Raw genomic sequence first — 196518 nt, forward strand, 5'->3', positions numbered from 1 at the left:
CTCTCGCGAACCATGGTTAGCTTCTGGTCGGTACTACAGCGGCGCCGGTGCTCCTGGCCGAGCAGTTCGCCACCCTTGTCGCGCTGTACTAACATGCCTGTCTACCTAGCCCGTACTAATTGGGGAACAGTGTCCTGTCTCTCGGTGGAGGGCTCGTTCATGCAGTCTTGCTACTCACTCCAACCCAGATCATAAAGATCGCGCTTTATTGCACCAAGCCATTCATTTTTGTAATTGGAGCGGGAGAAATTTAGTGCAGTTTCGGGAGTGAGTGACCATTTGCCCCCTGGAAAGACTGAAGCATTTATTTCATCAAGCCGGCCTTGGCTGTACACCAACAGCGCCTCAACGAAACGAAAGAGTTCAAGTTCGGAAATAGCGAGTCGCTCTCTTGCTAAAAAGGTTTCAACTGAGCTTCTAGCTTTTTCATACAGCGGATCATTGGCGAGTGGTAACTTGACGCTTATCTGAGGCATTGGCGAAGTCGATGCGCTCGCTCGATGTGCAATGTAGGATACGATGTCGAAATCGTACGAGATAGCTTCCAGATCTTCGTAGGGGTGAAGGTGCCTGCGCGTGAAGAAATTTTCTTTGCCCTTGAGTGAGCTATTGCACGTATGGCAACTCGGAACCAAGTTGTACAGCGACAAAGCCAAGTAAGGGTACTCACTCTTCGGATAAAAGTGATCAAGGGTTGGACGCAGCGAACTGGTTTTATGATCCCTATAAATTGTTACAGCCAAACTTTGTTGGCAGTACGGGCACATCCGATAGGATGAAGACATGCAAAGTTGATAGGCGCTCCAAGGTCTACTGCTTTTTGTCGCAAAGCGACCATAGTCAAAAAGCTTTTCGCAAGCGGCATCGAAGTGTTTTCGCTGTGCATCGCTAGCGGTTGACTTGAACGACTCCACATCTTCAATGATTTCTCTGAGCTTAGCCGGTCGCGAGATGGCCAAGCTGGCTCCATGTCTGCCAAGTAGCTTAGCCAACAAGGCACTTTGAGGCGGCAACGCTTGTGCGAGGATCGCTTTCAAGAAAGCTTCATGGGTAGCTTCGACAGAGCTGGACCAAATGTCCGAAATATTAATATGCATATCAGTCCTTGCGCTCCAGCAACCCCAGCTCGACCAATCTTCCTTTTATCTGCCGCCGAATGATGGGATCACCGATCATTTCAATGCATTTGAGCGGGACTGAAATACCATTAGAAACATCGTCCACTATTTTTTTAATTACATTTGCCGCGAAGGTTCCCATTGTGCCGGTCTGGCCAACCTCACGCACCACAGTATCAAGAGGGGCCCCAAAGGCCTCGGAGGGCCTGCGGGGCTTTGTGTCCCCGGCCAAGTCCTCGAACCAGCTGTTCCCATCGAGTATGAAGGTGCACTCCCGTGGAAAGTCCGACATGAGGACTGGCGAGTGAGTGGCGACAATGACCTGGACAGTTTTGAACTTTTGCTTGAGCAGTGCTGCAGTCTTGTCAAGATAGTCTATGTAACGTTGCTGCCACGCCAGGTGAAGGAACGCGTCACCCTCATCAATCATCAGCACCAGATTTGTATAGGGAGCCTCTTTGAGAAGAGCGTTACAAGCTATCTCGATGCTTGAAAACTGATGTATCAAAGCGGCTGCGCCAGAGCTCAGTTCTGTGAGGCTCAGCGTACCAAGCGTACCAAGCTCCAAGGATTTTAATCGCTCATGCTGATCGTCATCAATGTAATAAACATTCTTTTTTAACTGCTCATCCCCCACAATAGCAGCAATTTTCCGAAATTTTTCCAGCGCTTCATCATAGCGTTGCCTAAAGACGGAGAGTTTTTGGGGTAGCTTATGGCTCGTTGAAAACCCGAGGGCGTTCAAGATCTGAAGTTCAGCGGTGCTACCTTGCATACGCCCTTTACGGACATGCTCGTATGCTCGAATTTTCAGTGAAAACTCCGCCCCTACTCTTAATTTCATTTCCTTACCGAAAGCCTGGATGATTTCGGAGCGAAGCCTACTGGCACCGTGAAAAGTCTCCCAATCGATAGAACCGTCGTCGCGCCTAGCTATGTGATCAATTTCTTTATATCTTTTGATAAACGGGGCCGGCCATGTATCGATGACTCCTTTGGAAGGGCTTCCTAACTGCCTCAACAGATCGCCAACTTCAACCTCAGACATCCTTGGTAAATTAAGCACTTTCCGTGCTTCAAGCCCAAACGCGAGCTTTAGCTGATCAATGACTTCTTTATGCTCAGAGGTTAGCGGCTTCTCAGTACTTGAGAGACTGGTTTTAATGGCTCGATATTGATGCCCCTGCTTTGAAATTGGCAGATGATAAGGAGCAGAGGTGTAGTATACGGCGCACGTTGATTTATGAATCTCTTCAGAAACCCAAGTGATACTTGCGGCGCCATTGGCAGGCTTTTTTCCAGATAGTGCCGATACCAATCCCATCATTGCGCGCGTTTTGCCGCTACCGTTGGGGCCTACCAAAAGCGTCATCGAATCAGCAGCAAACAGTGGTTGCTCAGTCGAGCCGATAAGAGGCGACTCTACTAAAGGTATCGAAAAACCGTCATTGTGAAAGGCTGTAATCAAGTGAGTTCCCTTGGCCGAATGATTGATATTGCCTACTAAGAAAGGTCGCTCAGGTCTGAGCATTTTTGCGGGTAAGAATAACTTAGTGATGGTGTTCTGCCCACAAAACAACATTCTGATGCAATCGCAAGCGTTTCGAACAGGCTATGGGCTTCGTTGTTCATGCCCTCAATGTTCAGAGGAGCAGGGAGGCGCCGCGCCCTGGATGACATAGGCACCCCTAGACAGTTCCGCATTTGCCCGGCTGTCGGTGGAGTAGGCCATCACTGGCCTCGGAAACCAGTTCGAATGACCGACTGCGTGCTTCCGCATCGTAAATACGGGCGTCCATAATGATTTCGTCGGCCTGGGTTTTGTCGAAGAACGATCTGATCCATTGACTCCCGTCAGCCTTTGTCTCGGATGTGGTGTAGTGCAAAGCGTCCCGTAGCGTGTGCTTGTCTATGTCGGCTGGAGCAGTCGAGGCTTGCCACCGTACAGCGCGTTCATCCATTAGCGATACGAAATGGCAATAAACTGCACCTCATGCTTGATGTCCTCGAATTGGCATTCAAATGCGCGAGTGGGCAGATGGAGCTCCTGATTATTACCCTGGAGTCGATTGTCGAGCGCATACTGAGCATGTTTGGATGAGCTGAATGCTCGCTTCACGGAGCACGGCGTCGGCTACGCTTTGGTGGAAGACGAAATTATCCGCGTGAATTCCGAAGTCGTGCATACGGAAGTGGTAAAGCCCGGGACTTACGCCCCCTTGGACCGCACGGAAGTGGAAGTCGAAAGCGTGGTTGACGGTGGGCCTTCTCATCTGGAGGATCTGCGGTCAGAAGTGACTGTTAGAGAGAGCAACCATGGATTGGAAGCTAGAACGATGCACCCGCCACCTTTACGTATTGGAGCTGGAGAACGGCAAGTTTTACGTTGGCCAAGCGAAGGATCCTGATCGGCGTATTCGTAAGCATTTCAACGGTAGCGGCTCCGAATGGACACGTCTGCATGCTCCAGTGAAGGAGCTGATGCGCGAGAGCCTGCAAGACGTCGACTACCGAGCTGCGGAGCTAGCAGAGAATGAGCTCGTGCTGAAGCTGATGCGGCAGTATGGATTTCACAACGTCCGCGGAGGGTTCTTTGCAAATACCAGTGTTGAGCATGTTGAGAAAAACCTGGTCAGCCATGGCCACGGTTGTGTTGTGAGTGCCGGCCTGGCCAACCTCGTCGACCCGCCAGTGGTTGAGGCCGTTCATAGGCTATCGACACAGCCCCCGGGTCAATTCCCAGAAGCATCTTCAACGTCTAGGCATGTGCTGAGTGGAGCGGAGTATGGCTTATTCGTTCTCAAGCTAGAGGGCGGGTACTATTTTGTAGGTTATAGCACCAAACCAGATGTCCGAATCAACCGGCACTTCGCAGGGAAGGGCGCAGATTGGACATCGCTGCACAGACCGATTGAGGTGCTTAGCAAACGATCCCTCGGGTTCCTGACCGAGTCACAGGCCGCCACTAAGGCCACGGATGCAACCGTCGCTCTGATGCGATTGTTTGGCTGGGAAAAGGTGCGCGGAGGCATTTGGAGGTCGGTCGACGAGGAGGTGACATTCAAGCAGCTTCGCCTGTCTGACTATACTTTCAATCCGTAGGCGAATGATGAGGTCTTGGAAAGATAGCTCTGATTTGTGCCACTGCGGAGAGAGGCAGTTCAGTGAAAGGCGGTTTGCGGCTGCTCTTTCAGCTCCAATAGGTAAGGAATGAGATTCGCTAATGAGCAGCGCCAGGAGTACAAATGTACTCCAGCGATGACTGAGCCTGTAAATCACTGATCTAGCACCAGTAGCTCAAGGAGACTGCATGTATAAGAACGTCACCTATTCAGTCCGTGAGCTGTTCGACCGAGCTTGGTGTAAGCGAAGGGAGCAGCAGCACTTACCGCCATCCGCACCAACGGATGTCTCTTTGAGCGAGGCGTAGATGATACTATTTTGCAATTATTCCAGCGCGCCGCACAGCATATGATTCATGTGGTGACGAGGTCGCTCAATAATGACCTTCAAACCTCTGCGAAATGGAGTTCGATGTGCCACAAAAAAAGATGATTTATCTTGATTACAATCTCTTCGAGAGCTACCGGCAAGATGATATCCCAGGCTTGCGAGCGGCTGTTGACGCGATCAAAGACAAGTACATCCTGCCTTACAGCCCGGCCCACATGGAAGACCTCGCTTCATCTCTGATGTGGAAGGAGCACAGCGAGGAGGAGCTCAGGATCCTTTTAGATCGTAGTGAGGATCGGCTGCAGAACGTAATCAATATTTCTAAAATGGTTGAGTTACTGCCTGCTCCGGATCATCAGCCAACGTATGTCGACCGAGAACATCCAGGAGAATGCCTAATCCGTGTTCTGAGGCATTTCGATCGTAATGAGTTCCTCGAAGTCCGTGAGCATAATTTGCTCAAAGGAATGAAAGAGAATGATGTGGGCGGTAAGCGTGCCTCGAAAATCTCCAACCTTCCAGTAAGTTTCCTGTCAACCCCTGATTTCGATACTGCGATATTGGAGAGGTATGCTGCAGAGCACGCGCTCCTGTTGAAAAAAAAGGAAGCGGGGCTGGAAAACCTTAAATGGCCAGAGATTTCTAAATCACATGAGGTACTGGAGCACGTGTTTGAGGTGTTGATGAATTATCTGGAGGAGATCAGGTTTAGACCTGAAGACGTTAAACTATCTCGTTCTCGGATGCATGACGTTACTCATTCGATCTATGCGACCAAAGCCGACTATTTCATCACTGGCGATGACCGCTTTTACCACAAGGTAAGAGCCGTCTACGACTATCTAGGCGTGCCGACAAAAGTCTTGTCGAGGGATGAGTTTCTTCAGTTGGGTGGGCTGAGCTTCGAGTAAAGCGGATGAGGCATCTGCACCCGACTCTACCTACCGCACCGGCATCAAAGATTGCAAGCGGGGGAACGTAGGCACCCGGGCCATGCAAGCAATGTCGCTGGCTCCTGGCTCCATAAGGGGCTTAGAAGACACCTTTTTTACCATGGAGCCTCAAATGAGTGTTCTATCCCGCTTCGGAGAATCGGCTCCTTGCGAAATGCAACTGGTGAGCTTTTACCTGAGCCGAGATCGCGTCCTCGCGTTTTTGCGCGGTCAGCGGCTTCCCTCAGAAATCACGATGGCGCTCAGAGGACACGATGTCTTGATGGCTTCGGCCATTCTGTCGAATGAACTTGGCGCCTATGTGATGCAGGCAATTGCTTCGGGTGCTATCAAGTCGCTCGATCAGCTTGAGCGGGACGGCCAGCTTATAGAGGGAGTTCCGTTTATCCATTACGGCCCGGTGTTGGGAAAGGGATTCTCATGGGCCAACAAAACACCGGCTCTCAGTCTCACAGGTAAGCTCGATTACGCGCTGCAGGAGAAGAAACTCGTGATCAACTTCTCCAAGAGTGGGCTCATAAACGACACCGCATTCTCGCGTATGCAAGGTCTGACCAAACTGTTCATTTTTGGGCATGTCACTCGGATCGATGGTTCGTCCATTCATGCAGTACCGTTTGTCATTGGCGACTTGATCACGACAGCGCCGTCGTTCCCGGTTCCGATCTTCTCCACCTTAGAGCTTCGTCCGCAGGACATTCAGCAGTTTGCCAGTATCGATGGATCCTGGATTCCCTCAGCGGCAGAGTACAGGAAGCTTAAGCACGTTCCTGAGCAGACGATCAAGAAACTCATCTGCAATCTGTTGGAAGAGCCCGAGGTGCCCGCTGATTGGGGAGGTGAGGAAAGCGATGTACTATCGGGTAATTTAATCGTCAGAGGCCAGCGCCACTTGGGGGCATTTCTACTGAAAGGGCCAGCTCGATTTCATGAGATGAAACCATCTGACCTGGGTAAGAATGCCGACCAGCTCTACCGACTTTTCAACATTCCCGCTCAGGTGTACGTGATCCAGCATTGCCATAAAATCGGGGCTGCTGTGCGTAAACAGGCAATTGCCCTCGCGTTTATGCAAAACCTCACAGTGCCTTGCCGTGTTTGTTTTATAGATGGCGTCACGACTATACAACTGCTTCACGCCAATGGAATGTGGCCACCGCTTGGCTTTACTCCTGCTCACTGCCATGGCCGTGGGTGAAGCGCCATATCTGACTGCACGCTCAGGGCGTAGCTCATACGCGCTTGAGCGTGTAATCAAGTGGATGGGCTCGACCATGCTGGGCCATTTACGATCGGATTGACATCAGGTGCTGGGTTACTGAACAAATGCTTCGAGCAACCAGCGATGAATCGGGGAGGGCAGCGATCCATTGAGGGCATTTGGCAAATTCTCGATGCCTCCTGGTAACCGCTCGCCATTGCAATGCAATGGCTGGGCGCCGATCTGTGGTAGTGCAAATAGAATTTGAGTTCCCCCTCAAGCCTGGCGGTGCGAAACCTCGACACATCGCATTTTCCAACACACACTGCAGCTACTCACTCACTAGCCAGTAAGCTTTTGCCGAGCCCTGACGTGCGTAGCCTATGCAGAACGCCATCAAATCGCTCATGCGCTCATCAACCATGGTGCGCCGAATGCCAGGTTGAACGCCTACCACCGTGAAGGTAAGAGCCGTTGCAGGTGTTGATCGCAGCAACTCGTAGGTTTCATCCCTGTCCCCACTGACAAAGTACGAAGGAGATGTGTGTCTGCGATGCATGCGATCTTCCATATGATGCAGCAAGGTCGCGACGTTGCAGAAGTAAGCTGACTTTACCAGCTGTCCCGCAACCTCATACACATCACCTACTCGTCCTCCATTGGCTGGCCCTCCTGCACCTTTACAGTGATAGAGGGTGACGTTCACTTCCTGGGCTGCATTGACAGTGACGCAGATGTAGTCGGCGGCCTCACCTGAGCGATGGTCATAATACAAACACCGGAGACCTGGAAGCGTCAGAAGGTATTGCTCCAAGTGCTCCTGCACAGTTGCTTTGCCATCGAGCTCTGCACGTCGATCCAGTGTGCGAGGCTCCTGATTGTTCGGCAGGAACTCTACCTCGATCGCGCAGCCTGTCCAATCGATTGACTCCGCATCACCTGGAGCAAGTGCGAGGGATCTGAGGAGAGGGGCAGCGATTTTGTTTAGCCCTTCAAACGAAGACTTATCTGTTGCATAGAAAATTGGAGGGTGCTCACTAAGCCAGTCGGCCAATGGCATCCAGCCATCCTGGCTAGACTCGATCGTCATTGTGGCATCTGGTTCCAGGCAGCGAATCAGTTGGCCACCCTCAAGACTCAGGCGCATACGGATCTGCCCCTCAGCATGAACGATCGAAAAATCCAAGTGCCCGGCTTGTGGAATGCACTCAAAGGCCTGGATATCCCACTCCACAAGCCTGGAGGTTTGTAGCTCTTGTTCCTGCGTAGTCCTGAAGTGAATACGAGGATTACGAGTGAGACCTTGCCGTGACCAGTTGGCTGCCATCACCGCTTCTGGTAGCTCCCGAAGAGTCGTAGTCGTTCTGACCAAGTCGAGGTGGGTTTGGCTAAACGCAGCATCTCCTACGATGCGCCCATGAAGCGTCTGCACCCAAGCAAAGAAGTCAGGAACGGATAGGCGCTGATTGCTCCAGATTCTAGAGCTGCTACTGGCTCCGATGGTTTCACGCACCTGGCCGTTCATGCCACTCCCGAAGTAGTGACCCTGAGCGTAAGCGCGGCTGTCACCGGCAGTGACCGCGCGCTCGGCTTGAGGGCCAGTCAGGGTTCGGTAAGTTTCGACTTGCGAATTGAAGGTCGTGTTCTGCAAGCCAACAGCAAAAAACCTCATCCCCTCCAGTCCGGCCCTCGCTCGGCTCGTTTCTTCGTAGCTCAATCCTCGGCTGCCGGCACGGCAAACGATATTCATGATGGTCAGGTACAGCTTCTCTGTCCTGAGGGTTGAGCCGATGAAGCAGTAGCTCGATTCAGGAAAATACATCAGCAAGAAGGCCTCGTGCCGAATATCAGTGAGCGTGTTTGAGGTCGACCAGTTCGGAGGAGCTTCATCTGCTGTCAATACGAGAGACAGATTGCCATCTGGCGTTCCCCACTGCTTCACAATCCGAAGCACTCGCCCCACCTTTTCTCCTAGCAAGTCGAAATCCGGCCTGCGACTGCAGTGAAACCCGCGGACGTGCGCGTACAAATTGAAGGACAACGCAGAAACGGATTCATAGTCAGATTCAGTCATCCGACGCACCGGCAAGCTTTCGATGAACTCTTGGGCTTCAACTGCGCCCTGAATCTCAGCAAGCGCGGCATCATCAATCATCTGAGCCAGATCGACTCCTTCTCTGAGCAGAGTCGCGGTCGCTGCACGCACTCTGAATGCTGGTGCAATGAGGGTTGGGCGTCCCGTGGCGTCGTCAATCCTGGCGAACCTGCCGATGAATTGGATTGTGGGCACCAGTGATTTGTGCGGTGCGTGCAACGCGGCGATCTTGAGCTTTGGGAAGTCATAGCCTTCGCCAAACATGTCTACGCAGATGATGGCCTTCAATTCACCAGAAATGAGCTTCGCTTCAATTAAGTCCTGTTGTCGTTTGGTCAGTCGGCTACTTATGGCGGCGACGGAAACGCCCAGTTGCTCGTAGATCGGGACGAGCGCTTGCGCGGAAGATATGGTCGAGGCGCGTATGAAAAGCCTATGATCAAAACCGTTAGCGATATCTTCTTCGAGCTGTGCCACTGCAGTTTGGGCAATTACCTGATCAACATGCTCATCATCAAGCTCGTTAACTATTGGGGCCGCCCGGAAGACGATAGGGTCGAACGCCCCTTCAGATACGGCTCTCATCACAGGGTATCGGTAGACTAGCTTGCCCGGAATAACGCGGTCATCGCGCCTGAAGGGAGTTGCTGTCAAGAATATAAATCGAGCGGTCGAATAGTGATCCAGATACGCTGCCCAGGATTCCGCCGGCGCATGGTGAGCTTCATCGAAAATCACCACGTCAAAGAGGTCGGGGGCAGCGCCCGGGGCAATCATTGGTGAAGAACTGCCGGGGGTTGAGATCACGACGTCAAACTCCCGCAACTGCTCCCAAGCCTCGGGTGTTATCGGCCGCCCCGAATGCAAGTGAGCGGAAGGTAGCGGCCCGTCTTCAGGTAGCGCACCGATGCGCCTGAGTGTTGAAAGGCTGGAAAAATGCGAGTGCACCTGTTTGCGCAGTGCACTTGATGGCTCGACGACGAGGATCCGGGTTGCTCCAAGTAGAAGCGGTAGCGACATCATCAATGATGTCTTTCCATAGCCAGTGGGCAGGCAGATGATCGCGGGATCGTCTTGCACAGAGAAATGGGCCAATGTTGCATGCATTGCGCCAAGCTGGCCCGGCCTAAAGCCGCTATTAGGTGCGTCAGCTTGCTGAAGAAGCTTGAGTGATCCCGCCTGATCTACGAAAAATCCAGCCATTTCGACCGTCCTTGGATATTTATAACCAATCCTAATGTGCGACGGGCTTTAAACAAGTGGCGAGGGTGCAAAGTTCTTTCAGCATCCCCTGGCTTCTGCTTGCTTCAGCAGGCATGGGGAATGAGGTGCTGGGACCCGAGCAACTCACAATAGCCCCTGAGCGCGGCCCGTTCGTTGCAATTAGTATAGGCGTTGCTGCTGCGGTCGCCGGCGCTGCTTATTCCGAAAACGGACTCCCTCATGGCGCTGCCACTCTGGGTTTGATGCGGTGATCAACTAGACAAGCAAGCTCATGCTTCCTCTGTCGAGGGAGTGTTTGTATCGTACGCAGCGTGCCTCGTGCTGCCCCTCAATTTACTGAGCCAGTCTTCGGCTCCATCCATAAGTGGCGTAATCAAGGACCACAATGGCTGCCGCTTCAGAAGCCACCTTGTGGAAAGTGTTGTCCTTGGTCGTGTCCCCGTAATCGCTTATGCCGCGAACGACCAAGACAGGCACGTTCTGCTTGTCACAAGCGTCGAATACTCCGTAAGCCTCCATCTCTGCGACAACAGCTTTGTCGTGAAGGCCTTGGAATCCTTCGAAAAGCTTCGGATCTCGAATCAGTAGTTCGCCGGAAGCAATGGTCGCTGGTGACACCATCAACCTGGCAGCAACTTCGCCTGCTTTGGACTCAGTCGGCATCGCAAAGCCGAGTTTGTCCGCATGCTCTTGCAGGCGAACGGGCAGGGAGGCGGTCGCAAAGTAAGCATTGAGGTCTTGCTGGATGGAAAGCCCAGGTCGCGGCATCTCCGGTCGCGCTGCAACCTTGCCACCGGCGAGAGCTGCCGCACCTTCGTAGTACACGACGCGTTCGGACAAAATGACTTCACCGAGGCTCAGTTTTTTACGGCGGCCCGCTGCAATCCCCATCATCAAAACTTTTTTCGGTTTAAGCTCAGACAGGAGAAGCGTTGTGATGGCGGTTGCATTGACGTTGCCAGCATTACCGAGAGAAGCGATGACGCAAGAAAGTGGGCCGTCAGCTCGTTGAATCGTCACTGGCCAATAGTGGACGCCGTGGGCGGTGAAGCGTGCTGGTACATCTTCGCCAACACCGAAAACTTTTTTTGCAGCTGCCAACTCAATGGCGATGGCCGTGATCACCAGAAGATCCGGAGATCGTGCTGCTTCCCGGGCCTCAATTTCAGCCTGGAACAATCCAACAGAGAGATCTGCGATCTTGTCCACGCCGTAGATAGGCTCCTGTAGGGACATGCTATCCAGACGACCTTTCACTTGCTCGCCGGTAAGAGGGAACATCGTCAGGGGCTCTTTGAAGAAGTTTGCGTGCAGGCCGAGCGCTCCTTGGCCGTCCTCGCTGAATCCACCCAGTTGGAGGTCGAATGGCAGCACGGGACGCTTATCTCTACGCATTTTGCGGGCGCGGTCTGAGACACCCTTGCCGCCACCCAAGGCGATCATCGCTGTTGCGACCTCAACTTGCTCGTCTCCAATGTTCCCTCCGGTGATCACGTCGTCCTCGAGGTAGATGATCTCCGCAAAGTCTTCAGCCGAGAGGCGGCGGATGAGCAGCCGCTGCTCAGGAGTCATCTTCTCCTGCATGGCCGACTTAGACGTCACAATCTTCAATTGGCGGGCAGGGGAGCAACCGGTCAACAGCTTTTCCGCCTCGTACACCACCGTCCAATCGAAAGTCAGCGGGTCACCAGCCTCATTGGTAGGGAGCCCTGCGAGGTAGACAACGAGTCCACCCTGTGCCGCCAAAACGCTTTTGGTCATCGCACGGGTGAAGTCGTGCGCGAGATCGATCGAGGCCTTCTCTGTCTTTTTGGAGATGCTGCCCGCAATCAGAATGAATTCATTTTCAAGCTTTTCCATCGTGACAATTCCGGTAGCTGAGGTGTTAAGTGTTGGCTGATTTTCTAGGTGTTAGTACTGGATGAGGTCTTTGATCTCATCCCTATTCTTCAGGGCCAACTGGATGACCTCGGGCCTCTGAGCGGCTTGGTCTTCATTCAGGTTGAGCTGGAACAGGAGGTACAAGAGAAGTGCTCGGCGACACTCGACATGCATCTCGCCGCCCTCCATCAGGAAGTCGTTCTCAATCAGCTTGCGCTGTGCGGGGGTGAGGCCCGGGTGAGGAGTGAGAACCACATTGACCATTGTGTTCCAGGCATAATCTTCATCAGCCCGATCCCGATCCTGCCCCACATATTTGCAGCGTTTGATACGGGTCAGAGAGAAATCCCGGAAGGCCTTACGCTTGTGGCAGTACGCCCGGACATGCCAGCGGTTACCGTCATGCACCAAGGCATGAGGAGAGAGCATCCGCTCACCGCCTTCAGGGTCTGTCAGGGATTGGTAGAAGACCTCGATAAATCCGGTCTCGCGAATCGCGCGGAGAATTACCCCAACGATGTCCGCATTTAAGCGACGGCCCAGTTTGGGCACAGCTGCGACAGGGGATTGCCAGCCCAAGAAGCTGCCGTAGGGGATCTCTGGCTGAACGGCGACGCGCAGCAGGTCATCCAGGTAGCGCTCAACTGCACTGGAAGGGAAGACTGCTTTGAATGACTCGGTAGCCCTATAGACCCTGGCCCGGGTGTCGTACTCGAGGTTGCTCTCGGCGAGTTTAGCATACTCGGTGATGTCCAGTGACGCCTGAGGCACCGAGATTCCGAAGAAGTCAGTAAGACTGCTGCGGTTGATCTGCCCATCCCACCGTAGTCGATAGTCGATGAATTCCAACCGACGCTCCTGGCCCCAACGTGCTCCATGCCGTCCCTTGCTGGTGGGTTGGTCGTCCGTGGGTTTGGACTCGTTTGTCATGCTCGAACCTCGATAGCGTATAAAAACTAGACTGCATCTAAAAACTATGCGTATAGTAATAATACGCTAGCGAGCTGCGGTTCGCAATTTTCCTTGCCTGATCTTCTAGAGGGTTACGGGTGGTCTGGGGGAGGGGGTTGACCTGCAGCGCGCCGTAAGGGGTGACTCGGGCCAGATTCTCGAGTTGCCGCGCCATCTCATCCGTCGGCATGTGGTGTAGCTGCTGGTAGGGATGCTTTGCGACCAACACAAACATTTCTAGGAGGGGATGGCACATGCCACTCACCAACACTCAGATCAAGTATTACGACAGTAACGTGCTGCGCTTGCCGAAGGACAAGCGGGAGACCTACAACGCCCAGGTCGACCGCCTGATAGCAGCGCTGAAGGACAGCCTGAAGAAGCAGGACAAAATCACTATCAAGAAGGTGGTAAAGGCAGGCTCTTTTGCCAAGCACACCATTCTGCGGCCCAACGCTCAGAACCCCGCCGACGTGGACGTGGTTTTCTACATTAGCGGCGAGAAGGTAGATGAGGAGACCTTCGCAACCCTCAGCCAGAAAATCTACGACGCCCTGATCAAGCTGTATCCGAACAAGTCTGTTGAAGACTTCGAAATCCAGCGTAAGGCAGCGAAGGTCACCTTCGTGGGTACCGGGCTCGAGGTCGATATCGTTCCGGTCATTGAGAACCCGAGCAAGGAAAACTACGGCTGGCAGTTCGATCGTATCGATGGCTCGAAGACTGAGACCTGCGCCCCGTGCCAAGTGAAGTTCGTGAAGGATCGCAAGGATGTAGATCCGGACTTCCGCACCCTCGTACGCCTGGCCAAGCGCTGGCGTACCTGGAAAGAGGTGCCGCTGAAGTCCTTCCACATCGAGCTCATCATGGCTCATGTGCTCGAACTGAAGGGGAAGACCGGCTCGCTGGAGAAGCGTTTCCGTGACTTCCTCCTTTACATCGCTGAGTCGGGTCTCAAGGAAGTCATCAAGTTTCCTGAGAACGGTAATGTCCCCGAGTTCTCCGATACGGTTGTAATCATCGATCCGGTCTGTGACACCAATAATGTCGCGAGCCGCATTACTGAAGATGAGCGCAAAGAGATCGTCCAGCTCGCCGACGAGTCCTGGGAAACCGCCCACTTCGCTTCGGTGGAAGACGACTTCGAGATCTGGAAAGAGCTGTTCGGCAAGGGCTTCAAAGTCGAGGATGCAGCATGACCTACAGCGCTACCCAAACCACGACCTATACCACTACTGACATTGAAGCAGTCGTACGCCGGATCACCGCCGACCTCTTAATGATCGCCTCGAGCAGCGAAGCAGTGACTGAAGCCAAGGCCAAGGAATGGGCCTATGACATCGAGCTGCTGGCCAAGAACGGGTATCTGAAGTTCGCGGATCTCACGCTGTTGAGCAATGGCGTTGAGCAGAAGGCAACCCGGTACTACGTCAACGAGTCCGGCTCCCTAGCCAACCAGCGCCCGGGTGATGCTCGCTGGCCCAAGGTATCCAACCCGCACCTGCGGATCGTTCTGTCCTACAACGACAGTTACACCCAGCAAGCGCGGGAGAACATGTCTGGAAAGCTGAAGATCAACTGGACAACCTCTTACGACGACATCAGCCACTCCCAGCTCACTCAGAGCGGTGGTCGCGAATATTCGAGCAACGGCTACGGCATGGAACGGAAGGACTACACCCGATGAGCAACAACAGCGTATTTGACTCTGCCATTGAATTGCCGGACGCCCAGCTAAATGATCGCGAAAAAGTCTTGCTCGGGTTTACGGGCCGCTACGAGCGCGTACAGAACCAGCTCCAGTTGCTTCTGAACCAAGGGCAACTGTCCGAGTGGAGCAAGGAGCACCATAAAAGCGTGCTCCCAATATGCAATTTGGTTGCCGATCAGTACCCTCTGGTGATCTTCCACGGAGACGTCGGTACCGGGAAGACGGCTACAGCGGAATGCATCGCTAACCGGATTGTGAGCGATTCTCGCGCTGAAGATTCGTTGCTGTACAAGCTGAGTAACCGAGTCCGCGGCTCCGGTAAGGTCGGCGAAATGGGGACGCTCTTGACCCAAGCCTTCGCAGAGGTGATTGAAGCCGCCGGCAAAAAACGCCGGGCGATTCTCATTATCGACGAAGGTGACTCAATTGCAGCTTCTCGCTCGCAAAGCCAGAGCCACCACGAAGATAAGGTTGCAGTGAACACCTTGATCCAAGGCGTGGACGAGCTGCGCAAGTACGGTGGCCGCATTGTTGTAATTCTGTGCACCAACCGCCTTTCGGTGCTGGACGCAGCTCTCCGTCGTCGTGCGGCCATCGTTGAAGAGTTCACGCGCCCTGATGTTGCTGAGCGCAAAGAGCTGTTTAGCATGGATCTGGCAGGCTTGGGGCTTACGGAGAAGCAACTGAATGACTTGGCAAACGTCACAGGCGAGCGTAACGGGCAGCCCGCCTGGACTTACTCTGATATTCGAACGCGCCTGTACCCTACAGCGATGGCCAAAGCCTTCCCTAATCGCCCGCTGAGCTTCAAGGATCTGACCGACTCGATTCTTTCGATGAAGCCATCACCGGTCATGGAAGACAAGTAAGCGGTATATCGGCCGACAATGTCGGAGGAGGGGGTTTTGCCCACACTCACTACCGAGTGGTTCCAGCGGTTGCCATCCATACACCAGCTCGAACGGAGTAGTTATGAAAGCCGAAAAAGAAATCTTCGTCTCGGTCGACATCGAGGCATCGGGCCCTATCCCGGGCAAGTACAGCATGCTGTCGATCGGCGCGTGCCTGACGTCGAATCCGGCTGAGCAGTTCTCATGCTTGCTGAAGCCCATCTCCGAGGAATTTATTCCAGCTGCCCTAGAGGTCACGGGGCTTTCATTGGAGAAACTTCGAGAAGAGGGGCTGGATCCTGCTGAAGCGATGGCACAGTTCAAAGCGTGGGTTGAGTCACTTGCTGGTGTTGATCAGATGGTGGTGTTCGTAGGATTTAATGCTTCCTTCGACTGGAGCTTCGTGAACTACTATTTCCACGAGTACCTTGGTGAAAATCCCTTCGGGATAGCCGCGCTCGACATCAAGTCAATGTACTTCGGAACATCAGATTGCACTTGGAGGTCAACCCGTTCGAGTGAGATTGATAAGGTGGTGAGGCCTGACAATTCTGGCGATCACGATGCTCTGCATGACGCTGTCTATCAAGCAGAATTGTTCAGCCTAATCCGAAAAAAACTGATACGCAGTGAAGGTTAACCCTCCAAGGTATTATTTAAGGATTTCTATGAGCTCTCGTGGCTATCTGGACTTTTTGAAAGACCATCCCGCATACAAGAATCTAAACAAAGATTGGCATGTTGAATTGACCAATTATAACGTTTTTTGGTTTGATCTGCTAATCAACGCTCCGGGAGGCTCTGATTATGAAAGCATCGTGTCAAAGTTTTTGGACGCGTATCGTGAAGAGGTAGAGCAGAACAACGACAAACGTTTTGTATATTTTATCGCTGCACGGGATCGGGTGCGATTCCACACCGCTATAGCCCCTCGTTTGAGTCGATTGAAGAAGGAAATCGTGATCCACTTGGAGGTAGGAGCAGAAAAGAAAATAAAGAAAATTCGGATACCCGCGCGCCCTGAAATTTTCGGAATGAATATTCCGAAACTTCTTGATGACGGGCGGTTCATCCTGCTTCAGTTTCCTGGGATGGAGCATCCAGTGGGAATTAATGTCCACGAATTTCTGATGATGCACTGCATCAACATCGGCGTAGATACAGAAGTTCTCTATGTGGGCTCAACTGATGACCCTGCTCGGCGTCCACTTAAACGAAATCATCGCGGCTATAGCGATTCAATTTATGGAGTAAATACTAACGAGAAAGATGTGTTTGTTTACTATAATTTGTTCAAAGCAATTTCTATTTCTCAGCGCAGCCCTCACAATCTCCAATTCATGCTTGGCAACTCAATGATTGATGAGGTGCAAAAGAAAGATGAAGGGATGCTGCTTGAACATGGTCTAATCCATTACTTTGGAGCAAAGAGCCAGGAAAAAAGCAAAGGGCTGGAGTATGGCAGGCTTCGGAGTGGGCTAAGGAAGCTAAAGCAGAAATACAATATCTCTTCAGTAAACTATCTTATAGCGGCCGAAACTTCGACTGAATACTGGAATCTGTATTCAAGAGAAGTGCCACGTTCCGGTCGCCATGAATTTTCGTTGGTACTGCAAGAGAATCGGGTGTTGATCGGCAAGGCAAAGGGTAACTTGACTGATCCACTTGGTTAGGTTTTGATTCGGGCTCTGCTGACTTTGGGGTGAGTATAATAAATCGCCCCAGGTTTCCTAGGCACTCTCCAAACTCAGAAAATAGCGTTTCTCATACTCTACTGGCGACAGCTACATAGCACCGCTGTGTCGGCGTTTAGGGTCATAGAACATCTCGATGTAATCGAAAAAGTCACTTCGGGCTTCGTCACGCATTCCGTAGATCTTCCGTCGGATTCGCTCCCGCTTCAAAAGCTGGCAAAAGCTCTCGGCTACTGCGTTGTCAAGTTTCCTCGCCGACTCATTAAGCCATAGTGGTTGAGTTCTGACGAGCGCGCGGAATGTAACGGGTGACGCACCAGGACAGGTACTGCTTCAGCAACCGCAGGTACTGGTCACGGGTGCGCAAATCGATCTGTGGAAAATATGTCATTGCAGCTGTGCCGATTCGGGCGACCAGATTATCGGCCTGGCGGCCACTTTGGAGCCAGATGGCGTAACCGTCCAGTAGCGCCAGAATCGCCTCGAAGTGGCAGGCCACGATGGCCTCATCGATATCTAGGTTTCGACTTTCGGCATAGCTGTAGAATCGCGCGTAGATGAGCCGCAGCAGTGCTATAAGCGCGGTGTCTGAGCTTGAGTTGGACGTAGTAAATGAAGGGAATGAGTTTGGGCAACGGCGCGGCGTTATTCAATGACTAGCCATGAACTCAAAGGACATGGCCCGTTGAGAGAGTGGACGTCAGAAGCGGTTTTGTCGAATCAGTGCCTTAAGAGGCTCATGAACATTTCTGACGTAGCATTTTGTTTAACATAATATACATTATGCGTAACAAGATATTACCAATGCAGCGTGGATATATGAGCGTACCTCGCTCCAGCGCTTACAGGATTTGGATCAAGACAAACACGGGCGCCTGTCGATCCCTTGAGACTCAGCTCACACGCTACGGGCCTGGCTCTTGTTCTGCGAGAAAGCCCGTGCAAGTCTGCTGCACGTAGGCCTCCAAGTCTCAACGAAATAGTCCGCGAAGCCTTGGAACTAGAAAAGCACTTACAATCGTTTCCCCTTTATTCGGACCATCATCATGCAGCGTCTCTTACCCCTGGCTCTATTCCTCCTGACCAGCCAGGCCATGGCGTACCCAGCCCTCAAGGACACCGAGCTTTACACCCAAAACGCCAGCGACTGCCAGGATGTCGATCTCAGCACTTGGCAGCATCCAGCGCGAACCGTGCTGGAGAAAAACGGCATCAAGCTGGAGCGGGTTCAGCTATGCAACGGTGGACGCTATCCGATCTTTCTGGGTGAAGTCCCGTACGACCCTCAGGGTCAGACCAAGGATTTCTTTCTTCCCTTGTATGAGCAACTACGCAAGGCCAACGGCAAGTGGCCGTACGTACTGGTCGCCAGCAATTATGGCGAGATGGTGTATGTCAGTTATCCAAGGAACGATACTATCTCCCTGGCCTATGAGAACTTTGAGGCGCCCTAGGCTCTGTACGAAAAGCCTTGATACTCGTTCATGCCGCGTACAGGCCACTAGCGCTGGCTGACTGCTCGCGGCAACGGGCTCCTTCAGCCCTTCTACCCTGCCCCCGGATCGTCGAATTGCCTGGACTTTTCGTTCGGATACAAGTGGTTATCCGGTCGTGAGATTGCCAGGCATGCCTGTAGATTCTCCATAGCAATTAACCACTGATCAATGAAAAAAACGCCAACATAATGGCGTCCATTTCGCTCTAATCATCAATATTTGAAAAAGTGACGTTTTCCCGACGGAAGGCATCAATACGCCATTGCTGGAGGTTCGAAGGAAGGATCATCATCCGCTTGTCACTGCTACTCGCTTAAGCCCTCCCGGGCTTTTGCAGGACACATCAATTGCATTGCTTCTATGGGAGCAACATCAGGATGATGACCGTATACATTATGGTTATGACACTCTGCAGGGGCGACGAAGGCTGCGTGGACGTGCGCAAAACGGAGCCGACCTATGTCACTAAAGAGTTGTGTATGGAGAAAGCCAGGGACATAACGCCCCGCAAGGGCGTGAAGTTCAAATGTCGCAGCGAGCGGTCGTGGGGGCCGAGCAAGGTACCCGGCGCGAATACCTTGGACAGTGTGGTCTCGACCGACGCCAAGCGACAGCCTTGAAACCCGGCTCAAGCGCTCGGCATATCCAGGTCGAGCAGCGCCGCCCCCAACGCCTTCCCATGGGCATCGAGTGCCAACGAACGGGTGACACCACCGCGCAAGACACCGGGCAAGACGAAGTTGAGCGCGCACACCCGAGGGAGTTCATAGCGCCGTATCGCCGGTCCATGGGGGGGCAGCAGTTCAGCAAAATGCTCGGTCACCCGCTCTACCGTCAGCCATTCGCACAGGCGTGGATAATCTTCGGCGTGGAACGTAATCACGGAGATATTGGATGTATCGCCTTTATCTCCCGTACGGGAATGGGCCAGGTCACGCAATTTAAGACGAGTCACTACACGTCCTCCAAATGAATCTGCACGCTGACAGCGTCCCGTGGCAGCAACAGCGACGCCACCGCCACCACTTGGCGCACCGATTTACTCGCTCCGCCGCCGCCGTAAGGACCGTTGGTGTAGAGGGTTTCCACTTCGTTTCCAATCCGCACGGCCTCGGCGCGATCGGTGCAACGGGCCGCGACCCGCAGGCGCACTTCCCAAGGCTCGCCGTCCAGTCGGGAACCCAGCTCGGGGCCGTGCAAGGCATCGACGCCGATCAACTCGGCGCGGATTTCTTCATAGGCCACGCCTGTCAGTTTCAAACGTTCCAGCACGACCTCCCGTGCCAACCGGCCACGCGCCAAGGCCCCTGGGCCGCCATAGGACATCTGGCCTTCGCCGATCCAGCCGTCGAGATAACCCACTGACACTTTCAGCGATGAGGGGCGTTCCCGGCCATCGGCGCCCTGGACCTGTACCTGATTCGGTCCCTGGAGCGTAAACGACACCTCGGAAAAGTCCGCGCTGACGTCTGGCGTGAGGTATGCGGCGGGGTCGTGCACTTCATAGATCATCTGTTCGGTGCAGGTCGCGGTATCGATGCGCCCGCCTGAGCCTGGGACTTTGCTGATCACTGCATGGCCCGTCGCGTCCACTTCGGCGAGGGGAAATCCCAGTCGCGCCAGGTCCGGTACATCCTTGAACCCAGGATCGGCAAAGTAGCCTCCACTGATCTGGCCTGCGCATTCGAGCAGATGGCCGACCAAGGTGCCGCGCCCTAATCGTGGCCAATCGTCCGCGGCCCAGCCGAACTCGAACATCTGTGGCGCGAGGAACAGCGACGGATCCGCCACTCGCCCAGTAATGACCACGTCAGCATCCGCCTGCAAGGCCTCGATGATGCCGTCCACGCCCAGGTACGCGTTGGCCGAAATCAGGCGTTCGCCCAATGAGGCCAGGGTGATGCCGTTGTCCAGTGTTTGCGTCGGATCGACGAGCAGTGTCGCCAGCACATCGTCACCCGTTACGGCGATCACTTTGAGGCCCGACAAACCAAGCTGCCCGGCAATGCGCCGCACTTCCCGCGCTGCGCCCAATGGGTTGGCCGCGCCCATGTTGGTGATGACGCGCAAGCGGCGGCGCCGGCCATCGGTCCCACGACCGATAAAGGGCAGTACCCGACGCATGCGCTCGCTCAACAGCGGATCGAAGCCCGCCTGCGGATCGAGCAGTCGCGCTTGTTGTGCCAGGGCGATGGTGCGTTCGGCCAGGCATTCGAACACCAGATAATCCAGCTCGCCGTGCTCGGCCAGTTCAATCGCCGGTTCGATGCGATCACCTGAGTAACCGGCACCTGAGCCGATGCGTAAGCTTTTCATTCAAAAGACTCCAATGAGCAGCGCCGTCACCGTCATCAGCACCGAGGCGGCGAACAGAAAAGGAATGGTGAACCGTTGATGATCGGCCAGTTCGATCTTGCACAACCCCACCAACAAGAAGGTCGCCGGGGTCAATGGGCTGACCGGGAACCCGGTGGTGTGGACACCCAGCAGCGATGCCTGGGCCACTTGCAACGGATCGACACCCAGGGCACGGCCGACTTCGGCCACCACCGGCATCACGCCAAAGTAGAAGGAGTCGGGATCGAACAGCAGGCTCAGCGGCATGGAGATGAACCCCACGACCATCGGAATCAGCTTGCCGTGCCCGGCGGGAATCTGTGCCACCGCCACCTCGGCCATCGCCTTGAGCATGCCGCTGCCCTGCATGATGCCGGTGAAGACCCCGGCGGCCAGGAGAATGCTCGCCATCGTCAGGGCGGTTTTCGCATGGGCGTCGATGCGTGCCCGTTGGGCATCGACGTTGGGGTAATTGATGCACAAGGCCAATACCGTGCCGAGCATGAACATCACCACCGGATCGACCACACCGGCAATCATCACGCCCATCACCACCACGGTCAGTATCAGGTTGAGCCAGAACAGCCCTGGCTTGCGCAAGGCGACTTCGGCCTCGGACAGTACCCGTTGAGGTACCACCTCCACCCCTGCCCCGGCCCCCAATCCCAGGCGTTTCTCTTCGCGACGACCGAGGAACCAGGCGCAAGCAAAGACGAATGCCAGACCGACGACTTGCACCGGAATCAGCGGCTGGAACAAGTCGGCCACCGGCACGTGCAAGGCCGCCGATGAACGCAGGACCGGGCCGGTCCATGGCAGGAAGTTGACCCCGGCCGCCATCGCCGTGACACAAGCCAGGATGCGTTTATCCATGCCCAGGCGCGTATACAACGGCAGCATGGCCGGAATGGTCACCAGGAAGGTCACGGCGCCGGAACCGTCCAGGTGCACCAGCAGTGCCAGCAGCGCGGTACCCACGACGATGCGCGTCGGACGGGTGCCGACGCGTTTCAAGATGCGGTCAATGATCGGGTCAAGCATGCCGGCGTCGGTCATGACGCCAAAGAACAGAATCGCGAACACGAACATCCCGACCACGGGGGCGACGTTCTTGATGCCGGTAATGATGAACGCACTGGTTTGCAGGCCAAAACCACCGATCAGTGCGGCGATGATCGGCAATGCGATCAGTGCAACCAGGGGGGACAGGCGCTTACTCATCACGCAGATGAGCAGGCAGAGAATGGTGACGACACCGAGTATGGCGAGCATAGGTAGGTCCTGTTCGGCATTTCTGTCCGCCATGGCGATGAAATGCGCTGTTGTTGTTTTCACCGAGTATTGGAATTGCCGGTATTCTTTGTAAATTGAAATGTTCGGCAGCCTGCGTTCGGAAAAACAGAATGAAGAACTCGATCCAGCACATCCGCGCCTTCCTGGCCGTGGCGCAAACCGGCAGCTTTGCCAAGGCTGCCGCAATGCTGAATCTCTCGCCTTCGGCCCTGACCGTGCAGATTCAACAATTGGAAGATTGGCTCGGCGTCGCGTTGCTCGAACGCAGCCCGCGTCACGTGGCCCTGACCAGCGCCGGACAGAACAACCTGTTGCCCATGGAGAAACTGTTGCTGGACCTGGACAACATCGTCAGCGCCTCCCGGGACCTGGCGGCGCTGCGTCGGGGCGTCGTTACCATTGCCGCCCTGCCCTCGCTCTGCGCGGCTGCGCTACCGCCGCTGTTGAAACAGTTCCGTGAACAGTTTCCCGGGATCGAAGTGCGCCTGCGGGACGTGGTGGCGCGCCGGATCGACACGTTGGTGCGCGACGGCGAGGTGGATTTCGGCCTTGGGGTGCGGGCAAGGACGAGCCATGGGTTGGAATTTCAACCGGTGCTGGAGGATAGGTTGTGCCTGTTCATTCCAGCCGACCATCCCCTGGCCCGTCGACGCACGGTCAAGCTAAGCGAGTTGACGGCGCAACCGATCATTCTTACTGGGCGCGACAGCAGCGTTCGAGAGTTGGTGGAGCAGCTGTTCGCCGACGCCAACCTCCCATTGTCGCCGGGCCTCGAAGCCAATTACATGTCCACGGTCCTGGCGCTGGTGCGCCAGGGGTTAGGCGCAAGTCTGCTGCCGGAGTCGGCGGACGAAGGTCGGGAGGGATTGGTGAAAATCCCCGTGGACCATCCTGGCGTTACCCGTCAGATCGGCTTGATCACCCGCCAGGGCCAGACAATGGCGCCGGCAGCCGAGCAATTCATCGAAATGTCCAAAGGTTTTTTTGAGGAGATGACGAGAGCCTGACCAACCTGGTTTCAAGTCCGGAACTGTGCGACGGCCTCCCGCAGCTCGTGCTCCAGCCCGGCCAGATCCCCGCAAGCCAGGACCACTTGCTGATTCACTCCGACACAATGTTCTGCCTCATTGCGCACCTGCATGACATTGCGGCTGACCTCCTCGGCCACGATGCTCTGCTGCTCGGCGCTGGCGGCGTTCTGCTGGTTCATCTGCTCGATCAGCGACACCGCTCCGGTAATGCCGCCCAAGGCGGTGCTCACCTGACCGGCCAGCGACACGGTCTCTACCATCAGACGTGCGCAGCCCTGGATCTGCCCAACGCTGTGTTGCGACAAATGCTGCAGTCCGACAATCAGGGTCTCGATCTCGCTGGTCGAGTCCCGGGTGCGCCGTGCCAGCGCCCGCACCTCATCGGCAACCACCGCAAAGCCACGGCCCTGCTCTCCCGCCCGAGCCGCTTCGATGGCCGCATTGAGTGCCAGCAGGTTGGTTTGTTCAGCAATTGAGGCAATCACGTCGGCGACCGTGCCGATGGTCTCGACCTGCCGTTGCAAGGACTCGATGGCCTGCTCGGAAAGTGCCATTTCCGCTGCCAGGCGATGGATCTGCTGGCTCGCCAGCTGCACCACCCGCTCACCATTGCGTGCCTGGTGGTCGGCCTCGCCGGCGGCCTGGGAGGCCTGTTCGGCGTTGCATGCCACTTGTGCGACCGTGGCGGTCATCTGTTGCATGGCCGTGGCGGCGTGTTCGGTCTCGATCCGCTGGCGTTGGGCCGCCCCACTGCTCTGAGCACTGGATGTACTCAGGGTCCGGGTCGTTTGCCCAAGTCCCACGACACTCAGTCCGATACGCGCCACCAACTGGCGCAGGTTGGCGGTCATCTCTCCCACTGCGGTCATTAACTGGCCCAACTCGTCTCGACGCATGGCCATGCCTTCGGCCGCATCACTCAGGTCGCCCCGGGCAACACGCCGGGCCACCTGCAGTGCTTCGCGCAGAGGCACGACGATCAGATGACGAATAACCAACGATGCCAACAACGCCAGGGCGACGATCACCAGGGCGCCCACCGCTTGCAGGCGCATCATCGAACGGCCTCGTTGGCCCATCTGCCTTTGTCGATCGGCGGCGGCTTGTTCGACCTGGCTCAGCACGGTCTGTGCCTGGGCGTCCATCTGCCCGGCGGTCTGCTTGCTAAGCGCCCGGCTATCCCGATAGCGCTGGAATGCCTTGCGATATTCGACCAGCGCCGCCCGAGCCGCCGCCAGGGACGCTTCGGAGTTCTCATCCACCCGGCCCTGGAGCAGTTCCAGCGCGTCGCTCATTTCCTCCACTGACTCGGTCCAGCCTTGGAGCGCCTGCGCTGCGCCCTCCTCCACATAGATAAACTCCCTGTTGCGGGTGACCAGCAGTTTTCGCTGCAACGCCGAGGCCTGTTCCGCGAGGCTCAGCGGATCGCCTTCCGAGGCCTGGCCGCTGTTCAATACGCCGCGTACCTGGTCGTACATATCCAGTTCGACAGCCTCGAACTGCAGGCGGGCCTGTTCCGCCTGCTCCTGCATATGGCGCAACGCATCTGCCGCCAGGCGCTGGTGATCGATGAAATGTGCGAACTGGCCCTCATAGCCATCGACGGATTGCTGCATGGCGGTCAGTAACGGCACATCCTCGCTCGATGCGCCGGCCTTCGCCTTCTGGAGTTGAGCGCCCAGCGCCTGGATCAGGTCCCGAACCTGGCGCATCGCTAGAGGGTCGGGATCCAGTGCGTAGGTTTTCTCGGCACTGCGCAGCTGCAAGGTCAGGCGATTGATCTCCACCATGGCATCGACCTGCCGGCCGTGCTCCAGCAAACTGCCGGTCGCATACAAACCCTGGGCGATGGCGGCCACCGCGAGCAAGGACACCAGGCCGAAACCGAGCAGCAGCTTCTGCCCCACCGAACAGTCGGCAAGCAGGCGGGCAGTTTTCTTCAGCATTATTCTTATCCTTATATCTGAAGCAGATCGATAGCACCGGTGAATACACTCGCTGAACCGCCCCGTCAGCCCTCCTCGACCGCCTGCAACGCGCCGCAGGCTTCAGGCTTTTTTGCGAACAACCTCTGCGGCAACAGGAAGTAAGCCAACGCCGGCAACAGGATCAAGGCGCCGAGCATGTTTACCAGGAACATGAACGCCAGCAGGATACCCATGTCGGCCTGAAACTTGATCGGTGACCAGGCCCAGGTCGCCACCGCGATGGCCAGGGTGATGCCGGTCAGCAGTACCACCTTGCCGGTGAACAACAAGGCGCGGTAATACGCCTCGGACAGCGAGGCACCGGCACGCATGTGCGCCAAAATGATGCTCAACACGTAGAGCGCGTAGTCGACACCGATGCCCACACCGAGGGCGATCACCGGCAAGGTGGCCACCTTGACGCCCATGCCCAGCCCGACCATCAGCGCCTCGCACAGAATCGACGTGAGTACCAGCGGCAGCACTGCGGCCAGCACCGCACGCCAGGAGCGAAAGGTCACCCAGCACAGCAGGATCACCGCGCCGTAGACCCAGAACAGCATCTCGTGCATGGCTTTTTTCACCACGATGTTGGTCGCTGCCTCGATCCCGGCGCTGCCGGCGGCCAGCATGAACTTCACCTCCGGCAGTTTCTGTTGCGCGATGAACGCTTCGCTGGTCTGCACCACCCGCTCCAGGGTGTCGGCCTTGTGGTCGGCCAGGTACACGTAGAGCGAAAGCAGCGAGCAGCCCTGGTTGAACAGCTCTCGCGGTGCCCGGGTCTGCACGGCGCCGAGGGCGCCGTCGTTGGGGATCAACTCGTACCACTTGAAGTTGCCCTCGTTGTACCCGGCGGCCGCGACTTTACTCATGGCGGCCATGGAGTTGGTGGACTCCACCCCGGGCAACTGCTCCAGTTGCCAGGCCAGCGAATCGACCGCGGCCAGGGTCGGATAGCGGGTGCACTGGTCCTCCAGGGTTTTCACCATGACCACGAAGATGTCCGAACTGGCCGCGTAGTTTTGCGTCATGAACGCTGCATCACGGTTGTAGCGCGAGTCTGGACGCAGCTCCGGCGCGCCGGGATCCAGATCGCCGATCTTCAGGTGCAGGCTGACGGCAAACCCGCCTGCTGCCAGGGCCAGGCCGAACAGGCAGGCGGCAATGGCCCAGGAACGCCGGGTAAACAGGTCGAGAAAACTCCACAGCGGGTGTTTGACGTTCGCGGTCAACTCGGCGGTTTCCGCCCGCAAGCTGCGGGCAGCGGCCTTGGCACCGACGCCGATGTAGCTGAGCAGGATCGGCAGCAGGATCAGGTTGGTGAAGATCAGCACCGCCACGCCAATGCTGGCGGTGATCGCCAAGTCCTGGATCACCTGGATCTTGATCACGATCAGCACGGCGAAACCCACCGCATCGCAGAGCAGCGCGGTCATGCCGGCGGCGAACAGACGGCGGAAGGTGTAGCGTGCCGCGACGACCCGGTGGGTGCCACGGCCGATGTCCTGCATGATCCCGTTCATCTTCTGCGCGCCGTGGCTCATGCCGATGGCGAACACCAGGAACGGAACCAGCGCCGAGTACGGATCCAGATCGTAGCCAAGGGTGGCGAGCAGGCCGATCTGCCAGAGCACCGCCACCAGGGAACAGAGCACCACCAATGCCGTGCTGCGCGCACAGCGGGTGTACCAATAGAGCACTGCCACGGTCACCAGCACGGCAACCGCGAAGAACAGCAAGACTTGCCCCAGCCCGGCGATCAGGTCACCAATGATCTTGGTGAAACCGGTGATGTGGATCTGGATACGCTCGTTCTGGTACTTGTCGCGCAAGGCTTCCAGTTGCCGTGAAAACTCACCGGCATCCAGTGCCTTGCCAGTCGCCGGATTGATTTCCAGCAGCGGCACGAAAATCACACTGGACTGGAAGTTGCCGGCCACCAATTGACCGATCTCGCCGGAACGGGCGACGTTGGTCCGCACCTCCTCCAGGCTGGCCGGCGAGCCGTCGTAGCTATCCGGAATCACCGTACCGCCATCCAGGCCATCTTCGGTCACGGCGGTCCAGCGCGTGGTCGGTGTCCACAAGGACTTCATATAGGGTTTGTCGACACCGGGCAGCAAGTAGATCTCGTCGTTGAGCTTGGCGAGGGTATCGAGGTAATCCTTGTCGAAAATAGTGCCCTCCTTGACCGCCACGGCGACGCGGATCGAGTTGCCAAGGCCGCTCAGTTCGCTGCGCTGTTCAAGGAAGTTGGCCACGTAGGGATGAGACGTCGGGATGGTCTTCTCGAAACTGGCATTGAGACCGATCTTGCTGGCCTGATAACCCAGCACCAGGGTCACCAGCAGGCAGAGCAGCATGACCCAGGGCCGGTGATTGAAGATCCCCCGCTCGCCGAGGTTGCCGGAACGCGGATCGAAATCCTCCAGGCGGGCCATCACCACTTGCTGTTCGAGGGAGGAATTATGGTCGTTCACATCGGACTCCAAATACGGCCGCATGGGCTGTGCAAATAGCGCTCTGGCAAGTAGGTTCAGCGTTGCGCCGAGACAAGGGCTTGATCGAGGCGGGTCAGCCCGCCCAGGCCGACGCAGATCAAGCTGCCATCCGGGGCGGCCACCAGACCGGCGATCGAGGTACCGGCCGGGCCGGAAAGATGCCGCAAGCGGCTTCCTCGACCGGAACTGAGCAACAGGTCACCGGCCTGGCTGGCCAGGACCAGCGCCCCATCCTTCAGTTGAGTGCCGGCGGAGAAGGCCACTTCCAGGCCGGTGTCGATACGTCGCCAACTGCTCCCCTGGTCACCCGACCAGAAGGCATTGCCGCGCAGGCCGAAGGCAATCAGTTCGCCGCTGGCACTGCCTTGTAGACCGAAGAAACTGCCGTCATAGGGTGATTCGAGTGCCTGGAAGCTGCTGCCGTTGTCCCTGGAACGCAATAACAGACCCCGTTCGCCGACGATGAACAGTTCGCCCCCCATTGCACGAATGCCGTACAGGTTGAGGCCCTCGGGGTTGTCCACCTGCTGCATCCACGGTTTCCAGGTCACGCCACCGTCCACGGTACGCAGGATCAGACCATAGGCACCGACCACATAGCCGTTGCGACGGTCGCTGAAGTACAGGTCGAGAAACGGCTTGTCCGGCCCGTCCGCGACCAACCGTTCGGCGTCTTCGACATGCTTGGCATCGCCGCCCTGTTGCGCGGCAACCAGCGCCAACTGTGCCGCAGCGACGCCATCGAGCTGCTTGACCCAGGTTTCGCCACCGTCAGTGCTGTGCAGCACCACGCCCATGTGGCCGACGGCCCAGCCCTGCTCGTCATCGACGAACTGCACCGCCGTCAGGCTGACGCTGACCGGCACCCGGGCCTGGCGCCAGCTCTGGCCGGAGTCATCGGAGAGCAGGACGATGCCGCGCTCGCCGACCGCCACCAACCGTTCGCCAGCGCGAGTCACCGCCAGCAACGCGGCGTGGGTGGCCTTGGCACTCTGCAGTGCCGCCTGGTCGAGCAAGGCAATCCGGGGGCTGGCCGTTGTCCAGCCCGACATCAGCAAGACCGTCAGCGCCAGGATCGCCGACAACGCCCGCCCGAGTGAAAAGTTACCGTTCATATCCCGCTCCAACCACCACTCAAGAGTTATCCAAACGCAACGCGCCGATGCCGGGGCTCCGGCGCGCTGGGCAATGACTCAACGCGAACTGTCGTTGGCCATGGCGTCAGGCGTGAAGAACGAAGATGGCGGACGCGGGTAGCTCTGGTACTGGACATCCAGGTCGTTGGCCGCGGAGTTCAGGAAGTAGGCACCGGTCTCCAGGTTGTAGCTGCCCCACGACATCTGCGCGGTGAGCGCTGGCATTTCCGGGGCCAGCAGGGTCAGCGAGTAGTTGGTACGACCCAATTTGCCCTGGGCGTCGTAACCGTCCACCAGCAGCACTTGCCAGGAGTCCTCGTCGACGTAATAGGTGCGTTTTGGCACCACGTGACGCTTACCGTCCTTGAGCGTGGCGTTCACCACCCAGACCCGGTGTTTCTCCCAGCGCACCAGATCCGGGTTGAGGAAGTTCGGCTTGACCAGATCGTCGCTCTTCGCCGCGGCCGCACGGTTGTTGTTGTAAGGCACCAGCAGCTCTTTCTTGCCCACCAGCTTGAGGTCGTGACGGTCGGTCGGGCCGAAAATCATGAAGGCCTCGTCGAAGAAACCCACACCCGAGGTGACGAAGTCCGGCGTGTCATAGGCGATGTTCGGTGCGCGCCGTACCCGACGCTGGCCGACCAGGTACTGCCAGGCAGCGCGTTTGCCCGGGTCCATGTCCCAGTGGGTCATCAAGCCCTCGCCGGCCTTGGACGATGGCAGCTCCGTGGCCAGTTTGCCGATGAGGAACTTGCCGCCGAAGGTTTCAAGACTGCCGTCCTTGAAGTAATAAGGGCTCTGATACCAGAAACGTGCCCGGGTGGCCTGGATCTTCTTGCCGCCGGCGGTCATCAGCCAGGTGTCGAACGGTGAATAGAAGGTGTCAGCCCCTTGCCAGGACAGCCGGTAGTTCCATAGCACCTCGGCACCGTTCTGTGGCAGTGGGAACGGAATCCCGCCATAGGCGCCGCTGACTTTTTCCGAGTCCACTTCCAGAGTGGCGCGGGTCGCGTTCTTCAGGGTGTTGTCGTACACCCATTGCGGTGCAGCGGCGCTGCGGTGAGTCGGATAGACGTCCAGGCGATAACCGGGGTACTTCTGCAGCAAGGCTTTGGCGCCGTCGGACAGCTGGTCGGCATATTGCGCCATGTTGGCCGCGCTGACCGAGTACAGCGGCTTGTCAGCGGCAAAGGGATCGGCACGTTTGTCGCCGTTCTTGTAGCCTGCGGGCACTGTCGTATAGCCCCCGGTCCATGCCGGAATGCTGCCGTCCTTGTTGCCCGCGCGCTCGGCGCCCATGGGGGTGAGTTCCGTATTGAGCCGTGCGGCCTGATCAGGGGAAACCGCCGCCTGCACCGCGCCGGCACTGAGCAAGGCAATGGCCAGGGCCGACATACGCAAGGAAAATTGGCTTTGCATAGGGGATGAAACCTCTTATTAGAATGTGGTTTTCACGTACATGGAGACGAAGTCACGGTCGGCCAGCGATTGCGCATAGCTGAAGTTGCCCGCCTCGTTCAGCCCTGCCGCAGCCTTGCCGAAGAAGTTCACGTAGTTGATGCCGAAGTCCCAGCGCTGCAGGTAAGTGGCCTTGAGCCCTACGCTCCAGTCACCGGCGTGGGAGTTGCCGAAACCACCCTTGCTGACGGCCGAGGAGCGACCGTCGAGACCCACGCCGAAACCCACCGGTACGCTCAGGTCGAGACCGTCGGCCACTTGGAAGTAAGCCGGTTCGGCCAACACCCGCAGCGCGGTGGCATCCCGGGTGGTGTTGGGGTCCAGTGCCCCCGGGTTGTCTGTCACGCTGAGGGTACGGTTCCAGGCCAGTTCGGCCAGTACCGAACCACCGTCCCAAAGCGCGCCGGGCGATAGCAGGTAGATCGTCGACAGGTTCACGTGCGCGGTCTTGCCCCTGGCGTAGAGCGCATCACCGTTGTTGTCCGCCGCGGTGCCCGGTGTCACCACCTGCAGGTTGCTGACCAGGGGGGCGTTCCAGCGCACCGAGGTTTCACCAGCGAAGTTGAACGGGCCATATGCGGTGGAGAAGCTGGCGCCGACGGTCTTGATGTCTTCGGCGTAGACCTGGCGATAGGAACTCAGGATCGGCAGCCCGGTGGCGGCGGCCGCCGCACCGTCCAGGTAGGCATACAGCGCACTTGGCGTCTTGTCGTGATACTGGGCGGCGTAGAAACCCAGTTCCAGTTCGGTGCCTTCGGGCTTGAAACGCAGTTGCATGCCGCCCTGCCCCGAGTTCTTGGCCTCGATATCGGAAGCATGGACGGTGGTGTTGCCAAACACCTCGGTCCAGTCCCCTGCCCCCTTGCCGATGCCGTCGTTATCGCTCAGGTAGCTGCCTGCTCCGGGCACGTTGGAACGTTCCCACTCGAACTGGTAGTAGGCCCCGACGGACAACTGCGGGTTGATCTGCAACTGGCCGGACACTTGATTGACCGGGCGCAGGATTTCCTTGAATTGGGTTCCCGGTACGCTGAGCAGCTTGACGACGTCGGTGGGTCCTTGGGCGGCGGCGATGCCGTTGCTGCCGTAGAACAGGCTCTCGCCATAGATCAGGCTGTGGCGGCCCAGGCGCACGGTGCCCTGGCTCGCGTCACCGACATCACCGCGCAGAAACACGAAGGCGTCCAGCAGTTCGGCGTCGCGCCCGTGCAGTTCGCGGGTATCGCTGAGGAAGTGTGGATTCGCGCTGTCGTCGGTGTCCTTGTTATAGACATCGTCGTACCAGGCCGCACCGCTGAGACGCAGCCCGTAGTTTTCCCGACTCAGGTCCATCTCACTGAACAGGTCCAACCGGTTGGAGACCAGGCCGCGACTGAAGTTCTTGTCGCCCTGGCCCTGGATCGAAGGGTACAAGCCGCCCGCCGTGGAGGCGTTGGTCAGGTGGTCGTCAGCACCCTGCAAGCGCCAGGCCTGGCTGTACTTGATGGTGTTGTCCCAGCGCAGGCGCCAGTCACTGTCGCCCAGATCGATCTGGGCGGCCTGAGCCTGTGAGGCCAGGCCGGCAAGGCACACCGAGAGTGCCAAGGTGGAACGCTTGAAGCCCGGGTAGCATCGAGTGTTGTGCATGGTGTTCCTCATTGTTCTTGTTGTTTGGAAACGTGTTGTCTGGAAAACGACCGGCAATGAGCGGCCCGCAAATGCGCAGGCGGTGGTTCCTCGTTCAGATGTAGGTGGACGCCAGGCCGCCATCCACAGGCAGGTTGACGCCGTTGATCCAGCGGGACTCGTCCGCACTCAGGAAGGCGATGGCAGCCGCCACCTCATCGGCATAGGCCGGACGCTTCATGCGATGAGCATCGGCCTCGACACGTTCCTGGCCGAGCATGCTGACGAAATCACCCAGGATGGGCGTGAACACCGGGCCCGGTGCCACGCTGTTCATGCGCACCGAGGTTTGCAGGAACCAGGGCTGGGCCTGCACGTAGTTCCAGACGATCAGGGCTTCTTTGAAATACTGGTAGCAGCTCTCCTGGGGCACCGGGTGCTGGGCCAACCAGGCTTGTCCCTGGAAGAAGCTCTCCGTGCGGGCCAGGGCCTTGTGCAGTTCCAACCGCTGCGGCCACTGCGCACCGAGAATAGAGGCAACGTTGACGATACTGCCGCCGGCGCGGATCCGCGGCAGCGCCGCCGCGCAGAGGTGACGCAGGCCGAGGTAATTGACCTGGGCCACCAGCTGCGGATCGGCCGTTCCTGGCACTCCGGCAATGTTACACAAGCCGTCGATCTGTTCCGGCAACCGGCGCACGGCGGCATCGATGGCCTCGGGGTGACTGAGGTCGGCCTGGACAAAGTCATCCAGGCTCAGGTTGGGCTCGTTGCGATCCATGCCGATCACGATGGCCCCGTGGGCACGCAGGGTTCGGGCTGTCTCGGCGCCGATGCCCGAAGAGACTCCGGTCACGACGATCCTTTTGCTGGTCAGCTTCATACGGGTTTCCCGATTCGTGCTCGTACTGCCTCCCATGAAAGCGGGCAGCCAAGTCATATTGTTATTGCCGAACTAGTTAAGCTCGGTAACTAGTTGTAGCAAGCGATATGCCATCTAACGGCAATAACGGGGCAACCGCTCAAGCTCGCGGCATACAGACATTCTTGGTGAATATCGACGTGAGACGGGGGAAATCGGGCGCCGAAAAAAGTGATGATTTCAGCAATTTCATGCTGCACTATGCAGATTATGATTACTCATATTAAGGATTTCCGATGGCAGACAAGCTGATCTCCCTGGCCGAACTCTCCGGCGGAGTCCGAAAGAAACACGTGCGCGGCGCCAGCGAGCAGTTGCCGCCCGGCGCCGCCCCTACGCTTCAGGATCTGACCGAATGCCTGATGTTCAGCCCGGGTGACGGGCGCATCTGGCTCAACGGCGCACGCATGCTGTTGATGCACAGCAGCGGCGTCGGCGCGCTTCGTCGGGAGATGATTGAAAGCATGGGCCTGGCCCGTGCCCGTGGCATCCTGCTGCGCACCGGCTACCACTGCGGTGCGCGGGACGCGGCACTGATCAAGGAACGCTTCCCCGAGGCCGACTTCCTGGCGCTGTTCGCCGCCGGCCCGATCATCCACGCCATCGAAGGCGCGGTTAAAGTCGAGCCGGTGCATTTCGAATTCGATATGAACCTGGGCACCTATTACGGCGAATTCCTCTGGCACCACTCCAGCGAGGATGACGAGCACATCGCTCAGTTCGGCATCGGCACCGAGCCGGCGTGCTGGATGCAGACCGGCTATGCCACCGGATACACCTCGGCGATGGTCGGTCGATTGATCCTTTACCGCGAGGTCGAATGCCGCTCCACCGGTTCCAGCATCTGCCGGCTGATCGGCAAGCCCGCTGAAGAATGGGATGATGCCGAAGAAGACCTGGCCGCCCTGAAAGCGGAACCTTTCGTCAGCAGCAGCGGGCGTAGCACGGTACCTCCCAGCCCTGGCGGCAAGGGCGTATCGCCGCCCGACCCGCAAACCGATCCGCAACCGACCCAGGACGGCGACATGGTCGGCATCTCCTCGGCCTTCAACGCAGCCTGCCACATGCTGCGCCGAGTCGCCCCGACCCAGGCGACGGTGCTGTTCACCGGTGAATCCGGCGTCGGCAAGGAAATGTTCGCACGCATGCTGCACCGCATCAGTCCGCGACACGATGCGCCTTTTGTCGCGATCAACTGCGCCGCCATTCCGGAAAACCTGATGGAATCAGAGCTGTTTGGCGTTGAGCGCGGCGCCTTCACCGGTGCCACCCAATCCCGCGCCGGGCGTTTCGAGCGAGCCGATGGCGGTACGCTGTTCCTCGACGAAATCGCCACCCTCAGCCTGGTCGCCCAAGGCAAACTGTTGCGGGCCTTGCAGGAAGGTGAGATCGAGCGGGTCGGCGGCAGCCGGACCTTGAAGGTCGATGTGCGGGTGGTCGCCGCGACCAACGTCGACCTGCGCGCCGCCGCACAACGCGGCGAGTTTCGCGAGGACTTGTTCTTCCGCCTGAATGTCTTCCCGATCCACCTGCCACCCTTGCGCGAGCGCAAGGAAGACATCCCGTTGCTGATGACTCACTTTCTGCACCGCTTCACCCGCCATCATGGCCGCCAGATCAGTGGCTTCACCCCGCGCACGGCCGACACCCTGCTCGCCTATGACTTTCCGGGCAACATCCGCGAGCTGCAGAACCTGGTGGAGCGCGGCGTGATCAGTGCGCCGGATGGCGGGGCCATCGACCTGGCCCACCTGTTCACCAGTGGCGAACGCCTGGCCCAGCCGATGTTTTCCATTGGCAACCGGGGCCAACTGGCGGCCGCTCCGAATGACCCGGCCACCCCTGCGCCTGTCGCGCCCGTCCATGCTGGCAACGAGGCGATCCAGGCCTTGTTCGGCGGCAAGGACCTGAGTCGGCTGTCACTGCAGGAGATCGAGGAAACAATGATCGACCATTGCCTGGCCGAGGTGAAAGGCAATGTCTCCGAGGCGGCGCGCCGGCTTGGTCTGACCCGAGCTCAACTGTCGTATCGGCTGTCGCGGCGGTCGGCGGGGGATTAAGGATCCATGGCGAGAGTATCTGTAGGAGCAAGGCTTGCCCGCGATGAAGGCGCCTCGGTTTCAGGACAAACCGCGTTAACTTCATCGCGGGCAAGCCTTGCTCCCACAGTTCTCTTGCCAAAGGCTCATCCCAACTCTATTCGTGCTGGATGAAGCAACGCCCAAACATGTCGAGGGCCACGTCCACCCGTTGGCCGATCTGTTCGTCGGACCAACTCTGCTGGACCCCGAGGGTGAACAGCTTGAGCGGTTGCGAGATCAGCAACGCATCGATCAGTTCGACCGCCGGTTCGACATCCTCCTGAACAAGAAGCCCCTTGCCCGCTGCCTTGTCCAACCAACTGTGCAACAGGCCCAGGCATCGCTCGGCGCCTTCCTGATACCAGATCCTGGCGATGTCCGGTGCAGTCTCACGTCCTTCCACGGCCATCAAGTAGAGTCCTAGCGCCAACGGCGACAAGGTCAGGCGCGCCCATAGGGTCAGGTACATGCGCAGTTCACTGAGCAGACCCTCGGCGCAGTCGATACCGCTTTCCAACAACAGCTCGAGCGTCGACAGGTCCCGGGCCACCAATTGCGAAAGCAGCGCTTCCTTGCTCGTGACCAGCTGGTAGAGGGTTTTCTTCGAGATGCCGGTGGCGCGGGCGATGGTGTCCATGGTGACGTTGGCGAAGTTGCCACTGCCGAGTATCTGCGCCGCCGCATCGAGCAACAGATTCATCTGTTCCTCGCGACTGCGCAGTGGCGGACGGCCCCGCCCGCGCTTGACGGCCTGTGGGGAGGTTTCAGGCATGACGGATCCTGGCTAGCGTTAATCAAACAAGCAACATAGTACCCTGTGGCGAGGGGATTCATCCCCTCGCCACAGGGGTGCTCAGAGATTCCCGACCATTGCGCCATCGACCTCTTCCACCACCCCCGCAAAAGCCCCGCGCAACCCATCCTCGATGAACTGCCACGCCTCATCCGCAGAAGCATCCGGCCCCAGGTGAGTGAACATATGATCGCAGCCTGGGAACATTCTCTCGTTCACCGCAACGCCGGCCTGACGCAGTTTCTCCCCATAAGCCTGGCCTTCGGCGCGCAGAATATCGTACTCGGCAGTGATCAATGTGGCGGCAGGCAGGCCCCGTAATGCCTCGACCGGCGCCAGCAACGGCGAGACGAGGGGATCGCGGGCCTGGGTCGGGTCGCTCAGATAACACTGGTTAAAGAAGCGCATCAAGCCCGGACCGAGCAGCGGCTTGTCGATCGTCGAATGCTTCAGTTCAGGAGCCTGGGAGACGTCCAGCGCCGCATAATCGATGACCTGGTGCACCACCCTGAGTCGCTCATGTCCTCGCGCCAGATTGGCCAGCCCGGCAGCCAGATTGCCGCCGGCACTGTGTCCTCCGACAGCGATACGCTGTGGGTCGATACCCAGCGTCGCACCCTGCCCGGCCAGCCACTCCAACACCTCGAAACTCTGACGCAAACCTGCGGGAAAGGGATGCTCGGGCGCCAGGACATAATCCAGATTGACCACCAGGCAACCCAGGTTGTGAGCCAGACGGCGGCAATAGCTGTCGTCGTGCTCCGGCACTCCAGCGACGAATCCACCGCCATGCAGGTTCAGGTACACCGGGAGAGGTTCCCCAGGCGACGTATCGGGCCAGTAGAACAGCGCCCGCGCCGGCCCCCAGGCTGTCGGGATGTGCCGTTCCTCTACCGCGCGCAGCGGATAACGTGCCGCGTCGTAGATGAATTTGCCTTTCATGCGCTTGGCAAGGGCGCGCAGCAGCTTGGCCTTGAGCGTTTGCAACAGGTTCATGGTCAGCCTCCCGGGGCCTCAGTTGGCCGTCAGCAAGTGGTCGAGCAGGCCATGGATCATCGGGCCGTAGGGAGCACGCATCGCCAGGTTGGACTCACCGATGGCGCTCTGCACCACCACTGCCTTGGCATGGCTGAAGGTACGGAAACCATAGACGCCATGATAGGCCCCCATGCCCGAGTGACCGACCCCGCCAAAGGGCAGCGCCTCGAACAGCACATGGCTCATCACGTCGTTGATCACCACACCGCCCGACGTCGTGCGCGCCAGCACCTGCTCGCGTTCATTCGCATCCTCGCCGAAATAATAGGCCGCCAATGGCCGAGGCTGCCCGTTGACGTAGTCGATGGCCGTGGCGAAGTCGCGATAGGTTTTGATCGGCAACAACGGGCCGAAGATTTCCTCGCGCAGTACCTGCATGTCCTCACTGGGATCGAGCACCAGGGTCGGGGCGATCTTGCGGATCTCGCGGTCGCTAAGGTCTTCCTGCGCCGGGTTGATCTCCACCAGTCGCGCACCCTTGGCCTCGGCATCGGCGAGATAACCCCGCAGACGGTCGAAATTGCGCGGGTTGATGATCGACGTGTAGTCGGCGTTGCCGCGCAGGGTTGGGTACATGGTGCTGACAAAACGAGTGGCCTCGCCGACGAAGTCCTCCAGCAACTCTTCCGGCAACAACACATAGTCCGGGGCTAGGCAGATCTGGCCGGCGTTGAAGGTCTTAACCGTTAATACCCGCTGCACCACGGTAGCCAGGTCGGCGCTACGGGAAACCAACACCGGAGACTTGCCACCCAGTTCCAGGGTCACCGGCACCAGGTTGGCGGAGGCGGCACGCATGATGTGCCGGGCCACTGACGTCCCGCCGGTAAATATCAGATGATCGAACGGTTGCGCACTGAACAACGCCCCGATCTGCGCATCGCCCAATACCGTGCAGAGTTCGCGCTCGTCGAAATAACGGGCGATCAATTCGTCGATCAACGCCGAGGTACGCGGGGTCAGTTCCGAGGGCTTGAGCATCGCCCGGTTGCCGGCAGCAAGAATGCTTGCCAGCGGCCCGAAGGCCAGCACGATGGGAAAATTCCACGGGCTGATCACCCCCACTACACCCAACGGCTGATAGTCGACCCGCGCCTCGCAACCGGGGAACGGAGCCGGATGCGTCTCCGACTGCATCCACTCGGCCAGGTGCTCGCGGCAATGTTTGAGGCTCGCCACCGAGCCGGCGATATCCGACAGCAGAGTCTGTTCGCGGCTGCGGTTGCCGAAGTCCGCAGACACCGCCGCGACGATGGCTTCACGGTTATCCAGCAGCAGGGCAATCGCCCGATCCAGACGGTCACGGCGCAACGCCAGGCTTGCGGGCCCTTCGTCCAGGTGGGCCTGTTTCATGCGTGCAAGTGCGGTAGCGAGTTGTTCGGTGGGAGCCGCTGTAGCGTGTTGACCGAGAATACTCATGGCGTGGGTTCCTGCTGGTGGAATTGTTATTAGCCAGTACTAATACCGGGCAAGCAGGCACCTCTGCCGACTCGCAGGTGGAGTATGACAAAAAACAAAACAAAGGAAACCCATAAGTTTCCTTATTTTCAGCAGTCGGATGAGTGGCCTTTGAGCCAGCAAACAGGGAGAAAGTCGCAAAAAATGGCTTGCGTCGCGCAATGACTCAATCGGACGGGTGCGTTTTCTGAGAACACTGGATCAGTGGCCGAAACCGCAACCCCATGAAAAATTGATTATATTTTTTAACTTGTTATAGGCGCTGTCCATTGGAACAGCGCCTTGCACTCCCAGTGCTACCAGAGCGCCATCGTATAGCTGACAATCAACCGGTTCTCATCCAGGTCATTGCCAAAATTCGAGCGCACCGAGGCGTTGCGCCATTTGAACCCAAGTCCTTTCAATGTCCCGTCCTGCACGACATAGGCAATGTCGGTATTGCGTTCCCACTCCTTGCCCTCCCCCGGCGCGGCACGTTGGACGTTATCACCGGAAATGTAGCGGGTCATGAACGTCAACCCAGGGACACCGAGTGCGGCGAAGTTGTAATCATAGCGGGTTTGCCAGGAACGTTCGTCGACGTTGGCGAAGTCGCCGATCTGGACGAAGTTGACCAGGTACGGGTCGCTACGGCTGATATACGGGAAAGGATCGTCGCCACTCATGCGCTGGTAACCCAGACCCAGTGCGTGCCCACCCAGGCTGTAAGTAAACAGCGCGCCGAAGGCCTGGTTGTCGATGTTGCGGAAGTTGCCGTCCTCGGTGCTGCGCGAATAGCGCACGTCGCTCTTGAGCGCCTGGCCGCCCCCCAGGTCCAGGGTGTGGACGAACCCGAGGTAGTTCTGCTGGTAGATATCCTGCAGTTTTCCATAACGGTACTGCGCCGTGAGGTTCGGCAGGAACTGATAGTCCGCCCCGGCAAACTGGAACTTGTCACTGGTGCCGCCGATACGGTTGGCGGTCATGTCCTGATAATCGGTGGAATCGACGACGTTGATCTGGGTGAACTGCCCACCGGTCAGCTTCAATCGATCGATTTCCTGCACGTTCAACAGTCCACCTTTGAACGTCGCCGGCAACAGCCGCGTATCGTTGGAGCTCACCACTGGGTCCTTGATCTGCAGCGTTCCCGCCTTGAGGGTGCTGTTGGATACCCGCACCTTGGCGGTCAGGCCCAGTTCGCCGTAGCGGTCTTGCGACCCTCCGGACAAATCCGCCGGCAACAGGTTGGTGCCCGCCGTACCGCCACCCGAATCCAGTTTGAAACCGGCCATGCCCAAGGCATCCAGGCCGAAGCCGACGGTGCCGGCGGTGTAGCCCGATTCGATCCGCAACAGGAAGCCCTGGGCCCACTCCTCGGCCTTGTCCCGCGAACCTTCCTGGCGAAAGTCGCGGTTGAAGTAGAAGTTGCGCGCCTCCAGGCTGCCTTTGCTGTCGGCGATGAAGTCCGCCTGGGCGGCAGGCACGCCGATCAGGCTCAAGCCAAGCACCGTACCGATTGGGGTGTATATCCGGGGGGAGGATCTGAAATGCTGCATGCGTGCTCCTTTTATCGGCGCGAGCGGACCCTCTCGGGGGGCTCTGCGGGCGCCTCGTTATTCTTGTGTGAAGACGTTGTCGTTCGGACACGGGCGCAGTGAGCTGCGTCGTCGGCGTGGATTCTTCGCGCCACGCTCTGAAAGCGTCAAACGGAAAAAAAGCCCGGTCGGACATAAGAAAAATTGATGCGCTCGATGGCCTGATCTGGAGTAACAATTGCAATCATAAGAACCACACGCACCAAGAGACCCGTCATGAACCTCAAGTTCCTCGAAACCTTCGTCTGGGTGGCACGCCTGCAGAGCTTCAGCCTGACCGCCGAAAAGATGTTCAGCACCCAGGCGGCGATTTCCGCCCGGATCGCATCGCTGGAGGACGAGTTGGGCCTGCGCCTGTTCGTCCGCGACTCCCGGGGGGTGTCGCTGACGCCTGAAGGCTTCAAGGTGCTCAACTACGCCGAGCAGATGCTCGAGGTCCAGCGTGCGCTGAAACAGTCCCTGGACACCGGCAACGAACAGCAAGGCCTGGTGCGCATCGGCGTGATGGATACGGTGATCCACACGTGGCTGAGTCCCCTGATGTCGATGCTGATGCAGGCCTTTCCGGCGGTGGAAATCGAAATCACCGCCGACGCTGCACGCAATTTGTGCGATCAGCTACAGAAGGGTTACCTGGACATCGCTTTCCAGACCGACCTGGTCCGCCACGAAAGTGTGCGCAACCTCGAATTGGGGCACTACCCCATGCACTGGATCGCCGCCAGTCATTCGATCTATGCCCGGCCCTATGCGTCGCTGGCCGAGATGGCGAGTGAGCGCATCATCACGTTCGTCAAGCAGTCACGCCCCCATCAGGATGTACTCAACCTGCTGTATGCCCAGGGGGTCAACGCGCCACGGGTCAGTTGTGTCAACTCGGTGTCGGCCATGACGCGGTTGATTCGTGACGGTTTCGGTATCGGCGCTCTGCCCGCGGCGTTGGTGGCCAAACCCCTGGCGAGCGGTGAGCTGATCCAGTTGGAGCCGGGCACGTCCCTGCCCCAGTTGAACGTCGTTGCTTCCTGGCGCGCGGGCGTTGGACTAGAGCTGATCGAGAGCATCGTTCAGATGAGCCGCCAGGTGGTGGGTCAATATGCCCTGGATGTGGGTCCGCAACGCATGGTGGCAGCGCCCGGTCTGAACGGCCCGGTGCCCCTCGAATAACTTTTATTTGTCGCGGGGTAGCAACATTCCTTGTTGGACGTCATCGCCTGGGTTTTCTAAAAAGGACCGACAACCACAAGGAGAAACCCTGATGTCCCTTCCCGCCCTGTCATTTGAACAACTGCAACAGTACGCCCCCCTCGCCCTGCGCCAGAGCATTGCAGCCGGCCAGTATCAGGGGCACACCAGCGGCCTGGGCAAGGGACGGGTACAAGCCAATATCGTGATCCTCCCCGGCGATTGGGCCAACGAGTTCCTACGCTACTGCACCCTCAATCGCCAGGCCTGCCCGCTATTGGACGTGACCGAACCCGGCGACCCGTACTTTCGCAACCTGGGCGACCCCATCGACATCCGCCACGAAGTGCCCCGCTACCGGGTTTTCCGTGACGGCGAGTTGAGCGAAGAACCGCTGGACATCGAGCATCTGTGGCAGGACGACATGGTCGCCTTCGCCCTGGGCTGTTCCTTCTCCTTCGAACAACCGTTGCTGGAAGCCGGCATTCGGCTGCGACACATTGATCTGGGCCGTAACATCGCCATGTTCCGCACCAACATCGACACTCGCCCCACCGCCCGGCTCTCCGGCAAAATGGTGGTGACCATGCGGCCGATGAAAGCCGCCGCCGCGATCCAGGCGATCCAGATCACTGGTCGCATGCCCAATGTCCATGGCGCTCCGGTACACATCGGCGACCCTTCGCTGATTGGCATTCAATCCCTGGACAGACCCGATTACGGCGACGCCGTGCCGGTCGAGGCGGATGAGATCCCGGTGTTCTGGGCCTGTGGCGTAACCCCGCAATCGGTGGTCCAGGCCTCCCGTCCGCCGCTGTGCATCACCCACGCACCGGGTTGCATGCTGGTGACGGATTTGTGGAATAGTGCTTTGTAGAGAACGAACAAGGCTCCTCGGTCAAGCCACCTATCCTGTGGGAGCCTAGCTTGCTCGCGATGGCTGCGGAACATTCAACATCGTCGTCGACTGATGTGCCCTCATCGCGAGCAAGCTCGGCTCCCACAGATTTTGCGTCGCCCTTCCCAATCCAACATGGACACCCGATGAACACGGCTCAACGATCGATCCAACAGTACATCAACGCCAAGGACGGCAATCGCCCTCACCTGCTGGACCAGGCCTTCACCGCCCATGCCACGCTGGACATGGTCGTGCGCACCGGCTCGATTTCTTTTCCGGGGCACGTGGAAAGCCGCGAGGCCATTGGCGATGTCCTGGTCAGGCGCTTTGGCCAGACCTTCGAAAACGTCTATACGTTTTGCCTGAGCGCCCCGCCTTCCGGGAATGCCAAGGCATTCCAGTGCACATGGCTGGTGGCGATGTCGGACAAGCACAGCGGCGAGGTCAGGGTCGGTTGTGGGCTGTATGACTGGCAGTTCGAGCCTGAGTCCAATCTGGCCGAGGGGCTGACGATCACCATCGAGCACATGGTGACGTTGCCGGCAGCCGATCTGGCGCCGGTCATGGCGTGGGTCTCGGCGCTGGACTATCCGTGGTGCGACGTTCGCGCGCTCATGAACAGCGTGCCGGATACCGCGGGGCTTGAAGCGGTGCTCCAGTATGTGGCGGTCCAAGCGCAGTAATCCACTCATTGCCAATCTCAGTACCGGAGAGCCGCCAACGTGAATATCAAGTTTCTGGAAACCTTCGTCTGGGTCGCTCGCCTGAAGAGTTTCCGGCTCACGGCAGAGAAACTGTTCACCACCCAGGCCTCCATCTCCAGCCGGATAGCGGCCCTGGAAGACGAGATGGGTGTGCGGCTATTCGTGCGCGACTCCAAAGGTGTGTCGCTGACCTCCGAAGGGCAACGGGTGCTGGAATACGCCGAGCGCATCATGGACACCATGCAAAGCATGAAGGCGGTGATCCAGGATCCGCGCCAGGTTCGCGGCCGGATCCGCATCGGCGCCATGGACACGGTCATCCACACCTGGCTCAGCCCGTTGGTGACGCGCCTGATGGAATGCTATCCGGCCCTGGAAATCGAATTATCGGCCGACACGGCGAGCAATCTGTGTTCCCAACTGGAGAAAGGCTATCAGGACGTCATCTTCCAGACCGACATCCTACGCCTGGACAGCGTGCGCAATGCCCTGCTGACCCGTTATCCGATGCATTGGGTGGTGCGCACCGGCTCTGTCTATGACCGGCAATACGCCTCGCTGGAGGACCTGTCCCAGGAACGCATCGTGACGTTCTCACGCAACTCGCGGCCCCATCAGGACATCCTCAATCTCTTGCACTCGGCGAACATCGTGTCACCGCGCATCAACTGCGTGAACTCGGCCTCGGCCATCACCCGCCTGGTTCGCGACGGCTTCGGCATCGGCGCCATGCCGGCGGCGCTGGTACAGGGCGAATTGGCCCAAGGCACATTGACCTTGGTGACTGGCGTGCCGTTGCCCTCGGTGATGGACATCGTTGCCAGTTGGCGTACCGGCGCGGGCATGGAACGGGTGGAAGACATCGTCAGCCTGACCCGGGAGGTGGTGGGTGAGTTCGTCGCCGCTCTGCCGGTAGAGTGCCGTCTGGACGCACAGTAGGCGTCCCTGACCTCTGTGGGAGCGGGCTTGCTCGCGAAGAAGTCATCAAATTCAACATCGATTCAAACTGACCCACCGCCTTCGCGAGCAAGCCCGCTCCCACAGAGGGTGCGATAAAAAAATAGTAGGCACACGCCGCATTGCCCCTGTGGGAGCGAGCCTGCTCGCGATAGCGGTATATCAGTCAACCTCGTCATCATAGCTTCACACCGCTGATCTACCGTGTGCGCCGATTGCTCCAGTCCCCCTCAATCGGTGAGCCGCTTACCTGATGCAAGCCCTCCTGAAAAAAACAAGAAATGAAGCCGTCAACGCCGCGCCGGCAAACCTGCAACCAGCCCATGACGATGAGATCGATGTCCGGTTCCTGACAACGGCCGATCTCCCTTCCCTGCTGGAACTCGAGCAGAGGAAATGGACCGACGACCAGCGCGCCGACGCGGTCATGCTGGCGAGTCGAATTGCTGCCTTCCCCACCTTGAGTGTCGGTGCATTCTGCGTCCATACCGGGGCCGCGTTGGCCTCGTTGTTCATGAAACCCACCCGGCACGACCTCATCCACCGCTGCTCGACGTGGGAAGACTGCGCCAGGCGACAGCACGGCGATGAGTCTGCAGCGACCGGCACGTTGTTCGGCATCAGCCTGAGCAGCATCGACTCGAAAGCCGCGAACGCCATCTTCGAGTTCTTCTGGCCCTACGCACTCAAGCAGGGATGGTCGGACATCTACCTGGGCTCCCCCGTCCCGGGCCTGCGGGACTGGCGCTCGAAGAACCCCGGTATCACGGTCGCGCAGTACGTGCGCAGTCAACGCCAAGGACTGCCGCTGGATCCACAGCTGCGTTACTACTTCAAGAAAGGCTTTCGCCAGATAGTCGCCATCAAGGACAACTACTTTCCCCACGAACCGTCGCTGGATGTCGGCGTGTTAATCCGGGGCAAAGTGCCGCTTTCGGGGCTTTCGTTCCTCTGGAAGCGAGTGCCGCTGCCTTGGTTGCAACGCATGAAAAAGCTGGTCTTCGTATGTTTATGAAGCCCTTGTTCCAAGGACTCGGCAGCAACTTGCCCAGCTATCTGTTCCTGGCACTGTGTATCGGGAATACGGCTGCACTCGCCTGGCTCGCAGGGAACGAAGCTTTCGGATGGCTGGAGCTTGCGCCGTTGGTGATACTGCAGGCGGTCCTGATGATCGGTGTTCAGGAGATCAAGCACCAGGGCGTGCATCGTCAATTTCTCGTTGGCACGCGCCTCAACGATGCCGTCGGAATGCTCGCAGCGGCGATGTTCGGCGCCAACTTCGTCGGCTACCGCTACTTTCATCTGGAGCATCATCGCAAGACCTGTCAGGCCGACGATCCTGAAGGGCTGATGTATGAACAGTCATGGCGAACGCGCCTGATCTGCCTGCTGGGCCCCGTCGAGCAACTCTGGACGACCCTCTCCACCAATGCCATCTCCCGACGTTATGTCCCGCCTCGCGAAGTCTGGCGCTGGCGGCGGAACAACGCCCTGCTTGCCCTGTTCCTTGCTGCGCTGGCAGTGGGCATCCACGAGGCGCCTCGCCAAGTCCTGAGTGCCTGGCTGATCCCGTATTGCCTGTTTGCCTGGCTGGATTTCTGGTTGACCCAGGCCGAGCACTATGGCGTCGCGATCTCGGCCCAAGGGGCGCGTCGTGCCCCGGCGGACATCACGACGGACGTTTACCTGCCGACCTGGGTGTCCTGGCTCATCCTGCACCGCTCGCTGCATCGCACGCACCATGAGGCGCCGGCGACCCGCTGGTTCCATGCCCACGCGCGCTCGAGGGTGCTGGCTGAAACCCGGCCAGGCAGCGCCGTGGGGCTGTGTGCTTTTCTTGCCACCTGGATGCGTTTCGGTCCGCGACTCTGGAAGTAAACCTTGGAAAATCAAAAGCAGAACGAGCCTTTGTCCTTCCAGCCCTTCTGGAACGACACGCCGATCAAGACCTATCTGTTCGATGCTTTTTCAGTGCTGTTGCCCGCGGGTGAACAGTTTGTGATTTCGGTGGTGGAGTCAGCCGCCTCACAGCTGCAACAGACCTCGACACTGGCCGCCGAGTCGCGCGGTTTCGTCGCTGAGGAGCGCGCCCACCAACGAGCGCACCGGCTCTACAACCAGCAATTGGAAAAGCAAGGGTTCGAGGTCAGGAAGTATGAAGTCGACATCGAAAAAGACCTCGAGAACGTGCAGTCGAAGGCGTCGCCCAAGGCGCAACTGGCCCTGGCTGCCGCGTTCGAGCATGTGACGGCGGTGATATCCAGGATTGCCTTGCGCAAGGGCGGCCTGCTCTCGGCCACCGAATCTTCGCAGACGCGCCTGTGGCGCTGGCATTGCCGCGAAGAAGTGGCCCACCAGCATGTCACCACGGATCTGTTGCGGGCGTTGGGCGTTCCTTACTGGCAGCGCATGCTCTGGTTCCTGGTGGCATCGGCGCTCCTGGCATTCGATGTCCTGCGCCATGTCCACGGTTTCGCCCGCCTCGATATCCGACGTGGAAGGGTCAGCGCCGCACAGGTGCGACGAGCAGCGGGTCGCCTGTTGTTGCGTGACGGCATGAACCTGGTCTTGTTGGCCGCCGGATGGATCGGCTACTGCCTGCCATTGAGCGTCCGCGTGACTGCGAACTGTCAGTGAACTGCAATATTCCCGACTTATTCTGGCCCCATACGCCACGGTTCATTACGGATCGCGGGTCATGCATGCCGGGAATTGCCCAGGGGGCCCACCAAATGAAAATAACGGTATTCGGTAGTGGTTATGTAGGGTTGGTGCAAGCCGCCGTGCTGGCCGAAGTGGGCCACGACGTGATCTGCATGGACATCGACGAGCAGAAGGTCGAAAGCCTGCGTCAGGGTCAGGTCAGCATCTACGAGCCGGGCCTGGCGCCATTGGTGCGTGAAGGGATTGAAGCTGGAAGGCTGCATTTCACCAGCGATGAGCGGCTCGCCGTACAGCACGGCCAGGTGCTGTTCATCGCGGTCGGTACGCCGTCCAGGGAGGATGGGGCGGCCGATCTGTGCCAGGTGATGGCGGTCGGTGAGGCTGTCGCCCGTTATCGCGAGCAACCGGTCCTGTTGGTGGAAAAGTCCACCGTACCGGTGGGCACCGGCGACGCCCTGCGGGCACACATCGACAAATGCCTGATCAAGGCCGGTCGCCTGCTGCAATTCGATATCGCGTCCAATCCGGAGTTTCTCAAGGAAGGCTCGGCGGTTGCCGATTGCCGCCGCCCGGATCGCATCGTGGTCGGCTGCGAGCGCGATGAGGTCCGGGAAATCATGCGTGACCTGTATGCGCCGTTCAATCGCAATCACGACCGGGTCCTGTTCATGGACCTGCGCAGCGCCGAGCTGACCAAATACGCCGCCAATGCCATGCTCGCGACCAAGATCAGCTTCATCAATCAAATCGCGGAACTGGCGGAGCACCTGGGGGCCGACATCGAATCGGTGCGCCTGGGTATCGGTGCCGATTCACGCATCGGCTATCACTTTATCTACCCGGGCTGCGGCTACGGCGGCTCGTGCTTTCCCAAGGACATGCGCGCCCTGATCCACAGCGCCGAGCAGGCCCATTGCGCCAGCGACCTGCTGCAAGCGGTGGAAGCCATCAACGGGCGCCAGAAACACAAGCTGTTCGAGCGGATCAAGGCGTTCTACAACGGCGATCTGCGCGGAAAAACCTTTGCCCTGTGGGGGCTGGCTTTCAAGCCCAACACCGATGACATGCGCGATGCGCCGAGCCGCGTGCTCCTCGAATCGCTGTGGGCCTCCGGCGCAACGGTCCGGGCGTTCGATCCGGAGGCGATGCAGCAGACCCAGCAGCTCTACCCCAACGAGTCGAAACTCCTGCTGATGGGCACCCCGGAATCGGTCTTGCCGGGCGCCGACGCGCTGATCATCTGCACCGAGTGGCAGCCTTTCAAGGCACCGGACTTTGCGCTGATCCAGCAACGGCTCAAGGCGCCAGTGGTGTTCGATGGCCGCAATTTGTATGACCCGGAGCGCATGGCCGACAGGGGCTTCACCTATTTTCCGATGGGGCGCGGGCAGTCATGCGATTTGCCCATCGCACCGCACACGCCGTACCCGATCCCCCGAAGCGCTTAACCCTGTGAAAGCCGGGCTTGCCCGCGAAGGCGTCGACACATTCAACATCTGAAGTGACAGACAGACCGCTTTCGCGAGCCAGCCCACTCCCACGTTGGGAGCACACCGTTACTTCAAAATAAATGATCTCAAACAGCATTAATATGAATTTGTAAGCGAGGATGCTGGGCGTCACACTGTGCGGCGTTCCTTCCCCAATTGTTGGAGCACTTAAAGGGCTTTCAGGGATTCTCCCGTAAGCCCCTTTTTTTGTTCGCTTTTTGGATTTGTGCTCAATGCTTTCTCGCTGGTTCCCCGCGGCTATCAATACCCGTCCCACCGAATGGAGCCGCGCCGCCATCGGCATGGCCCTGGGGGTCATGTTCAGTGTCTGGCTCTGCGGCCAGGTGTATGGCCTCGACGTGGCGCAACACCTGATCGGCCCTCTCGGGGCTTCAGCGGTGCTGCTGTTCGCGGTGTCTTCGGGCGCCCTTGCCCAGCCCTGGTCGATTTTCGGCGGTTACCTGTGTGCCTCGGTCGTGGGGCTGCTGGTGGCCCATGTGTTGGGCCGCACGCTGGGCAGCGCCTGCCTGGCAGCCGGCATGGCCCTGGTATTGATGTGTTGGCTGCGCTGCATTCATCCACCGGCCGGCGCCCTGGCGGCGACCTTGGTGCTGGCGGACTCGTCCGTCGCCGCCCTCGACTGGCAGGCCCTCGGCGCGGCCATGCTGGCAGGTTCCACCCTGCTCGTCAGTGCGCTGGCGTACAACAACCTGACGCGGGTGCGCTATCCGAAGCGGGCCAGCGAGCCGGTGGCCGTCATTCCCGCCGACCATCCCCCCGTGGACCGCCAGGCCATCACCGCCGAGGACTTGAAGCTGGCTCTTGCGGAAATGGAAGCATTCTTCGACGTAACCCCTGAAGATCTCGAACAATTGATCCACGCCAGCGAGCGAAATGCCAAGCGCCGCAGCATCACGGAGGTGCTGTCGGGTCGCGAGTGAGCCTGTGGCTGCTATAAATATGCAGACAGGACCTGCACGTATACCGGTTGTGCGAGGCAATTTTGCACTGTTACGATCCCGACCGGATACGCGCGACACAATTCATAAAGACAATAAAAGCAGGGAGTTAGCGATGACTGCTCAGGTTTCATCCCAAGCCACAGGGAGCGTCGAAGTCGTGGCCTGTGAGGTGTTGGTCGAGGTTCGCAACCACATCGGCCATCTGACCCTGAACCGCCCCGCCGGCCTCAATGCCCTTACCCTGGCCATGGTGCGCAGCTTGCAGCAACAACTCGATGCCTGGCTTACCGATCCGCAGATCCACGCGGTGGTGTTGCGCGGCGCCGGAGACAAGGCGTTCTGTGCCGGTGGCGATATCCGTTCGCTCTACGACAGCCACAAGCAAGGCGACACGCTGCACGAAGACTTTTTCGTCGAGGAGTACGCCCTCGACCTGACGATCCACCATTACCGCAAACCGATTCTCGCCCTGATGGACGGTTTCGTCCTGGGCGGCGGCATGGGCCTGGCACAGGGCGCGGACCTGCGAGTGGTGACCGAGCGCAGTCGCCTGGGCATGCCCGAGGTCGGCATCGGTTACTTCCCGGACGTGGGCGGCAGTTATTTCCTGCCGCGCATCCCTGGCGAACTGGGTATCTACCTGGGGCTCAGCGGTGTCCAGATAAAGGCGGCCGACGCGTTGTACTGCGGCCTGGCCGATTGGTATCTGGAAAGCCGCAAGCTCGCTCAACTCGACGAGCGTCTCGACCGCCTGGAATGGAGCGACATGCCGCTCAAGGATCTGCAAAGCCTGCTGGCGAAACTCGCCGTGCAGCAACTGCCGGCCCCGCCCCTGGACGGCCTGCGTCCGGCCATCGATCACTTCTTCGCCCTGCCCGATGTGCCAAGCATGGTCGAGCAATTGCGCCAGGTCACCGTCGCCAACAGCCATGAGTGGGCGCTGCAAACCGCCGAGCTGCTGGAAACCCGTTCGCCCCTGGCCATGGCGGTCACGCTGGAGATGCTGCGACGTGGTCGCCACTTGAGTCTGGAAGACTGTTTCGCCCTGGAGCTGCACCTGGACCGGCAATGGTTCGAGCGCGGCGACCTGATCGAAGGCGTGCGCGCCCTGCTGATCGACAAAGACAAGAAGCCACGCTGGAACCCGCCAACCCTGGACGCGCTGGACGCGAACCGGGTGGCGAGTTTCTTCGACGGCCTCGATCACCTCGGGAACTGAGTCCATGCACGACCTCGAACTGACTGAAGAACAAGTGATGATCCGCGACATGGCCCGGGACTTTGCCCGTGGCGAAATCGCGCCCCATGCCCAGGCGTGGGAAAAGGCCGGTTGGATCGACGATGGCCTGGTGGCGAAGATGGGTGAACTGGGCCTGCTGGGCATGGTGGTGCCCGAGGAATGGGGGGGTACCTACGTCGATTACGTCGCCTACGCCCTGGCGGTGGAAGAAATCTCCGCCGGTGATGGTGCCACCGGGGCGCTGATGAGCATCCACAACTCGGTGGGCTGTGGGCCGGTCCTCAACTTCGGCACCGATGAACAGAAACAGACCTGGCTGGCCGACCTGGCGAGTGGACAGGCCATTGGCTGCTTCTGCCTGACCGAACCCCAGGCGGGTTCCGAGGCCCACAACCTGCGCACCCGCGCCGAACTGCGGGACGGCCAGTGGGTCATCAATGGCGCCAAGCAGTTCGTCAGTAACGGCAAGCGGGCGAAACTGGCGATCGTGTTCGCGGTGACGGACCCGGACCTGGGCAAGAAAGGCATCTCGGCCTTCCTGGTGCCGACCGATACGCCGGGCTTCATCGTCGATCGTACCGAGCACAAGATGGGCATCCGCGCTTCGGACACCTGCGCCGTCACCTTGAACAACTGCAGCGTTCCCGAGGCCAACCTGCTGGGGGCGCGTGGCAAAGGCCTGGCGATCGCCCTCTCCAACCTTGAAGGCGGCCGGATCGGCATCGCAGCCCAGGCCCTGGGCATCGCCCGGGCGGCATTCGAGGCCGCCCTGGCCTACTCGCGGGATCGGGTGCAGTTCGACAAGCCGATCATTGAGCACCAGAGCATTGCCAACCTGTTGGCCGACATGCACACCCGCCTGAATGCCGCCCGCCTGCTCATCCTCCATGCTGCCCGCTTGCGCAGCGCCGGCAAGCCCTGCCTCTCAGAAGCCTCCCAGGCGAAGCTGTTTGCCTCGGAAATGGCCGAAAAGGTCTGCTCTTCGGCGATGCAGATTCATGGCGGCTACGGCTATCTGGAGGACTATCCGGTGGAGCGCTACTACCGCGATGCACGGATTACCCAGATCTATGAAGGGTCGAGCGAGATCCAGCGGATGGTCATCGCCCGGGAATTGAAGAACTACCTGGTGTAAAAGCATCGCGAGCAGGCTCGCTCCCACATTGGAACTATGGAGTACGCAATATTTGCGTACACCACGGACCCTGTGGGAGCGAGCCTGCTCGCGATAGCGGTCTACCTGTTACAGCGCGATCAATCGTAGAACGGTTCAACCAACGTCCGGCTGCCAACAAAAAAGCTGTCCGCCACCAGCCGCAGCGGTTGCAGGTCCAGGTCACTGGCTTTGTCGGCGATCAGCTGTTGGAAATGTCGATACACCGCCGCGTACTCGCCCTCCTCCGAAACCGCCTGGCGCACGCCATCGATGCTCAACAGGGCACCACCGTTGTCCAGGCGCAAGGTGCCTTCGGCGCAACGGATTTCGATGCTCCAGAGTTCATCATGACCGTGGTCGAAATCGAACTCCGCGCGGATATCGAGGTGGCGGGCATCCGACATCTGTATGCTTGCGGCGATAGGCGATTGGCAGTTATCGGGAACCCGCAGCTGTGCCGATTTGACAAACAGCGGCCGCGGCAACAGATGGGTCGCGATCGACAAGGCATTGATGCCGGGGTCGAACACGCCCAGGCCGCCCGGTTGCCAGATCCACGCCTGGCCGGGATGCCATTTGCGCACGTCTTCCTTCCAATCGATCTGCACGCTTTGCAGGGTGCGGGTGGCCAGCCAGTCCCGGGCCGCCTCGATCCCGGGTGCGTAGCGCGAATGCCAGGCAAACAGTGCGCTGACGCCCAGCTCCCCAGCCTGGCTGACCAATGCCATCGCTTCGCCGAGGGTGGCGCATGGCGGCTTTTCCACCAGGACATGCTTGCCGGCGGCCAGCGCCTGCTCCACCAGAGCGAATCGGCCCTGCGGCGGCGTGCAAAAGGCAATCGCATCAACCTGGGGGCCGTTTACGAGCAGCTCGCCCAGGGACTTGAAATTCTCTACCCCGGCACAGGGCTGCCCCTGCGTGGCGACCGCCACCAATTGAAACGCCGGATTGGCGTGGATGGCGGGTACATGTTGATCTTGGGCAATCTTGCCGTAGCCCACCAGACCGAGACGAATCGGTTGCATCTAGGACTCCTGATTTTTTGTATTTGTGATCGGCCAGCAAACTAGACGTAAATCGCCTGGCAGACAATGGGACAGCGGAATTTCCTGCGAGTCATGACGCCCTCGTAGTCCTACGCGCGGTGAGAGTGATGCGCGTCACAGATCAAACGGGCGCCTGTTCCGCCGAAGGGGCTTTTTTCCGCGTAAACGCTTATAAAGCGCTCAGGAATTCGCGGAAGAACGTTTTACCACTGCATGGACCATCAAGGAGCCGTAAACATGAGCACCACCGAACACGTACAAGGCACTGGCAAATACAGCGCCAAATGGCAGGAACGCTTTAATTTCTTTGATACCTATGGCGCGCCGAACGATCCGCGACACAAGGAAGCCTTCAAGGCGCTACCAGGCTTCAAGAAGAAGATGCTGATCAATGCCAACGTGATTGCCTTCTTCTTCGGCCCGATCTACCTGTTCGTCCTGGGACTCTGGAAGAAGAACCTGGCCATGATCGGCATCATGATCGGCATCAGCATCGCAGTGAGTGTGATTTTTGCGCTCATGGGCACGGAATCTCCAAGGGCGCTGGATTCGGGCATGAGCGCGGCCTTTTCGGTGATGTACGCGATCATGACCAATTACGCGTACTACCTGAAAGAAGTCAAAGGCGAGCAAAGCTGGAACCCGTTCGAAGGCATGCGTTTCTGATCGCAGCTTCCGGCCGCTCAAGAGCCCGCACCTCGCCATGAGTGTGCGGGCTTTTTGTTTGCGGGCCAAAGCGTTGCGGATGAATCGAACTTCCAGAAAGACCGCCTGTTCCAAAGGAAAGACCGTTGAAAATCCGGCGAGCTCATCGTTCTTGCTCTTCGAGGCTCATAACCCTGGTGACTAGGTGGTCTTTGTAAGCCTATGGCATGATGCCCTAGTACTTTCCCTGATGAGAGGCTGGTTGTGTCAGAGATTCCCCTAGTGGTGTGTGATGACTCCAACATGGCCCGTAAGCAAGTGTTACGGGCATTGCCGGCGGACTGGTCGGTATCCATTACCGAGGCCAGTAACGGCCGCCAGGCCATGGAGGCCATACGCAAGGGGCTGGGCCAAGTGGTACTGCTCGACCTGACCATGCCGGAGATGGATGGCTACCAGGTGTTGAGCGCCTTGCGCACTGAAGGGTTGAAAGCGCAAGTCATCGTGATTTCCGGTGACATCCAGGAAGAAGCGGTGCGCCGCGTCAGCGAACTGGGCGCCCTGGCGTTCCTGAAAAAGCCTTTCGACGAAAACGAATTGCGCCAGACCCTCAGCCGCCTGGGCCTGCTGACGAAAGCCACGCAGGCGCCGCTGCAGCATCGTCCGACAAGCAACACCGCCATCCATTTTCACGACGCATTCCGCGAGACGGTCAACGTCGCCATTGGCCGGGCCGCCGCCCTGATCGCCAAGGTCCTGGGCGTCTTCGTGCAGTTGCCGGTCCCGAACGTGAACGTCCTCGAAGTCGGCGAGTTGCACATGGCGCTCGCCGACGCCGGCAGCTCTCAGCAGCTCACAGCCATCTGCCAGGGTTTTATCGGCAGCGGCATCGCCGGTGAAGCCCTGCTGATGTTCCATGACTCGGAAGTCGCCGATATCGCGCAATTGATGCAGCGCCAGAGCGCCGATTATTCGGACCTGGAAATGGTGCTCGATCTTTCCAGCGTATTGATCGGCGCGTGCCTGAGCAGTATTGCCGAGCAGATCGATGTGGTGTTCTCTCAAGGCCATCCGCAGGTGCTCGGCCAGCATGCGGCGATCGACGAGCTGATCCGGGTCAACCAGACCCGCTGGAAAAAGACCCTCGCCGTGGAAATCAGCTACAGCCTGGAAGGCCACGACATTCGCTTCGACCTGTTATTGCTGTTCACGGAAGACTCAATCGAGCGGTTGACCCACAAACTCGCCTACTTGATGAGCTGAGCCATGAACAATCCTGTTGATCTGAACGAATTCCACTGGTTGCTGGCGATTGTCCAGAGCATCGATGTCGGCGTGGTGGTGCTTGACCGCGACTATCGGGTGCAGGTCTGGAACACGTTCATGGAGAACCGTTCCGGGGTCCAGCCGAAGGATGCCCATAACCAGCATTTCTTCAGTCTGTTTCCCGAAGTCGACCAGCAATGGTTCAGCCGCAAGGTGGAAAGCGTCGCCGCCCTGGGCACGCCTGCCTTCACCGTCTGGGAACAGCGTCCCTACCTGGTGCGGTTCAAGAACTATCAGCCGATCACCGGCCACGAAGCGTTCATGTTCCAGAACACCACCCTGCTGCCCCTGCGCTCCCCTGACAGCAAGATCAACCATATTTGCCTGGTGATCTATGACGTCACCGACGTCGCCACCAACCGGCATCAACTCCAGGCCGCCAATGCACAGCTACAGCTGTTGTCCAGCACCGATCGGCTGACCGGCCTGTACAACCGTGGGTATTGGGAAGAGAACCTCAAGGCCACCTATGCCCGGCATCAACGCTATGGCAATAACTCCAGCCTGGTCATGTTCGACATCGACCACTTCAAGCGGGTCAATGACACCTATGGCCACCAGGCTGGCGACAAGGTCATCGAGCAGGTCGCTAGCCTGGTCCGCGAGCACGTGCGTGACTCCGACGTGGCCGGACGCTATGGCGGCGAAGAGTTCGGCGTAGTGCTCTCAGACACTGACAAGGCCGGTGCTCGGATGTTTGCCGAGCGTCTGCGCAAGGCCGTCGAAGAAATGGACGTGCAGTACGGCGACAAGGTCATCCGTTTCACCATCAGCCTGGGGGTGGCCGACCTGACCCAGCCATCGAACAGCCATGCAGACCTGATCGCCTGGGCGGACGAGGCGTTGTACACCTCCAAGAAAACCGGGCGCAATCGGGTGACGGTGCACGAGTAGCGCTATGTAGCCTGCTGGCTCCTCAACGCACCGATGATGAAGGCGTGAAGGCTGTTCACAGCCTTCGAACCGCGAGAGGCCCGACTGCGAAAAACCGACACCTCCATCGGTTCTATGCCGCCCAGATCATGTTCGTTGCCGAGCACTTGCAATGAGGCCGGGACACTGCACTGAGTGATGGCGGCGATGGCAATCCCACCTTCCACCGCCGCGACTTGACCAGCGAGGCTGGAACTGTTGTAGACCACCTTATACCGACGGCCCTGCAGCGTTAACGAATTGACTGCATTGCGCCGGGCCAGGCTGGCACTTTCGTAGACCGCGATCGGTATGGGGTCGCGCCGCCAAAGTTCGAACTGAGGCGACCCCACCCACACCATGGGTTCCTTGAAGAGAAATGTACCCCGCTGGGGGGAGTCCCTGGAGACCAGCGCCAGGTCCAGGTCCCCATTCACCACCCGTGGAATCAAGGTCGTCGACTGTTCGCAATCCAATTCTATTTCAACACCCCCATAGCGGGGAGCGAAACGCTTGAGCACAGGCGTCAGGTACTTGGCCGCGTAATCCTCGGCAACGCCCAGCCGTATACGCCCGGTCAGCTCTTCGCCATGAAAAGCCGCCTGCGTCTCGGCATGCAGCGCCACCATGCGCCGCGCATAGCCCAGGAGGGTCTGACCATCGAGGGTCAGCTGCAGATGCCGCGGGCCGCGACTCAACAACTGCCGCCCAAGCGCCGCTTCCAGTTTCTTCATCTGCATGCTCACGGCGGACTGTGACCGATGCACCTCAAGGGCCGCGCCCGAAAGCGAACCGGCGTCCACCACCGCGACAAAGCACTTGAGCCAGTCCATCTGCAAATCGCCGGAAGGCATGTCCACGACCCCTATTCGATAATCGAATGTCTAAGCCATGAATTATGCGCTTCCGTTGACCGGCTTTCATCCCCAGGATGTGGGGAGCGGACGTTGCGTTTGACTGGAGAACATCATGCCTTTCGAGACCTGGCTGCTTTACCTGGTGACCTGCTGCGGCATCGCGGTGGTGCCTGGGCCCAACGCGTTGCTGGTCCTGACCCACGGCGCGATCCATGGCAACCGCAAGACGCTTTTCACCATCAGTGGCGGTGTGTTGGGCTTCGTCGTGATGCTCTCGTTGTGCGCCCTGGGGCTAGGTGCACTGATCCAGGCCTCCGTGACCGGGTTCATGGTGCTGAAGATAGCCGGCGGGCTTTATCTCATCTGGCTGGGCCTGGGATTGTGGCGGTCGGCACCTGTTTCCCTGGACGTGGATGCCGTGACGGGATCCGGCCCGTGGTCACTGTTCCGACAGGGCTTGTTGTCGGCGGTCTCGAATCCCAAGGCACTGTTGCTGTTCACCGCGTTTATCCCGCCCTTCCTGGACCCGCACAGGAACCTGCTCGTCCAGACCGCCGCTATCGCGCTGACCTATGCCGTCGTGGAGTTCATCGTCGAGTACATCGTGGCCACGGCGGCGTATCGGGTCAGGCCATGGCTGGCTCGGGCCGGGCGTCGGTTCAACAAGGTCTGCGGCGGTTTTTTCGTGGCGTTTGGCCTGGTGCTGCCCGTCCATTCCTGAGTGCGGGTATCCGCGCCGAGCGACGTTGGGTTGAGCCAACGTACCTTAGGGTGATCGATCCAAACAGAAAGATAGGAGGACAGGCCGACAGGCCAATTCGCAGGATTGGGCAATCATCAGCCTGAATTGTGCAATGTGCCTGGGGGATTCCTTCCTATAGTTGATCGGAGCCAAACCTTGCGGAGCAAGTCCCACCATGAGCGCCCTCAACATCAATGGCCGTGAGTACACGGTCGACGTCGATCCTGGCACCCCGATCCTTTGGACACTGCGTGATACGTTGGGCATGACCGGCACCAAGTTCGGCTGCGGCGCAGCCCTGTGCGGTGCATGCACGGTTCACCTGGACGGCCAGGCCATCCGCTCCTGCGTGACGCCGATCGCAGCCGCCGAAGGCAGGAAAATCACCACCATCGAAGCCGCTACCGACGGCAGCGATCCGGTCGGCACGGCGGTGCATGAGGCCTGGGTCAAGCATGACGTCGCGCAATGTGGCTACTGCCAGAGCGGCCAGATCATGAGCGCGACCGCTTTCCTCAAGGCCCAACCCAAGGGCAAGCAACCCACCGCCGCCGAAATCGACTCGGCCATGGCCGGCAACATCTGCCGCTGCGGTACCTATGTCCGTATCCGTGCTGCCGTGGCCGATGCCGCCAAAGCCCTCGCCTGACCGGAGTGCGCCATGCTGAACGACATTTTTCCTGACGAACTCCCCCGCACCCTGCAATCGATCTTCACCGACGACATGGGCAGTCTCACCACACTCCCCCGGCGCAGTTTTCTCAAAATCGTCGGCATTGGCGGGCTGGCCTTGGGGGCATTCCCGCACCTGGCCCTGGCACAACAAGCCGGCGACGGTGCGCAGGCGCTCAAGCCGACCCAGCAACCGTCGGCGTTCGTGCAGATCGCGCCCAACGGCGAAGTAACGGTTACCATCAATCGCCTGGAGTTCGGCCAGGGGGTGCAGACCGGACTGCCCATGATTCTGGCCGAAGAACTCGATGCCGACTGGAACCTGGTGCGTACCCGCAACGGCAGCAACGACTCGGCTTATCAGGACCCGAGTTTCGGCATGCACATCACCGGTGGCTCCAACTCGATCAAGAACAGCTACACCCAATACCGTGAATTGGGCGCTCGCGCTCGCGCCATGTTGCTCGCGGCGGCGGCTGCGCGCTGGAATGTGGATGCGGCGAGCCTTAGTACCCAGGCGGGCATGGTGCTAGGCCCTGGAGGCCGAAAAGCGAGCTACGGAGAACTCGCCGATGCGGCGATGGCGTTGCCCGTGCCTGAAACAATCACCCTCAAGGATCCCAAGGACTTCCGCATCATTGGCCAGGCAACCACACGCATCGATGCCAAGGCCAAGAGCAGCGGCCGGCAGGATTTCGGCATCGACATGCACCTGCCTGGGCAGCTCACCGCCGTAGTGGCGCGCCCTCCTGTATTCGGGGCCCGTATCGCTTCGCTGGATGACAGCGCGGCGCGTGCCACCCAAGGGGTAAAAGCCGTCCTGCGAGTGCCGCTGGACGGAGGGGCCGAAGGTGTGGCGGTGGTCGCGGACGGCTACTGGCAGGCGAAAACCGGCCGCGATGCGCTCAAGCTGCAATGGGATACCTCCACGGTCGAGAAGGTGGACAGCGAAAAGCAACTGGCGCAGTACCGGGACCTGGCCAACCAGCCCGGCCCCCTGCATTTCGATGCTGACATGACGCCGCTTGCCAAGGCCCCGCATCAGTTGGAAGCCGAGTTCCTGTTCCCCTACCTCGCTCACGCGCCGATGGAACCGTTGAACTGCACCGTCCAGGTTTCCGGCGACCGCGCCCAGCTATGGGTCGGTACGCAGTTCCCCGGTGGCGACGGTGTCGCGGCGGCACGGGTATTGAATCTCAAGCCCGAACAAGTCCAGGTCAATGTGCAGACGGCAGGCGGTGGCTTTGGCCGGCGTGGTGTACCTTCCGGCGACTTCGTCGTGCTCGCCTGCGAAGTCGCCAAGGCCGCCCGCAGCGCCGGGCTCGATGCGCCTATTCGCACCCTGTGGAGTCGTGAAGACGACATCAAGGGCGGTTACTACCGCCCCATGCACTTGCACCGCGCGCGGATCGGTTTCGATGATAACGGCAACGTCCTGGCCTGGGATCACGTGCTGGTCGGGCAATCGATCCTCGCCGACACGATGTTCGGCGCCCGGGTGCAGAACGGCATCGACCCTACGGCCACGGAAGGTTTGCGCGACCCTTATCCGCTGCCGATGCGCCTGACGGTGCATCATCCCAAGCTCAACGTTCCCGTGTTGTGGTGGCGCAGCGTGGGCTCCACGCATACGGCCTTCGTAATGGAAACATTGATCGATGAGATTGCCCGGACAACCCGGCAGGATCCAGTGGCCTATCGGATGAAGCTGTTTGCCGATCAAAGCCCACGCCATCGCGCCGCGCTGCAACTGGCGGTAGACAAGAGTGGTTACGGCAAGGATCAACTAGCCGAAGGCCGGGCCTGGGGCGTGGCAGTGCACGAGTCGTTCAGCTCAGTGGTGGCCTACGTGGTCCAGGCCTCGGTACAGAACGGCCGTCCGGTGCTGCATCAGGTGACCGCGGGCGTGCACTGCAACCTGGCCGTCAACCCGCGCAGCGTCGAGGCGCAGGTACAGGGCGCGGCCCTCATGGGCTTGTCCATGTGTCTGCCGGGCGGCGCCGTCACGTTGAAGGACGGCGTGGTGCAGCAAAGCAACTTTGCCGATTTCAGCGTGCCACGCATCACCGATACGCCGGAGTTCTCGATTCACATCGTGCCTAGCGCGGATCCACCCACAGGCATGGGTGAACCCGGCCTGCCGGCGTTGGCACCGGCCTTTGCGAATGCGGTGGCGAGCCTGACGGGCAAGCCGCTGCGTCAGTTGCCGTTCAAACTGACGTGACTGAGTAGCTCGATCAAGCGGCTCCGGCTTTCCCATGGAACGCCTGCCCCAACACCGCCAGCCGTTCCGCCAACGGTGGCAGGCATTGGCTGCTGCGCGTCAGGATGCCGATGTTGTCGGCGTTGCGCTCAGCCACGGCCTGCACGGTTTGCAGGCGCTCGTTGAGACCCAACGACGCCTTGGACTGTTCTTGGGTGGTGCTGGCGATCAAGTCGTTGAAATGGTTGATCACCGCGATGTCCTCCACCACGGCGTGTAAGAGTTGCGAGGCCAATTGGCTGGCGGACACACAGCGCTCCACGCCGTCCCGGCTGTCCTGCATGGCGACAGCGGCCTGACGGCTGCCTTGCTGGAGCTTAGCGATGATCTGCTGGATTTCCGTGGTGGATGTCGAAGTCTTCTGTGAAAGGCTACGCACTTCATCGGCCACCACCGCAAACCCTCGCCCCTGCTCACCGGCCCGGGCGGCCTCGATGGCCGCGTTCAGGGCCAGCAGGTTGGTTTGCTCGGCAATGCCGTTGATCACATCGAGCACCTGGCCGATCTGTTGCGCCTGATCGGCCAGGACTCGCACGGTTTCGTTGGTCAGATTGATGCGCGCGGCCAGTTCGACGATTTCCTCGCGGGTCTGGTCCACTGTGCTGCGTCCCCGGGTAACCTGCTCGTTGGCCTGCCCGGCGCGCTGTAGGGTCTGGTCGACGTGGCCGGCAATGTTCTCCATGGCCTGGACCAGATGACCGATCGCCCCGCTCATCTGTGCCACTTCATCCAACTGGTGCCGGGCGCCGCTTTCCAAGGTCTGTCCGACCTGGGACAAATCCTGGCCAAGGTCGGAAAGATTACGGGTGTCGCGTACCACGCCATCCACCAGTTGGGTGACCTGCCGCAGGAAATGATCGAAGCGTTCCCCCGAAGACACCTTGATGCCCTGGCTGCGCCGGTTGTCGGCGTCGCTGCTGAGCTGCGCGGCGGCCGCAAGTACCTTGTCCAGTACATCCTGGTTTTCCGTGGCGTCCATCAGGCTCTGGTTCGCCAGGTAGATCAGGATCACGCTCTCCACCACGACATAGAAGGCATGGACGAAGACCATGCCCCAGCTGCCGTGGTCGGCCATGACAAATACCGGGAATCCCTGATGCTGCAGCCAGTGGAAGCCAAGATGGTGAACAGCGATCGTCGCGGCGGCCACGACAATGGGCAGCCAGTCACGGTAGAACGTCAACACGGCCAGCAGGACGAAAATCCCGAAATGGAATTCGACGACGCCATGCGTCTGATTGATGTGCAAGGCGGCCATGACCATCAGTGCCACGGCGATGACACATCGCATGAGCCGCGTACCGCCCAGGCCACGGTACAGCGCGGTGGTCAACAGGCAGGTCGTCGCCCCCACCAGCAGCGCCTGGAGGAAGGTCGAATACATGAAGGCCAGGCCCAGAGAGTACAGCAGCGTGAGCCAGAGCAACCCCAGCATGATGCGATCAGCTTTGCGGTGGTGGTCGTTGAAACGCGCCGGCGATGTCATGGGAATGTCCTTTTCATGTACCTGATGGGTTCCGTGAGCGATGCCGCGCGCAACCGCTATCGGCATGTCGGAATGCAACTGTAGCCAATTGCCACTACGGAATGATAGTAAGCCATCGATCTTTTCCTGCAGGATGTTTGCTTTATCATGGCCGTCATCCCAATTCCCTGACCTGATGGAACCGCCATGACTTTCGATTTCGACCCCGTGTTCGAGCGCCACGGTACCGGCAGCACCAAATGGAGTCGCTACCCGGCCGATGTGTTGCCGATGTGGGTGGCCGATATGGACTTCGCCGCCCCGCCCGTGGTCATCGATGCGCTGCGCAAGCGCTTAGAGCATCCGATGCTTGGCTACAGCGTGGCCCAGGACAACCTGCGTGCGGCCATCGTGACTGACCTCTGGAACAAGTACGCCTGGCGGGTCGAGCCCCAGCAGATCGTGTTCCTGCCGGGTGTGGAGCCGGGTTTCAACATGGCCCTGCATGGGCTGGTAGAACCACAGCAGAATGTCGTGGTGCAGGTGCCCAACTACCCGCCGCTGCGCAATGCGCCGGGCCATTGGCAGTTGAACAAGGTGGAGTTGCCTTTCAATCCGGTCAACGGCGAATTCCACACGCCGCTGGCGGCATTGCGCGAGGCCTTGCACGGTGGTGGCGCGCTGTTGTTGAGCAATCCCCACAACCCGCTGGGCAAGGTGTTCGGTCGCGAAGAACTCAAGGCCGTGGCGGATATCTGCCTGGAGCAGGATGCCTGGATCATCTCCGACGAGATCCATGCCGAGCTGTGCTTCGACGGCCGGGTGCACATTCCCACCGCCACCCTGAGCCCGGAAATCGCCGAGCGCACCATCACTCTGATGTCCGCCAGCAAGGCCTACAACATCGCCGGGCTGAAAACCTCGTTCGCCATCATCCAGAACGCCAAGGTGCGCGAACGGGTCAACAACGCCCGTGCCGGTATGGTCGACAGCGTCAACGCCCTGGGCCTGGAAGCGACCCGGGCGGCCTACAGCGAGGCCGGTCCGTGGCTCGAAGCGTTGAAAGTGTATCTGCAAGCCAACCGTGATTACCTGGTCAATGCGGTGCAGACCCGACTGCCCGGCATCACCATGACCGTGCCCCAGGGCACCTACCTGGCGTGGCTGGATTGCTCGGGGTTGGGCTTGGACGATCCACAGGCCTTCTTCCTCCATGAAGCCAAGGTAGGGCTGAGCGCCGGGCTGGATTTTGGCGACGATGCCCAGCAGTTCGTGCGCTTGAACTTCGGCTGTCCGCGGGAATTGCTGGAAGAAGGGATTGCGCGAATGGAGAAGAGCCTCAAGGCTCGGCGCTGATTGTTGGAATAAGGTGGCATGAGATTTATCTGTGGCAGAAGGATGTACCTGTGGCAGAAGGATTTATCTGTGGCGAGGGGATTTATCCCCGTTGGGTTGCGTAGCAACCCCCGCTTTTCCAGCACAGAGAATCCCTGGGCGAGCGCTTCGCACTCGAGCGGGGATAAATCCCCTCGCCACAGGTACATCCTTTGCCACAGATAAATCCCCTCGCCACAAAGTCCGTTAGCCACAATCATCCCAAAGCACAGATCCCTCTTGCCACAGTCGGATCAGTGGTTATTCATGCAGGTCCGGCGCATATACAAAACACAGCTTGTTCCCCTCAGGATCCCGGCAATAGGCGCCAAAGTAGCCTTCCGAGTACTGCGGCCTCGAGCCAGGCGGGCCTTCGTCGAAGCCCCCCATGGCAATGGCCAGTTCCCAAGCGGCGTGCACGGTTTGCGGTGAGTCGGCGGCGAAGCTGACTTGCATGCCGTTGCCCCACGTGGCGGGCAAGCCGTTGAAGGGCTGTTGCACGAATACCTGGGGCCAGCGCTTGCCCGGTTGGTGCCAGCCTTCTCCGGGCGGGCCAGAATCGTTTTCGCTGTCCATGCGCACCAGTCCCAGGCAACCAAGGACTGCATCATAGAAAGCGATCATCTTTGGCAAGTCGCGCGCGCCGATCTGTATATGACTGAACAATCCCATCTCCTTGTTGCATGACGTATGGCCATTGGAGAATTCCTGTTCTCCAACATTCGCTGTGGGTCACTATTGGTCGACGAAACGCCCTGCGCAACGCTCATCGACCGGCTGAATGATCCAACCGAACTCTGCCGAAAAAACCGCGGTCCACCCTCCATCGCATCCACACCTTGCCTGGAGAACGACATGGTCGACTACCCTACCCCGCCTTTCCCGAAACAAAGCCAACCGGTGCCTGGCTCCCAGCGAAGAATGGACCCGTATCCCGATTGTGGCGAACAGAGTTACACCGGTTCCGGGCGTCTGGCGAGCAAAATCGCCTTGATCACCGGTGCCGACAGCGGCATTGGTCGCGCCGTGGCAATCGCGTTTGCCCGTGAAGGCGCGGACGTGGCCATTTCTTATCTGGATGAGCACGAAGACGCCCGGGAAACCGCCCGCTGGGTCGAGCAGGCTGGCCGCCAGTGCCTGTTGTTGCCGGGCGACCTGGCGGACAAGGCCCAGTGCCGCAAAGTCGTCGATGAGACCGTCGCGCGCTTCGGACGCATCGACGTCCTGGTCAACAATGCCGCATTCCAGATGACCCACGAGCATCTGGAGGACATTCCGGATGAGGAATGGGTACGCACGTTCGATATCAACATCACCTCGATGTTCAGGATCTGCCAGGCCGCTGTGCCGCACATGAAAGCCGGTGGTTCGATCATCAACACCAGTTCGGTCAACTCCGACATGCCCAAACCGACCCTGCTGGCCTATGCCACCACCAAGGGTGCCATCGCCAACTTCACCGGCGGCCTGGCGCAGATGCTCGGGCCCAAGGGCATCCGGGTCAACAGCGTGGCGCCGGGGCCGATCTGGACACCGCTGATTGTTGCGACCATGCCTGAGGAAGAGGTTCAGAACTTCGGTTCCCAGACGCCCCTGGGGCGCCCGGGCCAACCGGTGGAAGTGGCGCCGATCTATGTGCTGCTGGCGTCGGATGAGTCCAGCTACATCTCCGGGTCACGGTATGGGATAACCGGGGGCAAGCCGATCCTGTAACCCATGCAGCCTCCCCCCTTTGTGGCGAATTTTCTTGTGGCGAGGAAGCAAGCTCCCTCGCTACAGAGATGCCCTATCGGTACTCACCCGCCAGTGCCCGCTGGTGAAAGTGCCGCAGTTGCAGCAGCGCGTGCTCGGCGGCCCACAACTGCACCTGCCCACGCGTGCCGAAAAAACGCTCCTGGCGGCTGAACAGCGCCCGCTTGCCATTGATCTGGAAGGCCCAGGCGAAGCACACGGTGCCGGCGGGAATGCCATCCATGTCGTCCGGCCCGAGGATCCCGGTGGTGGCCACCGCCACATTGGCGTTGGCATCGTGCAACGCGCCGAGGGCCATTTCCTGCGCCACTTCGCGACTGGTGAGGTTGAAGGTATCGATGGTGCGCGGACTCACGCCCAACAGCCGTTGTTTCGCCTCGGGGGAATACACCACGTAACCGCTTTCGATCAGCGAACCGCTGCCCGGCACCTCCGCCAACAGCGTGATGATCTGGCCAGCGGTACAGGATTCGGCCGTGGTCAGGCGCAAGTCATGGGCTTGCAAGTAATCAACCAGGGAATAGGCGACAGTCATGGTACAGAGTCCTTCTGGGATGCTGATGGGTTGACCTCTGCCGCTTGGATTCATTCCCTCTGATCGCCTCCGGGCAGGCCCCGCCAAATAAATGAAACCCCCACTCATTCCCACACCTCAAAATCCATAAGGGCCTCACGCTGAGGCTGTCTCGATCAGGAGGTCGTCATGTCCGCACCTTTCGTCAAACTGTTCACGCATCCCGAGTTCGCCTGGCAGGACATCCGCGAAGAAGAACAGGCCCACCCGCGCCATTATCTCGGCCACTTGTTGTTGCTGGCCGTGATCCCGGCGGCGTGCCTGTTCATGGGCACCACCTGGACCGGTTGGAGCCTGGCCGAAAACGAAACGGTACGCCTCACGGCCCACAGCGCACTGCAACTGTGCGTGCTGCTGTACCTGACCATCGTCGCCGGCGTGGCGCTCATGGGCCTGTTCATTCGCTGGATGTCACGCACCTTCGAGGTACGCCCGACCGTCAACCAGTGCATCGGCTTTGCCGCTTATACCGCCACCCCGTATTTCCTGGCCGGGCTTTCCGGGCTTTACCCCAGCCGTTGGCTGGCGGTGGCCGTGCTGCTGGTGGCCTCGGCCTATTCGAGCTACCTGCTGTTTATCGGCCTGCCCAAGTTCATGAGCCTCAAGAAGGAACAGGGGCTGTTGTATTCGGCGAGTGTCTGGGGGGTTGGGTTGCTGGTCCTGGTGACCATGTTGGTGGAGATGATCCTGCTGTGGTTCAACGTGTTGCAGCCGGAATACTTGCGGTTTCCGGTGGGTTGATCAGCCGATGGGGTCCTGGTGGCGAGGGGATAAATCCCCTCGCCACAGAAGTCCACTGAAAATCCCTATTACTTATCCGTTTTCTTCATCCCAATCCGCCGACGCATGTCGGCCGTGATGCTCTGGCGGGTTTTCTTCAGGTCGGCCCAGGGTTCGTGCCCCACTTCCGCCAGACGCTCATGGACGTTGTGCACATTCCACAGGTTCGCCCCCTTGAGCTCCGCCACCTCCTCCCGAAAGATCGGCACCGACACTGGCAGCCCTTCACGGGTCCGGACGGCGTAGGCGCAGATGGTGGTGGCGCCCAGACCGTTGCGCAGGTAGTCGATGAAGATCCGCCCTACCCGGTTCTTCGGCCCGGACACCGCAGAGAAGCGGTCCGGCAGCAGCTTCGCCATATGGCTGACAATGGCGTGGCTGAACCCCTTGACCTCGTCCCAGCCGAGTTTGCGGGTCAACGGCACCACCACATGAATGCCCTTGCCACCACTGGTCTTGAGAAACGCCTTGAGGCCGAGTTCGTCGAGCACCGACAAGGTCAGCTGGGTGGCTTCCACCATGCTTTTCCAGGGCAGTGCCGGGTCCGGGTCGAGGTCGAGGACGAAACGATCCGGCTTGTCCAGATCCACGGCGGTGGCATTCCAGGTGTGCAGTTCCACCGTACTCATCTGCACCGCGCCGATCAGGGCCTCGGCATTGTTGATGATCATCACCGGCTGCCCGGTCAGTGCCTTGTCCAGGCTGGTAATGCCGGGAATCGCCAGGCGCTCGGGGTTCTTCTGGAAGAACAGCTCGCCGGCGATCCCGTCCGGCGCCCGCACCAACGCCACCGGGCGATCGGCCAGTTCCGGCAGAATGAATTCAGAGACGCTGGCGTAATACTCAGCCAGTTGCAGCTTGGTGGTACCGGTGGTGGCGTCGATAATCCGGTCGGGGTGGGTGATCCGAACCTTGCCGTCCATCGCCGGGGCCTGAGTGGTCTTGGTCTTGGTCTTGGTCTTGGTCTTGGTCTTGGTAGCGGATTTGGCCGGTTTTTTTGCGGCCTCTGCTGGCTCGTCCACGGCTTTCGGGCGTTCCTGGGTAATCTCCTTGGCCGGCTTGTCGCTGCGCAAGCCATGGAATACCGCGTGGCGCACAGCCCCCTCCTTGGTCATCTCGGCATACGCCACTTCGGCCAGTAACGTCGGCTTGAGCCAGTGAACGCCCTTGGCCTCGTAGCCGGTGGGCGGATTCACCACGGCCGCTTTTTTCGCCTCCAGGGGCAGCAATTGCTGGTGAATGCTTTTGAGGGTGGTTTCGTTGAACCCGGTGCCGACCTTGCCGGCATAACGCAGTTCGCCGCTGTCGGCGTCATGCAACCCCAGCAGCAACGCGCCGAAAGCACTGCGAGCGCCCTTGGGCTCGCTGAAGCCGACCACCACGAACTCCTGGCGGTTCTTGCATTTGAGCTTGATCCAATCGCTGCTGCGCCGGGACACATAGGCACTGCCCGCGCGCTTGCCGATCAGCCCTTCCATCTGCATCTGGCAGGCGCTGTTGAGCAACGCCTCCGGGGTTTCCTCGAAAGCATCGGAGAAACGCAGCAACGGGTCCTCGTTACGCTCCAGCACCGCCGCCAGCGCAGCCCGGCGCTGCTCCACCGGCACTTTGCGCAAGTCCATGCCGTTGAGGTAAGGCAGGTCGAACAGGTAATAAGCGATCTTGCCACTGCTGCCGGCGTCGAAGGCATTTTGCAGGGCCTGGAAATCCGGCACGCCCTGTTCGTTGGCCACCACCATTTCCCCATCGAGCCAGGCCGACTCGAGCCCGAGTCCGGCCAGCGCCTTGGCTTGGCTGGGCAACTTGTGGGTCCAGTCGTGGCCGTTGCGGGTGATCAGGCGCACATCACCGTTTTCGATGCGAGCCATGACCCGATAGCCGTCGAATTTGATTTCGTAGAGCCATTCGCCGTCGGGGGCGCTTTCCACAAGGGTTGCCAGCTCCGGTTTGAGCGACTCGGGCAGCGGTCCGGCTACTGCGCCGCTGAGAGTGGTTGTCGAGGTTTTCTTCGATGGCTTGGGTTTGGGCCTGGCGGCTTTGTCCGGCTGTTTCACCGCTTTGGCAGCGGCGGCTTTGCCACGGCGCTTGGGCACGATGGTGCGGTCGCTGAGCACGCTGTCCGGCTCGGCCTGCACCACGTCGTATTCACTTTCGGGCCGGGCTGCGTCGTCCTGGTGCTTGATCAGGAACCACTGTTCCTGCTTGCCCGGCATGTGAGTGCGCACCAGGTTCCACAGGCCGGCCAGCTTCTCGCCTTGCAGCTCGAACTTGAGCCGCCCTTTCTCGTAGGCCTCATGTGGATCGCCCTGGGGGATCCACACGCCCCGGTCCCAGACAATGACATCGCCCGCGCCGTAATGGCCTTCGGGAATGCTGCCTTCGAACGTCGCGTAATCCAGTGGATGGTCTTCGACATGCACCGCAAGGCGCTTGGACTTGGGGTCCAGGCTCGGTCCCTTGGGTACCGCCCAGCTCTTCAGCGCGCCGTCCAGCTCCAGGCGAAAGTCATAATGTAGCCGCGAGGCGTCGTGTTTCTGGATGCAGAACTGCAAGGCGTGGGCGCTTTTCTTCGACTTGCGCGAGCGCTTCGCCGCCGGCTCCGGGGTGGCGGCGAAATCACGCATGCGGTTGTAGTCATCGAGGCTCTTGCTGGTCATCGGCCACCTGCGACTTGCTGTAGCGTGGGACCGGCCACGGGCAGCCCGGCGGTTTCCGACACCAGTTGATCGACGACCCGGCCAAGGGCCTGCACAGGCGTATCCCCCAGCAGCAGCCCTTGCTCGTAGAGCACCACTTGCCGGTCGGCACTGGTGCCTTCTTGCACGATCCGCCGCACCTGCTTGAACACGTCGCTCACCCCGAGGGTCGCGGCCGTTTCACCAAAGGTCTGCTCGGCCAGGGTCAGCCATTCACCGATGAGCATCGGCTGCTCCTGTCCCTCGATGATGAACTCCGCGAGAATCCCGTGGCGCTTGGCCCGCCAGCGATTTTCCTTGAGGATCCATTGGGACGTCTGGCTGTAGCGTGCCCCGGGCTTGGGTTGGGCAATGGCATGGGCCACCATCAGGCGAAACAGCGAGACCAGGCACAGGACGTCGTCGATCCGCGGACAGGCATCGCAGATACGCATTTCCAGAGTGGGGAAATGCGAGGAAGGTCGAATCACCCACCAACAATCGCTGGCCTGGCGAATCGAGCCGGTGCGCATGAGCAAATCGACGTACTCGGCAAACGCCGACTCGTCGTCGAAAAACTCCGGGACGCCCATGCGCGGCCACTCATCGCAGGCGACCTGGCGGTAGCTGTTGAAGCCGCTATACGCACCGTTCCAGAACGGTGACGAAGCGCTCAACGCGAGAAACATCGGCAGCCAGGGCAAGACCTCGTTCATCACCCGCACCCGATCCCGGTCGGCCGGGACCTCGACGTGCACATGCAGGCCCGACAGCACGCTGCGCCGGGCCACCCGCTGGTAATCATCGAACAGTTGCTGGAAGTGCAGTTCATCGGTGGGCTGCAATCGCTGAGTGGCCATCGGGTGAGAGCCGGCGCTGAGCAGCCCCAGGCCATGGGGTGCCAAGCGTCGGGTCAGTCCGGCGCGCACCTCGGTCAGGTAATCGGCGGCTTCGGGCAGGCTGCGAAAGATGGGCGACGCCACCTCGACCTGGCTCTGGAACATTTCATGGGCGAAATGCTTGCCCAGCTCGATCCGGCATTCGGCCACCGCGGCCTCAGACGGTTGTTCGGGCATGCAACGGGTTTGCAGATCGGTGATGAAATACTCCTCTTCAATGCCGAACTTCAGACGCCTGTTCATCGATAATCCCTCCGAATCCCGCGCCAATGCGGGTTACCACCAACGCCACCACGGCGATCCTTTCCACGTCCCGATAACCCGGTGTCAGCAGTTCTTCACCAAAGACGTCCGGGTCCAATTCCTTGTAGGTCCAGCCAAATTCCGGCGAGTCGCGCCACGCACCCAACGCCTCCAGGAACGGGTCACGGCCATCGACCATCGCCACGCCGGTGTAGAGCACCAGCGAGCCGCCCGGCGTAAGGCGGGGCAACGCCTGCTCGACAATGCGCAACGACAGCCCGGCGCCGAGGACGCCACCACCATCACGATAGGCGCGCTCTGCCGGATCGGCCATGTACGGCGGGTTGGCGACGATCAGGTCGAACTGGCCGTCCACGTCTTGCAGCAGGTCGCTGTGAGCGATCTCGAGGTTGCCGACTTCGGCCAACGCGGCGTTGACCGCACTCAGGCGCAGGGCCAGCGGGTTGATGTCCAGCGCCAGCACCTGAGCCTCGCGACGGGCCCGGGCAATCACAATCGCTCCAACACCGGCGCCGCAGCCAATGTCCACGGCCCGATGCACCGCCGTGAAGTTCTGTTGCAGATGGGTGTGGATCAGCTGCGCGAAGCGGTAGCTGTCCGGGCCGAAAAACACCGCATCACTGGACTGGGTAGGAAATGCCGAATGGGCAAACAGCAACCCGTCCAGGCTCGACCAACGCACCCGGCTGTGGAACAGCCCCTGGCGTTCTTCCAGCACCTCGGCTTCTTGCAGCTGACGCTGCTCATCGGCGGAAATCAGCCCCGGCGCAAATGGCCGCGACCAGCCGAAGACGTCGCGCAACGTCCTGGAACGCTCGTTGCCGGGCCGCTGGTTGACCCGTTCGTGGGTCAACGGCGTTGGCGTGATGAAGCGATACCCGTCGGCTTGCAGGCGACGGCCCAGCTGCAGCAGCGCCAGGTCGGGTTCGGACAGGCGGTCTTCCTGATTCATGCAGAGCTCCTAGCGCAGTACGGATTTGAGTTCGATGAACCGACGGGTCGCCAGTAACCCGGCCGGATGGCTGTGGCAACGGGGCGAAAGCCAGGGCATCAACGTCTGCATCTGCTGGTCGGGCGATTGGCCACGCAGGGCCTGCTGCAGACTTTGCACATCGGGATCTTCCGCTGGCGTTGGCGGCTCGCTGGCGGCACCGTGGTTGCGCCGGGGCGCCGCACGGGAGCGCTCGTCCAGCCAGTTGCCGGCGATCCAATCGTGCAGCAGCTGTTTTTCGTAGGGGCTGAACACCCCGAACATCGCCGCGCCGGCCCCTTCGATCAGGGTCCAGAACCGACTGTTCTGTGGGTCTTCATGCCGCCGGATCCAGCCTTTGCCTTGCAGCGCGTCGAGAAAACCTTCCAGTTGGCCCGGTGCCGCCAGCCACTGGTTGACCGTCTTGCCCTCGAACTTGCAGTAATCGGAGTGCATGTGCTGGCCGAACGGGCGTTTGCGTTCGAGCATGTCCAGGACTTCGCGATACAGGTCGAAGGACTCGATGATCGTCCGGCTGCCCTGCCCCAGGTCATTGAGGCGATACCCCAGGGTCACCCGCCGCCAGAAGGCGTCGCGGTCGGCTTCCATCGGCATCAGTTGCAACAGCGATTGCACAGCTTTGTAGGCGTGACCGGTGCTGGCGTTATCGATGGTCACGTGGAGGGTGAAGTAATACGGGTCGATGTCCAGTTCGCTCAGCTCGTAGGCGCTGATCAACAGATGCAAGGGCAGTTGCTCGTAGCCCAGGTTGTAACCGATGACTTCCGGCAGGTATTCATCGCCCGCGTACCCCAGCGCCAGTTGCACCGCGCCTTGCAGGTAGCGCTCATCGTCGATGTCCGGGGCGTCTGCCAGGCCGTGTTCGGCGAGCAACTTGCGGTAGATCACCACATGGTTCTGCGCCGGTACGCCGTCGCCCAACTCTTCCAGGTAGGTACACAGTAGTCCTTCGAAGCGGTGGTCGTGCCAGTGTTTGAGCACGCCATACAACCAGGCGCCGTCCACCAGCTTGGTCGGTGCGACCGCCTGTAGGAAGTACAAGGCGTGGGCCTTGCTGGTAAAAAACTCCCGCGCCCCTCCATTCTTGCGCCGCTCCAGATAATCACCGTATTGCCGGGCCACGCCGGCACTGTGCTGCTCGACCCAGGCCTGCAGGGCCATGGGATCGTCGGGCATTTCCTGGGGCAGCGCCGCGGCCTTTTCCAGGCATGACTGGAGAAAGCCTTGGGCCACGGCTTGCCGGTCGGCATCGTCCGGGCCCTGGAGCACCCGCTCGTAGCATTGGCGCATGTTTCCGGCGGCAGTAAACGGATCTGTAAACGGTCGCTCGGTGGCGGGTCGGTGAAGGGTTGTCAGCGCAGTCATAAGGGCCTCATGGGTGCTTGGCAGGACGCTGAATCAGCACGTCTCTTCCAGTGCAGAGCCTTGGACGCGGCGAAAAATTCCCTCGGAGTGAAAGGCAGCCGGATAAACGGGGCGCGCCGTTGTAATGGGAACCCTCGCTTCGTTCGAGCTCTCGAATGAAAGAACCGGAGGTAAGTGCCAACCCTTGTGGCGAGGGGATTTATCCCCGCTGGGCTGCGAAGCAGTCCTAAAACCTGCCACTGCGTTGTACCAGCCAGATTGAGTTGACTGGTTTAGGGTCGCTTCGCGCCCCAGCGGGGATAAATCCCCTCGCCACAAGGGCTCTGCCAACAGTTGAGCGTTGCGGTTATCCAAGGAGCACCAATGATTTTCACAGCGTGGGTTGCGGTGCTCGGTGCCGTATTGCTGACCCTGGCCCTGACTTCTTCCTACCTGCGCTGGATGCCGGTCACCACCTCGGCGATGTGCCTGGCGCTGGGCGTCGCCATCGGTCCGGCGGGGCTGGGGTTGTTGAAGCTGGACATTCGCGACTCCACGACCTGGATGGAGCACCTCACTGAGATTGCCGTGGTGTTTTCGCTGTTCGTCAGCGGCCTCAAGTTGCGCCTGCCCTTCAAGGACCGCACGTGGCGCGTGGCCTATGGGTTGGCCGGGCCAGTGATGATCCTGAGTATCGCCGGCCTGTGCCTGGCGCTGCATTATCTGTTCGGCCTCGGTTGGGGTGTGTCGCTGCTGATCGGCGCGATGCTGGCCCCGACCGACCCGGTGCTCGCGGCGCTGGTGCAAGTCAACGACGCCCGGGACGATGATCGGGTGCGTTTCGGGCTGTCCGGCGAGGCCGGCCTGAACGATGGCACGGCGTTTCCGTTCGTGATCCTGGGCCTGCTGATGCTGCGCGACGGCGATGGCGGTTTCCTCACTGAATGGACCTTGCGCAACGTGCTGTGGGCCGTGCCAGCAGGCCTGCTGATTGGCTATGCAATGGGACGTGGCATCGGCCGCCTGACCTTGTCGATGCGCATCAAAAATGCCGACAGCACCCTGTCGCCCAACGACTACCTGGCCCTGGCCTTGATCGCTCTGGCCTATGTCGCCGCCGAATCGGTCCAGGGCTATGGCTTTCTCTCGGTGTTCGCCGCCGGGCTGGGGTTACGCCAGGCCGAGGTGGCCTCCACCGACAAGGACTCGCCGCCGGCCGAGCACCTGGTGCAACCGGTAGTGGGACACGAAACCGTTGCCCCGAGGCAAGCCGTGCTGGGCGATACCGAGTCCCTGGATGACGGCCAGGTAGCCGCCGGCGTGATGATGGGCGACATGCTCGCCTTTGGCAGCCTGGTAGAGCGCGCCATGGAAGTGTTCCTGGTGACCCTGCTCGGGGTGGTCCTGGCCAGTCATTGGGATTGGCGGGCCGTGGCCATCGGCGCCCTGCTCTTCGCCGTCATTCGGCCCTTGTGCGTGCTGGCGATACCCTGGGGGCGTTTGCTGGATCGCTCGCAACGGTTGCTGATCGGTTGGTTCGGGATACGCGGCATCGGCAGTCTGTTCTACCTGTTCTTTGCCTTGAACCATCACTTGCCACCCGAGGTGGCGAACCTGTGTATCAACCTCACCCTGTCGGTGGTGGCCCTGAGCATTCTGGTCCACGGCTTGAGCACCCAGCCGACCCTGGCCTGGTATGAACGCCACAAGCGATCCGATTAGGCCGGTGGGACTCAAGCCCCGGGGTTGCTCACCTGGATGTAAACCGAATACACCCCCAGCAACACCCAGAACACCGCGAAGATCCACGGCGTGCGTACCGAAAACAGCAGCGACTTGCGGTAACCCTTGTGGGTCGACTCCCGCTCGCTGAACAGCGGCGACTCGTCATAGACCAGGCCCATCATCGGTTCGGAACGCAGCAACTCACTCTGTTTGAAGTGCCAATGATCGATGATCTCGTAGGCGGCGCGAATACCCGGCCAGGCATTGAGGGAACTCAGGAAACCCAGCAAGGCCAGGAATGGCGGCACGATCAAGGTAAACAACTTGCCCCATTCCGGGTTCAGGTTGGCCATGCAGGAAGCGAAGGCGATCACCAGGAACGACTGCGCGGCCAGGTACGCATCGGTTCGATTCGCCAGGATGGTGGTTTCATACTGGATCTCCCGACGATAGAAATCCAAGCGTTCCTTGGGGGAGCCGAACAACTTGGCCTGGTGTTCCGTCAGTTCTTCTTCCGGGGTCTGGCTGGTCAGGATTCGGGGCATTGCGCGGACTATTCCTCGGTGATGATTCGAACCTGTTAGAAGACGGCGTCGTCTGGCAAGTTCAAGCCAATGGACCGCAGGTCCAACGAAACGCCGTCCCGCCGCCAGGGTCTGTAGATCATCGACGGCATATGAGGGCAGTTGTGTGGATTATCTTGGATGGGTGCAGTGGCCGGCGATGGTGGTGACGGTGCTCGCTGCCTGGCTGATCGGATCACGCCAGCCCCGGCGACGGGTATGGGGTTTCAGTTGCTTCATGGCAAGCAACATTCTGTGGGTCGTCTGGGGTCTGCATTCGGACGCGTATGCGTTGATTGTGTTGCAGTTCTGCTTGTGTGCGATGAACCTGCGGGGATTCAGGAAAAATGCCGGATAGCCAGGGAACGCAAGCTTCTGTGACAAGGGTATCTGTGGGAGCTAGGCTTGCCCGCGATGAAGCTGATGCGGTCTTCTCAGAAACCGCAGTGTATGTATCGCGGGCAAGCCTTGCTCCCACAGGTTCTCCTGACACAGGTTCTCCTACTACAGGGGATCACCAACAGGCCATACTCATTTCATCGTCTGCCCGATCGCCTGCACCAAATCAATCTGCTTGAACGGCTTGGTCAGCCGCGGCAACTGCGTGGCGAAGCCCTCCAGCCGCTCGGCGTAACCGGTGGCAAGAATGACGGGCAAGGTGGGTTGTCTGTCTCGCAACAATTTCGCCAGTTGCGCCCCGTCCATCTGCGGCATGGCCATGTCGGTGATGACCAGGTCGATGTCCGGATTGCGCTCATACAATTCCAGCGCCTGTGCCCCCGACGGGGCGCAGAGTACCCGGTGCCCCAGGTCTTCGATCAACAGGCGGGTGCTGGTCAGCACCAGGGTGTCGTCATCGACCACCAGCACCAGCAACTCCTGGGTCGACAATGGCGCCGACGGCTGGACCGGTACCGTCTCCGGCGCCGAGTGATCCGCCACCGGCAACCACAACTCAGCGGTGGTCCCGACGCCCTTCTGACTCTTGAGGATCAATCGCCCGCCCAACTGTTCGGCTAGGCCATGCACCATGGACAAGCCCAGGCCGGTGCCCTTGCCGACGCCCTTGGTGGTGAAAAACGGGTCCACGGCCGAAGCCAGCGTCGCTTCATCCATGCCCTCGCCTTCATCGCTGATCGACAGGCAGACGTACCGCCCGGGCTTCATGGGCCTGTCCGGTGCCGCGGTCGCCTGTCGCTCATCGGCCGCAATCAGGATGCGCCCCCCGTGGGGCATGGCATCCCGGGCGTTGGTCGCCAGGTTGAGGATGGCCAGTTCCAGCTGGTTGACGTCCGCCAGGACCGGCGACAGCTCATCGGCGAAGCCGGTCTGGATGTGGATCGACGGGCCCATGGAGCTTTGCAGCAGGCCGCTGATGCCCTGCACCAACGCCGCCAATTCGACCGATTCGGACGTCAGTTTCTGCCGGCGGGCAAAGGCCAGCATCCGCTGGGTCAGCGACACACCGCGCAGCGCGCCCTGGGTCGCGTTGTCCAGCAATTGGGCGAGTTTCGGGTCGCTGGGCATGCGCTTGCGCACGATCTCCAGGTTGCCGAGGATCACCGTGAGCAGATTATTGAAGTCATGGGCGATGCCGCCGGTGAGCTGACCGATGGCCTGCAGCTTCTGGGACTGGAACAGCGCTTCGCGGGCCTGCTCAAGGGCCTGCTGCGCCTGGGTGGCGTCGGTGATGTCGCGGGTGATCTTGGCAAACCCCAGCAGCGCGCCGGTGTCGCTGCGGATCGCATCGATGACCACGTGGGCCATGAACCGCGTACCGTCCTTGCGCACCCGCCAGCCCCTCTTCTCGAAGCGTCCAACGCTGGCGGCGACACTCAGTGCCCGTTGTGGCTCGCCGTTTTCACGGTCTTCGGGGGTGTAGAACATCGAAAAATGTTGGCCGATGGCCTCCGCCGGCAGATAGCCCTTGATCCGCTGCGCCCCCTGGTTCCAGTTGGTCACCTGACCGTCAAGGTCGAGCATGTAGATGGCGTAGTCGGTGACGCTCTGTACCAACAGGCGAAACTGCTGCTCGCTTTGCTTGAGGGTCTCCTCGGCCATCTTGCGATCGGTCAGGTCGCGGGTGATCTTGGCGAAACCGAGCAAGGCGCCGGTCTGGCTGTCGATGATCGGGTCGATGACCACGTGGGACCAGAACAGCGTCCCGTCCTTGCGCACCCGCCAGCCCTCGCCCTCGAAACGGCCTTCGCGCAGCGCAGTGTCCAGTGCCCGTTGCGGCAGGCCGGCGGCGCGGTCCTGGTCGGTGTAGAAACGGGAGAAATGCTGGCCGAGGATCTCGGACTCCTCATAGCCCTTGAAGCGCCGCGCACCGGAGTTCCAACTGGTGATGATGCCCGCAGGGTCGGTCATGTAGATGGCATAGTCGACCACGGCGTCGATCAGCAACCGAAAACGCTGTTCCTCGTTAATGCGGGCTGGCTTCTGATTGTTCTCAAGCATTTTTGGCCGGGGCGTCCGTGTAGATTCTTTGCGAAGTTTGGTGCAGGTCCTGCCTCGGAAATTATTAACCGGCAGGGACAAAAATGGAAATCGACGCAAATCCCCTTGTGGGAGCGGGCTTGCTCGCGAAAGCGGTGGGTCAGTCTATGTTGGTGTTGGCTGTACCGACGCTTTCGCGAGCAAGCCCGCTCCCACAGGGGGGCTGTTGTGTTCTTGAGTGACAGACCACCAACCCGGCAATAAGTGCTGCACCCGGGCTTCGCCGAACCGGTCGTCGATCAGCATCACCACCCCACGGTCCTGTTGGGTGCGGATGACGCGGCCCGCGGCCTGGACGACTTTCTGCAAGCCCGGATACAGGTAGGTGTAGTCGTAGCCGTCGCCGAAAATCGCGGCCATGCGCTGTTTGATCTGTTCGTTGACCGGATTCAACTGTGCCAGCCCCAGGGTGGCAATGAACGCGCCGATCAGCCGCGAGCCCGGCAAGTCGATGCCCTCGCCGAACGCACCGCCCAGCACCGCGAAGCCGATGCCCTGGCTGTGTTCCATGAACCGTTCGAGAAAGGCCTGTCGGGACGCTTCACCCATGCCCCGGGATTGGATCCAGGTGGCAATGTCCGGGTGCCGCTCGGCGAACAGCCCGGCCACCTGCTGTAAGTAATCGAAGCTGCTGAAAAAAGCCAGGTAGTTGCCGGGGCGCTCGCCGAACTGGCGCGCCATCAACCCGACAATCGGTTCCAGCGAAGCCTGGCGGTGGGCAAAACGGGTAGAGATCCGACTGACCACCTGAACGTCCAGTTGCCCGGCATGGAACGGTGACTCCACATCGATCCACACCGTGTCCGCCGGCGTGCCCAACAGATCGGCGTAGTAATGCCGCGGGCTCAGGGTGGCTGAGAACAGCACGCTGCTGCGGGCCGCCGTGAGTCTTGGCCGCAAGAAACCGGCCGGCACCACATTGCGCAGGCACAAGGTGGACAGGCTGCGTTGACGGCCGAGTTCACGCTTATGGATGTCGAACAGGAAATGCTCGTTGAACGATTCCGCCACCCGACCGAACTGCAAGGCCTCGATGTAGAACGCCTGCAAGTCGCTGTCCAGGCCCTGGGGATGGTCATTGAGGTAATCGCCGATGGCCGTGGTGCACTGGGACAGCGCCTGGAGCAGTTTCTCCGGAGGTTTTTCATAGGCCTGATAGGCCGCCACCTGGGGCGCATGCAAGGCGTTCCATTGTCGATTGACCCGCTGCAAGGCTTTCTTCAGGGCTTCGGGAGCGGTTTTGCGCACGGCGGCCAGCGTGGACTGGTCGAGGGTCGCGCTGTACATCTGCCGCCCCCGTTCCACCAGGTTATGTGCCTCGTCCACCAGGGTCGCGACGGACAGGCCATCGGCCTGGGCCAGGGCGAACAGCAAGGCGCTGAAGTCGAAATAATAGTTGTAGTCGGCGACGACCACGTCGGCCCAACGGGCCATTTCCTGGCTGAGGTAGTACGGGCACACTTCATGGGCCAGCGCAATCTCGCGCAACGCGGCCTGATCGAGCAAGGTGAGCCTGCTGGCGGCCTCGCGGGCGCCGGGCAGGCGTTCATAGAAGCCACGGGCCAGTGGACAGGATTCGCCATGGCACGCCTTGTCCGGATGCTCACAGGCTTTCTCCCGAGCGATCATCTCCAGGACCCGCAACGGCATCGACGGTGCGCTTTGGGTGATCACCCGCGCGGCATCCAGCGCCAGCTTGCGTCCCGGCGTCTTGGCCGTGAGAAAGAACACCTTGTCCAGTCGCTGCGGCGTCAGGGCCTTGAGCATCGGAAACAGCGTACCGACGGTCTTGCCGATGCCGGTGGGCGCCTGGGCCATCAGGCAGCGTCCGGTGCTGACAGCCTTGAACACCGACTCGGCCAGGTGCCGCTGCCCCGGCCTGAAGCCGGCATGGGGAAAGGCCAGCGCCTGTGCGCCGGCATTACGCGCCTGGCGGTGAGCCATTTCCTGTTCGGCCCAGGCCAGGAACAACGCACACTGCTGTTCAAAGAAAGCCTCGAGCTGCGTCGCCTCGAAGCCCTGCGTCAGGCAGGTTTCCTTCTCACTGACGATGTCGAAATACACCAGCGCCACGTCGATGCGCGACAACTGCAGCTTCTGGCACATCAGCCAGCCGTAGATCTTCGCCTGGGCCCAGTGCAGCTGGCGATGATTGGCCGGTTGCCTGGACAGGTCGCCGCGATAGGTCTTCACCTCCTCGACGCAGTTGCGGACCGGGTCGTAGCCGTCGGCCCGCCCCTTGACCCGCATGCTCCGGTAACGGCCTTCGAGGCTGATCTCGGCCTGATACGTATCGTTGCGCCGGGACGCCACGGTGCGGTGGCCAACGATGCCTTCCAGTGCCGTGGGCGACGGGGTAAAGCGCAGGTCCAGGTCACCGGTCTTGGCAGTGAACTCACATAACGCCCGCACGGCGATGCTGTAGGCCGGTTCCGGGGTCATGCGCCCTGCTCCATCCACTGCACATGGCAGACCGCGACGGGCATCCGGTGCTCGTGACAGAACGCCAGCCAGCGCAACTGATTGTCCTGCAAGCGGTCGCCGGGGCCTTTGACTTCGATCATGCGATACGTCTTGTGCTGCGGCCAGAACTGGATCAGGTCCGGCATGCCGGCACGGTTGGCCTTGATGTCCAGCAGCAGGCGATTGAACCAATGCTTGAGGTGTTCGGCGGGCAGGCAATCGAGTGCCTGATGCAACAGTTCTTCAGACATCGCGCCCCAGAACACGAAGGGCGATTGGATGCCCCATTTCTCTGCGTAGCGACGGACGATGGTGTCTCGATAGCGTCCGTCGTCGAGTTCCGCGAGGCAGGTCGCGAACAGCTCGGCACGGCGCACAGGGAAATCCTCGTTGAGCAGGTCCACCGGGCCGCGCTGGAACGGATGGAAAAACGCCCCCGGTAAAGGCGCGAAAATCGCCGGCCAGCACAACAGGCCGAACAGTGAATTGATCAGGCTGTTCTCGACGTAATGCACCGGGGCGGTTTCGTCGTGCAAATGGGCCTGGACGTGATACTCCACCGACACGGCCGGATCGATTCGGGGCAGATGCAGGTCCAGCCGTTCCACCTCCCGGGCCACGGCACGGGGCACCGGCGGTCCGCCCAATTTGCGCTGCAAACGCGGTACGACCCTGAGCAATGCCTGGGTCTCAGCGGCATTTTCCGGCGCTAGCGCAGCCGCCTCCCCCAGCTCCAGGGCCAAGGCGTACTCGCCGATGCGCTCCAGCACGCGGATCATCCGCAACCGTGTGCCGGGGTAGGTGCAGTCGCGATAGATGCACAGGGCCAGGGCAAAATCGGCGATGCGTTCGGCGTGCTGGCCGATCTGGAACAGCAACTTGCCCCGGCGCCGCTCCAGCCATGGGTTGTCCAGGGTCAGCGCGTTGACCTGAACGACGATGTCCTCCGGCGGCTCGCCCGTTTCGAAGCGCTGCTGGCACTCGTGCAGGAACAGGCAGGCATCGACGTCCCCGCGACTGCGCAAGCCGCGGGATTCGGCGCTGAACGCCACGGTTTCGTAGGTGAAAATGCCCAGGTCCGCCAGCACGAACTCTGACCAGTCCTGATAGAGGTTGCCAAAGAACATCAACCGCAGCCGGTCGCAGGTTTCCATGATCGTCAGGCTGTACAGCCGGTCTTGCAGTGACGGGCACCATTGATTGAATGGCCGTGTTTCGTCCAGGCGATTATCCAAGGCCTGGAGCCATTCGGTCTTTTTCGCCTTGGGGCGTTCGATCAGGTGGCCCAGGCACAGGATGATTTCCGGTTTGAGCAACACCTCGAACAGCTCGGCAAGGTTCAGGGGCCGTTGGTCCTGCACCCAGCCCAGGGCCAGCAGTGGCTTGACCGCCGCGCTAATGTCGCCGATTTCCAGGTACTGCAATTTGCTGTGCCGAAAGCGCACCCCCTTGCGTATCACCATGCGCACCAGCAACCCCTGGGACGGGCGTGGCAAGGACGCGAAATCGTCGATGAACCGCTGCTCCTCGATGCTGAGCACGTCGGCATAGCGTTGCGTCAGCCAGGCAAGCACCTGCTGGAAATTGTTCAGGTAGTAAAAGGGATCGTCGAGAGGGTTGGCTGTCACGGAAAGAAGCGCCACGGGTGCTGGAGTACTGGTTATGCGTACAGATACCAGTTACGGACAGCACGGGCAACTGCAAAGGATGAGTGGTCCCCTCGATTAAAAGGTGAAATCCTGTGGTAGACGATGAACTTTCCTACAGTAAGCGGGACCAATGGCGGTTGATTACAGTGATGGCGCGGCCGGATCAGCTGCGTCCTTTTGATCGAGAGGTATGGATATGAACATCAGATTTCTGGGCCTGCCCTTGGCTGCCGCAGCGCTCCTGGCGCTGGCCGGTTGCTCGACGCCGACCGTCGTGACCTTGCAGAACGGTACCCAGTATTTGACCAAGGACACCCCTAACACCCGCACTTCCGACGGGTTCTACGAGTTCGAAGACATTGCCGGCAAGAAAGTCCGGGTGCGCGCCGATGACGTGGCGACGATTCGCAAGGAAGATTGAATCTCTTTGGACTTGCCCGGGATGACGATGGCATAGCTGGCATCACTTGCGACTGCACTACCGCCATCGCGAGCAGGCTCGCTCCCACAGGGGATCTGCGGTAATCACGGAATCACAGTCACCGCCGGATAATGTAGGAGCGAGCCTGCTCGCGAAAGCGGTGAACCAGTCGCTTAAAGATTGACTGTACTACCGCCATCGCGAGCAAGCTGTGCTCCCACAGGGGATCTGCGGTAATCACGGAATCAAAGTCAGCCCCGGTCCATGTGGGAGCAACTGTCTTACCTTGCCGCCCATCACCGCCATTCAGTGCCGTCTCGAAGCATGGCATTCAGCCTGATCAGTAATATTCGCATGCAGGCGATGAGCGCGACTTTCGCGCTCTTGCCTCGCTCTCGAAGTGCCTCATACCGAGCCTTGAAGTCGGCATGGTAGCGGATGACAACCCAGCACGACATGTAAAGCGCACGTCTGACGCGAGCTCTTCCTCCGTAAATCTGACGTTTCCCGCTGTGATTACCACTGTCGTCGTTGTAGGGGGCGATTCCCGCCAGGGCCGCTATCTCTCTGCGATCAAGCTCACCGAGTTCGGGCAAGTAAACCAGCAAACTGGCAGTCGCCACGGTGCCGATGCCTTTAACTGATGTGAGTCGGTCGGCCTTTTCCGCATCCAGCTTACGCATGCTTTGATTAATGGCTTTGCCGAACTGCTTGATTTGGGTTTGCAGGTAGTGAATATGGTCTTTGATCGTCTCGATAACCACCGGTAGCTGGGCCTGCTGCAGTCGGCGCTTGTTGTCGTCTCGTTGCTGGACGAAGTGTTCGCGCAGCTGAATCAGTTCACGCAGTGCCTCACGCTCAGGTGAAATGGGCTTTTCGCGAGACGCATGCAGGGCTTCGGCAAAATCGGCAAGCACAGCCGCATCGATGGGGTCGGTCTTGGCATTCTTGCCCATGGCTACAGCGAAGGCCCTGGCCCGGCGAGGGTTGATCCTGAGCACATTGAAACCTGCCTCCTGCAGTGCTGCCATAACCTTTCGTTCATAGCCGCCCGTGGCTTCCAACAACACCCGACCAATCGTGTACTGGCTTAGCTGTTCGACCAGTTGTGCAAAGCCCTCAAGTGTATTGGGGACCTCATAGCCTTGGTTCTGTGGCTGAACCCAAACGGCGAGATTTGATTTGGAGATATCGATGCCGACCCAGGAAATCATGGCGAAACCCTCTTACACTCAGAAGTGAGAGTGCTCTGGCTTTGCCCACGCTTGTGATTCGAGTGCCGCTCGTCCAACTGTTCGGGCTTATGGGCCAGAGTAGAAAGGTAGATGGCAGCTTTGCTCCCACTCGTGCTTCAAGCACCGCGGACTCACAGCTTGCCATCTACCCCTCTCACCCCAGAGTTTATTCCCTTACTCAGACACAAGCGGGCTTGCTCGCGAAGACGGCAGCACATCCAGCACCGATGCCAGCAGGCCCACCGCTATCGCGAGCAGGCTCGCTCCCACAGGGGATCCGGGGACGAACTCAGGTCATGTAGCAGGCCACAATCCAATGTGGGAGCGAGCCTGCTCGCGATGGCGGCAGCACATCCAGCACCGATGCCAAAGGACCTACCGTTTTCACTCCCATCCCAGTCGACATCGATACCGGAATCCAATTACCTTCATCCATCCGCGCTCAAGGACCGACCGCCATGCCCAGCTTCCCGACCTTCCAAACCCAACGCCTGATCCTCACTCCACTGCAACTGACCGACGCCCCCGCCATCCAGGTGCTGTTCCCCCAATGGGAAGTGGTCCGCTACCTCGATAGCCGAGTGTCTTGGCCCTACCCCGCCGACGGCGCGCTGGCCTACGTGCGCGACCACGCCCTGCCCGCCATCGAGCGTGGCAAAGAGTGGCACTGGATGATCCGCCTGGCGTCAGACCCGACCCAGATCATCGGCAGCATTTCCCTCTTTGACCAACCAGACAACCACCGCGGCTTCTGGTTGTCACCGCAATGGCAAGGGCTCGGCTACATGAGCGAGGCGTGCGAGGTGATCAACGAGTATTGGTTCGTGACGCTTGATCGCCCGGTAATGGTAGTGCCCAAGGCCGTTGGTAATCAGGCCTCTCGGCGCATTTCGGAAAGTGAGGGGATGCGATTGCTCAGGACTGAACGGGGGCGATTTGTCAGCGGGGAATTGGACAAAGAGGTATGGGCATTGGACCGTGAGCAGTGGCTGGGGCGTACTACTCAGATACGGTAACTGAAAGCTGCATCGGCTATACCGAACCAAAGACAAAATCGGCAGGCTCGAACCGCTCGCTCGTGTCCATCCGGATATTCCGTAAGTGCGCCGTTTCCAGGTGCGACGCATAAAGCTGTTCCGAAAAATAGCCCACCAAGATCGAACGACGACGAGCCCCACTCACGTTCAGACTGGCCGCGTGAACCAGCTCGGCATCAAACACCAGGATGTCGCCGGCATACCCCGAAAGCTGCATGGAGCGGGACTCGTCAGCGAAGTCGAAGGGTGGCGTTCCCGGCGGCGGGCGATGGCTGCCAGGCACAATACGCGTCGCGCCGTTCCCAGGGCCATAGTCGTCGAAAAAAGCCAGGGCGACCGCCGTATCGCCCGGCCGTTGGGCCGACAGGTCGCGGTGCAACTGCTGATGACCGCCACCTGCCAGGGGCTCGCGTCCTTCCACCTGCGCGAGAAAAAAACGCTCGCCGATCAACTCGCCCACTGCCGCCAGCAACGATGGCAGACGACACACCGCCTGGATCGTTGGATTGCAGTCCAGCAGCGAATGACGCCAATCCCAGCCACGGGGGGTTGGCCATTGATCAGACGGTATTACGCCCGCATCGAATAGGCTACGCAGCTCTGCGAGCCACTCGGTTGGGATCGCACGATGCAGGAGGACGTAGCCATTTTGGTGGAGGTGATTGGAGCTGGTCATGGCGTTGGCAATATCCTTGTGTAGCGAGGGGATTCATCCCCGCTGGGCTGCGAAGCGGCCCCCATCGAGGCGTCAGAACTGCCCTCAGGAATTGGAACCCATCCGCCCCCGAAACGCCACGCGCAGGCACCCCGCTCGAAGCGGTGTCCGATCAACATGCGGAGTTTCGACCGATGGCTGCCGTCAGCACCCACACCGTAGCGGTCGCTTAACTAAGGGTGGGGCTGACAGCCGGCTGTGAGGGAAATGTTAGCTCAGGTAATCCACAGGGGATTGCCCAATGAGCTCCACCTCTACCGTATCGGCAACCACCAGGTCGGCATTGGTGATCAATCGCGTGTAATCGAATCCGGCTAGCGTGACCTGAAAGGCGTGCCCATCGGCGCCTGCCTCGCTACTACGCAGGTAGGTGCGGTCGTTGATTTCATCGTAGGTCATGCGCAAGGTGCCATCACGGCCGTCGCCCAAACCGGTCACGCCGAGCGCGGCGACGTCGAGCTTGTCTTCGCCCCAGATGAAGTCAGTGATCAGGTCGCTGCTGCCTGCATAGCTGTCGCCACTGCTCGTGAACACGAAACGGTCATTGCCTGTGCCGCCGGTGAGCTTGTCCGCGCCCAACCCACCGGTCAGCACGTCGTTGCCAGCGTTACCCTCAAGGGTGTCGTTTCCTGCACCGCCGGCCAGAGTATCGTTGCCCCAGTAGCCATACAGGGTATTGGCCTTATCGTCGCCGGCCAGATTCACCGGTGTGATCGGCTGCGGGGTAGTCACAGTTGTCGCATTACTGGGCGGGGCGAACAGCACACTGCTGGCATTAAGTTCACTGACGTGGTTCCCACTGAGCAGAATTTCGAAGCGGTTACCGTTGGCATCGGCCTCCAGCGATTTAAGCGCGGTGGTATCGCCAGCCAGGTTGAGGACCACCTTCAGCGTACCGTTGTAGCCGTTACCCAGCCCGGTGAAGGCCAACGCGGACACGTCGATCATGTCATGGCCGTTGCCACTGAAGTCGGTGATCAGGTCGCGGCTACTGTAGCTGCCACTGGCATCGTTGCGGTAGCTGTCGCTGAGCAGGCTGTACACAAAGGTGTCGGCGCCCGCGCCGCCGCTCAGAGTGTCGCCGCCGGCGCCTCCGAATAGCCGGTCATTGCCCGTAATCGCTTCGATGGTGTCGCGGCCAGCGCCGGCCTTGATGGTTTCGCCGGCGTCGGTTCCCACTAACTGGTCGATGTGCGAGGTCCCGGTAATCAGCAGCTGCAAGTTGGCATCGGTAATAAGGCCACTGTTGGACAGGAACTGCACGGCAAAATGCCGGCCATTATGGTCTTGCTCGTAGTTTTCCAGAATGTAGATGCCGCGCAGAGGCTCGCTACGTATGTGAAGGGTATCGCCATAGCCATTGCCCAAATGGCTAAAGCCTAGAGCCGACACGTCGAGGATATCGTGGGCGGGGTCAAAATAGTTGATGGCATCGGTGAACTCCCCTCCGGCCTTGATATAGCTGTCGCCGATGCGGTCGAAGCGGAATACATCGTTGCCGGTGCCACCGTACAAAGTGTCGAATCCGGCACCGGAGACCATCACGTCGTTGCCGCCCCCGTTGACTATCTGGTCGTTGCCGGCCCCGCCCATCAGCAGCTCGTTGGCCAGCCCACCGCGTAAGTAGTCACTGCCGGAGGTACCTTGCACGATGAGTTCGATCGGGTTCTTGCTGACCCTGCTACTGTCGCTCGTGACCTGCAAATTTTCAGGCGCTGTGTGCTTGGTGAGATCGCTGGAATTGAAAGCTTGGCTCATGCGCGCTCCTTCCCTGTGGTTGGGCCACTGCGAGTGTGGTGTAACGCCAATAACACCGTTTCGTTGATAGCGATGGGCCGCGTTCGATGAGCGGCTATAAGCAGTTCATCAACTCACCCACTGCCGCCAGCAGCGGTGGCAGACGACACACCACCTGGATCGTTGGATCGCGGTCCAGCAGGGAGTGACGCCAGTCCCAGCTACGAGGGGTTGGCCACTGATCCTTAGGTATTACGCTCGCGTCGAATAGGCTACGCAGCCCTGCGAGCCACTCGCTTGGGAACGCTCGCTGCAGGAGGACGTAGCCATGCTGGTGAGAGTTGATTGGAGCTGGTCATGGCGTTGGCAATATCCTTGTGTGGCGAGGGGATTCATCCCCGCTGGGCTGCGAAGCGGCCCCCATCGAGGCTTTAGAACTGCCTCAGGAATTGGACCCCATCCGCCCCCGGAACGCCATGCGCAAGCACCCCCAGGCTATGGCTCCAATGATCAACACCTCTGCGACCCCCATCAGCAAATTGAAGGAAAAGCTCAGCGGTTGCTCCGCCCAATAGAAGATCGTCGAGCCGGTTCGAAAACCGCTGGCGTGCAGCCGTCCGGTAAACAGAGACGGCACCAATGCGACGAGATTAGTCAGCTCCAGCACCGCGAGGAAGGTACCCAGTAATATGAGCAAGACACGCGCTGGAACACCGAGCTTCGTACTCGTCTCGGGCGCAGCCGTGCCCCCTTTTCCTCTACGCCGCCTGGCATCCCTCACCGCCTTGCCGCTGGTGGGCGCTGGAGCCGGACTGTAGACGGCCTTAGCCGCCATCGCCGAAGCACCGACGACCTCAGTAGGCACCGCCACGCTCAAATAGCCGGCCAGCTCACGCAGCCACAGGTCAGTGCGTTGAGTCCCCGGCACTACCGGAACGTTATCGGTGGTCAGGCGATGCTCACTGCCATCATCACCAGCCACAGCTGGGTTCGGGCTTGCTCAGCCTGCGGAAGACGACGAAGTTCGAGGCATTTGACGGCATCGATTCTGAATACCGACTGCACACGCTCGCGACGTCCAAAAAAGTTTCGGGTCAGCCGCTTGCCTTCACCGTCGACGCGCGACAACACCAAGCTCTCGCGGATGCCGGTGTAAACCATCAGCATCAGGCCAAGGGCCGGAATCAGCAGCAGCCCGAGAACGATGAGCAATGAGGACAGCGGATCCAGGCCAGCCGACGGCGAGCCTCCATCAGCGATCGCGAACACCGCGAACGCCACCGGCAAGAGGAAGGCAAGCGCGCCTACCAGCAGCACGGCTGTGTTCTGCACCTGATTGTGCGAGTGGATGCGCAGATCGCCCAGGGCGGTGCGCTCGAAGCGGTGGCCGATCAACATGCAGAACTCCTTCCCACTGTCCTACGAATCCTGAAAATGTTGGTTCGTTTCGGCGCAGAACTCTCACGATTCCTACGATGCTCTCGGAATCTCTCACCTTGTCCGGTTTGAGCGCGCAAATCTATAGTCTTTCCCGTCGCCCAAGAGGGCGATCAGGTTTGGCGACCTGGGATCAGGTGCAAAAGTACTGCGCTTTTGCGAAGGCTTTGGCACACTTGCGCGGCTGCCCGTTATGGTAGTTGCGCGCGGGAGACCTTCGGGTCTGCCGGTTTTCGATCCCGGTTCGCCAACCTGCGTGCAACTGCCACCCAATTGTTTGGCGACGATTGAGTGGTCTAACTTCACTGGATCGGAGTTTCAAACATGGAAAAATACGTGCCCATCACCGGCATCGACTGTACCCCCGCCTCCCTACTCATCGATACCCAGGCACCGCTTGACGTACTGCACGCAACCGCTGATTACCGTATTCGAGTGGTGACTCAAGTATTGGAGAACATAGCGTTCCGATCCGAGATTGCCAGCGATACGGTGGTGCTTTCGGATTTTGCGCAATTACTGGTCATTCCGTTGCGCGACGGGTGTGATTTACTGGAGGTGATTGGTCGACGACTTCAGGCGCAGCTTGAAAGCTGATAGAACGACGGGCGCTTGAGAGTGCCCGTTTTTTCCCTCCCAGATGATTGCACAGATAGGCTCACCCGTTCGCATCCTCAAGCCTTACTGCTGCATCGGTTTTATCAAACATGTCAGTGATCAGGCGTGACCGAAGACTGCTATCAACACTCACAACCCGGAAGGCTGCTTTCGGCCAGAACAGACACTCAGGAGTAGTCAGGCCTTGTGGCATGAGCCCTGTTGACACGCAGCCAGCCCGCTGGGGAGTGACAGCTCTGATCATGAAGCGGGGACGCCGCAGTGTCTCAGGCCACCACCCTTCAAAGGGGTCACGAAGCGTTCGAATATGAACACTCCGAGTGAGCTGCTCCTTAGCGAGCAAGGAACAAAGTCTTGGGGTCTGGGTTTATGCCTTACTGCTTCCTATGCAGACCGGCAAAGGCTCGCTCGCAGGTCTATCGGATCGCTTAAAGATTGTCTGCTCGCACATCGTCCCATTCCATTTTTTGGTCGACAGCTTTGATCAGCCAGGCTCCGACCACAATGGGATCATTTTCATAGACGTGCTTCCCGGTTCGGGTATAGGTGATCAGCCACCCCGGATAGTCATCCTTGTCATGGTGATAGTCCCCAAGGTTTGCTTTTACCTGTTCGCCATAGTTGTAGACGTTCGTCAGCACAGCGTAAAGCGAAAAGGGGACAGATTTATTATCTGCGAAAAGAGGAAAATAAATCTATCCTCTTTCTCTCTCACATCTGGTCTGTGAGACAGCGCCTATCATCGTTCAGACGATTGACTGGGTCAGATGCTCATTCGTACCCGAATGCCCCCCTGCAAAAACCATGGAGTGTCCGGATGCACCCGTCGCTACAATACGCGCTCGATATTATTACAATCGAGCGCAACGCCGCTGAATACACTCGAGCGTTTGCCGCCGTGAGTGACGTTGTCAGCGTATTTGGCGAGCGTGACCTAGCCAATCGCCTGTTCGCAGAAATACCCCGAACGGTATCGGAAGAGCTGGTTGCAGAACTGTTCAATATGTTGGCATGGCAAACAAACGACAACGGTTCGGCCATGACGCGTGAGGTTGAGACGTGGCTCAAGGAGGGGCAGGATACGCGCAAGATTACGATTGCCTTGGGCCTGGAGGTATACCCGTTTCCAAACGCCCAGGAGATGTATCAGGTGTTGTCCACACTTGCCGCGGCTAACCCGGAAGTGGCGGAAAGTTGCCAGAAGCTCATCACGTTACGAAGGTCGAGCGCACACGGTTAATCATGATGAAAGGTTGATAGCGTGAAGAAGAGTTTTAGCTGGAAATGAATCTGTCCCCTTCTCTCCCATCTCATGGCACAGCGGCGTAGTGAGAATGACTCCTTCGCTATCAGCTTTCACGTACTTCCAAGGTCACCATGCCCATAAATCTTGATGAGCTATTGAAAACTGTAGACGACGAACAATCATTTATCCGTTTCATTGAAGCGCTAGGTATGGATTTCGCCGAGGAGCGTTCGCTGGAGGAGACCTCTCCGTTGCCCTCCTATAGACCGGGGGCGTTGGGGTGGGAAAACGGCTCTATTGATACCTTTCTGGATGCTGCCGCAGCGTGGGCGACTGCCAGCTCACTCAGTTCCCCTGTGAGTGCCAGCGGATCAAACGTATGGCAACGCTGTGCGGCCATTTTGCTGGCTGGTAAATTTTATGAGTGAGCCCAGCCACTGCTGTTCGAAGGACAACGAACGAAGGCTGCCAGTTATGGTTTTAAACCGCAGGTCTTGAACTGCTCGGCGATGTTTTCACATAGGCTGGGCCGAACGTAAACGCTAGTGAGCGTTAACTATCGGCCAAAAGCGCTCATTGGGGATCTATAAAGCCGGAGGTGATTCAGTCCTTTATGGTCAGAGCAACCACAGGGCGAAAAGGGACAGATTTATCAGGAAAATAAATCTGTCCCCTTTTCCTTCTGAAGCACGATCTGAGCGCTGTCAGTCAAATCAGCAGTTATGACGTCGATGGAAACACCATGTTTGTCACGTAACTCAGTGGCAAGAATGTTGAGTTTGTCGGTCGCGCGAGCGACGAGGACGAGATCATTTGCCGCGAGCGGCAAACCGGCGAGCATAAACAGAGCCTATGCCGCTCGATGCGCCAGTGATAAGTGCAGTTGTCATATCTATACTTCCTATTGTTGGCATTTATAATTTAGTGCGCGGCCGCCTGCTGAGCATTAAAGTCATTTGTTTTATAAAAAAGCTCAGCGATATCGACAGCGCACGAATCATCCACGCGCCTTCAAATGAAGCATTGCGTAGTGTTCGTAGTGCCCACTTCCATTCTTTACGATAGGGTCTTGCGATGTGATCGCCGCGATATCCTGATCATCCTCAATTTGATACAGCGAAACACCATAGCTGCCATCAGGATCAATCACCGGGCCGTGGGCCACGACCACTCCCTGCTCAAGAAGCTCATTCAGATAACTACCATGTTGAGTCATCCACTGACGCTCTTCGGCAGTCATTGTTGCCAGGAAGTCCGCGCGCGGCGGAACATACTTGCAAAGATAATATTTCATAAGTTAGCTCTCGTTAACTGAGCACACGAATCGACAAAAAATAGCCTTATAGATCTTCTATAGTTTTTTGCCTGATGCAATGCTCTTAAATATTGCATTCTCAAAAATCTTGGGCAGGTAGCTTTGAAGGAACAAAATCATGCCGGCCATCTTTGCCACCGAATTGCTGAACTTCGGCTCTTTCGTGCCGATAAGCTTGATGATAGCGTTCACAACGGCGTGCGGCGATTCTGCTTCATCTATACCCTTTTGTGTTACCAGGTTCACTTTTGTGCGGTAGAGGTCGTAGTCTGCGATCTTGATATCCGTAACAGAGCGGGCATTCAGCCCCAGACTTGTTTTAAACCAACCGGGTTCGACCACGCTGACATTGATATTGAATTGATTCAGCTCGAAGCGTAAAGATTTAAAGTATCCTTCCACCGCGTGTTTTGATGCCGAGTAGTAAGAAAGATTAGGTGGCCCTATCAACCCTACAATTGAACTGACTGTGATGATCTGGCCACTTTTCTGTTTTCGTAATTGCGGCAACACTGCATTTGTAACCTTGACGGTGCCCCAGAAGTTCGTTTCAAACTGCTGACGACCTACTTCTATAGGTGTTTCCTCCGCAATCCCCGTCACCATATAGCCGGCGTTATTGACCAAAACATCCAAGGTTTTTATGTTTTTAAACAGCTCGTCAGTAAACATCTGGATAGAACTATCATCGTCAATATCCAGACGCAGTAATTTGAATGGGACTGTGTTGGCATATTTTTCCGGATTGCGACTTGTGCCAACGACGTTAAAGCCTTGCTGGTGAAGACTGGTGGCAAGCATCAAGCCGAATCCCGATGAGGCACCGGTGATTAAAACTGTCTTTTTCATATGACTACCAATAGTGAGGAAAAGCCCAAAACACCTCTTGATCTAGAAGATGCTTTGTTCTGTATTTTCGCGATAACGATGCGATCTTCGAGATCGGCCAGTTCAACATCTCAGATAGGCATACATTGCTCGCCTAATGAACGGTTGGCACTCGCCAAACGCGCCAACTTCACCTCGAAAGGCGCCAATTTTTCCTGGTATTTCTGGCGCAATCCGCCGTTGTCGTGGCGTGATCGGCAGCCTAAACTGAGTCCTGAAATTCAAATAAATCTCCCCATGAGTGCAGTACATTTCCCATGATCGGTAAGCGCAACTCAGCTTTGGACTATTCAGTTTGGCCAGGATGGCGGGTATTGATGCAAGATGCGGGACTGGCAACTGCTCCCGTTTTGCGTCGCGCGCAATTACCAGGCGATTTGTTTACGCGACAGAACGTTCGTCTAGACTCGGCAAACTTCTTCAAGCTTTGGGAAGCTATTGAAGCCGAAGCCAAATCTGTGAACGCCGATTTGCCCGCTCCGTTGCAAATTGCTCAGGTCATGTCGTCAGACTGGTTTGACCCAGAGCTTTTTGCCGCGCTGTGCAGTGCCAATATGGGCAGTGCTCTCGAGCGAATCGCTAAGTATGTGAGGCTGATTGCGCCCATGGTGATTCGGGTCGTGCGTACTAATTTGCATACCACCGTCACTATGGATTTTTTAGACGCCTCCGCGCCACCTACTGTGTTTTTAGCATTCAAGCTCGTCTTCTTTGTTCAACTGGCAAGGTTGGCGACCCGCAGCGCTGTGCAGCCGTTGCAGGTGAACTGGCCATCGCCGTCAACCCTTGGCTCGGACTTGAAGGCGTACCAAGCCTACTTCGGCGTTCCCGTGACTGATGCGCCACAGGCCAGCGTGGTATTTGCAGCAGCAGACGTCGAGCGCCCTTTTCTGACAGAAAACCATAAGATGTGGTTGTTCTTTGAGCCCAGTCTGCGCCAGCGCTTGTCCGACCTGGACAGGACATCCGGAATGGTCGAACGGGTACGCAGTACGCTGCTTGAGTCTTTACCGGCGGGCGCGGTATCGATGCAGGAAATCAGTCGAAAACTAGGGGTAAGCACCCGCACGCTTCAGCGTAGGCTGCAGGACGAAGGGACTACATACCAGCAGACGCTAGATACTTTGCGAGACGCCTTGGCACGCCACTACCTGCGCAATACTGCTATGTCGAGCGGGGAGATATCGTTTCTTTTGGGGTTCGAGGACTCCAACTCTTTTGCTCGCGCATTTCAATCGTGGACAGGAAGTACGCCACGCAAGGTGAGGGCTCAAATGGATAATTCCAGCCATCCCTTGGCTGATAGTTCAGGCGAATAGAAGGGGTAGATCGCCGCAGATTAAATAGACACTCGGTAGTATCCGCTTCGGGCCGATTTTTTACCTGTCACACCGTCCGCTTTTGGCCGGAAGCAGCCTGTCCCGCTGACCGATTGTTGTTGACGAAGACCCTTACGGACGTAGTATCGCCGCCCCCAAAAACATCCGAAAAAGGTCCTACACCCAGTGATCCACCACTCCTATCAATTGAAAGACCTCATCCCCCGAGGGCTCGGCGAAGATGATGTCCAGGTTCCGGTAACCGGAGTGGTCCCCTACCAAACTCAACTCGAATCGAGCCCCATGGGCGTCGGCTTCGTAGTTCTTCAAGTACGTCAGGTTCTTGGCTTCGTTGAACACCACGTCCAACGTGCCGTTGTAACCATTGCCCAGCTGCGTAAAGCCCAAGGCGGACAGATCGATCCTGTCTTCACCCGCGGTATAGTCAATCAGCCGATCTGAGTGGTTTTCGGTGGCGGTACGGTAGCTGTCGCTCAGTGCGTCGAAGCGAAACACATCGTTGTTGCCGCCGCCCACCAACAGGTCCCGGCCCTCCCCGCCAACCAAGATGTCGTTTCCTAGCGCTCCATGAAGACGATCATCGCCCGCCAATCCTTCGATGATTTCACCTCGAGCGTTGCCTTGTAGACGATCGGCCTCTTCGGTACCAATCAAATTGGCTTGCTGAAACAGAAGGTTGGTTTCATTCAGCGTTTGGCTCAAGTCACCGTCGAAGACCAGTTCGAAGCGTTCCCCATTTGCGTTGGTATCGAAACTTTTGAGGTAGGTCTGCGTCCCGCTTTCATTGACTCGTATCGCCAGCGTTCCGTCATGTCCATTGCCCAGCCCGAGGAAGCCCAGGGAGAAGAGCTCGATGGTATCGGTGCTGGGGTCGAAGTCGGTGATTCGGTCGCTATGGGCCGCCGTTGCGGTTCGGTAACTGTCTGTAATTGACTGGTAACGGAACGTATCGGTCCCGGCACCGCCCGTCAGCAGGTCACGGCCTTGCTGGCCATCGAGCAGATCGTTACCGGCCCCGCCCAAGATCGCATCGTCGAACGAGGCGGTACCCAGCAAGAAGTCATCATCGTTGCCACCGTCAAGGTGGTGATAGCCGTCGTCGGGATTGCCAAAGCTGTGGTCCAGGCTGCCGTCGGCGTTCAACTGAACCAAGGCAGCCAGATAGCCGTCCGCGCTCGTTCCCTGGCTTCCGCCAATCAACAGCTTGCCGTCGGCCAGCACGATCATGTCGGCGACTGCGAAAGGAGCGCTTTCCGACCCCCAACTGACCTGCCCCTGATGACCGAAATCGGTGTCGAGCGAGCCGTCGGCGTTGAGCCGGATCACGGTCGCCACGCCACCCGAGGCGCCCGCCAGGAGGATTTTGCCGTCGTCCTGGATGACGAGGGCGTTTGCATGAACATCCAGGGCCAGGCTGCCCCCGTTCGCAAAGCTGCTATCCAGAGTACCGTCCTGGTTGAGGCGGGTCAGGGTATCTCGCCCCGTGACCAATACCTTTCCGTCTTCCTGCAGCGAAACGTCGATCATGCTGGCGGGGTGAATGCCGACGGACGCCGGCAGGTCCAGGATCCCGCCCTCGGCGAAAGACGAGACCAAGGTCCCCGTCGCGTCGAAGCGGGCGATATGGATCTCCCCGGAGGGATACCCGGCGCTTGCGAAAAAGCTGCCGTCGGTTTGTACAGAGAACGACGCTTGTTGGCTTAGAAAGTCATTCCAGTAGAAAGGCACTGTCGCGGTGCCTCCGTTCCCGAAACTCATATCGAGGCTGCCGTCAGCCAAGGTACGACTTATGCCCGACACCCAGGCGTCGCCAACTTTCACGTAATGCGTCACCAGGTACCCGCCTCCCGGCTGCACCGCGGCATTACCGCCGTCCTCGATATCGAGCGACACAGGCAGGAGCGATTTACCGTCTTCACTGAAGCTGCGGTCCAGGCTTCCGTTAGCGTTGAACCGGACCAGGCTACCGGTGAAGCCTGAATCCTCTTCGCCTCCTAGTCCCAGGCGACTATAAGCGCCAAGCCAGATAGCACCGTCCGGATCGACCGTGATGCCTCCGATTTTGTCCGAGCCCCATAAGGGCGTGACCACCATGCCTGTATTCCGCACAGCTGAAGCGGCGGGCGAAATGCTCTGGCCCATGTCCATGCCTCCGTTAGCCATCTGTCGCCCGAAACCATAGACACGGGTCAGTCTGGTTGCCACTTTACGAGACGAAAGGAGGTTCTTGGGCGCCCCCCTACGCTGCTATCGATGCAACCAATCCCCTTCTCGCTAAATGCGGCCCCAGCCGATTTGCCCATCTGAATCACTTCACCGATGGTGAGGCAACAACAGGCACCGGTGGTACTGTAACGCCTAAATACTTCGCAATTCGCGCTGTGTCTTCTCGGCACCCATGGGCGAAAGCCAATCTCAAGAATCCCGCCTTGGATGCTTTCGTTTGCTCGTTTGCTCCCGACATAGCCAGCGTGTAATAACCCTCCGCGCGGAAATCCTCGGCGCTCAATGCTTGGGGCCTCGCATTGTCCACGACCCATTGGACAGCGTCTTCGCCCGGCTGCAACGCTGGTTTGTGCTTGGGAAAGCAGTATGGGAATGAGGTCATTAGCGGGTACTCCGACAAATAGGGATCCCGGCCCTCAATCGTCACCCGAAGTATTTCCAGCCGCCTGGAGTACTCTTCGCTGGGCGGGTAAAAATCAACGCATTTGGCATACTCCAAAGCACCCGCCATCAGTCCACGCTCGGCGGCACGACTATATAGCTCACACATGTCCTTGTTGTCTTTAAATGGCTTTTTTGCAAACAGCAGCTTAGCCTTTTGGTACATCGCGACGGCGTGCCCAGCGGCGATGGCATTATCCAGGTGCGTGTACATGCGCTTGCTGATGTTGATTAACTCATCAGCAAGTGCTCTTCCTTTCGCCGGGTCAGTGTCAGCCTGCGCAGCCAGGGTCTGAAGTTGCGCATAGCCGTTTTGTAAATCATCCATGTCCTTCTGTGCTGCGAGATACTCGGCAATAGCTTCAGGCCGCGGTGCTTCAGCGAATGACAACGAAGAAATGAAGCTAAGACACAGAATTGAAAGGCAACGGTGGTACATGCAAAACACCTTGGTGAGTAAATGAGAAATTTTTCTGATGTGATTATTCGCGAGAGGCCAATTTTGGCCCATCACCCACAACAGCGCTTCCAATCCTTGATAGCTTAATGCCATCCACCGATAATCCCCCTTCCAAAAAAGCACATAAGGACTTGCTGTGAAGAAGCTCTACCTGGCTCTACCGTTCTGCGCTCTCCTGCTCCAAGGCTGCGGCGTCACCATGGCTCGCTATGAACCCAATTTCCAGAACGTCCAGCAGCTCAAGCAACATGAGCCGATGCACCCCCTGCGCGAAGCCCAGGTGAATGCCGATTCCGGCCAAGGGTCGCTGATGGTGCGCATGAACCCGATCTCTTCCCCCGCAGGCAGCGTTCCACTGCACATCCAGGCGGCGATCAACGATGAGCTGCGCCAGGCGGGTCTGCTGGACCCACGTGCTGACCGGCAATTGCAGGTTCAACTGATCAAGAACCAGCTCACTGCCGGCATGGGCAGCGGTCATGGCGAGCTGTCTGCGCGCTTCACGCTACGCAAGGGTGACCAGGTTCTCTACGAAACCACCAAGGACGTGCAGCGTGAGTGGGATAGCAGTTTCTTCGGCCCGATCGCCATTCCGGCGGCTGCGAACAACTACAACCCGATGGTGCAGGACCTGCTCAAGAATTTGTACAGCGATCCACAATTCACTCAAGCGTTGAAGTAAGCACAAATAAAGAGCCGCAATCGCAGCTAATGCCAGTCAGTTAAGCTACACACCTGTGGGAGCAAAGCTTGCTCGCGATTGCGGTAAGTCAGTCAGCAGTAATGTTGACTGGTCTGTCGTTATCGCGAGCAAGCTTTGCTCCCACAGGCTTTGCTGACGGCTATTACGCAATCGCAGCTCTTTTCTTATCGGCTGTCAGCCCCGTGGAATGCGGGTGTCGACAGCGGAGTATCTCATGCGGTTGTTGTCGACCCAGTTCTTCAACAGCGCATTGACCTGGCGGTTGAAGGTGTCGGTGACGGCCGCCTTGGGGGTGTTGCCTGCCAGCGGCAGGAACCAGATGCCGATCCAGGTGTTGATCGCGTCGTGGTTGCTGGTCTTGGCCAACGATTGACCACGCTCGTCCACGGTTTCCAGGCTCATGGTGTACTGATCTGTTCCCAGTGCAGGAATAACCCCGAGCGAAAAACCGCTGATGAACGCCAGGACCATTTGCCCACCGCCTGGCGCGTGGTTGTACACCTTCAGGCGCAGGCTGTAGTCGCCGGGTTGCTTCTGGAACTCATCGAAAACCACACGGCCAAACAGCCCTGATTCATCGAAGGTACGTTTCAGCTCGGGCTTGAGCATGTCCCGGGCTTGCGGCATCTCGGTGGCCTTGGCGCTGTCGGGTTCGCCCTGGTAGAAATCGAAGTCGACATAGACGTTCGGCTTGTTCGAGTAGCTGGCCATCGAAGGCAGGTTCACGGGGGCGACTTCATCTTTGGTGAAGCTGGCGCAGCCAGTGAGGCTCAGGGCCAGGGCGAGGCCTATGGCTTTTCCAAATTGCATATCATCTTCCTTGCGTAATTTGCTATATGCCGCTCATGGAGAGGGTGGCGGATTCTAGCGGGATCCAACTAAAATCAAAAGGCCATCACTTGGATGGCCTGAATGCTTGTCCGCAGAGTCGTGCAAACGCTGGTCACAGATCCAGGTTGCCCCTGATCAAGGCGTTGAGCACGCCCTCGACATCGGCGTCCTGTTGGTTCAACAGGCACAGCGGAATGCCTTCCAAGGCGGCTTGCGAACGGTCCAGCCCCGCGCCCATCAGGGCCAATGGACAAGCGATGTCCATCTGCAACGAACGCAGGCGCTTGGCCAGGATGGGGTTCACCGGCGCTTGCAGCGCAATCACCAGTGCTGCTGGCTGGATGGCCGCGCACACCAGGGGAAGTTCCTCCAATGGCTGCCCGCAGCCGAGCACCTCGACGCCTTGTTGCTTGCCGCCCAGCAGCACCCCGGCGCACAGCAACTGCAGTTCGGCATGCCCTTCGGTGCCTGCCAGCAGCACCCGCGGCGTCTCCACCTGATTCGTCTGCAGGCGCAGCAGCAGCCGGCCACGCAGGAACGTGTCGAGGAACAGCCATTGGCTGCACTCACCCGGCGCACTGCCCGAAGCCAGGTCATGCCAGACCGGCATCAGCACCTTGCGCAGCGCGACAGCCTTGGGCAAAACCAAGAACAGCTGGCGATAGAGCGCATCCAGAGCCTGGGTATCGAAAGCTCTCGTGGCGTGCACGACGGCCTCACGCCAATCGTCAAGCTCGCTGTCCTGGGGTGGGACCACCTCACGCTGGCCTTCGAGCATTTCGCCGACTTTGCTGATGGACAAGCCTGCGGCCGTCCAGCGCAGGATGTCGCGTATGCGCTGCACGTCATTGGCCGTGTACAACCGATGGCCACCGTCGGTGCGCTGCGGGCGGATCAGCCCATGGCGCCGCTCCCAGGCACGCAGTGTCACCGGATTGATGCCGGTCAGGCTGACCACATCACGCATGGGCAGCAAATCGGGTGAAGTGGCTTCAGTCATATGAGGGGTTTATCCGAAAGGTGGCACATTCTAAACCCATACAGTCTTTCTGCGGCGAGCATCCGTAGGTCATCATGTGGCAAACCGCGCCGGCGCTCCGCACAGGTGCGCTACGCAGACTGCTGCATAATTTCGTGGGTGGGCCAAATGATCGACGCAAAACTCCTGCAATTGATGGTCGAGAACTCCAACGATGGCATCGTCGTCGCCGAGCAGGAGGGCAGCGACAGTATCCTCATCTACACCAACCCCGCCTTCGAGCGTCTCACCGGTTATAGCGCCGATGACATCCTCTACCAGGACTGCCGCTTTCTCCAGCGCCAGGATCATGAACAGGCAGGCATCGCCGCCATCCGCGAAGCGATCAGCCAAGGCAGGCCCTGCCGTCAGGTCCTGCGTAACTACCGCAAGGACGGCAGCCTGTTCTGGAACGAATTGTCCATCACGCCCGTGCACAACGAGGCGGACCAACTGACGTACTACATCGGCATCCAACGCGACGTCACGGCGCAAATAGCCGCCGAGGAGCAGGTTCGCGCGCTGGAAGCAGAAGTTGCGCAGCTGCGCCAGCAACTCGCCGAGGCCAATCGCTGAAGAAATAACTGTACAAGAGGATTGACTTGTACAGATTTAACCGTACGCTTCAGACATACCTGTACAACATTTCTTTTTTGTACAGGATTACCTGGAGCGCCCCATGTCAGCTTACCTACAGCAATTCGCCGAGGCGTTCGCCACCCTCACGGGAGACAATCTCGACGCGGTGGAAAAGCTGTACAGCGAAGACATTATCTTCTGCGATCCCCTGCATCAGATTCAGGGCCTGACGGACCTGCGGGCCTACCTCACCGAGCTGTACGCCAACGCCGACGATATTCGCTATGCCTTCGCCGGCGCCGACGAAGTCCGCCCTGGCGAGGGTTACCTGCGCTGGACCTTGCAATTCCGCCACCCACGCCTGGCCCGCGGCCAGCCGATCACTTTGCAAGGCTGCAGTCACTTGCTGTGGCGCGACCGGGTTCATTTTCACCAGGACTATTTCGACGCAGGTGCCCTGCTCTATGAACACATTCCGGTCATGGGCGGCGCTATCCGCTGGCTCAAAGGCAGGTTGGCATGAGCCGCTGCTGGTTGACCGGTGCCAGCAGCGGTATCGGTGCCGCGCTCGCGCAAAGCCTGCTGGAGCAAGGCCACCAAGTGGCTTTGGGCGGTCGTCACGCGGATAGCCTGGCGTCTCTGGCGGAACGTTTTCCAGGCCAGGTGCTGCTGGCGATCGGCGATCTCGATGACCCGGAGCAAGTCGCCGAGATCGCAGCCCGGATCCAGCTGGCTTGGGGAGCGCTGGACATGGCGATCTTCAATGCCGGTACCTGCGAATACCTGGAGCCTGGCCATTTCGACCCGGCCGTGGTCGAGCGCGTGATCCGCACCAATCTCATGGGGGTCAGCTACTGCCTGGCGGCCGCCCTGCCCTTGCTACGCGCCGGCCATCGTCCTCACCTGGTGGTGATGGGCAGTTCAGTGACCTGGCTGGCGTTGCCCCGCGCCGGTGCCTACGGCGCGTCCAAGGCGGCCGTGCGCTATCTGGTGGAGTCGCAGCGTATCGACCTGACCCGCGAAGGCATCGACGTCACCCTGGTCAGCCCGGGCTTCGTCGACACGCCACTGACCCGCCGCAACGATTTCCCCATGCCGCAACTGTGGTCGGCACAGCGCGCCGCCCGGCATATCGCCAAGCGCCTGTCGCGGCGCCCATTGGAGATCAATTTTCCCGGCATTTTCACTCTGGCGTTGCGCCTGCTCGGGGCCATGCCCGCGCGCTTGCGCCTGGTACTGGGCCAACGCCTGGCTCGCCATGAACAGGACCGATGATCGATGCGTATAGCAATCATTGGCAGCGGCATCGCGGGCCTGACCTGCGCCTACCTGCTGTCCCGCAAACACGAAGTGACGGTTTTCGAGGCGGACGAATGGATCGGCGGCCATACCCATACCGTCGATGTGAACTGGCGCGGCGAACGGCATGCCATCGACACCGGCTTCATCGTCTTCAACGACTGGACCTATCCGAACTTCATCCGCTTGCTCGATCAGCTCAAGGTTGCCTCACGGCCGACCGAGATGAGTTTCTCCGTGCATGACCCGCTCACTGGCCTGGAATACAACGGTCACGACCTGAACACGCTGTTTGCCCAGCGCAGCAATCTGGTGTCGCCGGAGTTCTGGGGAATGTTGCGCGACATCCTGCGCTTCAACCGCCAGTCACTCGCAGACCTGGACGCCCGACGTATCGACGCCAGCACCACGCTGGGCAGTTACCTCCGGGCGCAGGGCTACGGTCATCGCTTCATCAAACACTACATCGTGCCCATGGGGTCGGCGATCTGGTCGATGTCCCCCGCGGACATGCTCGACTTCCCCCTGCAGTTCTTCGTGCGTTTCTGTCGCAACCACGGCTTGCTGTCGGTGAGTCAGCGCCCGCAATGGCGGGTCATCGAAGGTGGCTCGCGCAGTTACGTCGCGCCGCTGTGCCAACCGTTCGCGGAACGCATTCGCCTCAACTGCAAGGTTCGCCGCGTCAGCCGTGACGAAGGTGGTGTAACGCTTATCAGCGCCGCCGGCCCGGAGCGTTTCGACACGGTGGTGTTCGCCTGCCACAGCGACCAGGCCCTGAAACTGCTGGAAACCCCAAGCCTGCAAGAGCGCGCCGTGCTGGGCGCCATCCACTACGCCGAGAATGACGTCGTGCTGCACACCGACAGCCGCCTGCTGCCGCGTCGCCGGAGGGCCTGGGCCAGCTGGAACTATCGCCTCGGCGGCAGCGACCAGGCTCCGGCGGCGGTGACCTACAACATGAACATCCTGCAAGGCATCCAGGCAGCGGAGACGTTCTGTGTGAGCCTCAACCAGACGGCTCTGGTGGACCCGGCAAAGATCATCGCCCGCTTCCAGTACGCCCATCCGCAATACAGCCTCGCCGCATCTGCCGCGCAAGCGAACCAGGCGCAACTGCAGGGCCAGCAATTGACCTACTACTGCGGCGCCTATTGGGGTAACGGCTTTCACGAGGACGGGGTGGTCAGCGCGCTGAAGGTGGCTGAACATTTTGGAGAGACGTTGTGAACAGCAGCCTTTGCCTGGGCTGGATCAGCCACCGTCGCTTGTCGCCGCAACGTCATGCCTTTCGCTACCGGACCGGCCTGTTCTACCTGGACCTGGACGAGCAGGCCTGGCTACTCGGCCTGTCGCGCTGGCTAGGACGCTGGCACCTGGCGCCGCTTAGCTGGCGCGAGACCGACTACCTACCCGCCCGGACCCGACAAGGCGAGTCATTGGCCCAGGCCGCCCGCCTACTGGTCGGACAGGCCACGGGGCAAACGCCCGACGGCCCGGTTCGCCTGCTCACCCAACTGCGTTGCTGGGGCCTGTCGTTCAACCCGGTGAGTTTCTATTTCTGCCATGACCGCGACGGGCACCTGGCGGCGATCCTGCTTGAAGTGCGCAACACGCCGTGGCGTGAACGTTTCCATTACGTGCTGCCGGTGGAAGGCAACCTCGCCAGACCGTTCGCCGTGGCCAAAGCCTTCCATGTGTCGCCGTTCATGCCACTGGACATGGACTATCACCTGCGATTTGCGTTGGACGAGCGACACGTGCGCATTCACATGGAGAACTGGCAAGGCGCCGACAAGGTTTTCGAGGCGGACCTTGCCTTGCGCCGCCAGCCGCTGGATCGAAAGGCGCTGCACCGATACATCCTGACTTTCCCATGGATGAGCCTGCGCACTGTCTCGGCCATTTATTGGCAAGCCCTGCGCCTGTTGTTCAAACGCACCCCCATCCATGACCACACGACCTGCCAGGGCGACCTGGCGCTCGGCCAACCTTGCGAGAACCCCGACCATGTCCAACCCAACCCTGAGCGTTAACAAGTCCACAGGCCTGGCGCCGTTGCTCGGCGGGCTGGCGCGCAGTGCCGTGCTCGCTCAACTGGGCAAACTGCGCCACGGTCATCTGCGGCTGCTCAGTCATGGGCGCCAGTGGAACTTCGGTGATGCCGCCAGTCCGTTGCAGGCCGAAGTGGAGATCCTCGATGACACCACCTGGGGCATGATTGCCGGCAATGGCTCGATCGGCGCGGGCGAGGCCTACATCCACGGCTTCTGGCGCAGCCCGGATCTGGCGCTGGTGACCCGCCTGTTCGTCGCCAACCTGGACGTGCTCGATGCCCTGGAAGGCGGCCTGGCGCGCTTGGGGCGCCCGGCCCTGCGGCTGCTGCATCGGCTGAACCACAACAGCCGGCGCGGTTCCCGACGCAATATCCTGGCCCACTACGACCTGGGCAATGCCCTGTTCGAGCGGCTACTGGACCCGACCATGATGTATTCGGCCGCCCAGTTCGAGCACCCTGGACAAACGCTGGAGCAAGCCCAGTTGCACAAGCTGGAAAGCATCTGCCAGAAACTTGAACTGCACCCCGGCGATCATCTGCTGGAGATCGGGTGTGGCTGGGGCAGCCTGGCGATCCACGCGGCCACCCGGCATGGTTGCCGGGTCACCACCACGACGCTTTCCGAGGCGCAATACGCCCATACCCTGCAACGCGTCCACGCCTTGGGGTTGGAGCAGCGTGTGACGGTGCTGCGTGAAGACTACCGCGACCTCAGGGGCACATTCGACAAGCTCGTCTCGATCGAAATGATCGAAGCGGTCGGCCACCGTTACCTGCCGGTGTACTTCCGCCAGTGTGCGGCACTGCTCAAACCCGATGGCCTCATGCTGTTGCAGGCAATCACCATTCGCGACCAGCGCTATGCCCAGGCACGCCGCTCGGTGGACTTCATCCAACGCTACATCTTCCCGGGCGGCGCCCTGCCCTCGCTGAGCGTGATGCTGGACACCGCCAGTCGTCACACCGGGCTCAACCTTGTGCACCTGGAGGATTTCGGCCTGGACTATGCCCGGACCCTGGAACACTGGCGCGACAACTTGCGCCAGGCCCGCACCGAACTGGCGACGCTGGGCTATGACGATACGTTCCAGCGTCTGTGGGAGTTCTACCTGTGTTATTGCCAGGGCGGTTTCCAGGAGCGCGCCATCGGCGTGGCGCAACTGCTTTGGGCTGCGCCTCAGGCACGGCGTGCGGCCTTGCCCGGGCAGGCTTGATGCCCGGGCGTTGGCAGGTCGCCAATGCACTTTGGTTGCAGGTCGGCTGGTGGATCTGCGTGCTGGGGGCCCAACGCCCCTGGCTGTTACTGCTGGTGCCCCTCGGCTTGGCCTTGCACCTGTGCTTGTGCCGGGATTTCAATGCCGAGGTAAAGGCCCTGCTGCGCACCGCACTGGCCGGCTGCGCGCTGGACAGCCTGCTGGGCGCATTTGACGTGTTCCGATTTGATAGCTGGCCACTGCCCCTGTGGCTGGCATTGTTGTGGCTGGTCCTGGCCAGCGGTTTGCGCCATAGCCTGGCCTGGGCCGGCGGGTCCTTTTGGCGCGGGGCGTTGCTGGGCGCAGTTGCAGGCCCGTTGGCGTACGTAGGCGGCGCCAGGGTGGCATATGTCGACTTGCCGCTGGGCACGATGGAAACCGGCCTGCTGTTGAGCGCGATCTGGGCGTTGGCCTTTCCCCTGCTCGTGCGCATCGCGGCGTGGCGCTGACCCGTGGCGTCTTCCGCTCTACCACTGGCTAGCCAGCGTCAACGGCAGCCGCAAGGGCGCGACGGGGCCGTCACGCTGCCCGCACATTTCATCATGCACCACGTGCTGCACCAGCGTGCAGGGCAACGGTGGCAGGTCAATCAACAACTGGCGCAGCTCGGTGGATGAACGCAATCGAACAGGCTGCCCCTGCGCATCGCTCAGTGTGACCGGGCCGGCAGCGGTCATGGCGCGCAGGATGTAGAAGCCGCCTTCCAGTGATAGCAGTTCAAGCGCTTCGACTTCCCCGGCCGCGACCCGCTCGATGAGGTTATTCAAATTCATGGCGTGCCCTCCGGCAGACGACGGAAAAACAAGGTGATCTGGCCGATCTCCACCCCCAGTTTGCTCATGCTCGAACGGTTGATCAGGGTGTCGTCATCCATCAGGTACATCCAGTCGTCCAGGTCTACTTCCCAGTGCCGCCCTTCGACCGGCAGGTCCAGTCGGTAACGCCAACGCAGCGCATTACCGGCCACTTCACCCTGGGCCTCGCCGATCACGTCCCCTGCCGTTCCACGCCAGCGACCCGGGCCGTCCGGCACAATCGTCCAGGTACGCTGCTGTCGCGTGCCGTCGCTGTAGAGGAAATGTTCGTCGAGGATCAGCCGCTCGCCTTCACGACGACTGTCGATGCGAACATGAAAGCGCTTGACCACTTCCCCTGACCGCTTCTGGAACATCCCCCAGGCCTGCACCGGTCGCGAGAAGAACGCCGCCAAGTCCAAATGCGGTTGTTCACCAGCGTAGTGGTCGACACCGACATTGCCGCAACTGCCGAGGAACAGGCAGGCGGCCAGCAACAGTGCTTTGTACATGTTCAGGTCCCTCGGTCGTTGTCGGCCAGGCCGAGCAGGCGCTGGCGCAATTGGGGGTCCCGGGCCCGCGGATCGAGCCAGATGGCGAAGAACGCCCGGGCAAACACCGGGTCGGCAATTTCATGGCTGAGCTTGCCGTCCACGTAGAAGCGGCAGCCCTTCCCCGGCAGATACAGGCCAGTGATGCGCATGCCGGGACGCACGTCCACGAATGCGGCCTCCATCGCCTGGGTCCAGGCCTCAAGGGACTGGGCCGTCACGCTGCCGGGGCCAAGCCGCTGCATTTCCTCAAGGCTGGCCTGCACCAGCGTTTCCCGGGACATCGATCGGTGGTAAAGCAGCTCCAGCGCGAAGGGCCGGTTCCAATCCTGCGCCGGGCCGGCGGTCCACAGCCGGGCGGTGTACAGACGCAGGCCGAACCAAGTGAAGTCCCCCTCACCCAGCCGTTGCGCGGTTGGCAGTGCCGCTCGCCAATCTGCGGCGGCCGACGACATCACCGTCAACATCAGGCAGAGGCAGGCCCAACGAACAGGATGCGCCATGAGGAACCTGTAGAATGATAAAATATCTGTACAAAGCTAGTTTCTTGTACAGATAAATGCAATTCATGTATAGATTTTTGCGCTGCACGGCCCCCTGAAAAGGAGTTTTCATGCTGTACGTAGTCATGCTCGGCGGTCGTCACCCCCGCGCCAGCATCGAGATACACGACGTGGTGTTCGCGCAGGCGGACTCGCTGGAACACGCTTATCCCCAACTGCGCCAGGCCTGGTTTGGTAGCCAAAAGGGTTTGCACATCGACGCCTGGCTGGAAGTGGACGGCATCGACACCTACCGGGTCGAACTCAGCCCAATGGCCCCAGGCCCTGATGAGCCAAGGCTGTTTTTCATCAACCTTGGCGGCTACGAGCGCGATGTGTTTGGCGAGGCTCACCGCTACCTGCTGGTGGTGGCTCGGGACAAAGCCCAGGCCAAGCAGCTGGGCAAGCGACGCATGCCGACGGACTGGCTCAAATCACACACCGACGCCGTGTTTGAGGTGGATGATTGCCTGCCGGTTGACTGGGTGAACGGCCATTATGTCCATCTGATCGCAGGTGCCCACAAGGGCATTCGCCAATGCAGCGATTACATCCAGATATGAAGTTTGGCCGCCAAGCCCCTTACTTGATCCTGACCACAACCTTCCCCTTCGCACGGCCCTGAGCCAAATAATCAAGCGCCCCCTTGGCTTGCTCGAAGGGAAAGACCTGATCGATCACTGGCTTGATGTGCCCGGCTCTGATCAGTTCGCCAATCGCATTCAATTGAGTTCCCTCCGGGCGAACGAAGAGAAATGAATAGCTGATGTCGTTTTTCTTCGCCAGGCCCATGATCTTGCGACTCATCAGGCCGAATACGAAGGCGAGGAAGAAGTTCAGCCGGCGAGTTTGCGCGAAGGCTTTGTCCAACGGGCCGATGAGGGAAACAATTTTTCCTCCGGGTTTGAGAATACCAACGGACTTTTCAAGGGTATCGCCCCTGGTCGTACCGAGTACCACATCGTATCCCTTCAGTACCTGTTCGAACGCCTGTTTCTTATAGTCGATCACTTCGTCCGCGCCCAAGTTGCCAACCCACTCGGTATTGATGGTGCTGGTGGTCGTGGCGACCTTGGCGCCCAGGTATTTTGCCAGTTGGATCGCGAACGTCCCGATGCCCCCCGAGCCAGCCGGTATAAATACTTTCTGACCGGATTCAAGGTGCGCACGCCCTTTCAACGCTTGCCAGGCGGTGAGCCCCACCATCGGAATAGAAGCGGCTTGCACGAAGTCCAGGTTGTCTGGCTTTAGCGCTGCAACACGCTCCGGTACGGCGACATACTCGGCGATTGAACCGATGCCAAGGTCAAACACACTGGCAAAAATGGCGTCACCGACCTTGAAGCGAGTCACAGCGCTTCCAACCTCCCTGACTACGCCAGCGAGATCGCTGCCCATCGTGGCGGGTAGCTGGAATTTCAAGACGGGTTTGAACATGCCGGTGGTAATCATGTTGTCGATCGGATTCAACCCGGCAGCGTGGACCTCGACCAATAATTCGTCAGGCTTGATGCTCGGGCGAGCAACTTGCTCAAACCCGACATCCGGCGACTTGCCATAGCGTTTGAATGTGAGTGCTTTCATATTGATTCCGATAGATGAATGGGGCTATGGCGTATCGCGGCTCAGATCTGATTTCGGCTTCCAATGGAAGTGCATATAATGATTACGACCAAACTCTAAAAAGTCAATATTTTGATGTCGGACGACATCAATGTATGCTGACGGCATAGAAAACACGTGGATAGACCATGAAAGTCTCGAAAAAACAGGCGCAGGAAAACCGTGCGCACATCGTGGCAACGGCATCGGCTCTCTTTCGAGAGCGCGGTTATGACGGCGTCGGTATAGCAGATTTGATGGCCGCCGCCGGTTTTACCCAGGGAGGGTTCTACAAGCATTTCAACTCCAAAGCCGATCTGATGGCGGAGTCGTCTGCGTGCGGCATTGAACAGTCTGCGGCGCTATTGGCTGGCGCCTCGGCTGAGGATTTCGTGAAGACCTACCTGGCGCGCGATCATCGCGATCATCGCGCCACAGGTTGCACACTGGCGGCCTTGTGCGCTGACGCCGCGCGCAAGGAAGAAACGGTTCGCACCACGTTTGCGGCCGGTATTGAAGCCCAGCTCGCGGCACTGTGTGAAGGCAGTAGCGAAGCGGACGGCCCAGACGCTGCGCAGGTCCGTGCAAAACATCTTGCCTTGATGGCCCATGCCCTTGGCGCCGTGGTCATGTCCCGCGCCTGTCCGGATGACTCGCCGCTGGCCGATGAAATTCTTGCGGTGTGCCGTGATGCGATTCTTGGAATGATCGCGCCCGCGGGAACGGCGGAGGCGGCCGAACAGGAAAAATGATGCTTGGGATGGCGAGGCTGCTCGCGATGGCAGCGGCACATTCAGCCTCTCGGTGACTGACATACCGCTTTCGCGAGCAGGCGCGCTCCCACAGAGGGATAGCGCTTTTAAACGCCTTTGGTCGAAGGCAGCAAAATGGTCAACACACCCAGCAACGGCAGGTAGGAACACAGCGTGTAGACATACTCGATACCGTGGATGTCAGCGAGGTAGCCCAGCAACGCAGCGCCGATGCCGCCGAAACCAAACATCAGGCCGAAGAACACGCCGGCAATCATGCCGACATTGCCCGGTACCAGCTCCTGGGCAAAGACGACGATGGCGGAGAACGCCGAGGCGAGGACGAAGCCGATGATCATGCTGAGCACGCCGGTCCAGAACAGGTCCACATAAGGCAGCGCCAGGGTGAAAGGCGCGACGCCGAGGATCGAGAACCAGATGACCTTCTTGCGACCGATCTTGTCACCGATAGGGCCGCCGAAGAACGTGCCGGCCGCCACCGACCCCAGGAAGAGGAACAGGTACAGCTGGGAGCTGGTCACCGACAGGTGGAATTTTTCGATCAGGTAGAACGTGAAGTAGCTGGTGAAACTCGCCATGTAGAAATATTTGGAGAACACCAGCAACGCCAGGACCACCAGCGCAGCGGTCACCCGGCCCTTGGACAGGCCGTGGGTTGCCTTGCCGCCCTGTTTCAACTTGAACAGGTTGAGGTGGTTGCGGTACCAACGACTCAGGCCGTACTGCACGAAGATGGCGAAGACGGCAAACAGACCGAACCAGGCAACATGGCCTTGACCATATGGGATCACAATGGCCGCGGCCAGCAACGGACCGAAGGCACTGCCCGCATTGCCGCCGACCTGGAACGTCGACTGCGCCAGACCATAGCGACCACCTGAAGCGAGCCGTGCGACACGGGAGGTTTCCGGGTGGAAGGTTGAAGAGCCGATGCCCACCAATGCGGAAGCGATGAGGATCGCGCCAAAACTGCCGACGAACGCCAGCATCATGATGCCGATGAGGGTGCAGACCATCCCGGCAGGCAACAGCCAGGGTTTGGGATGACGATCCGTGTGATAGCCCACCCACGGTTGCAACAGCGAGGCGGTCAGTTGGAACGTCAGGGTGATCAATCCCACTTGGGTGAACGTCAGGCCGTAGTTGGCCTTCAGCATCGGATAGATGGAAGGCAGCACGGCCTGAATGAGGTCATTGATCAGGTGCGCGAGGGCACAGGCACCGATGACCCGCATGACAAGCGGGCTCGTTTGGTTGACGACGGATGCCGTGGTCGAGGCTGTGGCGGTGGTGGACATGACAAAAGCTTCCAGGCGATAGGTCTGAAAAAAAAACCTGGGCAGAAGGTGACAGCACTTTCTGACAGGCGCGTCGTCATCCTAGAATCCACGGAAATGTCTGTCTCACTGGACAAGGGAATCAACCATCGCAAAAAGGACATCATGATCAAGCCTTTGAATGAAGCGTTGCTCGAGATCGACGAAGGTGCCTGGACCATGATCGGCAGGGCAACCGATTACCCTGCGGATTGGTTCATCTCACCCCACTCCCATGAAAAGCACCAACTGATCTACGCCGTCGAAGGCGTGATGGTTGTACACACGGCATCGAGCCAGTGGACGGTGCCGTCGAACCGGGGGCTATGGATGCCATGCGGGCAGGTACATTCCGTGCGGTGCGTGGGGCACGTCAAAATGCGCAGCGTATTCGTCCGGCCTGATGCCGTGGCAGACCTTCCAACCGAAACGAAGGCCGTCAGCATTTCCGCCCTGTTGAGTGAGTTGATCAAGGTCGCCGTGCACCTGCCGCTCCCCCATGCCCCGAACACCCGCGCGGCCAGGGTGATGGCGTTGATCCTCGATGAGCTCGCCCTGCTCCCCACCCTGCCGCTGCACCTTCCGCAACCCACGGACCCGCGGATCAAGAAGATCTGCGTCACGCTGCAAGGCGACCCTGCCGATGGCTCGACACTGTCGGACTGGAGCGCCCGCCTCGGCCTTGACGGGAAGACGATCCAGCGGCTGTTTCGCAAGGAAACCGGGATTACTTTCGGACAATGGAGACAGCAGGCTCGCCTGCTGCAAGCGGTTGAGCGAATGGCGGTGGGAGAAAAAATCATCGATGTCGCGCTGGCACTGGGATACGACAGCCCCAGCGCGTTTACGAACATGTTCAGGAAGCAGTTCGGCAAGACGCCGAGCAAGTTTTTTACCTGAAAGGAGCGTTTCCAGATTTGCCAGTGGCGGCTGACAGGCCGCCATCGCGAGCAGGCTCGCTCCCACAGGGTTTGTGGTGAACACCACCCTGTGGCCACCCAGCAAAAATGTGGGAGCGAGCCTGCTCGCGATGGCGGCAGATATTGAACATTTCAGCGACTGACACTCCGCATTCGCGAGCAAGCCCGCTCCCACAGGTTCTGTGATCTACTCACTGACACTACTCAGTTTCAGGGATAGTGGCTGATTCTTCACTGGACTCAGCAGCCAGTTTCAATCGATCCGCTTTACTGATGTACTTGGGTTTGTTCTTCGGCGCCAACTTGGCACTCGCCTTTTTAGCGTGGGCCTTTAGTAGCTGCTTGATTTTTTTCTGACGATTCATACGCTTCTGCTCAAATTCCGGCTTCCAGGATAATGACAGACCTCAACCCGTGAACGCCACAATCCCCTATGATCGGACCTACATGAACCCCATCGACGCCCTGTCGTTCCAACGCATCATCGCCGCCCATGGCTCGCTCGAGGGCGCGGTGTATTTCGACGCTGAAGAAGACCTCGTCCAGGAAATATTTCCCGATCGCATCGTTTTCCAGACCAACTACCTGGATTACCGCAGCTATGAAGTCGATCTCGCCGACGGCGCGATACGTGTCCTCAAGACACGGCTGGACAACTACCAGCGCGGCGACAAGGCAAAGGTGATCGAAGATGACATGGATGAGGAAGACTGGGAGGAGCTGGACACGCTGTGGCAACGCTTGAGCCGGGACCTGGACAGTCAGGGGTCACAGCCCAATCGGGTCGAGACGTTGGCCGATCTGTTCGATTGCCTGTTCGACGAGGATCGCGCGCAAGTGCTCATTCAAGGCATTGCGCCCCCAACGGCACAGTGGGACTGGGCGTGGACTCAAGTCGCATCAGCCCTTGCCCAGGCCAATCAATTGGCCGAGTTCGAATGGAAAGAGTGGTCGTCCTGCGGGGTCATCGCCGTCAACACCCTTGCCCCGCTACAGCAATTGAACATCGAGATCGCGATACCCGACCGTAAAACCGTCGATGTCATCAACGGCGCCAACGATTGGGAGCGGGCGCTGCTCCAGTATTTCAACGCACAGCTGGATGCCCATGATCTGAAGCTGCTGGCCATCGGCACTCACTTCGATGAGCACCAGACCTTTGCCTGTCTGCCCATGAACGGCTTGGGCCTGGTCAATGCGTTGGAAATCATGGGTAGGCTGGGTATCGTCCACAAATTCTGAGCCCCGAGTCGACGACATGAAAATCTGTGATCAATGCAGGAGCCTCATCCTCGACGACAACGCGGCCTGCCCGCGATGCGCCGAAGAGATGAGGCTCACCGTAGAAGCGCTCGCGCCACGGTCCAAGCCGCCGGTGTTGCCGAAGATCCTGAAGTGGCTGTTCATCGGCGTGGTAGTCGCGGTGCTCGTGGCCGTGGCAGCGATCACCTGGATTCTGAATTCGCTGGGGCCGATGCCTTCTTTCGGTTAACCGTTCATTGCCCAGCGAGCTGCTCGTACCGATGCTGGATACGCCTCAACTCGCCAGACTGGCGCAACTGTTCCAAGGCGCTGGCCCACGCGGCGACCCGTTCGTCGTCACTGTCGGGACTGAAGGCGATGTACAGCGATGAACGGTACAGTTCAATAGGTATTTTTCGCAGCGTGCCGGGGGCGATGTTCAACTGGCGGGTGTAGTACGCCACCCCCGCATCGGTGTCACCCACGATGATATTGGTGCGCCCCGCCAGCAGCATGCGGTAGAGCAACTTGCTCTCGGTTGCGCTTTTGTCGAGGTTCTTGAAGCCCAGCGATTGCAGCTTTTCAGGTACCAGCCCGGCGTGCCGAGTGGTGATCTGCTGGGCGCCCAGCAATTGTTCCAGGGAATGCACCGGCGGCGCACTCGCCAATTGATAAGGATAAATGGCCTCCTCCACGATCGGTCCGACCCACTTGTACAACGGCTCACGCTCCGGCGTGCGGAACAGCGAGTACATGATCGTCTTGGGCCGGGTTTTCAACACCTGAGTGGCGCGCATACTGGGCTGCAGCACCACTTCGAATTCATCCCCGGTCAGCGCCATGATGGCCCGAACGATCTCGGTGGTCATGCCGGTGAGCTGATGGTTCTCCTGATAGTTGTACGGTGCCCACTCCTCGGTGACGACCTGATATTCCTCGGCCCTGACAGCCCCCGTGCCAAGCAATAGACAGAACAGCGCCGTGGCGGGTATCGAAGGTTTCACGTGGTCTCCTGGAGGGGTCCGGGCCGTTCATGGGTGGGCTGATGGGAAGGATAAGGTAAGCATAGACCCAAACACGGGTGTGCTTGACTGAGCCGGCGATCTACCTTCAAGGCCCCATCGCGAGCAAGCTTTCACAACCAAAGCCTCCCAAGTATCTGTTATTCCTATAGTCGCTATCGATACCGGCACCGTTCTCGTCATCGTCCTCTCTCTCTAATCTGCCCACCAACGCGATCGACAGCGGTCGCGACAGTCAACCAGCCCTTATGGAGAGAGCCCAATGAACACACTCAACCGCACCCTGGCCATCGCTACCTTGGCACTCGCGACTCTCGGCGCAGAAGCCGCACCGGCACAGACCACTGCTACGACCACTGCTTCGGCTATCGGCAGCGTCATCCAATCCGCCAGCTACATCACCACCAAGGACGGCGTTCAGCTGTATTACAAGGACTGGGGCCCGCGCGATGGCCAGGTCGTCACCTTCAGCCACGGCTGGCCGCTGGACTCCGACAGTTGGGAAGCGCAGATGATGTTCCTCGCGTCGAAAGGTTATCGGGTTGTCGCCCACGATCGTCGCGGCCATGGACGTTCCAGCCAGCCTTGGGAAGGCAACGACATGGATCACTACGCCGACGACCTGGCGGCGGTCATTGAAGCGCTGGACCTGAAGGATGTGACCCTGGTGGGCTTCTCGACAGGGGGCGGTGAAGTGGCTCGCTATATCGGTCGCCACGGGACTGCCCGAGTCAAGAAAGCGGTGCTGGTGTCCTCTGTTCCGCCATTGATGCTCAAGACCGACACCAACCCCGGTGGCCTGCCACTCGCGGTGTTCGACGGCCTGCGCAAGGCGTCCCTGGAGAACCGCTCGCAGCTTTACCTGGACATCGCCTCCGGCCCCTTCTACGGCTACAACCGCAAGGGCGCCAAGCCGTCCCAGGGCCTGATCCAATCGTTCTGGGCCCAGGGCATGCAGGGCGGCGCCAAGAACACCTATGACTCGATCGCCGCGTTCTCGGCCACCGATTTCCGCGACGATCTGAAGAAGTTCGACGTGCCGACCCTGGTGATCCATGGCGACGCCGACCAGATCGTGCCGATAGACGCTGCCGGCCGGGCTTCGGCGGCACTGATCAAGGGCGCCCGACTGATCGTCTACCCTGGCGCGCCGCACGGGTTGACCGAGACCCACAAGGATCGTTTGAACCAGGACCTGCTGACCTTCCTCAAGGAATAAAGCCAGCACACCCACGACAACCTCTATGGGAGCGAGTCTGCTCGCGATAGCGGAATATCAGTCAGCATCTTATGCGTCTGATACACCGCCATCGCGAGCAGGCTCGCTCCCACATTTGTTCCCGGTAGGTAATCGGATCAGTGCCGCAGCAACTTGCGCAATGGAATCTCGTCCTTGCGTACCGGCGACTTGATGACGATGTAGCTGAAGTACTTGGAGATGCCGATGTTCTTGTCCAGCAGACTTTCCATCACGTCCTGGTAGTCCTGGATGCTGCGGGTCATGAAGCGCACCAGGTAATCGTAGCCCCCGCTGATCAAGTGGCACTCCAGCACTTCGTCCACCAGGCGGATGTTGGATTCAAATTTGGCGAAGTCTTCGCGCTTGTGGTCGCTCAGGGTGACTTCGGTGAAGACCGTCACCGAATCGGTAATCTTCGCCAGGTTCAGGTGCGCCTTGTAGCTGGAGATGTACCCCAACGACTCCAGCCGCTTGACCCGTTGCAGGCAAGGGCTGGCGGACAACCCCACGGCATCGGCCAGGCTGACGTTGGTCATGCGGCCGTCTTTTTGCAGCTCGACCAAAATGCTGATGTCAATACGGTCCAGTTTCGCTAAACCTTCCATCGCATACCCCTTGCGTGCCGTTTGTAGACTATCTTCTAACAAAATCAGTGACGTAGCGACAACTGGTGCTGCGCCACCAGATCCGCCATGCTGCTGATGCAGTAGTCCGCCGCGCACGGCTGGAGCGGCAGCTCGGGGTTTCGGCAGATCAGGCACACAGCCCGATCCCGGCGTGAATGGGCGCCCGGACGGGTTATCTGGAGAATAGCGCCGGGATCGAGACCGTTGGCCGCCAGCCAATCGGGATCCTGCAAAGGATCGTTCGCCAGTGAGATGAAATCCTCCGGCTCGATACCCAGGCGTTCGCACAGCACGCCCCGGTCCTCGGCATCACGGTCGCCCAGCACCAGCAGACGGTAGAACTTACGCAGGTAGAGCATCGCACCCGGTGCATCCTCGAACAGCGTCCAACTGGCCGCCGAGCGGGCGAAGCTCATGCCCTCCTCCCAACTGACCTTGAGCTGCCAGCGCTCAGCCAACTGACGGTGGGCGAAGCACAGCAGCCCACTGAAACCGAGCTCGCCAAAGCGTGGATAGAGGGCCCGCAGCGCCTCATCGAACTCGGTCAGCACCTGAGTTTTGTCCGGCGGGTCGCCATGGGTCTCCAGCAGCGGCTGCAAGGCCGTCCAGATGCCGGAATCCCGATCCACCAGGACCTCGTCGCAGTCGATCAACAACGCTCGATATTCAGTCAGCCTCATGGCTAAAAGCCTCCGATGAGTCCCTAATGCAGTTCATCCAACGCGTTGGAACGAGTGTGGCGAGGCAGCCTGCTTCCTCGCCACAGACGCTCAGTTCAAGACCCGCGCCAGTGCCCCTTCAAGAATCTGCAACGCTTCATCGATCTGCGCCTCGCTGGTCACCAGCGGTGCCAAGAAACGCATCACGTTGCGGTAGACCCCACACTTGATGACCAGCAACCCGCCCACACGGGCTTCGTCGATCAGGCGTTGGTTCAGGTCCGCGTCGGGGGTGCATGCTTCATCATTCTTGATCAACTCCATGGCCAGCATGAAACCGCTGCCACGCACATCACCGATCTGCGGGTAGCGGGCTTGCAGACGCAACAGCCCCTGACGCAGGCGCTCGCCCAGGGCGTCGCCGCGCGCCAACAGTTGTTCCTGCTCATAGGCCTCGATCACTGCCAGCGCCGCCGCGCACGACAATGCGTTGCCGCCATAGGTCCCGCCCAGGCCGCCAGGCAGTGGAGCGTCCATGATCTCGGCCTTGCCGACCACACCCGACAATGGCAGGCCACCGGCGAGGCTCTTGGCGACGGTGACCAGGTCTGGCTGGATACCGGCATGCTGGAAACCGAACCACTTGCCGGTGCGCCCGAAACCGGTCTGGATTTCATCGAGGATCAACACGATGCCGTGTTTCTCGGTCAGCGCACGCAGGCCCTGGAGGAACTCTACCGGCGCCGAAAGGAAACCACCATCGCCCTGCACCGGTTCGATGATGATCGCCGCGACCCGCTCAGGCGCCACTTGGGTGGCGAGCAGTTCGTCCAGCGCCTGGAGCGCCATCTCGCTGGTGACACCCCGATAGGCATTTGGATAGGGCGTGTGGAAGACTTCCGGCGCGAATGGCCCGAAGTTCTGTTTGTAGGGCTGGCTCATTCCGGTCAGCGTGGTGCCGAGCAGCGTCCGGCCATGGAACCCGCCGCGAAAGGCGATCACCGCCGAACGATGGGTGTGGGCGCGGGCAATCTTCACCGCGTTTTCCACCGCTTCGGCGCCGGAAGTGAAAAAGGCCGCTTTATAGGCGTGCTGGCCACCGATCATCTGGCACAGCCGCTGGGCGAGGTCCAGGTACGGCTTGTAGGCCACTACCTGGAAGCAGGCGTGGGAAACCTTTTGCAGTTGCGCCTGCACTGCCGCCACTACCTTGGGGTGATTGTGCCCGATGTTCAGCACACCGATACCGCCCACGAAGTCCAGGTAGCGCTTGCCGTCGACATCCCACAACTCCGAGCCCTGGGCCCGATCGATCACCAGCGGGTGCGCGGTCACCAGACCACGGGGGACGAATTGATCACGCTGACGGAGCAGACTTGGGGTTTCTTCGACTTTACTGTTCATGGCATTTCCCATAGTGAGCCAGGCAACCCGAAGCGGCTGCGATGTGTTCACAGGTTAAGCCTTCGACACAATGCTCTAAGCCGAACTTGCCCGCTGAGAAATCCGGATCGACTGTTTACACCCCGGCAAACAGCAGAATCCTCTCGCCCCATTGAGGCATGCTGGATACTCCTTATTTCCCGGCGAGAAGACCCATGGCCCTGCTCTACAAAGCTGACCCGGTACGCGGCGAACAGTGGAAGCGCCTGTTCGCCGAACATGCTCCGGATATCGAATGGCGCGCCTGGCCGGACATCGGTGACCCACGGGATATTCGCTACCTGGCGGCGTGGCAGGCACCGGACGATATCGAAACGGTGCTGCCGAATCTTGAGGTACTGTTCGCCTTGTCGGCGGGGGTGGATCAGCTCGATCTGGGTCGCCTGCCGACGAACCTGCCGGTGGTGCGCCTGCTCGATCCGGGCATCAGCCAGGGCATGTGCGAATACGCCACGTTCGCCGTGCTCGGCTTGCACCGGGACATGCTGCGCTACCGTCAGCAACAGGCCGAACGGTGCTGGCAGGCACACCGACTGGTTCCCGCCCGGCAGCGTCGGATCGGGGTCCTGGGGTTGGGCCTGCAGGCCCGGAATATCCTCACCGCCTTGCAGCCATTCGGCTTCGCCCTGTCGGGTTGGGCCCGCAGTGAACACCAGATCGCCGGGGTGGCGTGCTTTGCAGGTGCCGAACAACTGCCGGTGTTTCTGGGCCAATGCGATATCCTGCTGTGTGTGCTGCCGTTGACCGAGCAGACCCGGGGGATCCTCAACCGCGAGGTATTCCAGCAACTGCCCAAAGGCGCGGCCCTGATCAATATGGGCCGCGGCGGCCATCTGGTCGAAGCGGATCTGCTCGAAGCGCTTGCCGACGGCCAGCTCAGCTCGGCCGTGCTCGACGTACTGGAACAGGAACCGGCCGCACCGGATCATCCCTTCTGGCATCACCCGCAGATTCTGTTGACCCCGCACATCGCGGCAATGACCCAACCCGAAAGTGCGTTTGGCGTTCTGCTGGACAATATCCGCCGGCATCAGCGGGGCGAATCGATGCTTGGCCAGGTGAATCGCGAACGGGCCTACTGACGTTTCGAAAACACTGTGGGTGCGGGCTTGCCCGAATGTCAGTCAGTTAAGCCACAACCCCGTGGGAGCAAAGCTTGCTCCCACAGGCGTTGCGCCGTTTGATCCTTAACTGACTGGCATTAGGGCTTGCTCGCGAAGACGGCGGCACAGGCAACATCTCTGCAAGCTGATCCATCGCTATCGCGAGCAGGCTCGCTCCCACCGGGGATTCGGGGGTGGAGATAATTCCTGTGAGCACCCCGCAAACACTGTGGGAGCGGGCTTGCTCGCGAAGACGGCGGCACGGGCAACATCACTGCCAACTGACCCACCGCTTTCGCGGGCAAGCCCACCGGGGATTCGGGGTGGAGATAGCTCCTGTGAGCACCCCGCAAACACTGTGGGAGCGAGCCTGCTCGCGATGGCGGCGGCACAGCTGGCAACACTTCCAACTGCCCCACCGCTTCGCAGAACCGCCCCGATATTTACTGCTGGCCCGACACAGGATTTGAGCAAAAAATGTGGCCGGTGAAGCCGTCGTCAACGGAACCTGCCGAATCCATTCCAGCCTATTGTCAGGCCCGGTGGCAGGTGAGATACAAGGGCTCTCAGCGGACGAATCCGTCCGATTCCACGCCTTCCCAACGGGGATCTGCCATGTCCATTTCGCAACGCCCTGCTTACCTCTATCGACCCATGACTGCGGCAGATGTCCCCCGCGCCCATACGTTGTCCGTGAAACTGAAATGGCCCCATCGCCTGGAAGACTGGGCAATGCTGGAGCGTGTCGCCCAAGGGTTTGTGGTGGAAGACCAGGGTCGCCTCATCGGCAGTGCGTTCACCTGCCCACAGGGCAGCCATGCCAGCATTGGCCTGGTCATCGTCGATGACGAATACCAGGGCCAAGGCATTGGCCGCAGGCTGATGGAACTGGCCCTCGAGGCCTGCGGGACGCGTACGCCCATGCTCAACGCGACGTTGGCCGGTGCACCGTTGTATGCCAGCCAGGGCTTCGTCGATTTCGGGCATATCCAACAACATCAGGGACAGGCGCTTTCGCTTGCACCGCAGCCACTGTCCCCTGGCGAACGCTGCCGCCCGCTAACCGAAGCCGATCAGGCCGCAGTGATCGAACTGGCCAATGCCGGAAGCGGCCTGGATCGAACTGTCGTGCTGAACGATCTGTTCGATGTCGTCGAGCAGGCGGTAGGCATAGAGCAGGACGGCCGCCTGTGCGGCTTCGCCCTGCTGCGCCCGTTCGGGCGGGGTCGCAGCATCGGCCCGGTCGTTGCGCAGACCCTGGAGCAGGCCCGGCACATGATCGCGGTCCTGCTGGCGCAGATCCCGGACGCTTTCGTACGCATCGACATTCCTTCCAATAGCGGCTTGACGGCCTTTCTGGAAGAGGCCGGGCTCAAGCAAATCGACACCGTCGCCCAAATGGCCCTCGGCACACCTCCCCAGGCCACCGGCGCGGTGCAACAGTTCGCGCTGGTGACCCAGGCCATTGGCTAACACATACTTTTCCTGGAGAGTCACCCCCATGCCCGAACCTACTGCAATGCTGTTGGCCCGCGCCGACGGCAGTCCTGTCGCCACGACCTTCATCCTGACCTCGTTGGGCGCCAACGATCCTTTCGACCGGCTGATCGCCTTCGCCGGGGAGGATGGCATCGCCGCCGGTGTAGTCGAGCTGAGCGGCCAGACCCGAGTCGACCACTATCCGTTCAGCGAAATGATCGTGGTGCACGCCGGTGCCGTCACCCTGCGCAGCCAGGAGCAGACGCTCCAGCTCAAACCCGGTGAAAGCGCGGTGATCGCCCGCGGCACAGCAGTGGAAATCGACGCACAGCCCGATTCGCGTTGGGCCTTCTGTGCCGACACCCAACCCGTCGCAGCGAGCACCCCCGGGCTCACGGCACTGCCTGCGCACACCCTGCTCTCGCCTTCCGCTGCGCCCGATGCCGAGATCCTGCTCAGCCCGGCGCCGCAGTGCCGCTCGTACAACGTGTTCGTCGAACAAGCCACCGACCTGCGCATCGGTGTCTGGGATTCGACCCCCTACACGCGCAGGGCACGGCCTCACAAACTGCATGAACTGATGCACCTGATCGAAGGCAGCGTCACCTTGCAGACAGCCGACGGCAGTGACCTGATCGTCAACACCGGCGACACGGTCTTCGTTCCCCTCAATGCCCGTTGTGCCTGGAAGAGCAATGTCTACGTGCGCAAGTTCTATGTCGTCAGATAGCTCTGATTGAGCAGCACCACCGCCATCGCGAGCAGGCTCGCTCCCACAGTGTTTCCGGGTGTTCACAGAAGTGGTGTCCACCTCAGATCCCTTGTGGGAGCGAGCCTGCTCGCGATGACGGTGGCACAGTCACCATCACCTTCAACGGCCCCACCCGCTTCCACAAAGAAACCCACGCAAAAAAAAGCCCGCAGTGTGAGCGGGCAAAAGGTGTTGCGTGACCGTGGGCTCAAAGCGCCGCAGCAATCGCCCCGCCAACGTCCTGGGTCGAGCCCTGCCCGCCCAGGTCCGGTGTGATAGGCCCTTGGGCGATCACGCGTTCGATGGCCTTGAGAATCCCGTCATGGGCCGCCCGGTAACGCTCATCCCCATTCCCCAGGAAGTCGAGCATCAAGGCGCCCGACCAGATCATCGCAATCGGGTTGGCGATGTTCTGTCCATAGATATCGGGGGCCGAGCCATGCACTGGCTCGAACAGCGACGGGAAACGTCGTTGCGGGTCGAGGTTGGCCGAGGGCGCAATGCCGATGGTGCCGGCGCATGCCGGGCCGAGGTCGGAAAGGATATCGCCGAACAGGTTCGACGCCACCACCACGTCAAAACGGTCAGGCTGCAAGACGAAACGCGCGCACAGGATGTCGATGTGCTGCTTGTCCCACGTCACCTCGGGGTACTGCTCGCCCATCAGCGCCGTGCGTTCGTCCCAGTACGGCATGCTGATGGAGATCCCGTTGGATTTGGTCGCCGACGTCAGGCGCTTGCGTGGCCGGGTCTGGGCCAGGTCGAAGGCGAACTTGAGAATCCGGTCGACACCACGGCGGGTAAACACCGACTCCTGGAGCACGAACTCGTGCTCGGTGCCTTCGAACATCTTGCCGCCAACGGAGGAATACTCGCCCTCGGTGTTTTCACGGATGACGACGAAATCAATGTCTCCCGCCTCGCGCCCGGCCAACGGACACGGCACGCCGGGGAACAGTCGCACCGGGCGAATGTTCACGTACTGGTCGAAGTCGCGACGAAACTTGAGCAACGACCCCCACAGGGAAATATGATCCGGCACCTTGTCCGGCCAACCCACGGCACCGAAGTAGATCGCGTCGAAGCCCTTGAGCTGTTCGAACCAGTCGCCGGGCATCATCTGCCCATGTTCCAGGTAGTAGTCGCAGTGAGCCCAGTCGAGCACTTCGATGTGCAAATCCAACTGCCATTTCTTCGCGGCCTGCTCCAACACCCGTAGCCCTTCCGGCAAGACTTCCTGGCCGATGCCATCGCCGGCAATGGCGGCGATTCTGAATGGTTTACTCATCAATCCTGGTCCCCTGCTGTCTGTTCAAACGATGACCGACTCACAACCCACCGATGTGGAAAGCCTTGACTTCGAGGTACTCGTCCAGCCCGTACTTGCTGCCCTCGCGACCCAGGCCCGATTGCTTGATACCACCGAAGGGCGCCACTTCCATGGAGATGATCCCGGTATTGAGGCCGACCATGCCGAACTCCAGTGCCTCGCCGAAACGCCAGGACCGACGCAAGTCCTGGGTGAAGAAATAGGCGCCCAGGCCATACGGCGTGGCATTGGCCAGGGCCAGCGCCTCCTCTTCGGTGGTGAAGCGCATCAACGGCGCCACCGGGCCGAAGGTTTCTTCGTTGGCCAGCAACATTCCGGCATGGGCTTCGCCAAGCACGGTGGGCTGCACGAACTGGCTGTCACCTTCAGGGATGCCACCACAGAGCAGGCGAGCGCCCTGGCTCAACGCATCGTCGATGTGCCGGGCGACCTTGCTGACCGCCGCAGGGTTGATCAGCGGGCCGATCGTCACATCCGCTTCCAGGCCATTGCCGATCTTGAGCTTGCCCACCTCTTGCACCAGGCGTTCGGCCAAACGCTCGTAGATGCCATCCTGCACCAGGATGCGGTTGGCGCAGACACAGGTCTGGCCGGCATTGCGAAACTTGCTGAGCATGATGCCGGTCACGGCCTGCTCCAGGTCCGCGTCATCGAACACGATAAAGGGAGCATTGCCGCCCAGTTCCAGGCTCAGGCGCTTGATGTGCTCGGCACTCTGGCGCATCAGCAGCCGACCGACCGCCGTGGAGCCGGTGAAGGAGATCTTGCGCACCGTCGGGTTGCCGGTCAGCTCTTCGCCGATGCCCGCGGGCAGGCCGGTGACGACGTTGAACACACCTGCGGGAATCCCGACCCGCTCGGCCAGCACCGCCAGCGCCAGGGCCGACAGCGGCGTGAGGTCCGAAGGTTTGACAATGACCGGGCAACCCGCCGCCAGGGCCGGGGCGCACTTGCGGGTGATCATTGCGTTGGGGAAATTCCAAGGGGTAATGGCCGCGCAGACCCCCACCGGTTGCTTGAGGGTGAGCAGGCGACGGTCGCCGCTGGGCGCCGGGATGGTTTCGCCATAGATCCGGCGGGCTTCCTCGGCAAACCATTTGGCGAAACCGGCACCGTAGCGGATTTCACCCTTGGCTTCGTTCAGCGGCTTGCCCTGCTCGCAGGTCATGATCAGCGCCAGGTCGTCGAGGTTGTCGATCATTGCCTGGTACCAGCGCTCCAACAGCACCGCACGCTCCGCCGCCGGACGGGCGCGCCAGGCCGGCCAGGCACGCTCGGCGGCCTCGATGGCACGACGGGTCTCCACACCCTGCAGGGCCGGTACGCGGGCCAGCAGCTCACCACTGGCCGGGTCGATGACGTCAAGGGTGGCGGCATCGTCAGCGCCGGTCCACTGACCGTCGATATAGGCGAGCTCTGCCAGCAGGCTGGGGTCTTTCAATAGCGTCTTGAGCATGGTCGTGTCCTGTTCCGAGGTATTTCCAGTCTAGGGAGATGCCGCGGCGCAGGATGCTGAAAGCGGGTGTTGGGCAGTGCGGGATGCTGAAGTTGCGGGGTGGGACGGCAGGCTCTACCGGGACATGAAAATCACCACCAACCCTTGTGGGAGCGAGCCTGCTCGCTCCCACAGGGGTTCGGTGGTGATTCAAGAGGCGTTTACAGTTTCAAGGACCCCAACACCCCTTCCAGAAACCGTTCACCCGCGTCCATCTGGCTGACCTCGATGAACTCATCGGGCTTGTGCGCCTGTTCGATGGAGCCCGGGCCACAGACCACTACGGGTACATCCAGGCGTTGTTTGAACAGGCCGCCTTCGGTGCCGAAGGACACCTTGGCGGTGCCGGTGTCCGGGGCGGCGAAGTTTTTCAGGAAGCGCACCGCCTCCACGCTCGGGTGGGTGTCCAGGCCCGGGTAGACGTTCAAGGTGTCGATCTCGATAGCCGCCACGCTGGAGAGTTTTTTTGCTTCACCGACGATCATTTCGGCGCGCTCGCGCAGTTGCTCCAGGAACTGATCCAGGTTGTCAGCCGGCAAGTTGCGCACCTCGAAATCCAGGGTGCACAGGTTCGGCACGATGTTCAGGGCCTTGCCACCGACGATCTGCCCGACGTGCACGGTGCTGTAGGGCACATCGAAATCCGCATCCCGGGCGCCCTGCTCCTGCAACTGCTGCTGGCTCTGGCGCAGCGCCGCGATGAAATCGCAAGCCACGTGAATCGCGTTCACCGAAAGCGGCGCCAGCGACGAGTGCGCCTCCAGGCCCCGACAGTAGGTACGGTAGGAACCCTTGCCCTTGTGCCCGAGCACGAACTGCATGTTGGTCGGCTCGCCGATCACGCACAGGAACGGCCGGACCGGCGCCAGGTGAAGCACATCGAGCAGACGACGCACGCCGACACAACCGATCTCTTCGTCATGGGACAGCGCCAGTTGCAACGGTCGGCTCAACGAGCAGTCGGCGGCATCGAGCATGGCGTCGATGGCCAGCGCGATGAAGCCTTTCATGTCACAGCTGCCGCGACCGTAGATCCGGCCGTCGCGCAGCGTCGCCTGAAACGCCGGGACGGTCCACGCCTGTCCCGCCGCCGGCACCACGTCGGTGTGCCCGGACAACAGGATCCCCGGCTGCTCACGGGGGCCGGTGCTGGCGAAGAGGTTGGCCTTCTTGCCGCTCTCGTCCTTGACGATCAGCGACTCGATGCCCTTGCTCGCCAGCAGCTCGCGCACATACTCGATCAAGGCCAGGTTCGACTCCGAAGAGACCGTTTCAAATGCCAGCAGGCGTTCGAGAATCGCCAGTACCCTTGGTTTCATGACGCTTTGCTCCGTTGCTCGGCAGAAGAGGCGAACCGGCAAATGGAGAACGGTTCGATGGAAGTGCTGGTGCTGCCGGTGCTGATCAGCTCGGCCATGACATCACCGACACCCGGGCCGAGCTGGAAGCCGTGACCGCTGAAACCGAACGCATAGTACAGACCATCCACGTTGCCACTGGGCCCCATCACCGGCAGCGAGTCGGACAGGTAGCCTTCGATCCCGCTCCACACGCGGATGATGTTCAGGTTGCCGATACCTGGCACCAGGCGGCGCATCTGGTCCAGCTGGTTGAGAATACTGCGCGGCTCGACATGGGCCCGACGGTTGAGCATGTCCGGCTTGCAGCGATAGCCACCGCCGATGATGATGTTGCCCCGGGGGATCTGACGGAAGTAGATCACCTCTTCGGGTATCTTGGTGTACACGCCGATCACCGTCGGCAAGGCATACGGCACCGGCTCGGTGACCGCCATCTGCGGGCCGTTGGTCTCCAGCGGCACCGGTTCACCGAATTGCTCCGAGAGCTTCTGGCCCCAGGCCCCCGCCGTAATCAGCAGGCGCGCGGCGCTGAACCGGCGACCGTCGGTGGTGGTGACGCTGAACGTATCGGCGTTGACCTTCTGCACTTCGGCCACTTCGGTCCGCTCTTCGATGCGCGCCCCCAGCCGCCGGGCCGCCCGCGCAAACGCAGGCGCCGCCAGACGCGGGTTGGCGTGGCCATCGTGAGGCGCATAAGAGCCTCCCTTCACGTCTTTGCCAAGGAACGGAAAACGTTCATGCAGTTCGGCGCCACGGTAGATCTTCAAATCCAGCTGCACCGCTTCAGGGGCTGCGGCGTAAGCCTCAAGCTCAGCAATCTCGTCTTCGCGATAGCACACGCGCATATGCCCGCTGGCGATGAATTCCAGGTCATCGTCGATCAATTCCGGCAAGCGTTTCCACAGGGCAAAGGAGCGATTCGCCAGCTCCAGTTGCCCGAGGTAACGCCCCTGGCGCCGGACGTTGCCGAAGTTGACGCCGCTGGCGTACTGACCGATCAGGTCGCGTTCCAGCAGAATCACCGACTGCCCTCGCTGGCGCAGGAAAAATGCTGACGCCGCGCCCATCACACCACCGCCGACAATCAACACATCGGCCTTGTTCTGGGTCATGGCGTCACCTCCCGGGTGAGCATCGAAAGCGGCTTGACTGGCGCCTGGCCACGTTGGCGGCCGACCTCCCGGACGTCGACACCGGCCGCCGCGGCAATCACTTCGGCCCCGGCCTGGGCGCAATAGCGCCCCTGACAGCGGCCCATGCCGACCCGGCTGAAGGCCTTGGCCCGGTTGACTTCGCAGGCGCCCTTTTCACTGACGGTGCGCCGCAGCTCGCCAGCGGTGATCATTTCACAACGGCAGACAATGGCCTCGTCCGGCAATGCCTTGGCTTGCGCCGCCGGCCAGGGAAACGCCTGGGCCAGGCCGAGGCGAAACGCATCCATCACCTTGAGCGCCTGGCGCTGTTCGGTGACCTGGGCGGCGTCCACCGGCTGCTGCAGATCGCTCAGCACCGCCAGGGCGGTCAGGCGACCGGCGCATTCGGCGGCATCGGCGCCACGGATGCTCGAACCATCTCCGGCGGCATAGACACCGCTGACCGAGGTTCGCCCGTCCTCATCCGTCGCCAGCAGCCACTGGCTGGATGCCTCGTCGAAACGCAAGACACAGCCGGCCAGATCGGCCAACTGGGTTTCCGGACGCAAGTGATACCCCAGGGCGACGGCGTCGCAATCCACCGTCAACGTTTCGCCGTTCGCGGTACGCACGCGCACGCCACTGACGCCGCTGTCTACCTCGCCCAGTATGTGCAGAGGCGAAACGCCCAGGTGCACCGGGACTTTCGCCTGGCGCAACTGCGCCAGCAACTTCATGCCGGTGAACAATAAACGGGGACGCGCCATGAGTTTGGGCAGGGCCTTGATACGCTTGCCCAAGGGCGAAGTGTCGAGCACCGCCGCCACATTGGCACCGGCCTTGAGGTATTGGCTGGCAACGAGATAGAGCAACGGCCCGCTGCCCATGAACACCACCCGGTGACCAATGGAAACCGCCTGGGCCTTCAACGCGATCTGCGCCCCGCCGAGGCTGTAGGTGCCGCCCAACTGCCAGCCTTCGATGGGCATCAGGCGGTCGGTGGCGCCGGTGCAAAGCACCAGCGCGTCGTAATCCACCGTCGAATGTTCGCCCTGGCTGACGCAACACAGTTGCCCCGATGTCAGGTTCCACACCAGGGTGTCCGGACGGTAGTCGATCTGCGGGCGCAAACGGTCGAAACTGTCGTGCAGGTCCCGGGCCTTCTCGGCCTCGGTGCCGTACAGCGTGGTGTAGGTACGGGTGAATCCTTCGGGCTGGCGGCGGTAGATCTGTCCGCCGTCGCGCCGGTTTTCGTCGATCAGGATCGGCCTGAAGCCCGCCGCGACCAACGTCTGGGCACAGCGAATGCCCGCCGGCCCGGCACCGACTATCGCTATCCGCGCAGTGGCCATATTGCCTCCGGTTGCCGGGTGATGATGTCCAAGCCCTCGCGGACTTCATTGGAGCAGGCACGCAGGCGTTCGCCGCTGCGGGTCCAGACCCAGCAGTCCTGGCAGGCGCCCATCAGGCAGAAACCGGCGCGGCTGCCCGGATCGAACTCCGACTGGCGCAACGCCGGGCCGTGGGTCAGCAGCGCGACCATCAACGTGTCGCCCTGCAACGCCTCGACGGAGACGCCATCCACGGTCAGTTTGACGACGGGTCGGCCCTGTTCGGCCAGCCTTACGAAACGAGCGCTCATGCGTAGGCTCCGGCAATCATGCTGTTTGCATCCTGCTGCGTCTTGAGCAGCTCGCCACCGTCGTGATGACAGAGCACCTCGCTGCCACCCTCGATGACGCGCCGGGGCGGCGCGGTGCGGTTGCACAGGCCGTCGACGCGCACCGGGCAGCGATTGAGAAAGGTGCATAGCGTCGAAGCCTCGGCCTTTTCACCCAATGCGGGCAGCGTGCCGCAGGTGGTCGTGCCACAGCTTTCCAGCCAGCCCTGGCGCAACTCCGGCACCGAATGGATCAGCAGGTCGGTGTAGGGATGGAACGGTGCCTGGGCGAACGATTGCCGTGAGCCCTCCTGGACCTTGTGGCCGCTGTACATCACGACGATGTCATCGCACAGCGCCCGCACCGTGGAAATGTCGTGGCTGATGAACAGGTAGGAAACCCCCAGTTGCTGGCGCAAGTCGCGCAGCAGTTCGAGAATCGCCGCGCCCACCACCGTATCGAGGGCCGAGGTCACTTCATCGCAAAGAATCAGGTCCGGCTTGGCCGCCAACGCGCGGGCCAGGTTGACCCGCTGCTTCTGCCCGCCGGACAGTTCGCCCGGACGGCGCTCGGCCAGGGTTCGCGGCAGGCGCACCAGGTCCAGCAACTCGCCGATACGTTCACGCAGCGCTGCACCCTTGAGGCCGAAATACATTTTCAGTGGTCGGCTCAGGATGGTGCTGATGCTGTGCATCGGATTGAGCGCGGTGTCGGCGTTCTGGAACACCATCTGGATTCGCCGGAACTGTTCATCGGTGCGCTCGGACAGGCTGCCGCCCAAGGGCTGGCCATCGAACGTCAACCCGCCAAGAGCCGGTGGCAACAGCCCCGCCACCACCCGCGCCAGGGTGGATTTACCCGACCCCGATTCGCCGATCACCCCGATGGCCTGGCCCCGGCGCACAGTCAGGTCGATGTCCTCGAGCACGCGGATCATCGGCATCCCGCGACGGTCCTTGTCGCCATAGCCGGCGGTCAGGCCCTGGATCGTCAACAGCGGCGTGTCCGCGGCCACGCCGCAGGGTGGACGAATCGTCGTGTCCGGCCGCGCCGCCGCCAGCAGGCTGCGGGTGTATTCGTGGGCCGGCCCCTTGAGCAGTGGCGCGGTGGCGCTCTGCTCGAAGATCTGCCCGCCGTTGAGCACGACGATCTGGTCGGCCATCTGCGCGACGACCGCCAGGTCGTGGGACACATAGACCGCCGTCGCGCCACGCTCGCGCACGACCCGCTTGAAGGCCCGCAACACGTCGATCTGGGTCGTGACGTCGAGGGCCGTGGTCGGCTCATCGAGCACCACCAGCAAAGGATCGCTGATCAACGCCATGGCGGCCATCACCCGTTGCAGCTGGCCGCCGGAAACCTGATGGGGGTAGCGCTGGCCGATGCGTTCGGGGTTCGGCAGCGCCAGGTCCCGGAACAGCCCGATGGCCTTGGCTTCGAGCGTGGCCCGGTTGCCCAGGCCATGGATCAGCGCGCCTTCGACCACTTGGTCGATCAGCTTCTTGGCCGGGTTGAACGCCGCGGCGGCGCTCTGGGCAATGTACGAGACACGGTTGCCGCGCAAGCCTTGCAACTCGCTTTCACCGAGGGCCAGCATGTCATGCTCGCCGATGCGCACGCTGCCGCCGGCCAGGCGACAACCGCGCCGTGCGTAACCGAGCAGTGCCAGGGCAATGGTGGTCTTGCCGGAGCCGGACTCGCCGATCAGCGCCAGCACTTCGCCTTTCTCCAGGGAGAAACTCACGCCCTTGACGATTTCGACTTCGCCGCGCTCGTCACCGGCGACGACCCGCAGGTTTTCGACTCGGATCAATTCGCTCATCTCAATGGCCTCCCGAACGTCGATTGCGCCGCGAAGACAGGCGGTCGATAAACAGATTCACGCCGATGGTCAGGGTGCCGATGGCCAGTGCCGGAATCACGATGGCCGGCGCGCCCTGGTTAAGGCCGCCAATGTTCTCGCGCACCAGGGAGCCGAGGTCGGCGTCCGGCGGTTGCACGCCCAGGCCGAGGAAGCTCATGCCGCTGAGCAGCAGCACGATGAAGCCGAAGCGCAGGCCCAGGTCCGCCAGCACCGGGTTGAGCATATTGGGCAGGATTTCCACGCAGGCGATGTACAGCCGACGCTCGCCACGGGTGCGGGCCACTTGCACGTACTCCAGGGCCTCGATATTCACCGCCATGCTGCGGGCGATACGGAACGCCCCCGGGGTGTAGCTCAGTACCGCCGTGCACACCAGCAAGGTCACCGACGAGCCGAACGCCGAAACCATGATCAACGCCAGCATCTTGCTCGGAATCGAAATGAACGCGTCCATCAGGCGGCTGATCAGTTCGTCCAGCCACTTCGGTGAAACCACCGAGAGCAGCGCGCAAGTGGTTCCCAGCCCGCTCGCCAGTACCGCGGCGACCAACGCCAGGCCCACGGTGAATTGCGCGCCGACCAGGATCCGGCTGAGCATGTCACGGCCCAGGTAGTCGGTGCCCAGCGGGTAAGCGGCACTGAAGCCGTCGAAGACATTGTCGGACACCACTTCCCCCACCGGGTGGGGTGCCAGCCAGGGGCCGAAAATCGCCACCAGCAACCACATGACACACATCACGGCACCGATCAGCCCAAGCCAGGACGAACCATGAGCGTCTTTGCCCAATGCCAGTGCTACCGCCGCAGTCGGGGATTTCACAATGGGATTGTTCATTGGTTTCTCAGCCTCGGATTGGAAAGGATCGCGCACAGGTCGGCAATCAACACCAGCGACAGGTATGCGGTACAGAACAGCATGGTGCAGGCCTGGACCAACGCCATGTCACGGTTGGTCACGGCATCGACCATCAGGCTGGCGATGCCGGGATAGTTGAAAATCGTCTCGACGATCACCACGCCGCCCAACAGATACGACAGGCTCAAGGCAATGGCATTGGCAATGGGCCCGATGGCGTTGGGCAGCGCATGACGCAGCACCACCCGCACCGGGCTCACGCCCTTGAGACGGGCCATTTCCACGTAAGGACTGTCGAGTTGATCGATCACCGCCGCCCGGGTCATGCGTGCCATCTGCGCAACGATCACGCAACACAACGTCATCACTGGCAAGGCGTAGGTCCGCATGAATTGCAACGGCGAAGTGATTTCACTGGAATACGACAGCGCTGAAAGCCAGCCCAGGTTCACGGCGAAAATCAGCACCGCCAGGGTGGCCACCAGGAACTCCGGCACAGCCACCATCATCAGCGTGAAGAAGCTCACGAAACCGTCGATGCGACCGCCGCGGCCCATGGCCGAACCGATGCCCAGGACCAGCGCCAGCGGCACCGACACCAGCGCCGTCGCGATCGCCAGCATCAGGGTGTTGGGTACCCGTCCCGCCATCAGTTCCGCAACCGACGTGGCATTGGACGCCGACACCCCAAGGTCGCCGCTGAGCAGGTTCGTCAGCCAGTGCAGGTAACGCAACACACCCGGCTGATCCAGCCCCATTTTCACGCGCAGCGCCGCAACCTGCTCTGGCGTGGCGAATTGTCCGAGGGCCTGCTGTGCCGCGTCTCCCGGCAATACCGCCGTGATGGCGAACACCACCATCGATACAATCAGAAGGGTCACGATCGCTGCACCGAAGCGCCGGCCGATCAACCACAGTGTGTTGCTATTCATCGCCCTATCCTCGTGCACTGTCAGCCAGCGAAACACCGACGCTCATCAAGCGTCCAGCCAGACCTGCTCGGCGAACATGTAGCCCATGAAGCCGCCCAGCGGGTTGGTGCCATAGCCCTTCACGCGCTGGTCGACGCCATCGATGTTGCTGATGAACACCGGGATGCCGATACCGCAGTGATCATGCACCAGGGTCTGCATGTCGGCGTACATCTTGCCGCGTTTGGTTTCGTCGGTTTCGCCCCGGGCCTGTATCAGCAACTGATCGAACTGGGCATTTTTCCAACCGGACTCATTCCACGGTGCCGTCGACTGGAAGAACTGCGAGAACAGCATGTCGGCGTTGGGCCGTGGGTTGATGTTGCCGAAGCTCAACGGATGCTTGGCCCAGTGGTTGGACCAGTAGCCGTCGCTCGGCAGACGGTTGACGTTGAGCTTGAGCCCAGCCTCCTTGGCCGACTGCTGCAGCAGCACCGCAACGTCCACCGAACCGGTGGCAGCCGGCGAACACATTACCGGCATGCTGATGCTTTCCATGCCGGCCTTTTTCAGCAGGAAGCGCGCCTTCTCCGGATCGTAGGTCCGTTGCGGCAGGTCGGCATTGTGGAAACGCGAACCGGGGGCAATCGGATGGTCGTTGCCGACCCGGGCAAACCCGCGGAAGATCGCCGACTTGACCTGTTCCCGGTCCAGCAGCAGCTTCATGGCTTCGGTGAATTCCGGGTTCTGCCCGGGCATCTGGTCCTGGCGAATGATCAAGTCAGTGTAGTTACCCGACGGCGAGTCCACGACCCGGTGGGTGGTGCTGTCCTTGATGCGCGTCGTCGAGCGAGGGTTGACCTCGTTGATGATCTGCACGTCGCCCGAGAGCAGCGCGTTGACCCTGGACGGCTCGTCGGCAATGCCGATGAACTCGATCTCGTCCAGGTACGGCAAACCGGGTTTCCAATAGTTGGTGTTGCGTGCACCAATGGACCGCACCCCCGGCTTGAACTCCTTGACCTTGAACGGACCTGTACCGACACCCTGGCTGAAGTCGCTGGTACCTTCGGGCACGATCAGCATATGGGAAACAGCGAGAATCGAGGGCAGCTCGGCATTCGGGCCACTCAAGCGGATCTGCACTTCATGGGTGCCGTTGGCCTTGACCTCGGCAAACTGCTCGGCCAAGGGCAGGACCTTGGATCCGGTAATCGGATCCTTGTGTCGCAACAGGGAATACACCACGTCAGCGGCGGTCAGACCCTTGCCGTTGTGAAACGTCACTTCCTTGCGCAGGGTAATCACCCAGAGCGTGGCGTCAGTGGTATCGATGCGCTCGGCCAGCTCCAGTTGCGGCACCATGTGGCTGTCGAAACGGGTCAGGCCGTTGTAGAACATGTAATGGCGCACGTAGTCCGTGGAGGATGAACCCTTGGCCGGATCCAGCGTATCGGAGGTGGAGCTGGAAATACCGGCGACGCGAATGCGCCCACCCGGCTTGCCCTTGCCAGGGCTCGCGGTTTCGTCGGCCAGCAGTTTGCCAGCGGCGCCGAACAGGCTGCCGGCCCCTGCCGCGGCCACCCCGGCCAAGCCCAGCATCTGCAGCGCATGACGGCGCGACATGCCCCGATTGAGCCCTTCAAAAACACGCAGACTGTCTGTACCGGTAATCAACTGGCTATCAATGCTGCTCTTAGTGTCAGTCATGTCAGTTCTACCTTTCGCTCATGGTAAGGGCTCGGTTGCGCACGGTTGACGCAACGTGGATGAAACGTAAAAACAACGTCATATGAATCAGTGGAGATAGTCCTGCAGGCGGTAATACGCGCCTACCAGCGGCAAGAACCAGGGCTTGCCGAAATGCCCGGGAATCGCCGGCCAGTCGAGCTCGCGCCACGGATTGGCCTCAGCCTTGCCAGCCATGACCTCGGCCATGACCTGCCCCATGTGCACCGACATCTGCACGCCATGGCCGCTGTAGCCCATGGAGTGATACACCCCGCCATGCTGGCCGGCCCGGGGCAACCGGTCGGACGTCATGTCCACCAATCCGCCCCAGCAGTAGTCGATCCTGACGTTGGCCAGTTGCGGGAACATCCGCACCATCGCCGCCTGCAGCACCTTGCCGCTCTTGGCATCGGAAACACTGTCGGACATGGCAAACCGCGCACGCCCGCCAAACAGCAGACGGTTATCCGGGGTCAGGCGGAAGTAGTTGCCGATCATGCGACTGGTGACATAGGAGCGGCGCGCCGGCAGCAAGCTGTCGATCAGCGCCTGGGGCAACACCTCGGTGGCGATCACGAAACTGCCCACCGGGACGATTCGCCGCCGATACCAGCCCAAGCCGCCATGCTGACTGGCACCGGTCGCCAGCAAGACCTGCGAAGCGTGCAGTGTTCCCTTGCTGGTGTTGACCTGATAACCACCGGCGCTGGCCTTCCAGTCCTTGACGGCCACGCCCTGGAAAATCAACGCGCCGTGACGCGCGGCGGCCTCGGCCAAGCCGACGCCAAAGCGCCCGATGTGCATCTGCACACCATTGCGCTGTAGCAGGCCGCCATGAAACTGGTCGGACTTGACCTCCGCCCGCGTCTCTTGGGCGGACAGCAGCTCGACCTCGGCATCGACTTCCTTGCGGATCAACTCACAGGTGCGTGCCAATCCCTCGTAGTGCATCGGCTTGGCGGCGAGTTTGAGCTTGCCGTTGCGCTTGAGGTCGCAGGCAATCCCCTCCTGTTCCACCAGCGCGACGACGCTCTGCACGGCGCTCTCGTAGGCCTGGTAATACGCCCGCGCTTTATCGGCGCCGAGACTGGCGGTGAGCGCCGCGTAATCCTGGGCGACGCCGGTGCTGCAATGCCCGCCGTTACGCCCCGACGCCTCGCCAATCACCCGTCCCGCTTCCAGCACCGCCACGCTGGCCCCCTTCAGGGCCAGGGCACGGGCGGCCGCCAGCCCGGTGAAACCGCCACCGACGACGGCGACATCGACCTGCCTCGGCAACCCGCCGAGTTGAGCACCTGTGAAGGCCGGTGCGGTATCGAGCCAATAGGACTCACTGCCCATGTCTAACCCCTTTCGCCTTGGAAAGTGCGTGCGTCTCAGAGCCCGACCAGAGCGGCCAACCCACCGATATCGGGAATCTGGTGATAGCCATAGATCGCGTTGCCCGGCTGCTCGTGACCACGGGCAACAAAGGCCTTGTTCTTGATCTTCATGTCATGGGCAGGCATCAAGTCGTAGCGGAAGCTGGACGATACGTGCAACACGTCTTCCGGCCCGCAGCCGAGGTTATCGAGCATGAATTCGAAGGCCGCCAGGCGCGGCTTGTAGGCCTGTGCCTGCTGGGCGGTGAAAACTTTATGGAAAGGCGCGCCGAGCTTGTCGACGTTGGACATGATCTGCTCGTCCATCGCGTTGGAAAAAATCACCAGGGGGATCTTGTCGGCGATTTTCGACAGGCCCGCCGGCACATCGGCGTGAGGGCCCCAGGTCGGCACGGCGTCGTAGTAGAGCTGACCTTCGCCCCGATACTCAACACCCCAGCGCTTGCAGACGCGGGCCAGGGAAGTCTTGATGATTTCATCATAGGGGCGCCAGTCACCCATCACTTGATCCAGGCGATAAGCGGCGAAGTCCTTGACGAACTGATCCATCTGCCCGGCATCGACACGATCGGCGAACAGCTCGCGGGTCATGCTGCCCATCTGGAAGTTGGTCAACGTGCCGTAGCAATCGAAGGTGATGTACTTGGGTCGAAGAAAGCTCATGGGTGCGGTCCTGAATGGTTGTTGGAGGCATGAACGTGGCAAGCATCGGCGCCATTCGTTAAGCACCGGCACAACGCTGCATCACATTTTCATTACAACACCATGAGACCGTGGATAATCGGTTAAAAATAGTGGCGGCTTGGTACAAACCACCGTTTTGCGGGGCTCCCTCAGCAGACTTTGCGGGATGCTCCAGGCACGGGCGTTGCGCCCATGTTTCAGTGGGTTTGCGGGCAGTTCTGGTGCACCAAACGGCACGGCGGCAAGCTGTTTGCGGCAGAATCTGCGCAGGAACCGGGGGCGTTTCAGCATCTTTGTCGAACGGGCTGACGCCATCGCGAGCAGGCTCGCTCCCACATGGAATCCTGGGGGCCATCGCGCTTTGTGATCCAAGCCAAATGCCTGTGGGAGCGAGCCTGCTCGCGATGCCAGTAGCACTGTCAAAAGACAGCATGGCGCTGCCTTCGATCAGGCTTTCAACTCAGCTTCCAGGAAGCTGACCAACGCCTGGACCCGCGCGCTGCGCACTTTGCGCGAAGGCACCAGCAGGTTGATGGGGGCGCTGTCGAATTGCCAATCGGCGAGCACCCGTACCAGCCGCCCGTCGGCGATGGCCCTGCTGACATCCCACTGCGAACGCAGCACCAGCCCCAGCCCTTCTTCTGCCCAACGCCGCGCCACGCTGCCATCGTTGCTCAATAAAGCCGGTTTGATCCGCAGCGTCTTGTGCTGCTGATCTTTACGCAAGTGCCACAGGGTGACGTCCTCGTCGTTTTCGCGAATGCAAATGCAACGATGATCAGCCAGTTGCTCGGGCGCTGACGGCGTGCCGTTCAGCGCCAGATAGGCGGGACTCGCGCACAGCCACCGATCATTTTGCGTGAGGGTCCGGGCGACCCACTGGCTGTCGCTGAGGTTGCCGATGTGAATCACCGCGTCGCTGTCATGCCGATCCGGCCAAGGCGTTTCCCGCAGATCCAGGTGCAGGCACAGCTGCGGATGCAACCTGGCGAAACGCGCCAGCAACGGCGCGAGGCGCTGGCGCCCATAGCCGAACGGCGCCGCCAGCCTCAGGGTGCCGACCAGTTGATCATCCTGCCGCCTGAACGATTCGGGGAGGGCCTCAAGCTGTTCCAGCAACAGCGCGCTCTGACGGGAAAAACGCTCGCCGTCGGCGGTCAGGCTCAGGCGCCGGGCATCGCGATTGGCCAAGGTCAGCCCGAGGACGCCTTCCAGCTTGCGCAGACGCATGGACAGCGCCGGTGGCGAGACATCCAATGCCCTGGCGGCCGCGCTCAAAGAGTCGCAACGCGCCAGTGTCGCGGCCATTCGCAGGTCTTCGATGCTGATCATTCAGTTCAACTTAATGATTGATGACACCGCATTGAACCATGACTTCACGACGCCTGAGTAGAGTCGACCCCGTCTTCCACCACCGGGCCCTGCCATGCCAGCCTCGACCGCTTCCCTCGACACCCCCGCCGCGCTCATCGATCGGCCACGCATGCAACGCAATATCCAGCGCATGCAACAACGCATGGACGACTTGGGCGTGCGCTTGCGCCCCCACATCAAGACCAGCAAATGCCTGCAGGTAGTGCAGGCCCAGATTGCCGCTGGAGCCAGCGGTGTCACGGTGTCCACCTTGAAGGAAGCGGAGCATTGCTTCGCCAACGGCATCCAGGACATTTTCTATGCCGTGGCCATCGTGCCCGGCAAACTGGACCAGGCCCTGGCGCTCAGGCGCAAAGGCTGCCAGCTGAGCATCCTGACGGACAGCCTGGTGGCAGCCCGGGCGATTGTCGATTTCGGCCAACGTCACGACGAACCCTTCGACGTATGGATCGAGATCGATTGCGACGGCCATCGCTCCGGCGTGCGCATCGAAGACGGAGCGCTCGTCGATATCGCACGAGCCCTCGGCGAAGGTGGACAGCGGCTTTGCGGCGTCATGACCCATGCCGGATCCAGCTACGAGCTGGACACCCCCGAGGCGCTGCAAGCCCTGGCCGAACAGGAGCGGCAGGTCTGCGTCAGCGCGGCCCGACGCATCCGCGACGCCGGGCTGGCATGTCCGCAGGTCAGCATCGGCTCGACGCCCACGGCCCTGTCGGCACTGAACCTGGACGGCGTCACCGAGGTTCGGGCCGGTGTGTATGTGTTCTTCGACCTGGTGATGCACAACGTCGGCGTTTGTCAGGCGGATGAGTTGGCGCTGAGCGTGCTGACCAGCGTCATCGGTCATCAGCCAGACAAGGGCTGGATCATCACCGATGCCGGTTGGATGGCGATGAGTCGTGACCGGGGCACTCAGCGCCAGCAGCATGATTTCGGCTATGGGCAGGTATGCACCGACGCCGGCGACTGGATCGAAGGGGCACGGCTCACCGGCGCCAATCAGGAACACGGCATCGTCACCCTGTCAGGTGCCGAGCACGTCGACATCACAGCGCGCTATCCCATCGGCAGCCGCCTGCGCATCCTGCCCAACCACGCCTGTGCCACCGGCGCCCAATTTCCCCATTACTGCGCCTGTGATGACACTGGCCAAGTCCAACTCTGGAGTCGCCTGCATGGCTGGTGAAATCGAGACGATCCGCACAACCGATGCCGCCCTACCGGGTGGGCATTACGCCCAGGCGGTTGCGCACCAAGGCGTCTTGTACGTGTCCGGGCAACTGCCGGTGCACGCCGATGGCAGCCACAGCGTCGAGCAACCGTTCGACGTGCAGGCCGCCCTCGCGCTGGACAACCTGCTGGCGATTCTCGCGGCGGCCGGCCGACAGCCAAGGGATCTGCTGAAGGTGACCGTCTACGTTGCGGGCATCGAACACTGGCCGGCTTTCGACCGTGTCTACGCCCGTTATCTCGGTGAGCACCGGCCCGCACGCGCCGTGGTGCCGGTTCCAGCCTTGCACCATGGCTACCTGATCGAAATCGAAGCGCTGGCCCGTATATGAAGCGCAGCAAGGGGTCAGGTGAGCGCAGTGCGCGTTTTGTCCGGTTAGCCCGGCAGATTCAGCAGATTCTCCTTTGCCAACCTCAAGAACGGCACATCCCGTCAGGGTCGCTTTGTTAGTTTATTTGAGCAGGCACAGCCTCACGATCTGCTGCTGGCAATGTCCTCACTGCTCTATGGGAGCCCGTTGCATGACAACCCGATCTTCTGACAGCTACCTCGACCCACAGACTTTGGGGCAGCTTTATATCAATGGCGCCTGGTCGTTTCCGGCGTATCCGACCACGCTGCCGGTGATCAACCCGGCCACCGAGGCGATGGTCGCCGAAGTCGCCCAAGGCTCCTGCGCGGACGTCGACCGGGCGGTAGCGGCGGCACGGGCGGCGTTTCCCGGCTGGACCACGACCGCGGTCGCATCCCGTGCGCAGGTCCTGGGCAAGATCCATGAACTGATTCTGGAACGACAAGAGCAACTGGCCCAAGTGCTCTCCCTGGAGATGGGCGCGGCCATCGGTTTCGCACGAGCCATGCAGGTCCCTCTGGCGGCCGAGCACGTGCGGGTCGCCCGTGATCTGCTGTCCACCTACAGTTTTCGCAACGTCGAAAACGGTACGGCCATCCAGCGCGAACCCATTGGCGTCTGCGGGCTCATCACGCCGTGGAACTGGCCGCTTTACCAGATCACCGCCAAGGTCGCCCCGGCGATTGCCGCCGGCTGCACCGTGGTGCTCAAGCCCAGCGAACTGTCCCCCCTGAGCGCCCTGCTATTCGCCCAGCTGGTGCATGACGCGGGCCTTCCACCGGGCGTGTTCAACCTGGTGAATGGCAGCGGTGCGGACGTCGGCGCAGCCATGGCCGCACATCCCGATATCGACATGATCTCCATCACCGGCTCCAACCGCGCGGGTGCGCTGGTGGCCCAGGCTGCCGCCCCGACGGTCAAGCGCGTCACCCAGGAACTGGGCGGCAAGTCGCCCAACGTATTCTTGCCGGACGCCGACTTCACCAAGGCCGTGCCGCCCGGCGTGATGTCTGCGTTTCGTAACGTCGGCCAATCATGCAGCGCGCCGACCCGGATGATCGTGCCGCGTAGCCGGCTGGCGGAAGTCGAAGCCCTGGTCACCGCCACCGTCGACGCGATCATCGTCGGCGATCCTCGGTCGGAAGAAACGCAACTCGGCCCCATCGCCAACGAAGCCCAGTTCAATCGCGTGCAGGCGATGATCGAGGCAGGCCTGAGTGAGGGCGCCAAGCTCCTCTGCGGCGGCCCAGGACGAGTGCCAGGGTTTGCGAAAGGCTTCTACGCCCGCCCAACGGTCTTCTCCGAAGTGGATAACGCCATGCGCATCGCCCAGGAAGAAATCTTTGGCCCGGTGCTGTGCCTCATCCCCTATGACACGGTGGAAGAAGCCATCGCCCTCGCGAACGACACCGTCTACGGCCTCAGCGCCCATGTGCAAGGCCAGGACCTTGAAGCTGTACGCACCGTGGCCTCGCGCATCCGCGCCGGGCAGGTGCTCTTGAACTACCCGGCGTGGAACCCGTTGGCGCCGTTCGGCGGCTACAAGCGCTCGGGCAATGGTCGGGAATACGGTGTTCATGGGTTCGAGGAGTACACGGAGGTCAAGGCGATTGTCGGGTTTGGTTGATCGCCCTACTCCTCGGACCGACCTTTGCCGGCACGATCATGCTCGTATCGTGTCAACGGAAACGCCGGCAGCCAGGCCTCGCGTCGCGAGGTCCAGCATTCGTAGCTAGGCATCAATTGGTCAGGGGCATCCAGGTTGCCCAGGTTCACTTCGATCTCGTCACCGCTGCGGGCAAAGACCGGCGAGCCGCAGCGGGGGCAAAAGAATCGACCGGCGTAGTTGCGGGTATCACCTTCGACCTTCACTGCTTCCTGGGGAAACATGGCTGCGGCGTAGAAAAGCGCGCCATGGTGCTTGCGACAGTCGAGACAGTGGCAGAGGCCTACCCGGTAGGGGCGCCCCGTGGCTTCGATGCGAACGTTGCCGCACAGGCAACCGCCGGTGAATCGGTCCATGGAATGTCTCCTCTGCAATCGAGCGGTGTAAATCTTCGACCGTCCTCGTCGCTACGGGTTTAATCCGCTGGTGCCGGCTGGTCAGGCTCCTGTCTACACACCACGTCGATCAACAACCGGCGCATGCTGCGCCATCAGCTCCACCATCCATTCGATGAATACCCTCAACCGGGCGCTGAGGTGCCGGTTCGGCGGGTAAGCCAAGTAGAGCGGCATCGGGTCGATGCGCCACGTTTCGAACAGCGGCACCAGTTCGCCGTTGGCTTCGTGGGGCCTGGACATGTACTTGGGTAGCCACAGTACCCCCAGCCCCGCCAGGCCTGCCGCGAGGTAGGCGTTGCCGTCGTCGACGGCCAGGGCGTAGCGCCCGTTGATGTGCAGGTGTTCATTGTCGTTGTGCATGGCATAGGGCACGGCTTTGCCGGTGCGGGCCCACAGGAAGCCGACGATACGATGCTGGGAATCCTCGAGGTCTCGTGGATGCGCGGGCGTGCCGACGCGTGCCAGGTAGCTCGGCGCCGCGAAGACGCCCAGCTCAAGATCACCGATGCGTCGGGCTATCAGCGACTGGTCCGTCAGTTCACCACCGCGCACCACGCAATCGACGTTTTCATCGATGATGTCCACGATGCGATCGCTGACGCCCATGTCGATCTGGATGTCCGGGTATCGCGCATGGAACGTCGGGAGCGCCGGCATCAGGATCAGCGCAGCCAGCGGGCTGGGGACGTCTACCCGCAACCGCCCCCTGGGCAGTGCCTGGGCGTCGGACAGACTGGTTTCGGCATCTTCCATGTCGGCCAGCAAGCGCAACACCCGCTGGTAATAGACGGCGCCCTGGGCGGTGATGTTGACTTTGCGTGTCGTGCGGTTGAGCAGCTTGACCCGCAGGCGCGCCTCCAACTGCTGCACCAACTGGGTCACGGTGGTCTTGCTCATGTGCAGGGTCTCGGCGGCCTTGGTGAAACTGCCCGCCTCCACCACCCGGACGAATGCCTGCATCGCATCAAAACGATCCATTGCTGCTCCGCATGTCGATGATTATTTGGATTTCACAAACAGTGATCGCCAAGGTTGCGCGTTTATCGTCCGGACACAAGCCCCTAGAGTGACTTCATCGTTGTTTCCCTGGCTGATGACCGATGGAGGTTCCCATGACACCGCGTGATGTAGTTTTCCCACCTGGACGCCAAGCGCTCTATGAGCGTAATCGTTATTCACCGGCGATCCGGTCCAATGGTTTTCTCTTCGTATCGGGGCAAGTCGGCAGCACCGACGACGGTTCGCCCGAACCCGATCTGGAGGTTCAGGTCCGGCGTGCGTTCACGAACCTGGAAGCGATTCTCGCCGCGGCCGATTGCAGCTTTGACGATGTGGTGGACGTCACCGTTTTCATGGTCGATCCAGAATCGAAGTTCGAGACGATCTGGAAAGTGGTGCCTGAATTCTGGGGCAACGCGCCGCACCCGACACTGACGGCGGTGGGGGTGACGTGGTTGTATGGGTTCGAGTTCGAGATCAAGGTGATTGCCAGGTTGCCTGACGCTGGGCGGTGAATCAGTGATGACGCCATCGCGAGCAGGCTCGCTCCCACAGGGAGTTGCGGTGTGCTGTGGATACCGGGCCCACTGGAGATCCATTGTGGGAGCGAGCCTGCTCGCGATAGCGGTGGGTCAGCTGGCATCGAGGCTGGATGTGCCGGCGCCTTCGCGGGCAAGCCCGCTCCCACAGGTTTTGGGTGTGCTGCGGATATCGGGTCCACTGAAGATTTACTGTGGGAGCAACTGTCTTACCTTGCCGCCCATCACCGCCATTCAGTGCCGTCTCGAAGCATGGCATTCAGCCTGATCAGTAATATTCGCATGCAGGCGATGAGCGCGACTTTCGCGCTCTTGCCTCGCTCTCGAAGTGCCTCATACCGAGCCTTGAAGTCGGCGTGGTAGCGGATGACAACCCAGCACGACATGTAAAGCGCACGTCTGACGCGAGCTCTTCCTCCGTAAATCTGACGTTTCCCGCTGTGATTGCCACTGTCGTCGTTGTAGGGGGCGATTCCCGCCAGGGCCGCTATCTCTCTGCGATCAAGCTCACCGAGTTCGGGCAAGTAAACCAGCAAACTGGCAGTCGCCACGGTGCCGATGCCTTTAACTGAGGTGAGTCGGTCGGCCTTTTCCGCATCCAGCTTACGCATGCTTTGATTAATGGCTTTGCCGAACTGCTTGATTTGGGTTTGCAGGTAGCGAATATGGTCTTTGATCGCCTCGATAACCACCGGTAGCTGGGCCTGCTGCAGTCGGCGCTTGTTGTCGTCTCGTTGCTGGACGAAGTGTTCGCGCAGCTGAACCAGTTCACGCAGTGCCTCACGCTCAGGTGAAATGGGCTTTTCGCGAGCCGCATGCAGGGCTTCGGCAAAATCGGCAAGAACAGCCGCATCGATGGGGTCGGTCTTGGCATTCTTGCCCATGGCTACAGCGAAGGCCCTGGCCCGGCGAGGGTTGATCCTGAGCACATTGAAACCTGCTTCCTGCAACGCCGCCATGACCCTTCGTTCATAGCCGCCCGTGGCTTCCAACAACACCCGGCCAATCGTGTACTGGCTTAGTCGTTCGACCAGTTGTGCAAAGCCCTCAAGTGTATTGGGGACCTCATAGCCTTGGTTCTGTGGCTGAACCCAAACGGCGAGATTTGATTTGGAGATATCGATGCCGACCCAGGAAATCATGGCGAAACCCTCTTACACTCAGAAGTGAGAGTGCTCTGGCTTTGCCCACGCTTGTGATTCGAGTGCCGCTCGTCCAACTGTTCGGGCTTATGGGCCAGAGTAGAAAGGTAGATGGCAGCTTTGCTCCCACTCGTGCTTCAAGCACCGCGGACTCACAGCTTGCCATCTACCCCTCTCACCCCAGAGTTTATTCCCTTACTCAGACACAAGCGGGCTTGCCCGCGAAGGGGCCTACCGGTTCAAGAGCTGATCTGACTGACACACCGCTTTCGCGAGCAAGCCCGCTCCCACAGGATTGAAGTTCCGCCGCTAATCAATGTGGGAGTGAGCCTGCTCCGGGCGGCGATCCGACGATGGCCGCGACGCAGTTATCGATAAACCCCGTTCTTCCCATGCCCCGTCATCGCTCGATTGCTGCGCAGGCTGATCATCGACTTGATGTCCACCCATTCGATGCCCTGCGCCTTGAGGCGGGGCAGTTCGCGTTCGAGCACCGCCAGGGTTTGCGGGTAGGGATGGCCGATCATCACGGCCGAGCCCTGGCGGCGAGCCAGGTCGATGGCGGTCTGGAACTGATGGGTGATGGCGGCTTCGGTGCGCTCGTCGTCGAGGAATACATCCCGCGAAACACTGGCGAGGCCGATCTTCTGGGCTTCGGCGGCTGCGACAGTCTGGGCGCTGGTGCGGCTGTCCACGAAGAACTTGTGTCGCTGTTGCAAGTCCGCCATCAGCCACGCCATGGCCTGGGGCTGGGCGGTCATGCGGCTGCCCATGTGGTTGTTGATCCCACTGGTATAGGGCACGGCAGCGAACGCGGCGTCGAGGCGCTTGCCGAGTTCTTCAATCGGTAGCTCGGGATGCCAGGCGAACGGCCCGGTCGCCGGATCCATGGGCATGTGCAGCATGACGATCTTGCCGGCGCGGTGAGCCTCGCGGGCAAATTCGGCGGCGTGGGGCGTATCGGGCATGATCGCGGCGGCGACCGGGCCGGGGAGGGCCAATACCCGGCGATCCCGGGGCAGGTTTTGCCCCAGGTCATCGATGATCAGACTCAGGTAAGCCTTGTGCGGTGAAGCCGCGGGCGTGTCGGGCGCCGCAAAGGCGGCGCTTGCCAGGCAGCACAACAGCCCGAGGATGAAACGCAGGCCCATCTCAGCGGCCGGAGGTGATGTTCAGTCCTTTGAGCAGACTCAGGGCCTGGGCCAGTTGGTAGTCGTCATCCTGCGGCATCGGCTTGGCCTTGGCGCCGGAACCGCTCGGTTTGTCGGCGCCGCCATTGCCGTTGCCCAAGTGACCTTGCAGGTCGGCTTCCTTGAAGTACTCGCTGTCCTGCTCGTTGGTGATCTTGGCCTTGCGTACCTCGATGTCCGGGACGATACCCTGGGCCTGGATGGAGCGGCCGTTTGGCGTGAAGTACAGCGCAGTCGTGATCTTGAGCGCCCGGTCGTTGTTCAGCGGCAGGACGGTCTGCACCGAGCCTTTGCCGAAACTGGTGGTGCCCATGACCACGCCGCGCTTCTGGTCCTGCAGGGCGCCGGCGACGATTTCCGAGGCCGAGGCGCTGCCACCGTTGATCAATACCACCAGTGGCACGGCGTCGCTCAGATCGTTGCCGGTGGCCGAGAAGCGCAGCTCGGAGTTGGCGATACGGCCTTTGGTGTAGACGATCAGGCCTTTGGTGATGAAGTGATCCACCACTTCCACCGCCGATTGCAGCACGCCGCCAGGGTTGTTGCGCAGGTCCAGGACCAGGCCATTGAGTTTCTTGCCATTGTCCTTGCGCAACTTGGCCAGGGCTTTGGCGACTTCTTCGCCGGTCTTGACCTGGAACTGGGTGATGCGGATGTAGCCGTAGCCCGACTCCAGCAGCTGGCTCTTCACGCTCTTGACCTGGATTACCGCCCGGGTAAGGGTCACGTCGAATGGCGTACCGCCATCGCGTACCAGGGTCAGGGTGATCTTCTGGCCGATCTTGCCGCGCATCTTGTCCACGGCTTCGGTCATGCTCTGGCCGCGGGTCGGCTGGCCGTTGATCTTGACGATGAAGTCGCCAGCCTGGATCCCGGCCTTGGAGGCTGGTGTGTCGTCGATCGGCGACACCACCTTGATAAAGCCGTCTTCGCTGCCGACTTCGATGCCCAGGCCGCCGAACTCGCCGCTGGTGCTTTCCTGCAATTCGGCAAAGTCTTCCGGCCCCAGGTAGGCAGAGTGCGGGTCAAGGTTGCTGAGCATGCCCTTGATGGCGTTCTCCAGCAGCATCTTGTCATCCACCGGTTCGACGTAGGCGGCCTTGATCCGGTCCATGACTTCGGCGAAGGTGCGCAGTTCGTCCAGGGGCAACGGTGCCTTGGTGGTGGCGGCCGTGGCGGCAGGCGCCGATGGGGCCGGTCCGGCGGCAAAAGCCAGGGGTGCACCGATCACGAGGGCGATCGTCAGAGCCAGCGAGGTGAGGCGGGACAAATGCAGCATGTCGAACGAACTCCTTAATTGGATGGGCGCGCTTATCCTTGCGCACGACACCATTGGGCCGGGTCACTGGGGCGACCCTGCTGACGAATTGCGAAATACAGCGCAGGCGTATCCTGCCCGCCACTGTTGCCGACCGTGGAGATGGACTCACCGGCCTTGACCACATCCCCCGCCGACTTGAGCAGCGTCTGGTTGTGGCCATACAGACTCAGGTAACCGTTGCCGTGATCGAGGATCACCAGCAGGCCGGCGCCGCGCAGCCAGTCGGCGAACACTACCCGCCCGCCATGAACGGCATGCACCTGGCTGCCGGCGGATGCGCTGATCATCACGCCGTCCCACTTGGTGCGGGTGTCGTCGCCGCGGGTTTCACCAAAGCGCGCAAGCAATCGACCATTGACTGGCCATGGAAGTTTGCCCCGGGCGGAAGCAAAGGCGCCGCCGAAGGTTTCGCCATCGCTGGAAACCAAGGCGCCAGGGCTGGGCTTCGTCGTTTTGCGGGGCGCGTCGTCCGAGTCCGCATCGGCCTGGGCTTCACGCAAGCGCTTTTTTTCGGCTTCCTGCTGGGCGATCAGCGCTTTCTGCCGCGCTTCCTCTGCCTCTCGCGCCTGGCGGGCCAGGGTTTCCTCGATGGTCTTCAGCACGTTTGCCAGTTCGGCCTGGTCCTGCTCACGAGCCTTGAGCTTGCTGTCCCGCGCTTTCATGTCGTCATTGAGCTTGGCCAGGGCCACCGCGCGTTCCTTGCGAACCTTCTCGAGTTCTTCGCGCTGAGTGTCCAGGCTGCTTTTCTGCACCAGCAACTGGGCCTGTTGCAATTCGATGTCTTTCTCGACGTTGGCCAGTTGGCGCAGGGTTTCGTTGAATTTCTTGAGTTGCTCCAGGCGTGCCTGGCTCAGGTAGTCGTAATAGGTGAGGGTGCGGGCGAACTTCTCGGGGTTCTGCTGGTTGAGCAACAGCTTGAGGTACTCCTGACGGCCGCTCTGATAGGCCGCGCGGGCCTGGATGGCGATCAGGTGTTGCTGTTCAGTGCGCGCGCTCTGGAGTTTTTTTTTCTCTCCATCGAGCCGCTGCAGCTCGGATTCGCTTTTCTTCAGCTCTTTTTGCAGGGCATCGACCTGTTTCTCCAGGTTGCCCATCTCGGTCTCGGTGCCGCGCAGGTCTTTCTGTACGCCGGCTTTCTCTTCCTGCAGTTTGCCCAGCAGCTTCTTCAGCTCGGCAATGTCCTGGCGCGTGGCTTCCAACTGCTGTTGGGTTTGCGCGCGCTCGTCAGCGAAGGCCGGTTGGAGCAGGCAGGTCAGAGCGAGGGCTATCAGGACGCGAAGCATAGAGGCGGGCGATACCAGGGAAAGGGACGGCCTAGTATGCCCGCCCCACGCCGCAAAAAAAACGCCCATTTGGGGCTGTGTGATAACTGGGCTGGTGTCAGGCGCCAAATCACCGCCAAACCTCTGTGGGAGCAAAGCTTGCTCGCGATGATGTCAGCACATTCGCCAAAAGTGCTGGCCGTTCGATCGCTATCGCGAGCAGGCTCTGCTCCCACAGGGGGGGATGCTGATCAGACCAGAATCGAAGTCCCGGTCATTTCCGCCGGCTTTTCCATGCCCAGCAGCATCAGCATGGTCGGCGCCACGTCGGCCAGCACGCCGCCGTCGCGGACCTTGAAGTCGCGCTTGCCGACATAAATGAACGGCACCGGCTCGGTGGTGTGGGCAGTGTGGGCCTGGCCGGTGGATTCGTCGGACATCTGCTCGACGTTGCCGTGGTCGGCCGTGATCAGCGCTTCGCCACCGACCTTTTCCAGCGCTTCGACGATGCGGCCAACGCAGGTATCCAGGCACTCCACGGCCTTGACCGCCGCCTCGAACACACCGCTGTGACCGACCATGTCGCCGTTGGCGTAGTTGACCACGATGACGTCGTAGCGCTGGTTTTCAATGGCGTCGACGATCCGGTCGGTGACTTCCGGGGCGCTCATCTCAGGTTGCAGGTCGTAGGTGGCGACTTTCGGCGAGGGGATCAGGATGCGCTCTTCGCCCGGAAACGGTTCTTCGCGGCCGCCCGAGAAAAAGAATGTCACGTGGGCGTATTTTTCGGTTTCGGCGATGCGCAACTGGGTCTTGCCATTCTTGGCCAGGTAATCGCCCAGGACGTTTTCCAGGCTGCCGGCGGCGAAGGCCGACGGTGCGGGAATGCTGGCGGCGTACTGGGTCAGCATCACGAAACCGGCCAGTTTGGGCTGGCGAGCGCGTTCGAATTCCTTGAAATCGTCTTCGACGAAGACCCGGGTCAGCTCGCGGGCGCGGTCGGCACGGAAGTTCATGAACACCACAGCGTCGCCATCCTCGACCTTGACCGGTGTGCCGATGGTGGTGGCCTTGACGAATTCGTCGCTTTCGCCACGCTCGTAGGCAGCTTCCAGGCCTTCCTGGGCGGTGGCGGCGCTGAATTCGGCATTGCCATCGACGATCAGGTTGTAGGCTTGGGCGACACGGTCCCAACGGTTGTCGCGGTCCATGGCGTAGTAACGGCCGACAATGCTGGCGATGCGACCCTTGCCGAGCGCCTGGAAGGTCGTGTCCAGCAGCTCGATCGAAGATGCGGCGCTTTTCGGCGGCGTGTCACGGCCGTCGAGGAAGGCGTGCAGGTAGATGTTCTCGGCACCGCGCTTGAAGGCCAGTTCGGCCATGGCGATCAGGTGGTCCTGGTGGCTGTGCACGCCGCCATCGGACAGCAGGCCCATAAAATGCACGGCCTTGCCGGCCGCCACGGCTTTGTCCACGGCAGCGCAGATGGTCGGGTTGTCGAAGAACTCGCCGTCGCGGATCGCTTTGGTGACGCGAGTGAAGTCCTGGTAAACCACACGGCCGGCGCCGAGGTTCATGTGACCGACTTCGGAGTTGCCCATCTGCCCGTCCGGCAGGCCGACATCCATGCCGCTGCCGGAGATCAGGCCGTTCGGCACGGTGGCCCACAGGCGGTCCAACACAGGCTTGTTGGCCGAATACACAGCGTTGGATTCGTGGCTGTCACTGTGACCGAAGCCGTCGAGAATCATCAGGACCAAAGGTTTAGGCGTGGTAGTCATGGAATCCACTCGTGGCTGGTTAAAAGAAGACGATGGAAAAGGGACGGGCAGTTTAAAGGTAAGTTCCGGTGCCGTCACCGCCGGGCGGGGTTTGGCCGACCCTGAGTGCTGTGTATACTGGCCGACATTTTAACGCCCTGGAACCTCCTTCGATGGTTGCTCACCTGATTGAATTTGCCACTAACCACTACATTCTTGTCGGTATCTTCGTCGTACTGCTGGCATTGCTGGTCGCCCATACGATGCAGGGCGGCGGCCGCAGCCTGAGCACCGCCGAACTGACCGCGCTGGTCAACAAGGATGCCGGCGTGGTGGTGGACATTCGCCCGGGCAAGGAATTCGCCGCCGGTCACATTGTCGGCGCGCTGAACATTCCCCAGGACAAACTGGCCGCACGTATCGGCGAGCTGGAAAAGCACAAGGCCAAGACCATCATCCTGGTCGATGCCATGGGCCAGACGGCCGGTACCCACGCCCGCGAACTGATGAAATCCGGTTTCACCGCCGCCAAGCTGTCCGGTGGCGTGGCAACCTGGAAAGCCGACAACCTGCCCCTGGTGAAGTGAGATGACCCACGTCGTTGTCTATTCCAGCGATTACTGCCCCTATTGCTCCAGAGCCAAGTTCCTGCTCCAGAACAAGGGCGTGGCTTTCGAAGAGATCAAGGTCGACGGCAAGCCGCAGCTGCGCGCCGAGATGACCCAGAAGGCCGGGCGTACGTCCGTGCCGCAGATCTGGATCGGCAGCACCCACGTGGGCGGTTGCGACGACCTGTTTGCCCTGGAGCGCGCCGGCAAGCTCGACGCGATGCTCAAGGCCTGAATCCCCTAAAGAACCTGAAGTGAGAAGGATCTGCGATGACTGACCAACAGAACACAGCTGCCAGCGAAGAAGAAGCCGCACCGCAATTCTCCTTGCAGCGCATTTATGTGCGTGACCTGTCCTTCGAAGCCCCGAAAAGCCCGGCGATCTTTCGCCAGCAGTGGGAGCCGAGCGTAGGCCTGGACCTGAACACCCATCAGAAAGCCCTGGAAGAAGACTTCCACGAAGTGGTGCTGACCCTGTCGGTCACCGTGAAGAACGGTGAGGAAGTCGCATTCATCGCTGAAGTCCAGCAGGCCGGTATCTTCCTGATCAAGAACCTGGATGCCGCTTCGATGAGCCACACCCTGGGCGCGTTCTGCCCGAACATCCTGTTCCCGTATGCCCGTGAAGCGCTGGACAGCCTGGTGACCCGTGGTTCGTTCCCGGCCCTGATGCTGGCCCCGGTGAACTTCGACGCCCTGTACGCCCAAGAACTGCAGCGCATGCAGGAAGAAGGCAGCGCGACGGTTCAATAAACGTCCGACAGCCGGCTACAAAACCTGTGGGAGCGAGCCCTGTGGGAGCAGAGCCTGTAGGAGCCGAGCTTGCTCGCGATGGAGTCGACACGGTTCAACTTTAAACCGCGTCATCGTTCATCGCGAGCAAGCTCGGCTCCCACAAGTTTGGCTCTCACAGGGCTCGCTCCCACAGGTGTTTCTGACTGACAGGAAGGGTTCAGGCGAAACCGTTCTGCCGCCACGCCTCGTAAACAGCCACCGCCACTGTGTTGGACAGGTTCAGGCTGCGGCAGCCTTCGCGCATCGGCAGGCGCAAGCGCTGCTCTGCTGGTAGGGCGTCCAGTACGTCGGCCGGCAGGCCCCGGCTTTCAGGCCCGAACAGGAACGCATCGCCAGCGACGAAACTGGCGTCATGAAAGGGCCGCGAACCTTTGGTGGTGAAGGCGAACAGGCGCGGATGCCCGAGGCTTTCCAGACAACTGGCGAGGTCTGCATGACGCTGCAAGGTGGCATACTCGTGGTAGTCGAGTCCGGCGCGGCGCAAACGCTTGTCGTCCATTTCGAAGCCCAGCGGTTCGATCAAATGCAGGTGGCAGCCGCTGTTGGCGCAGAGCCTGATGACATTGCCGGTGTTCGGCGGAATTTCCGGTTGAAAAAGGATGACGTGAAACATGCACGGCTCCGATAACAAAGATGACGCGCATTCTACGCTGCAAACCGATGAGCGTTCGAAGCTATTCCCGCGGGTCATGGGCTCCCTGGCAATCTTTGGGTTGATGATTGGCTTGATGATCGGTCGCCTGACCAATCCCGAACCGAGTGTGTTGGAGCGGATCGAGGTGGGCGATGGGGTGCTGGTGGCCTGGTTCAATGACGAACCCAAGCTGCACGGGGAAATCGTCGATGGCTCCGTGGCGCTGTTGTTCGAAGCCGAAGGCCCGGCGCAGAAGGGACAATTGAAGCTCAACGGCAAGGACGTGAACTGGCGGGTGCGCTTGAGTGACAAGGGGTTGCTGCTGACGTTGGTGGCGGCGCGTCCATTGCGGGCTGAGTGGACCGGCGGCGAGGTGGACGACCGCTGGCGGCTGGAGGTCCGTCTCCAGGAGCAATAAAAGAGGGGAATCCCCGGCCTGCCTGTACCAAGGTCCCCAAAACGGGAGGGCGATCGAGAGGATCCAGCCCTGGGTGTAAAGAAGGGAAACCTTGACCTGCCTGTATCAAGGCCCCCAAAACGGTGGGCTCGGATGAGCCCGGATAAAATGGGGAATCCCCGGCCTGCCTGTACCAAGGTCCCCGAAACTGGGTAGTGATTGGGTTATTGCAGGGGGCGTGCCAGTTTTAAATGGCTTGTCACAAAAAACTTTTTGATGTTGCGCAAAGCCCCGTATTCCGGGGCTTTGGCTTTTTTATGAGGCGGTTTTCATGAAGTAGCGCGGTTGCCTTGGGCTCGAATGAAACGCGCATTTGCGGTTCGTGGTGCATTGGTGTGGTGCACGGGACTTTCAAAAGCATCGCGAGCAGGCTCGCTCCCACATGAATGCGCGGACACCGATGTCCGAGGTGGGAGCGAGCCTGCTCGCGATTGGCCTTCAGATTCAGCGAAAAGCCAACGGCTGCTCAGCCCTCATCGCTTTCATCGTCATCCCCGCCATCGACCTTCATCCCCAATTCCTTGATCTTGCGGGTCAAGGTATTGCGCCCCCAGCCCAGCAACACGGCGGCGTCGCGGCGGCGGCCGGCGGTATGCTTGAGGGCGGTTTCGATCATGATGCGTTCGAAACTCGGTACGGCGCTGTCCAGCAGACTCGACTGGCCACGGGCCAGGGCCTGGTCGGCCCACTGGCGCAGGGCCTGTTCCCAGTTGGTCACCGGGGCCGAATCCTGTGGCAGGCTCAACAGTTCCGGCGGCAGGTCACCGATGTGCACCTCACGTCCCGAGGCCATGACCGTGATCCAGCGGCAGGTGTTCTCCAACTGGCGCACGTTGCCGGGCCACGGCAGGTTCTTCAGGTATTCCTCGGTCTCGCTCTTGAGCAGCTTGGGCTCCACCGCCAGCTCCTGGGCGGCGCGGCTGAGGAAATGCCTGGCCAGGGTCGGGATGTCTTCGCGACGATCCGCCAGGCGCGGGATATGAATGCGGATCACGTTCAGGCGATGGAACAGGTCTTCACGGAATTTGCCGGCGTGAACCAGGGTTTCCAGGTTCTGGTGGGTCGCGGCGATGATGCGGACATCGACCTTGACCGGCGTATGACCGCCCACCCGATAGAACTCGCCGTCCGCCAACACGCGCAACAGACGGGTCTGGGTGTCGGCCGGCATGTCGCCGATCTCGTCGAGGAACAAGGTGCCGCCGTCGGCCTGTTCGAAGCGCCCGCGTCGCAGGTTGGCCGCGCCGGTGAATGCGCCTTTCTCGTGGCCGAACAGTTCGGATTCCATCAGGTCCTTGGGAATCGCGGCCATGTTCAGGGCGATGAACGGCGACGCTGCCCGTGGGCTGTGGCGGTGCAGGGCATGGGCTACCAGTTCTTTACCGGTACCGGATTCGCCATTGATCAGCACGGTAATGTTGGAGTGGCTCAGGCGTCCGATAGCGCGAAACACTTCCTGCATCGCCGGCGCTTCGCCGATGATTTCCGGGGTGCGGGTCAGGGCCGGCACTTCTTCCAGGCCCTGTTGTTCCTGGGCGTGCTGGTTGGCGCGCTTGACCAGGGACACCGCTTCATCGACATCGAACGGCTTGGGCAGGTATTCGAAGGCTCCGCCCTGGTAGGACGCTACGGCGCTGTCCAGGTCGGAGTGGGCGGTCATGATGATCACCGGCAGCCGGGGGTGCTCCTCGCGAATCCGCGCCAGCAGGTCCAGGCCGCTGGCCCCGGGCATGCGGATGTCGGAGATGATGACGTCCGGTTGCTGACGGGCCAGGCGGCTCATCACGCCATCGGCGCTGTCGAAGCTCTGGGTGGTCATGCCTTCCTGTTGCAAGGCTTTTTCCAGGACCCAGCGGATAGAACGGTCGTCATCGACGATCCACACGGTTTCACTACGGCTCATGTCGATGTGGCTCCTTGTTCCAGTGGCAGGAAGATCGAAAAGGTGGTGTGGCCGGGATGGCTCTCACACTCGATCAGGCCCTGATGCTGACTGATGATGTTCTGGGTAATGGCCAGGCCCAGTCCGGTACCGTCCGGACGGCCACTGACCATGGGAAAGAAGATGGTTTCCTGCAGCTCCGTGGGGATGCCCGGGCCGTTGTCGATGATTTCGATCTTGGTCACCAGGCGATGGCGCACATGGCCGATGGTGAACTGGCGCAAGGCGCGGGTGCGCAGGCTGATGCGGCCCAGGCGCAGCTCATTCTGGCTGCTGATGGCCTGCATCGCGTTGCGCACGATGTTCAATACGGCCTGGATCATCTGTTCACGATCGATCAAGACATCGGGAATGCTCGGGTCATAGTCGCGCACCAAGGTGATGCAGCCCTGGCTCTCGGCTTCCACGAGGCTGCCAACGCGCTCCAGTACTTCGTGGACATTGCACAAGGCCAGGGACGGCAGCTTGTTGGAGCCGAGCATGCGGTCCACGAGATTTCGCAGGCGGTCGGCTTCCTCGATGATGACGTTGGTGTAGTCCTTGAGGCTTTCTTCAGGCAGCTCCCGGGCCAGCAATTGCGCAGCGCCACGGATGCCACCGAGGGGGTTCTTGATCTCGTGGGCCAGGCCCCGCACCAGCATCTTGCTGGTTTCCTGCTTGGACAACTGCGCCTCTTCCTTGGTGATGCGCAGCAAGCGATCACGAGGGTGGACTTCCAGCAGCAACAGGGTGGCGCCGTTACTCAGGATCGGGGTCACCGCGTAGTCGACCGTCAGCGTCTGGCCGGTCAGGGCGGTGAGCATCGCCTCGCGCTTGGTGAACGGGTGAGCCTGCTCCACGGCCTGGCGCAAGGAGTTGAGTGCCTCGGCGGATTCGGTGAACAACTCGCTGATGAACTGTCCATGGCTGCGCTGGCCGCTGACGGCCAGGAGCATCTCCGCCGCCGGGTTCATGTACTCGAGGCGCAGTTCGGCATCGAGCAGAATGGTCGCGGTGGTGAGGTTGTCGAGTAACAAGCGGTGTAGTGCGTCGCTAATGGTCATCGGGACCTCTTTTGATGCGTGGCAATTCGGGGCCGGTCCTAAATTGCGCGCGCAATGAATGCGCTGATAGAAGGAAAATGCAAAAACCAAACCAAGGCTCCGAAAAGAAGCGTTTAGAGCCTGAAAAGAGGTTTTTTCGCCCGATTGCGTGGCGTTCTGCCAGTTTTTCCGGGTACTTTCGAACCAAAATGGGCTGGCAGCTGAGTAGCGGCGCAACGTTATGCACCAATATAGTGCATCGTCATGGCGGCGTTAGAAGAATGGCAGGATGCTGCTTTCTTCTTCGGGTTTGTCGGCGAGGGGGCATTCGGGGCGCTGGCCATAGTCGGCGGTTGCGCAGGGTTTGATACGGCGCTTCTGCGCCAGCGACGTGCGTTGCATGTGGAAGGGCTGGTTGGCGGTGCGCTCGACGATGCGGTCTTGCTCATCGAGGATTTCCACCGCCAGGTGATGGGTGCCTCGATCGATGTTGCTCAAGGCAAACACCGGGCTTGGTCCTGGTTCGCCGGTGGGCTGACCGTCCAGCAGCAGACGGTAGCGATGGCCCTTTTTCAGCCTCGGCTCACTGGTAGCGGTGACGATCAATTCCCCCGCTGTGCTGCGTATCGTGGCATCCGGTTCCGGGATCAGCAGCCGCAGCATCTCGTAATGAAACAGGGGCGTGGGCTGCTCTGCGGAGGCCGGTGCCGAGGTGGTGGTAGCGGGCGCCGTGGTCATCCGGTTGCCCGGTGGCAGTTGGACTTTCTTCGCATTGCCGGGGCGCGGTTGATCGGTGAAGACACGATTGCCCTGGGCGTCGACGTAGGTATAGACCTGCGCTACCCCCGGCAAGGCGACCAGCGACAGGCACAGCACAAGCACCCAACGGATCATGGCTGGTGCACCCGCTGCACGGTAAAGGTGACGGTATCGCTCTGTTGCACAAGGTGATCCCCATCGATGACCTGGACCGCCAGACGATGCTCGCCCCGGTCGATGTTCACCAGTTGCAGGCGCGGCACGTTGGAGGGCTGGCCGTAGGGCTGGTCGTCCAGCAGCAGCCGGAACTGATGAGGGCTTTGCAGGCGCGGTTGCGTCCGGACGCCAACGGTGAAAGTGCCGTTGTTGGCGCGCAGGGCTTGCTCGGTGGGGATGTCCGTCAGTTCGAGCAGGTCGTAGGCCTTGCGCGGCGCTTCACTGTTGGCAGGCGTTGTCGGCATGTCCGGGCTGCTTGAGGATTGATGTTCGATGCTGTTGAGCGGCGGCAACTCCACCGTCTGGGCCGGTACGCCTTGGGGCGGCTGGTTGCTGTAGGCGGTGTTGCCATCGGCGTCGGTGTATTTGTAGATCTGGGCTGCCGCGGGCAATGCCAGTAGCAACAAAACGCCAGGAAAGACACGACCCATAAAAATCGACCGGAAACTGAAAGTGTTGGATGCAGCATAGGACAAGGCGGCGGTTGGCCCAACCCAAAGAGTTCAACCACTGAAGTCCCCTTGTGGGAGTGAGCCTGCTCGCGATGGCGATGTGTCAGGCAGCAGCAATGTTGCTGATCGATCGCCATCGCGAGCAGGCTCGCTCCCACAGGGGAGTGTGTGTTGCCTCAGCTTTTGGCCAGGCACAGCTCTGCGGTCGCCCGGATCAGGGCAAGACGGTGCACTGGGTGCTGTTTGTCGTTGTGGGTGGCCCGGGCCAGCCATTGCGGGCACTGCGGATCGGTACGGTAGGGGGCGAAATCGGCCAGTTGTTGCAGCAGGCGTTTTTGCAGCCGATCGAGTTGCGGGCGGATTTGCCCCACCAGGTCCGGACGCGGGAGGTCCGGGGCCTTGCCGGCCAGGGCCCAGTCGGACAGGTCGATGTACTGCACCAGTTTGTTGGCTTCTATCTGGGCGCTGAAAAACGCTTCCACGGTTTCACCGGACAGCTTGTAGACCGGTGCCTGGGCGACGGCGGCGGCAATGACTTCTCGCTCACGCTGACGGTCTTCTACCGGTTTATGGCTGTCCCATTTGCTCAGCGCCACTTGATCGGCAAGGGCGATGCGTTCGCCAATGGCGTTAAGCAATGGGGTAAGGGCGTCCGGAGCAGGTGTGGCTTCGGCGGTGGTCGTCAGTAGCGCGGCAGCGAGGGCAAGGCCAAGTGTGAGGCGCAAGTTCATGGGCAGTCTCTTCTTGTCTGGGAGGCGGCGGTCATCATGCACGTAATCTGCACCCATAAAAAAGGCCTCCCGAAGGAGGCCTCTCTTGTTTCACGCCGCGTGTGCGAGCGCTACCGGATCAGCAGCTGTAGTACAGCTCGTATTCCAGTGGGTGTACGAAGGTGCGAACCTTGATTTCTTCTTCGCTTTTCAGTGCGATGTAAGCGTCGATGAAGTCATCGCTGAATACGCCGCCCTTGGTCAGGAACGCACGGCCCTTGTCCAGCTCTTCCAGGGCTTCTTTCAGGCTGCCGCAAACCTGTGGGATTTCCTTGGCCTCTTCAGGCGGCAGGTCATACAGGTTTTTGTCGGCGGCATCGCCAGGGTGGATCTTGTTCTGGATACCGTCCAGACCGGCCATCATCAGTGCGGCGAAGGCCAGGTACGGGTTGGCAGCCGGATCCGGGAAGCGGGCTTCGATACGGCGAGCTTTAGGGCTGTTCACGTAAGGAATACGGATCGAGGCGGAACGGTTGCGAGCCGAGTAGGCCAGCATCACCGGTGCTTCGAAGCCGGGTACCAGACGCTTGTAGGAGTTGGTCGACGGGTTGGTGAAACCGTTCAGGGCCTTACCGTGCTTGATGATACCGCCGATGAAGTACAGGGCGGTGTCCGACAGACCGGCATAGCCTTCGCCTGCGAAAGTGTTCTTGCCGTCCTTGGAGATCGACATGTGAACGTGCATGCCCGAACCGTTGTCGCCGTACAGTGGCTTCGGCATGAAGGTCGCGGTGCGGCCATAGGCATCGGCAACGTTGTGCACGACATACTTCAGGGTCTGGACTTCGTCAGCCTTGGCGACCAGCGTGTTGAACTTCACGCCGATTTCGTTCTGGCCGGCAGTCGCCACTTCGTGGTGGTGAACTTCGACGGTCTGGCCCATTTCTTCCAGTGCGTTGCACATGGAGGTACGGATTTCGTGGTCGAAGTCGAACGGTGGTACTGGGAAGTAGCCGCCTTTCACGCCCGGACGGTGGCCCTTGTTACCGCCTTCGATGTCCTGGTCGGACATCCACGAACCTTGTTCGGAGAAGATCTTGAACATGGAGCCGGAGATGTCGGACTTGAACTTGACCGAGTCGAAGATGAAGAACTCAGGCTCAGGACCGAAGAAAGCGGTGTCGCCGATACCGGTGGACTTCAGGTATTCCTCGGCACGGTGGGCAATGGCGCGTGGATCGCGGTCATAGCCTTGCATGGTCGAAGGTTCGATGATGTCGCAGACCAGGATCAGGGTCGGCTCTTCGGTGAACGGATCCAGGACAGCCGTTTCGTCGTCTGGCATCAGGATCATGTCGGACGCTTCGATGCCTTTCCAGCCGGAAATGGAGGAGCCGTCGAACATCTTGCCGATTTCGAAGAAATCGTCATCCAGGGCATCACGGGCCGGCATGGTTACGTGATGTTGAGTGCCTTTGGTGTCAGTGAAGCGCAGATCAATCCACTTGACGTCATGATCTTTGATGAGTTGAACCGACTTCGACATATGTCCTCCGGGTGGCTTCGGGCGGGGTAATGGTTTGCCCGTAGATATGAGTGATGCCGGCGCGAATACTCTGCCAAGGCAACCTGCCTCACAAGGGAGCAAATTGCATGCCAGTGCCCCAGCTTGGGTTTTTTGCACCAAATCCACGCCTTTAGAGGGCTTGAACCAGGGATTGTCAGACAATTACGCACTGTAATGTAGCGCAAAGGATAGTCGGCGACCCGTTTTGGTGCGCTCAAAACCATCTACACATTAATTGGTCAAACCTTGAGCAATTTCCGCTATAATCCGCGCCCCCCTTTTTCGGCTGGCCGTTCGCGCGCTGTTTTCATGAAACTAATCGTAAAAGTCTTCCCCGAAATCACCATCAAGAGCCGCCCGGTCCGGACCCGTTTCATCCGGCAGTTGGCCAAGAACATCCGTGCCGTGCTCCGTGATCTGGATCCGGTCGTGGTGGTGAATGGCGTGTGGGACAATCTCGAACTGGAAACCCGCGTCAGCGAACCCAGGATCCTGAAGGAAATGACCGAGCGGCTGACCTGCATGCCAGGCATCGCGCATTTCCTGCAGGTGGATGAATATCCGCTGGGGGATTTCGACGACATCGTTGCCAAATGCAAGCTGCATTATGGCAATGCGTTGGCGGGCAAGATTTTCTCGGTACGTTGCAAGCGCGCGGGCAAGCATCCGTTCAGCTCGATGGACGTGGACCGCTACGTCGGCAGCCAACTGCGCCAGCAGTGTGGCGCCGCCGGTATTTCGTTGAAAAACCCGCAGGTTGAAGTCCGTATCGAAATACGCGACCAACGGTTGTTCGTCATCCACAGCCAGCACAACGGCATCGGCGGGTATCCGCTGGGTGCCCTGGAGCAGACGCTGGTGCTGATGTCTGGCGGCTTCGACTCCACGGTCGCGGCCTACCAGATCATGCGGCGCGGCCTGATGAGCCATTTCTGCTTCTTCAACCTCGGCGGGCGTGCCCATGAGCTGGGCGTGATGGAAGTGGCGCACTTCATCTGGAAGAAGTACGGCAGTTCCCAGCGCGTGTTATTTGTGAGTGTGCCGTTCGAAGAAGTTCTGGGAGAAATCCTCGGCAAAGTCGACGACAGTCATATGGGCGTCATTTTGAAGCGTATGATGTTGCGTGCCGCGTCCAGCATCGCTGATCGCCTGCACATCGACGCGCTGGTTACCGGGGAGGCGATATCCCAGGTATCGAGCCAGACGCTGCCGAACCTGTCGGTGATCGACTGCGTCACCGAAAAGCTCGTGCTGCGCCCGCTGATCGCCAGTCACAAGCAGGACATCATCGACACGGCCAACGCGATTGGCACCGCCGAATTTGCCCGGCACATGCCGGAGTACTGCGGGGTCATCTCGGTCAACCCGAAGACGGCCGCCAAGCGCGGGCGCGTGGAGCACGAAGAGAAAGAATTCGACATGGCGGTGCTCGAGCGTGCGCTCGAAAACGCCAGGCTGGTGCCGATCGATCGGGTGATCGACGAATTGGGCCAGGACATCAAGATTGAAGAAGTCGGCGAAGCGCTGGCCGGTCAGATCATCATCGACATCCGTCATCCGGACGACGCTGAAGACGACCCGTTGAGCGTCGCCGATATCGAGGTACAAACGATGCCGTTCTATGCAGTGAACGCGCGTTTCAAGGAACTGGACCCTACTCGCCAGTACCTGCTGTATTGCGACAAAGGCGTGATGAGTCGCCTGCATGCCCACCATTTGCTCAGTGAGGGGCATGCCAATGTGCGCGTTTATCGACCGAGCTAAGTGCCCGGGGCTGTTTGCCTGTGGCCTGCGTCACCGGCCCCCCGACGCCGCCGACAAGCTGTAGCGGCTTTGTCGGACTCAACGTAAATCGCTGCCACGACCTGTCAGCACACCGAATCCTCTGATCGAGATACACAAGTGATCGAAAATCTACGCAACATCGCCATCATTGCCCACGTTGACCATGGTAAGACCACCCTGGTAGACAAACTCTTGCGTCAATCCGGCACCCTGGAACGCAACGAGCTCAACGACGAGCGCGTGATGGACTCCAACGACCAGGAAAAAGAGCGTGGTATTACCATCCTGGCGAAAAACACCGCCATCAACTGGAACGGCTACCACATCAACATCGTGGACACCCCGGGCCACGCCGACTTCGGTGGTGAAGTAGAGCGCGTGATGTCGATGGTCGACTCCGTGCTGCTGCTGGTCGACGCCCAGGACGGCCCTATGCCGCAAACCCGTTTCGTGACCAAGAAAGCGTTCGAAGCCGGCCTCAAGCCGATCGTCGTGATCAACAAGGTCGACCGTCCGGGCGCGCGTCCTGACTGGGTTCTGGACCAGATCTTCGACCTGTTCGACAACCTGGGTGCCACCGACGAACAACTGGACTTCCAGGTCGTCTACGCCTCGGCCCTGAACGGCATTGCCGGTCTGGACCACACCGACATGGCTGAAGACATGACCCCGCTGTACCAGTCGATCGTCGACAACGTACCTGCGCCGGCCGTTGACCGTGATGGTCCGTTCCAGATGCAGATCTCGGCCCTGGACTACAACAGCTTCCTGGGTGTGATCGGTGTTGGCCGTATCGCCCGTGGTCGCGTCAAGCCGAACACCCCGGTCGTCGCCATCGACGTCGACGGCAAGAAGCGCAACGGCCGTATCCTGAAGCTGATGGGTCACCACGGTCTGCACCGTGTGGACGTCGAAGAAGCGGCTGCCGGCGACATCGTCTGCATCAGCGGCTTCGAAGAGCTGTTCATCTCCGACACCCTGTGCGACCCGACCGTTGTCGAGGCGATGAAGCCGCTGACCGTCGACGAGCCGACCGTTTCCATGACCTTCCAGGTCAACGACTCGCCATTCTGCGGTAAGGAAGGCAAGTTCGTGACGTCCCGTAACATCAAGGAGCGTTTGGACAAAGAGCTGCTGTACAACGTTGCACTGCGCGTTGAAGAAGGCGACTCTGCCGACAAGTTCAAGGTTTCCGGCCGTGGTGAGCTGCACCTCTCGGTACTGATCGAAACCATGCGTCGCGAAGGCTTCGAAATGGCCGTAGGCCGTCCTGAAGTGATCATCCGCGTCGTCGACGGCAACAAGCAGGAACCGTTCGAGAACGTCACCATCGACATCCCTGAGGAATCCCAGGGCAAGGTCATGGAAGAAATGGGCCTGCGTAAAGGCGACCTGACCAACATGTCCCCGGATGGCAAAGGGCGTGTACGCCTGGAGTACAACATCCCGGCTCGTGGCCTGATCGGTTTCCGTAACCAGTTCCTGACCCTGACCAACGGTGCTGGCATCCTGACCTCGATCTTCGATCGCTACGACACCATGAAGTCCGGCCACATGTCCGGCCGTCAGAACGGCGTCCTGGTATCGGTAGAAACCGGCAAGGCGCTGACCTACTCCCTGGAAACCCTCCAGGCGCGTGGCAAGCTGTTCGTCGAGCACGGCCAGGAAATCTACAACGGCCAGATCGTAGGTCTGAACAGCCGTGACAACGACCTGGGCGTCAACCCTACCAAGGGCAAGAAGCTCGACAACATGCGTGCTTCGGGTAAAGACGAAACCATCGCCCTGGTTCCACCTGTTCGCTTCACCCTGGAACAGGCACTGGAATTCATCCAGGATGACGAGCTGTGTGAAGTGACGCCTAAGTCGATTCGCCTGCGCAAGAAGATCCTGGACGAAGGCGAGCGTACCCGCGCTGCCAAGAAAGCCAAGGCTTGATCGTTTAGCTTCGGCTGAATGAAAAACGCCCCCGGTCGTGAGACTGGGGGCGTTTTTTTATGCCTGGAGTTTTATGCTGGCTATTCGGGCCTCATCGCGAGCAGGCTCGCTCCCACAGGTTCAGCGCCGTCCATGTGGGAGCGAACCTGCTCGCGATAGCGTCAGCCGATCAAAACCGATCCAGCGTCCGCGGATTGCGCTCGCGCTCCACTTCCTTGGGCTTGTACGCGCAATACCCCGGCCGTGGGCCGACCCGCGGATGATTGCGGCAGGTGTCCGGGCGTTTCTCGTAAATGGTGCACAGGCGGCTCTTGCGGTCCAGATAAAGGCAATCGTTGTTGCTCATGCGCTGGAGCGTGAAGATCTCCGACTTCTGGTTGTAACGCTCGACGATCCCTTCCTTTTGCAGGCGCTTGGCAATGTTTTTCGGTGGGTCGCCCAGTTCGAATTCGTCGACGATGCCGATCCGGATCAGGTCCTTGATCTTGACCTCGACCGGCAGCGTGCAGCAGCTCGACACGCAGGAACCGCACATCGGGGCGGAATACTTGGCCCAGGTATCGAGTCGGTCGATCTCCGCGGCGGCGATCAGGTTGGGCTTCATCATCTAGGTGTACCAGCATGCATCAGGGCGCGCGATCATACCGGTACTGGTGAAATTTTGAACGACCATCCGCCGGTTTTTTTTCGTTCTGGCAAAACCCCGCGTTCGGCGGCACGGCCCCTGCATTCATTCGTCCATCGGCAATTCCCTGGCGGCAATTCTCCGGCACTTGGAGAAAAACCACCGAACCAAGAGCCTTTGCCGTCTGTCAGACCGTCTAGGCTCAGACAATTCCATGCTCGTTCGAGGTCTTATTCATGACTCAAGAACCACTTGTTCGCGAAGCCGAAGTAGCCGCATTTCGCGACGCTGTGTTGACCAAACTCACTTATGCCGTCGGCAAGGACCCGGATCATGCGTTTGATCACGATTGGTTCGAAGCCATTGCCCTTGCCGCCCGCGACCACATGGTCGAGCACTGGATGGACCACACGCGGCAGATCTATCGCAAGGGCCAGAAGCGGGTCTATTACCTTTCCCTGGAATTTCTCATCGGACGCCTGCTCTACGACAGCCTGAGCAACCTCGGCCTGCTGGATACTGCCCGCGAGGCCCTCACCGAGTTGGGCGTGGACCTGGAGCGCATTCGTACACTGGAGCCCGATGCGGCGCTGGGCAACGGTGGCCTCGGCCGGTTGGCGGCGTGCTTCATGGAGAGCATGTCGACCCTCGGCATCGCCGGCCATGGCTATGGCATTCGTTACGAGCACGGCCTGTTTCGCCAGGCGATCGTCGATGGCTGGCAACAGGAGCAGACCGAGCACTGGCTGGATTTCGGCAACCCCTGGGAGTTCGAACGGCCGGAAGTGGTTTACCCGATCGGCTTCGGCGGTAGCGTCGAGACCGTCACCGACGAGACCGGCAAGACCCGGCAGGTCTGGTCTCCGGGTGAAACCGTACGGGCCATTGCCTATGACACCCCGGTGGTGGGCTGGCGGGGGGCGAGCGTGAACACCCTGCGCCTGTGGCGCGCCCGGGCCGTGGAAGACCTGCACCTGGAGCGCTTCAATGCCGGCGACCACCTCGGTGCCGTGGCTGAGGTTGCCCGGGCCGAAAGTATTTCCCGTGTGCTCTATCCGGCCGATAGTACCGAGGCCGGCCAGGAGCTGCGCCTGCGCCAAGAGTATTTCTTCGTGGCCGCCTCGTTGCAGGACCTGCTGCGCCGTCATCGCAACATGCACACCTCGGTACTGACCCTGGGCGATCACGCGGCGATCCAGCTCAACGACACCCACCCGTCCATCGCCGTGGCCGAGCTGATGCGCCAGTTGGTGGACGTCTACGACGTGGCTTGGGACGCGGCCTGGCAGATCACCCAGGACACGCTGTCGTACACCAACCACACGTTGCTGCCCGAAGCCCTGGAAACCTGGCCGGTGGGGTTGATGGAGCGCATGCTGCCCCGGCATATGCAGATCATCTACCTGATCAACGCCCAGCACATCGATTCGCTGCGGGCCAAGGGGGTGCATGATTTCGACGTGCTGCGCTCGGTGTCGCTGATCGAAGAAGACAACGGCCGCCGGGTGCGCATGGGCAACCTGGCGTTTCTCGGTTCCCACAGCGTCAACGGAGTGTCCGGGTTGCACACGCAACTGATGCGCAGCACGGTGTTCTCCGAGCTGCACAAGCTCTACCCGGAACGGATCAACAACAAGACCAACGGCGTCACCTTCCGCCGCTGGCTATTCCAGGCCAACGCCGAACTGACCTCGATGATGGTCGATGCCCTGGGCCCGAGCGTGCTCGACAACCCTGAAGAGCGCCTGATCGAGCTGGAGCCGTTCGCCGACAAGCAGGCCTTCCGCAAGCAGTTCGCCGAACAGCGCCTGCACAGCAAGAAAGCCCTGGCCTACCTGATCCACGAGCGTTTGGGCATTGCCGTGAACCCGGCGGCGATGTTCGACGTGCAGGTCAAGCGGATCCACGAGTACAAGCGCCAATTGCTTAACCTGATGCACACCGTGGCGCTGTACCAGGCGATTCGCGCCGAGCCGGAAGTGGACTGGGTGCCGCGAGTGAAAATCTTCGCCGGCAAGGCGGCCGCCAGCTACCACCAGGCCAAGCTGATCATCAAGTTGACCAACGACATCGCCCGGGTGGTGAACAACGACCCGACCGTGCGTGGCCTGCTCAAAGTGGTGTTCCTGCCCAACTACAACGTCAGCCTGGCCGAAAGCATCATCCCGGCGGCGGATCTGTCGGAACAGATCTCCACGGCCGGTTTCGAGGCGTCGGGCACCAGTAACATGAAGTTCGGCCTCAATGGCGCGCTGACCATCGGCACCATGGATGGCGCCAACGTGGAAATGCATGAGCGGGTAGGGGGTGAGCACATGTTCATCTTCGGCCTGACGTCCGAGCAGGTGGAGGCGCGCAAGCGCAACGGTGAATTCAGCGCCGCGCCGGACATTGCCGCGTCCCATCGCCTCAGCGATGTGTTGCAGGCGATTCGCGGCGGAGTCTTCTCGCCGGACGATCCGATGCGCTACACCGGCCTGGTGGATTCGCTGGTGGACTATGACCGCTTCCTGGTCTGCGCCGATTTCGATGCCTACTGGGCCGCCCAGGCCAGGGTCGAGGAGCGCTGGCACGATTCCAAGCAGTGGTGGCGTTCGGCGGTGCTCAATACCGCGCGCATGGGCTGGTTCTCCTCCGACCGGACCATCCGCGAGTACGCCACCGACATCTGGAAAGCCCTCGACTAGCATTTGCTGTAAGAAATGTGAGCGAAGCCCAACGGCAAGTGGGCTTCGTCGATATACTGAGCGCCAGTTTCGCCGGGCGGTGTGGCCGGATTCAGGACTGGACGCCCTCATGACCCATGTGGGAGCGAGCCCTGTGGGACCGAGCTTGCTCGCGATGGAGTCGACACGGTTCAACTGCAAACCGCGTCATCGTTCATCGCGAGCAAGCTCGGCTCCCACAGGGTTCGTTCCCACAGGTTGCGTGTGGTTTCCACTAGACTGAGCCAGACACCGCATCACCCCGGTCATGCCCGCAATGGGCCGCTCAGGGATATCAACCATGCAATGGATTTTGACGCTGTTGGGCCTGGCAATCGGCTGGGTGGTGGATGAGTCGTTCGCCGATGCGTTGATAGGCGCATTGACGGGGCTCGGCATCGCCCTGGTCTTGCGGCTGCGCCGCCTCGGGGTCGAGGCTGGCAAACAACAAAGTCTGCTGGAAGCGACCCAGCAAAACCTGCTGACGTTGGAGGCGCGTCTCGCCGTGCTTGAGCGCGGCACGGTGTCTGCGCCGAGCACACCCGCACCCGCACCCGAGATCGTCGTGGCCTCGGCTCCGCAGCCTGAAGCCCGGAGCGAGGCAGAGCCGGAGCCGGAGCTGGTCTGGGAACTACCGCCCGACCTGGCGCCGGTCCCCGCGATGGTCACGCAAGCCAGTCAACCGCTGCCCGACGATATCTGGACCCCCACGCCTGTCACCTCACGGCGCGAGGCCCGCGCAGCGGAGCCCCTGGAACCGATTGTCACGCCGCCTGTTCCTCGTGACCCCGGGTTCATCGAGCGTGCCGTGGCCGGTGCGCGCAACTGGCTGTTCGGTGGCAATACCGTATTGCGAGTCGGCGTGCTGCTGTTATTCCTCGGCCTGGCGTTTCTATTGCGTTATGCCACTGAAGGCATGGTGGTGCCGATCGAACTGCGCTATGCCGGTGTCGCGGCCAGTGCGTTGGGCCTGCTGTGTCTGGGCTGGTGGCTGCGTCAGCGCAACAGCAGTTATGCGCTGATGCTCCAGGGTACCGGCATCGCTGTGTTGTACCTCACGGTGTTCGCGGCCATGCGCCTGCATCCACTGCTCGATTCCAAGGCCGCGTTGGGGCTGCTGGTGGCGGTCACGGTGTTCTCGGCGATCCTGGCAGTGACCCAGAACGCCCTGGGGCTGGCCGCTGCCGCCGCGCTGGGCGGCTTTGCCGCGCCGATCCTGACCTCCACCGGCAGCGGTAACCATGTCGCGCTGTTCAGCTACTTCATCCTGCTCAATGCCGGCATCCTCGCGATTGCCTGGTTCAAGGCCTGGCGACTGCTCAACCTGATCGGTTTTGTCGGGACCTTCGGCATCGGTATCGCCTGGGGTCTGCGTTCGTATACGCCGGCACTGTTCTTCAGCACCGAGCCGTTCCTGATCATTTTCTTCCTTATGTACCTGGCGATTGGCTTGCTGTTCACCCGGCGCAAACTGCTGGAGATGAGCGACGGTCCCGAGGATGACAGCCGTGAAGCGCTGCTGCGCTGGTCGGCGCGCAAAGGCGATTATGTAGACGGCACGATGCTGTTCGGTCCGCCGTTGGTGGGCTTTGGCTTACAGCTCACGCTGGTGATGTTCCTGGATCTGGCCGCAGCGTTCAGCGCCTTGGTCCTGGGCATGATCTACATGGGCCTGGCCCGGGTGTTGATGAAGGGACGCGCCCTGTTGCTGGCCGAAACCTGCCTGGCACTCGGGGTGATTTTTACCAGCCTGGCGATTCCCCTGGGCCTCGATGCCCGTTGGACCACGGCAGCGTGGGCGGTGGAAGGCGCGGGGATTTTCTGGTTGGGCCTGCGTCAGCAGCGACCACTGGCGCGTGCGTTTGCCTTGTTGCTGCAGGTGGGCGCGGTGCGGGCTTTCTTCGGTGAGTTGCAAATCGGTCAAAGCAGCCTGCTCCAGGGCGCTCCATTGGGGGCGCTGATGCTTGGCGGGGCCTTGCTGTTCAGCTTCTATCAATTGCGCAAGGCGTCGCCCGACCACACCGCGAGCTGGGAGCGCCAAGTGCTGCCGGTGCTGGCCACGTTGGGCCTGGGCTCGCTCTATCTGCTGGCGCCTCTGTTCTTTTTCACCCACGGTACCGCTATCGCCTGGGCGCTGGCCGGTCTGGCGACGCTGTTTGTCGGCCTGCGCCTGCAAGCGCGTAGCTTCCTGTTCATGGCGTTTGGCGTACAGCTGCTGGGGGGCGCACTGTTCCTGATGCGTTTGCGCGGCGCCGAAGGGGATTCGGCAGCAGTGTTCGCCGCCGGCTGGAGCGGCTTGCTCAGCGCCTCGTTGATCGGCCTGGCCTTGATTGGCGGCATGTTGCTGGCCGCCCGCGACGAAATGGTGCGCAACGACGTTCGGTTGCTGCGTGGCTTGTCGGTGGTGTTGCTGGCGGGGCTGGCCTTGATCAACCTTGCTGTGCTGTTCGTCCTGCCCTGGCAAACGGCGAGCGGCGTGTGGGCCGCCAGTGGCCTGTTGATCATCTGGTTGAGCCTGTACCTGAAACAACGCGTGAGCTTCGTGTTCGGCCTGCTCCTGCAAGTGTTGGGCGGCGCGGCGTTCCTGGTGGCGGGGCCGGCCTTGCTCGGACCGCTCGACAGCGAGGGGCTGCGGCCCCTGGCCCACAGTGGCTTCTGGACGCCGATGGTGCTGGGACTGGCGGCGCTGGTGGGGGCTTGGCGACTGCAACGGGGCCATCCGGCCGCGGTGTTCGATGTCTTGAGTTTGCAACGGTTGTCCGAGCTGCTGCTGATCTGGGGCGCCGGTTGGTGGGCGCTGACGTGGGTCAGCGAAGTGCTGCGCTTTGCTCCGGTCCATCTGCAAGGCAGCTTGCTGCTGATTGTCGCGGCGCTCAGTGTTGCGGTATGGGCGATTCTGGCGCTGCGCTTGCAGTGGCCGGCGCTGGGGTTGCTGTGCACCTTGCTGATTCCTGCGGCGGGCTGTGTGCTGGTTGCGAGCTGGCACAGCCGCTATCACCCGGCGGCGGATTTCGGCTGGTTGGCCTGGCTCGTCCTGTTCGGTGTGCATTTCCTCTCGCTCAAGCGCCTGGCCTCGATGCTCCCGGACTCGGTTCGCAGCACCGCCCATGTGCTCGGTTGCTGGTTGCTGATCGGCGTGTTGGCGCTGGAGCTGCGTTATGGCCTGTTGCTGTTGTCCGAGCAATACAACGCCTGGCGTTGGCTGGGTTGGGCGATCCTGCCGAGCCTGTACCTGGTGCTGATGGCCGCGCCGCGAGCCTGGCCATGGCCGATATCGGCTCAGTCGCGGGAGTATCGCGTCTACGCGGCGGCGCCTCTGGCCCTGTTGATGCTGGGGTGGTTCTGGCTGGCCAACACCTTCAGCGATGGCATCGCCGAGCCGTTGCCGTATGTGCCGCTGCTCAACCCATTGGAGCTGGGCCTGTTGTTTGCCCTGTTCGGTGTCTACGTATGGGCTCGTAGCGCGCTGGCGCAATTGGCGATCCGTTGGGCCCATGCCGAACACGTCGCCCAGTTGCTCGCCGGGGTCTCGCTGTTCGCGTTCTTCACCGCCCTGGTGATGCGCAGCGCCCACCATTGGCTGGGTGTGCCGTTCGAACTGGATGCATTGCTCGAATCCATGTTCGTGCAGGCGGGGTTGTCCCTGGTCTGGACCCTGATCGCCCTGGGCCTGATGATCGGCGGGCACCTGCGGCATCGCCGCGAGGTATGGCTGATCGGTGCGGGGTTGATTGCCGTGGTGGTGGCCAAGCTGTTCTTTGTCGAATTGAGTAACCGTGGTGGTCTGGCGCGGATCGTGTCGTTTATCGGCGTGGGTGTATTGCTGTTGGTGGTGGGCTATTTCGCACCGCTGCCGCCCAAGCGGCCGGAAACGGTTCCAGAGGCCGAGCCGCCGATGCCTGTCAGTGAGGGAGTGTCATCTTGAGTCGCAAGTTGAGTCGGATCGGCCTGGGTGCGGTCGGGTTGTGGGTGGCATTGTCGGCTACGGCCCAGGAAAAACCGGCGGACTTCGCCCACCAGGTGCCGTTGACCTTGAGTGGCGAAGGGCCGTGGTATCGCCTGCCGTTGCCGCTGGAGGTCCAACTGCAGGCGCGGCAGACCGACCTGAGCGACTTGCGGGTCTTCAACGCGGCCGGACAGGCCCAGGCGTATGCGCTGGTTCGCGAGACCGCGCAAAGCCGGGAAAATCGCACCCTCACCGATGTGAAATGGTTCCCGTTGTACAACGCGGCCGATGACAACGAGCGCGCGCCCAGTGTGCGGGTGCAGTCGAACGCCAACGGCACGCTGGTGGAAGTCCAGCCGGCCAGTCGGCTCGAGGCCGGTGAGGAGGAGCTGCGCGGTTGGTTGCTGGATGCCAGCGCGATCAAGGCGCCCTTGCAGCAGCTGATCCTCGACTGGACCAGCGAGCGCGACGGTTTCCAGCGGTTCACCATCGAAGCCAGCGACGACCTGCAGAACTGGCAAGCGTGGGGCGAAGGCCAGGTGGCGCGCCTGACCTTCGCCGATGAGCGGGTCGAGCAGCATGAAGTGAACCTGCCAGGACAGTCGGCGCGTTATCTGCGGCTGTTGTGGGATTTGCCGTCTTCCGCGCCGGTGCTGACTTCAGCACAGTTGCAGAGCGCCAGCCGCGAAAGCCTGCCGTTGCCACTGGCCTGGTCGCAGCCGTTGGCCGGCAGCAGCACGAAGGCGGGTGAATACACCTGGCAGTTGCCCATGGGCCTGAATATCGAAGAGGTGCAGGTCGAGCTGAGCCAGGCCAACAGCCTGGCACCGGTGACCCTGGACGGGCGTCGTGAGAGCAGTCATCCGTGGCAGCCGATGGGCAGTGGCTTGCTGTACCGGCTGACCCAGAATGGCCAGGACGTGGTGCAGAACCAATTGCAGTTGTCCGGCCAGACCGTCCAGCAATTGAAGCTGACGGTGGACGAGCGCGGCGGCGGCCTCGGGACCGAAGCGCCGGCCCTGCGCTTTGCCGTGCGCCCGACCCAGGTGGTGTTTCTCGCCCGTGGCGAAGGGCCCTATAGCCTGGCGCTGGGCAGCGCGACGGTGAAGGCGGCCAGCCTGCCCCTGACGACACTGGTGCCCGATTACCGTCCTTCGCGCCTGGCGACCCTGGGGGCGGCGACGGTGAATGGGCCCACGACCTCTGCACCGGCGGCCGAAACGGCGCCGGCCGTCGTCGGGACCAACTGGAAAAAAATCGGCCTGTGGGCGGTGCTGGTGCTCAGCGTGCTGTTCCTCGGCTCGATGGCTTTCAGCCTGCTGCGCAAGCCGCCGGTCAAATCCTGAAAGCGGGTGCTTCGCACCCATCGCAAGCAGGCTCGCTCCCACACTTGATCGGATTCTGTCAGGGGAAACACAATCCAATGTGGGAGCGAGCCTGCTCGCGATGACGCCACTCTGTGAACTCAATCCTCCATTCCCCGTCTCATAGGAGGAATTAAGTCCCGACACGCGCTAAACTGCGCTGGTTTTTCCGCCCCCTATTCTTCGGAGCCGTCCATGTCTCGCGTTACCTTGAGTCGCTATTTGATTGAGCAGACCCGCAGCAACAATACCCCTGCCGATCTGCGCTTTTTGATCGAAGTGGTGGCGCGTGCCTGCAAGGAAATCAGCCACGCCGTATCCAAAGGCGCGCTGGGTGGTGTCCTGGGCAGCATGGGCACCGAAAACGTGCAAGGCGAAGTGCAGAAGAAACTCGACGTGATTTCCAACGAGATCCTGCTCGAAGCCAACGAATGGGGCGGTCACCTGGCCGGCATGGCGTCCGAGGAAATGGACAATGCCTACCAGATCCCGGGCAAATACCCCAAGGGTGCCTACCTGCTGGTATTCGACCCACTGGACGGTTCGTCGAACATCGACATCAACGCCCCGGTCGGTACCATTTTCTCGGTATTGCGTTGCCCGAACGAATACCTGAGCCAGAACGAAGCCTTGAACGAAAAGGCCTTCCTGCAGCCAGGCACCCAGCAAGTGGCTGCCGGCTATGCCATCTACGGTCCTCAGACCATGCTGGTGCTGACCCTGGGCGACGGTGTGAAGGGTTTCACCCTGGATCGTGAAATGGGCAGCTTCGTACTGACCCACGAGAACATCACCATTCCTGAAAGCACCCAGGAATTCGCCATCAACATGTCCAACCAGCGCCACTGGGAAGCCCCGGTACAGCGCTACGTCGGCGAGTTGCTGGCCGGTGAAGAAGGCCCGTTGAAAAAGAACTACAACATGCGCTGGGTGGCCGCGATGGTTGCCGACGTACACCGCATCCTGAACCGTGGTGGCCTGTTCATGTACCCACGTGACAGTCGCGAGCCAACCAAGCCGGGCAAACTGCGCCTGATGTACGAAGCCAACCCGATGTCGTTCCTGGTGGAACAGGCCGGCGGCGCTTCCACCGATGGTCACCAGCGCATCCTCGATATCCAGCCTGAAGGCCTGCACCAGCGCGTGGCGGTGTTCCTCGGTTCGAAGGAAGAAGTGGCCCGCGCCACGGCCTACCACAAGGAATAAATCATGGCCGAGCCTTGGCAGCCGTTACTCGACTGGTGGTTTGGTTCAGCCGATACACCGAACGAAATAGCGGCCGACAAGAACAGCCTGTGGTTTGGCAAACACCATGATCGCCAGGCGCGCGAGCGTTTTGGCGATCTGGTCGATCAGGCACTGGCCGGCGGATTGACCGACTGGGCGCAACGCCCGGAAGGTTGGCTGGCCCTGGTGGTGCTGCTCGATCAGTTCCCGCGGATGATTTTTCGCGACACACCCAAGGCCTTCTCCGGCGATCTTCTCGCCCAAGCGTTGGTGGCCCAAGGGCTGGCGGCGGGTTTCGACCGGCAACTCAAGCCCATCCAGCGTGTATTCATCTACCTGGTGCTCGAGCACTGTGAAAACCTCGCGGTGCAGAATGAGGCCGTGTCCCGGTTTATCGACCTGGCCCGAGAACAGCCGGAAGCGGAGCGGGCGGTGTTCGAAAACAATCTGGACTATGCCGAACGGCATCAGAAAATCATTGCCCGGTTTGGACGGTTTCCCCATCGCAACGCAGTGTTGGGGCGGGCGTCTACGGCTGAGGAAGTGGAGTTTTTGAAGGGGCCGGGGTCTAAATTCTGATTTCGCGGTGAGGCGGGTGCCGTCTTCGCGGGCAAGCCCGCTCCCACAGTTGACCGAGTTCCGTCGGAAGAAACTCAATCGACTGTGGGAGCGAGCCTGCTCGCGATAGGGCCCGCAAGAGCACTAGATCCGGAAGCTGCCCACCAACTGCTTCAAGCGCGCCGCCTGCTGCTCAAGGTCGGTACAAGCCCGCAATGTGGCTTGCAGGTTTTCCACGCCTTCCTGGTTCAGCGTGTTGATCTCGGAGATGTCGACGTTGATCGACTCCACCACGGCGGTCTGCTCTTCGGTGGCGGTGGCCACGGACTGGTTCATGCCGTCGATCTCTCCGATGCGTTGGGTCACGCTGCCCAGGCGCTCGCCGGCCTGGTTGGCGATGCCGACACTGCTTTCGCTCTGGCGCTGGCTGTCGGTCATGATCAGCACCGCTTCCCGTGCGCCGACTTGCAACTCTTCGATCATCTTCTGTACTTGCTGCGCCGAATCCTGGGTGCGGTGGGCCAGGTTGCGCACTTCATCGGCCACCACGGCGAAACCGCGCCCGGCTTCACCCGCGCGGGCCGCTTCGATGGCAGCGTTCAGGGCGAGCAGGTTGGTTTGCTGGGAAATGCTGGTGATGACCTCGAGGATCTGGCCGATGTTCACCGTGTTGCTGTTCAGGGTTTCGATGTTGCCGCAGGAGTCGCTGATCTTGGCCGACAGCTGCTGCATGGCGGTGATGGTCTTATCCACCACCTGTTGACCTTCTTCGGCCAGGTTGCGGGCGTCGCTGGAGTGTTGCGAGGCAAGGGCGGCGTTCTGGGCGATTTCCTGGGCGGCGGCGCCGAGCTGGTTGATGGCCGCCGCCACGCTGCTGGTGCGTGAGGCTTGCTGGTCGGAATTGAACATCGATGAGTTGGAGGCGCTGACCACACGCAGCGCTACTTCGTTGACCTGGCCGGTGGCCGAGGCCACTTCACGGATCGAAGTGTGGATGCGTTCGACGAAACGGTTGAAGGAGGTACCCAGGGCACCGAACTCGTCCTGGCCGTGAATGGTCAGGCGTCGGGTCAGGTCACCTTCACCTTCGGCAATGTCATGCATCGCACGGCCCATGGTCAGCAGCGGTTGCATCAGCACGCGGATCAACATGCCCAGCAGGGTGATGATGAACACCACGGCAATGATCATGGCGACCAGCGCCGAGGTACGGAACTCGCTGAGCATGGCCAGCGCGGTGTCCTTGTCGAGTACCAGTGCCACGTACCAGTCGGCGCCCGGCACGCCGTTGACCCGGGTGAACGAGATGAATTGGGTCTTGCCGTCGAGTTCGACTTCTTTCATGCCCGGGCTGACCTGCGGTGCCCCGTTGGGGTAGGCCTCGGCCAGGGTCTTGAGGATGCGTTTGCTGTCGGGATGGATCAGGATCTTGCCATCGGCGCTGACGATGAACGCATGGCCGTGGCCGCCGAAGTTCAGCGAGTTGATGATGGCGCTGATGCTCGACAGGTCGATGTCCGCACCCGCCACGCCGATCATCTGGTTCTGTCGCTGTACCGGGGTCGCGACGGTGATGACCAGTTTGCCCGACGAGGCGGCAATGTAGGGTTCGGTAACGATGGTTTGCTGTGCGCTGTTGGCGGCCTTGTACCAGCCACGGGCGCGAGGATCGTAGTCGGCGGCGCGATTGCCGGCCGGCACGGAGAACATTACACCGTCGACGCCACCGAAGTAGCTGAGCTGGAAGTTGCCAGTATAGGCGGGCAGGTCGATGGCTCGCTTGAGGCTGGCAGCGCTGTTGCCGTCCACGGCGATCTGCTGGGCCAGCGATTGGAGTAATTGGATACGACCGTCGACCCACGTCTGGATATTACGGCTGGTCAGGTTGCCGAGTTCCTGCATGGAAGTTTCGGTGCTGTTGCGCAGGCTTTGACGCTGACGATAGTCGTTGAACAGGATGAAACAGGCGAACGCAACGGCTACCACAAGGGCTGCGGCCAGCAGGATTTTGTGGCTGAATTTCATGTTTCTGGTCATTAAGAACGCTACCGCATAGGAGCTGGTCAGGAAGGGGCGTCAATTTGCCATAAGGCAGGGTTTCGCGCTGTTCTTTTATCGGCCTGAGAGCGCCGGGATTCAGGCGTCAACGAGGTAAAACCGACGAAATGCACGACGGCATCACAAACTTGTTGATTTACCGACGAACTACCTGCTTTTACTCCAATAAATACCGGGTTGCGCGGGGAACCAGATAGGGGTTTTCTCTTCTAAGCTTCAGGTTGGCACCCTGCCACCTCCCTTCCGCTCCAGGAGTTTCACGATGTCCCTGCGATCTATCGCGTTGTTGTCTTTGTGCGTCTTGTTGACCGCATGCAGCAAGGTCAACCAGGAAAACTATTCGAAGCTGTCAGCCGGCATGTCCAAGGCCGAAGTCGAGACGTTACTGGGGAAACCGACCGACTGTTCGGGCGCGCTCGGCATGTCCAGTTGCACCTGGGGCGATCAGAAAAGCTTTATCAGCGTGCAGTATGCCGGTGAGAAGGTGTTGATGTTTTCCGGCCAAGGCCTGAAGTAAACCGGGGCCACGTGCCCGCGGGAGAAAAATAATGATGCGGTTATTGTTAGTGCTTTTGGCTGGCCTGGTATTGGCCGGCTGTGCCACTTCTGGCGAAGACCCGTTGGCGCCCAAGACCGTCAACAGCGTCAATCTCAAGCGTTACCAAGGGACCTGGTACGAGTTGGCTCGCCTGCCAATGTATTTCCAGCGCAACTGCGCGCAATCGGAAGCCCATTACACCCTCAAGCCTGACGGCAACATGGGGGTGTTCAATCGCTGCCTGACCTCTGACTGGAAGTGGGAAGAAGCCAAGGGCACCGCTACGCCACAGGTCCCGGGCAAGACCGACAAGCTCTGGGTCGAGTTCGACACCTGGGTCTCGCGGATCCTGCCAGGTGTATCGAAGGGACAGTATTGGGTGTTGTACGTCAGCGATGACTACAAGACCGCCATTGTCGGCGACCCTAGCCGGCGCTACATGTGGTTGTTGTCCCGTACGCCGACGGTCAACAGTGTGGTGCGCGAAGAACTGCTGAGCAAGGCACGCCAGCAGGGCTATGACACGACACGACTGATCTGGCGCGCCTCGGATCGGCAGATGGCCAAGACGTCGGACTGACGGCCAGGAAATAACCCTGTGGGAGCGAGCCTGCTCGCGATGACGGGCCTTCAGTCAACATCTCTGTTGAATGTGGAGGCCTCATCGCGAGCAGGCTCGCTCCCACAAGGGGGATTTGCGGTCAGCCTAGAAGCTCACGCAATACCTGGGTAAATGCTCGGGCGCTGTCCTCTTCCGCGGCGTGATGCCCGTTACGCACCACCCACTTGCCGCCCACCATGACATCCCGCACCTGGCGATCACCGCCGGCAAACAGCCAGCGATTGAGGATGCCGTCGCCCTGGGCCGTGGCCAGGTAAGGGTCGTTGCCATCGAGTACCAGCCAGTCGGCACGCTTGCCGATTTCTAGGGCACCGATGGGTTGCCCCAATGCCCGGGCGCCACCGTCCAGTGCCGCATCGAACAACGTGCGGCCGACCATCGGCTGATCTGCCCGATACAGGCGGTTACGTCGTTGATCCCGCAGGCGCTGGCCGTATTCCAGCCAACGTAACTCTTCTACCACGCTCAATGACACGTGGCTGTCGGAGCCGATACCCAGGCGTCCGCCCTGGGCGAGGTAGTCCACCGCCGGGAAAATACCGTCGCCCAGGTTGGCTTCGGTGGTCAGGCACAGGCCGGCAATTGCCCGGCTCCTGGCCATGAGGCTGACTTCATGGGCATTGGCGTGGGTGGCGTGGACCAGGCACCAGCGCTGATCCACCTCGGTGTTTTCATACAACCATTGCAGCGGACGGGCACCGCTCCAGCTCAGGCAATCGTCGACTTCCTTCTGCTGCTCGGCGATGTGGATATGCACAGGGCAGTGGGCGTCGCTGGCGGCCAGTACCTCCTGGATCTGTCCGGGCGTGACGGCGCGCAGGGAGTGGAAACATAGCCCCAGCGTCTGCAGCGGTTGCCCGGCCAGGATCGGTTGCAAGCGAGATTGGAGCTTCAAGTAGTTCTCGGTGCTGTTGATGAACCGACGCTGCCCTTCATTGGGTGCCTGGCCACCAAAACCCGAATGGCTGTAGAGCACCGGTAGCAGCGTCAGCCCGATACCAGCAGTGTTGGCGGCGTGACTGATGCGCAAGGCCAGCTCCGCCGGGTCGGCGTAGGGCGTGCCGTCGGTGTCGTGGTGTACGTAATGGAATTCGGCGACCGAGGTGTAACCGGCCTTGAGCATTTCGATGTACAGCTGTCGGGCAATGATGCCGAGTTGGTCGGGGCTGATTTTTCCGACCAGGCGGTACATCAGGTCGCGCCAGGTCCAGAAACTGTCGTTGGGATTGCCCGCCACTTCCGCCAGGCCGGCCATGGCCCGCTGGAACGCGTGGGAGTGCAGGTTCGGCATACCCGGCAACAGCGGACCGTCCAGCCGTTCGGCGCCGTCTGCGTGGGAGCCGGCCTGGATATGGGTCAGGACGCCTTGGGCGTCGACTTCAAGACGTACATCATTGGCCCATCCACTAGGCAACAGCGCGCGTTCGGCAAAGAAGGCGGACATGGTTCAACCTCATTGTGCGTAATTTGTATATACATATACAGACGTTTGCCTGCCCGGTAAACTCCGGCAAGCTAGCAATCTTTATAAGCAGAACAGGGAACCGCCGTGCCGACTCCGCCTGCCAAACCGCCGCTGGCCTCAAACCTGGGTGACAGTCCGGCACCCTTGTATGCCCGCGTCAAACAGATGATCACCCAGCAGATCGACAGTGGAAACTGGCCGCCGCATTACCGTGTGCCGTCGGAAAGCGAACTGGTCAATCAGTTGGGCTTCAGCCGCATGACCATCAACCGTGCCCTGCGGGAAATGACCGCCGATGGCCTGTTGGTGCGTATGCAGGGCGTCGGCACGTTCGTCGCCGAACCCAAGAGCCAGTCCGCGCTGTTCGAAGTGCACAACATCGCCGACGAGATTGCCTCTCGCGGCCATCGCCACACCTGCAAGGTCATCACCCTTGAAGAAGAGGCTGCCGGTTCCGAGCGGGCCCTGGCCTTGGACATGCGTGAAGGCCAGAAGGTGTTCCACTCGCTGATCGTGCATTTCGAAAACGACATTCCGGTGCAGATCGAAGACCGCTTCGTCAACGCGTTGGTGGCGCCCGACTACCTCAAGCAGGACTTCACCCTGCAGACACCCTACGCCTATCTGAACCAGGTCGCGCCGCTGACCGAAGGCGAGCATGTTGTGGAAGCGATCCTCGCCGAGCCCAATGAATGCAAGTTACTGCAGATCGAAAAGGGCGAACCGTGCCTGCTGATCCGCCGTCGTACCTGGTCCGGGCGTCAGCCTGTTACCGCCGCACGGCTGATTCATCCGGGTTCCCGTCATAGTCTGGAAGGGCGATTTCATAAGTGAGTGACTTGAAAGTTCTGCGCGCGGTGGATTACCCGCGTATGCCATGGAAAAATGGCGGTGGCAGCACCGAGGAAATCACCCGTGACGCTGGTACCGGCCTGGAAGGTTTCGGCTGGCGTCTGTCGATTGCCGATATCGGTGAGTCGGGCGGTTTTTCCACCTTTGCCGGTTACGAACGCGTCATCAGCGTCTTGCAGGGCGATGGCATGAGCCTGACCGTCGATGGTCAGGTCACGCGGCCGTTGCATCCCCTGGACCCTTTCGCGTTCAGCGGTGAGAGCCACGTTCATTGCACGTTGCTGGGCGGACCGATTCGTGACTTCAACCTGATCTATTCGCCCCAGCGTTACCGGGCACGGTTACAGTGGCTGGCGGACGAGCAGCGGTTCTTCAGTGAAGCGGGGACGGTGCTGGTGTTCAGTGCCGACCCGGCGCTGCACGTCAAGATCGGCGAGTCCACCGCGGAACTGGCCCTATACGATTGTTTGCAATTGAGCGGTAACACCGGGCTGCTGGAAGTTTTCACGGACGGCCAGTGCTGCGTGATCGAACTGACTGCCCGCTAGTCTCAGTGGTGCCTCCTTGTGGCGAGGGGATTTATCCCCGCTGGGTCGCGGAGCGACCCCAAATCAGTTGGCTCCGAAGCTGTTGAGTGGCACCAAGAGGGGCCGCTTCGCAGCCCAGCGGGGATAAATCCCCTCGCCACAAAAGCACGCCTTACTGTTTCTTCAGTCGCACCAATTTGTTACCGAATGCCCCAGCGTGGCGCAACGCCACGCTTCTGTCCCTCTCATCCTCACCTCTGTAAATCCCCCTCCGAAAAATTAATCCGCTTCTGCAGCCCTTCAATTCCGCGCTTTCCAGCCATTTCAAAAAAGATTCCTGAATGCACCTTCAGTAAGTTGGCCGCTTGATTGCATATGCTTGTACATACAAGTAAAGACGTATGCGTATGAGTCATCGATATTCAACGCAACGTTCGTTAAATCGCTGCCCACTGCCCGGGCTGGTCTGGATTGATCGCTGAGGAGTTTTTGCTGTGACCGACGCTACCCGCAAACCCGAAAAATACCGTGACGTTGAAATTCGCGCCCCTCGCGGTAATACGCTGACCGCCAAGAGCTGGCTGACTGAAGCGCCGCTGCGCATGCTGATGAACAACCTCGATCCGCAAGTGGCCGAGAACCCCAAGGAGCTGGTGGTCTACGGTGGCATCGGCCGCGCGGCGCGCAACTGGGAGTGCTACGACAAGATCGTCGAAAGCCTCACCAACCTGAACGACGACGAAACCCTGCTGGTGCAATCCGGCAAGCCGGTGGGCGTGTTCAAGACCCACACGAATGCCCCCCGTGTGCTGATCGCCAACTCCAACCTGGTACCGCACTGGGCCAGTTGGGAACACTTCAACGAGCTCGACGCCAAGGGCCTGGCCATGTACGGCCAGATGACTGCCGGCAGCTGGATCTACATCGGCAGCCAGGGCATCGTGCAGGGTACCTATGAAACCTTCGTCGAAGCCGGTCGCCAGCACTACGACTCCAACCTCAAGGGCCGTTGGGTCCTGACCGCCGGCCTGGGCGGCATGGGCGGCGCACAACCGTTGGCTGCGACACTGGCCGGCGCTTGCTCGCTGAACATTGAATGCCAGCAGGTCAGTATCGATTTCCGTCTCAAGACCCGTTACGTCGACGAGCAGGCCACCGACCTGGATGATGCCCTGGCCCGTATCGAGAAATACACCGCCGAAGGCAAGGCAATCTCCATCGCACTGTGCGGGAACGCCGCTGAAATCCTGCCGGAAATGGTCCGTCGCGGTGTGCGGCCGGACATGGTCACCGACCAGACCAGCGCCCACGACCCACTCAACGGTTACCTGCCGGCTGGCTGGACCTGGGACGAGTACCGTGCCCGCGCCAAGACCGAACCCGCCGCCGTGGTGAAAGCCGCCAAGCAATCGATGGCGGTGCACGTGAAAGCCATGCTGGCCTTCCAGAAAATGGGCGTGCCGACCTTCGACTACGGCAACAACATCCGTCAGATGGCCCAGGAAGAAGGCGTCGAGAATGCCTTCGACTTCCCAGGCTTCGTGCCGGCGTATATCCGTCCGCTGTTTTGCCGCGGCATCGGTCCGTTCCGTTGGGCCGCGCTGTCGGGTGACCCGCAGGACATCTACAAGACCGACGCCAAGGTCAAGGAACTGATCCCTGACGACGCCCACCTGCACAACTGGTTGGACATGGCCCGCGAGCGCATCAGCTTCCAGGGTCTGCCGGCACGTATCTGCTGGGTCGGCCTGGGCCAACGCGCCAAGCTGGGCCTGGCGTTCAACGAAATGGTGCGCAGCGGTGAGCTGTCGGCACCGATCGTGATTGGCCGCGATCACCTGGACTCCGGTTCCGTGTCCAGCCCCAACCGTGAAACCGAATCCATGCAGGACGGCTCCGACGCGGTCTCCGACTGGCCGTTGCTCAACGCCTTGCTCAACACCGCCAGCGGCGCGACCTGGGTATCGCTGCACCACGGTGGCGGCGTCGGCATGGGCTTCTCCCAGCACTCGGGCATGGTGATCGTCTGCGATGGTACCGATGAGGCGGCCGAGCGAATCGCTCGCGTACTGCACAACGACCCGGCTACCGGTGTGATGCGTCATGCCGATGCCGGTTACCAGATTGCGATCGACTGCGCCAAGGAACAGGGCCTGAACTTGCCGATGATTACCGGCAAGTAACGCAGGACCCCTTGTGGGAGCGAGCCTGCTCGCGATGAGGGAGTGTCAGTTAACAACACTGCAACTGACCCACCGCTATCGTCGGATCGCCGCCCGGAGCAGGCTCGCTCCCACAGAAAAGCAACACCAGAGTCACCACCAGAACAATCCACAGAGGTTGAACCATGGCCGTCAGTAGCACACGTGCAAGCAGCAAGCCGTTGATCGAGAAGCGTTCGATCGACTACATCCCGGAAGCGGAGAGACACGGTCGATTGTTGAGCCAGTTCACCCTCTGGATGGGGGCCAACCTGCAAATCACTGCCATTGTCACCGGTGCGTTGGCGGTGGTGCTGGGCGGTGATGTGTTCTGGTCGTTGATCGGTTTGCTGATCGGCCAACTGCTCGGCGGTGGCGTCATGGCGTTGCATGCCGCGCAAGGACCCAAGCTTGGCCTGCCGCAGATGATTTCCAGCCGGGTGCAGTTCGGTGTATATGGCGCGGCCATCCCGATTGTCCTGGTGTGCCTGATGTACCTGGGTTTCACCGCCACGGGAACTGTGCTTTCCGGCCAGGCGCTGGGCCAGTTGTTTGGCGTCAGTGACAGTGTCGGGATCCTCATTTTCGCCAGTGTCATCGTGCTGGTCACGGTGCTCGGTTATCGGGTGATCCACTTCATTGGCCGTGTCGCCAGCATTATTGGTGTGATCGCTTTTGTTTACCTGTTCGCTCGCCTGATCAGCCAGACAGACGTTGGCGCACTCCTGCAAATCCGCCATTTCAGCTGGAGCAGCTTCCTGCTCGCGGTGTCGCTCGCGGCATCCTGGCAGATCGCCTTCGGCCCCTACGTGGCTGACTATTCGCGTTACCTGCCGAGCAAGACGTCCTCGGTGAAAACCTTTTTCGCCGCGGGCGCCGGTTCGGTCATCGGCGCCCAGGTGGCGATGATCCTCGGCGTATTCGCCGCCGCCTCGGCCAACGGACAGTTCGCGGGTCACGAAGTGGCCTACATCGTTGGCCTGGGAGGGACCGGCGCCACCGCTGCGCTGCTGTACTTCAGCATCGCCTTCGGCAAGGTCACCATTTCCACGCTGAACTCCTACGGCAGCTTCATGTGCATTGCGACCATCATCAGCGGTTTCCGTGGCCAGCTGAACGTAACGCGCTTGCAGCGGCTGGTGTTCGTGCTGGTGATCGTCGGCGCCGCGACCCTGATCGCGTTGCTCGGCCAGCACTCGTTCCTCGGTGCCTTCAAGTCTTTCATCCTGTTCTTGCTGGCGTTCTTTACGCCCTGGAGCGCGATCAACCTGGTGGACTACTACTGCATCACTCGCGAGCGCTATGACGTACCGGCACTGGCCGACTCGAACGGTCGCTATGGTCGTTGGAATGCTCTCGGTATCAGCGTTTATGCGTTGGGTGTACTGGTTCAATTGCCGTTCATCTCCACCAAGTTCTACACCGGGCCGCTGGTGGCAGCGATGGGGGATGTGGATATCTCGTGGATCATCGGCCTGGTGGTGCCGGCGGCGCTGTATTACGTCGCGGCGAAGAAATGGCACAGCGCTGTACCCGATCAATTGATCCTGCCAGTCGAGCAGGACGCGGTTGACGCACAACCGAGCAGGGCGGGCCGCATCCAAGCGGTCTGATAGGACGTTGACAGGGCTGGATGCCTCTTGACTGCCGTAAGCCAATTCACTGATTAGGAGCGTCACACAATGAAATCGAACAAGACCCTGCTGACCACTTTGCTTTCCATGGGCCTGCTGGCCAGCGCCGGCGCCACCCAGGCGGCGGGTTGGTGCGAGTCGGGCAAACCGGTGAAATTCGCCGGCCTGAACTGGGAAAGCGCCATGCTGCTGACCGACGTCCTGCAAGTGGTGTTGGAAAAAGGCTACGACTGCAAGACCGACAGCCTGCCGGGCAACTCCATCACCATGGAAAACGCCCTGAGCAGCAACGACATCCAAGTGTTTGCCGAAGAATGGGTCGGCCGCAGCGAAGTCTGGAACAAGGCCGAGAAGGCCGGCAAAGTGGTCGGCGTCGGTGCGCCGGTGGTGGGTGCCATCGAAGGCTGGTACGTGCCGCGCTACGTGGTTGAAGGCGACGCCAAGCGCAAGCTGGAAGCCAAGGCCCCGGGCCTGAAGAACATCGCCGACCTGGGTCAGTACGCCGCCGTGTTCAAGGACCCGGAAGAACCGTCCAAGGGCCGTTTCTACAACTGCCCGGCCGGTTGGACCTGTGAGCTGGACAACAGCGAAATGCTGAAAAGCTATGGCCTGGAAAATACCTACACCAACTTCCGTCCAGGTACCGGGCCGGCGTTGGATGCGGCCGTGTTGTCGAGCTACAAGCGTGGCGAGCCGATCCTGTTCTACTACTGGTCGCCAACCCCGTTGATGGGCCAGGTGGACCTGGTAAAACTGGAAGAAAAACCGGGTGTGGATAAAAGCGTGAGCATCAAGGTCGGCCTGTCCAAGACCTTCCACGATGAGGCCCCGGAACTGGTGGCTGTGCTGGAAAAGGTCAACCTGCCCATCGATATCCTGAACCAGAACCTCGGACGCATGGCCAAAGAGCGGATCGAGTCGCCGAAACTGGCGAAGATCTTCCTGAAGGAACATCCTGAAGTCTGGCACGCCTGGGTGAGCGCAGACGCTGCCAAGAAAATCGACGCGGCTCTGTAGGTCGAATACCTCCCGGCCACCCCTTGGGCTGGCCGGGACATTCACCGCATCCCCCTGATCGAGAGTCTCTTATGTTTCCCGAAAGCTTTACCTTTTCCATCGCCGACTGGGTCAACGGCTGGGTCGACGCCCTGGTGACGAATTATGGCGATGTGTTCCGGCACATCTCCGATACCCTGCTGTGGGCCATCGTCAATCTCGAAGGCCTGCTGCGCATGGCGCCCTGGTGGTTGATGCTGGCCATCGTCGGTGGCATTGCCTGGCACGCCACCCGCAAGGTCGTGGCCACGGCGGTGATCGTCGGCCTGCTGTTTCTGGTGGGCGCGGTGGGCCTGTGGGACAAACTGATGCAGACCCTCGCGCTGATGCTGGTGGCGACGTTGATTTCGGTATTGATCGGCATCCCGCTGGGCATTCTTTCGGCACGCAGCAATCGCCTGCGTTCGGTGCTGATGCCGTTGCTGGACATCATGCAGACCATGCCGAGCTTCGTGTACCTGATTCCTGTGTTGATGCTGTTCGGCCTGGGCAAGGTCCCGGCGATCTTCGCCACCGTGATCTATGCCGCGCCGCCCCTGATTCGTCTCACCGACCTGGGCATCCGCCAGGTAGACGGCGAAGTGATGGAGGCCATCAACGCTTTCGGTGCCAACCGCTGGCAACAACTGTTCGGCGTGCAACTGCCCCTGGCCCTGCCGAGCATCATGGCCGGGATCAACCAGACCACCATGATGGCCCTGTCGATGGTGGTCATCGCCTCGATGATCGGCGCCCGTGGCCTGGGTGAGGACGTGCTGGTGGGCATCCAGACCCTCAACGTCGGACGCGGCCTGGAAGCCGGGCTGGCGATTGTGATTCTCGCCGTGGTCATCGACCGCATTACCCAGGCCTATGGTCGTCCTCGGCATGAGGTGAGCAAATGAACAACGCAACCATCAGCAAAATCGAAGTCAAGAACGTCTTCAAGATTTTCGGCAACCGGTCCAAGGACGCCTTGGACCTGATCCGCCAGAACAAGACCAAGGACCAGGTGCTGGCCGAAACCGGCTGCGTGGTCGGTGTGAACGACCTGTCGCTGAGCATCGGTACCGGTGAGATCTTCGTGATCATGGGCCTGTCCGGCTCCGGCAAATCCACCCTGGTGCGGCACTTCAATCGCCTGATCGATCCCACCAGCGGCGCGATCCTGGTGGACGGCGAAGACATCCTGCAACTGGACATGGACGCCCTGCGTGAATTCCGTCGGCACAAGATCAGCATGGTGTTCCAGAGCTTCGGCCTGCTGCCCCACAAGAGTGTGCTGGACAACGTCGCCTACGGCTTGAAGGTCCGCGGCGAGAGCAAACAAGTGTGTGCCGAGCGCGCGCTGCACTGGATCAACACCGTGGGCCTGAAGGGCTACGAAAACAAATACCCGCACCAGCTCTCCGGCGGCATGCGCCAGCGCGTAGGCCTGGCACGTGCCTTGGCGGCGGATACCGACATCATCCTCATGGACGAAGCCTTCAGTGCCCTCGACCCGCTGATCCGCGCCGAAATGCAGGATCAGTTGCTGGAACTGCAAAAGACCCTGCACAAGACCATCGTCTTCATTACCCACGACCTCGACGAGGCCGTGCGCATCGGCAACCGTATCGCGATTCTCAAGGACGGCAAGCTGATCCAGGTCGGCACACCCCGGGAGATCCTGCATTCGCCGGCCGATGAGTACGTCGATCGGTTCGTGCAGCGGCGGGCGGCGGTGGTGTAGGGCGGGCCGGTCACAAAGTCTGTGGGAGCAAAGCTTGCTCGCGATACAGGCACCTCGGTTCCAGAGAGAGCGCATTGGATTCATCGCGGGCAAGCCTTGCTCCCACGGATAATCCCGCTGCGACTCAAGGGTGTTGGCAACTTAATATGTGTATGAGGCTTTAGATGTCCCAGGCTGAAAAAATCATCATCGCCGACGCCCCCCTGCGTTGGCAGGACGTGGTCGCCGTCGCTCGCTTCGGTGCCGAGCTTGAGCTGTCGGCCCAGGCCTGGGCGCGGATCGACAATGCCCAGGCCATCGTGCAGCGCATCGTCGAAAGCGGCGAGCGCGCCTATGGCGTCAACACCGGCCTGGGGGCCTTGTGCAATGTGTCGCTCAAGGATGAACAGCTCAGCCAACTGTCGCGCAACACCCTGCTCAGCCATGCCTGTGGCGTGGGCGCGCCGCTGGCGGACGAACAGACCCGGGCGATTCTCTGCGCTGCCATCCTCAACTACAGCCAGGGCAAGTCCGGCATTCATCGTCGGGTGGTCGAAGCCTTGCTGGCGCTGCTCAATCGCGGCATCACCCCACAAGTGCCGTCCCAGGGATCGGTGGGTTACCTGACCCACATGGCTCACATCAGCATTGCGCTGCTGGGCGTCGGCCAGGTCAGCTATCGCGGCCAGATCGTCGCGGCGCAACAGGCCCTGGCCGCAGAAGGCTTGCAACCGGTTCAACTGGGGGCAAAGGACGGCCTGTGCCTGGTCAACGGTACGCCGTGCATGACCGGCCTCAGTTGCCTGGCCCTGGCCGATGCGACGCGGCTGGTGCAATGGGCCGATGTGATCGGCGCCATGAGTTTCGAGGCCCAGCGTGGACAGATTGCCGCGTTCGACGCCGAGATCATCGCCCTCAAGCCGCACCCCGGCATGCAGCAGGTCGGTACCAATCTGCGGGCCTTGCTCGATGGCAGCGAAGTCATCGCCGCGAGCCTGAGCATTCGCACCCAGGATGCCTTGAGCATCCGCTCGATTCCCCAGGTGCACGGCGCTGCTCGCGATCAACTGGCCCATGCGCGGCAGCAAATCGAAACCGAACTCAACGCTGCCACCGATAACCCGCTGTTGCTGGGCACGCCGGATAACTTCCGGGTCATGTCCCAGGCCAACCCCCACGGTCAGTCGGTGGCCCTGGCGGCGGATCTGCTGGCGATTGCCATGGCGGAAATCGGCTCCATCGCCGAGCGCCGTCTCGACCGGTTGATCAACCCGCATGTCAGCGGACTGCCGGCCTTTCTGGTGGCCAATCCCGGCGTGAACTCGGGGATGATGATCGTGCAGTACGTCGCCGCCTCCTTGTGCGCGGAGAATCGCCAGTTGGCGCAACCGGCGGTGCTCGATAATTACGTGACCTCGGGCTTGCAGGAAGATCACTTGAGCCTGGGCACCAACGCGGCCCTGAAGCTGCACAGGGCGTTGGAAAACTGTACGCAGATTCTCGCCATCGAATACCTGCTGGCGGCCCAGGCCTTTGAATTCCTCAAGGCACAGCGCTTCGGCGCCGGCACCGGTATCGCCTGGCAATTGCTGCGTGAGCGCGTTGCTGCCTATGACCAGGACCGCTGGCTGGCGCCGGACATTGCCAGCGCCGCCGGGCTGCTTAAAGACCCGAACCTGCTGCACAGCGTGTTACCGAATTTGAATTGATCGAAAAAAAGCGCCAGCGTGCCAAGGCACCCCCTGCCCAAAAAGCATCGCTCAAAAAGCGAGGGTGACGGATAACGGAACATTCCGGAGCGACTGGCGAGTTAAAAAAAAACTCTCAAAAGGAGCAATAAATGACTGCCTTAAACCTGATTCCCGGTCAATTGAGCCTGGCTCAATTGCGCGACATCTATCAGCAACCGGTGACCCTGAGCCTCGATGCCAGCGCTTCGGCACAAATCGAAGCCAGCGTGGCGTGCGTGGAGCAGATCCTCGCCGAGAACCGTACCGCCTACGGCATCAACACCGGTTTCGGTCTGCTGGCCTCGACCCGTATCGCCAGCGAAGACCTGGAAAACCTGCAGCGCTCCCTGGTGCTGTCCCATGCCGCTGGCGTGGGCGAGCCGATCAGCGATGCGCTGGTGCGCTTGATCATGGTGCTCAAGGTCAACAGCCTGAGTCGGGGTTTTTCCGGTATTCGCCGACAAGTGATCGATGCGCTGATCGCGCTGGTCAATGCCGAGGTCTATCCGCACATCCCGCTCAAGGGCTCGGTCGGTGCTTCCGGCGACCTGGCACCGTTGGCCCACATGTCCCTGGTGTTGCTGGGTGAAGGCAAGGCGCGCTACAAAGGTGAATGGCTGCCGGCCGTCGACGCGCTGAAAATCGCCGGTCTCGCACCGCTGACCCTGGCCGCCAAAGAAGGCCTGGCGCTGCTCAACGGCACCCAGGTGTCCACCGCATTTGCCCTGCGTGGCCTGTTCGAGGGTGAAGACCTGTTTGCCGGTGCCCTGGCCCTGGGCAGCCTCACGGTGGAAGCCGTGCTTGGCTCCCGCTCGCCATTCGACCCGCGTATCCACGCCGCCCGTGGCCAGAAGGGCCAGATCGATGCCGCCGCCGCGTACCGCGATCTGCTGGGCGAGCGCAGCGAAGTGTCCGCTTCGCACCAGAACTGCGACAAGGTCCAGGATCCGTACTCCCTGCGTTGCCAGCCGCAAGTGATGGGCGCCTGCCTGACCCAGTTCCGCCAGGCGGCCGAAGTGCTGGTGATCGAGGCCAACGCCGTCTCGGATAACCCGTTGGTGTTCGCCGCCGAAGGCGATGTGATTTCCGGCGGCAACTTCCACGCCGAACCCGTGGCGATGGCCGCTGACAACATGGCCCTGGCGATTGCCGAAATCGGCTCCCTGAGCGAGCGTCGCATTTCCCTGATGATGGACAAGCACATGTCGCAGTTGCCACCGTTCCTGGTGGGTAATGGCGGGGTCAATTCCGGCTTCATGATCGCCCAGGTCACCGCGGCTGCTCTGGCGAGTGAGAACAAGGCGTTGTCCCATCCTCACTCGGTGGACAGCCTGCCGACCTCCGCCAACCAGGAAGACCACGTGTCCATGGCCCCGGCCGCCGGCAAGCGCCTGTGGGAAATGGCCGAGAACACCCGTGGCATCCTGGCGGTGGAATGGCTGGCGGCTTGCCAGGGCCTGGACCTGCGAGGTGGCTTGAAGACCTCCGCCAAACTGGAGCAGGTCCGCAGCATTCTGCGTGCCGAAGTGCCGTTCTATGAGAAGGACCGGTTCTTTGCGCCAGACATCAATGCCGCCAGTGAGCTGTTGGCGAGCCGTTGCCTGAACGAGCTGGTCATGGCGAACCTGTTACCGAGTTTCCAAGGCTGACTCGATCGTTCCCACGCTCTGCGTGGGAATGCTTCATGGGACGCTCTGCGTCCCGCTCGACAAGGGACGCGGAGCGTCCCGGACTGCATTCCCACGCAAAGCGTGGGAACGATCCTGACGGAGGACGTCAATGAAAACCCTCTGGCAAAACTGCCACGCCGCCACCATGGCCCAGGGCGTCTACTCGATCATCGAAGATGCCGCCATCGTCACCCACGGTGAACACATCCACTGGATCGGCCCGCGCGCGGAACTGCCGGCTGGTGACTATCCGGCGGTCAACGACCTCAAGGGCGCGTGGGTCACCCCGGGCCTGATCGACTGCCACACCCACACGGTGTTCGGCGGTAACCGTAGCGGTGAATTCGAACAACGCCTGCAGGGCGTCAGCTATGCCGATATCGCAGCGGCCGGTGGCGGCATCGCCAGCACGGTGCGCGCCACCCGAGCTGCCAGTGAGGACGAACTGTTCGCCAGCGCCGCCAAGCGTCTGAGAAGCCTGATGCGTGATGGCGTGACCACGGTGGAAATCAAGTCCGGTTATGGCCTGGACCTGGCCAACGAACGCAAGATGTTGCGGGTCGCCCGCCGTCTCGCTGCCGAACTGCCGGTCAGTGTGCGTAGCACCTGCCTGGCTGCCCACGCGTTGCCGCCGGAATACGCCGACCGCGCCGACGACTACATCGAACACATCTGTGCCGAAATGCTCCCGGCCCTGGCGGCCGAAGGGCTGGTGGACGCGGTGGATGCCTTCTGCGAGTACCTGGCGTTTTCCCCGGCGCAGGTCGAGCGGGTGTTCGTCACCGCGCAACAACTGGGCTTGCCGGTGAAGCTGCACGCCGAGCAATTGTCATCGTTGCACGGTTCGAGCCTGGCGGCCCGTTACCAGGCGTTGTCGGCGGATCACCTGGAGTTCATGACCGAGGACGATGCCATCGCCATGGCTGAGTCCGGCACCGTGGCCGTGCTGCTGCCGGGTGCGTTTTACTTTCTTCGGGAAACCCAACTGCCGCCGATGGACGCCCTGCGCAAGCACGGCGTGAAGATCGCCGTGGCCAGCGACCTCAACCCCGGCACCTCGCCGGCGCTGTCGGTGCGCCTGATGTTGAACATGGCATGCACCTGCTTCCGGATGACTCCGGAGGAAGCCTTGGCTGGTGCAACGATCCATGCCGCCCAGGCCTTGGGCATGGCCCGTACCCATGGTTCGCTGGAGGTCGGCAAGGTGGCGGATTTTGTCGCCTGGCACATCGACCGTCCGGCCGACCTTTCGTACTGGCTGGGTGGTGAACTGGAAAAACGCGTCGTGCGCCACGGCGTTGAAATCGCTTGAGGAGAATGCTTGTGGAGAAGGTCTTGAATTTCACCCAGGGACGCGTGCCGTTGTTGATCAGCATGCCTCACGCGGGCCTGCGCCTGACCCCGGCAGTGAAGACCGGGTTGATCGATGAAGCCCAGAGCCTGCCGGACACCGACTGGCACATTCCCAAGCTCTACGATTTTGCCGCTGAGCTGGGCGCCAGTACCCTGTCCGCCGAATACTCACGGTTCGTCGTCGACCTGAACCGACCCTCCGACGACACACCGATGTACGTCGGCGCCACCACTGGCCTGTACCCGGCGACGCTGTTCGATGGCGTGCCGCTGTTTCGCGAAGGGCTGGTACCCTCGGCGGAGGAACGGGCCATGTACCTGCAGCAGATCTGGATGCCGTATCACCAGGCCCTGCAACAGGAGCTGGCGCGGCTCAAGGCCGAGTTCGGCTACGCCTTGCTGTTCGACGCCCATTCGATCCGTTCGGTGATCCCGCACCTGTTCGACGGCAAGCTGCCGGACTTCAACCTCGGCACCTTCAACGGCGCCAGCTGCGACCCGGTGCTGGCGAGCCAGCTCGAAGCCATCTGTGCCCGTCACGGCGCATTCACCCATGTGCTCAACGGGCGTTTCAAGGGCGGACACATCACCCGGCATTACGGCAACCCGGCCGAAAACATCCATGCGGTGCAACTGGAGCTGTGCCAGAGCACCTACATGGAAGAGTTCGAACCGTTCAACTATCGGGAAGACCGGGCGGCCCCGACCCGGGTTGTCCTCCGAGAGCTGCTTGAGGGCCTGCTGGCCTGGGGGCGCCAGCAGTACAAGCGGTGAAAGTGTGGCTTACGATGCTCTCGAATCGACGGCAGGATCGAAGCCATACACGTCAAACGCCCCTCTGATGTTGAAGCGGCCGTTGTCCGGGGGCGGATTCTTTACGTTGAAGTTGAAGATCCCGGACATGCGATGTTCATGCAGGGGCGGCATGAACAGGATTTCTCCGTCGGTGCAGGGATATTGGTAGGGCGTATCCACCTCCTTGTCCTCGTCGTCGGGGCTGTCTTCGAACCTGTAGTAGCAGGCGCTGTCCGGCATGACTTCGGGGATTTCCAGAGGCGGATGCAGTTGCCGACTGCCGACGACATCGGTCCTCGGCAAATAGAACTGGATCGTGCGGGTCTCGTTGCTTTGGGTCTGCGGGTTGATGCTGTCCTGGTAGCCTTTGATCATCCAAACGATTTCACCTGACGGCGTAATGTAGTCGTGCATTTTCATCCGGTTGGCTTTGAAGTCCTCTGTGTGGTCGGAAAAACTCAGAATGGCGATGAATAGGTTTTGATTGCTCATGATCAACGTCCTGTCATGTGCCTCGCTCCGCAGGCTTGCGGAGATGAGCGGAATCATTTAACGACTCGGAACAGGGACCGACTACTGTCAACTCTGACAGTGGTTGGTGAACCCGGGGCAGATGGCGACCTGTTGTGGCGAGGGCACCTATCCCGCTGGACTGCATGGCGGCCCCCAGTGAGCGGGGCCGCTTTGCGACTCAGCGGGGATGAATCCCCTCGCCACAGCGTTCTCTATTGTTTGGGCGAGGGGCATGCTCATTAAGGTAATTCGGGTTTATGATGCCTGACGGCAGATTAAATAGAGTCCCTACAGGGATGACTCGACCCCTTACGGAGCGCCCAATGCAGACTTTGTACCCGCAGATCAAACCCCATGCCCGGCACGATCTGGCTGTCGATGACACCCACACGCTCTATGTCGATGAAAGTGGCTCTCCGGAAGGCCTGCCGGTGGTGTTCATTCACGGTGGTCCGGGCGCGGGTTGCGACGCGCAGAGCCGTCGCTACTTCGATCCGAACCTGTACCGCATTGTTACTTTCGATCAGCGCGGCTGTGGTCGTTCCACGCCCCACGCCAGCCTGGAAAACAATACCACCTGGGATCTGGTTGAAGACCTGGAGCGCATCCGCAAGCACTTGGGCATCGAGAAATGGGTACTGTTCGGCGGCTCCTGGGGTTCTACCCTGGCCCTGGCCTACGCCCAGACCCATCCGGAGCGGGTCCACGGCCTGATCCTGCGTGGGATCTTTCTCTGCCGCCCCCAGGAAATCGAGTGGTTCTATCAGGCTGGCGCCAGTCGCCTGTTCCCCGATTACTGGCAGGATTACATTGCACCCATTCCCCTGGATGAGCGCGACGACCTGCTCAGCGCCTTCCACAAGCGCCTGACCGGCAATGACCAGATCGCCCAGATGCACGCAGCCAAGGCCTGGTCCATCTGGGAGGGTCGTACAGCGACCTTGCGTCCGAACCCGCTGGTGGTCGACCGCTTCTCCGAGCCGCAGCGTGCGCTGTCGATTGCCCGCATCGAATGCCATTACTTCACCAACAACGCCTTCCTCGAACCCAACCAGCTGATTCGCGACATGGACAAGATCGCCCATTTGCCGGGCGTCATCGTGCATGGTCGCTATGACGTGATCTGCCCGCTGGACAATGCCTGGGAGCTGCATCAGAACTGGCCCAACAGCGAACTGCAGGTGATCCGCGATGCCGGTCATGCGGCGTCGGAGCCGGGTATTACCGACGCACTGGTGCGCGCCGCCGGCCAAATGGCCCGGCGCTTGCTCGACCTGCCGCCCGAAGAAGCATGAAGGGGCTGTTGCAACGGGTCCGTGGTGCCCGGGTGGAGGTCGCGGGCGATATCGTGGGGGCCGTGGACCAGGGTTTACTGGTCCTGGTGGCGGTCGAACCCGAGGATACCCGGGCCAGCGCCGACAAGCTCTTGCACAAGCTGCTTAACTACAGGGTGTTCAGTGACGCCGACGGCAAGATGAACCTGTCCCTGGCGGATGTCGGGGGTGGTCTGTTGCTGGTGTCACAGTTCACCCTGGCGGCGGACACCAAGAGCGGTTTGCGCCCGAGTTTTTCGACGGCCGCGCCTCCGGCACTGGGAGAGGAGCTGTTCACCTACCTTGTCAATCAGGCGAAAGAGGTGCATGGCACTGTGGCATCAGGTAGATTCGGCGCCGACATGCAAGTGCATCTGGTCAATGATGGCCCGGTAACCTTCTTGTTACAGGTCTGAAAGCGTTTGAAACACCTTTTCGGTTCTGTTTCGAGGTTAAACAGGGAGTTTTCTCGATAAATACTTTGTTGCCCCTGATGCGTTGTCACGCGGCCTGCTAGATAATCGCGCGCTACGGGGGATCGGCGTTCGCTGGTCCATTTGACTTAGGTAGAGAGTTGTCCTGAGCCGTTTGGGGAATCATTTTGCCCCATCGGAGTCGGAACAATGCTCGCCAACTTGGCAAGAGTGCTCCGCAAGGTCGGTTTTTCAATGCCGTTACCAAGCGGATACTTTATCTGGCCGTTGGTTTTTTGATCTGTTTTCGGCGAGGGTTGCTCGTGATTGTTAGTCCCTGTAATGCACCAAAAATGTCTGCCAAACGGTTTAAAAGCGCTCTGGTAGCGGGCTCGGCGCTGTTGTGCCTGCTCGGTGCGGGCCAACTGTGGGCATTCAGCCTGGATGATGTATCGGCGAAGGCTAAAGAACTGGCCGGGCAAAAATTCGAAGCCCCGCGCAGCAATCTGCCGAACGAATTTCGCGAGATGAAATTCGGCGACTATCAAAAAATCCGTTTCCGCACCGAAAAAGCCGAATGGGCCGACCAGAAGACGCCGTTCAGGCTGTCGTTCTATCACCAGGGCATGCACTTCGATACGCCGGTGAAAATCAACGAAATCACCGCGACCAACGTCGAAGAAATCAAATACGACCCGACGCGCTTCGATTTCGGCGACGTCCAGTTCGATCCGAAGTCCACCGAGCAATTGGGCTACGCGGGTTTCCGCGTGTTGTACCCGATCAACAAGGCCGACAAGCAGGACGAAATCATGACCATGCTGGGCGCGAGCTATTTCCGCGTCATCGGCAAGGGCCAGACTTACGGCTTGTCCGCCCGCGGCATGGCGATCGATACCGCATTGCCGTCCGGTGAAGAATTCCCGCGTTTTCGCGAGTTCTGGATCCAGCGTCCGAAACCCACCGACAAGCACCTGGTGATCTTCGCTCTGCTGGATTCGCCTCGGGCCACCGGCGCCTACCGCCTGACCCTGCGTCCGGGTACCGACACTGTCGTCGACGTGAAAGCGCGCATGTTCCTGCGTGACCGCGTCAACAAGCTGGGTGTCGCCCCGCTGACCAGCATGTACCTGTTCGGCGCCAACCAGCCGTCCAAGGTGCTGAACTACCGCCGCGAGCTGCACGATTCCAGCGGCCTGTCGATTCACGCTGGCAACGGCGAGTGGATCTGGCGTCCGCTGAACAACCCGAAACACCTGGCCGTGAGCAACTTCTCGGTGGAAAACCCACGCGGTTTCGGCCTGCTGCAACGTGGTCGTGACTTCAGTCATTACGAAGACCTGGACGACCGCTACGACAAGCGTCCAAGCGCCTGGATCGAACCGAAAGGCGACTGGGGCAAGGGTTCTGTCGATCTGGTGGAAATCCCGACCGCTGACGAAACCAACGACAACATCGTTGCCTTCTGGAGCCCGGAAAAACTGCCTGAGCCAGGCCAGCCACTGGACTTCGCCTATCGCCTGCACTGGACGCTGGACGAAGCCAGCTTGCACTCGCCGGACAGCGCCTGGGTCAAGCAGACCCTGCGCTCCACGGGCGATGTGAAGCAATCCAACCTGATTCGCCAGCCGGACGGCAGCGTCGCCTATCTGGTGGATTTCGAAGGTCCATCCCTGCAGGCTCTGCCGGAAGACGCCGAAGTGCGTAGCCAGGTGAGCGTCGGCGATAACGCCGAGGTCGTCGAGAACAGTGTGCGCTACAACCCTGAAACCAAGGGCTGGCGCCTGACCTTGCGCTTGAAGATCAAGGATGCGAAGCAGGCGACCGAAATGCGCGCGGCGCTGGTCCGTCCGTTGACGCCTGTCGAAGCACCAGCCGCGTCGCATTCCGTGACCGCTACCCTGGCCAAGGCCGACAAGATCGCCAAGCAACAAGGCGAGAAAGAAGCAGAAAAAACCAAAGAACAAGCCAAAGAAGAAGCCAAGGCTGTCAAGGCGTCCGACGCCGCCGAGGCGACCCCAACCCCGCAGGAACCGGAACCGACTGAACAAGTCCTGACCGAGACCTGGAGCTATCAGTTGCCAGCCGATGAGTAATACGCCAGTACCGCCAGAGACGCTCAGCGAATATCTGGCCCATTTGCCAATGACCGACCAGCAGCGCGCCGAGTTGGCGGGCTGCAGGTCCTTCAGCGAGTTGCATGAACGTCTTTCGTCTTCGACCTTTGACGTTGACGATTCCGCCGAGGCGGCGCAAGCCTCGGTGGGGCGTCGCCTGGTCCTGAGCACTGCCGAAGAGCTCGAGGATGCGGAGATGCTGGGGCTCGACTCCAGCGGTCGCGTGCGTCTCAAGGCCACGCCGCCGATTCGTCGGACCAAAGTCGTGCCGGAACCATGGCGCACCAACATCCTGGTGCGCGGCTGGCGACGGATGACCGGTCGCACCAACCCGCCGAAGCCGCCCAAGGATGAGCGGGTGCTGCCCCATGCCCGTTGGCGCACCGTGGGTTCGATCCGCCGTTATATCCTGCTCATCCTCATGCTTGGCCAGACCATCGTTGCCGGCTGGTACATGAAAGGCATCATGCCGTACCAGGGCTGGTCGTTCGTGGACCTGGAGGAAGTCCTGCACCAACCGTTGCTGCAGACAGCCACGCAAGTGCTGCCGTATGCCCTGCAAACCAGCATCCTGATCCTGTTCGGGATCCTGTTCTGCTGGGTATCGGCCGGTTTCTGGACTGCGCTGATGGGCTTTCTGGAACTGCTCACCGGTCACGACAAGTACCGCATTTCCGGTGCCAGCGCCGGCAACGAGCCGATTCCCAAGGACGCCCGCACCGCCCTGGTGATGCCGATCTGCAACGAAGACGTACCCCGTGTGTTTGCCGGCTTGCGCGCGACCTTCGAGTCGGTGAAGGCCACCGGCGACCTGGATCGTTTTGACTTCTTCGTGCTCAGCGACAGTAACGAGACCGATATCTGCGTCGCCGAACAGCAGGCCTGGCTGGACGTCTGCCGCGAAGCCGGCGGCCTGGGCAAGATCTTCTATCGTCGTCGCCGTCGTCGCGTGAAGCGCAAGAGCGGCAACCTCGACGACTTCTGCCGTCGTTGGGGCAGCGACTACAAGTACATGGTCGTGCTCGACGCCGACAGCGTCATGAGCGGCGAGTGTCTGACCAGCCTGGTGCGCCTGATGGAAGCCACGCCGGACGCGGGCATCATCCAGACCGCGCCAAAGGCCTCGGGCATGGACACGCTGTATGCGCGCATGCAGCAGTTCGCCACCCGGGTGTACGGTCCGCTGTTCACCGCCGGCCTGCACTTCTGGCAGTTGGGCGAATCCCACTACTGGGGCCACAACGCGATCATTCGCATGAAGCCGTTCATCGAGCACTGCGCCCTGGCGCCGTTGCCGGGCAAAGGTGCGTTCGCCGGTGCGATCCTGTCTCACGACTTCGTCGAAGCGGCGCTGATGCGCCGTGCCGGCTGGGGCGTGTGGATCGCCTATGACCTGCCTGGCAGCTACGAAGAGTTGCCGCCGAACCTGTTGGACGAGCTCAAGCGTGACCGTCGTTGGTGCCACGGCAACCTGATGAACTTCCGGCTGTTCCTGGTCAAGGGCATGCACCCGGTGCACCGTGCGGTGTTCCTGACCGGGGTGATGTCCTACCTGTCGGCGCCGTTGTGGTTCTTCTTCCTGGTGCTGTCCACTGCGTTGTTGGCGGTGAACACGCTGATGGAGCCGCAGTACTTCCTTGAGCCGCGCCAGCTGTATCCGCTCTGGCCGCAATGGCATCCAGAGAAGGCCATCGCCCTGTTCTCCACCACGATCGTGCTGCTGTTCCTGCCCAAGCTGTTGAGCATTGTCCTGATCTGGGCCAAAGGCGCGAAGGAGTTCGGTGGCAAGTTCAAGGTGACGCTGTCGATGCTGCTGGAGATGCTGTTCTCCATGTTGCTGGCGCCGGTGCGGATGATTTTCCACACCCGTTTCGTGCTCGCCGCGTTCCTGGGCTGGGCCGCCACCTGGAACTCGCCGCAACGTGATGACGACTCGACGCCCTGGAGCGAAGCGGTCAAGCGCCACGGCCCGCAGACCCTGCTGGGCTTCTTCTGGGCACTGCTGGTGATCTGGTTGAACCCGAGCTTCCTGTGGTGGCTGGTGCCGATCGTCGGTTCGCTGATGCTGTCGATCCCGGTGTCGGTGATCTCCAGCCGTGTAGGCCTGGGCTTGAAGTCCCGTGATGAAAGCCTGTTCCTGATCCCTGAGGAATACGCGCCACCACAGGAGCTGGTGTCGACCGACCAGTACACCCATGAGAACCGTTGGCATGCATTGAACGACGGCTTCATTCGCGCGGTGGTCGATCCTCAGCAAAACGCCCTGGCGTGTGCGTTGGCGACGTCCCGGCACGGCCAGGCCGAGCCGATCGAATGGCTGCGGGTCGAACGTGTTCGTCACGCCTTGAAGGTCGGCCCGAGCGGGCTCAACAACGGTGAGCGACTGGCACTGTTGAGCGATCCGGTGGCCCTGTCCCGACTGCACGAGCAGATCTGGAGCGAAGGCCATCCCGAATGGCTGGCGGCATGGCGCGCATCGGTCAAGGCCGATCCCCATGCACCGCTGCTACCGCTTCAGCCGGTGAGCGCACAGACTCAAGTGGCCTGATGCGCAAAAAGCCCCGCTTCCGAAAAGGAAGCGGGGCTTTTTGTTGGGTGTCTTGTGAGCACCACCCCTGTGGCGAGGGGATTTATCCCCGCTGGGCTGCGTAGCAGCCCCTCAACCTGTCTGACACACCGCATGCCCAGATTCAGGGGCGCTTCGCACCCCAGCGGGGATAAATCCCCTCGCCACAACATCACTCGGCTTCAGCTCGTGGATCGACCCGATCCAGTGCCCGATTCGCCAGCAAACCACTCAACTCGATCAACTGCTGAAGACCCAAGGCAAAATGCCGCCGCGAGCCATCCAGCTCGAACGCCAGGTCGCTGGCCATAACATTGGCAGAAGCCAGGGTCTCGCTGAGGTTGGCCAGCAGACACTCGGTGTCGATATCGTCCACAACGGTGAAGAGCTGACCAGGGGGCGGCGCGTTGTCGGGTTCCGCCTGTTTCGGTTTCAGGTAGAAATCCAATGCCCGCTCGGTGGCTTCCTGGAGTTTTTCGGGGTCGAGGCCGGTGTAGGAAGAGGCTGGGTCCGTTTCCGGAGGATTGGGTGTGATCTTGAACATGGTGATGCTCCTAGGGTAATGGAGCCGCCAGAATTCGCTGCTAAACAAAAAAGGTGGCGACTGTACGCGGGTTAGCAGACCGGCCCCTAGAACCCGGCAGACCCTGAGGTCTCCCACGCACAACCGCCATGACATAGACGTGTAGACACTGAAGTCTGAACACGAATGTGGAGAACTGTACGTCTAGGATTATCCGAGCTGCTAAACCCGATCGCTGAACCGACAGCGACCCGCAAACAATAGGATCCAGACCCCAAGCGCACAAGCCGGCGGATTCTGGCGCAGTTGTAGGCAACGGCGCAAGACGATGTAGCCCTGCTCAACTCCCGACAACAGCACCCAATCCTGTGGGAGCGAGCCTGCTCGCGATGAACGATAACGCGGTCTG

Annotated in this window: 171 protein-coding genes and 5 pseudogenes (1 of these 176 cut by a window edge); 87 read left to right on the top strand and 89 right to left on the bottom strand. The window is 60.4% G+C overall.

Annotated elements, in window-relative coordinates; translation table 11 throughout:
• From ACODTO_RS07785 to ACODTO_RS07795, 3 genes and pseudogenes are all read right to left on the bottom strand, one after another.
• Window positions 1-95: pseudogene (locus ACODTO_RS07785) on the bottom strand (transposase); its annotated part reaches 308 nt to the left of the window's first position; the annotation flags it as partial.
• Between the two features lie 75 nt (window positions 96-170).
• A complete protein-coding gene (locus ACODTO_RS07790; protein ID WP_489106215.1) occupies window positions 171-1097 on the bottom strand; it encodes an HNH endonuclease family protein in 927 nt (308 codons plus the stop codon).
• A 1-nt stretch (window position 1098) separates the two neighbouring features.
• The gene (locus ACODTO_RS07795) at window positions 1099-2586 is read right to left on the bottom strand and encodes an AAA family ATPase (RefSeq protein WP_489106216.1); all 1488 of its coding nucleotides are present in this window, start codon (window positions 2584-2586) and stop codon (window positions 1099-1101) included.
• Between the two features lie 848 nt (window positions 2587-3434).
• On the opposite strand from ACODTO_RS07795, the gene ACODTO_RS07800 reads away from it, so the two are divergent.
• The 3 genes from ACODTO_RS07800 to ACODTO_RS07810 all read left to right on the top strand — a co-directional run bounded on the left by ACODTO_RS07800 (window position 3435) and on the right by ACODTO_RS07810 (window position 6722).
• Entirely contained in the window at window positions 3435-4220 is a 786-nt protein-coding gene (locus tag ACODTO_RS07800; RefSeq protein ID WP_489106217.1) for a GIY-YIG nuclease family protein, read from the top strand.
• 434 nt (window positions 4221-4654) lie between these two features.
• Window positions 4655-5482 (top strand): hypothetical protein, encoded by an 828-nt coding sequence (locus ACODTO_RS07805; protein ID WP_489106218.1) that lies wholly within the window; start codon window positions 4655-4657, stop codon window positions 5480-5482.
• A 154-nt stretch (window positions 5483-5636) separates the two neighbouring features.
• Window positions 5637-6722 carry a methyltransferase gene (locus ACODTO_RS07810; RefSeq protein ID WP_489106219.1) on the top strand — a complete coding sequence of 362 codons (1086 nt, stop codon included), beginning with the start codon at window positions 5637-5639 and terminating at the stop codon, window positions 6720-6722.
• Window positions 6723-7056: 334 nt separating this feature from the next.
• Here ACODTO_RS07810 and ACODTO_RS07815 read toward each other — a convergent pair whose 3' ends face one another.
• From ACODTO_RS07815 to ACODTO_RS07825, 3 genes are all read right to left on the bottom strand, one after another.
• Window positions 7057-10023, bottom strand: coding sequence for a DEAD/DEAH box helicase (locus ACODTO_RS07815; protein ID WP_489106220.1), 2967 nt, complete (start codon window positions 10021-10023; stop codon window positions 7057-7059).
• 354 nt (window positions 10024-10377) lie between these two features.
• Window positions 10378-11904 (bottom strand): phosphorylase family protein, encoded by a 1527-nt coding sequence (locus ACODTO_RS07820; protein ID WP_489106221.1) that lies wholly within the window; start codon window positions 11902-11904, stop codon window positions 10378-10380.
• 51 nt (window positions 11905-11955) lie between these two features.
• A complete protein-coding gene (locus ACODTO_RS07825) occupies window positions 11956-12774 on the bottom strand; it encodes a WYL domain-containing protein (RefSeq protein WP_313922314.1) in 819 nt (272 codons plus the stop codon).
• A 356-nt stretch (window positions 12775-13130) separates the two neighbouring features.
• Here ACODTO_RS07825 and ACODTO_RS07830 point away from each other — a divergent pair, with 356 nt between their 5' ends.
• From ACODTO_RS07830 to ACODTO_RS07850, 5 genes are all read left to right on the top strand, one after another.
• Window positions 13131-14075: a CBASS oligonucleotide cyclase gene (locus tag ACODTO_RS07830; protein WP_003139492.1), complete on the top strand. Its 945-nt coding sequence runs from the start codon at window positions 13131-13133 to the stop codon at window positions 14073-14075.
• Entirely contained in the window at window positions 14072-14563 is a 492-nt protein-coding gene (locus ACODTO_RS07835; RefSeq protein ID WP_023098968.1) for an HORMA-1 domain-containing protein, read from the top strand. The genes ACODTO_RS07830 and ACODTO_RS07835 overlap by 4 nt, the downstream gene beginning before the upstream one ends.
• The gene (locus ACODTO_RS07840) at window positions 14560-15456 is read left to right on the top strand and encodes an ATP-binding protein (protein ID WP_313922311.1); all 897 of its coding nucleotides are present in this window, start codon (window positions 14560-14562) and stop codon (window positions 15454-15456) included. The genes ACODTO_RS07835 and ACODTO_RS07840 overlap by 4 nt, the downstream gene beginning before the upstream one ends.
• A gap of 103 nt (window positions 15457-15559) precedes the next feature.
• Complete coding sequence (locus tag ACODTO_RS07845; RefSeq protein WP_313922309.1) at window positions 15560-16117, top strand: 3'-5' exonuclease; 558 nt, start codon at window positions 15560-15562, stop codon at window positions 16115-16117.
• A gap of 28 nt (window positions 16118-16145) precedes the next feature.
• A complete protein-coding gene (locus ACODTO_RS07850) occupies window positions 16146-17150 on the top strand; it encodes a hypothetical protein (protein WP_489106222.1) in 1005 nt (334 codons plus the stop codon).
• A 111-nt stretch (window positions 17151-17261) separates the two neighbouring features.
• On the opposite strand, the pseudogene ACODTO_RS07855 reads toward ACODTO_RS07850, so the two are convergent.
• Window positions 17262-17414, bottom strand: a pseudogene (locus tag ACODTO_RS07855) (IS3 family transposase); the annotation flags it as partial.
• A gap of 19 nt (window positions 17415-17433) precedes the next feature.
• Window positions 17434-17670 (bottom strand): hypothetical protein, encoded by a 237-nt coding sequence (locus tag ACODTO_RS07860; RefSeq protein ID WP_489106223.1) that lies wholly within the window; start codon window positions 17668-17670, stop codon window positions 17434-17436.
• Window positions 17671-18217: 547 nt separating this feature from the next.
• On the opposite strand from ACODTO_RS07860, the gene ACODTO_RS07865 reads away from it, so the two are divergent.
• Window positions 18218-18625 carry a hypothetical protein gene (locus ACODTO_RS07865; RefSeq protein WP_139650064.1) on the top strand — a complete coding sequence of 136 codons (408 nt, stop codon included), beginning with the start codon at window positions 18218-18220 and terminating at the stop codon, window positions 18623-18625.
• Between the two features lie 670 nt (window positions 18626-19295).
• Here ACODTO_RS07865 and ACODTO_RS07870 read toward each other — a convergent pair.
• From ACODTO_RS07870 to ACODTO_RS07880, 3 genes are read right to left on the bottom strand one after another with little or no spacing between them, the layout of a single operon-like run.
• The gene (locus ACODTO_RS07870; protein WP_489106224.1) at window positions 19296-19622 is read right to left on the bottom strand and encodes an AtuA-related protein; all 327 of its coding nucleotides are present in this window, start codon (window positions 19620-19622) and stop codon (window positions 19296-19298) included.
• A complete protein-coding gene (locus ACODTO_RS07875) occupies window positions 19622-20983 on the bottom strand; it encodes an acyclic terpene utilization AtuA family protein (protein ID WP_489106225.1) in 1362 nt (453 codons plus the stop codon). The genes ACODTO_RS07870 and ACODTO_RS07875 overlap by 1 nt, the downstream gene beginning before the upstream one ends.
• Complete coding sequence (locus tag ACODTO_RS07880; protein WP_489106226.1) at window positions 20984-22276, bottom strand: CitMHS family transporter; 1293 nt, start codon at window positions 22274-22276, stop codon at window positions 20984-20986.
• Window positions 22277-22407: 131 nt separating this feature from the next.
• Between ACODTO_RS07880 and ACODTO_RS07885 the strand changes: the two genes are divergently transcribed.
• Entirely contained in the window at window positions 22408-23304 is an 897-nt protein-coding gene (locus ACODTO_RS07885) for a LysR family transcriptional regulator (protein WP_489106227.1), read from the top strand.
• 11 nt (window positions 23305-23315) lie between these two features.
• Here ACODTO_RS07885 and ACODTO_RS07890 read toward each other — a convergent pair whose 3' ends face one another.
• The 7 genes and pseudogenes from ACODTO_RS07890 to ACODTO_RS07920 form a co-directional block, all read right to left on the bottom strand.
• Complete coding sequence (locus ACODTO_RS07890; protein WP_489106293.1) at window positions 23316-24197, bottom strand: methyl-accepting chemotaxis protein; 882 nt, start codon at window positions 24195-24197, stop codon at window positions 23316-23318.
• Window positions 24171-25274 (bottom strand): annotated as a pseudogene (locus ACODTO_RS07895) (methyl-accepting chemotaxis protein); the annotation flags it as partial. The pseudogene ACODTO_RS07895 and the gene ACODTO_RS07890, both read right to left, overlap by 27 nt.
• 65 nt (window positions 25275-25339) lie before the next feature.
• The gene (locus ACODTO_RS07900) at window positions 25340-27736 is read right to left on the bottom strand and encodes an efflux RND transporter permease subunit (protein WP_489106294.1); all 2397 of its coding nucleotides are present in this window, start codon (window positions 27734-27736) and stop codon (window positions 25340-25342) included.
• A 95-nt stretch (window positions 27737-27831) separates the two neighbouring features.
• Entirely contained in the window at window positions 27832-28911 is a 1080-nt protein-coding gene (locus ACODTO_RS07905; protein ID WP_489106228.1) for a WD40/YVTN/BNR-like repeat-containing protein, read from the bottom strand.
• Window positions 28912-28989: 78 nt separating this feature from the next.
• Complete coding sequence (locus ACODTO_RS07910; protein WP_373682526.1) at window positions 28990-30327, bottom strand: DUF1329 domain-containing protein; 1338 nt, start codon at window positions 30325-30327, stop codon at window positions 28990-28992.
• A gap of 42 nt (window positions 30328-30369) precedes the next feature.
• Entirely contained in the window at window positions 30370-32016 is a 1647-nt protein-coding gene (locus ACODTO_RS07915) for a DUF1302 domain-containing protein (protein ID WP_139650050.1), read from the bottom strand.
• Between the two features lie 94 nt (window positions 32017-32110).
• On the bottom strand, window positions 32111-32878 hold the full coding sequence (locus ACODTO_RS07920; RefSeq protein WP_139650048.1) for a coniferyl-alcohol dehydrogenase: 768 nt from the start codon (window positions 32876-32878) through the stop codon (window positions 32111-32113).
• 275 nt (window positions 32879-33153) lie between these two features.
• Here ACODTO_RS07920 and ACODTO_RS07925 point away from each other — a divergent pair, with 275 nt between their 5' ends.
• A complete protein-coding gene (locus tag ACODTO_RS07925; protein WP_489106229.1) occupies window positions 33154-34977 on the top strand; it encodes a sigma 54-interacting transcriptional regulator in 1824 nt (607 codons plus the stop codon).
• Window positions 34978-35113: 136 nt separating this feature from the next.
• Here the strand turns inward: ACODTO_RS07925 and ACODTO_RS07930 are convergent, their stop codons facing one another.
• The 4 genes from ACODTO_RS07930 to ACODTO_RS07945 form a co-directional block, all read right to left on the bottom strand.
• On the bottom strand, window positions 35114-35770 hold the full coding sequence (locus ACODTO_RS07930; protein ID WP_489106230.1) for a TetR/AcrR family transcriptional regulator: 657 nt from the start codon (window positions 35768-35770) through the stop codon (window positions 35114-35116).
• Between the two features lie 81 nt (window positions 35771-35851).
• Window positions 35852-36787 (bottom strand): alpha/beta hydrolase, encoded by a 936-nt coding sequence (locus tag ACODTO_RS07935; RefSeq protein ID WP_489106231.1) that lies wholly within the window; start codon window positions 36785-36787, stop codon window positions 35852-35854.
• 18 nt (window positions 36788-36805) lie between these two features.
• Window positions 36806-38248, bottom strand: a complete 1443-nt coding sequence (locus ACODTO_RS07940) for a coniferyl aldehyde dehydrogenase (protein WP_489106232.1) — start codon at window positions 38246-38248, stop codon at window positions 36806-36808.
• Between the two features lie 335 nt (window positions 38249-38583).
• Complete coding sequence (locus tag ACODTO_RS07945; RefSeq protein WP_175363934.1) at window positions 38584-39825, bottom strand: OprD family porin; 1242 nt, start codon at window positions 39823-39825, stop codon at window positions 38584-38586.
• Window positions 39826-40080: 255 nt separating this feature from the next.
• Here ACODTO_RS07945 and ACODTO_RS07950 point away from each other — a divergent pair, with 255 nt between their 5' ends.
• The 11 genes from ACODTO_RS07950 to ACODTO_RS08000 all read left to right on the top strand — a co-directional run bounded on the left by ACODTO_RS07950 (window position 40081) and on the right by ACODTO_RS08000 (window position 51099).
• A complete protein-coding gene (locus tag ACODTO_RS07950; protein WP_175363933.1) occupies window positions 40081-41028 on the top strand; it encodes a LysR family transcriptional regulator in 948 nt (315 codons plus the stop codon).
• Window positions 41029-41119: 91 nt separating this feature from the next.
• Window positions 41120-41923 carry a putative hydro-lyase gene (locus tag ACODTO_RS07955; RefSeq protein ID WP_175386046.1) on the top strand — a complete coding sequence of 268 codons (804 nt, stop codon included), beginning with the start codon at window positions 41120-41122 and terminating at the stop codon, window positions 41921-41923.
• A gap of 167 nt (window positions 41924-42090) precedes the next feature.
• A complete protein-coding gene (locus ACODTO_RS07960; RefSeq protein ID WP_175363932.1) occupies window positions 42091-42630 on the top strand; it encodes a hypothetical protein in 540 nt (179 codons plus the stop codon).
• 39 nt (window positions 42631-42669) lie between these two features.
• Window positions 42670-43590 (top strand): LysR family transcriptional regulator, encoded by a 921-nt coding sequence (locus ACODTO_RS07965; protein WP_139650030.1) that lies wholly within the window; start codon window positions 42670-42672, stop codon window positions 43588-43590.
• A gap of 271 nt (window positions 43591-43861) precedes the next feature.
• Window positions 43862-44623 carry a hypothetical protein gene (locus ACODTO_RS07970; protein ID WP_464708869.1) on the top strand — a complete coding sequence of 254 codons (762 nt, stop codon included), beginning with the start codon at window positions 43862-43864 and terminating at the stop codon, window positions 44621-44623.
• On the top strand, window positions 44614-45486 hold the full coding sequence (locus tag ACODTO_RS07975) for a fatty acid desaturase family protein (protein WP_464708867.1): 873 nt from the start codon (window positions 44614-44616) through the stop codon (window positions 45484-45486). The genes ACODTO_RS07970 and ACODTO_RS07975 overlap by 10 nt, the downstream gene beginning before the upstream one ends.
• A gap of 3 nt (window positions 45487-45489) precedes the next feature.
• Window positions 45490-46245: a metal-dependent hydrolase gene (locus tag ACODTO_RS07980; RefSeq protein ID WP_489106233.1), complete on the top strand. Its 756-nt coding sequence runs from the start codon at window positions 45490-45492 to the stop codon at window positions 46243-46245.
• Window positions 46246-46340: 95 nt separating this feature from the next.
• The gene (locus ACODTO_RS07985; protein WP_139645697.1) at window positions 46341-47720 is read left to right on the top strand and encodes a UDP-glucose dehydrogenase family protein; all 1380 of its coding nucleotides are present in this window, start codon (window positions 46341-46343) and stop codon (window positions 47718-47720) included.
• 275 nt (window positions 47721-47995) lie between these two features.
• Window positions 47996-48703, top strand: coding sequence for an HPP family protein (locus ACODTO_RS07990; protein WP_139645693.1), 708 nt, complete (start codon window positions 47996-47998; stop codon window positions 48701-48703).
• Window positions 48704-48836: 133 nt separating this feature from the next.
• Entirely contained in the window at window positions 48837-49943 is a 1107-nt protein-coding gene (locus ACODTO_RS07995) for an enoyl-CoA hydratase/isomerase family protein (RefSeq protein ID WP_489106234.1), read from the top strand.
• Between the two features lie 4 nt (window positions 49944-49947).
• A complete protein-coding gene (locus tag ACODTO_RS08000; protein WP_139645689.1) occupies window positions 49948-51099 on the top strand; it encodes an acyl-CoA dehydrogenase family protein in 1152 nt (383 codons plus the stop codon).
• A gap of 119 nt (window positions 51100-51218) precedes the next feature.
• Here the strand turns inward: ACODTO_RS08000 and ACODTO_RS08005 are convergent, their stop codons facing one another.
• Entirely contained in the window at window positions 51219-52145 is a 927-nt protein-coding gene (locus ACODTO_RS08005) for a Gfo/Idh/MocA family protein (protein WP_489106235.1), read from the bottom strand.
• A 258-nt stretch (window positions 52146-52403) separates the two neighbouring features.
• Between ACODTO_RS08005 and ACODTO_RS08010 the strand changes: the two genes are divergently transcribed.
• The 3 genes from ACODTO_RS08010 to ACODTO_RS08020 all read left to right on the top strand — a co-directional run bounded on the left by ACODTO_RS08010 (window position 52404) and on the right by ACODTO_RS08020 (window position 55031).
• Entirely contained in the window at window positions 52404-52832 is a 429-nt protein-coding gene (locus tag ACODTO_RS08010; RefSeq protein ID WP_139645685.1) for a DUF2628 domain-containing protein, read from the top strand.
• A gap of 243 nt (window positions 52833-53075) precedes the next feature.
• The gene (locus ACODTO_RS08015; RefSeq protein WP_139645684.1) at window positions 53076-54074 is read left to right on the top strand and encodes a response regulator; all 999 of its coding nucleotides are present in this window, start codon (window positions 53076-53078) and stop codon (window positions 54072-54074) included.
• Between the two features lie 3 nt (window positions 54075-54077).
• Window positions 54078-55031, top strand: a complete 954-nt coding sequence (locus ACODTO_RS08020; RefSeq protein ID WP_175386038.1) for a sensor domain-containing diguanylate cyclase — start codon at window positions 54078-54080, stop codon at window positions 55029-55031.
• A 2-nt stretch (window positions 55032-55033) separates the two neighbouring features.
• Here ACODTO_RS08020 and ACODTO_RS08025 read toward each other — a convergent pair whose 3' ends face one another.
• Window positions 55034-55903, bottom strand: a complete 870-nt coding sequence (locus ACODTO_RS08025; protein WP_139645680.1) for a LysR family transcriptional regulator — start codon at window positions 55901-55903, stop codon at window positions 55034-55036.
• A gap of 115 nt (window positions 55904-56018) precedes the next feature.
• Between ACODTO_RS08025 and ACODTO_RS08030 the strand changes: the two genes are divergently transcribed.
• The 3 genes from ACODTO_RS08030 to ACODTO_RS08040 all read left to right on the top strand — a co-directional run bounded on the left by ACODTO_RS08030 (window position 56019) and on the right by ACODTO_RS08040 (window position 59544).
• Complete coding sequence (locus tag ACODTO_RS08030) at window positions 56019-56627, top strand: LysE family translocator (RefSeq protein WP_139645678.1); 609 nt, start codon at window positions 56019-56021, stop codon at window positions 56625-56627.
• Between the two features lie 196 nt (window positions 56628-56823).
• Window positions 56824-57297 carry a (2Fe-2S)-binding protein gene (locus ACODTO_RS08035; protein WP_139645676.1) on the top strand — a complete coding sequence of 158 codons (474 nt, stop codon included), beginning with the start codon at window positions 56824-56826 and terminating at the stop codon, window positions 57295-57297.
• Between the two features lie 12 nt (window positions 57298-57309).
• On the top strand, window positions 57310-59544 hold the full coding sequence (locus tag ACODTO_RS08040; RefSeq protein ID WP_489106236.1) for a xanthine dehydrogenase family protein molybdopterin-binding subunit: 2235 nt from the start codon (window positions 57310-57312) through the stop codon (window positions 59542-59544).
• Window positions 59545-59557: 13 nt separating this feature from the next.
• On the opposite strand, the gene ACODTO_RS08045 is transcribed toward ACODTO_RS08040, so the two are convergent.
• On the bottom strand, window positions 59558-61135 hold the full coding sequence (locus tag ACODTO_RS08045; protein WP_489106237.1) for a methyl-accepting chemotaxis protein: 1578 nt from the start codon (window positions 61133-61135) through the stop codon (window positions 59558-59560).
• A 120-nt stretch (window positions 61136-61255) separates the two neighbouring features.
• On the opposite strand from ACODTO_RS08045, the gene ACODTO_RS08050 reads away from it, so the two are divergent.
• Entirely contained in the window at window positions 61256-62404 is a 1149-nt protein-coding gene (locus ACODTO_RS08050) for a MalY/PatB family protein (protein WP_489106238.1), read from the top strand.
• Between the two features lie 279 nt (window positions 62405-62683).
• On the opposite strand, the gene ACODTO_RS08055 is transcribed toward ACODTO_RS08050, so the two are convergent.
• Window positions 62684-63088, bottom strand: a complete 405-nt coding sequence (locus tag ACODTO_RS08055) for a VOC family protein (RefSeq protein ID WP_489106239.1) — start codon at window positions 63086-63088, stop codon at window positions 62684-62686.
• Window positions 63089-63277: 189 nt separating this feature from the next.
• Between ACODTO_RS08055 and ACODTO_RS08060 the strand changes: the two genes are divergently transcribed.
• Entirely contained in the window at window positions 63278-64135 is an 858-nt protein-coding gene (locus ACODTO_RS08060) for an SDR family oxidoreductase (RefSeq protein WP_139645666.1), read from the top strand.
• Window positions 64136-64208: 73 nt separating this feature from the next.
• Here the strand turns inward: ACODTO_RS08060 and ACODTO_RS08065 are convergent, their stop codons facing one another.
• Window positions 64209-64709, bottom strand: coding sequence for a CinA family protein (locus tag ACODTO_RS08065; RefSeq protein ID WP_489106240.1), 501 nt, complete (start codon window positions 64707-64709; stop codon window positions 64209-64211).
• 168 nt (window positions 64710-64877) lie between these two features.
• On the opposite strand from ACODTO_RS08065, the gene ACODTO_RS08070 reads away from it, so the two are divergent.
• Window positions 64878-65489 (top strand): Yip1 family protein, encoded by a 612-nt coding sequence (locus ACODTO_RS08070; protein WP_489106241.1) that lies wholly within the window; start codon window positions 64878-64880, stop codon window positions 65487-65489.
• Between the two features lie 68 nt (window positions 65490-65557).
• On the opposite strand, the gene ligD is transcribed toward ACODTO_RS08070, so the two are convergent.
• From ligD to ACODTO_RS08090, 4 genes are read right to left on the bottom strand one after another with little or no spacing between them, the layout of a single operon-like run.
• Window positions 65558-68185, bottom strand: a complete 2628-nt coding sequence (ligD, locus tag ACODTO_RS08075; RefSeq protein WP_489106242.1) for a DNA ligase D — start codon at window positions 68183-68185, stop codon at window positions 65558-65560.
• The gene (locus tag ACODTO_RS08080; RefSeq protein WP_489106243.1) at window positions 68182-69345 is read right to left on the bottom strand and encodes a carboxylate-amine ligase; all 1164 of its coding nucleotides are present in this window, start codon (window positions 69343-69345) and stop codon (window positions 68182-68184) included. The genes ligD and ACODTO_RS08080 overlap by 4 nt, the downstream gene beginning before the upstream one ends.
• Window positions 69317-70318, bottom strand: a complete 1002-nt coding sequence (locus ACODTO_RS08085; RefSeq protein WP_489106244.1) for a methyltransferase — start codon at window positions 70316-70318, stop codon at window positions 69317-69319. The genes ACODTO_RS08080 and ACODTO_RS08085 overlap by 29 nt, the downstream gene beginning before the upstream one ends.
• A 9-nt stretch (window positions 70319-70327) precedes the next feature.
• A complete protein-coding gene (locus ACODTO_RS08090) occupies window positions 70328-71722 on the bottom strand; it encodes an iron-containing redox enzyme family protein (protein ID WP_489106245.1) in 1395 nt (464 codons plus the stop codon).
• A 363-nt stretch (window positions 71723-72085) separates the two neighbouring features.
• On the opposite strand from ACODTO_RS08090, the gene ACODTO_RS08095 reads away from it, so the two are divergent.
• The gene (locus tag ACODTO_RS08095) at window positions 72086-73423 is read left to right on the top strand and encodes a cation:proton antiporter (protein WP_489106246.1); all 1338 of its coding nucleotides are present in this window, start codon (window positions 72086-72088) and stop codon (window positions 73421-73423) included.
• 11 nt (window positions 73424-73434) lie between these two features.
• Here the strand turns inward: ACODTO_RS08095 and ACODTO_RS08100 are convergent, their stop codons facing one another.
• The 4 genes from ACODTO_RS08100 to ACODTO_RS08115 form a co-directional block, all read right to left on the bottom strand.
• Window positions 73435-73971, bottom strand: a complete 537-nt coding sequence (locus tag ACODTO_RS08100; RefSeq protein WP_489106247.1) for a hypothetical protein — start codon at window positions 73969-73971, stop codon at window positions 73435-73437.
• Window positions 73972-74520: 549 nt separating this feature from the next.
• The gene (locus ACODTO_RS08105; RefSeq protein WP_489106248.1) at window positions 74521-76449 is read right to left on the bottom strand and encodes a hybrid sensor histidine kinase/response regulator; all 1929 of its coding nucleotides are present in this window, start codon (window positions 76447-76449) and stop codon (window positions 74521-74523) included.
• Between the two features lie 144 nt (window positions 76450-76593).
• Window positions 76594-78930 (bottom strand): ATP-dependent DNA helicase, encoded by a 2337-nt coding sequence (locus ACODTO_RS08110; RefSeq protein ID WP_489106249.1) that lies wholly within the window; start codon window positions 78928-78930, stop codon window positions 76594-76596.
• Window positions 78927-80579, bottom strand: coding sequence for a VRR-NUC domain-containing protein (locus ACODTO_RS08115; protein WP_489106250.1), 1653 nt, complete (start codon window positions 80577-80579; stop codon window positions 78927-78929). The genes ACODTO_RS08110 and ACODTO_RS08115 overlap by 4 nt, the downstream gene beginning before the upstream one ends.
• 217 nt (window positions 80580-80796) lie before the next feature.
• Between ACODTO_RS08115 and ACODTO_RS08120 the strand changes: the two genes are divergently transcribed.
• Window positions 80797-81021: a YgdI/YgdR family lipoprotein gene (locus ACODTO_RS08120; protein ID WP_139645640.1), complete on the top strand. Its 225-nt coding sequence runs from the start codon at window positions 80797-80799 to the stop codon at window positions 81019-81021.
• Window positions 81022-81317: 296 nt separating this feature from the next.
• Here the strand turns inward: ACODTO_RS08120 and ACODTO_RS08125 are convergent, their stop codons facing one another.
• Entirely contained in the window at window positions 81318-82235 is a 918-nt protein-coding gene (locus ACODTO_RS08125; protein WP_489106251.1) for an IS110 family RNA-guided transposase, read from the bottom strand.
• A 479-nt stretch (window positions 82236-82714) separates the two neighbouring features.
• On the opposite strand from ACODTO_RS08125, the gene ACODTO_RS08130 reads away from it, so the two are divergent.
• Window positions 82715-83272, top strand: coding sequence for a GNAT family N-acetyltransferase (locus ACODTO_RS08130; protein ID WP_489106252.1), 558 nt, complete (start codon window positions 82715-82717; stop codon window positions 83270-83272).
• A gap of 16 nt (window positions 83273-83288) precedes the next feature.
• Here the strand turns inward: ACODTO_RS08130 and ACODTO_RS08135 are convergent, their stop codons facing one another.
• From ACODTO_RS08135 to ACODTO_RS08145, 3 genes and pseudogenes are all read right to left on the bottom strand, one after another.
• Window positions 83289-83969, bottom strand: a complete 681-nt coding sequence (locus ACODTO_RS08135) for a phytanoyl-CoA dioxygenase family protein (protein WP_489106253.1) — start codon at window positions 83967-83969, stop codon at window positions 83289-83291.
• A 249-nt stretch (window positions 83970-84218) separates the two neighbouring features.
• Window positions 84219-85766, bottom strand: coding sequence for a M10 family metallopeptidase C-terminal domain-containing protein (locus tag ACODTO_RS08140; protein WP_489106254.1), 1548 nt, complete (start codon window positions 85764-85766; stop codon window positions 84219-84221).
• A 421-nt stretch (window positions 85767-86187) separates the two neighbouring features.
• Window positions 86188-87143, bottom strand: a pseudogene (locus tag ACODTO_RS08145) (hypothetical protein).
• A 363-nt stretch (window positions 87144-87506) separates the two neighbouring features.
• Between ACODTO_RS08145 and ACODTO_RS08150 the strand changes: the two are divergent.
• Entirely contained in the window at window positions 87507-87779 is a 273-nt protein-coding gene (locus ACODTO_RS08150) for a hypothetical protein (protein ID WP_489106255.1), read from the top strand.
• Window positions 87780-88228: 449 nt separating this feature from the next.
• Here the strand turns inward: ACODTO_RS08150 and ACODTO_RS08155 are convergent, their stop codons facing one another.
• Window positions 88229-88441: a hypothetical protein gene (locus tag ACODTO_RS08155; RefSeq protein ID WP_489106256.1), complete on the bottom strand. Its 213-nt coding sequence runs from the start codon at window positions 88439-88441 to the stop codon at window positions 88229-88231.
• Between the two features lie 176 nt (window positions 88442-88617).
• Here ACODTO_RS08155 and ACODTO_RS08160 point away from each other — a divergent pair, with 176 nt between their 5' ends.
• On the top strand, window positions 88618-89040 hold the full coding sequence (locus ACODTO_RS08160) for a hypothetical protein (RefSeq protein ID WP_489106257.1): 423 nt from the start codon (window positions 88618-88620) through the stop codon (window positions 89038-89040).
• A gap of 137 nt (window positions 89041-89177) precedes the next feature.
• A complete protein-coding gene (locus tag ACODTO_RS08165) occupies window positions 89178-89474 on the top strand; it encodes a DUF7660 family protein (protein ID WP_489106258.1) in 297 nt (98 codons plus the stop codon).
• 278 nt (window positions 89475-89752) lie between these two features.
• On the opposite strand, the pseudogene ACODTO_RS08170 reads toward ACODTO_RS08165, so the two are convergent.
• The 3 genes and pseudogenes from ACODTO_RS08170 to ACODTO_RS08180 form a co-directional block, all read right to left on the bottom strand.
• Window positions 89753-89936: pseudogene (locus ACODTO_RS08170) on the bottom strand (SDR family NAD(P)-dependent oxidoreductase); the annotation flags it as partial.
• A gap of 107 nt (window positions 89937-90043) precedes the next feature.
• Window positions 90044-90340, bottom strand: a complete 297-nt coding sequence (locus tag ACODTO_RS08175; RefSeq protein ID WP_489106259.1) for a YciI family protein — start codon at window positions 90338-90340, stop codon at window positions 90044-90046.
• 57 nt (window positions 90341-90397) lie between these two features.
• Window positions 90398-91210, bottom strand: a complete 813-nt coding sequence (locus ACODTO_RS08180) for an SDR family NAD(P)-dependent oxidoreductase (RefSeq protein ID WP_489106260.1) — start codon at window positions 91208-91210, stop codon at window positions 90398-90400.
• A gap of 356 nt (window positions 91211-91566) precedes the next feature.
• On the opposite strand from ACODTO_RS08180, the gene ACODTO_RS08185 reads away from it, so the two are divergent.
• Window positions 91567-92568, top strand: coding sequence for an AraC family transcriptional regulator (locus ACODTO_RS08185; RefSeq protein ID WP_489106295.1), 1002 nt, complete (start codon window positions 91567-91569; stop codon window positions 92566-92568).
• A 177-nt stretch (window positions 92569-92745) separates the two neighbouring features.
• On the opposite strand, the gene ACODTO_RS08190 is transcribed toward ACODTO_RS08185, so the two are convergent.
• Window positions 92746-94731 carry a M10 family metallopeptidase C-terminal domain-containing protein gene (locus tag ACODTO_RS08190; RefSeq protein ID WP_489106261.1) on the bottom strand — a complete coding sequence of 662 codons (1986 nt, stop codon included), beginning with the start codon at window positions 94729-94731 and terminating at the stop codon, window positions 92746-92748.
• 166 nt (window positions 94732-94897) lie between these two features.
• Entirely contained in the window at window positions 94898-95809 is a 912-nt protein-coding gene (locus ACODTO_RS08195; RefSeq protein ID WP_464709243.1) for a hypothetical protein, read from the bottom strand.
• A gap of 43 nt (window positions 95810-95852) precedes the next feature.
• Between ACODTO_RS08195 and ACODTO_RS08200 the strand changes: the two genes are divergently transcribed.
• A complete protein-coding gene (locus ACODTO_RS08200; protein WP_139648588.1) occupies window positions 95853-96398 on the top strand; it encodes a hypothetical protein in 546 nt (181 codons plus the stop codon).
• Window positions 96399-96593: 195 nt separating this feature from the next.
• On the opposite strand, the gene ACODTO_RS08205 is transcribed toward ACODTO_RS08200, so the two are convergent.
• On the bottom strand, window positions 96594-97229 hold the full coding sequence (locus tag ACODTO_RS08205) for a hypothetical protein (protein ID WP_139648586.1): 636 nt from the start codon (window positions 97227-97229) through the stop codon (window positions 96594-96596).
• Window positions 97230-97362: 133 nt separating this feature from the next.
• Entirely contained in the window at window positions 97363-98250 is an 888-nt protein-coding gene (locus ACODTO_RS08210; RefSeq protein WP_139648584.1) for a MerR family transcriptional regulator, read from the bottom strand.
• Window positions 98251-98397: 147 nt separating this feature from the next.
• Here ACODTO_RS08210 and ACODTO_RS08215 point away from each other — a divergent pair, with 147 nt between their 5' ends.
• The 7 genes from ACODTO_RS08215 to ACODTO_RS08245 all read left to right on the top strand — a co-directional run bounded on the left by ACODTO_RS08215 (window position 98398) and on the right by ACODTO_RS08245 (window position 103904).
• Window positions 98398-98844, top strand: a complete 447-nt coding sequence (locus tag ACODTO_RS08215) for a PAS domain S-box protein (protein WP_139648582.1) — start codon at window positions 98398-98400, stop codon at window positions 98842-98844.
• Window positions 98845-98947: 103 nt separating this feature from the next.
• Window positions 98948-99370, top strand: coding sequence for a nuclear transport factor 2 family protein (locus ACODTO_RS08220; RefSeq protein ID WP_139648580.1), 423 nt, complete (start codon window positions 98948-98950; stop codon window positions 99368-99370).
• A complete protein-coding gene (locus tag ACODTO_RS08225) occupies window positions 99367-100122 on the top strand; it encodes an SDR family NAD(P)-dependent oxidoreductase (protein WP_139648579.1) in 756 nt (251 codons plus the stop codon). Before ACODTO_RS08220 ends, ACODTO_RS08225 begins: the two co-directional genes overlap by 4 nt.
• A 3-nt stretch (window positions 100123-100125) precedes the next feature.
• Window positions 100126-101373 (top strand): NAD(P)/FAD-dependent oxidoreductase, encoded by a 1248-nt coding sequence (locus ACODTO_RS08230; RefSeq protein WP_139648577.1) that lies wholly within the window; start codon window positions 100126-100128, stop codon window positions 101371-101373.
• On the top strand, window positions 101370-102179 hold the full coding sequence (locus ACODTO_RS08235) for a DUF1365 domain-containing protein (protein WP_489106262.1): 810 nt from the start codon (window positions 101370-101372) through the stop codon (window positions 102177-102179). Before ACODTO_RS08230 ends, ACODTO_RS08235 begins: the two co-directional genes overlap by 4 nt.
• The gene (locus ACODTO_RS08240) at window positions 102154-103416 is read left to right on the top strand and encodes an SAM-dependent methyltransferase (RefSeq protein ID WP_175385838.1); all 1263 of its coding nucleotides are present in this window, start codon (window positions 102154-102156) and stop codon (window positions 103414-103416) included. Before ACODTO_RS08235 ends, ACODTO_RS08240 begins: the two co-directional genes overlap by 26 nt.
• Entirely contained in the window at window positions 103416-103904 is a 489-nt protein-coding gene (locus tag ACODTO_RS08245) for a DUF2878 domain-containing protein (RefSeq protein WP_175385839.1), read from the top strand. The genes ACODTO_RS08240 and ACODTO_RS08245 overlap by 1 nt, the downstream gene beginning before the upstream one ends.
• A gap of 18 nt (window positions 103905-103922) precedes the next feature.
• Here the strand turns inward: ACODTO_RS08245 and ACODTO_RS08250 are convergent, their stop codons facing one another.
• Genes ACODTO_RS08250 through ACODTO_RS08260 form a run of 3 tightly spaced genes read right to left on the bottom strand, consistent with a single transcriptional unit; the run spans window position 103923 to window position 105303 of the window.
• On the bottom strand, window positions 103923-104228 hold the full coding sequence (locus ACODTO_RS08250; protein WP_175362144.1) for a DUF6482 family protein: 306 nt from the start codon (window positions 104226-104228) through the stop codon (window positions 103923-103925).
• Entirely contained in the window at window positions 104225-104761 is a 537-nt protein-coding gene (locus ACODTO_RS08255) for a DUF3833 domain-containing protein (RefSeq protein WP_139648566.1), read from the bottom strand. Before ACODTO_RS08255 ends, ACODTO_RS08250 begins: the two co-directional genes overlap by 4 nt.
• Before the next feature lie 2 nt (window positions 104762-104763).
• Window positions 104764-105303, bottom strand: a complete 540-nt coding sequence (locus ACODTO_RS08260; protein ID WP_489106263.1) for a chalcone isomerase family protein — start codon at window positions 105301-105303, stop codon at window positions 104764-104766.
• 110 nt (window positions 105304-105413) lie between these two features.
• Between ACODTO_RS08260 and ACODTO_RS08265 the strand changes: the two genes are divergently transcribed.
• Window positions 105414-105905: a DUF1543 domain-containing protein gene (locus ACODTO_RS08265; RefSeq protein ID WP_139648562.1), complete on the top strand. Its 492-nt coding sequence runs from the start codon at window positions 105414-105416 to the stop codon at window positions 105903-105905.
• 19 nt (window positions 105906-105924) lie between these two features.
• On the opposite strand, the gene ACODTO_RS08270 is transcribed toward ACODTO_RS08265, so the two are convergent.
• Window positions 105925-106926, bottom strand: a complete 1002-nt coding sequence (locus tag ACODTO_RS08270) for an NADP-dependent oxidoreductase (protein ID WP_489106264.1) — start codon at window positions 106924-106926, stop codon at window positions 105925-105927.
• A 167-nt stretch (window positions 106927-107093) separates the two neighbouring features.
• Between ACODTO_RS08270 and ACODTO_RS08275 the strand changes: the two genes are divergently transcribed.
• Window positions 107094-107696, top strand: coding sequence for a TetR family transcriptional regulator (locus ACODTO_RS08275; protein WP_139648558.1), 603 nt, complete (start codon window positions 107094-107096; stop codon window positions 107694-107696).
• Window positions 107697-107803: 107 nt separating this feature from the next.
• Here the strand turns inward: ACODTO_RS08275 and ACODTO_RS08280 are convergent, their stop codons facing one another.
• Window positions 107804-109015, bottom strand: coding sequence for an MFS transporter (locus ACODTO_RS08280; protein ID WP_139648556.1), 1212 nt, complete (start codon window positions 109013-109015; stop codon window positions 107804-107806).
• Window positions 109016-109111: 96 nt separating this feature from the next.
• Here ACODTO_RS08280 and ACODTO_RS08285 point away from each other — a divergent pair, with 96 nt between their 5' ends.
• Complete coding sequence (locus tag ACODTO_RS08285; RefSeq protein WP_139648731.1) at window positions 109112-109933, top strand: AraC family transcriptional regulator; 822 nt, start codon at window positions 109112-109114, stop codon at window positions 109931-109933.
• 220 nt (window positions 109934-110153) lie between these two features.
• Here ACODTO_RS08285 and ACODTO_RS08290 read toward each other — a convergent pair whose 3' ends face one another.
• Entirely contained in the window at window positions 110154-110318 is a 165-nt protein-coding gene (locus tag ACODTO_RS08290) for a DUF2986 domain-containing protein (RefSeq protein ID WP_139648554.1), read from the bottom strand.
• 49 nt (window positions 110319-110367) lie between these two features.
• On the opposite strand from ACODTO_RS08290, the gene ACODTO_RS08295 reads away from it, so the two are divergent.
• Complete coding sequence (locus ACODTO_RS08295; protein ID WP_489106265.1) at window positions 110368-111195, top strand: hypothetical protein; 828 nt, start codon at window positions 110368-110370, stop codon at window positions 111193-111195.
• 16 nt (window positions 111196-111211) lie between these two features.
• Window positions 111212-111445, top strand: coding sequence for a hypothetical protein (locus tag ACODTO_RS08300; protein WP_175362138.1), 234 nt, complete (start codon window positions 111212-111214; stop codon window positions 111443-111445).
• Window positions 111446-111449: 4 nt separating this feature from the next.
• On the opposite strand, the gene ACODTO_RS08305 is transcribed toward ACODTO_RS08300, so the two are convergent.
• Window positions 111450-112199 (bottom strand): substrate-binding periplasmic protein, encoded by a 750-nt coding sequence (locus ACODTO_RS08305; RefSeq protein ID WP_139648550.1) that lies wholly within the window; start codon window positions 112197-112199, stop codon window positions 111450-111452.
• A 280-nt stretch (window positions 112200-112479) separates the two neighbouring features.
• Between ACODTO_RS08305 and ACODTO_RS08310 the strand changes: the two genes are divergently transcribed.
• On the top strand, window positions 112480-113436 hold the full coding sequence (locus ACODTO_RS08310) for an alpha/beta fold hydrolase (RefSeq protein WP_489106266.1): 957 nt from the start codon (window positions 112480-112482) through the stop codon (window positions 113434-113436).
• Between the two features lie 137 nt (window positions 113437-113573).
• Here ACODTO_RS08310 and ACODTO_RS08315 read toward each other — a convergent pair whose 3' ends face one another.
• From ACODTO_RS08315 to gabT, 3 genes are all read right to left on the bottom strand, one after another.
• Window positions 113574-114062: an Lrp/AsnC family transcriptional regulator gene (locus tag ACODTO_RS08315; protein WP_003203167.1), complete on the bottom strand. Its 489-nt coding sequence runs from the start codon at window positions 114060-114062 to the stop codon at window positions 113574-113576.
• A 44-nt stretch (window positions 114063-114106) separates the two neighbouring features.
• On the bottom strand, window positions 114107-114763 hold the full coding sequence (locus ACODTO_RS08320; protein WP_489106267.1) for an HAD family hydrolase: 657 nt from the start codon (window positions 114761-114763) through the stop codon (window positions 114107-114109).
• Window positions 114764-114853: 90 nt separating this feature from the next.
• Window positions 114854-116146 (bottom strand): 4-aminobutyrate--2-oxoglutarate transaminase, encoded by a 1293-nt coding sequence (gene gabT, locus ACODTO_RS08325; RefSeq protein ID WP_139648544.1) that lies wholly within the window; start codon window positions 116144-116146, stop codon window positions 114854-114856.
• Window positions 116147-116340: 194 nt separating this feature from the next.
• Between gabT and ACODTO_RS08330 the strand changes: the two genes are divergently transcribed.
• The 3 genes from ACODTO_RS08330 (at window position 116341) to ACODTO_RS08340 (ending at window position 119497) form a co-directional block, all read left to right on the top strand.
• Window positions 116341-117267 carry a 2-hydroxyacid dehydrogenase gene (locus tag ACODTO_RS08330; protein ID WP_175362135.1) on the top strand — a complete coding sequence of 309 codons (927 nt, stop codon included), beginning with the start codon at window positions 116341-116343 and terminating at the stop codon, window positions 117265-117267.
• 636 nt (window positions 117268-117903) lie between these two features.
• Window positions 117904-118761, top strand: coding sequence for a GNAT family N-acetyltransferase (locus ACODTO_RS08335; RefSeq protein WP_139648539.1), 858 nt, complete (start codon window positions 117904-117906; stop codon window positions 118759-118761).
• A 28-nt stretch (window positions 118762-118789) separates the two neighbouring features.
• Window positions 118790-119497 carry a cupin domain-containing protein gene (locus ACODTO_RS08340; RefSeq protein WP_139648537.1) on the top strand — a complete coding sequence of 236 codons (708 nt, stop codon included), beginning with the start codon at window positions 118790-118792 and terminating at the stop codon, window positions 119495-119497.
• 229 nt (window positions 119498-119726) lie between these two features.
• Here ACODTO_RS08340 and ACODTO_RS08345 read toward each other — a convergent pair whose 3' ends face one another.
• The 13 genes from ACODTO_RS08345 to ACODTO_RS08405 form a co-directional block, all read right to left on the bottom strand.
• Window positions 119727-120806 carry a tartrate dehydrogenase gene (locus ACODTO_RS08345; RefSeq protein WP_175385845.1) on the bottom strand — a complete coding sequence of 360 codons (1080 nt, stop codon included), beginning with the start codon at window positions 120804-120806 and terminating at the stop codon, window positions 119727-119729.
• A 40-nt stretch (window positions 120807-120846) separates the two neighbouring features.
• Window positions 120847-122304 carry an NAD-dependent succinate-semialdehyde dehydrogenase gene (locus ACODTO_RS08350; RefSeq protein WP_489106268.1) on the bottom strand — a complete coding sequence of 486 codons (1458 nt, stop codon included), beginning with the start codon at window positions 122302-122304 and terminating at the stop codon, window positions 120847-120849.
• Window positions 122305-122504: 200 nt separating this feature from the next.
• Window positions 122505-123662, bottom strand: coding sequence for an acetylornithine deacetylase (gene argE / locus ACODTO_RS08355; protein ID WP_464709260.1), 1158 nt, complete (start codon window positions 123660-123662; stop codon window positions 122505-122507).
• Window positions 123659-124816: an NAD(P)/FAD-dependent oxidoreductase gene (locus ACODTO_RS08360; protein WP_139648529.1), complete on the bottom strand. Its 1158-nt coding sequence runs from the start codon at window positions 124814-124816 to the stop codon at window positions 123659-123661. Before ACODTO_RS08360 ends, argE begins: the two co-directional genes overlap by 4 nt.
• On the bottom strand, window positions 124813-126189 hold the full coding sequence (locus ACODTO_RS08365) for an FAD/NAD(P)-dependent oxidoreductase (protein WP_489106269.1): 1377 nt from the start codon (window positions 126187-126189) through the stop codon (window positions 124813-124815). The genes ACODTO_RS08360 and ACODTO_RS08365 overlap by 4 nt, the downstream gene beginning before the upstream one ends.
• Complete coding sequence (locus tag ACODTO_RS08370; protein WP_489106270.1) at window positions 126171-126479, bottom strand: (2Fe-2S)-binding protein; 309 nt, start codon at window positions 126477-126479, stop codon at window positions 126171-126173. The genes ACODTO_RS08365 and ACODTO_RS08370 overlap by 19 nt, the downstream gene beginning before the upstream one ends.
• Window positions 126476-128320 (bottom strand): ABC transporter ATP-binding protein, encoded by a 1845-nt coding sequence (locus ACODTO_RS08375; RefSeq protein WP_489106271.1) that lies wholly within the window; start codon window positions 128318-128320, stop codon window positions 126476-126478. The genes ACODTO_RS08370 and ACODTO_RS08375 overlap by 4 nt, the downstream gene beginning before the upstream one ends.
• A 1-nt stretch (window position 128321) precedes the next feature.
• The gene (locus ACODTO_RS08380; RefSeq protein ID WP_139648523.1) at window positions 128322-129197 is read right to left on the bottom strand and encodes an ABC transporter permease; all 876 of its coding nucleotides are present in this window, start codon (window positions 129195-129197) and stop codon (window positions 128322-128324) included.
• The gene (locus tag ACODTO_RS08385) at window positions 129194-130150 is read right to left on the bottom strand and encodes an ABC transporter permease (protein ID WP_139648521.1); all 957 of its coding nucleotides are present in this window, start codon (window positions 130148-130150) and stop codon (window positions 129194-129196) included. Before ACODTO_RS08385 ends, ACODTO_RS08380 begins: the two co-directional genes overlap by 4 nt.
• Before the next feature lie 45 nt (window positions 130151-130195).
• On the bottom strand, window positions 130196-131839 hold the full coding sequence (locus tag ACODTO_RS08390) for an ABC transporter substrate-binding protein (protein ID WP_489106272.1): 1644 nt from the start codon (window positions 131837-131839) through the stop codon (window positions 130196-130198).
• A gap of 87 nt (window positions 131840-131926) precedes the next feature.
• A complete protein-coding gene (locus ACODTO_RS08395; RefSeq protein ID WP_139648517.1) occupies window positions 131927-133201 on the bottom strand; it encodes an NAD(P)/FAD-dependent oxidoreductase in 1275 nt (424 codons plus the stop codon).
• Between the two features lie 35 nt (window positions 133202-133236).
• A complete protein-coding gene (locus tag ACODTO_RS08400; protein ID WP_139648515.1) occupies window positions 133237-133905 on the bottom strand; it encodes a haloacid dehalogenase type II in 669 nt (222 codons plus the stop codon).
• A gap of 468 nt (window positions 133906-134373) precedes the next feature.
• Window positions 134374-135258: a LysR family transcriptional regulator gene (locus ACODTO_RS08405; protein ID WP_139648513.1), complete on the bottom strand. Its 885-nt coding sequence runs from the start codon at window positions 135256-135258 to the stop codon at window positions 134374-134376.
• Between the two features lie 94 nt (window positions 135259-135352).
• Here ACODTO_RS08405 and ACODTO_RS08410 point away from each other — a divergent pair, with 94 nt between their 5' ends.
• From ACODTO_RS08410 to ACODTO_RS08420, 3 genes are all read left to right on the top strand, one after another.
• Complete coding sequence (locus ACODTO_RS08410; protein WP_139648511.1) at window positions 135353-136489, top strand: DSD1 family PLP-dependent enzyme; 1137 nt, start codon at window positions 135353-135355, stop codon at window positions 136487-136489.
• Complete coding sequence (locus ACODTO_RS08415; RefSeq protein WP_139648509.1) at window positions 136479-136865, top strand: RidA family protein; 387 nt, start codon at window positions 136479-136481, stop codon at window positions 136863-136865. Before ACODTO_RS08410 ends, ACODTO_RS08415 begins: the two co-directional genes overlap by 11 nt.
• A 190-nt stretch (window positions 136866-137055) precedes the next feature.
• Window positions 137056-138513, top strand: a complete 1458-nt coding sequence (locus ACODTO_RS08420; protein WP_489106273.1) for an aldehyde dehydrogenase family protein — start codon at window positions 137056-137058, stop codon at window positions 138511-138513.
• Between the two features lie 5 nt (window positions 138514-138518).
• Here ACODTO_RS08420 and ACODTO_RS08425 read toward each other — a convergent pair whose 3' ends face one another.
• Both ACODTO_RS08425 and ACODTO_RS08430 read right to left on the bottom strand, forming a co-directional pair.
• On the bottom strand, window positions 138519-138908 hold the full coding sequence (locus ACODTO_RS08425) for a GFA family protein (protein WP_489106274.1): 390 nt from the start codon (window positions 138906-138908) through the stop codon (window positions 138519-138521).
• A 93-nt stretch (window positions 138909-139001) separates the two neighbouring features.
• Complete coding sequence (locus tag ACODTO_RS08430) at window positions 139002-139928, bottom strand: LysR family transcriptional regulator (protein WP_489106275.1); 927 nt, start codon at window positions 139926-139928, stop codon at window positions 139002-139004.
• Window positions 139929-140062: 134 nt separating this feature from the next.
• Between ACODTO_RS08430 and ACODTO_RS08435 the strand changes: the two genes are divergently transcribed.
• Window positions 140063-140464 (top strand): RidA family protein, encoded by a 402-nt coding sequence (locus ACODTO_RS08435; protein ID WP_175385854.1) that lies wholly within the window; start codon window positions 140063-140065, stop codon window positions 140462-140464.
• Window positions 140465-140712: 248 nt separating this feature from the next.
• Here ACODTO_RS08435 and ACODTO_RS08440 read toward each other — a convergent pair whose 3' ends face one another.
• The 5 genes from ACODTO_RS08440 to gpmI form a co-directional block, all read right to left on the bottom strand.
• A complete protein-coding gene (locus ACODTO_RS08440; protein ID WP_175387063.1) occupies window positions 140713-141630 on the bottom strand; it encodes an IS110 family RNA-guided transposase in 918 nt (305 codons plus the stop codon).
• 368 nt (window positions 141631-141998) lie between these two features.
• The gene (locus ACODTO_RS08445; RefSeq protein ID WP_489106276.1) at window positions 141999-142781 is read right to left on the bottom strand and encodes a divergent polysaccharide deacetylase family protein; all 783 of its coding nucleotides are present in this window, start codon (window positions 142779-142781) and stop codon (window positions 141999-142001) included.
• Between the two features lies 1 nt (window position 142782).
• On the bottom strand, window positions 142783-144099 hold the full coding sequence (locus tag ACODTO_RS08450) for a S41 family peptidase (RefSeq protein ID WP_139646393.1): 1317 nt from the start codon (window positions 144097-144099) through the stop codon (window positions 142783-142785).
• A gap of 32 nt (window positions 144100-144131) precedes the next feature.
• Entirely contained in the window at window positions 144132-145424 is a 1293-nt protein-coding gene (locus ACODTO_RS08455) for a murein hydrolase activator EnvC family protein (RefSeq protein ID WP_139646395.1), read from the bottom strand.
• Window positions 145425-145654: 230 nt separating this feature from the next.
• A complete protein-coding gene (gene gpmI, locus ACODTO_RS08460; RefSeq protein ID WP_489106277.1) occupies window positions 145655-147184 on the bottom strand; it encodes a 2,3-bisphosphoglycerate-independent phosphoglycerate mutase in 1530 nt (509 codons plus the stop codon).
• A gap of 152 nt (window positions 147185-147336) precedes the next feature.
• Between gpmI and ACODTO_RS08465 the strand changes: the two genes are divergently transcribed.
• From ACODTO_RS08465 to secB, 3 genes are read left to right on the top strand one after another with little or no spacing between them, the layout of a single operon-like run.
• Window positions 147337-147750 (top strand): rhodanese-like domain-containing protein, encoded by a 414-nt coding sequence (locus tag ACODTO_RS08465; RefSeq protein ID WP_041024715.1) that lies wholly within the window; start codon window positions 147337-147339, stop codon window positions 147748-147750.
• 1 nt (window position 147751) lies between these two features.
• Window positions 147752-148006, top strand: a complete 255-nt coding sequence (gene grxC / locus ACODTO_RS08470) for a glutaredoxin 3 (RefSeq protein WP_053148644.1) — start codon at window positions 147752-147754, stop codon at window positions 148004-148006.
• A 35-nt stretch (window positions 148007-148041) separates the two neighbouring features.
• Window positions 148042-148524 carry a protein-export chaperone SecB gene (gene secB / locus ACODTO_RS08475; RefSeq protein ID WP_489106278.1) on the top strand — a complete coding sequence of 161 codons (483 nt, stop codon included), beginning with the start codon at window positions 148042-148044 and terminating at the stop codon, window positions 148522-148524.
• 199 nt (window positions 148525-148723) lie between these two features.
• On the opposite strand, the gene trmL is transcribed toward secB, so the two are convergent.
• Entirely contained in the window at window positions 148724-149179 is a 456-nt protein-coding gene (gene trmL / locus ACODTO_RS08480) for a tRNA (uridine(34)/cytosine(34)/5-carboxymethylaminomethyluridine(34)-2'-O)-methyltransferase TrmL (RefSeq protein WP_024778065.1), read from the bottom strand.
• Between trmL and ACODTO_RS08485 the strand changes: the two genes are divergently transcribed.
• On the top strand, window positions 149178-149618 hold the full coding sequence (locus ACODTO_RS08485) for a hypothetical protein (protein WP_489106279.1): 441 nt from the start codon (window positions 149178-149180) through the stop codon (window positions 149616-149618). The genes trmL and ACODTO_RS08485 overlap by 2 nt on opposite strands.
• 505 nt (window positions 149619-150123) lie before the next feature.
• On the opposite strand, the gene ntrC is transcribed toward ACODTO_RS08485, so the two are convergent.
• The 6 genes from ntrC to glnA form a co-directional block, all read right to left on the bottom strand.
• On the bottom strand, window positions 150124-151560 hold the full coding sequence (ntrC, locus tag ACODTO_RS08490; RefSeq protein ID WP_139646403.1) for a nitrogen regulation protein NR(I): 1437 nt from the start codon (window positions 151558-151560) through the stop codon (window positions 150124-150126).
• Window positions 151557-152642, bottom strand: a complete 1086-nt coding sequence (glnL, locus tag ACODTO_RS08495; RefSeq protein WP_047699809.1) for a nitrogen regulation protein NR(II) — start codon at window positions 152640-152642, stop codon at window positions 151557-151559. The genes ntrC and glnL overlap by 4 nt, the downstream gene beginning before the upstream one ends.
• Before the next feature lie 252 nt (window positions 152643-152894).
• Window positions 152895-153515 carry a DUF4124 domain-containing protein gene (locus ACODTO_RS08500; protein ID WP_139646405.1) on the bottom strand — a complete coding sequence of 207 codons (621 nt, stop codon included), beginning with the start codon at window positions 153513-153515 and terminating at the stop codon, window positions 152895-152897.
• Complete coding sequence (locus ACODTO_RS08505; protein WP_139646407.1) at window positions 153512-154027, bottom strand: DUF4124 domain-containing protein; 516 nt, start codon at window positions 154025-154027, stop codon at window positions 153512-153514. Before ACODTO_RS08505 ends, ACODTO_RS08500 begins: the two co-directional genes overlap by 4 nt.
• Before the next feature lie 197 nt (window positions 154028-154224).
• Window positions 154225-154779, bottom strand: a complete 555-nt coding sequence (locus ACODTO_RS08510; protein WP_139646409.1) for a chorismate mutase — start codon at window positions 154777-154779, stop codon at window positions 154225-154227.
• A 118-nt stretch (window positions 154780-154897) separates the two neighbouring features.
• Window positions 154898-156304 (bottom strand): glutamate--ammonia ligase, encoded by a 1407-nt coding sequence (glnA, locus tag ACODTO_RS08515; RefSeq protein WP_041024722.1) that lies wholly within the window; start codon window positions 156302-156304, stop codon window positions 154898-154900.
• A gap of 330 nt (window positions 156305-156634) precedes the next feature.
• On the opposite strand from glnA, the gene thiI reads away from it, so the two are divergent.
• Window positions 156635-158089: a tRNA uracil 4-sulfurtransferase ThiI gene (gene thiI, locus ACODTO_RS08520; RefSeq protein WP_489106280.1), complete on the top strand. Its 1455-nt coding sequence runs from the start codon at window positions 156635-156637 to the stop codon at window positions 158087-158089.
• Between the two features lie 138 nt (window positions 158090-158227).
• A complete protein-coding gene (gene typA / locus ACODTO_RS08525) occupies window positions 158228-160048 on the top strand; it encodes a translational GTPase TypA (RefSeq protein WP_139646412.1) in 1821 nt (606 codons plus the stop codon).
• 169 nt (window positions 160049-160217) lie between these two features.
• Here the strand turns inward: typA and ACODTO_RS08530 are convergent, their stop codons facing one another.
• Window positions 160218-160655: a YkgJ family cysteine cluster protein gene (locus tag ACODTO_RS08530; RefSeq protein WP_024778075.1), complete on the bottom strand. Its 438-nt coding sequence runs from the start codon at window positions 160653-160655 to the stop codon at window positions 160218-160220.
• Between the two features lie 254 nt (window positions 160656-160909).
• Here ACODTO_RS08530 and ACODTO_RS08535 point away from each other — a divergent pair, with 254 nt between their 5' ends.
• The 5 genes from ACODTO_RS08535 to ACODTO_RS08555 all read left to right on the top strand — a co-directional run bounded on the left by ACODTO_RS08535 (window position 160910) and on the right by ACODTO_RS08555 (window position 170494).
• Window positions 160910-163360, top strand: coding sequence for a glycogen/starch/alpha-glucan phosphorylase (locus tag ACODTO_RS08535; RefSeq protein WP_139646414.1), 2451 nt, complete (start codon window positions 160910-160912; stop codon window positions 163358-163360).
• A 319-nt stretch (window positions 163361-163679) separates the two neighbouring features.
• Window positions 163680-167303 (top strand): DUF2339 domain-containing protein, encoded by a 3624-nt coding sequence (locus ACODTO_RS08540; protein ID WP_489106281.1) that lies wholly within the window; start codon window positions 163680-163682, stop codon window positions 167301-167303.
• Window positions 167300-168670, top strand: a complete 1371-nt coding sequence (locus ACODTO_RS08545) for a DUF3999 domain-containing protein (RefSeq protein ID WP_489106282.1) — start codon at window positions 167300-167302, stop codon at window positions 168668-168670. The genes ACODTO_RS08540 and ACODTO_RS08545 overlap by 4 nt, the downstream gene beginning before the upstream one ends.
• 213 nt (window positions 168671-168883) lie before the next feature.
• Complete coding sequence (locus ACODTO_RS08550; RefSeq protein WP_139646420.1) at window positions 168884-169894, top strand: class 1 fructose-bisphosphatase; 1011 nt, start codon at window positions 168884-168886, stop codon at window positions 169892-169894.
• A 3-nt stretch (window positions 169895-169897) separates the two neighbouring features.
• Window positions 169898-170494, top strand: a complete 597-nt coding sequence (locus tag ACODTO_RS08555; RefSeq protein ID WP_464710184.1) for a DUF924 family protein — start codon at window positions 169898-169900, stop codon at window positions 170492-170494.
• A gap of 123 nt (window positions 170495-170617) precedes the next feature.
• Here ACODTO_RS08555 and ACODTO_RS08560 read toward each other — a convergent pair whose 3' ends face one another.
• Window positions 170618-172510 (bottom strand): methyl-accepting chemotaxis protein, encoded by a 1893-nt coding sequence (locus ACODTO_RS08560; RefSeq protein ID WP_489106283.1) that lies wholly within the window; start codon window positions 172508-172510, stop codon window positions 170618-170620.
• A 283-nt stretch (window positions 172511-172793) separates the two neighbouring features.
• Between ACODTO_RS08560 and ACODTO_RS08565 the strand changes: the two genes are divergently transcribed.
• Window positions 172794-173048: an outer membrane protein assembly factor BamE domain-containing protein gene (locus ACODTO_RS08565; protein WP_024778082.1), complete on the top strand. Its 255-nt coding sequence runs from the start codon at window positions 172794-172796 to the stop codon at window positions 173046-173048.
• A gap of 31 nt (window positions 173049-173079) precedes the next feature.
• Window positions 173080-173649, top strand: a complete 570-nt coding sequence (locus ACODTO_RS08570; protein ID WP_139646426.1) for a lipocalin family protein — start codon at window positions 173080-173082, stop codon at window positions 173647-173649.
• Window positions 173650-173770: 121 nt separating this feature from the next.
• Here the strand turns inward: ACODTO_RS08570 and ACODTO_RS08575 are convergent, their stop codons facing one another.
• Window positions 173771-175135 (bottom strand): formimidoylglutamate deiminase, encoded by a 1365-nt coding sequence (locus ACODTO_RS08575; protein WP_489106284.1) that lies wholly within the window; start codon window positions 175133-175135, stop codon window positions 173771-173773.
• Window positions 175136-175240: 105 nt separating this feature from the next.
• On the opposite strand from ACODTO_RS08575, the gene hutC reads away from it, so the two are divergent.
• The 11 genes from hutC (at window position 175241) to hutG (ending at window position 188643) form a co-directional block, all read left to right on the top strand.
• The gene (gene hutC / locus ACODTO_RS08580; protein WP_024778085.1) at window positions 175241-175990 is read left to right on the top strand and encodes a histidine utilization transcriptional repressor HutC; all 750 of its coding nucleotides are present in this window, start codon (window positions 175241-175243) and stop codon (window positions 175988-175990) included.
• The gene (locus ACODTO_RS08585) at window positions 175987-176556 is read left to right on the top strand and encodes a HutD/Ves family protein (protein ID WP_489106285.1); all 570 of its coding nucleotides are present in this window, start codon (window positions 175987-175989) and stop codon (window positions 176554-176556) included. The genes hutC and ACODTO_RS08585 overlap by 4 nt, the downstream gene beginning before the upstream one ends.
• 473 nt (window positions 176557-177029) lie before the next feature.
• On the top strand, window positions 177030-178718 hold the full coding sequence (gene hutU, locus ACODTO_RS08590; RefSeq protein WP_175361869.1) for a urocanate hydratase: 1689 nt from the start codon (window positions 177030-177032) through the stop codon (window positions 178716-178718).
• A 164-nt stretch (window positions 178719-178882) separates the two neighbouring features.
• Window positions 178883-180349 (top strand): purine-cytosine permease family protein, encoded by a 1467-nt coding sequence (locus tag ACODTO_RS08595; RefSeq protein ID WP_139646434.1) that lies wholly within the window; start codon window positions 178883-178885, stop codon window positions 180347-180349.
• Window positions 180350-180418: 69 nt separating this feature from the next.
• Complete coding sequence (locus ACODTO_RS08600; protein WP_139646436.1) at window positions 180419-181387, top strand: ABC transporter substrate-binding protein; 969 nt, start codon at window positions 180419-180421, stop codon at window positions 181385-181387.
• A gap of 71 nt (window positions 181388-181458) precedes the next feature.
• A complete protein-coding gene (locus ACODTO_RS08605; protein ID WP_041024738.1) occupies window positions 181459-182310 on the top strand; it encodes an ABC transporter permease in 852 nt (283 codons plus the stop codon).
• Window positions 182307-183137 carry a quaternary amine ABC transporter ATP-binding protein gene (locus ACODTO_RS08610; RefSeq protein WP_139646438.1) on the top strand — a complete coding sequence of 277 codons (831 nt, stop codon included), beginning with the start codon at window positions 182307-182309 and terminating at the stop codon, window positions 183135-183137. The genes ACODTO_RS08605 and ACODTO_RS08610 overlap by 4 nt, the downstream gene beginning before the upstream one ends.
• Window positions 183138-183301: 164 nt before the next feature.
• Complete coding sequence (gene hutH / locus ACODTO_RS08615) at window positions 183302-184825, top strand: histidine ammonia-lyase (protein ID WP_489106286.1); 1524 nt, start codon at window positions 183302-183304, stop codon at window positions 184823-184825.
• 131 nt (window positions 184826-184956) lie between these two features.
• A complete protein-coding gene (gene hutH, locus ACODTO_RS08620; protein ID WP_489106287.1) occupies window positions 184957-186495 on the top strand; it encodes a histidine ammonia-lyase in 1539 nt (512 codons plus the stop codon).
• Between the two features lie 130 nt (window positions 186496-186625).
• On the top strand, window positions 186626-187828 hold the full coding sequence (gene hutI / locus ACODTO_RS08625) for an imidazolonepropionase (RefSeq protein WP_464710188.1): 1203 nt from the start codon (window positions 186626-186628) through the stop codon (window positions 187826-187828).
• An 11-nt stretch (window positions 187829-187839) separates the two neighbouring features.
• Window positions 187840-188643 (top strand): N-formylglutamate deformylase, encoded by an 804-nt coding sequence (gene hutG, locus ACODTO_RS08630; RefSeq protein WP_489106288.1) that lies wholly within the window; start codon window positions 187840-187842, stop codon window positions 188641-188643.
• Window positions 188644-188652: 9 nt separating this feature from the next.
• Here hutG and ACODTO_RS08635 read toward each other — a convergent pair whose 3' ends face one another.
• Window positions 188653-189156, bottom strand: a complete 504-nt coding sequence (locus ACODTO_RS08635) for a hypothetical protein (RefSeq protein ID WP_175384590.1) — start codon at window positions 189154-189156, stop codon at window positions 188653-188655.
• Between the two features lie 344 nt (window positions 189157-189500).
• Between ACODTO_RS08635 and pip the strand changes: the two genes are divergently transcribed.
• The 4 genes from pip (at window position 189501) to mdoH (ending at window position 195568) form a co-directional block, all read left to right on the top strand.
• Window positions 189501-190472 carry a prolyl aminopeptidase gene (gene pip, locus ACODTO_RS08640; protein ID WP_489106289.1) on the top strand — a complete coding sequence of 324 codons (972 nt, stop codon included), beginning with the start codon at window positions 189501-189503 and terminating at the stop codon, window positions 190470-190472.
• Window positions 190469-190906 (top strand): D-aminoacyl-tRNA deacylase, encoded by a 438-nt coding sequence (gene dtd, locus ACODTO_RS08645; protein WP_139646457.1) that lies wholly within the window; start codon window positions 190469-190471, stop codon window positions 190904-190906. Before pip ends, dtd begins: the two co-directional genes overlap by 4 nt.
• Window positions 190907-191256: 350 nt before the next feature.
• Window positions 191257-192999: a glucan biosynthesis protein G gene (locus ACODTO_RS08650; RefSeq protein WP_175384591.1), complete on the top strand. Its 1743-nt coding sequence runs from the start codon at window positions 191257-191259 to the stop codon at window positions 192997-192999.
• On the top strand, window positions 192992-195568 hold the full coding sequence (gene mdoH, locus ACODTO_RS08655; protein ID WP_489106290.1) for a glucans biosynthesis glucosyltransferase MdoH: 2577 nt from the start codon (window positions 192992-192994) through the stop codon (window positions 195566-195568). Before ACODTO_RS08650 ends, mdoH begins: the two co-directional genes overlap by 8 nt.
• A gap of 190 nt (window positions 195569-195758) precedes the next feature.
• On the opposite strand, the gene ACODTO_RS08660 is transcribed toward mdoH, so the two are convergent.
• Complete coding sequence (locus ACODTO_RS08660; RefSeq protein WP_464710193.1) at window positions 195759-196130, bottom strand: DUF6124 family protein; 372 nt, start codon at window positions 196128-196130, stop codon at window positions 195759-195761.
• Between the last annotated feature and the right edge of the window lie 388 nt (window positions 196131-196518).

It is taken from the genome of Pseudomonas sp. FG13, assembly GCF_057809755.1.

Coding starts and splice junctions, on each gene's coding strand:
- ACODTO_RS07790 (WP_489106215.1), bottom strand. CDS start 1,097: ATGCATATTAATATTTCGGACATTTGGTCCAGCTCTGTCGAAGCTACC.
- ACODTO_RS07800 (WP_489106217.1), top strand. CDS start 3,435: ATGGATTGGAAGCTAGAACGATGCACCCGCCACCTTTACGTATTGGAG.
- ACODTO_RS07810 (WP_489106219.1), top strand. CDS start 5,637: ATGAGTGTTCTATCCCGCTTCGGAGAATCGGCTCCTTGCGAAATGCAA.
- ACODTO_RS07815 (WP_489106220.1), bottom strand. CDS start 10,023: ATGGCTGGATTTTTCGTAGATCAGGCGGGATCACTCAAGCTTCTTCAG.
- ACODTO_RS07820 (WP_489106221.1), bottom strand. CDS start 11,904: ATGGAAAAGCTTGAAAATGAATTCATTCTGATTGCGGGCAGCATCTCC.
- ACODTO_RS07830 (WP_003139492.1), top strand. CDS start 13,131: ATGCCACTCACCAACACTCAGATCAAGTATTACGACAGTAACGTGCTG.
- ACODTO_RS07835 (WP_023098968.1), top strand. CDS start 14,072: ATGACCTACAGCGCTACCCAAACCACGACCTATACCACTACTGACATT.
- ACODTO_RS07840 (WP_313922311.1), top strand. CDS start 14,560: ATGAGCAACAACAGCGTATTTGACTCTGCCATTGAATTGCCGGACGCC.
- ACODTO_RS07845 (WP_313922309.1), top strand. CDS start 15,560: ATGAAAGCCGAAAAAGAAATCTTCGTCTCGGTCGACATCGAGGCATCG.
- ACODTO_RS07850 (WP_489106222.1), top strand. CDS start 16,146: ATGAGCTCTCGTGGCTATCTGGACTTTTTGAAAGACCATCCCGCATAC.
- ACODTO_RS07865 (WP_139650064.1), top strand. CDS start 18,218: ATGCAGCGTCTCTTACCCCTGGCTCTATTCCTCCTGACCAGCCAGGCC.
- ACODTO_RS07875 (WP_489106225.1), bottom strand. CDS start 20,983: ATGAAAAGCTTACGCATCGGCTCAGGTGCCGGTTACTCAGGTGATCGC.
- ACODTO_RS07880 (WP_489106226.1), bottom strand. CDS start 22,276: ATGCTCGCCATACTCGGTGTCGTCACCATTCTCTGCCTGCTCATCTGC.
- ACODTO_RS07885 (WP_489106227.1), top strand. CDS start 22,408: ATGAAGAACTCGATCCAGCACATCCGCGCCTTCCTGGCCGTGGCGCAA.
- ACODTO_RS07890 (WP_489106293.1), bottom strand. CDS start 24,197: ATGACCGCAGTGGGAGAGATGACCGCCAACCTGCGCCAGTTGGTGGCG.
- ACODTO_RS07900 (WP_489106294.1), bottom strand. CDS start 27,736: ATGGCCCGCCTGGAGGATTTCGATCCGCGTTCCGGCAACCTCGGCGAG.
- ACODTO_RS07905 (WP_489106228.1), bottom strand. CDS start 28,911: ATGAACGGTAACTTTTCACTCGGGCGGGCGTTGTCGGCGATCCTGGCG.
- ACODTO_RS07910 (WP_373682526.1), bottom strand. CDS start 30,327: ATGTCGGCCCTGGCCATTGCCTTGCTCAGTGCCGGCGCGGTGCAGGCG.
- ACODTO_RS07915 (WP_139650050.1), bottom strand. CDS start 32,016: ATGCACAACACTCGATGCTACCCGGGCTTCAAGCGTTCCACCTTGGCA.
- ACODTO_RS07920 (WP_139650048.1), bottom strand. CDS start 32,878: ATGAAGCTGACCAGCAAAAGGATCGTCGTGACCGGAGTCTCTTCGGGC.
- ACODTO_RS07925 (WP_489106229.1), top strand. CDS start 33,154: ATGGCAGACAAGCTGATCTCCCTGGCCGAACTCTCCGGCGGAGTCCGA.
- ACODTO_RS07930 (WP_489106230.1), bottom strand. CDS start 35,770: ATGCCTGAAACCTCCCCACAGGCCGTCAAGCGCGGGCGGGGCCGTCCG.
- ACODTO_RS07935 (WP_489106231.1), bottom strand. CDS start 36,787: ATGAACCTGTTGCAAACGCTCAAGGCCAAGCTGCTGCGCGCCCTTGCC.
- ACODTO_RS07940 (WP_489106232.1), bottom strand. CDS start 38,248: ATGAGTATTCTCGGTCAACACGCTACAGCGGCTCCCACCGAACAACTC.
- ACODTO_RS07945 (WP_175363934.1), bottom strand. CDS start 39,825: ATGCAGCATTTCAGATCCTCCCCCCGGATATACACCCCAATCGGTACG.
- ACODTO_RS07950 (WP_175363933.1), top strand. CDS start 40,081: ATGAACCTCAAGTTCCTCGAAACCTTCGTCTGGGTGGCACGCCTGCAG.
- ACODTO_RS07955 (WP_175386046.1), top strand. CDS start 41,120: ATGTCCCTTCCCGCCCTGTCATTTGAACAACTGCAACAGTACGCCCCC.
- ACODTO_RS07960 (WP_175363932.1), top strand. CDS start 42,091: ATGAACACGGCTCAACGATCGATCCAACAGTACATCAACGCCAAGGAC.
- ACODTO_RS07970 (WP_464708869.1), top strand. CDS start 43,862: ATGCAAGCCCTCCTGAAAAAAACAAGAAATGAAGCCGTCAACGCCGCG.
- ACODTO_RS07975 (WP_464708867.1), top strand. CDS start 44,614: ATGTTTATGAAGCCCTTGTTCCAAGGACTCGGCAGCAACTTGCCCAGC.
- ACODTO_RS07985 (WP_139645697.1), top strand. CDS start 46,341: ATGAAAATAACGGTATTCGGTAGTGGTTATGTAGGGTTGGTGCAAGCC.
- ACODTO_RS07990 (WP_139645693.1), top strand. CDS start 47,996: ATGCTTTCTCGCTGGTTCCCCGCGGCTATCAATACCCGTCCCACCGAA.
- ACODTO_RS07995 (WP_489106234.1), top strand. CDS start 48,837: ATGACTGCTCAGGTTTCATCCCAAGCCACAGGGAGCGTCGAAGTCGTG.
- ACODTO_RS08000 (WP_139645689.1), top strand. CDS start 49,948: ATGCACGACCTCGAACTGACTGAAGAACAAGTGATGATCCGCGACATG.
- ACODTO_RS08005 (WP_489106235.1), bottom strand. CDS start 52,145: ATGCAACCGATTCGTCTCGGTCTGGTGGGCTACGGCAAGATTGCCCAA.
- ACODTO_RS08010 (WP_139645685.1), top strand. CDS start 52,404: ATGAGCACCACCGAACACGTACAAGGCACTGGCAAATACAGCGCCAAA.
- ACODTO_RS08020 (WP_175386038.1), top strand. CDS start 54,078: ATGAACAATCCTGTTGATCTGAACGAATTCCACTGGTTGCTGGCGATT.
- ACODTO_RS08025 (WP_139645680.1), bottom strand. CDS start 55,903: ATGCCTTCCGGCGATTTGCAGATGGACTGGCTCAAGTGCTTTGTCGCG.
- ACODTO_RS08030 (WP_139645678.1), top strand. CDS start 56,019: ATGCCTTTCGAGACCTGGCTGCTTTACCTGGTGACCTGCTGCGGCATC.
- ACODTO_RS08035 (WP_139645676.1), top strand. CDS start 56,824: ATGAGCGCCCTCAACATCAATGGCCGTGAGTACACGGTCGACGTCGAT.
- ACODTO_RS08040 (WP_489106236.1), top strand. CDS start 57,310: ATGCTGAACGACATTTTTCCTGACGAACTCCCCCGCACCCTGCAATCG.
- ACODTO_RS08045 (WP_489106237.1), bottom strand. CDS start 61,135: ATGCCGATAGCGGTTGCGCGCGGCATCGCTCACGGAACCCATCAGGTA.
- ACODTO_RS08050 (WP_489106238.1), top strand. CDS start 61,256: ATGACTTTCGATTTCGACCCCGTGTTCGAGCGCCACGGTACCGGCAGC.
- ACODTO_RS08060 (WP_139645666.1), top strand. CDS start 63,278: ATGGTCGACTACCCTACCCCGCCTTTCCCGAAACAAAGCCAACCGGTG.
- ACODTO_RS08065 (WP_489106240.1), bottom strand. CDS start 64,709: ATGACTGTCGCCTATTCCCTGGTTGATTACTTGCAAGCCCATGACTTG.
- ACODTO_RS08070 (WP_489106241.1), top strand. CDS start 64,878: ATGTCCGCACCTTTCGTCAAACTGTTCACGCATCCCGAGTTCGCCTGG.
- ligD (WP_489106242.1), bottom strand. CDS start 68,185: ATGACCAGCAAGAGCCTCGATGACTACAACCGCATGCGTGATTTCGCC.
- ACODTO_RS08080 (WP_489106243.1), bottom strand. CDS start 69,345: ATGAACAGGCGTCTGAAGTTCGGCATTGAAGAGGAGTATTTCATCACC.
- ACODTO_RS08085 (WP_489106244.1), bottom strand. CDS start 70,318: ATGAATCAGGAAGACCGCCTGTCCGAACCCGACCTGGCGCTGCTGCAG.
- ACODTO_RS08090 (WP_489106245.1), bottom strand. CDS start 71,722: ATGACTGCGCTGACAACCCTTCACCGACCCGCCACCGAGCGACCGTTT.
- ACODTO_RS08095 (WP_489106246.1), top strand. CDS start 72,086: ATGATTTTCACAGCGTGGGTTGCGGTGCTCGGTGCCGTATTGCTGACC.
- ACODTO_RS08100 (WP_489106247.1), bottom strand. CDS start 73,971: ATGCCCCGAATCCTGACCAGCCAGACCCCGGAAGAAGAACTGACGGAA.
- ACODTO_RS08105 (WP_489106248.1), bottom strand. CDS start 76,449: ATGCTTGAGAACAATCAGAAGCCAGCCCGCATTAACGAGGAACAGCGT.
- ACODTO_RS08110 (WP_489106249.1), bottom strand. CDS start 78,930: ATGACCCCGGAACCGGCCTACAGCATCGCCGTGCGGGCGTTATGTGAG.
- ACODTO_RS08120 (WP_139645640.1), top strand. CDS start 80,797: ATGAACATCAGATTTCTGGGCCTGCCCTTGGCTGCCGCAGCGCTCCTG.
- ACODTO_RS08125 (WP_489106251.1), bottom strand. CDS start 82,235: ATGATTTCCTGGGTCGGCATCGATATCTCCAAATCAAATCTCGCCGTT.
- ACODTO_RS08130 (WP_489106252.1), top strand. CDS start 82,715: ATGCCCAGCTTCCCGACCTTCCAAACCCAACGCCTGATCCTCACTCCA.
- ACODTO_RS08135 (WP_489106253.1), bottom strand. CDS start 83,969: ATGACCAGCTCCAATCACCTCCACCAAAATGGCTACGTCCTCCTGCAT.
- ACODTO_RS08140 (WP_489106254.1), bottom strand. CDS start 85,766: ATGAGCCAAGCTTTCAATTCCAGCGATCTCACCAAGCACACAGCGCCT.
- ACODTO_RS08150 (WP_489106255.1), top strand. CDS start 87,507: ATGGAAAAATACGTGCCCATCACCGGCATCGACTGTACCCCCGCCTCC.
- ACODTO_RS08160 (WP_489106257.1), top strand. CDS start 88,618: ATGCACCCGTCGCTACAATACGCGCTCGATATTATTACAATCGAGCGC.
- ACODTO_RS08165 (WP_489106258.1), top strand. CDS start 89,178: ATGCCCATAAATCTTGATGAGCTATTGAAAACTGTAGACGACGAACAA.
- ACODTO_RS08175 (WP_489106259.1), bottom strand. CDS start 90,340: ATGAAATATTATCTTTGCAAGTATGTTCCGCCGCGCGCGGACTTCCTG.
- ACODTO_RS08180 (WP_489106260.1), bottom strand. CDS start 91,210: ATGAAAAAGACAGTTTTAATCACCGGTGCCTCATCGGGATTCGGCTTG.
- ACODTO_RS08185 (WP_489106295.1), top strand. CDS start 91,567: ATGCAAGATGCGGGACTGGCAACTGCTCCCGTTTTGCGTCGCGCGCAA.
- ACODTO_RS08190 (WP_489106261.1), bottom strand. CDS start 94,731: ATGGGCCAGAGCATTTCGCCCGCCGCTTCAGCTGTGCGGAATACAGGC.
- ACODTO_RS08195 (WP_464709243.1), bottom strand. CDS start 95,809: ATGGCATTAAGCTATCAAGGATTGGAAGCGCTGTTGTGGGTGATGGGC.
- ACODTO_RS08205 (WP_139648586.1), bottom strand. CDS start 97,229: ATGCAATTTGGAAAAGCCATAGGCCTCGCCCTGGCCCTGAGCCTCACT.
- ACODTO_RS08210 (WP_139648584.1), bottom strand. CDS start 98,250: ATGACTGAAGCCACTTCACCCGATTTGCTGCCCATGCGTGATGTGGTC.
- ACODTO_RS08215 (WP_139648582.1), top strand. CDS start 98,398: ATGATCGACGCAAAACTCCTGCAATTGATGGTCGAGAACTCCAACGAT.
- ACODTO_RS08220 (WP_139648580.1), top strand. CDS start 98,948: ATGTCAGCTTACCTACAGCAATTCGCCGAGGCGTTCGCCACCCTCACG.
- ACODTO_RS08225 (WP_139648579.1), top strand. CDS start 99,367: ATGAGCCGCTGCTGGTTGACCGGTGCCAGCAGCGGTATCGGTGCCGCG.
- ACODTO_RS08230 (WP_139648577.1), top strand. CDS start 100,126: ATGCGTATAGCAATCATTGGCAGCGGCATCGCGGGCCTGACCTGCGCC.
- ACODTO_RS08240 (WP_175385838.1), top strand. CDS start 102,154: ATGTCCAACCCAACCCTGAGCGTTAACAAGTCCACAGGCCTGGCGCCG.
- ACODTO_RS08245 (WP_175385839.1), top strand. CDS start 103,416: ATGCCCGGGCGTTGGCAGGTCGCCAATGCACTTTGGTTGCAGGTCGGC.
- ACODTO_RS08250 (WP_175362144.1), bottom strand. CDS start 104,228: ATGAATTTGAATAACCTCATCGAGCGGGTCGCGGCCGGGGAAGTCGAA.
- ACODTO_RS08255 (WP_139648566.1), bottom strand. CDS start 104,761: ATGTACAAAGCACTGTTGCTGGCCGCCTGCCTGTTCCTCGGCAGTTGC.
- ACODTO_RS08260 (WP_489106263.1), bottom strand. CDS start 105,303: ATGGCGCATCCTGTTCGTTGGGCCTGCCTCTGCCTGATGTTGACGGTG.
- ACODTO_RS08265 (WP_139648562.1), top strand. CDS start 105,414: ATGCTGTACGTAGTCATGCTCGGCGGTCGTCACCCCCGCGCCAGCATC.
- ACODTO_RS08270 (WP_489106264.1), bottom strand. CDS start 106,926: ATGAAAGCACTCACATTCAAACGCTATGGCAAGTCGCCGGATGTCGGG.
- ACODTO_RS08275 (WP_139648558.1), top strand. CDS start 107,094: ATGAAAGTCTCGAAAAAACAGGCGCAGGAAAACCGTGCGCACATCGTG.
- ACODTO_RS08280 (WP_139648556.1), bottom strand. CDS start 109,015: ATGTCCACCACCGCCACAGCCTCGACCACGGCATCCGTCGTCAACCAA.
- ACODTO_RS08285 (WP_139648731.1), top strand. CDS start 109,112: ATGTCTGTCTCACTGGACAAGGGAATCAACCATCGCAAAAAGGACATC.
- ACODTO_RS08290 (WP_139648554.1), bottom strand. CDS start 110,318: ATGAATCGTCAGAAAAAAATCAAGCAGCTACTAAAGGCCCACGCTAAA.
- ACODTO_RS08300 (WP_175362138.1), top strand. CDS start 111,212: ATGAAAATCTGTGATCAATGCAGGAGCCTCATCCTCGACGACAACGCG.
- ACODTO_RS08310 (WP_489106266.1), top strand. CDS start 112,480: ATGAACACACTCAACCGCACCCTGGCCATCGCTACCTTGGCACTCGCG.
- ACODTO_RS08315 (WP_003203167.1), bottom strand. CDS start 114,062: ATGGAAGGTTTAGCGAAACTGGACCGTATTGACATCAGCATTTTGGTC.
- ACODTO_RS08320 (WP_489106267.1), bottom strand. CDS start 114,763: ATGAGGCTGACTGAATATCGAGCGTTGTTGATCGACTGCGACGAGGTC.
- gabT (WP_139648544.1), bottom strand. CDS start 116,146: ATGAACAGTAAAGTCGAAGAAACCCCAAGTCTGCTCCGTCAGCGTGAT.
- ACODTO_RS08330 (WP_175362135.1), top strand. CDS start 116,341: ATGGCCCTGCTCTACAAAGCTGACCCGGTACGCGGCGAACAGTGGAAG.
- ACODTO_RS08335 (WP_139648539.1), top strand. CDS start 117,904: ATGTCCATTTCGCAACGCCCTGCTTACCTCTATCGACCCATGACTGCG.
- ACODTO_RS08340 (WP_139648537.1), top strand. CDS start 118,790: ATGCCCGAACCTACTGCAATGCTGTTGGCCCGCGCCGACGGCAGTCCT.
- ACODTO_RS08345 (WP_175385845.1), bottom strand. CDS start 120,806: ATGAGTAAACCATTCAGAATCGCCGCCATTGCCGGCGATGGCATCGGC.
- ACODTO_RS08350 (WP_489106268.1), bottom strand. CDS start 122,304: ATGCTCAAGACGCTATTGAAAGACCCCAGCCTGCTGGCAGAGCTCGCC.
- argE (WP_464709260.1), bottom strand. CDS start 123,662: ATGAAACCAAGGGTACTGGCGATTCTCGAACGCCTGCTGGCATTTGAA.
- ACODTO_RS08360 (WP_139648529.1), bottom strand. CDS start 124,816: ATGACCCAGAACAAGGCCGATGTGTTGATTGTCGGCGGTGGTGTGATG.
- ACODTO_RS08365 (WP_489106269.1), bottom strand. CDS start 126,189: ATGGCCACTGCGCGGATAGCGATAGTCGGTGCCGGGCCGGCGGGCATT.
- ACODTO_RS08370 (WP_489106270.1), bottom strand. CDS start 126,479: ATGAGCGCTCGTTTCGTAAGGCTGGCCGAACAGGGCCGACCCGTCGTC.
- ACODTO_RS08375 (WP_489106271.1), bottom strand. CDS start 128,320: ATGAGCGAATTGATCCGAGTCGAAAACCTGCGGGTCGTCGCCGGTGAC.
- ACODTO_RS08380 (WP_139648523.1), bottom strand. CDS start 129,197: ATGAACAATCCCATTGTGAAATCCCCGACTGCGGCGGTAGCACTGGCA.
- ACODTO_RS08385 (WP_139648521.1), bottom strand. CDS start 130,150: ATGAATAGCAACACACTGTGGTTGATCGGCCGGCGCTTCGGTGCAGCG.
- ACODTO_RS08390 (WP_489106272.1), bottom strand. CDS start 131,839: ATGACTGACACTAAGAGCAGCATTGATAGCCAGTTGATTACCGGTACA.
- ACODTO_RS08395 (WP_139648517.1), bottom strand. CDS start 133,201: ATGGGCAGTGAGTCCTATTGGCTCGATACCGCACCGGCCTTCACAGGT.
- ACODTO_RS08400 (WP_139648515.1), bottom strand. CDS start 133,905: ATGAGCTTTCTTCGACCCAAGTACATCACCTTCGATTGCTACGGCACG.
- ACODTO_RS08405 (WP_139648513.1), bottom strand. CDS start 135,258: ATGATCAGCATCGAAGACCTGCGAATGGCCGCGACACTGGCGCGTTGC.
- ACODTO_RS08410 (WP_139648511.1), top strand. CDS start 135,353: ATGCCAGCCTCGACCGCTTCCCTCGACACCCCCGCCGCGCTCATCGAT.
- ACODTO_RS08415 (WP_139648509.1), top strand. CDS start 136,479: ATGGCTGGTGAAATCGAGACGATCCGCACAACCGATGCCGCCCTACCG.
- ACODTO_RS08420 (WP_489106273.1), top strand. CDS start 137,056: ATGACAACCCGATCTTCTGACAGCTACCTCGACCCACAGACTTTGGGG.
- ACODTO_RS08425 (WP_489106274.1), bottom strand. CDS start 138,908: ATGGACCGATTCACCGGCGGTTGCCTGTGCGGCAACGTTCGCATCGAA.
- ACODTO_RS08430 (WP_489106275.1), bottom strand. CDS start 139,928: ATGGATCGTTTTGATGCGATGCAGGCATTCGTCCGGGTGGTGGAGGCG.
- ACODTO_RS08435 (WP_175385854.1), top strand. CDS start 140,063: ATGACACCGCGTGATGTAGTTTTCCCACCTGGACGCCAAGCGCTCTAT.
- ACODTO_RS08440 (WP_175387063.1), bottom strand. CDS start 141,630: ATGATTTCCTGGGTCGGCATCGATATCTCCAAATCAAATCTCGCCGTT.
- ACODTO_RS08445 (WP_489106276.1), bottom strand. CDS start 142,781: ATGGGCCTGCGTTTCATCCTCGGGCTGTTGTGCTGCCTGGCAAGCGCC.
- ACODTO_RS08450 (WP_139646393.1), bottom strand. CDS start 144,099: ATGCTGCATTTGTCCCGCCTCACCTCGCTGGCTCTGACGATCGCCCTC.
- ACODTO_RS08455 (WP_139646395.1), bottom strand. CDS start 145,424: ATGCTTCGCGTCCTGATAGCCCTCGCTCTGACCTGCCTGCTCCAACCG.
- gpmI (WP_489106277.1), bottom strand. CDS start 147,184: ATGACTACCACGCCTAAACCTTTGGTCCTGATGATTCTCGACGGCTTC.
- ACODTO_RS08465 (WP_041024715.1), top strand. CDS start 147,337: ATGGTTGCTCACCTGATTGAATTTGCCACTAACCACTACATTCTTGTC.
- grxC (WP_053148644.1), top strand. CDS start 147,752: ATGACCCACGTCGTTGTCTATTCCAGCGATTACTGCCCCTATTGCTCC.
- secB (WP_489106278.1), top strand. CDS start 148,042: ATGACTGACCAACAGAACACAGCTGCCAGCGAAGAAGAAGCCGCACCG.
- ACODTO_RS08485 (WP_489106279.1), top strand. CDS start 149,178: ATGCACGGCTCCGATAACAAAGATGACGCGCATTCTACGCTGCAAACC.
- trmL (WP_024778065.1), bottom strand. CDS start 149,179: ATGTTTCACGTCATCCTTTTTCAACCGGAAATTCCGCCGAACACCGGC.
- ntrC (WP_139646403.1), bottom strand. CDS start 151,560: ATGAGCCGTAGTGAAACCGTGTGGATCGTCGATGACGACCGTTCTATC.
- glnL (WP_047699809.1), bottom strand. CDS start 152,642: ATGACCATTAGCGACGCACTACACCGCTTGTTACTCGACAACCTCACC.
- ACODTO_RS08500 (WP_139646405.1), bottom strand. CDS start 153,515: ATGATCCGTTGGGTGCTTGTGCTGTGCCTGTCGCTGGTCGCCTTGCCG.
- ACODTO_RS08505 (WP_139646407.1), bottom strand. CDS start 154,027: ATGGGTCGTGTCTTTCCTGGCGTTTTGTTGCTACTGGCATTGCCCGCG.
- ACODTO_RS08510 (WP_139646409.1), bottom strand. CDS start 154,779: ATGAACTTGCGCCTCACACTTGGCCTTGCCCTCGCTGCCGCGCTACTG.
- glnA (WP_041024722.1), bottom strand. CDS start 156,304: ATGTCGAAGTCGGTTCAACTCATCAAAGATCATGACGTCAAGTGGATT.
- thiI (WP_489106280.1), top strand. CDS start 156,635: ATGAAACTAATCGTAAAAGTCTTCCCCGAAATCACCATCAAGAGCCGC.
- ACODTO_RS08530 (WP_024778075.1), bottom strand. CDS start 160,655: ATGATGAAGCCCAACCTGATCGCCGCCGCGGAGATCGACCGACTCGAT.
- ACODTO_RS08535 (WP_139646414.1), top strand. CDS start 160,910: ATGACTCAAGAACCACTTGTTCGCGAAGCCGAAGTAGCCGCATTTCGC.
- ACODTO_RS08540 (WP_489106281.1), top strand. CDS start 163,680: ATGCAATGGATTTTGACGCTGTTGGGCCTGGCAATCGGCTGGGTGGTG.
- ACODTO_RS08550 (WP_139646420.1), top strand. CDS start 168,884: ATGTCTCGCGTTACCTTGAGTCGCTATTTGATTGAGCAGACCCGCAGC.
- ACODTO_RS08555 (WP_464710184.1), top strand. CDS start 169,898: ATGGCCGAGCCTTGGCAGCCGTTACTCGACTGGTGGTTTGGTTCAGCC.
- ACODTO_RS08560 (WP_489106283.1), bottom strand. CDS start 172,510: ATGACCAGAAACATGAAATTCAGCCACAAAATCCTGCTGGCCGCAGCC.
- ACODTO_RS08565 (WP_024778082.1), top strand. CDS start 172,794: ATGTCCCTGCGATCTATCGCGTTGTTGTCTTTGTGCGTCTTGTTGACC.
- ACODTO_RS08570 (WP_139646426.1), top strand. CDS start 173,080: ATGATGCGGTTATTGTTAGTGCTTTTGGCTGGCCTGGTATTGGCCGGC.
- ACODTO_RS08575 (WP_489106284.1), bottom strand. CDS start 175,135: ATGTCCGCCTTCTTTGCCGAACGCGCGCTGTTGCCTAGTGGATGGGCC.
- ACODTO_RS08595 (WP_139646434.1), top strand. CDS start 178,883: ATGGCCGTCAGTAGCACACGTGCAAGCAGCAAGCCGTTGATCGAGAAG.
- ACODTO_RS08600 (WP_139646436.1), top strand. CDS start 180,419: ATGAAATCGAACAAGACCCTGCTGACCACTTTGCTTTCCATGGGCCTG.
- ACODTO_RS08605 (WP_041024738.1), top strand. CDS start 181,459: ATGTTTCCCGAAAGCTTTACCTTTTCCATCGCCGACTGGGTCAACGGC.
- ACODTO_RS08610 (WP_139646438.1), top strand. CDS start 182,307: ATGAACAACGCAACCATCAGCAAAATCGAAGTCAAGAACGTCTTCAAG.
- hutH (WP_489106286.1), top strand. CDS start 183,302: ATGTCCCAGGCTGAAAAAATCATCATCGCCGACGCCCCCCTGCGTTGG.
- hutH (WP_489106287.1), top strand. CDS start 184,957: ATGACTGCCTTAAACCTGATTCCCGGTCAATTGAGCCTGGCTCAATTG.
- hutI (WP_464710188.1), top strand. CDS start 186,626: ATGAAAACCCTCTGGCAAAACTGCCACGCCGCCACCATGGCCCAGGGC.
- ACODTO_RS08635 (WP_175384590.1), bottom strand. CDS start 189,156: ATGAGCAATCAAAACCTATTCATCGCCATTCTGAGTTTTTCCGACCAC.
- pip (WP_489106289.1), top strand. CDS start 189,501: ATGCAGACTTTGTACCCGCAGATCAAACCCCATGCCCGGCACGATCTG.
- dtd (WP_139646457.1), top strand. CDS start 190,469: ATGAAGGGGCTGTTGCAACGGGTCCGTGGTGCCCGGGTGGAGGTCGCG.
- ACODTO_RS08650 (WP_175384591.1), top strand. CDS start 191,257: ATGTCTGCCAAACGGTTTAAAAGCGCTCTGGTAGCGGGCTCGGCGCTG.
- mdoH (WP_489106290.1), top strand. CDS start 192,992: ATGAGTAATACGCCAGTACCGCCAGAGACGCTCAGCGAATATCTGGCC.
- ACODTO_RS08660 (WP_464710193.1), bottom strand. CDS start 196,130: ATGTTCAAGATCACACCCAATCCTCCGGAAACGGACCCAGCCTCTTCC.